203 protein-coding genes, 1 tRNA gene, 3 pseudogenes and 5 CRISPR repeat arrays (2 of these 212 only partly in view) are annotated in these 228,021 nt (G+C 70.7%); of the genes and pseudogenes, 115 read left to right on the forward strand and 92 right to left on the reverse strand.

All coding sequences use genetic code 11. The features are described 5' to 3' along the window. The 4 genes from ACL03H_RS01135 to ACL03H_RS01150 all read left to right on the forward strand — a co-directional run. Positions 1-723, forward strand: partial view of an MFS transporter gene (locus tag ACL03H_RS01135; RefSeq protein ID WP_412809121.1) — the 3' portion only. It extends 663 nt beyond the left edge of the window; 723 of the gene's 1,386 nt are visible here — the last part of the coding sequence; its start codon lies off the left edge, out of view; it ends in the stop codon at positions 721-723. 56 nt (positions 724-779) lie between these two features. Next, positions 780-1,109 (forward strand): hypothetical protein, encoded by a 330-nt coding sequence (locus tag ACL03H_RS01140; RefSeq protein ID WP_412809122.1) that lies wholly within the window; start codon positions 780-782, stop codon positions 1,107-1,109. 377 nt (positions 1,110-1,486) lie between these two features. Beyond that, positions 1,487-1,870 carry a hypothetical protein gene (locus tag ACL03H_RS01145; RefSeq protein WP_412809123.1) on the forward strand — a complete coding sequence of 128 codons (384 nt, stop codon included), beginning with the start codon at positions 1,487-1,489 and terminating at the stop codon, positions 1,868-1,870. A gap of 42 nt (positions 1,871-1,912) precedes the next feature. Then, on the forward strand, positions 1,913-3,238 hold the full coding sequence (locus ACL03H_RS01150; RefSeq protein WP_412809124.1) for an APC family permease: 1,326 nt from the start codon (positions 1,913-1,915) through the stop codon (positions 3,236-3,238). 351 nt (positions 3,239-3,589) lie between these two features. On the opposite strand, the gene ACL03H_RS01155 is transcribed toward ACL03H_RS01150, so the two are convergent. Both ACL03H_RS01155 and ACL03H_RS01160 read right to left on the reverse strand, forming a co-directional pair. Then, complete coding sequence (locus ACL03H_RS01155; protein WP_412809125.1) at positions 3,590-4,357, reverse strand: SpoIIAA family protein; 768 nt, start codon at positions 4,355-4,357, stop codon at positions 3,590-3,592. A 776-nt stretch (positions 4,358-5,133) separates the two neighbouring features. Continuing rightward, positions 5,134-6,066 (reverse strand): LysR family transcriptional regulator, encoded by a 933-nt coding sequence (locus ACL03H_RS01160; RefSeq protein ID WP_412809126.1) that lies wholly within the window; start codon positions 6,064-6,066, stop codon positions 5,134-5,136. 124 nt (positions 6,067-6,190) lie between these two features. Between ACL03H_RS01160 and ACL03H_RS01165 the strand changes: the two genes are divergently transcribed. Beyond that, entirely contained in the window at positions 6,191-6,940 is a 750-nt protein-coding gene (locus tag ACL03H_RS01165) for an SDR family NAD(P)-dependent oxidoreductase (RefSeq protein ID WP_412809127.1), read from the forward strand. 541 nt (positions 6,941-7,481) lie between these two features. Here ACL03H_RS01165 and ACL03H_RS01170 read toward each other — a convergent pair. The 4 genes from ACL03H_RS01170 to ACL03H_RS01185 form a co-directional block, all read right to left on the reverse strand. Further along, entirely contained in the window at positions 7,482-8,249 is a 768-nt protein-coding gene (locus ACL03H_RS01170) for an SDR family NAD(P)-dependent oxidoreductase (protein ID WP_412809128.1), read from the reverse strand. Between the two features lie 287 nt (positions 8,250-8,536). After that, positions 8,537-8,998: a nuclear transport factor 2 family protein gene (locus ACL03H_RS01175; RefSeq protein WP_412809129.1), complete on the reverse strand. Its 462-nt coding sequence runs from the start codon at positions 8,996-8,998 to the stop codon at positions 8,537-8,539. Next, on the reverse strand, positions 8,995-9,879 hold the full coding sequence (locus ACL03H_RS01180; RefSeq protein ID WP_412809130.1) for an SDR family NAD(P)-dependent oxidoreductase: 885 nt from the start codon (positions 9,877-9,879) through the stop codon (positions 8,995-8,997). Before ACL03H_RS01180 ends, ACL03H_RS01175 begins: the two co-directional genes overlap by 4 nt. A 56-nt stretch (positions 9,880-9,935) precedes the next feature. Continuing rightward, positions 9,936-10,841, reverse strand: coding sequence for an oxidoreductase (locus ACL03H_RS01185; RefSeq protein WP_412809131.1), 906 nt, complete (start codon positions 10,839-10,841; stop codon positions 9,936-9,938). A gap of 65 nt (positions 10,842-10,906) precedes the next feature. Here ACL03H_RS01185 and ACL03H_RS01190 point away from each other — a divergent pair, with 65 nt between their 5' ends. Next, on the forward strand, positions 10,907-11,524 hold the full coding sequence (locus ACL03H_RS01190) for a TetR/AcrR family transcriptional regulator (RefSeq protein ID WP_412809132.1): 618 nt from the start codon (positions 10,907-10,909) through the stop codon (positions 11,522-11,524). A 313-nt stretch (positions 11,525-11,837) separates the two neighbouring features. Then, positions 11,838-12,128, forward strand: coding sequence for a hypothetical protein (locus tag ACL03H_RS01195; RefSeq protein WP_412809133.1), 291 nt, complete (start codon positions 11,838-11,840; stop codon positions 12,126-12,128). A 165-nt stretch (positions 12,129-12,293) separates the two neighbouring features. Here ACL03H_RS01195 and ACL03H_RS01200 read toward each other — a convergent pair whose 3' ends face one another. The 3 genes from ACL03H_RS01200 to ACL03H_RS01210 form a co-directional block, all read right to left on the reverse strand. Then, complete coding sequence (locus ACL03H_RS01200) at positions 12,294-13,580, reverse strand: DUF4380 domain-containing protein (RefSeq protein ID WP_412809134.1); 1,287 nt, start codon at positions 13,578-13,580, stop codon at positions 12,294-12,296. Positions 13,581-13,618: 38 nt separating this feature from the next. After that, positions 13,619-14,719 (reverse strand): zinc-dependent alcohol dehydrogenase family protein, encoded by a 1,101-nt coding sequence (locus ACL03H_RS01205; protein WP_412809135.1) that lies wholly within the window; start codon positions 14,717-14,719, stop codon positions 13,619-13,621. 164 nt (positions 14,720-14,883) lie between these two features. Further along, complete coding sequence (locus tag ACL03H_RS01210; RefSeq protein WP_412809136.1) at positions 14,884-16,215, reverse strand: MFS transporter; 1,332 nt, start codon at positions 16,213-16,215, stop codon at positions 14,884-14,886. 104 nt (positions 16,216-16,319) lie between these two features. Here ACL03H_RS01210 and ACL03H_RS01215 point away from each other — a divergent pair, with 104 nt between their 5' ends. Together ACL03H_RS01215 and ACL03H_RS01220 are read left to right on the forward strand one after the other, a co-directional pair. Continuing rightward, the gene (locus ACL03H_RS01215; RefSeq protein WP_412809137.1) at positions 16,320-16,586 is read left to right on the forward strand and encodes a hypothetical protein; all 267 of its coding nucleotides are present in this window, start codon (positions 16,320-16,322) and stop codon (positions 16,584-16,586) included. A 28-nt stretch (positions 16,587-16,614) separates the two neighbouring features. Next, positions 16,615-17,364, forward strand: a complete 750-nt coding sequence (locus ACL03H_RS01220) for a FadR/GntR family transcriptional regulator (protein ID WP_412809138.1) — start codon at positions 16,615-16,617, stop codon at positions 17,362-17,364. Positions 17,365-17,491: 127 nt separating this feature from the next. Here ACL03H_RS01220 and ACL03H_RS01225 read toward each other — a convergent pair whose 3' ends face one another. The 12 genes from ACL03H_RS01225 to ACL03H_RS01280 form a co-directional block, all read right to left on the reverse strand. Continuing rightward, the gene (locus ACL03H_RS01225) at positions 17,492-18,364 is read right to left on the reverse strand and encodes an SMP-30/gluconolactonase/LRE family protein (protein WP_412809139.1); all 873 of its coding nucleotides are present in this window, start codon (positions 18,362-18,364) and stop codon (positions 17,492-17,494) included. Next, positions 18,361-19,278, reverse strand: coding sequence for a sugar kinase (locus ACL03H_RS01230; protein ID WP_412809140.1), 918 nt, complete (start codon positions 19,276-19,278; stop codon positions 18,361-18,363). The genes ACL03H_RS01225 and ACL03H_RS01230 overlap by 4 nt, the downstream gene beginning before the upstream one ends. Next, complete coding sequence (locus ACL03H_RS01235) at positions 19,275-19,916, reverse strand: bifunctional 4-hydroxy-2-oxoglutarate aldolase/2-dehydro-3-deoxy-phosphogluconate aldolase (RefSeq protein WP_412809141.1); 642 nt, start codon at positions 19,914-19,916, stop codon at positions 19,275-19,277. The genes ACL03H_RS01230 and ACL03H_RS01235 overlap by 4 nt, the downstream gene beginning before the upstream one ends. Before the next feature lie 14 nt (positions 19,917-19,930). Beyond that, a complete protein-coding gene (gene dgoD / locus ACL03H_RS01240) occupies positions 19,931-21,076 on the reverse strand; it encodes a galactonate dehydratase (protein ID WP_412809142.1) in 1,146 nt (381 codons plus the stop codon). Between the two features lie 163 nt (positions 21,077-21,239). Next, the gene (locus ACL03H_RS01245; RefSeq protein WP_412809143.1) at positions 21,240-21,995 is read right to left on the reverse strand and encodes an SDR family NAD(P)-dependent oxidoreductase; all 756 of its coding nucleotides are present in this window, start codon (positions 21,993-21,995) and stop codon (positions 21,240-21,242) included. A gap of 217 nt (positions 21,996-22,212) precedes the next feature. Beyond that, positions 22,213-22,569: a hypothetical protein gene (locus ACL03H_RS01250; protein ID WP_412809144.1), complete on the reverse strand. Its 357-nt coding sequence runs from the start codon at positions 22,567-22,569 to the stop codon at positions 22,213-22,215. A gap of 533 nt (positions 22,570-23,102) precedes the next feature. Continuing rightward, positions 23,103-23,714: a hypothetical protein gene (locus tag ACL03H_RS01255; RefSeq protein ID WP_412809145.1), complete on the reverse strand. Its 612-nt coding sequence runs from the start codon at positions 23,712-23,714 to the stop codon at positions 23,103-23,105. Positions 23,715-24,367: 653 nt separating this feature from the next. Next, on the reverse strand, positions 24,368-24,979 hold the full coding sequence (locus ACL03H_RS01260; protein WP_412809146.1) for a hypothetical protein: 612 nt from the start codon (positions 24,977-24,979) through the stop codon (positions 24,368-24,370). A 2-nt stretch (positions 24,980-24,981) separates the two neighbouring features. Beyond that, the gene (locus tag ACL03H_RS01265; protein WP_412809147.1) at positions 24,982-27,015 is read right to left on the reverse strand and encodes a putative T7SS-secreted protein; all 2,034 of its coding nucleotides are present in this window, start codon (positions 27,013-27,015) and stop codon (positions 24,982-24,984) included. After that, positions 27,015-27,470 carry a hypothetical protein gene (locus ACL03H_RS01270; RefSeq protein ID WP_412809148.1) on the reverse strand — a complete coding sequence of 152 codons (456 nt, stop codon included), beginning with the start codon at positions 27,468-27,470 and terminating at the stop codon, positions 27,015-27,017. The genes ACL03H_RS01265 and ACL03H_RS01270 overlap by 1 nt, the downstream gene beginning before the upstream one ends. Next, positions 27,460-27,909 (reverse strand): SseB family protein, encoded by a 450-nt coding sequence (locus ACL03H_RS01275; RefSeq protein WP_412809149.1) that lies wholly within the window; start codon positions 27,907-27,909, stop codon positions 27,460-27,462. The genes ACL03H_RS01270 and ACL03H_RS01275 overlap by 11 nt, the downstream gene beginning before the upstream one ends. Continuing rightward, positions 27,906-28,409, reverse strand: a complete 504-nt coding sequence (locus ACL03H_RS01280; RefSeq protein ID WP_412809150.1) for a hypothetical protein — start codon at positions 28,407-28,409, stop codon at positions 27,906-27,908. Before ACL03H_RS01280 ends, ACL03H_RS01275 begins: the two co-directional genes overlap by 4 nt. 259 nt (positions 28,410-28,668) lie before the next feature. Between ACL03H_RS01280 and ACL03H_RS01285 the strand changes: the two genes are divergently transcribed. The 12 genes from ACL03H_RS01285 (at position 28,669) to ACL03H_RS01340 (ending at position 45,389) form a co-directional block, all read left to right on the forward strand. Beyond that, entirely contained in the window at positions 28,669-29,385 is a 717-nt protein-coding gene (locus tag ACL03H_RS01285; protein WP_412809151.1) for an NUDIX hydrolase, read from the forward strand. A gap of 10 nt (positions 29,386-29,395) precedes the next feature. Beyond that, entirely contained in the window at positions 29,396-30,547 is a 1,152-nt protein-coding gene (locus ACL03H_RS01290) for a 5'-methylthioadenosine/S-adenosylhomocysteine nucleosidase family protein (protein ID WP_412809152.1), read from the forward strand. After that, on the forward strand, positions 30,544-32,532 hold the full coding sequence (locus tag ACL03H_RS01295) for a hypothetical protein (protein WP_412809153.1): 1,989 nt from the start codon (positions 30,544-30,546) through the stop codon (positions 32,530-32,532). The genes ACL03H_RS01290 and ACL03H_RS01295 overlap by 4 nt, the downstream gene beginning before the upstream one ends. A 515-nt stretch (positions 32,533-33,047) precedes the next feature. After that, positions 33,048-34,411: direct repeats of the CRISPR family, unit length 37 nt; unit sequence GTGGCGCCAGCCCCTCGGGGCTGGCGAGGATCGCAAC. 629 nt (positions 34,412-35,040) lie between these two features. Further along, a complete protein-coding gene (cas3, locus tag ACL03H_RS01300; RefSeq protein ID WP_412809154.1) occupies positions 35,041-37,224 on the forward strand; it encodes a CRISPR-associated helicase Cas3' in 2,184 nt (727 codons plus the stop codon). 137 nt (positions 37,225-37,361) lie between these two features. Beyond that, complete coding sequence (cas5c, locus tag ACL03H_RS01305; protein WP_412809155.1) at positions 37,362-38,057, forward strand: type I-C CRISPR-associated protein Cas5c; 696 nt, start codon at positions 37,362-37,364, stop codon at positions 38,055-38,057. Further along, entirely contained in the window at positions 38,058-39,839 is a 1,782-nt protein-coding gene (gene cas8c / locus ACL03H_RS01310; protein ID WP_412809156.1) for a type I-C CRISPR-associated protein Cas8c/Csd1, read from the forward strand. A 40-nt stretch (positions 39,840-39,879) separates the two neighbouring features. Then, positions 39,880-40,773, forward strand: coding sequence for a type I-C CRISPR-associated protein Cas7/Csd2 (cas7c, locus tag ACL03H_RS01315; RefSeq protein ID WP_412809157.1), 894 nt, complete (start codon positions 39,880-39,882; stop codon positions 40,771-40,773). A gap of 5 nt (positions 40,774-40,778) precedes the next feature. Next, positions 40,779-41,417, forward strand: coding sequence for a CRISPR-associated protein Cas4 (gene cas4 / locus ACL03H_RS01320; RefSeq protein ID WP_412809158.1), 639 nt, complete (start codon positions 40,779-40,781; stop codon positions 41,415-41,417). Further along, positions 41,410-42,426, forward strand: coding sequence for a CRISPR-associated endonuclease Cas1 (gene cas1 / locus ACL03H_RS01325; protein WP_412809159.1), 1,017 nt, complete (start codon positions 41,410-41,412; stop codon positions 42,424-42,426). The genes cas4 and cas1 overlap by 8 nt, the downstream gene beginning before the upstream one ends. 1 nt (position 42,427) lies before the next feature. Then, complete coding sequence (gene cas2 / locus ACL03H_RS01330; RefSeq protein ID WP_412809160.1) at positions 42,428-42,718, forward strand: CRISPR-associated endonuclease Cas2; 291 nt, start codon at positions 42,428-42,430, stop codon at positions 42,716-42,718. 124 nt (positions 42,719-42,842) lie between these two features. Continuing rightward, positions 42,843-43,460: direct repeats of the CRISPR family, unit length 37 nt; unit sequence GTGGCATCGGCCCTCCGGGGCCGATGAGGATCGCAAC. 21 nt (positions 43,461-43,481) lie between these two features. Continuing rightward, positions 43,482-43,916 (forward strand): hypothetical protein, encoded by a 435-nt coding sequence (locus ACL03H_RS01335; protein WP_412809161.1) that lies wholly within the window; start codon positions 43,482-43,484, stop codon positions 43,914-43,916. A 1,026-nt stretch (positions 43,917-44,942) separates the two neighbouring features. Beyond that, positions 44,943-45,389, forward strand: a complete 447-nt coding sequence (locus ACL03H_RS01340; protein WP_412809162.1) for a hypothetical protein — start codon at positions 44,943-44,945, stop codon at positions 45,387-45,389. Between the two features lie 40 nt (positions 45,390-45,429). Here ACL03H_RS01340 and ACL03H_RS01345 read toward each other — a convergent pair whose 3' ends face one another. Further along, positions 45,430-46,266, reverse strand: a complete 837-nt coding sequence (locus ACL03H_RS01345; protein WP_412809342.1) for an amidohydrolase family protein — start codon at positions 46,264-46,266, stop codon at positions 45,430-45,432. A gap of 210 nt (positions 46,267-46,476) precedes the next feature. Here ACL03H_RS01345 and ACL03H_RS01350 point away from each other — a divergent pair, with 210 nt between their 5' ends. Genes ACL03H_RS01350 through ACL03H_RS01360 form a run of 3 tightly spaced genes read left to right on the forward strand, consistent with a single transcriptional unit; the run spans position 46,477 to position 47,858 of the window. Beyond that, entirely contained in the window at positions 46,477-47,364 is an 888-nt protein-coding gene (locus ACL03H_RS01350; RefSeq protein WP_412809163.1) for a helix-turn-helix domain-containing protein, read from the forward strand. A gap of 47 nt (positions 47,365-47,411) precedes the next feature. Further along, entirely contained in the window at positions 47,412-47,630 is a 219-nt protein-coding gene (locus tag ACL03H_RS01355; RefSeq protein WP_412809164.1) for a DUF397 domain-containing protein, read from the forward strand. A gap of 27 nt (positions 47,631-47,657) precedes the next feature. Further along, positions 47,658-47,858 (forward strand): hypothetical protein, encoded by a 201-nt coding sequence (locus ACL03H_RS01360; RefSeq protein WP_412809165.1) that lies wholly within the window; start codon positions 47,658-47,660, stop codon positions 47,856-47,858. On the opposite strand, the pseudogene ACL03H_RS01365 reads toward ACL03H_RS01360, so the two are convergent. Together ACL03H_RS01365 and ACL03H_RS01370 are read right to left on the reverse strand one after the other, a co-directional pair. Continuing rightward, positions 47,760-47,960 (reverse strand): annotated as a pseudogene (locus ACL03H_RS01365) (IS5/IS1182 family transposase); the annotation flags it as partial. The gene ACL03H_RS01360 and the pseudogene ACL03H_RS01365 sit on opposite strands and share 99 nt — an antisense overlap. After that, positions 47,867-48,364, reverse strand: a complete 498-nt coding sequence (locus ACL03H_RS01370) for a helix-turn-helix domain-containing protein (RefSeq protein ID WP_412809166.1) — start codon at positions 48,362-48,364, stop codon at positions 47,867-47,869. The gene ACL03H_RS01370 and the pseudogene ACL03H_RS01365, both read right to left, overlap by 94 nt. Positions 48,365-48,623: 259 nt before the next feature. On the opposite strand from ACL03H_RS01370, the gene ACL03H_RS01375 reads away from it, so the two are divergent. Together ACL03H_RS01375 and ACL03H_RS01380 are read left to right on the forward strand one after the other, a co-directional pair. Continuing rightward, on the forward strand, positions 48,624-48,812 hold the full coding sequence (locus ACL03H_RS01375) for a hypothetical protein (RefSeq protein ID WP_412809167.1): 189 nt from the start codon (positions 48,624-48,626) through the stop codon (positions 48,810-48,812). Positions 48,813-49,124: 312 nt separating this feature from the next. Then, positions 49,125-49,958 carry an IclR family transcriptional regulator gene (locus tag ACL03H_RS01380; RefSeq protein ID WP_412809168.1) on the forward strand — a complete coding sequence of 278 codons (834 nt, stop codon included), beginning with the start codon at positions 49,125-49,127 and terminating at the stop codon, positions 49,956-49,958. A gap of 15 nt (positions 49,959-49,973) precedes the next feature. On the opposite strand, the pseudogene ACL03H_RS01385 reads toward ACL03H_RS01380, so the two are convergent. From ACL03H_RS01385 to ACL03H_RS01440, 12 genes and pseudogenes are all read right to left on the reverse strand, one after another. Continuing rightward, positions 49,974-50,177 (reverse strand): annotated as a pseudogene (locus ACL03H_RS01385) (IS701 family transposase); the annotation flags it as partial. Positions 50,178-50,507: 330 nt separating this feature from the next. After that, a complete protein-coding gene (locus ACL03H_RS01390) occupies positions 50,508-52,187 on the reverse strand; it encodes an acyl-CoA dehydrogenase family protein (RefSeq protein WP_412809169.1) in 1,680 nt (559 codons plus the stop codon). Beyond that, a complete protein-coding gene (locus ACL03H_RS01395) occupies positions 52,187-54,229 on the reverse strand; it encodes a beta-ketoacyl synthase N-terminal-like domain-containing protein (protein ID WP_412809170.1) in 2,043 nt (680 codons plus the stop codon). Before ACL03H_RS01395 ends, ACL03H_RS01390 begins: the two co-directional genes overlap by 1 nt. 10 nt (positions 54,230-54,239) lie before the next feature. Then, entirely contained in the window at positions 54,240-55,004 is a 765-nt protein-coding gene (locus ACL03H_RS01400) for an SDR family NAD(P)-dependent oxidoreductase (protein ID WP_412809171.1), read from the reverse strand. A 27-nt stretch (positions 55,005-55,031) separates the two neighbouring features. After that, positions 55,032-56,249: a beta-ketoacyl-[acyl-carrier-protein] synthase family protein gene (locus ACL03H_RS01405; protein ID WP_412809172.1), complete on the reverse strand. Its 1,218-nt coding sequence runs from the start codon at positions 56,247-56,249 to the stop codon at positions 55,032-55,034. A 2-nt stretch (positions 56,250-56,251) separates the two neighbouring features. After that, on the reverse strand, positions 56,252-56,503 hold the full coding sequence (locus tag ACL03H_RS01410) for an acyl carrier protein (protein WP_412809173.1): 252 nt from the start codon (positions 56,501-56,503) through the stop codon (positions 56,252-56,254). A 286-nt stretch (positions 56,504-56,789) separates the two neighbouring features. Next, positions 56,790-58,295 (reverse strand): HAL/PAL/TAL family ammonia-lyase, encoded by a 1,506-nt coding sequence (locus ACL03H_RS01415; RefSeq protein ID WP_412809174.1) that lies wholly within the window; start codon positions 58,293-58,295, stop codon positions 56,790-56,792. Positions 58,296-58,308: 13 nt separating this feature from the next. Further along, positions 58,309-58,962: an O-methyltransferase gene (locus tag ACL03H_RS01420; RefSeq protein ID WP_412809175.1), complete on the reverse strand. Its 654-nt coding sequence runs from the start codon at positions 58,960-58,962 to the stop codon at positions 58,309-58,311. Beyond that, positions 58,955-59,851, reverse strand: coding sequence for a hypothetical protein (locus ACL03H_RS01425; protein ID WP_412809176.1), 897 nt, complete (start codon positions 59,849-59,851; stop codon positions 58,955-58,957). The genes ACL03H_RS01420 and ACL03H_RS01425 overlap by 8 nt, the downstream gene beginning before the upstream one ends. Further along, positions 59,848-60,369: a phenolic acid decarboxylase gene (locus tag ACL03H_RS01430; protein WP_412809177.1), complete on the reverse strand. Its 522-nt coding sequence runs from the start codon at positions 60,367-60,369 to the stop codon at positions 59,848-59,850. The genes ACL03H_RS01425 and ACL03H_RS01430 overlap by 4 nt, the downstream gene beginning before the upstream one ends. Continuing rightward, on the reverse strand, positions 60,366-61,370 hold the full coding sequence (locus tag ACL03H_RS01435; protein WP_412809178.1) for a methyltransferase: 1,005 nt from the start codon (positions 61,368-61,370) through the stop codon (positions 60,366-60,368). Before ACL03H_RS01435 ends, ACL03H_RS01430 begins: the two co-directional genes overlap by 4 nt. Before the next feature lie 364 nt (positions 61,371-61,734). Beyond that, complete coding sequence (locus ACL03H_RS01440) at positions 61,735-62,010, reverse strand: MerR family transcriptional regulator (RefSeq protein WP_412809179.1); 276 nt, start codon at positions 62,008-62,010, stop codon at positions 61,735-61,737. Between the two features lie 85 nt (positions 62,011-62,095). Here ACL03H_RS01440 and ACL03H_RS01445 point away from each other — a divergent pair, with 85 nt between their 5' ends. Beyond that, positions 62,096-62,611 carry a hypothetical protein gene (locus ACL03H_RS01445; protein WP_412809180.1) on the forward strand — a complete coding sequence of 172 codons (516 nt, stop codon included), beginning with the start codon at positions 62,096-62,098 and terminating at the stop codon, positions 62,609-62,611. A gap of 503 nt (positions 62,612-63,114) precedes the next feature. Beyond that, on the forward strand, positions 63,115-63,327 hold the full coding sequence (locus tag ACL03H_RS01450; RefSeq protein ID WP_412809181.1) for a hypothetical protein: 213 nt from the start codon (positions 63,115-63,117) through the stop codon (positions 63,325-63,327). A 623-nt stretch (positions 63,328-63,950) separates the two neighbouring features. Here the strand turns inward: ACL03H_RS01450 and ACL03H_RS01455 are convergent. Beyond that, positions 63,951-64,301: a MerR family transcriptional regulator gene (locus ACL03H_RS01455; protein WP_412809182.1), complete on the reverse strand. Its 351-nt coding sequence runs from the start codon at positions 64,299-64,301 to the stop codon at positions 63,951-63,953. Between the two features lie 211 nt (positions 64,302-64,512). On the opposite strand from ACL03H_RS01455, the gene ACL03H_RS01460 reads away from it, so the two are divergent. Continuing rightward, positions 64,513-65,028, forward strand: a complete 516-nt coding sequence (locus ACL03H_RS01460) for an amidohydrolase family protein (RefSeq protein ID WP_412809343.1) — start codon at positions 64,513-64,515, stop codon at positions 65,026-65,028. Here the strand turns inward: ACL03H_RS01460 and ACL03H_RS01465 are convergent. Genes ACL03H_RS01465 through ACL03H_RS01480 form a run of 4 tightly spaced genes read right to left on the reverse strand, consistent with a single transcriptional unit; the run spans position 64,982 to position 67,211 of the window. Next, complete coding sequence (locus tag ACL03H_RS01465) at positions 64,982-65,338, reverse strand: hypothetical protein (protein ID WP_412809183.1); 357 nt, start codon at positions 65,336-65,338, stop codon at positions 64,982-64,984. The genes ACL03H_RS01460 and ACL03H_RS01465 overlap by 47 nt on opposite strands. A 5-nt stretch (positions 65,339-65,343) precedes the next feature. After that, positions 65,344-66,537 carry a putative T7SS-secreted protein gene (locus ACL03H_RS01470; protein WP_412809184.1) on the reverse strand — a complete coding sequence of 398 codons (1,194 nt, stop codon included), beginning with the start codon at positions 66,535-66,537 and terminating at the stop codon, positions 65,344-65,346. Between the two features lie 3 nt (positions 66,538-66,540). Further along, complete coding sequence (locus ACL03H_RS01475; protein ID WP_412809185.1) at positions 66,541-66,846, reverse strand: type VII secretion target; 306 nt, start codon at positions 66,844-66,846, stop codon at positions 66,541-66,543. Beyond that, positions 66,843-67,211, reverse strand: a complete 369-nt coding sequence (locus ACL03H_RS01480; RefSeq protein ID WP_412809186.1) for an SseB family protein — start codon at positions 67,209-67,211, stop codon at positions 66,843-66,845. The genes ACL03H_RS01475 and ACL03H_RS01480 overlap by 4 nt, the downstream gene beginning before the upstream one ends. Before the next feature lie 336 nt (positions 67,212-67,547). Between ACL03H_RS01480 and ACL03H_RS01485 the strand changes: the two genes are divergently transcribed. The 3 genes from ACL03H_RS01485 (at position 67,548) to ACL03H_RS01495 (ending at position 72,363) form a co-directional block, all read left to right on the forward strand. Then, positions 67,548-68,612, forward strand: coding sequence for a type I restriction enzyme subunit R domain-containing protein (locus ACL03H_RS01485; RefSeq protein WP_412809344.1), 1,065 nt, complete (start codon positions 67,548-67,550; stop codon positions 68,610-68,612). Between the two features lie 368 nt (positions 68,613-68,980). Further along, the gene (locus ACL03H_RS01490; RefSeq protein WP_412809187.1) at positions 68,981-70,474 is read left to right on the forward strand and encodes a serine/threonine protein kinase; all 1,494 of its coding nucleotides are present in this window, start codon (positions 68,981-68,983) and stop codon (positions 70,472-70,474) included. 38 nt (positions 70,475-70,512) lie between these two features. Further along, positions 70,513-72,363 (forward strand): GmrSD restriction endonuclease domain-containing protein, encoded by a 1,851-nt coding sequence (locus ACL03H_RS01495; protein WP_412809188.1) that lies wholly within the window; start codon positions 70,513-70,515, stop codon positions 72,361-72,363. A 2,605-nt stretch (positions 72,364-74,968) separates the two neighbouring features. On the opposite strand, the gene ACL03H_RS01500 is transcribed toward ACL03H_RS01495, so the two are convergent. From ACL03H_RS01500 to ACL03H_RS01515, 4 genes are all read right to left on the reverse strand, one after another. Beyond that, positions 74,969-76,099 carry an MAB_1171c family putative transporter gene (locus ACL03H_RS01500; protein ID WP_412809189.1) on the reverse strand — a complete coding sequence of 377 codons (1,131 nt, stop codon included), beginning with the start codon at positions 76,097-76,099 and terminating at the stop codon, positions 74,969-74,971. After that, positions 76,099-76,647, reverse strand: coding sequence for a hypothetical protein (locus tag ACL03H_RS01505; RefSeq protein WP_412809190.1), 549 nt, complete (start codon positions 76,645-76,647; stop codon positions 76,099-76,101). The genes ACL03H_RS01500 and ACL03H_RS01505 overlap by 1 nt, the downstream gene beginning before the upstream one ends. Continuing rightward, on the reverse strand, positions 76,644-77,465 hold the full coding sequence (locus ACL03H_RS01510; protein WP_412809191.1) for an alpha/beta fold hydrolase: 822 nt from the start codon (positions 77,463-77,465) through the stop codon (positions 76,644-76,646). The genes ACL03H_RS01505 and ACL03H_RS01510 overlap by 4 nt, the downstream gene beginning before the upstream one ends. 79 nt (positions 77,466-77,544) lie before the next feature. Continuing rightward, positions 77,545-77,976 carry a helix-turn-helix domain-containing protein gene (locus ACL03H_RS01515; protein ID WP_412809192.1) on the reverse strand — a complete coding sequence of 144 codons (432 nt, stop codon included), beginning with the start codon at positions 77,974-77,976 and terminating at the stop codon, positions 77,545-77,547. A 678-nt stretch (positions 77,977-78,654) separates the two neighbouring features. On the opposite strand from ACL03H_RS01515, the gene ACL03H_RS01520 reads away from it, so the two are divergent. From ACL03H_RS01520 to cas2e, 19 genes are all read left to right on the forward strand, one after another. Further along, positions 78,655-79,629 (forward strand): P-loop NTPase family protein, encoded by a 975-nt coding sequence (locus tag ACL03H_RS01520; RefSeq protein ID WP_412809193.1) that lies wholly within the window; start codon positions 78,655-78,657, stop codon positions 79,627-79,629. Then, positions 79,629-79,931: a hypothetical protein gene (locus tag ACL03H_RS01525; protein ID WP_412809194.1), complete on the forward strand. Its 303-nt coding sequence runs from the start codon at positions 79,629-79,631 to the stop codon at positions 79,929-79,931. Before ACL03H_RS01520 ends, ACL03H_RS01525 begins: the two co-directional genes overlap by 1 nt. Beyond that, positions 79,928-80,743: a hypothetical protein gene (locus ACL03H_RS01530; protein WP_412809195.1), complete on the forward strand. Its 816-nt coding sequence runs from the start codon at positions 79,928-79,930 to the stop codon at positions 80,741-80,743. Before ACL03H_RS01525 ends, ACL03H_RS01530 begins: the two co-directional genes overlap by 4 nt. Beyond that, positions 80,743-82,095, forward strand: coding sequence for a TrbL/VirB6 family protein (locus ACL03H_RS01535; RefSeq protein WP_412809196.1), 1,353 nt, complete (start codon positions 80,743-80,745; stop codon positions 82,093-82,095). Before ACL03H_RS01530 ends, ACL03H_RS01535 begins: the two co-directional genes overlap by 1 nt. After that, positions 82,095-83,603 carry an SCO6880 family protein gene (locus tag ACL03H_RS01540; RefSeq protein WP_412809197.1) on the forward strand — a complete coding sequence of 503 codons (1,509 nt, stop codon included), beginning with the start codon at positions 82,095-82,097 and terminating at the stop codon, positions 83,601-83,603. Before ACL03H_RS01535 ends, ACL03H_RS01540 begins: the two co-directional genes overlap by 1 nt. After that, positions 83,603-85,111 carry an ATP-binding protein gene (locus tag ACL03H_RS01545; RefSeq protein WP_412809198.1) on the forward strand — a complete coding sequence of 503 codons (1,509 nt, stop codon included), beginning with the start codon at positions 83,603-83,605 and terminating at the stop codon, positions 85,109-85,111. The genes ACL03H_RS01540 and ACL03H_RS01545 overlap by 1 nt, the downstream gene beginning before the upstream one ends. Continuing rightward, complete coding sequence (locus tag ACL03H_RS01550) at positions 85,111-86,178, forward strand: C40 family peptidase (RefSeq protein WP_412809199.1); 1,068 nt, start codon at positions 85,111-85,113, stop codon at positions 86,176-86,178. Before ACL03H_RS01545 ends, ACL03H_RS01550 begins: the two co-directional genes overlap by 1 nt. Further along, positions 86,175-88,028 carry a type IV secretory system conjugative DNA transfer family protein gene (locus ACL03H_RS01555; RefSeq protein ID WP_412809200.1) on the forward strand — a complete coding sequence of 618 codons (1,854 nt, stop codon included), beginning with the start codon at positions 86,175-86,177 and terminating at the stop codon, positions 88,026-88,028. The genes ACL03H_RS01550 and ACL03H_RS01555 overlap by 4 nt, the downstream gene beginning before the upstream one ends. Then, positions 88,025-88,642: a hypothetical protein gene (locus tag ACL03H_RS01560; protein ID WP_412809201.1), complete on the forward strand. Its 618-nt coding sequence runs from the start codon at positions 88,025-88,027 to the stop codon at positions 88,640-88,642. Before ACL03H_RS01555 ends, ACL03H_RS01560 begins: the two co-directional genes overlap by 4 nt. 90 nt (positions 88,643-88,732) lie before the next feature. Beyond that, positions 88,733-89,329 carry a GGDEF domain-containing protein gene (locus tag ACL03H_RS01565; protein WP_412809345.1) on the forward strand — a complete coding sequence of 199 codons (597 nt, stop codon included), beginning with the start codon at positions 88,733-88,735 and terminating at the stop codon, positions 89,327-89,329. Further along, entirely contained in the window at positions 89,326-89,682 is a 357-nt protein-coding gene (locus ACL03H_RS01570) for a WhiB family transcriptional regulator (protein ID WP_412809202.1), read from the forward strand. The genes ACL03H_RS01565 and ACL03H_RS01570 overlap by 4 nt, the downstream gene beginning before the upstream one ends. Before the next feature lie 79 nt (positions 89,683-89,761). Next, a CRISPR array of direct repeats spans positions 89,762-91,438; the repeat unit is 29 nt; unit sequence CGGACCACCTCCACGTGCGTGGAGAGCAC. 211 nt (positions 91,439-91,649) lie between these two features. After that, positions 91,650-94,457 (forward strand): CRISPR-associated helicase Cas3', encoded by a 2,808-nt coding sequence (gene cas3 / locus ACL03H_RS01575; RefSeq protein ID WP_412809203.1) that lies wholly within the window; start codon positions 91,650-91,652, stop codon positions 94,455-94,457. Between the two features lie 243 nt (positions 94,458-94,700). Continuing rightward, positions 94,701-96,278, forward strand: coding sequence for a type I-E CRISPR-associated protein Cse1/CasA (gene casA, locus ACL03H_RS01580; RefSeq protein ID WP_412809204.1), 1,578 nt, complete (start codon positions 94,701-94,703; stop codon positions 96,276-96,278). Then, a complete protein-coding gene (casB, locus tag ACL03H_RS01585) occupies positions 96,271-96,921 on the forward strand; it encodes a type I-E CRISPR-associated protein Cse2/CasB (protein ID WP_412809205.1) in 651 nt (216 codons plus the stop codon). Before casA ends, casB begins: the two co-directional genes overlap by 8 nt. Beyond that, positions 96,918-98,096 carry a type I-E CRISPR-associated protein Cas7/Cse4/CasC gene (gene cas7e, locus ACL03H_RS01590; RefSeq protein WP_412809206.1) on the forward strand — a complete coding sequence of 393 codons (1,179 nt, stop codon included), beginning with the start codon at positions 96,918-96,920 and terminating at the stop codon, positions 98,094-98,096. The genes casB and cas7e overlap by 4 nt, the downstream gene beginning before the upstream one ends. Then, entirely contained in the window at positions 98,093-98,845 is a 753-nt protein-coding gene (gene cas5e, locus ACL03H_RS01595; RefSeq protein ID WP_412809207.1) for a type I-E CRISPR-associated protein Cas5/CasD, read from the forward strand. Before cas7e ends, cas5e begins: the two co-directional genes overlap by 4 nt. Next, complete coding sequence (locus tag ACL03H_RS01600) at positions 98,842-99,540, forward strand: type I-E CRISPR-associated protein Cas6/Cse3/CasE (protein WP_412809208.1); 699 nt, start codon at positions 98,842-98,844, stop codon at positions 99,538-99,540. Before cas5e ends, ACL03H_RS01600 begins: the two co-directional genes overlap by 4 nt. Beyond that, the gene (cas1e, locus tag ACL03H_RS01605; protein WP_412809209.1) at positions 99,537-100,520 is read left to right on the forward strand and encodes a type I-E CRISPR-associated endonuclease Cas1e; all 984 of its coding nucleotides are present in this window, start codon (positions 99,537-99,539) and stop codon (positions 100,518-100,520) included. Before ACL03H_RS01600 ends, cas1e begins: the two co-directional genes overlap by 4 nt. A gap of 4 nt (positions 100,521-100,524) precedes the next feature. Continuing rightward, entirely contained in the window at positions 100,525-100,851 is a 327-nt protein-coding gene (cas2e, locus tag ACL03H_RS01610) for a type I-E CRISPR-associated endoribonuclease Cas2e (protein WP_412809210.1), read from the forward strand. A gap of 381 nt (positions 100,852-101,232) precedes the next feature. Further along, positions 101,233-103,761: a CRISPR direct-repeat array (repeat unit 29 nt; unit sequence CGGACCACCTCCACGTGCGTGGAGAGCAC). A 202-nt stretch (positions 103,762-103,963) separates the two neighbouring features. On the opposite strand, the gene ACL03H_RS01615 is transcribed toward cas2e, so the two are convergent. From ACL03H_RS01615 to ACL03H_RS01625, 3 genes are all read right to left on the reverse strand, one after another. Then, on the reverse strand, positions 103,964-105,400 hold the full coding sequence (locus tag ACL03H_RS01615) for a hypothetical protein (RefSeq protein ID WP_412809211.1): 1,437 nt from the start codon (positions 105,398-105,400) through the stop codon (positions 103,964-103,966). Between the two features lie 81 nt (positions 105,401-105,481). Beyond that, complete coding sequence (locus ACL03H_RS01620) at positions 105,482-106,690, reverse strand: hypothetical protein (RefSeq protein WP_412809212.1); 1,209 nt, start codon at positions 106,688-106,690, stop codon at positions 105,482-105,484. Between the two features lie 9 nt (positions 106,691-106,699). Then, positions 106,700-107,611 (reverse strand): AAA family ATPase, encoded by a 912-nt coding sequence (locus ACL03H_RS01625; protein ID WP_412809213.1) that lies wholly within the window; start codon positions 107,609-107,611, stop codon positions 106,700-106,702. Between the two features lie 152 nt (positions 107,612-107,763). Between ACL03H_RS01625 and ACL03H_RS01630 the strand changes: the two genes are divergently transcribed. Next, entirely contained in the window at positions 107,764-108,201 is a 438-nt protein-coding gene (locus ACL03H_RS01630) for a hypothetical protein (RefSeq protein WP_412809214.1), read from the forward strand. Here ACL03H_RS01630 and ACL03H_RS01635 read toward each other — a convergent pair. Next, positions 108,198-108,614, reverse strand: a complete 417-nt coding sequence (locus ACL03H_RS01635) for a hypothetical protein (protein WP_412809215.1) — start codon at positions 108,612-108,614, stop codon at positions 108,198-108,200. The two genes, ACL03H_RS01630 and ACL03H_RS01635, sit on opposite strands and share 4 nt — an antisense overlap. 420 nt (positions 108,615-109,034) lie before the next feature. Further along, a CRISPR array of direct repeats spans positions 109,035-109,553; the repeat unit is 30 nt; unit sequence GGTGCTCTCCACGCACGTGGAGGTGGTCCG. A gap of 258 nt (positions 109,554-109,811) precedes the next feature. On the opposite strand from ACL03H_RS01635, the gene ACL03H_RS01640 reads away from it, so the two are divergent. From ACL03H_RS01640 to ACL03H_RS01660, 5 genes are all read left to right on the forward strand, one after another. Next, positions 109,812-110,117 carry a hypothetical protein gene (locus ACL03H_RS01640; RefSeq protein WP_412809216.1) on the forward strand — a complete coding sequence of 102 codons (306 nt, stop codon included), beginning with the start codon at positions 109,812-109,814 and terminating at the stop codon, positions 110,115-110,117. Positions 110,118-111,182: 1,065 nt separating this feature from the next. Further along, positions 111,183-111,479 (forward strand): tyrosine-type recombinase/integrase, encoded by a 297-nt coding sequence (locus tag ACL03H_RS01645; protein ID WP_412809217.1) that lies wholly within the window; start codon positions 111,183-111,185, stop codon positions 111,477-111,479. Then, positions 111,449-111,871: a phage integrase central domain-containing protein gene (locus tag ACL03H_RS01650; protein ID WP_412809218.1), complete on the forward strand. Its 423-nt coding sequence runs from the start codon at positions 111,449-111,451 to the stop codon at positions 111,869-111,871. Before ACL03H_RS01645 ends, ACL03H_RS01650 begins: the two co-directional genes overlap by 31 nt. 24 nt (positions 111,872-111,895) lie before the next feature. Next, on the forward strand, positions 111,896-112,069 hold the full coding sequence (locus ACL03H_RS01655; RefSeq protein WP_412809219.1) for a site-specific integrase: 174 nt from the start codon (positions 111,896-111,898) through the stop codon (positions 112,067-112,069). A 69-nt stretch (positions 112,070-112,138) separates the two neighbouring features. Next, positions 112,139-112,531: a tyrosine-type recombinase/integrase gene (locus ACL03H_RS01660; RefSeq protein ID WP_412809220.1), complete on the forward strand. Its 393-nt coding sequence runs from the start codon at positions 112,139-112,141 to the stop codon at positions 112,529-112,531. 79 nt (positions 112,532-112,610) lie between these two features. On the opposite strand, the gene ACL03H_RS01665 is transcribed toward ACL03H_RS01660, so the two are convergent. Both ACL03H_RS01665 and ACL03H_RS01670 read right to left on the reverse strand, forming a co-directional pair. Next, positions 112,611-112,684 (reverse strand) — tRNA-Pro (locus ACL03H_RS01665). Between the two features lie 57 nt (positions 112,685-112,741). Then, positions 112,742-113,803 carry a DNA polymerase IV gene (locus ACL03H_RS01670; protein ID WP_412809221.1) on the reverse strand — a complete coding sequence of 354 codons (1,062 nt, stop codon included), beginning with the start codon at positions 113,801-113,803 and terminating at the stop codon, positions 112,742-112,744. A 50-nt stretch (positions 113,804-113,853) separates the two neighbouring features. On the opposite strand from ACL03H_RS01670, the gene ACL03H_RS01675 reads away from it, so the two are divergent. Next, positions 113,854-114,312 carry an NUDIX domain-containing protein gene (locus ACL03H_RS01675; protein ID WP_412809222.1) on the forward strand — a complete coding sequence of 153 codons (459 nt, stop codon included), beginning with the start codon at positions 113,854-113,856 and terminating at the stop codon, positions 114,310-114,312. Between the two features lies 1 nt (position 114,313). Here ACL03H_RS01675 and ACL03H_RS01680 read toward each other — a convergent pair whose 3' ends face one another. Further along, on the reverse strand, positions 114,314-114,748 hold the full coding sequence (locus ACL03H_RS01680; protein ID WP_412809223.1) for a DUF1707 SHOCT-like domain-containing protein: 435 nt from the start codon (positions 114,746-114,748) through the stop codon (positions 114,314-114,316). 166 nt (positions 114,749-114,914) lie between these two features. Beyond that, positions 114,915-116,231, reverse strand: a complete 1,317-nt coding sequence (locus ACL03H_RS01685) for an MFS transporter (protein WP_412809224.1) — start codon at positions 116,229-116,231, stop codon at positions 114,915-114,917. Positions 116,232-116,720: 489 nt separating this feature from the next. Between ACL03H_RS01685 and ACL03H_RS01690 the strand changes: the two genes are divergently transcribed. The 4 genes from ACL03H_RS01690 (at position 116,721) to ACL03H_RS01705 (ending at position 122,538) form a co-directional block, all read left to right on the forward strand. Further along, on the forward strand, positions 116,721-118,547 hold the full coding sequence (locus ACL03H_RS01690) for a multicopper oxidase domain-containing protein (protein ID WP_412809225.1): 1,827 nt from the start codon (positions 116,721-116,723) through the stop codon (positions 118,545-118,547). A gap of 75 nt (positions 118,548-118,622) precedes the next feature. Next, a complete protein-coding gene (locus ACL03H_RS01695; protein WP_412809226.1) occupies positions 118,623-119,456 on the forward strand; it encodes an ABC transporter ATP-binding protein in 834 nt (277 codons plus the stop codon). A gap of 32 nt (positions 119,457-119,488) precedes the next feature. Continuing rightward, on the forward strand, positions 119,489-120,466 hold the full coding sequence (locus ACL03H_RS01700; RefSeq protein WP_412809227.1) for an ABC transporter substrate-binding protein: 978 nt from the start codon (positions 119,489-119,491) through the stop codon (positions 120,464-120,466). Continuing rightward, positions 120,463-122,538: an iron ABC transporter permease gene (locus ACL03H_RS01705; RefSeq protein WP_412809228.1), complete on the forward strand. Its 2,076-nt coding sequence runs from the start codon at positions 120,463-120,465 to the stop codon at positions 122,536-122,538. The genes ACL03H_RS01700 and ACL03H_RS01705 overlap by 4 nt, the downstream gene beginning before the upstream one ends. A 97-nt stretch (positions 122,539-122,635) precedes the next feature. Here the strand turns inward: ACL03H_RS01705 and lexA are convergent, their stop codons facing one another. The 3 genes from lexA to xylA all read right to left on the reverse strand — a co-directional run bounded on the left by lexA (position 122,636) and on the right by xylA (position 125,971). Further along, the gene (lexA, locus tag ACL03H_RS01710) at positions 122,636-123,295 is read right to left on the reverse strand and encodes a transcriptional repressor LexA (RefSeq protein WP_412809229.1); all 660 of its coding nucleotides are present in this window, start codon (positions 123,293-123,295) and stop codon (positions 122,636-122,638) included. Positions 123,296-123,536: 241 nt separating this feature from the next. Further along, a complete protein-coding gene (locus ACL03H_RS01715) occupies positions 123,537-124,781 on the reverse strand; it encodes an FAD-binding protein (protein ID WP_412809230.1) in 1,245 nt (414 codons plus the stop codon). Further along, on the reverse strand, positions 124,778-125,971 hold the full coding sequence (gene xylA / locus ACL03H_RS01720; RefSeq protein WP_412809231.1) for a xylose isomerase: 1,194 nt from the start codon (positions 125,969-125,971) through the stop codon (positions 124,778-124,780). The genes ACL03H_RS01715 and xylA overlap by 4 nt, the downstream gene beginning before the upstream one ends. A 61-nt stretch (positions 125,972-126,032) precedes the next feature. On the opposite strand from xylA, the gene ACL03H_RS01725 reads away from it, so the two are divergent. From ACL03H_RS01725 to ACL03H_RS01735, 3 genes are all read left to right on the forward strand, one after another. Further along, positions 126,033-127,208 (forward strand): ROK family transcriptional regulator, encoded by a 1,176-nt coding sequence (locus tag ACL03H_RS01725; RefSeq protein ID WP_412809232.1) that lies wholly within the window; start codon positions 126,033-126,035, stop codon positions 127,206-127,208. A 309-nt stretch (positions 127,209-127,517) separates the two neighbouring features. Then, positions 127,518-127,715 carry a ferredoxin gene (locus tag ACL03H_RS01730; RefSeq protein WP_412809233.1) on the forward strand — a complete coding sequence of 66 codons (198 nt, stop codon included), beginning with the start codon at positions 127,518-127,520 and terminating at the stop codon, positions 127,713-127,715. A 352-nt stretch (positions 127,716-128,067) separates the two neighbouring features. Then, positions 128,068-129,549: an MDR family MFS transporter gene (locus ACL03H_RS01735; RefSeq protein WP_412809234.1), complete on the forward strand. Its 1,482-nt coding sequence runs from the start codon at positions 128,068-128,070 to the stop codon at positions 129,547-129,549. A 253-nt stretch (positions 129,550-129,802) separates the two neighbouring features. Here the strand turns inward: ACL03H_RS01735 and ACL03H_RS01740 are convergent, their stop codons facing one another. Together ACL03H_RS01740 and ACL03H_RS01745 are read right to left on the reverse strand one after the other, a co-directional pair. Continuing rightward, on the reverse strand, positions 129,803-130,024 hold the full coding sequence (locus ACL03H_RS01740; protein WP_412809235.1) for a hypothetical protein: 222 nt from the start codon (positions 130,022-130,024) through the stop codon (positions 129,803-129,805). Then, the gene (locus tag ACL03H_RS01745; protein WP_412809236.1) at positions 130,021-130,206 is read right to left on the reverse strand and encodes a hypothetical protein; all 186 of its coding nucleotides are present in this window, start codon (positions 130,204-130,206) and stop codon (positions 130,021-130,023) included. The genes ACL03H_RS01740 and ACL03H_RS01745 overlap by 4 nt, the downstream gene beginning before the upstream one ends. A 167-nt stretch (positions 130,207-130,373) precedes the next feature. Between ACL03H_RS01745 and ACL03H_RS01750 the strand changes: the two genes are divergently transcribed. Both ACL03H_RS01750 and ACL03H_RS01755 read left to right on the forward strand, forming a co-directional pair. Next, positions 130,374-131,225: a helix-turn-helix domain-containing protein gene (locus tag ACL03H_RS01750; RefSeq protein ID WP_412809237.1), complete on the forward strand. Its 852-nt coding sequence runs from the start codon at positions 130,374-130,376 to the stop codon at positions 131,223-131,225. Then, positions 131,222-131,404, forward strand: coding sequence for a DUF397 domain-containing protein (locus ACL03H_RS01755; RefSeq protein ID WP_412809238.1), 183 nt, complete (start codon positions 131,222-131,224; stop codon positions 131,402-131,404). The genes ACL03H_RS01750 and ACL03H_RS01755 overlap by 4 nt, the downstream gene beginning before the upstream one ends. An 87-nt stretch (positions 131,405-131,491) precedes the next feature. Here ACL03H_RS01755 and ACL03H_RS01760 read toward each other — a convergent pair whose 3' ends face one another. The 4 genes from ACL03H_RS01760 to ACL03H_RS01775 all read right to left on the reverse strand — a co-directional run bounded on the left by ACL03H_RS01760 (position 131,492) and on the right by ACL03H_RS01775 (position 135,453). Continuing rightward, the gene (locus ACL03H_RS01760; protein ID WP_412809239.1) at positions 131,492-132,073 is read right to left on the reverse strand and encodes a GNAT family N-acetyltransferase; all 582 of its coding nucleotides are present in this window, start codon (positions 132,071-132,073) and stop codon (positions 131,492-131,494) included. Positions 132,074-132,271: 198 nt separating this feature from the next. Continuing rightward, positions 132,272-133,474 (reverse strand): cytochrome P450, encoded by a 1,203-nt coding sequence (locus tag ACL03H_RS01765; RefSeq protein ID WP_412809240.1) that lies wholly within the window; start codon positions 133,472-133,474, stop codon positions 132,272-132,274. Between the two features lie 43 nt (positions 133,475-133,517). Continuing rightward, positions 133,518-134,525 (reverse strand): SDR family NAD(P)-dependent oxidoreductase, encoded by a 1,008-nt coding sequence (locus tag ACL03H_RS01770; protein ID WP_412809241.1) that lies wholly within the window; start codon positions 134,523-134,525, stop codon positions 133,518-133,520. Positions 134,526-134,544: 19 nt separating this feature from the next. Continuing rightward, positions 134,545-135,453 carry an alpha/beta hydrolase fold domain-containing protein gene (locus ACL03H_RS01775; RefSeq protein WP_412809242.1) on the reverse strand — a complete coding sequence of 303 codons (909 nt, stop codon included), beginning with the start codon at positions 135,451-135,453 and terminating at the stop codon, positions 134,545-134,547. A 172-nt stretch (positions 135,454-135,625) separates the two neighbouring features. Between ACL03H_RS01775 and ACL03H_RS01780 the strand changes: the two genes are divergently transcribed. Then, positions 135,626-136,867 (forward strand): hypothetical protein, encoded by a 1,242-nt coding sequence (locus ACL03H_RS01780; protein ID WP_412809243.1) that lies wholly within the window; start codon positions 135,626-135,628, stop codon positions 136,865-136,867. Positions 136,868-136,946: 79 nt separating this feature from the next. Further along, the gene (locus tag ACL03H_RS01785) at positions 136,947-138,155 is read left to right on the forward strand and encodes a cytochrome P450 (protein ID WP_412809244.1); all 1,209 of its coding nucleotides are present in this window, start codon (positions 136,947-136,949) and stop codon (positions 138,153-138,155) included. 167 nt (positions 138,156-138,322) lie between these two features. Here ACL03H_RS01785 and ACL03H_RS01790 read toward each other — a convergent pair whose 3' ends face one another. Further along, positions 138,323-138,505 carry a hypothetical protein gene (locus ACL03H_RS01790; protein ID WP_412809245.1) on the reverse strand — a complete coding sequence of 61 codons (183 nt, stop codon included), beginning with the start codon at positions 138,503-138,505 and terminating at the stop codon, positions 138,323-138,325. 258 nt (positions 138,506-138,763) lie between these two features. Then, complete coding sequence (locus ACL03H_RS01795) at positions 138,764-139,456, reverse strand: type 1 glutamine amidotransferase domain-containing protein (RefSeq protein ID WP_412809246.1); 693 nt, start codon at positions 139,454-139,456, stop codon at positions 138,764-138,766. 168 nt (positions 139,457-139,624) lie between these two features. Here ACL03H_RS01795 and ACL03H_RS01800 point away from each other — a divergent pair, with 168 nt between their 5' ends. Then, entirely contained in the window at positions 139,625-140,479 is an 855-nt protein-coding gene (locus ACL03H_RS01800) for a helix-turn-helix transcriptional regulator (RefSeq protein ID WP_412809247.1), read from the forward strand. 357 nt (positions 140,480-140,836) lie between these two features. Here ACL03H_RS01800 and ACL03H_RS01805 read toward each other — a convergent pair whose 3' ends face one another. After that, positions 140,837-141,994 carry a glycosyltransferase gene (locus tag ACL03H_RS01805; RefSeq protein WP_412809248.1) on the reverse strand — a complete coding sequence of 386 codons (1,158 nt, stop codon included), beginning with the start codon at positions 141,992-141,994 and terminating at the stop codon, positions 140,837-140,839. Positions 141,995-142,198: 204 nt separating this feature from the next. Next, positions 142,199-142,750, reverse strand: a complete 552-nt coding sequence (locus ACL03H_RS01810) for a TetR/AcrR family transcriptional regulator C-terminal domain-containing protein (RefSeq protein WP_412809249.1) — start codon at positions 142,748-142,750, stop codon at positions 142,199-142,201. A gap of 95 nt (positions 142,751-142,845) precedes the next feature. Here ACL03H_RS01810 and bioB point away from each other — a divergent pair, with 95 nt between their 5' ends. The 13 genes from bioB (at position 142,846) to ACL03H_RS01875 (ending at position 156,915) form a co-directional block, all read left to right on the forward strand. Further along, complete coding sequence (gene bioB / locus ACL03H_RS01815) at positions 142,846-143,937, forward strand: biotin synthase BioB (protein WP_412809250.1); 1,092 nt, start codon at positions 142,846-142,848, stop codon at positions 143,935-143,937. Beyond that, positions 143,937-145,196, forward strand: coding sequence for an adenosylmethionine--8-amino-7-oxononanoate transaminase (locus ACL03H_RS01820; RefSeq protein ID WP_412809251.1), 1,260 nt, complete (start codon positions 143,937-143,939; stop codon positions 145,194-145,196). The genes bioB and ACL03H_RS01820 overlap by 1 nt, the downstream gene beginning before the upstream one ends. After that, positions 145,193-146,320, forward strand: coding sequence for an 8-amino-7-oxononanoate synthase (locus ACL03H_RS01825; protein ID WP_412809252.1), 1,128 nt, complete (start codon positions 145,193-145,195; stop codon positions 146,318-146,320). Before ACL03H_RS01820 ends, ACL03H_RS01825 begins: the two co-directional genes overlap by 4 nt. Before the next feature lie 8 nt (positions 146,321-146,328). After that, on the forward strand, positions 146,329-146,976 hold the full coding sequence (bioD, locus tag ACL03H_RS01830) for a dethiobiotin synthase (RefSeq protein WP_412809253.1): 648 nt from the start codon (positions 146,329-146,331) through the stop codon (positions 146,974-146,976). A gap of 128 nt (positions 146,977-147,104) precedes the next feature. Then, positions 147,105-148,034 (forward strand): alpha/beta hydrolase family protein, encoded by a 930-nt coding sequence (locus tag ACL03H_RS01835; RefSeq protein WP_412809254.1) that lies wholly within the window; start codon positions 147,105-147,107, stop codon positions 148,032-148,034. 97 nt (positions 148,035-148,131) lie between these two features. Then, positions 148,132-149,127: an iron-siderophore ABC transporter substrate-binding protein gene (locus ACL03H_RS01840; RefSeq protein WP_412809255.1), complete on the forward strand. Its 996-nt coding sequence runs from the start codon at positions 148,132-148,134 to the stop codon at positions 149,125-149,127. Positions 149,128-149,311: 184 nt separating this feature from the next. Continuing rightward, positions 149,312-149,998 (forward strand): Crp/Fnr family transcriptional regulator, encoded by a 687-nt coding sequence (locus ACL03H_RS01845; protein WP_412809256.1) that lies wholly within the window; start codon positions 149,312-149,314, stop codon positions 149,996-149,998. Positions 149,999-150,097: 99 nt separating this feature from the next. After that, positions 150,098-151,009 carry a hypothetical protein gene (locus ACL03H_RS01850; protein ID WP_412809257.1) on the forward strand — a complete coding sequence of 304 codons (912 nt, stop codon included), beginning with the start codon at positions 150,098-150,100 and terminating at the stop codon, positions 151,007-151,009. Further along, on the forward strand, positions 151,006-153,159 hold the full coding sequence (locus ACL03H_RS01855) for a hypothetical protein (RefSeq protein WP_412809258.1): 2,154 nt from the start codon (positions 151,006-151,008) through the stop codon (positions 153,157-153,159). Before ACL03H_RS01850 ends, ACL03H_RS01855 begins: the two co-directional genes overlap by 4 nt. Then, entirely contained in the window at positions 153,159-153,929 is a 771-nt protein-coding gene (locus tag ACL03H_RS01860; RefSeq protein WP_412809259.1) for a hypothetical protein, read from the forward strand. Before ACL03H_RS01855 ends, ACL03H_RS01860 begins: the two co-directional genes overlap by 1 nt. Before the next feature lie 35 nt (positions 153,930-153,964). Then, on the forward strand, positions 153,965-154,576 hold the full coding sequence (locus ACL03H_RS01865) for a class I SAM-dependent methyltransferase (protein WP_412809260.1): 612 nt from the start codon (positions 153,965-153,967) through the stop codon (positions 154,574-154,576). A gap of 359 nt (positions 154,577-154,935) precedes the next feature. Beyond that, complete coding sequence (locus ACL03H_RS01870) at positions 154,936-155,931, forward strand: chitinase (RefSeq protein WP_412809261.1); 996 nt, start codon at positions 154,936-154,938, stop codon at positions 155,929-155,931. 18 nt (positions 155,932-155,949) lie between these two features. Continuing rightward, positions 155,950-156,915 carry a chitinase gene (locus ACL03H_RS01875; protein WP_412809262.1) on the forward strand — a complete coding sequence of 322 codons (966 nt, stop codon included), beginning with the start codon at positions 155,950-155,952 and terminating at the stop codon, positions 156,913-156,915. A gap of 77 nt (positions 156,916-156,992) precedes the next feature. On the opposite strand, the gene ACL03H_RS01880 is transcribed toward ACL03H_RS01875, so the two are convergent. From ACL03H_RS01880 to ACL03H_RS01895, 4 genes are all read right to left on the reverse strand, one after another. Next, positions 156,993-158,180 carry an FAD-dependent monooxygenase gene (locus ACL03H_RS01880; protein WP_412809263.1) on the reverse strand — a complete coding sequence of 396 codons (1,188 nt, stop codon included), beginning with the start codon at positions 158,178-158,180 and terminating at the stop codon, positions 156,993-156,995. Continuing rightward, positions 158,177-158,662 carry a hypothetical protein gene (locus tag ACL03H_RS01885; RefSeq protein WP_412809264.1) on the reverse strand — a complete coding sequence of 162 codons (486 nt, stop codon included), beginning with the start codon at positions 158,660-158,662 and terminating at the stop codon, positions 158,177-158,179. The genes ACL03H_RS01880 and ACL03H_RS01885 overlap by 4 nt, the downstream gene beginning before the upstream one ends. A gap of 613 nt (positions 158,663-159,275) precedes the next feature. Further along, positions 159,276-160,211, reverse strand: a complete 936-nt coding sequence (locus ACL03H_RS01890) for a hypothetical protein (protein ID WP_412809265.1) — start codon at positions 160,209-160,211, stop codon at positions 159,276-159,278. 362 nt (positions 160,212-160,573) lie between these two features. Next, positions 160,574-161,479, reverse strand: coding sequence for a LysR family transcriptional regulator (locus tag ACL03H_RS01895; RefSeq protein ID WP_412809266.1), 906 nt, complete (start codon positions 161,477-161,479; stop codon positions 160,574-160,576). 71 nt (positions 161,480-161,550) lie between these two features. Between ACL03H_RS01895 and hisD (ACL03H_RS01900) the strand changes: the two genes are divergently transcribed. From hisD (ACL03H_RS01900) to ACL03H_RS01910, 3 genes are read left to right on the forward strand one after another with little or no spacing between them, the layout of a single operon-like run. Next, a complete protein-coding gene (gene hisD, locus ACL03H_RS01900) occupies positions 161,551-162,879 on the forward strand; it encodes a histidinol dehydrogenase (RefSeq protein ID WP_412809267.1) in 1,329 nt (442 codons plus the stop codon). After that, complete coding sequence (locus ACL03H_RS01905; protein ID WP_412809268.1) at positions 162,880-164,058, forward strand: ester cyclase; 1,179 nt, start codon at positions 162,880-162,882, stop codon at positions 164,056-164,058. A gap of 13 nt (positions 164,059-164,071) precedes the next feature. Further along, complete coding sequence (locus tag ACL03H_RS01910) at positions 164,072-164,866, forward strand: nitrilase-related carbon-nitrogen hydrolase (RefSeq protein WP_412809269.1); 795 nt, start codon at positions 164,072-164,074, stop codon at positions 164,864-164,866. A 345-nt stretch (positions 164,867-165,211) separates the two neighbouring features. Here the strand turns inward: ACL03H_RS01910 and ACL03H_RS01915 are convergent, their stop codons facing one another. Next, positions 165,212-165,409, reverse strand: coding sequence for a hypothetical protein (locus tag ACL03H_RS01915; RefSeq protein ID WP_412809270.1), 198 nt, complete (start codon positions 165,407-165,409; stop codon positions 165,212-165,214). A 634-nt stretch (positions 165,410-166,043) separates the two neighbouring features. Between ACL03H_RS01915 and ACL03H_RS01920 the strand changes: the two genes are divergently transcribed. From ACL03H_RS01920 to ACL03H_RS01930, 3 genes are all read left to right on the forward strand, one after another. Next, complete coding sequence (locus tag ACL03H_RS01920) at positions 166,044-166,895, forward strand: helix-turn-helix domain-containing protein (RefSeq protein WP_412809271.1); 852 nt, start codon at positions 166,044-166,046, stop codon at positions 166,893-166,895. Continuing rightward, on the forward strand, positions 166,892-167,092 hold the full coding sequence (locus ACL03H_RS01925) for a DUF397 domain-containing protein (RefSeq protein ID WP_412809272.1): 201 nt from the start codon (positions 166,892-166,894) through the stop codon (positions 167,090-167,092). The genes ACL03H_RS01920 and ACL03H_RS01925 overlap by 4 nt, the downstream gene beginning before the upstream one ends. Positions 167,093-167,185: 93 nt before the next feature. Beyond that, positions 167,186-167,365, forward strand: coding sequence for a DUF397 domain-containing protein (locus ACL03H_RS01930; RefSeq protein WP_412809273.1), 180 nt, complete (start codon positions 167,186-167,188; stop codon positions 167,363-167,365). Positions 167,366-167,425: 60 nt separating this feature from the next. Here the strand turns inward: ACL03H_RS01930 and ACL03H_RS01935 are convergent, their stop codons facing one another. The 5 genes from ACL03H_RS01935 to ACL03H_RS01955 are packed head-to-tail and all read right to left on the reverse strand — an operon-like array spanning position 167,426 to position 172,038. Beyond that, positions 167,426-168,142, reverse strand: a complete 717-nt coding sequence (locus ACL03H_RS01935; protein WP_412809274.1) for an HpcH/HpaI aldolase family protein — start codon at positions 168,140-168,142, stop codon at positions 167,426-167,428. Next, complete coding sequence (locus ACL03H_RS01940) at positions 168,139-168,906, reverse strand: SDR family NAD(P)-dependent oxidoreductase (protein ID WP_412809275.1); 768 nt, start codon at positions 168,904-168,906, stop codon at positions 168,139-168,141. The genes ACL03H_RS01935 and ACL03H_RS01940 overlap by 4 nt, the downstream gene beginning before the upstream one ends. Beyond that, on the reverse strand, positions 168,893-170,191 hold the full coding sequence (hisD, locus tag ACL03H_RS01945) for a histidinol dehydrogenase (protein WP_412809276.1): 1,299 nt from the start codon (positions 170,189-170,191) through the stop codon (positions 168,893-168,895). Before hisD (ACL03H_RS01945) ends, ACL03H_RS01940 begins: the two co-directional genes overlap by 14 nt. 19 nt (positions 170,192-170,210) lie before the next feature. Continuing rightward, positions 170,211-170,909, reverse strand: a complete 699-nt coding sequence (locus ACL03H_RS01950) for an alpha/beta fold hydrolase (RefSeq protein WP_412809277.1) — start codon at positions 170,907-170,909, stop codon at positions 170,211-170,213. Next, complete coding sequence (locus tag ACL03H_RS01955; protein ID WP_412809278.1) at positions 170,902-172,038, reverse strand: cupin domain-containing protein; 1,137 nt, start codon at positions 172,036-172,038, stop codon at positions 170,902-170,904. The genes ACL03H_RS01950 and ACL03H_RS01955 overlap by 8 nt, the downstream gene beginning before the upstream one ends. A 143-nt stretch (positions 172,039-172,181) precedes the next feature. On the opposite strand from ACL03H_RS01955, the gene ACL03H_RS01960 reads away from it, so the two are divergent. Beyond that, positions 172,182-173,201 (forward strand): LacI family DNA-binding transcriptional regulator, encoded by a 1,020-nt coding sequence (locus tag ACL03H_RS01960; RefSeq protein ID WP_412809279.1) that lies wholly within the window; start codon positions 172,182-172,184, stop codon positions 173,199-173,201. Between the two features lie 34 nt (positions 173,202-173,235). Here the strand turns inward: ACL03H_RS01960 and ACL03H_RS01965 are convergent, their stop codons facing one another. From ACL03H_RS01965 to ACL03H_RS01975, 3 genes are all read right to left on the reverse strand, one after another. Continuing rightward, the gene (locus ACL03H_RS01965) at positions 173,236-174,579 is read right to left on the reverse strand and encodes an MFS transporter (RefSeq protein WP_412809280.1); all 1,344 of its coding nucleotides are present in this window, start codon (positions 174,577-174,579) and stop codon (positions 173,236-173,238) included. Between the two features lie 135 nt (positions 174,580-174,714). Continuing rightward, positions 174,715-176,364 carry an alpha-amylase family glycosyl hydrolase gene (locus ACL03H_RS01970; RefSeq protein WP_412809281.1) on the reverse strand — a complete coding sequence of 550 codons (1,650 nt, stop codon included), beginning with the start codon at positions 176,362-176,364 and terminating at the stop codon, positions 174,715-174,717. Between the two features lie 157 nt (positions 176,365-176,521). Further along, positions 176,522-176,719, reverse strand: a complete 198-nt coding sequence (locus ACL03H_RS01975; protein WP_412809282.1) for a hypothetical protein — start codon at positions 176,717-176,719, stop codon at positions 176,522-176,524. Positions 176,720-177,394: 675 nt separating this feature from the next. On the opposite strand from ACL03H_RS01975, the gene ACL03H_RS01980 reads away from it, so the two are divergent. The 5 genes from ACL03H_RS01980 to ACL03H_RS02000 are packed head-to-tail and all read left to right on the forward strand — an operon-like array spanning position 177,395 to position 192,316. Beyond that, positions 177,395-186,652, forward strand: a complete 9,258-nt coding sequence (locus tag ACL03H_RS01980; protein WP_412809283.1) for a non-ribosomal peptide synthetase/type I polyketide synthase — start codon at positions 177,395-177,397, stop codon at positions 186,650-186,652. Then, entirely contained in the window at positions 186,642-188,318 is a 1,677-nt protein-coding gene (locus tag ACL03H_RS01985) for a phytoene desaturase family protein (protein ID WP_412809284.1), read from the forward strand. Before ACL03H_RS01980 ends, ACL03H_RS01985 begins: the two co-directional genes overlap by 11 nt. Next, on the forward strand, positions 188,315-190,018 hold the full coding sequence (locus tag ACL03H_RS01990) for a phytoene desaturase family protein (protein WP_412809285.1): 1,704 nt from the start codon (positions 188,315-188,317) through the stop codon (positions 190,016-190,018). The genes ACL03H_RS01985 and ACL03H_RS01990 overlap by 4 nt, the downstream gene beginning before the upstream one ends. 1 nt (position 190,019) lies before the next feature. Continuing rightward, on the forward strand, positions 190,020-191,075 hold the full coding sequence (locus ACL03H_RS01995; RefSeq protein ID WP_412809286.1) for a zinc-binding dehydrogenase: 1,056 nt from the start codon (positions 190,020-190,022) through the stop codon (positions 191,073-191,075). Continuing rightward, a complete protein-coding gene (locus ACL03H_RS02000; RefSeq protein WP_412809287.1) occupies positions 191,072-192,316 on the forward strand; it encodes a cytochrome P450 in 1,245 nt (414 codons plus the stop codon). Before ACL03H_RS01995 ends, ACL03H_RS02000 begins: the two co-directional genes overlap by 4 nt. Before the next feature lie 15 nt (positions 192,317-192,331). Here ACL03H_RS02000 and ACL03H_RS02005 read toward each other — a convergent pair whose 3' ends face one another. Next, a complete protein-coding gene (locus ACL03H_RS02005) occupies positions 192,332-193,510 on the reverse strand; it encodes a cytochrome P450 (protein ID WP_412809288.1) in 1,179 nt (392 codons plus the stop codon). Positions 193,511-193,773: 263 nt separating this feature from the next. Here ACL03H_RS02005 and ACL03H_RS02010 point away from each other — a divergent pair, with 263 nt between their 5' ends. Both ACL03H_RS02010 and ACL03H_RS02015 read left to right on the forward strand, forming a co-directional pair. After that, positions 193,774-194,922 carry an alpha/beta hydrolase family protein gene (locus tag ACL03H_RS02010; RefSeq protein ID WP_412809289.1) on the forward strand — a complete coding sequence of 383 codons (1,149 nt, stop codon included), beginning with the start codon at positions 193,774-193,776 and terminating at the stop codon, positions 194,920-194,922. A 108-nt stretch (positions 194,923-195,030) separates the two neighbouring features. Continuing rightward, a complete protein-coding gene (locus tag ACL03H_RS02015; protein ID WP_412809290.1) occupies positions 195,031-195,225 on the forward strand; it encodes a hypothetical protein in 195 nt (64 codons plus the stop codon). Positions 195,226-195,296: 71 nt separating this feature from the next. Here the strand turns inward: ACL03H_RS02015 and ACL03H_RS02020 are convergent, their stop codons facing one another. Then, positions 195,297-195,716 carry a PPOX class F420-dependent oxidoreductase gene (locus ACL03H_RS02020; RefSeq protein WP_412809291.1) on the reverse strand — a complete coding sequence of 140 codons (420 nt, stop codon included), beginning with the start codon at positions 195,714-195,716 and terminating at the stop codon, positions 195,297-195,299. Between the two features lie 250 nt (positions 195,717-195,966). Between ACL03H_RS02020 and ACL03H_RS02025 the strand changes: the two genes are divergently transcribed. Beyond that, the gene (locus ACL03H_RS02025; protein ID WP_412809292.1) at positions 195,967-197,100 is read left to right on the forward strand and encodes an epoxide hydrolase family protein; all 1,134 of its coding nucleotides are present in this window, start codon (positions 195,967-195,969) and stop codon (positions 197,098-197,100) included. A 16-nt stretch (positions 197,101-197,116) separates the two neighbouring features. Here ACL03H_RS02025 and ACL03H_RS02030 read toward each other — a convergent pair whose 3' ends face one another. Both ACL03H_RS02030 and ACL03H_RS02035 read right to left on the reverse strand, forming a co-directional pair. Continuing rightward, the gene (locus tag ACL03H_RS02030) at positions 197,117-198,622 is read right to left on the reverse strand and encodes a glycerol-3-phosphate dehydrogenase/oxidase (protein ID WP_412809293.1); all 1,506 of its coding nucleotides are present in this window, start codon (positions 198,620-198,622) and stop codon (positions 197,117-197,119) included. Positions 198,623-198,627: 5 nt separating this feature from the next. After that, positions 198,628-199,194 carry a TetR/AcrR family transcriptional regulator gene (locus ACL03H_RS02035; protein ID WP_412809294.1) on the reverse strand — a complete coding sequence of 189 codons (567 nt, stop codon included), beginning with the start codon at positions 199,192-199,194 and terminating at the stop codon, positions 198,628-198,630. Positions 199,195-199,211: 17 nt separating this feature from the next. On the opposite strand from ACL03H_RS02035, the gene ACL03H_RS02040 reads away from it, so the two are divergent. Both ACL03H_RS02040 and ACL03H_RS02045 read left to right on the forward strand, forming a co-directional pair. Continuing rightward, positions 199,212-200,813: an FAD-binding oxidoreductase gene (locus ACL03H_RS02040; RefSeq protein ID WP_412809295.1), complete on the forward strand. Its 1,602-nt coding sequence runs from the start codon at positions 199,212-199,214 to the stop codon at positions 200,811-200,813. 255 nt (positions 200,814-201,068) lie between these two features. After that, positions 201,069-201,881: an SAM-dependent methyltransferase gene (locus ACL03H_RS02045; protein WP_412809296.1), complete on the forward strand. Its 813-nt coding sequence runs from the start codon at positions 201,069-201,071 to the stop codon at positions 201,879-201,881. Between the two features lie 300 nt (positions 201,882-202,181). On the opposite strand, the gene ACL03H_RS02050 is transcribed toward ACL03H_RS02045, so the two are convergent. Then, positions 202,182-202,340: a hypothetical protein gene (locus ACL03H_RS02050; RefSeq protein ID WP_412809297.1), complete on the reverse strand. Its 159-nt coding sequence runs from the start codon at positions 202,338-202,340 to the stop codon at positions 202,182-202,184. 326 nt (positions 202,341-202,666) lie between these two features. Here ACL03H_RS02050 and ACL03H_RS02055 point away from each other — a divergent pair, with 326 nt between their 5' ends. The 4 genes from ACL03H_RS02055 (at position 202,667) to ACL03H_RS02070 (ending at position 206,663) form a co-directional block, all read left to right on the forward strand. Continuing rightward, the gene (locus tag ACL03H_RS02055) at positions 202,667-203,335 is read left to right on the forward strand and encodes a TetR/AcrR family transcriptional regulator (protein WP_412809298.1); all 669 of its coding nucleotides are present in this window, start codon (positions 202,667-202,669) and stop codon (positions 203,333-203,335) included. Between the two features lie 105 nt (positions 203,336-203,440). Continuing rightward, complete coding sequence (locus tag ACL03H_RS02060; protein WP_412809299.1) at positions 203,441-204,745, forward strand: cytochrome P450; 1,305 nt, start codon at positions 203,441-203,443, stop codon at positions 204,743-204,745. Between the two features lie 161 nt (positions 204,746-204,906). Next, entirely contained in the window at positions 204,907-206,013 is a 1,107-nt protein-coding gene (locus ACL03H_RS02065) for an LLM class flavin-dependent oxidoreductase (RefSeq protein WP_412809300.1), read from the forward strand. A gap of 29 nt (positions 206,014-206,042) precedes the next feature. After that, a complete protein-coding gene (locus ACL03H_RS02070) occupies positions 206,043-206,663 on the forward strand; it encodes an FMN reductase (RefSeq protein WP_412809301.1) in 621 nt (206 codons plus the stop codon). Here the strand turns inward: ACL03H_RS02070 and ACL03H_RS02075 are convergent, their stop codons facing one another. Continuing rightward, complete coding sequence (locus ACL03H_RS02075; RefSeq protein WP_412809302.1) at positions 206,664-206,924, reverse strand: hypothetical protein; 261 nt, start codon at positions 206,922-206,924, stop codon at positions 206,664-206,666. A 118-nt stretch (positions 206,925-207,042) separates the two neighbouring features. Here ACL03H_RS02075 and ACL03H_RS02080 point away from each other — a divergent pair, with 118 nt between their 5' ends. After that, the gene (locus tag ACL03H_RS02080; protein WP_412809303.1) at positions 207,043-207,945 is read left to right on the forward strand and encodes an AurF N-oxygenase family protein; all 903 of its coding nucleotides are present in this window, start codon (positions 207,043-207,045) and stop codon (positions 207,943-207,945) included. Between the two features lie 54 nt (positions 207,946-207,999). Continuing rightward, a complete protein-coding gene (locus ACL03H_RS02085; RefSeq protein ID WP_412809304.1) occupies positions 208,000-209,616 on the forward strand; it encodes an FAD-dependent oxidoreductase in 1,617 nt (538 codons plus the stop codon). Positions 209,617-209,623: 7 nt separating this feature from the next. Here ACL03H_RS02085 and ACL03H_RS02090 read toward each other — a convergent pair whose 3' ends face one another. After that, positions 209,624-210,307 (reverse strand): TetR/AcrR family transcriptional regulator, encoded by a 684-nt coding sequence (locus ACL03H_RS02090; protein ID WP_412809305.1) that lies wholly within the window; start codon positions 210,305-210,307, stop codon positions 209,624-209,626. 62 nt (positions 210,308-210,369) lie between these two features. Next, entirely contained in the window at positions 210,370-210,999 is a 630-nt protein-coding gene (locus tag ACL03H_RS02095; protein WP_412809306.1) for an LURP-one-related/scramblase family protein, read from the reverse strand. Positions 211,000-211,449: 450 nt separating this feature from the next. Between ACL03H_RS02095 and ACL03H_RS02100 the strand changes: the two genes are divergently transcribed. Then, a complete protein-coding gene (locus ACL03H_RS02100) occupies positions 211,450-212,445 on the forward strand; it encodes an MsnO8 family LLM class oxidoreductase (RefSeq protein ID WP_412809307.1) in 996 nt (331 codons plus the stop codon). Positions 212,446-212,456: 11 nt separating this feature from the next. Continuing rightward, a pseudogene (locus ACL03H_RS02105) lies at positions 212,457-213,527 on the forward strand (aminotransferase class V-fold PLP-dependent enzyme); the annotation flags it as partial. Between the two features lie 24 nt (positions 213,528-213,551). Here the strand turns inward: ACL03H_RS02105 and ACL03H_RS02110 are convergent. After that, positions 213,552-214,643, reverse strand: coding sequence for a winged helix DNA-binding domain-containing protein (locus ACL03H_RS02110; RefSeq protein ID WP_412809308.1), 1,092 nt, complete (start codon positions 214,641-214,643; stop codon positions 213,552-213,554). 108 nt (positions 214,644-214,751) lie between these two features. Then, positions 214,752-215,321: a DinB family protein gene (locus ACL03H_RS02115; RefSeq protein WP_412809309.1), complete on the reverse strand. Its 570-nt coding sequence runs from the start codon at positions 215,319-215,321 to the stop codon at positions 214,752-214,754. Between the two features lie 94 nt (positions 215,322-215,415). Here ACL03H_RS02115 and ACL03H_RS02120 point away from each other — a divergent pair, with 94 nt between their 5' ends. The 6 genes from ACL03H_RS02120 to ACL03H_RS02145 all read left to right on the forward strand — a co-directional run bounded on the left by ACL03H_RS02120 (position 215,416) and on the right by ACL03H_RS02145 (position 223,390). Next, on the forward strand, positions 215,416-216,381 hold the full coding sequence (locus tag ACL03H_RS02120) for a helix-turn-helix transcriptional regulator (protein ID WP_412809310.1): 966 nt from the start codon (positions 215,416-215,418) through the stop codon (positions 216,379-216,381). Between the two features lie 303 nt (positions 216,382-216,684). Beyond that, positions 216,685-218,781: a hydantoinase/oxoprolinase family protein gene (locus tag ACL03H_RS02125; RefSeq protein ID WP_412809311.1), complete on the forward strand. Its 2,097-nt coding sequence runs from the start codon at positions 216,685-216,687 to the stop codon at positions 218,779-218,781. Then, entirely contained in the window at positions 218,778-220,589 is a 1,812-nt protein-coding gene (locus ACL03H_RS02130) for a hydantoinase B/oxoprolinase family protein (protein ID WP_412809312.1), read from the forward strand. Before ACL03H_RS02125 ends, ACL03H_RS02130 begins: the two co-directional genes overlap by 4 nt. Before the next feature lie 65 nt (positions 220,590-220,654). Next, the gene (locus tag ACL03H_RS02135) at positions 220,655-221,959 is read left to right on the forward strand and encodes an amidase (RefSeq protein WP_412809313.1); all 1,305 of its coding nucleotides are present in this window, start codon (positions 220,655-220,657) and stop codon (positions 221,957-221,959) included. Positions 221,960-222,050: 91 nt separating this feature from the next. Then, a complete protein-coding gene (locus tag ACL03H_RS02140; RefSeq protein WP_412809314.1) occupies positions 222,051-222,923 on the forward strand; it encodes an SAM-dependent methyltransferase in 873 nt (290 codons plus the stop codon). Positions 222,924-223,063: 140 nt separating this feature from the next. Continuing rightward, positions 223,064-223,390, forward strand: a complete 327-nt coding sequence (locus ACL03H_RS02145; protein ID WP_412809315.1) for an SCO4225 family membrane protein — start codon at positions 223,064-223,066, stop codon at positions 223,388-223,390. A 223-nt stretch (positions 223,391-223,613) separates the two neighbouring features. Here ACL03H_RS02145 and ACL03H_RS02150 read toward each other — a convergent pair whose 3' ends face one another. The 3 genes from ACL03H_RS02150 to ACL03H_RS02160 all read right to left on the reverse strand — a co-directional run bounded on the left by ACL03H_RS02150 (position 223,614) and on the right by ACL03H_RS02160 (position 225,395). Next, positions 223,614-224,024: a hypothetical protein gene (locus tag ACL03H_RS02150; RefSeq protein WP_412809316.1), complete on the reverse strand. Its 411-nt coding sequence runs from the start codon at positions 224,022-224,024 to the stop codon at positions 223,614-223,616. Between the two features lie 167 nt (positions 224,025-224,191). Next, entirely contained in the window at positions 224,192-225,067 is an 876-nt protein-coding gene (locus tag ACL03H_RS02155) for a universal stress protein (RefSeq protein ID WP_412809317.1), read from the reverse strand. 43 nt (positions 225,068-225,110) lie between these two features. Next, on the reverse strand, positions 225,111-225,395 hold the full coding sequence (locus ACL03H_RS02160) for a DUF1540 domain-containing protein (RefSeq protein WP_412809318.1): 285 nt from the start codon (positions 225,393-225,395) through the stop codon (positions 225,111-225,113). 305 nt (positions 225,396-225,700) lie between these two features. On the opposite strand from ACL03H_RS02160, the gene ACL03H_RS02165 reads away from it, so the two are divergent. Further along, positions 225,701-228,021, forward strand: the 5' portion of a protein-coding gene (locus ACL03H_RS02165; protein WP_412809319.1) for an ATP-binding cassette domain-containing protein. It continues 67 nt past the right edge of the window; 2,321 of the gene's 2,388 nt are visible here — the first part of the coding sequence; its start codon is at positions 225,701-225,703; the stop codon falls past the right edge of the window.

Raw genomic sequence — 228,021 nt, forward strand, 5'->3', positions numbered from 1 at the left:
CTGTTGCTGGCGCTGTCGGGCATCTCCGGGCTGCCCCTTCCGCTGTGGGTAGCAGCTGTGCTGTTCGGTGCCTGCGCGGTGTCGGGGCTCGGGTTCGTTCTGCGGGAGGGTCGCGCGACCAGCCCGCTGGTGGATCTTGCGGTGCTGCGCCCGCCTGCGATGTCGATCGGGCTGCTCGGGGCTTTGAGCGCCTACCTGGTCCTGTTCGGGCCGCTCACGCTGTTCCCGCAACTGTTCGGCACGCACAACGCGACTTCGGGGCTGGTTCTCACCGCTCTGCCCGCGGGATTCGCCTTCACCGCGATCACCGCCGAACGACTCCTGCCAAGAGCCTGGACACCTCGTGCGCGCAGCACGCTCGGAGCGGTCACGGCCGTGATCGCACTCGCGGCGCTGGCCGTCGCACCCACGAGCCGACCGTGGGTGGCTGCGTTCCTGCTGGTGCTGGGTCTGGGGCTGGGCGTTTTCATCCCGGCCAACAACACCGCGATCATGGGATCGATTCCGGTGCGCATGTCCGCCACCGGCGGTGGGCTGGTCAACATGAGCCGCGGGCTGGGCACCGCACTCGGTGTCTCAAATGTTACCCTGTGCTTGCACATCAACCACGGAGCGGAGTCGATCAGGGGCGGTCGACTGGCGCTGGCCAGCCTTGGCGCGTTCGGCCTCATCGCCGTCGTCTCCAGCCACTGCGCAACCAGCGGCCGAGACCGGCAAGCGTGATCACTCCCCCCGCTGAATGCATGCGGGAAGAACACGCGGTGGAAGGTCCGCCGACCATGAACACATCACCCGTTGTGCCCCCGGATCCCGTTCGGGCCACTCGCAACGCCTGGGCCTCCACCGCTCTGGTCATGGCCGCGGCAGGCGCGGTCCTGCTCCTGGCCGCGCGGGGCGCGCACGTGGGCCTGCTCGCCATCGCGGGCGCGGTCAGCCTGCTCAACGCGACGTGCATCAGCTGCTACCTGCCGCATCACCTCCACCAGGTCCGCACGGCAGTCCGCACCGGCCACGCCGCCCCACAGGCTCATCGCGCGATCACCGCGATGTTCACCCTGACCGTCCTCACCGCGCTCCTCGCCGCGGTGGCCCTCGCCGCGGAGCGTTAGGTGCGGAGTCGGTCCAGGGGGCTCGGTCTGCCGCGCGCGATCGGAGCCTCGCGATGGCAGATCCGGCGGGTGATTCGCCTGGAATCCGTGGTGACCGCCGGGTACTGGGCGTACGCGGGCCTGGAAGACGGTGCAGCGTCCGCCGACCGACGGACTCAGGGAGAGCGTGGTCGGCGCGGTCGGGTCGGTCCGGTGCGGCGTCCTCGGGGGACGTCGTCCGCGCCGTCACGGGTCATGCCGACGATCTGGTCGTGTCCCCGCAGGGCTTGGACGATGCGGCACCGCACGTTGGTGCCGATGCCGCCGGTCATGCCCCACGTCATGCTCGGAACCGGCGAAGGCGCGAAAGCCAGCATCCCATTCGCTCCGCCGAGGCGTTGGCGGCCGTCCACGAGCTCGACACCGTCGTGCTGGACGAGACCGCCACCCCACCAAGGCACCCCAAGCCCTCGCCGACCTCCACGCCACCGACGGCCGCGACGAGCGGGAACCTGCTCACCCCGGTCGCCGCCGACGTGGCCGACAGCGAAGACCCCTCGGCCGCGGCGATCACGGCCGGAGCACGACAGCGGAACCCGGACGTGCCGCACGCGGCCGACCTCGCCTCCATCACCCGCGAAGGCGCGCGTGCCACCATCGCGGGCCGCACAGCGCGGGCCGGAGCCAGGGCGTTGCCGGCCGACGCGGGCAGCGACACCAGCGAGCTCGATCAGCCCGCTTCGTCGAGAAGGGAAGAGGACGAGAAATCGGCGTGGCGCTAGCCGGACGAAAGATTCGCCCGGATCCGCGAGGACGGGGGGAGCATGAGAAGCGGCCGACAGAACGCATCGGGCGGCATCGGTGTGACCGCGCTGGTCTCGATCGGGATCGGCGGCATGGTCGGCGGCGGTATCTTCTCGGTCCTCGGGCTGACGGTGCAACTGGCCGGGGCGGGAGCGTATCTGTCGTTCGTCGTCGGCGGGGTCGTCGCGGCCCTGACCGGCTGGTCGTACGCGTTGCTGTCGGTGCGGTTCCGGGACCGGGGCGGAACTGCCACCTTCCTCGACCGTGCTTTCGGCACGAAGGTGGCGGGCCCGCTGAACCTGCTGCTGTGGCTGAGCTACTTCGTGATGCTCGGGTTGTACGCGGTCGCGTTCGGCAGCTACTTGGCCGCGCTGCTGGGTTTGCCCGCCAGCGGCGAGTGGCGACGGGTGCTCGGCAGCGCGGTCGTGCTCGTTCTCGCCGCGCTCAACCTCGCCCGAGCCCGCGTTGTCGGCCGCGCCGAGTCGCTGCTCGTCTACTTCAAACTGGCCGTCCTGCTGACCTTCTGCGTCAGCGGACTCGCGTTCATCGACACCGCCCAGGTCGCGCCGTCGGCGTTCCCCTCGCCTGGTGTGATCGTCTACGCCGGATCGCTGATCTTCCTCGGGTACGAGGGGTTCGAGCTGATCGCGAACGCGTCCGAAGACGCCCGCGAGCCGCAGCGGACCCTCCCACGGGCCTACTTGATCTCGATCGGCAGCGTGATCGCCTTGTACGTGCTGGTCGCGTTCGTCGCCGTCGGCAACCTGACCTCACAGCAGATCGCGACCGGACGAGACTACGCACTGGCAGTCGCGGCAGGCCCGCTGCTGGGACACGTCGGCTTCACCCTGATCGCGATCGCTGCGATCGTCTCTACCGCCAGCGCGATCAACGCCACCCTCTACGGCACGGCGAAATTCACCTATCTCATGGCCCGTCACGGCGAACTGCCCGAGCACCTCGGCGACCCGATCTGGAACCGTCCGATCGGTGGGCTGCTCGCCACCACGGTGGGGACCCTGATCATCGTCAACACCGTTGACATCGAGGGCATCAGCCTCATGGGCTCGGCCGGTTTTCTCATCATCTTCGCCGCCGTGAACCTGGCCGCCGCGCGCCTGCCCACCGCCGGCCGTGCCGCCAGGAGCACTGCCCTGGCCGGCGCCGCCGTCTGCGTCGGCTCACTCGCCACGCTCACCGGTTACGCCGCCATTACTGCACCTCGGCAACTCGGCATCCTCGCAGGGATGCTCGCCGCCGCCACCGTCGGCGAACTGCTCATCCGGCTCCGTGGCCGGACGACGATCCACCCACCGACACCGGACCACCGCCAGGCGCCCGAGTAGCGAAAGGCACCCCGGCCGTAGCCCCGATCGTCGCGGTGTGTCACTGACGGTCGCGGCGCCGCACGCGGTGGCGTCACCGAGTGCGACCCAGATCGTCGTGTCCGCGACTGCCTGACCGGCAACGCCACCGGTCACGTTCGCGGATCTTCCTGCGTGGGGCGGTGATAACTCCACGCTGAACACACCAGGAAGCAGCGGTGGCGCGAGCGTCCGACGGTCAGCGGTTTCAGAGTGGAGGAGCGCGGCGCGCGGGCTGTTGAGGAGCTGAACGACAGCGCGGAACTGGCCCTGCCGCCGAGACGACCGGACCTGGACGCACGCGTCTTCGCTGCCGCGGACAGGGCCGCCCCATCAACCCGCGTCCGCCGGGTGACGGTCGGGAGGGACCGAGGCCCAGACGACGGCGTCGTCGAGTTCGTCATATCCGAACCGCCGCACTTCGGCTCGGACGAAGTGGTTCGCGAGCCGAGGCACGAGGCCGGCGAGCTCGCTATCGGCCGCCAGTGCGACCTTCCTGACCTTGCGATGATGGTCCCGGACGAAACGTACGTGCCGGAGCAGGCTTCCGACGTTCTCCCAGCCTGGAAAGTCGCGCGCGTGCACCACAACACCGGCCAGCTCGTCGTGAGTTTCGAGCCAGTGGTCCGCGGACCGCGCCAGCGCGTCGAAGTCCGGTGCCCGCAGAGGCTGCGTGACCTCGACAACCAGAACCTGGGACTCCGGCAGGATGTGGTGGGACACCCCGGGCCCTTCGGGTAGCGAGGCCAACCACCTCAAGGCCTCCTCGCGGTGGTCGCTACCGAAGACGCGCACCGGACAGGGCATCAGAAAACCTATGAGCCGGGTCGACTCGCGGATCCAGCGAATGTCGCTGACGAGCGCGCATCCCTCGAACAGCCGCATGGCGCCGATCCCGACCTCGAAGTCTTCCCAACCCGCTGCCGGGGTGAACGACTGGAATTCCGGGCCGAACTCGTACAGAAATCGGATGCGGCGACCTTCCTTGCGCGCGTCATCGACGAGTGGGCCGATCACCGTTTCGTAGTCTTCTTTCGACACCGTGCCGATCGCCTTCACGGCATCGACGCCGGCAGGCACGTCATGGACCCTTTCCAGCATGCCATTCCCCTCTCGGTGCCCCAATGCGATGCGGAGAGCGCCCTCGGCCGGGGCTGGCGCTCATCTTCGCGTCCGGAATCAATTCATATTGCTACTCATCCTCAGACCGCCTCATCGTGGCAGGAAGTCCAGGACTCCGCGACCGGCACCGTGATCGACGTTTTTCGTCGCGCTGGTTGTTGGAGGATGTTCAATCGGCACCGTTGGCGCTGTGAACAGGTACGTTGTTGACGACCGTGCGCAGCGGTACATCCTCTGCCTCGCAGGAGGTCCTCGGTAGCGGGCTGGCCCCGCCCGGCTTCGCCGAAGGCGGTTCCTTGATCCGGTCGGACTCGTCAGCGGCCGCTCGTGCCGTCTCTGCGCTGCGCCGCTTGAGTGCCGGGTTGAGCAGTTCGACCGAGAGCGGCGGCGCTAGTGGTGGGCAGGCGGCTACGACGACGGAGTAGGTGCTCAGCTCTGGTGCGGAGGCGATGATGGCGCACAGCGACAACCCGATGCTCGGATCCTCCCGCAATCCTCGGGAAAACCAGGTGCGGACGGCTCAGGAATATCCACTGCACGATCGCCATCACGACACCGAGAAGCCCGCTGAACCGCACTGTTGTGCGGAACCAGCGGGATTTCCCGACCGTCGGGGCGGCGGATTCGAATCCTCGGCCCCTTGCCCTTCAGCTGCGCCGGCGGTCAGGGGCACGCTCAGGGGCTGTTCTTCGAGGCCGGATTCCAGTGTCCCCAGTGAACTGCAGGAGTCCGCTTCGCCGACAGCGCTGACGCTTCTATCCGCGCACAGGCTGCTGTGCCGACTCCTGGCGCGTCGACGCGCTGTCGCTGGTGCTTGACCAGTCCTGGCGCTTCAGCTGGTTGAGCAGGGCGATCTCGGCTCGGCCCGGCGCGCGGCGTACGCCCGCGACCACCGTTTCCGAGAGGGCGGGGTGCAGTGGGCGGGTCAGGCGTTCGTAGCCGTCGGGTATCGCGGAGGACGGCGCGACGGTAACGCCGAGACCTTCCGCGGCGAGCCGGACCGCGGTCGAGATCTGGGAGGCCCTGCCAACAGTGCGTGGAGCGAGGCCGCGGTCGGCGAGCAGGCGCGCCAGGTACTCGTCGAGCTTGCTGGTGCGGCGGAAGCGCACCCATCCCTCGTCGGCGAGATCGTCGAGGCTGAGCGGCGCGTCCCTGCGCAGGAACGGGTGGTCCTCCGGGAGTACGGCGACGTAGGACTCCTCGCCCAGTGCGTGGAGGTCGAAGATGCATCCGGGCGGGATCTCGTGCACCAGGATCATGTCGAGCGTGCCCTGGCGGGCGAGCCGTTCCATGTCCGTGGGGTCGGGCTCCTCGTGCAGGGTGACCTGCAGGTGGGGGTGGCGGCGGCGCAGCTCGCCGAGCGCACGCGAGAGTCGGCGGGTCCCGAGTCCCAGGTAGACGGCGACGATCAGTTCGCCTGTCAGGTCGCCGTCCGCGGCGCGAGCCGCGGTGAACGCCCGCCGGGAGGCGGTGGTGGCGACCTCCGCCTCGGCCAGGAAGGCCCGTCCCGCCACAGTGGGCGTCATGCCCTGCGGAGTCCGCGCGAACAGGCGCACGCCGACCTGCTTCTCCAAGGTGCCGATCTGCTGGGACAGCGACGGCTGGGTCACGCCCAGCCGCTCCGCCGCGGCCGTGATGCTGCCCTCCTCGGCCACGGTCAACGCGTACTCGTATTGCCGCAAGTTCATTCTGAGCCGCCTCGTCGCATAGGAAGAGTCTATGCGGTAGATAGTACTACTCTCTTTGCGCCTATGTCTCGGCGTGCGTAGGTTGTGGATCGCAAGCGCCGATTCCGGAAAAAGGGGAGAAAGAATGCGTCTCGCGGACAAGGCCGTTCTGGTCACGGGTGGTGGAGCAGGTCTCGGCTTTGCGATCGCCGAGAGGTTCGCGGCCGAAGGTGCCCACGTCTACATCACAGGCCGTCGGAAGGAAGTTCTCGACGACGCGGCGACCGTTATCGGAGGACGGGTCACGGCGGTCGCCGCGGACTCCACGTCGTCGAGCGATCTCGACGGGCTGATCGAGACGATCCGACGGGAGGAAGGGCGCCTCGACGTGCTCGTCGCCAATGCGGGCATGATCGAGCGGGCGGACTTCGGCGAGGTGACCGAGGACCACTTCGACCGGACGTTCGACACCAACGCTCGCGGCACGATGTTCACCGTTCAGGCGGCGTTGCCGCTCATGCCGACCGGCGGGTCGATCATTCTGATGGGCTCGATCCAGGGGTTCAAGGGACTCGCCGGATCGACCACCTACAGCGCGGCCAAGGCGGCCGTGCGCTCCTACGCGCGCGTGTGGGCCGCCGAGTTCGGCGACCGGGGTCTGCGGGTCAACGTGCTGAGCCCGGGCCCGTTCGACACCCCCATCATCGACGGGCAGGCCGAGTACTTCGGGCAGGATCCGGCGGCGCTCCGCGCCCAGATGGCCACGCACGTCCCCATGGGCCGCCTCGGGCGCCCCGCGGAGATCGCCGCTGCCGCCCTGTTCCTGGCCTCGGAGGACAGCAGCTTCATGACCGGCGCCGAGCTCTGCGTAGATGGTGGTATGGCTCAGGTGTAGCCGCAGCTGGCACCGTCGATCTCGAAGCGAACACGTGCGAGACGTGGTCGACGAGGCACCGAGGGCTGCCCGACCCCGGCCTTCGCGACCACGCGTTGCGTCACGATCGAGCCGAGCACGAACGTCGTCGTCCTCGCACGAGCGGGCGCAGCGGGCGCCCCCCGCGATTCGATGAGGCGTCCAGTCTCGACACATGTGCCGTCACGGTGGTCTCGGTCGAGGACGGGCGTGCCACGGCGAAGAAGGCCGCGGCCCGAAGCGGTATTCGGCTACGACAACCTCGAGTACGACATTCGCGCCACAACCGCGGGGGGCGTGGGTGTGATCATCCGCCCGATCGGCGGGTCCGCGGCGGAATCCGTTTTCCCTGACCTGGTGCTGAGCCAGCGCTTCTGCGTGCCCGAATTCGCGTCTGGGTAATGCCCCGGTTGTCCTCCAGCATTGCCCGCTGAGCAACCGCCGCGCGACGCCCTGGGTTACCGCGGGAATCCGGCGCCGGCCGCGAAGATCGAGGCCGTCCTCGATCTTCGCGGCCGGAAACCTAGCTTCGAAGGCCGCCCGACGCGGTGAGCCGCTCACCGGTGACCCACGCCGCGTCGTCGGAGGCGAAGAACACCGCGACCTTCGCCAGGTCTTGCGGCTGGCCCATGCGCCCCAGTGGCGTGCGCTCGATCATCTCCTTCTCGGCGTCGCTTCCCATGAAGCCCGAGGCGTGGATTCCCTCGGTCTCCACGCCACCTGGGGCAAGGGTGTTGACCCTGATCCCACGAGGGCCCAGTTCGGCCGCCAACACTCGGGTCAGCGCGTCCACGGCGCCTTTGGTGGCAGCGTAGATGGACATTCCGGGGACCGCGCGAGCGCTGTCGAGCGACCCGATGTTGATGATCGAGCCGCCGTCGGGACCGAAATGCTTGAGCGCTTCCTGAATCGTGAGGACGGGCCCGAGCACGTTGACCGACAGCTGGCGGGAGATGTGCTCCCGCGTCGCGGCCTCGACCGGCTCCGCGTGCCACACCCCGGCGTTGTTGACCACGACGTCCAGCCGGCCGTAGGCGCGGACGACCTCGGTGAAGAGGTTTTCGACGTCCCTCGACGCGGAGACGTCACCCCGAGCCGCGACCGCTGTCCCACCGCTGTCGCGGATGTGGCCCACCACCCGCTGCGCCCCTTCGGCATCGGAGGCGTAATTGACCACCACTGAGGCGCCGGCGGCAGCGAACTCCTTCGCGATGCTCGCTCCGATTCCCTTGGCCGCCCCGGTCACGAGCGCGACTTTTCCGTGCAACCTGTTCGAATCGCTACCAGTCATGACTTCCGTTTCTCCCGTTCCCGGCACCGAGCCGTGCTCGGTAACGGGAACGACAGTAGGTCGCCAAATGTATAGGCACAAAGTGAAAAATGGTATGTTCTACATAGGCTCAAGCTATGTGAGGTTCTCTTCGCTCCACGAGCTCGCCACTTCCCCGGAGGGCGTCGGCGGGTCGCCCCCGCCATGGGGCGTGACGGGGTGTCCACGGGGAGAGGAGGTTGTGGTCGTGCTGCTCCAAGTGGTGCCAGGGGAACCTGTGCCGGATCCGTGCTTGGAGCCCGCCGGCGTCATTTGACTGAGGTAGGCCCTGACAGGTGGGCGTTCTCCTGGTGCGTGGCGGTGAGCGTGACGCTGCTGAGGCGCCAGCCGTTCGGCGTCCGGGTGGCCTCGTTGTCGTAGAAGCCGACGACCAGCCATCGGTCCGGCCCGCCGCCCGCCCGTTCCTCCGGCACCCAGTGTTCGGCGCGGACGTGCGCGTGGAGGGTCGCGCGGTCGCCGTCGATCTCGACGACGTGACCGGTGATCGCGTGGTGGGTGGCGGAGAAGGGGGAGAAGGCCTGGCGCAGCACTCGGACGTACTCGTCGAGCGGCACGGTCGTGGGCGGCAGGCCGACGACCGAGGAGAAGTCGAGGGTCACCGAGTCCGTGTGGACGAGGTGGGGGAGGCCGTCGAAGTTCTTGAGATCGGCGATGTCGGCGTAGCGGCCCATCAGCTCGATCAGTTCGATGCGGTCGGCGAGCGCGGTCATGAAGGACTCCCTGCGGGCTCGGGTGCTGGCGCGGGTTTCGGGTTCCGGGACCGGTGGCTCATCGCGAGGATGGCGTCCATCAGCCGGGCCGGCAGGAAGCGGGCGAGGGGGATGATGAGGGCGGCGTCCCTGCCGAGCGCGTACCGGGCGCGCGGGCGGGGCGTGGTCGCCACCCTGGCGATCTTGGCCCCCGCCTTCGCCGCTGGTGCGGCGCGTTCCAGGAAGGCTGCGTTGGACGCCACCGTCGCGTTGATGAGGCCGCTGTAGAGGTGCTGGTGTTCGGAGCTCATCGCGGCGGCGAGACCGAGGGAGATCTCACCGCTGCGGGCGGCCATCTCGGTCCGGACGCCGCCGGGCTGGACGACGACCACCTGCACGCCGTGCGCCGAGACCTCGCGGCGCAGGGAATCGCTGGCCGCTTCGAGGGCGAACTTGGTTCCCGCGTACGCCCCGAAGACGGGCAGCGCGGCTACCCCGCCCACGGAACTGATGTTGACGATCCTGCCGCGGCTCCGCCGCAGCAGTGGCAGGAGTCGCTGGGTGACGGCGATGTGTCCGAAGAGGTTCACCTCGAACTGCTCGCGCCACAAGGCAAGGGGGAGCACCTCGACGGGGGCGTTGATCTCGATCCCCGCGTTGTTCACCAGGACGCGCAGGAAGCGCCGCTCAGGGTCGTCGGCGATCCGCCGGGCGAGGGCCTCGACGTGTTCCGGGACGGTGATGTCCAGGAGGACCGGTTCGATGCCGTCGGCACGGACGGCGTCGGCCTCGCTGTCCGTGCGCACCCCGGCAAGGACGTGGTAGCCCATCGCGGCGAGGGCCTGCGCCGTCGCGGCCCCGATGCCCGACGCGGCACCTGAGACGACGGCGAGTTCGTTCATCTTCCGCGGGTTCTGGGGCGGATCTCTCCGTGGACGGAGCACAGCGGTGGTTCCTTTCACGAGGCAGGGGACGCGAGCGCATCGAGGGGGAAGCGCGTGCCGGTCAGCTCCTCCGACACCTCCCACAGCCGCCGTGCCGCCGAGCCGTCACGTGCTCGGGCGGCCCGGCCGACCAGGGTCGGCGCGCCGCGCATGCCCCACAGCCGGTCGGGGCCGACGTAGCTGTCGCCGGGAATGTCCGCGGTGGCGGCGTGCAGCGTGGGCAGGGCTCCCTCCTCGGCGCTGTGCGCGACGAGCCCCACGAGGAACTTCTCGACGCGGAAACCGAGGGAGGGCCTCGTCTCCGGTCGCATCAGGTTCGTCGAGGAGATGCCGGGATGCGCGGCCGTCGAGATGACGCGGGATCCCGCGCGGGTGAGTCTGCGCTGGAGCTCGCCGGCGAACAGGAGGTTGGCCAGCTTGGACTGCGCGTAGGCGGCGTTGGGCCGGTACGGCCGGCGCTCCCACTGGAGGTCGGAGAAGTCCAGCGAGCCGATCCGGTGCCCGAGCGAAGCGACCGTCACGACCCGCTCCCTGATGCGCGGGAGGAGCAGGTTCGTCAGGGCGAAGTGGCCCAGGTGGTTCGTCCCGAGCTGCCTCTCGAATCCGTCCGCGGTCCGGGAGAGCGGCCCCAGGGAGAGGCCGGCGTTGTTGATCAGCAGATCCAGGGGGCCCGGGAGGTCGTGGGCGAACGCCCGCACGGAGGAGAGGTCGGCGAGGTCGAGGGTGCGGACCCGGCACGGACCTGCCACGGTCGCTGCCGCCGCTTCCCCCTTCTGCGGATCCCGTACGGCGAGGACGACCTGCGCACCGCGCTCGGCGAGAACGCGGGCGGTGACGAGCCCGATGCCGCTGTTGGCGCCGGTGACGACGGCGGTGCGACCGGTCAGGTCGGGAAGGTCGGCGGGGGAGGATCTGGACATGCCACGAGAGTAGGCAGTGGAAACATAGTTGTCAATGTAAACATTGGGCTGAGTAGGCTGCCCCCATGCCTGACACCACACAGCAGCGGCCCTACCACCACGGGAATCTCCGCACGGAGCTGCTCGACGCGGCGGAGCGCAGCCTGCGGGTGCGCGGGGCCGAGCAGCTCTCCCTGCGGGACCTGGCACGGGACATCGGCGTGAGCCACGCTGCGCCCCGCAGGCACTTCGCGGACCGCCGCGCGCTGCTCGACGCGCTCGCCGAGTCGGGATTCCTCCGCTTGGGCGCGAAGCTGCGCGCCGCGGTGGACGAGATCGAGGACGAGGACGACCTGCCCACCCGCCTGCACGCGTTCGCGTCGGCCTACGTCCGGTTCGCGACCGAGAACGCCGCACTGGCCGGGCTCATGAACTCCAGCAAGCACCGCCCGGGGGCGACCGCGGTCGCTGAAGCCGCCACGGCGGCGTTCGGGCAGATCAGCGACCTGATCGAAGAGGGCCAGGCGCGCGGTGAGTTGCAGGGGAGCGACCCGGAGGGCATCGGACTCGTCCTCTACGCCACCGTCCTGGGGATCGCGTCCATGCTCAACAGCGGCATGATCGAACCGGGGCGGCTCGACGAACTCGTGGACACCGCGGTGACGCAGTTCCTGCGCGGGGCCCGCCCACCGGAGCCGCGCTGACCACACCGCAAGGCCGGCTCGACTCCCAGTCGCACTGGCGGTCGGCGGCGTGCCCCGGTCTGTTCTTCGAGGTCGGTTCTCGGTGTGCTCGTTGAAGCAGCGGTGTCCGCGCGGAAGCTGTGCGGAGGGTTGGTGGTGCGCGTGCCCGGTGCACGAGGGGAACTGCTTCCGGAGAGTCTTCCCGTCACTGACGAACGGCGGTCAGGTGCGCGGCCAGGTCGCCGGGGGAGCGGCGTGGCGGTCAGGCCAGCCACGGCGAGCCGGAGGCTGTTCCGCAGCAGTGCTGGGAAGTCCGGGCACCTTCTCGGGGGCGTTGAGCCGGACGAACGAGGTACCGGCGGGCAGCTACCGGTTCACCGCTGAGCCCAGGACGGCAGGCGGAGGTGAGCACGCGCGCATCAGGATCACCGGTGGAGAGCACGACAACCACGTCCTCGACCTCCACCACGCGACCGACGGCTGGGAGGAAGGAACTCCCCGCGAGCTGCTTCTGACCTCCGGAGGCGGGACGATCAGCATCGAGGCGGGCCGCAGCGGAGGCGGGCAGTCGTTCGCGGTCGATTCGCCAGCGCTCGTGCGGCCCGAACCGCATCCCGAATCCTGAGGCGGAATCCCTCGATTCCACGCGGGATCGAGTCCGCATTCGCCGACGTCGCGTGGAGCCGATGCGGCACGTCGCCGACCCGGTCGACGCGGATCGGCGACGTGCCCGCCTCGCGGCCCTCATCACGAGGGGCGTTGTCGCTGCCGAGGCGCGAGCAAGACCGGGTCAGGGAACTTCGACGCGACCCGCGGGTACCTCGGCGAGATCGTCGGACAGCACCTCGATCACCGAACCCGGGGGCACTGCGCGCAGCGGTGCCAGATCGTCGAGTTCCACGGGCTCACCCGCCCGAACCGGGATCTCGGTGCGGTGGGTGGTCAACTCCGTCCCGTCGAGGACCACGCGGATGCCGAGCGGCGTCGCGCTGTCGGCGCACGGGACGAAGCGGCCGGCCAAGCGCGTCCCACCGTCGGCCGAGAGCGCGCGCAACGGTCTGTTCCACCAGCCCGAGGCGCCGACTCCGGTCACCTCACCGCCGTGCGGCCCCAGCATCACCGACGTGCCCAGCTCCGTCGAGGCACCCGGCTCCAGCTCCACGAGAGGTCCGAGGACTTCGCACTCGACGATGCGGTGCTCGGGGCGCAGGCCGCCCAAGTGGGCCAGCGGTTCGGTGAGGGGATGCTCCAGCCAGACCTCGGCTCGGGATCCGCCGTCCGGGTAGGTGGCGTCGCGATCCACCGGGAACCGGTGAACCCAGGTGCCCGCCGGGCCGAGGTGGGCGATCCACCCGGACGCGGCTGGGAATCCGACCTTGCCGACGACGTCTTGGGCCGGGACGTGCGCGAGGCCGGGCCGCGGCTGCTCGACGCGCGGATTCCCGGTACCCGCGACCAGCGGTGTCGAGGTGGAGCCGTCGCCCGGCTCGCCGTCGAGACCGATCCACACCCCGTCGCCCTCGCGCTCGGGCGGATGTCCGGGGAGCTGTGCGACGTTCCAGATCGCCCAGCGCACCGGCCGGTCGGTGGTGTTGGTCGCGGTGAGCCGCAGGCGGTAGTCCGTGCGTCCCGCGCTGAGCGAGATGTCCCGGCGCAGTCGCAGACCGGTGCGCGGGTCAGGTGCGCTGGTCAGCACGACCCGAGCGGACTCGCCGTCCGGGTCGTTCTCGATCAGCGCTTCGTACTCGCCGGAATCGAGCACGGGGTCGGGCGGCCCGGCCCACTCCTGCGGGCCTGACCAACCCTGCGGCGCGGGCCACGTCTTGTCCCCGCCCCAGTTGCGCCAGTCCTGCATTCGCCCACCGTGCGCGGCGACGGTCGCGGGATCGCGTGCGCCGCAGTGGTCGTCCAGCAGCTCCGGTGAGCGGTGCAGGAATTCCCGGCCGTCCAGCCGGAGGGACAGGATGCGGCCACCGAGCTGAGGAGCCAGCACGAGGGCCAGCCGCTCGTTGCCGAGGTCGATCACCGTCTGGCCGCCGACTCGGCGGCGAACCGCCCGTGCGCGGACGCTGCTCATGTCGCGGTTCCTCCCATCTGTGCGCGGAATCGGCCGGTTCAGTCGAAGACCAGGCAGACCTTGCCCGCGGCGCGTCCAGCCGCCGCCTCGTACGCGCGGCCCGCCTGGGACTGCGGAAAGCGTTCGGTGACCAGCCGGTCCGGGTGCAGGTTCTGCCGGGCGAGCAGTTCGGCGAGCTGCGTCATGCCGTGGATGGAGGTGACCCAGGACCCGGAGATCAGCACCTGCTTGTGCAGCACGTCGTCGGAGACGTCGAGGGTCATCTGCCCTCCTTCTCCGACCAGCGCCAATCGGCCGCGCACCCGCAGGGCCTTCAGCGCGGTCGTGCGTGCGGCGGGATGTCCCGAGCAGTCCACGGCGGCTTCCACGCCGGTGCCCCCGGTGAGCCGGTCGATCTCCTCCAGCGGCTGGCCCCGCGAGTCCAGCACCGCGTCGAACAGGTCCAGCCCGCGCGCCCACTCCATCCGCTCGGGGACGACCTCGGCGCCGTACACGGTCCGCACCCCCAGCGCGCGGGCCACCAGCGCCGCGGCCGCGCCGACCGGGCCGAGCCCGGTCACCAGCAGCCGGTCGGCCCCGTTGACGGCGATGCGGGTGAGCGCTTCGTAAACGGTGCCGATGCCGCAGGCGATGAACGCGCCGTCCACGAAGGTCAGCGGTTCCGGCAGCAGCACGCAGGTCCGCTCGTCGGCGATCAGGTAGGGCGCGTGCCCGCCGTCGCGCTGCCAGCCGTAGGCCGCTCGCGACTCGGACGTGCAGCCGATGAAGTAGCCGCGGGAGCACTCGTCGCACTGCCCGCAGCCGGAGATGTGGTAGACGGCGACGTGGTCACCGGCGCTGAGGCGCTCGCAGCCCGGCCCGGTGTGGACGACCTCACCGGCGGGTTCGTGGCCGGCGACCACTCCCCGGTAGGCGGCGCCTCCCTCTCCGACGTGCCCGTTGTAGATGTAGTGGATGTCGCTGCCGCAGATTCCGGAAGCCCGGACGCGCAGCAGCACCTGACCGGGGCCGGGGCGCGGGAGCGGCGTTTCCCGCAGCTCGACGGTGCCGTCGCCGGGCAGGAACGCGCCCGTCATGGTGGTGGGCACGGCCGAGGCGGAGCCCGCGTCGCTGGTGTTGGTGCCGGGTTTCGTGTCCATGCGTGGTTCCTCGATGATGTCGGTGGGCCGAGAGGCCCCGTGGCGGCTGAGGCGCTCGTGCTGACTTCCGGAGGTCGCCGAACTCGCGGCCGAGCACCGCGGAGACCGCTCCGCCCGGCGGTGCGGGCGACGGCTCCGCGGTGGTGAGCCCCCGCTCGTGACGGTTACCCGGTTCGGTGCGCGTTTCCGGCGGACACCGCGGTGTGGCGGCGCTGTTCGCTGGGGTCTTCATCGGTGACCAGGTACTTCCAGGTCAGCACGGCACCGGCGACGTACATGGCGGCGTAGACCAGCACCACGCCGGTGTGCCCCAGGAACGGGTCGAGCAGGACGTAGGTGAGCGGGCCGACGAAGGTGGACAGTCCGGCGGCGAGGCTGTAGATGCCCATCGCGTTCCCCTTGTCCTGCTCCGGAACGAGCGCTGGGAGCAGCGCGGACAACGGGATGTAGCCGGCCAGCATGATGCCGTAGAGCACCGTCGCCGCCAGTGCCACGACGTAGTTCCCCGGCGCGAGTTGTGGGACCCAGTAGAGGACCAGGACGCCGGCGGCGCACCCGATCCCGCCCGCCCACGCGATGGTGTGCCGCCAGCCGAGCCGGTCGCTGAGCTTCCCGAACACGGGGTCGGCGAGGATGCCGATCACGCCCATGAAGGTCACGAGGGCGAGGTACTGGGAGGTGCTGAGGTCGATCCTGTCGCTGAAGAACGACGGGAGGAAGACGAAGAACCCGAAGTACGGCGTCGTGTTGATCATCCGGACCAGCGCCGCGACCCCGGTGCGCGGGTACCGGCGCAGCACGCTGATCCCGCGGAGCAGCTCGGCGCGCGTGCTGTGCCCTGGAGCCGCGGTGTCCACCATCGGCCGGGTGCCTCGCGCTTCGCGGACGGCGAAGGAACCGATCAGCCCACCGATCGCGACCAGCGCGAAGGAGAGCCAGAACGTCGCGTAGGCGCCCATGAGGGGAATGCTGATCGCGGCGACGGCGGAACCGACGGTGGGCAGTCCCGCGCTGTAGGCGAACCAGAACCACCCGGCCGCGGCACCGCGGGTCTCCTGGGAGCTGGTCAGCTGGATCCAGAGCAGGAACGCGTAGGCGAACAGCGGGTATGCCACGCCGCGCAGCCCGTAGCAGACGTACACGAGCAATTCGTTCCCGCTGGGCAGCGCGACCGCGAGGAACAGGACCTCGAACACGAGCCAGAGCGCGGCGCCCAACCGCATCACCCGGCGCGGTCCCCACAGGTTCGACAGCACGCCTGAGAACCAGGAGCCCAACGCCACGAAGGCGCCGTACACGCTGATGACCAGCCCCGCGGACTGGGCGCTGAGGCCCCAGCCGGTCAGGTACGGCTCGAGGTAGTTGGATTCGACCCCGTCACCGATCATGAAGATCAGGACGGCGAGGTATCCCCAGCGCAGTTGCCGCGGGATGCCCATCCGCTCCAACCAGGTGGGGTTGCCGTGCTGACCGGGGCCGTTCGAGGTCATTCCCATGCTGAGATCTCTCTTACCGCTCCGCCCCTCACCCCCGGGTACCGGGGATGCGGGTGCACTCCATCGTGACCAGGTCATTAAATATGAATTAATGACCAGGCTCAATGGTGACGTGGAACACGGTGTCGGTGCTCCGGCGCATCGCCGACCGTCGGCTGCGCGCGCGCATCATCGAGGCGCTCGCCGGGGGAGTCGGCCCCGTCGGCGCTGGAAGGCCGCCGCTCATCGTCGAGGCCCGGCCGGGGCGGCACCTTCCCGGCTCGGGATCCGGGCCGGATGCTCGCGAGGAGATCGGCGGGGGAGCGGCGCCGCGCGATGTCGGCTCGCCCGGGGCCGGTACCGAGCCGCTTGCGGCCGAAGTATTCTTTTAATATTTAAAATCGAGGAGGGGAAGCGCTGATGACGTCGCACGCAGGTCGGGGGGTGCACGGGCAGATCGTGGAGACGCTCGGCTCTCGCATCGCCAGTGGTGAGCTCGCCAGCGGCGGCACGCTCGACCTGAGGTCGCTCTCACAGGAGTTGGACGTCAGTCTCACCGTGATCCGCGAGTCTCTGAAAGTGCTGGCGGGCAAGGGGCTCGTCGCCGCCAGGCAGAAGCGCGGCACGTTCGTGCGCCCACGAGCCGAGTGGAACATGCTCGACGCCGACGTGGTCCGATGGCGAATGGCCGGGGGGCAAGGTGATGCGCTGCTGCGCGACTTCGCGGAGCTGCGCGCGATCGTCGAACCCGCCGCGGTCCGGTGCGCCGCGGAGCGCCGCACGGACGCGGACCTGGCGGCCCTGGAAGAAAGCCTGGCCGTCATGGGCGCTGCCGAAGCCGATGCCGCGGCCGCCGATTCCGCGTTCCACAGCGCGCTGCTGACCGCTTCGGGGAACGAGATGCTCGCGCGTCTGCACCAGCTGATGGAGCCGGCTCTGCGCGCGCGCGACGCCATCGTGCACGCCCCGCACGGTTCGGCCGGTGATCCGGTTCCGAGCCATCGTGCCGTCTTGGACGCCATCCGGGAACGTGACCCGGAGCAGGCGTCGATCGCCATGGCCGACCTGTTGGCCAAGGCGGCTACCGACTTCGACCGCGCGGTTCGGAGTCGTTCGACCAGCGGTGATGCCGAGGGAGCGGCGACTTCCACGGCCTCCGCGGGCACCTGAGCCCGCCCGGGACGCCTGGGCCGTGCTGAGATTCGTCGGTCCGCGGCGAACGTCGGTGCCGTTGCGGCCCTCCCGGCGCCGAGGTGATCAGCGCTTTCGGGGCCGCCTGGCTGTTCGATCGAGGTCTTCAGCGCGGCTGATCCAGGATCTTGGCGACGCAGGTGGGAAGGCCGGCGATCGGCAGCGGTGCCGCGAGCACGGCGCCGTCCGCGTTCGAGGGATCCGCGAGGCCCGTGGACGCCGTCGTGACGACGAGCCGGGTTCCGGTCAAGCACACGCTCGTCGGTTGGACGGCGGGCAACGTGATCTTCCGATCGAGGGTGCCGTCCGGCGCGTACCGGTGCACCTGCCCCGCGCCCCAGATCGCCGACCACAGATGGCCCTCGGCATCGACTGCCATGCCGTCCGGGTTCGCGTCCGGAACCGTGGCGAACTCCGCGACGTCGTCGATCCCGCCGGTCTCCGGGTCGACGGCACAGCGGTGGATGACCCCGTGCGCGCTGTCGGCGAGGTACATCGTGACGCCGTCCGCGTCGAAAGCGGGCCCGTTGGGCACGGTCAGCCCGTCAAGCACCCGGTGCACCGTCCCATCGAGGTCCACGCGGTACAACGACCCGGCGCCCGGCTGGTTGTCGTAGGCCATCGACCCGGCCCAGAACCGGCCGCGCGGGTCCGCTGCCCCGTCGTTCATGCGCATGGGCGTCGTGGCGTCGTCCTCGGGCCGGCCCAGCCAGCGCACGGCACCGTTGCCGAGCACGGCGATACCGGTTCCCGCCGCCGCGATCCAACCGCCACCGGCCAGCGGCGCGACCGCGCCGAGCGGCTCCGCGAGGCGTGCCAGCACGCGAGCCGGAGCGTCCGCGGTCTGCGGCAGGCCGAGCAGCCGCCCGCTGAGGATGTCGACCATGATCAGCCCGCCGTCGCAGTGCCGCAGGCCTTCACCGAGTTCGAATCGCTCGCCGGGCAACGCCGTCCAGGTGAGTTCGCCGATGCCGGTCATCGCAGCACCGTCCCCTCTCCGGCGCCGAGCAGCCCCAGCTCGATGCGCGTCGGGCAGCCCTCCCAGTCGCCGGAGGTCGCAACGGCGAAAGCGCCGCAGGCATTGCCGCGCACGAGGCGGTCCGGCACGCCGAGGCCGTCGAGGAACGCGGAGAGGTAGCCGGCGGTGAACGCGTCGCCCGCACCGACGGAGTCGACGACGGGAACGCGCTGGCCCGGCGCGCTCCATTCCCCGTCCGCGGTGACGGCCGACGCGCCCTGCGCCCCGAGCTTGGTCACCACCTCGCGCACTCCGGTCGAGAGCAGGCTCTCCGGGCCGCCGACGAGGTCCAGCTCCTCTGCTGAGCCGATGACGATGTGCGCCTGCTCCGCGAGCGGGGTGAGCACATCGGCCGCTTCGGCCGCGGACCAGAGTCGCGAGCGGAAGTTGACGTCGAACGACACCTCCGCGCCGACCTCGCGCGCTCGGCGCAACGCCGCGCGCACGGCCGCGCGGGGTCCGTCGCCCAGCGCCGGGGTGATGCCGCTCAGGTGCACCAGTCGCACGCCTTCGCCGAGAGCGCCCACGACGTCGTCTTCGCCGAGCCGGGAACCGGCCGAGCCCGCCCGGTAGTACTGCACCCTCGTGACGTCGGGCAGCCGCTGCTCGAACAGGATCAGCCCGGTCGGCGCGTCATCGTGGTCCACGGTCGATACGTCGACGTTCTCGGCCCGCAACGTGCGCAGCACCAGCTCGCCAGGTTCGTCACGGCCCACGCGTCCCGCCCAGCGGACCCGGCGTCCGAGCCGGGCAAGCCCGATCGCGACGTTGGATTCGGCGCCGGCGATCGACGTGCGCAGCGTGGTGCCGAGCCGCAGCAGCCCTTCCGCGTGCATCGCCACCATCGTCTCCCCGAGGGTCACGACTTCGGTCACGTCCCGCTCCCTTCACCTGCTGCCGCGACGAACTCCTCGGCCCGAGCCCGCAGCGCGCCCAGGTCGCCACCGTGCGGCGCGTCCCCGGACAGCGGGCTGCCGATGCCCACCGCCAGCGCACCCGCTCGGAGGTAGCCGGAAACGTCGGCGAGGCCGATCCCGCCGACCGGCACGAAGTGCAGTCCGGGGAACGGATCCCGCAGCGCCTTGACGTAGCCGGGTCCCAGGCCGCCTGCCGGGAACAGCTTCACCGCGGCGGCACCCGCCCGATCAGCGGTGAGCACCTCGGTCGGGGTCATCGCGCCCGCCAGCACCGGCATTCCCAGCTCGACCGCGGTCGTCGTTCCGTCCGCGAGAGCCGGGGTGACGGCGAAGGTCGCCCCAGCCGCGCGGGCGTTGCGCGCGTCCTCGGCGGTGAGCACGGTGCCCGCGCCGATGTGGGCCTCCGCGCCGAGCGTCGCGCTGATCCCGCTGAGGACACCGAGCGCGTCCGCCGACGTCAACGACACCTCCAGCAGCCGCACCCCGGACTCGACGAGCACCTCCGCGGTGCGTCGGCACGCGGCCGGGTCGCTGCCCCTGATGATCGCCAGCAACCTGTGCTCGGCCAGCAGGCTCGTCAGTTCCCTCGAGTCCATCACCGCTTCTCCTCTCACCATTCGGCGAACGAGCCGTCGCTGTGCCGCCACACCGGCGGTCGCCATCGGTGGCCGCGCTCGTCGGCCTTCCGCACTGCCTCCTCGTCGACTTCCACCCCGAGCCCCGGCGCGTCCCAGCGTTCGATCGCGCCGTGCGGGAACGCGAAGGGGCGGCGGTCGAGGACGTAGTCGAGCAGTTCGGCGCCGGCGTTGTAGTGGATGCCGATGCTCTGCTCCTGGATGAGGAAGTTCGGAGTCGCGAACGCGACCTGCAGGCTCGCCGCGAGCGCGATCGGCCCCAGTGGACAGTGCGGGGCGAGCAGCGCGTCGAACGTCTCGGCCAGCGAAGCGATGCGGCGGACCTCGGAGATGCCGCCCGCGTGCGAGAGGTCCGGCTGCGCGACCGCGATTCCGGCCTGCAGTGCGGGCAGGAAGTCGGTGCGCGAGTAGAGGCGTTCCCCGCACGCGACGGGGACGGAGCTCGCCGACACCACGTCGCCGAGGCGGTGCGCGAACTCGGGCAGCACCGGTTCCTCCGCGAACAGCGGGTGCAGCGGCGCCAGTTCGGGCAGCACTCGCCGCGCCGCGGCCACGCCGAACCGGCCGTGGAAGTCCACCGCCACGTCCCGTTCGTCGCCGATGACCTCGCGCACCGCCGAGAGCCGCGCGAGCACGCCGTCGACCTCGGCGCGGCTGGGCATCCGCCCCATGCGGCCGGAGGCGTTCATCTTGACCGCCGTGAGCCCGGCCTCGACCTGTTCGGACGCGGCCTCGGCGACGGCTGAGGGATCGTCACCGCCGATCCAGGCGTAGACCCGGACCTCGTCGCGCACCGCGCCGCCCAGCAGCTGGTGCACCGGGACACCGAGCGATTTGCCGAGGATGTCCCACAAGGCCTGGTCCAACCCGGCCACAGCGCTCGACAGCACCGGGCCTCCGCGGTAGAAGGCCGCCTTGCTGAGCAGCTGCCAGAGGTCCTCGACGCGCCGCGGATCACGCCCGACGAGCAGGTCGGACAATTCGTTCACCGCCGCGCGGACCGTCTCCGCCCTGCCTTCGACGACGGGCTCGCCCCAGCCGACGATGCCCTCGTCGGTGGCCACCCGGCAGAACAGCCACCTCGGCGGAACCAGGAACGTCTCTACGGAGGTGATCTTCACTGGGAGTGCGTCTCTTTCTCTTCGGTGCCGGCGATGGCGACGTCGTCGACCACCCTCCGACGGCGATCGTGGCCCTGGGACGGCCTCGCCCAGCCGATCTCCCCGGATGCGACGCGCGTCGAGGGCGGCGCCCCGTGCCGCGGTCGCGAGCTCGCCGCGGCGGTCATGACGACTTCTTGTACACGCTCCAACCGCCGTCCACGGTCAGCGCGGCCCCGGTGACGAACGATGCGTCGTCGCTCGCGAGGAACGCGATGGCCGCGGCGACTTCTTCGGGGCGCCCCAGCCTCTGCACCGCGGTCTCCTCGGCGCTCTGACGGCGGTCGGACTCGTCGATGCCGTCCCAGGCCGCGGTGAGCACCGGGCCTGGCAGCACGGAGTTGACGCGCAGCACGGTTCCGTACTCGACCGCGAGCTGGCGGGCCAAACCGGTGATCGCCGCCTTGCTCGCGGCATAAGCGGGTCTTCCCGGCAGCCCGACGAGCGCGTGCACGGACGACGTCAGCACCACCGCTCCCGCGCCGGAGCGTGACAGGTCGGCCAGGCAGGCGCGGAAACCGAGGAAGGTGCCGGTGAGGTTGACCGACAACTGCCGCTCCCACGACGCCAGGCTCGTCTCGTGGGCGGGCGACACGTCGACCGCGACGGCGTTGCTGACGAGCACGTCCACCGGGCCCAGTTCGACCTGGCACCGTCGAACGGCTTCGGACCAGTCGGTCTCGGAACTGACGTCGCAGCGCACCGCGATCGCCCGCCCGCCTTCCTCCCGGATCCGCTCAGCGACGACGTGCGCTCGATCGGAGACGTCGAGCACGGCGACGCCGGCGCCCTCGGCGGCCAGCCTGCGCGCGGTCGCCTCGCCGATTCCCTGCGCCCCACCGGTGACCACCGCGACCCTGCCGTTCAGTCGCCCGCTCATCCCGTGTCTCCTCCTGCTTGCTGGCGAGTGGTGCCTGCCCAGCCCGTTCATCGCTGCCCGTGGTGGAACCGCGAACTCCGTCCAGGCGGCATCGCTCGGCACCCGACGGCCTTGCCCCGGTGCCGCTGGCCGAAGGCGTCCGGCCGTGCTCCACCCGTCGCCTGCCCGGCTGGCCACCACGAAGTCTTGCGCGTAACGATCCCAGTGTCAACATTATTTAGTAATTAATATCTGCGTGGCGGGTCGACCAGTGCTCCGCTGCCGGTGCGGAAGCCTGCCGTTCGGCGAGGTACGAATCCACTTGGTGCGCGTTGAACTCCGCGTGCGTCAGCGCGGGTCGTGTTCCGGCGCGAGTGCCGTCGCGGGTGGTGTCCTGCCAGGCCAGCGAGGCGGCTTCACCGCGGGTGTGCACTTTCGCCCGGCGCAGCAGGGTTTTCGCGAGGTCGGTGAACTGGAACAGCGGGCGCTGGTGGTGGAGGACGACCCCGGCCGACAAGGTGGGCAACCAGTCGGCACCTTCGTTGCCGGTGGCCGTGCCGACGCGCCGGGTGAACTCGTCGAGCAACGTGTCCACGCGCCACGCCCGACCGGATGCTCACCAGCACGTCGCCGCCGCCGATCAGGTGCTGCAGGCCGTCACGAGCCGGGTACCGGACCCGCTACCGCCAAAGGTCTCCCGAGACTGCGTCCACAGGGGACTCGCTGAACCGTCCCGCTTCGCCCCCGCCCGCGCCCCGTTCCCGACCGGAGCTGCCGACCTCGCCCGTCGAGACCTCGCCCGCCGGGAATCCTGGCCGCGCCCCTGCACCCACCCCACGATCGAGTTCCCCACTCCGCTCTCGGCCCCCTGCGCCTCGGCGACCAGCGGTACCTCGGCATGGGCCTCCTCAAGCCCACGAGCGCTTGACAATCCGAAAAAGCCCCTCACGGCGTTGAAAACGTCGACCGGTCGACTGCTCGGCCGTGCCAGCGCTACAGGCCCCAGCTGTCACTGGCTCGAAGAGCTGGGCACAGCTGAGGTGATCCGGGCCGGGTGCCCCTTGATCTCTTAGCTCTCTCGGTGCTTCTCGTGCCGTTTGTGCTGGAGGTGCGTGCTTGCGATTTGTCTCATCCGGCCGCCTTCTTCGCGGCGAGGGCAACGAATTCCGCTCCCGGAAGCCCCAGGGAGAGCTCGGTGCCGGGGTTGAAGTGCACCCTCGCGCCGGGTGTGCCGTTGGCGACGGCCAGTGCTACGTGTCCCGGGATCGGGTGGTGGTGCGGCCAGGTGCAGAACTGCGCTGAAGTGCACAGCGCCAGGATCGAGCCACCGGGACGTTCGCGGTCGCCGAACATCGAGATCGTCGTATCTCCCTCGTACTGGGCGTAGACGAGCACGTTCGGGGCCGCGGCCAGTGCATCGGCAAGGTGGCCGAGCGTGTTGAAGCCGTGCATCACCCGCCACAGGGTCAGTTCCAGCCCATTGGCGAAGTTCCATCCGCCGGTACGGGCAGAGCTGGGCTCGTAATCGGGGTTGATGAGCGTCTGGACGATGGCGCCGGTGTTGTCGGACTTGTATCCGCCCTGGATCGCGAACCGCGGCGGTGACACACCCGGACGGATGGCAGGGTCGGCATAGGTGATCCACTCTCCGGGCTTGGTCGCCGCCTCTGCGCGGAGTGCATCGTCGATCGGCGGAAGTGGCCACAGTCCGACCATCGTGCTCCGCTGCAATTCGGTCATCGTCATGCTCCTGTGTCGCCGAGTTCGGTGTTTCTGTACCAGGGATTGTTGAACCAACGCGGTACGCCGTCGACCTTCGTCCAGCCACCTCGGACGTGTTCACGCGGAACACCGTTGACGTGTCGAGCACGGCGCCATCGCCGATGCCACCATCACGGGCCAGTGCGTGGCCGAGCTCAGTGGTGGTGGAGACGTACGGGCTCGGCATCCCAGCCCCGCCCACGTGCGCCCCAGGGAATGGATGTTCACCGCCGCGTCGGGTTGCCGAGCATGGATGCCGTCACTGAACACCCGTTCCAGGCTTACGCCTTGAATCTTGCGGTAGACCGGCTCGTCACTGGTCCGGTAGATGAACTCTTTCGGCAGCTCCTTGTAGGAGTTGACCGGCTCACCGGTGCTCAGATCGACCGGATCGCGGGTGGGCCCGTCGGGAAGCGGCTTGTCGGGTGAGAGGTCGTGCCAGGGGTTTTCGCCCCAGCGTTGAAGACGTCGACCGGTCGACTGCTCGGCCGTGCCAGCGCTAAGGCCCCAGCTGTCACTGGCTCGAAGAGCTGGGCGCAGCTGGGGGTGATCTGGGTCGCGGTCCTTGATCTCTTAGTCTTCTGGCTGCTTCTCGTGCCGTTTGTGCTGGAGGTGCGTGCTTGCGATCTGTCTCATCCGGCCGCCTTCTTCGCGAGGGCGGCGAATTCCGCTCCCGGCAGCAGCCCCAGTGAGAGCTCGGTGCCGGGGTTGAAGTGCACCCTCGCGCCGGGTGTGCCGTTGGCGACGGACAGCGCCACGTGTCCCGGGATCGGGTGGTGGTGCGGCCAGGTGCAGAACTGCGCTGAAGTGCACAGCGCCAGGATCGAGCCACCGGGACGTTCGCGGTCGCCGAACATCGAGATCGTGGTGTCCCCCTCGTACTGGGCGTAGACGAGCACGTTGGGCTCGGCGGCCAGTGCATCGGCGAGATCGCCGATCGTGTTGAAACCGTTCACCACGCGCCACAGCGCGAGCTCCAGCCCGGTCACGAACTTCCAGCCACCGGTGCGGCCTGGAGAGGGCTGGTAGCCGGGGTTGATGCGGTGGTCGGCGATGACGCCGTGCTCGTTGACCCAATAGCCGCCCTGCACGCTGAACGGCGGCGGCGTCACACCCGGGCGGAGCCAGGGGTCGGCATAGATGATCCACTCTCCCGGCTTGGTCGCGGCTTCTGCGCGGAGCGCGTCGTCGATCGGCGGTAGCGGAGACGGGCCGACCATCGTGTGTCGCTGCAATTCCTTCATCGTCATTCTCCTGCGCCGTTACCTCGGTACCACGGGTTGTTGAACCAGCGTGGCACACCGTCCACTTTCTTCCAGCCACCCAAGATGTCCTCGCGCGGAACACCGTTGATCATGATCTTCTCGCCCTCGCCGTGACTGACGAACCCATCGCCGTCGATCATCTTGAACGTCGCGTCGACATCGACGACCGGCTTCGAGGGGCGGATTTCGAGCACCACGTCGTCGCCGATGCCACCATCACGGGCCAGTGCGTGGCCTAGCTCGCTGGTGGTGGAGACGTACGGGCTCGGCATCCCAGCCCCGCCCACGTGCGCGCCCAAGGAGTGGATGCTCACCTCGGAGTCGGGATGCCGTGCCTCGATGCCCTCTTCGAAGAGGCGATTGAGATCCGATTCCTGAACTTTGCGGTAGAGCGGTTCGTCGCCTGTGCGGTACAGGAACTCCGTCGGCCTCTCCACGTGGTCGACGACCAGATCACCGGTGTTCGGATCGACCGGGTCGCGGGTGAGCCCGTCGGGCAGCGGCTTGTCGGGTGAGAGGTCGTGCCACTCGTGCTGGCCGAACCCGATGGGGTCGTTGGTGATCCCCTCAGGGCCGCTGTGCACGCTCCGGTAGGCCTCGTCGAACTTCTCGCCCGGCTCGAAACCAGGCAGATCCCGGTGGTCCGGCAGCGGCTCCCGCGCGGTGTTCGGGACCGCGTCGGGGCGCGCTCCTGCCGGTGTCGGCGCGTTGTCGGAGGAGGTCATCGCGTGGTCGCGTTCGCCCCGCGCCCAGGGAGCCTCGTCGCTGCTGGGCCGCCGCGGTAGCTCGCCCGCGTGGCCGTGGTGTGGCGCCGTCGGCGGGGCCGGGTTCGGTGCGGCCGGTGGGTGCGGCCCGTTGGAGTGTTCCGTCCATCGCCCCCACTGCGGCACTCCGGTCGGTGGCGACGGCGCCGAGGGCGGTGCGGGGCGTGGCGGGCTGGCGGGGCCCGGTGTCGGCCCGCCGATGTGCGGATGCAGGCCCGTCGGTTTGACGGAGGCTTTGATGCCCTTGGCCAGGCGGGAGGCGATTCCGCCGCCACCGGCGAGGGAGGCCAGGGCGTTGGGGATCGCGGCCCCGAGCGTACGCGCGGGATCGTTGCGCCATCCGTCGATGTCGACGCTGGCCTTGACCGCGGCGTAGGGGTTGGCGACCGCACCGATCACTCCCTCGGCCAGCATCGAGGTGTTCTGCGCGGCCTGACCTGGGTGGGTGAGGTTGTAGGGGTCCATGATCGACATCGAGCGGGCGAACTGCGCCAGTTCGGCGGCACCGTCGAGGGCACCGGCCAGGATCGACCCGGTCGTGCGCACCATGGCCTCGTTCATGTCGCTGGCGGTGCGAGCCAGCTGGGTCAGCAACCCGGGCGAGGCGGGCGCCTGCGAAGCGGCGTGGCGCACCGCGGCCGCGGAGGCCCGCCCGGCCGCGGCGACCTCCTCGCGGGCGTCGTCGAGGGCCTGCTGGGCGGCGGCGCGGTCGGCGGCGGCGGGGTCGCGGAACGCTCCGGGCGGTGCGGGTGGGAAGGGGCCGCCGGCGTTCGCGGCCGCCACGGCGTCGTTGTAGCTGTCGACCTGGGCGTTGTGGGCCTCGGCGGCGGCCTTCGTCGCCTCCCGCGCCCGGTGCAGGTCGTCCCGGGCGCGTTCGGCGGCGGGTTTGCAGCGCGCGAGCACGGCCGCGAACTCCGCGGTCGCCTCCCCGGCTTCGGTGAACGCCTCCGAGGCGTCCTGCCATTGCGGGGGCGCGGTGGTCAGGTGCTCGCGGGCGGCATCAGCGGCACGACCGTGCCAGGTGCCGACGTCGATCCGGCGGAACCCGTCGGCAGCACGGCCGAACGCCTCGCCCAAGCGGATCAGGTGCTCGGCGAGGGCGCGGACTTGCTCAGGATCACCGGGAATGACATCGCCGTCGACCAGGCCGATCGCCTGGCCGATCGCCTTCCCCGCCGAACCGGCGTGCTCGGTGACGGTGTTCCAGATCGAGGAGGCGTCGTCACCGAGAGAGCTGGTGTTGGAGACCATCACCGTCCCTGCCCTTCGGGGCGGACGCCCAGGGTCGGCAGCTCGTCCTGCCAGATGGAGGACCAGGACTGCTCGTCCCAGGCGCCCGAGTCCTGCATCGGGTCGCCGAACGCGGTGTGCAGCGCCCGCTTGATCGCCGTGGTCGCCTCTTCGTCGGCGCGTTCGTAGACGCTGCGGCTGTCGGCGAGGCCGTCGGCGGCGGCTTGGCCGTCGTCGACGAGGATGCGCACTCCCCACTCCCACGCGGTGGCGAACTCGGTGAGTGCGGCGCGCAGCTCGTCGTGGCCGGTGTGGGCGGCGCTGGAGATGACCTCGTCGGCCATGCCGCCGCCCTCGGCGGCCCAGGCGCCGAAACCCCACCCGGCCATCTCGGTGAGCTCGGCGACCGCATCCCGGATACCGCCCTCGGCGGTGTGCAGGGCGTCCAGATCGACGCCGAAGGCCTCATGCCCCATCGTCGGCTCCTTCGCCGTCGGTGACGGTCATGTGCGGGGGCAGCGCCAGCACGTGCTCGGCGCCCGGGTCGAGCACCAGCCCGGTGCCGTGCGGCAACGCGGGCAGCACCGCGTCCAGGACTTCCGCGCCGGAGAGCGTGCCGTAGGTGCAGGGCTGGTTGCCGCGCCCGGAGGCCGCCGCGAACGCCGCCAAGTGATCGAGGGAGGTGAACACCGGCAGCCACGCCAGGTCCTGCTGGTGAACCGCGGTGACTTCGTGCCCGCTGCGGGTGCGGGTGACCTCCACCCACAGCGTCGCCGCGCGGAACCGCGCCGCCAGCTCCGAGCCGACGTCGGCACCGGTCTTGGCCCGGTGGACCACCTCCAGCAGCGGGTCCTCGGCGACCGCGCCGGGCGGGTCGAGGGTGCCGGCCATCCGCAGGACGCGCGGGGTGCTCATGCCTGGGTCTCCTCGCGCCCGGCCGGTATCGGACCGACGGGGGTGTGGCGCGCGAGCTCCTCGTCGAGGTCGCGCGAGCCCGCGGTCAGCCGCGCGGGTTCACGGGGCGCGATCGGTGCAGGACCGGTCAGGGCCGGGGTGATCCACGCCGCGGCGAGCGCGGACTCGGGCGAGAGCTCCAAGTCCAGGCGGGGGTGACGTAACCCGGTGTCGTCGAGGACGGCATCGCGCGACACCAGACCCTCGGCGCGGATCTCCCCTGCGCAGGCGGTGATGTGGGCGGTGTGGTTCACGGCGATTTCTCCCGTCAACGGGTCGGTGCTGCGCGGGCGTCGGGGCGAGCGGGCGTGGCCGGGGCCTCGGCAGGTGCCGGGACGCAGGGGCGCGGCACTCATGGCCCGCAGCTGAGCGACGCTCCCCGAGGCCGGGATCGGCTCCCGGCGGTCCAGCCAGGCTGCAGCCTGCCCGATGGCCACCGCCCGGCGCAGGAGATCGACCACGACGTGATCGTCGGCACGGTCGAGCCGCTCCGCGCTGTCGCGGACGAGTTCCTCGTGGCGGGCTGAGGACCGCACCGACAAGGTGCGCACACTTGCCGTGGCGGTCGAGGTCGGCGAGGGGGGTCCCGAGTCGCGGGCCGGATATCGACGCGGGCGGAAGCCTTGGCTAGAAGGCGGGTCCCTATTGGGGCAGGGCCTCCCCAGTGGTCACCCGAAGAGCGTATTTATGTCTAAGTGACATTAAGTTAGTTTTCACGGCGTGAACGATGAGTCGTGGTCGCCGCCCGAAGTCCTGGTGACGGTCGATCTGGTGATCTTGACCTTGCGCGGGCACGAGCTCCACGTGCTCCTGGTCGAGCGTGGTGTCGAGCCGTATCGAGGTGCCCGAGCGGTGCCCGGTGGGTTCCTGAACCACGCCGGCGAGGACCTCGTGGACGCGGCTGCCCGGGAGTTGCGCGAGGAGGCCGATCTGGACGCGGCGGGCTTGCACCTGGAGCAGCTGGGCACCTACGGGGCGCCTGGTCGTGACCCTCGGGGGCGGGTGATCTCGGTGGCGTACCTGGCCATCGCGCCCGGTCTGCCGGATCCGGTTCCGGGCACGGATGCCGCTGAGGCCGACTGGGTTCCGGCCGCCGGAGTGCTTTCGGGTCAGGTGGAGCTGGCGTTCGACCACCGCAGGATCGTGGTCGACGGCATCGAGCGGGCGCGAAGCAAGTTGGAGCACTCGGCGCTGGCGCACGCGTTCTGCGGCGAGACGTTCACGATCGCGGAATTGCAACAGGTCTACGAAGCGGTCTGGGGTGTGCGCCTGGATCCGCGGAACTTCTACCGGAAGGTGCAGAAGGTTCCCGGGTTCCTCGAGCCGGCCGGACAGGAGCGCAAACCGGCCAAGGGACGTCCCGCGCGGTTGTTCCGGCCGGGGCCGACCAGCGTGCTGCACCCACCGCTGGTGAGACCGGACATCTCTGGAGAATGAAGGTTCGCACATGAGCGAGAAGCTGGTGGTGGTGCTCACCGCCTTGAACCTCGAGTACGCGGCCGTGCGACGCAGACTGGTAGATCCGCAGCCGGTGCGCCATGAGCGAGGCACTCAGTTCGAACTCGGCACCCTTCGCGGAACCGATTGCCAGGTGGCGCTGGCGTTGGTGGGCAAGGGAAATCAGTCCGCGGCGGTGCTGACCGAGCGGGCTCTTCAGGAATTCGATCCGGCGGCGGTGCTGTTCGTCGGCGTTGCCGGGGCCTTGTGGGACAAGACCGCGCTGGGGGATGTCGTGGTGGCCACCCACGTCTACGCCTCCCACGGTGGGACCAGCGAGGACGACGGGTTCAAGGCCCGGCCTCGAGCATGGGAGGCCGAGCACGGACTCAGTCAGACGGCGAATCACGTGGAACGTCTTGACGACTGGGCCGACGACGTCGGATCTGGTGATCGACGGCCGCGCGTCCACTTCGGAGCGATCGCTGCCGGGGAGGTCGTGCACAACTCCCGCACCTCCTACGAGGCGGAGCTGCTGCGGCTGCACTACAACGATGCGCTGGCCATCGAGATGGAGTCCGCCGGGGTGGCCCAGGCCGGGCACCTCAACGGCGCACCGGTCGCGATCGTGCGCGGCATCAGCGACAAGGCCGACGGCACGAAGAACTCCGATGCCGACGGCACGTGGCAGCCCCGAGCCGCCGACAACGCGGCGGCGTTCGCCGCCCGTCTCATCCAGCTGTACCTCGACGGCCAGGAGGACCAGCCCATGCGGCACCGCGGCACGCCCAACACCAGCAACACGACCAACAACGCGCACAACAGCGTCTTCGGCAACCAGGCAGGAGAGGTCCGCGACAGCAACGTCACCATCACCACCGGCCCCACCCCGGTGGACGACTCGCCTGATCTCGCCACCCAGCTGGCAGCGATCCGCGACGAGCTCGCCCGAGCCCGCTCGGCCGGCACGGTGGACTCGGCCACCTACGAGGCAGCGCAGGATGAACTCGACCTCGCCGGCAAGGCGCTGGAGGAGAAGACCACCGAGGGCAGGAGCCGGTCCATGCTCGCGCTCAAGCGCCTGCGCGGGTTGATCGCCGAAGCCGCCGACGTGGCATCCAAGGTCGCTGCCCTGATCACGGCGGTGAACGGTCTGTCATGAGCGACGAGCACACGCACACGACCACCAATTCCGCTGAAGGTTCCACCGTCGGAATTCAAGCCGGACAGGTGCACGACTCGAACGTCTACATCACGTCGCCCGAAGACCCACCGGCACGGAGGTACGAGGTGGGCGTCAACTACCTGAACAACGGTGTGCCGCTCAAGGCCCGCGAGCTGATCAATGAGGCGATCGCTCGCGGCTACGTCAACACCGAGGTCCGAGTCCACTGGGTGCTGGCGATGCTGAGCAAGCGCTCGTACCGGGAACTGAGCAACGACGAGCGGGCGCAGCTCGCTCTGCTGCCCGGGCACCTCGACCGGTCCGCGCGAGGGGAGTGGGCGCCCGCGCTGGAAACGTTGTGCGAGCTGATCAAGGACATCGAAGACCCGGACCGCGACACGACCTCGGCGCGGGCGAAGCTCTGGAGCCTGCCGCCGCGGCAGCGGAAGAAGATCGAACAGCACTGCGACCTGGTCCTGACCGGAGAGTTGAAGGACGCCCTGTGGTCACGCGCTCGCCACGACGCCGAGACGCACCGGCTCGGGGGAGATCGCGCTGACCGCGTCTGGGCCTACTTCAAACCGGATCCGGCCAAAGCACGGGCGCGGCACCCCGTCCCGAACTCGACCACTGCCGCGGACTGCTTCCGCGCGGTGTTCGCGAGCGCGCTGTTCGCCGTGGGACTGGGGAGCCTCGGCTGGCTCGTGCTGCGAGAGCTCCAAGCAGGCCCGGCAATCGCTTACTTCGCGATGCTCGCCAGTGGTGCTGTCGTGGCCAGAACAGGATTCGAGTGGCGATATCGAGCCATGCGGTTACGGACCAAGGAAGACGAGGTCGGCTACTTCGCGCAACGCGACGCTCCGGAAGGTGGGTTCGCCAACAAGGTCGACGGTGCCTTCCGGCACTTCGCCTCCTCTTACGCGCCGAAGGGCGTTGACAGGTCGGCTTGGTTGAACGAAACCCGCGGCATCCGCGCCACGCTGCGCGACGAAGTCGTCGAGCTGTACCGGGAGGAGCGGATCAACTACGAGCAGATCACCTGGCTCATCCGGTACCTGCTGCGGGATATCAGCCGGAAGTGGCGCGAGAACACCCTGTTCGCTCATCGCCGTCAGTACCGGACACCGCCGACGACGAAGGCCGGATGCCTGGCGGGTGCCGCGGTGGGCACGGTTGCGGCCCTCGCCGCGGAACGAGCCGCGCTGTCGTCCGACTTGCTCCCCGCCCTGGGCGCCGCGTTCCTCCTCGCGGTCACCGGCCGAGCCGTGGTCCGCGGCTGGTGGCGCATCGCGTCCGAGCGCCGAAGGCACCGCGAGGAAGTCCGGGACCACGAATCCACAATGGAAGCGCGGAATCTCGCGTACCAGCAGCGGAAGGACAGGCTCGACGCCACGCGCCCCACCGAGGAGGAGATGGAGACCTGGCTGCGCTGCGACCGGGTGCTGCTCACCGACGAAGCCTTGCGCCACTACCGATTGGCCTGGCGGGACATCACCGCGCACACGGTCATGCAGACCCCGGTGAAGAAGGGGGCCAAGCGAGCGCGCGTCGACGGAGGACCGTGGCGCTACTCGAAGTACGAGCTCCGGCTGTTCCTGCTCACCGCGGACGGGGTCCGGGAACTGGCCCGAGAGCTCGACGTCGAGACCGGCGACTTCCGCGGCTGCGAGCGCGGACATTTCCGCTTCGACGCCGTGTCCTCGCTGCGCGTCGTCGAATCGAGCAACTGCGGCTACACCCTGGACCTGACCCTGTCCAACGGGCCCGCCCGGACGATCGAGGTGACCGACCCCGACAGCGACGCGGAGCACCCCGCCCTCGACGAGGATCCGGCGCTGGCGCGAATCAGCCTCGACGCGAGCGGCTTCGCCCACGCCCTGCACGTTCTGGAAGGCATCGCCGCCGAAGGCAAGGCGTGGATCCACGGCACCACCTCAACGCGTCACCGCAAGACCGACCCCGGCGACGAAGCCGCGGCCTAGCTGGCTTCGGCGTCCGCATCCCGATCGGCCTGGCCGCGGTGGCTGACCCGCTGCTGAGCTTGAGCCTGATGTTGGCCGTTCGGGCGGTACCGGCCCCGGTCCGTTGGGCGAGGAGCCGACTGCCCTGCTGGTGGACGCGAGGTTTCGCCAAGTCCAACGACGGCGTTCAGGGCGTTCCTGGCGGCATCGATCCGAGCTTGCTGCGTGGAACCTTCCGCACTCGTGGAAGGATTCGTGCGGTGCGCTCGCCGACGATCTGTTTCTGCTCCGGTCAAGGCTTCTTCGGTGGCAGATGAGCTCGGGCAGGTGTGTCGGCTGGCCCAACCGAACAGGGACTCAGAGCCGTCACTGACGAAAGTAACTGAGGCCAGGCAGGTGGCGAGAACCTGCGAGCGGCTTGGGATGCCGAAGCGTTGCGTGACACGCCGAGGGGCCCCGAAGCAATTCCCGGGCGTGTCGGTAACGCTCGTATAAACACGGGCCCGCGTGTGTTAGGAATGTCCTGATCGCGCAGGGTGGCGCCAGCCCCTCGGGGCTGGCGAGGATCGCAACACTCGGTTCGGGTGGACCTGACGCCGTCGACTGACTCGAGTGGCGCCAGCCCCTCGGGGCTGGCGAGGATCGCAACAAGCTCGGCGATCTCGACGGCGGCGACCTCGTTGTCGTGGCGCCAGCCCCTCGGGGCTGGCGAGGATCGCAACCGGCAGCAGATCACCGGTATGAGCGTCGCCGAGCTGGTGGCGCCAGCCCCTCGGGGCTGGCGAGGATCGCAACGGGTGTGCGGGCGCAGTCGTCGCACTCGCAGTACGGGTGTGGCGCCAGCCCCTCGGGGCTGGCGAGGATCGCAACCCAGCTGCGCGCGGCTTACGACCCGTCCTCTCGCGCGTGGCGCCAGCCCCTCGGGGCTGGCGAGGATCGCAACGGATCAGGTGCTCCAGTCGTCGGTGATCACTGCGGTGGCGCCAGCCCCTCGGGGCTGGCGAGGATCGCAACATGATCAGGATCAGTTGTCGCCAACGTTGGCAACCGAAGTGGCGCCAGCCCCTCGGGGCTGGCGAGGATCGCAACACCGACCGTCGCAAGGATTGGGCAGGCAACAACCCCTGTGGCGCCAGCCCCTCGGGGCTGGCGAGGATCGCAACAGGTCAGTCATTGCTCCTCCAATTCGCCCGGTCCCCGTGGCGCCAGCCCCTCGGGGCTGGCGAGGATCGCAACCCGTGGTGGCACGTCTCGACGTTGAGGAGGGGGGGTGGCGCCAGCTCCTCGGGGCTGGCGAGGATCGCAACGACGCCGAGGGGCCGAGGATGCAGTTCGACGCCTGGTAGTGGCGCCAGCCCCTCGGGGCTGGCGAGGATCGCAACCGGGAACCCGGATGCCCACGAGGTGTACTTCGGGATGGTGGCGCCAGCCCCTCGGGGCTGGCGAGGATCGCAACCGGGAACCCGGATGCCCACGAGGTGTACTTCGGGATGGTGGCGCCAGCCCCTCGGGGCTGGCGAGGATCGCAACGAGGGCGCGAAGGCTGCCCGCGACTCGGCGACCCTCGAGTGGCGCCAGCCCCTCGGGGCTGGCGAGGATCGCAACGCCAACGGGACGACAGGAGAGCAACAGGAGCTAGTCGGTGGCGCCAGCCCCTCGCGGCTGGCGAGGATCGCAACGAGGACGAAACCGCAGTTCAAACCCAAAGAGATCAGAGTGGCGCCAGCCCCTCGGGGCTGGCGAGGATCGCAACAACCACGTCGTCCGGAACCCCAGCGGGGGGCCACGGGGTGGCGCCAGCCCCTCGGGGCTGGCGAGGATCGCAACTTGTACTTGGCGTAGGCGGTCGGGTTCGCGGAGAAGTGGCGTCAGCCCCTCGGGGCTGGCGAGGATCGCAACTCCTGCCTGCGAAAACGGGCCGGCGATCATATCGAGTGGCGCCAGCCCCTCGGGCTGGCGAGGATCGCAACTTCAGTTCGGCGACGACTCGGCCGCCGCGAAGCGCGTGGCGCCAGCCCCTCGGGGCTGGCGAGGATCGAAACGCGTCGTCAGGGATGCCGCGTTTCGCCAGCGCCAAGCGGCGCCAGCCCCACGGGGTTGGCGCAGATCGAAACGGGCATCCGCTTCGGGAAGAACGTCCTCGTCGTAGGCGTGTGCCGGTGTCGCTCGGATGGCGGTGCGTCGCCGGGACGCCGTAGCGGCCCATCAGGCGGTATGCGCTGAACGGGCTGCCGGAGGGGTGATGTAACGAACCGGGAGAGGGGCCGATAGGTAGTTGCATCGACCTGGCTGTTGGACCGGCAGTTTTGCAGGCATGTCGATGCGACCTGAATTCCGCGCAGGCTTGAAAGTGGAATATGACATCTAGCTGCTCGCTGCTTCTTGTCATGCCCATTCTCACTGCGAAATTCGGGTTTCGGTGGGCGGGAACCGGAGCTGTCGGTGGTCCCCGTTAGGGTTCGGCGCATTCTGGGAGTCGGTCTGCGATCTGGGGGATCCATGTGGGCGCACAGCGCGAACGTGCACGGGGTGCGGCACTTGTTGTCGGAGCACGCCCGTTCCACTGCGGCGTTGGCGGGAAGGTTCGCGAGGGAGTTCGGAGCCGAGGATCTCGGATTCGCTCTCGGGTTGTTCCACGACGCGGGCAAGGCGTGTGATCCGTGGCAGCGGGGGCTGCTGCGCGCGGAGCAGCGCGGTGGGCCTGTCGGGATACCGCACAAGGAACTGGGGGCGAATCTTCTGCGCCGAGTGGCGGGGTCGGCCGCAATGGCGATCCAAGGCCATCATGGCGGCCTCACCGAACTGGCCGACCTGCAGTGCTTGATCGCCGCGGACGCGGCGCGCGGGAACGATGAAGTCGAGTCCTTCCTCGGTTTGCTGTCCGAAGCGGAGAAGATCCTTGCCGGAGGGCCGGGTTCTCTGCTGCCGGATGGCTGGAAGCAGGGGAAGACGGTCGCGGAGATGGGGGTGCGTCTGGCGTTCTCCTCGCTGGTCGATGCCGATCACCTGGACACAGCGGCGCACGCGCAGGGCTTAGCGGCTCCCCAGGTGCGGGATGACGAGAACATCGGGGCTTTGCGCGACCGCTTCGAGGCTGCGCGCCAGGAGCGGTTGACAGCTCGAACCGGTTCCCCGGTCGATTCGATCCGTGAGCGGGTGTACCGGCGAGCCGTGGAGGGTGCCGGGGAGGCGCCGGGTGTCTTCCGGATGCCGGCGCCCACCGGAGTGGGGAAGACGTGGGCGTCGGCCGGGTTCGCGTTGGAGCATGCCGCCCGGTACGGGAAGCGGCGGGTGATCGTGGCGGTCCCGTTCATCACCGTCACCGAGCAGAACGCCGCTGAGTACCGGAGCATGCTCGGCGCCGACGCAGTGCTCGAACACCACTCGGCGGTCCGGCCGCCCGAGTCCGGTGCGGGCGAGCGCGCGATGCGAGGGGCTGCGGAGAACTGGGACAGCCCGTTCGTCGTCACCACGACCGTGCAGCTGTTCGATTCGCTGTTCGCGCGCAAGCCGTCCCGGATGCGCAAGTTGCACCGGTTGGCGAACGCGGTCGTCGTGCTCGACGAGGTGCAGGCGCTGCCGCTGCGCGTGCTCACCCCGATCTTGGATGCGCTCCGGACTCTGTCCGAGTACTTCGGTACGACGGTGTTGCTCGCGTCGGCGACCCAGCCGTCGTTCCCGGAGTTCGACGTGTGGCGAGGATTGCGGGTGCGCGACGTCGTCGACGAGCCTCGTGCGTTGTTCAGGGCGATGCGGCGGGTGCGGTATGAGTGGTGGCTCGATCCCAAACCGACGCTGGCCGAAGTCGGTGACCGCGCGGCCTCGCACGAGCAGGTCCTCGTGGTGGTGAACACGACGGCCGACGCTCGTTCGATCTTCCAGCAGTGGGCAGGCTCCGCGGCGACTGGGATTTTCCACCTGTCGACTCGGATGACACCGGCACATCGTCGTGCCGTGCTGCGGGAAGTGCGCGAGCGGTTGACCGGTGGGCGGCAGATCCGGCTGGTTTCCACCCAGCTGGTCGAAGCCGGGGTGGATCTGGACTGCCCGGTGGTGTTGAGGGCTTTCGCTCCGGCCGAAGCGCTGCAGCAGGCCGCGGGACGGGCGAACCGTGAGGGCAGGCTCGGCAAGGACGGTCTGGTGGTCATCTTCGACGCGGAGGACATGTCCAGCCCCGCTGGTTACAAGATCGGATCGCAAGTGACCGCCGAGATCTTCGGTCCGCACGGAGACGTCGAAGTGCGGCCGGACGACATCGACGCCCTGGATCGCTACTACCGAACGGTCTACCTGCGATCGAACGCCGAGTACGGCACCCGGGCGGCGGAGATCCAGCGCAACCGGAAGCGGCTCGATTTCCAGTCGGTCGCTGAGGGGCCGCCATTGCCGGCGGGCGCGAGTCAAGGGCGTGATTCCACGTTGGCCTTCCGGATGCTCGACGACGACACCGTGCCGGTCGCCGTCACCGATCACGGCGGCCCGACACCGGCAGCGGATCTCGTCGCCGGGCTGCGCGCCGAACCTGAAGCCGCGGGGCCAGTGCTCCGCCAGCTGCAGCCCTACCTCGTGGCGCTGCCGAAGCGGCTGCTGCACGACCCGGCGATCGGAGCGTTGTGCAAGCCGGTGTTCGGCGACCTCTACGAATGGACCGGGCCCTACGACGAGCACTACGGCATCGACACCACCAGCGCTTCCGAACAAGAGGTGTGGTGACCGCGCGGTAGCTAGCGACGATTCGCCCTAGAAAGTTTTCGGCGTCAATGAGTCTCGAATTGCGTGTCGAGGTGACGTCCGGTGGTGCGCGCCGATGACTGATCCGCATTGTCGGTGGTATCCGGTACCTATTCCTGGTGAAGCCAGGGCAACAGGAAGGGATCGTGGTGAGCGAAGATTTGCCGCGTTCGTCGGAGGGGGCTCCTCCGGTGAGCGTGCAGGTGTGGGGGCCGGGGGCGCTGTTCACGCGGCCGGAGTTGAAGGTGGAGCGGGTCTCGTACCCGGTCATCACTCCGACAGCGGCCATCGGAGTTCTGGAGTCGATTTTCTGGAAGCCGGAGTTCCGCTTCATTCCCGTCGCGATCGACGTGCTCGCGCCGATCAAGCAGTTCACCCAGCGTCGGAACGAGACCACTGACATCGCCCCGTTGAGAGCGGCGCTGGCGGGCCGCACGGTGGATGCGGCCGAGCACCGGACGCAGCGGCATTCGGTGTGCTTGCGGGACGTGTGCTACCGCATTCACGCACATGTCGAGCTGCGGGCGCACGCGACGAAGCCGGTCGCCGCCTACCGGGACCAGTTCCGCCGACGGGTGGACCGGGGGCAGTGCTTCCACCAGCCGTACCTGGGGACGCGGGAGTTCAGCGCCTACTTCGGCCCGGTCGACGAGCAGGAGCGGATCTCCACGAGCGCCGATCTCGGGGTCATGCTGCACAGCGTTCACCATGACGATGCGGGAGTGCGTTTCTCCTGGTTCGACGCGGAGTTGCGAGGTGGCCGGATGCTGGTTCCGCCCGTCGGCAGGGGCCTCGTCGAGCCGGTGGGGGCGTGAATGCTGCTGCAACGCTTGGTCGGCTACGCGGAGGAGAACGTCACGACGCCGCCGTTCCACCGGGAGCGGGAGTTCCTGTGGCGGCTCGACCTGTTCACCGACGGTCGTGAGACCCGGCTGACCGACCTTCGAGAGCCGGACGGCAAGCGCCGCGGCCAGCGCAGGGTCGTCCCAGCGGTGACGCGGACGGTCGGTGTGGCGCCGCAGCCCGGTGCGGACGACATCCAATACGTCTTCGGGTGGGGTGACGACACCACCAAGCCGAAGCGCGTCGCCGAGTGCCACGAGCGGTTCGTGGCGTTGGTCCAGGATTGGTCGAGCAGCGATCCGGGTGACGCGGCCGCGCTGCGTCTCCTTCGCTTCTACGGGGAAGAGCCTCGTCCTTCGCGGCCCGAGGGAACGACCGCGAAGGAAGGTGTCCTGATCGCCGTGGATGACGAGCTGATCATCCACCGGCCCTCGTTGCTTCGGTTCTGGACTGCAGAAGTGGCCCGCCGCAAAGGTGGGAAGGCGCCGCGTGCCGGGTTGTGCCTGGTGTGCGGGGAGACGCGTCCGTTGGTGGACTCGATGCCGAGCGCCGTCCCGAAGCGCCTGGTACCCGGGGCGGGCAACGATGCCGCGCTGGTGAGCGTCAACGCATCCGTTTTCGGTTACGGCCTGACTGTCGGACTCGAACACACTCCGATCTGCTTCGACTGCGGCAACGCGGTGGGCAGCGGCCTGACGCATCTGCTCGGAGGACGCCATGCGCTGAACCTGTCCGGACAGGACAGTCGGCTTGCCTGGTGGGTCATGGGCGCTGAAGAACCGGACGTGCTCAGCGGATTCTCCACCGGGCCGGATCCGGACCAGGTCAACGCACTCCTCAAGCGCCTGCACTCCGGAGAGCTCGCGCGAGCTGAGGAACTGGCGCAGACCGTGGCCGGTGAGGAACGGTTCTGCTCGCTGACCGTGGGGGGTAACGCCTCGCGGATCATGGTTCGGGACTGGGTCGACATGCCGTTGGCGACCGCGATGCTGCACTTGGCGCGTTGGTACCGCGACCTGCTCATGGTCACCCCGTTCGATGACGCGCCGGTCCCGTTCGGGCTGTGGCAGCTCGTCCTCGCCACCGGCCGGTGGGAGGAGCAGGCGGAGAGCAAGGGGCGCTACGTCGAGATCGGTAAGAAGAACGGTCGGCGCCGCGAACACGTGCAGCGCGATCTGCTCGCTCGCGCGTTGCGCGGACGCCCCCTCCCGCCATCGGTACTGCATCACGTCCTGCACCGCATCGCCTCCGACGGCCGCATCGACGCGCCCCGCGCCGCGCTCGTGCGGCTGGCGTTGTGCGATCCCAAGAAGAAGGAGTCTCGAGTGACTGCCGGCCTCGATGAGAACAACACGGACGCCGCATACCTCTACGGCCGGATCTTCGCGCACCTGGAGAAGATCCAGTACAAGGCGCACAGCAGGGAAGTCAACACGACGTTCGCCGACCGGTTCATGGCCTCGGCGATGGGCAATCCCACCTCCGCGGTGATGGCCGGACGGAAGATGGCCACGGCGTGGCTGAGCAAGATCCGCCGGAACCCGAAGACGCGGGCGTCCGAACCGGCCCTGCGCAGGGCGCTCGACGAGCTCGTGTACAAGCTCGACTCGGCCGAGTCGATCGCGGGATTCTTCCCGGTCCAGCGCCAGGCTCAGTTCGTCCTCGGCTACCACCAGCAACGGGCGGAGGACGCGCGCCAGGTCCGCGCCTACCAGGACAAGAAGGACGCCGAGGCCGACGGCGCCGAGGACTGAGCCTTCCCCTCCGCACCTCCACTGCAACGAAAGGTTTTCCATGAGCATCGACTCGCACCTCGACCCGGCCGTCCGCCACGACATGGTCTTCCTCTTCGAGGTCACCGACGGCAACCCGAACGGCGACCCCGACTTCAGCAACCGTCCCCGCATGGACGAGGAGACCGGGCACGGTCTGGTCACCGATGTGGCGATCAAGCGCAAGATCCGCAACACGTTGCCGCTGGCGGCCGACGGCGACTCGAGGTACGGGATCTTCGTGGAAGCCGGTCACGCGCTGAACACGCGACTCCGCGAGTCGTTGACCGCCAACGACATTCCCGTCTCCGACAAGAAGAAGCCCACTGCGGAGCAGAAGCAGGCTGCCCGAGACTGGCTGACCGAGAAGTACGCCGACATCCGCCTGTTCGGCGCGGTCCTCTCGACCGGGGATACCAAATCGTTGGGGCAGATCTACGGCCCGCTCCAGGTCACCAACGCCCGCAGCTACCACCCGATCATGCCTCAGCAGCACTCGATCACTCGAGTCACCCAGACCAAGCAGGAGGACATCGACGACGGCGAGAGCACCGAGATGGGCGGGAAGTGGACGGTTCCCTACGGCCTCTACAAGGCCGAGCTCTACTACTCCGCCGCACGCGGACAGCAGACCGGAGTCGACGGCCGGGACCTGGAGCTGGTCTACCGGACGCTGGAGATGATGTTCGACCACGACCGCTCGGCCGCGCGGGGCACGATGACGGCCCGCGGGCTGTACGTGTTCAGCCACGACAACGCCTTCGGGAGCGCCCCGGCGCACAAGCTCACCGAACGGGTCTCGGTGGGCCTCGCCGAGCACGTCAGCGGACCGCCGCGGTCCTTCGGCGACTACGTCGTCAACGTGGCCGATGACGATCTTCCCCGGGGCGTGACGCTGTCCAAGCTGCTGGCCTGATCGTCGTGGACGAGACGCGCGCTGCCGGGGAGGAATGGGCGAGCATCCCGATCTCGGCGATCGAGCACTACGCCTACTGCCCCCGACAGGCCGCGCTGATCCACTTGGATCGCCACTTCACCGACAACGTCGACACCCAGCGCGGGCATCTGGCCCACGAAGTCGTCGACGCGGGCGGCCCCGGTGTGTCGCGCACCGGGGTTCGCACCTGGACCGCGCTGGCCGTGGTGCACGAAGAACTCGGGGTGCACGGCATCTGCGACGTCGTGGAGTTTCCCGATGGCGAACCGTTGCCGGTCGAGCACAAGTCCGGTTCGTACCGGCCGGGCGGCGCTGCTGATCTCCAGGTAGCGGCTCAAGTGCTGTGCCTGCGCCGCATGTTCCACGCTGCGGTCCCCAGCGGGGTGATCTTCGCAGGACGTCGTCGGCGCCGTTACGAGGTCGTCGTCGACGAAGCGCTGGAAGTCCGGTTGCGATGCGTGCTCGATGCGGTGCGCCGCACCTTCCGGACGGACGCCTTGCCCGCGCCGGTCAACGACACGCGGTGCGATCGCTGCTCACTGAAGGAGAACTGCATGCCGGCCGTGCGGGTCGACACCGCATCACTGTTCACACCTCGTGCGCTGGGGGAGTGGGATGACTGAACTCCTTCGCACGTTGTTCGTCACCACCCCGGGCACGAGCCTGCACCTCGAAGGCGACACGGTGCGCATCTACCATCCCGAACGGGCTGGCCGAAACGTGCTGCCCCTCGTCCGGATCGAGCAGCTCGTGGTGTGGAAGGGCGTCGAAGTCACCAACGACCTGCTGCTGCGATGCGCCGCGGACAACCGGGGGGTGACGTGGCTGTCTCGCAACGGGCGCTTCCTGGGGAGGGTCGGTGGGAACCAGATCGGAAATCCGGTTCTCCGGCTTGCACAGGTTCGCGCCTACGACGACCCCGAACGACGCCTGGAGATCGCGAAGTCCTTCGTCGCGGGAAAGCTGCAGAATTACCGACAGCTGTTGCTGCGCATCGCCCGCGATGCGGAACCCGCCCGGCAAGGCCAGATCCGGGAGCTGGCAGCCGCGCACGCAGACTCGTTGACCGCGGCGGCGAGCGCCAGCTCGCTGACCGACCTGCTCGGTGTCGAGGGAGCGGCCGCCCGGTTGTACTTCCAGAACATGCCCCTGCTGGCGAAGGCGGTTCCGCCGGGACGAACCCGCCGCCCGCCTGAAGACCAGTTCAACTGCCTGCTGTCCTTCGGGTACGGGATGCTCCGCGTGGCGATCACCGGAGCGCTCGAACAGGTCGGGCTCGATCCGTACGTCGGTTACCTGCACGGAGTTCGCTCCGGAAAACCTTCGCTGGCGCTCGACCTGATGGAGGAGTTCCGGCCACTGCTCGTCGACCGATTCGTCCTGTCGCTGTTCAACAGGAAGGAGATCAACGCCAAGCACACGATCAACGACCCTGCTGGTGGTGTGGCACTCACCGACGACGGCAGGGCATTCGTCCTCGATCGCTGGTCCAAGGCGCGCGAACGAACCTGGCGGCACTCGGCTCTCAAACGCGATGTGCCGGCGGGTCTGCTCCCCAACGTGCAGGCCCGGTTGCTGGCCCGGCACCTCAGGGGAGATCAGCCCGCCTACCAGCCGTGGATCGGGAGTTGATGTGGAACTCCTGCTCACCTACGACGTCGACACCACCACCCCCGCCGGGCGACGACGACTCCGGCGAGTCGCGCAGGCCTGCGAAGCGTACGGAGTCAGGGTGCAGAAGTCCGTGTTCGAGATCGTCATGAGCGAGGTGCAACTGCTGCTCCTGCGCCGACGCCTGCTCGACATCATCGACCCGGGCCTGGACAGCATCCGCGTCTACCGATTGCCGGCCAAGTCCTTCGCCGAAGCCCAGCACCTCGGGCACTCGCCACCAGCCGGTCACGACACCCCGCTGATCTTCTGAGCGAGGCTTGGGAGCGGGAAGCGCCGTGCGACACGCCGGGGGTGTCCGAAGTGATTCTCGGGCGTGTTGGTAACTTTTAGTTGGGTCTCTTGCTGAGCCAGGCTGTTTTCCCTGTTTGATCAGGGTGGCATCGGCCCTCCGGGGCCGATGAGGATCGCAACGCCAGCGGAGTTAGGATCGGTACAAGGGCCTGAATGTGGCATCGGCCCTCCGGGGCCGATGAGGATCGCAACACGACGCGACCCGCGTCGACAACGGCGGCACCAGCGTGGCATCGGCCCTCCGGGGCCGATGAGGATCGCAACCGCGCTTCTGCGCGATGCTGCCGACGATCTCCGCGCTGTGGCATCGGCCCTCCGGGGCCGATGAGGATCGCAACTCTCGCACGAGTTCGTCGATCGCTCCGCGCACCGTGTGGCATCGGCCCTCCGGGGCCGATGAGGATCGCAACTCTCGCACGAGTTCGTCGATCGCTCCGCGCACCGTGTGGCATCGGCCCTCCGGGGCCGATGAGGATCGCAACAACCCTGAGGAGACCCGCCGCGTCCGTGACGCGCTCAGTGGCATCGGCCCTCCGGGGCCGATGAGGATCGCAACCTCCATCGCCCGGGCCAGCACGGCGCGGATCTCCTCGTGGCATCGGCCCTCCGGGGCCGATGAGGATCGCAACGTCGGCGGATCATCGGCCATGCGCGCCATCTACCTGTGGCATCGGCCCTCCGGGGCCGATGAGGATCGCGCCAATACCCGCCGATGAGGTGACATGGCATTCCATCTGATCCGAGGTGACGCCGCAGGGGACCTCGGGGACAACACCGACCTGGACACCTCGGTCCATCCGCCGCAGGCGCGGCACCTGCACTTCGCCGTGGACGCCTGGGCCGGCGATGACCTCATCGAACGGTTCCCCGTCCTGTTGGTCACCGACCGCCTCGCTGCCGCCCTGGACGCATCCGAACTGGGCTCATTCCAACTTCGCGACGTGGAGATCACCGTGGAGCCCGAAGGCAGCGAGCTGATCGAGGAGCTCGGCCTCGGCGCCTTGCCCGCGTTCCGATGGCTGCATGTCACCGGTGCCGCAGGTCGTGACGATATCGGCACCGATGCCCAAGCTTCCCTCGTGGTGTCCGATACCGCGCTCGCGGTCCTGCGCGAGTTCAACCTCGACGGATCCGACATCGACAACTACGAAGGCTAAAACGCGTGCCCCGGGGATACCCGGTCCCCTTCAGCGATGTCACTAGGCAGAGGCGCGTTATCGGAACAGGCTCGATCTTTCCGGCGAGTTGTCCGCCCACGACACGTTTTCCCCGCGTCGAGAATGCGTGGCCCCGGGCGGGCACCTGAGTAAAGATCACCCGTAAGTGGTGCTCCGGTTCAGGTTGGCAAGGTTCGAGCCGATGAATTTCCCCGATGGGCATGGAGCGCGACGCAAGGGCGTAGTGCGTCAGCTCGCAGCACAGGTGGCATCGGTGCAGTGCTGGAAGCGGCCACGTCTGTGCACGGCGGGTACCGGGATGAGCGCGCCCCACGGTGAACCGTCCCCGTGAGCGAGAGGGGGCGACGGGCCTCGCCGGCGGCACGGAAGAAGGCGTTGGTGCTCGTCGATGTCGAGAACGTGATCGGCGGCAAGGCTCCGCGGACGATGTCATCCGCGACCGGGTGAGTGCGTTGCTCGCGGCGGTGCCGAGTGCTTCGGCGGTGGCGCTCTCGCGCCCGGCGTCGGAGAGCGAACGCGTTGCTGCCGCCGGGAACGCCGAATCCACGCCTAGCAGCGTTCTGCGAGACCGTCGCGAACTTGCGGTGCGGCGTTGAAGTCGGTTCGGTCTACGGTCTCTATTCGACGGCAGCCCAGCTGCTCCCCGCGACCGTTCCTCCGCTCACCATGGTGCTGCACACCAGCATGGGTGGTGTGGGTGTCCTGATCTTCGCGATCGGGCGTTGGCGACAACTCTGCGCGCGTGCGGAACGCACCGTCGCGGTCTTGCTGTGGAAGAGCCTGCTGGACCGGTGCCTTGCTGCACGCGAACCATCAGAACCTTGCGCCGAATGCGCTGTGCACTGCGGTTTTGCCCTAGAGGAAAGAAAAATTAGGGTGCTTATAGCAGTTTAAGCAGATCTTAATTTGATCGGAATATTCCTGAGCTGGAGATGCACTTGAGGTGGATATCGAATCTAGCTTCTGGTCATTGCTAAATGCGTTGTGGTCGCGTATACATGCTCCATGTCCTCTTCTCTGCTCGTCGAGTATGAGCGCCTTGTTTCGGTTGAGTTTGGCGCGGTCTATTTCGGGAATTGGCCGCTGGATGCTCGCCATGATGCCCCCCATATGTTTCCGGGCCACGAGCCGCCCGGCGTCGCGTTTACGGGAACCGGCGTTGGGGTCTATTCGGATTGCTACGATGATGAGCTGATGCAGTTGGATATCAGGTTCTACGAATCTGATCCTCACTGCGAAGGCGTCAAAATTGGAAGCGTTGGAGGTGAGTTCTTCGTATCCTCTGATCGGTTGGCGCCTGCGACAGTGAATTTGGCCCCAGTGGACCCGCTTGATCCGCCGTTTCGGGGAAATGTCGGCGTTCGTGTTACTCATGTCGATTTGGGCAAAAACGACGACCCGGCCGTCAGGGACAAATGGAACATTGACATCTGGCCCATTTTGCTTAAGTAGTCGTATTTGCGAAGCCCGTATTATTGACTGTTAAATACTGTCAGCGCTGGATAGATCGGGAACTACGGTCGAATGCCGTCAACGGCTGATGTTCAGAAACGAGGCGACCTGCCTTTGCGCGGTAAAAGGTCAATTGTCGGTCAGCGCCATGTGGCCGACCGGGGGTGCGGCTTGTGGTCGTCCTGCCGCGAGGACGAGGCGCCGGTGCCTGAGGTGCCGAGGCTGTGGGTGGGGCGACTTCGACGATGAGCAGATCGGCGGCGACCCCGGGGGACAACGCGCCGGTGCGGTGGGTGATGCCGAGCAGGTTTGCGGTTCGCGTGGTGGCCAGGTCGAGTGCTCGTTCCGCGGTGTATCCCAACTGGGTGGTGCAGAGCTCCCGAGCGTCGGCGGGTTCGGCTCCTGCTGGGGTGGGGTGGGCGCGTAGGCGGCGTGCGAAGGCTGCGGCTGGGGTGGAGTGGTTGCGGATGAAGTCGTGGTCGTTGTCGAGTAGGGCGTCGGCGACCTCGGAATCGATCGTGGTGCGCAGGGGGTGAGTGTGCTCGCGTCCAGGGTGCGGGTGGGGGAGTGGTGCGGGAAGTTGCCGCGTCCCGCGTCTCTTCACCGGCTCAGTTTCCGGTTCGTGCGGCCGAGAGACGATGCTCGTGGAGCCCCGTCTGCCGCGCTCGAACCCCGCATTCGGGCCGGCCCCCTCTCGTGCGAGTCCAGGATCGGCATCGGCGGAACACTCCCCGCATGCGTGGCCGTGGCTCGGCGGGCGGCGGACTTGGGCGTATTCATCCTGTCGTCGAAGGACCAGCCCCTCGGCCAGGCCCCATCCACCGTCAACAGCCGATTCGCAAGTTTCAAATTTGTTCGTGCCGTCGTGATTGCAGATGTGGGCAAGAAGTCGGTATCTTGAATCTTCGCCGCGTTATCTTAATCGGGACGTTGGCCTGTCCGGGTCACGGTGAGGACGTTCGGTGGGCCGGCAGAGACCGCTGCTGTCGCTGACTCGCGTCCGAAGTGTTCGAAGCACTCCCGTTTCGCAGCGTGGCGGAATATTGTCGACGGGCGTAGTGGACTCGAGGCGCGAGAGGTTGTCGAAGTGAACTCAGGAAGTGATTCCGGTGGAAGGCGGGCTCGGCCCCAGGTTGCGAGCGGGCGGAGCCGCTTAGGTCGGGAACTTCGGCGCCTGCGCCGGAACAACGGGTTGTCGGGGCCACGGCTGGCGGAGTTGCTCGGATGGTCCCAGTCGAAGGTGTCGAGACTGGAAAACGGAGAGCGATCGGCAGCGGTGGCGGACGTGGCCGCTTGGTCCGAGGTCGCCGGAGCCGATGAACGCACCCGCGCGCGGCTGATGGAGTTAGCCGCAAGTCTGCTTTCCGAGGTGACGGGCTTGCGAGCCCTGCATCGAGGCGCACTGGAACGCAGGCAGTCCGAGCTGCAGGGCATGGACGCCCAGGCCAAGCTCGTTCGCCAGTACCAGCCTCTCGTCGTGCCGGGCGTCTTCCATACCGAGCCGTACGCGCGTGGGTGCATCGCTGCGGCGAATCTGACAGCCGAGAAGGATGTTGACGCCGCGGTGGCCAAGCGTCTGGAGCGAGGGCGGAGGGTGATCGCCAGTGGAGGGCAGCGCTACCACACGATCGTGTGCGAGTCGGCATTTCGGTGGCGACCGGTGGGGGTCCCGTCGGAGGTGCTTCCGCAGCTGTTGCGGCATCTCGCCTGGGCGGTCGATCAGCGCGGCATTACGATGCAAATCGTTCCGGATGGTGCACCGACTGCTGCACTTCCGCAATGCGGGTTCACGATCTGGGAGTGGGAGGACGCCGACGAACCGGACCTGGTCCTCGTGGAGACCCCTCCCGCGGAGGTCACTTTCACCGGAAAGGACGACGTCGGGATGTTCGAACTCGTGTGGCAGGGCATGGTCGAGTCAGCCCTGTCCCCGAGCGACTCCCGAGAATTGATCAGACAACTCGCCGAAGCCTGACTTGGCCGTGCTAGCAGTCGTCGGCGGGAATGGCCCCAGGAGGCAGCATGTCGCTGGCGCAATATCCCTGGCCGACCAGCTTTTCCGAGGCCGAGTGGCGCAGGAAGAGCACCGAGGGCTCTTGCGTAGAGGTCAACTACGGCACCTGCGAGCGAGTGGCTGTGCGCGACTCCAAGGACCCTGGCGGAGCGGTGCTGGTGTTTGAACGGAGTGCGTGGCGGGATTTCCTGGCCGCTGTGCGAGGAGATTTCCCCAGCGTCCGCTGAACGCTGAGGCGCGGCGCGGTCGGACAGGTGGCTGGCTCCGCAGGACTGCCGCGGGCGCTGGTCGCCGTCGTCGTGTGCTCGGCGGCGTTGCGGGACTTCCACATTTCGTCCGGCACCGCGGTAGGCGGTGTCGATGATCACGCGGATCTCGGCGGCCGCGAGAGCATCGGCGAGGCAGTGTTCGCGGGCCGCGCCCATGCCGTGCCGTGCTCCGGGCAACGCGGGTGAAGCCCAGATCAGCCGCCCGGCTGGATCCGCGTCAACCTGCACGCTGACCTCGCGTTGTTTGTGTTTACCGGAGCAATACGGGCGATCCCGCCCCGAAGCCATGCCGGCCCGGTCGATGCGCAACAGCGTTCCGTCGATGATGACGAATGCCTTCTTGGCCGCGTTGATGATCGCCTCGTCGAGTCCGGGAGCCAGGGCCGCCCGGACCTGGGGGCTTCGTGGACGTAGCGGAACACCGTCGTCGTGCCGATGCCGAAACCGGTCGCCAGGTCGGCGTAGGTCACGCCTATGCGCAGCTGGGCCAGCACGAGCAGTGCTTGTCGGCCTGCTTTCCGCCGCCGCCACCGGTTCGGCGTAGCCGGCGCTGGTGCCGTGAAGACCCGGCCAGCATGTTCAGCGCGCGACTGGACACCGAGATCTCTGACGGGCAGGAGAGCACCTCGAACCTCCTGGTGCGGACACAGTTGATCTAGTCGGTCCACTCGTCTAACAGCGGATTCACTCATCTCCGCACCCGTCCTCACCCGCACCGGGGCCGAACGGAGCCAAGTGGAAAAGGTTCAGTGCCAATCAGGGGCAGCAACGTGCCGATAACCAGTAAGAATCAAGATCTGGGGGTCGGATCGTCCGAAACCAAGAGCCACCAGGCGGGCGTGCTGTGGCTGGTCCACCTGGGTGTTCTCCGTTGAGAGCTGGCATATATTGGCATAATGTCGGATGCATGATGCTGACGTATGTCGCACGCCCCGCCTCTCTCCTTCGCTGGTGGCTTCGTCCGCACCAGAGCTGGTCGGAACGGCGTTTCCCCTGATCGGCGCACGCTACGATCTCATGTTCGCTGGTCAAGCAGGATCGCGGCTGAAAGACGGTGCGGCTGGCGTCGCCACGCTGGTCGGCGCTGTTCAGCGGACGGCGCTGCGCGGATGTGCGGACGACAGCACGCGAAGATCCTGAATAGAACCCGTCTTCGTCGGGAACTGCTCTGCTGTTGGTCCCATCGTCGGTGTGGTTCCACCGGCCTCGTGCGAGGGAGCCGAAGAAGTGTGCGCGCCGAGCGCAACATGGCAGCGCGCCACTGACACGCTTTTCCGTGAACGGGGACCCTGCCTTCGGCAAGGTAAGTGGTGACGCACTCAGCTCCGGGTCCTGTGTGTCGCCTGGGAGGTCGGAAGCTTGGTTAATCCGCGGCACTTCCGCGGTGCGGTGCCAGCGCCTTGGCTCCGGACAGGGGTGTGCTTTGGAGTGCTCCAGCGCCAGGAGGCGAGGATGGCCACGGACAGCCAGCGAACAGGAAGAACGCTGCAGCCTAAGGTGGTGAAAAAGGCGATCGCCATACTCGAGTTCGTTTGTGATTCACCGACACCAGTGGATCTCGGAATGGTGATGCGCTCCTCCGGTGTGCCGAGGTCGACGGCGCACAGAATCCTCAAAACGTTCATCGAACATGGTTTAGTCGAGCGCCTCAAGCACGGTTACGTCATGGGCGGAAAATGGATTTCGCTGCACCGTCGATCATCGCTGATTGGCATGGTGGACCACGCGAAACTTGTGCTGACGCCGCATTTGATCGAACTGCACGGTCGAACAGGCGGGGCCGCGGTCGCTATTAGCATCCTTAGGGGCGCCAAGGTTTCCTATCTGGATACGGTGCACCTCCACCGACACCTGCACATCGTCAAGGGGATCGTTAGAAATGAGGTGCCCCCGCACTGCACGGCGGCTGGAAAAGCTCTGCTCGCGCACCACCTGGACGACGCGGACGATGTCTTCGAATGCCTTGAATCGTTCACCGACGCAACCGTCACCGACCCGTTGAAGCTGCGTTCTGAACTGGAGGTGGTACTTAGAAAGAGCGTAGCGTACTCCCGTGAGGAGTACATGGTGGGCGTATCGAGCGTGGCAGCGCCGATCATCTTTCCGGGGCAGACAAGGCCATCTGCGGCGATTAGCGTCATCGATTCAACCGAGCGGATCGACCTGTTCGTCTGCGCACTGCTCGTGCGTCAAGCATCGAAGAAGATTTGCGCAGAACTTGCGGCGGCCAGCTCGCCGCCCCGGAGCGTACGTCGGCCTTGGGGCGACTCTGATAAGAGGTCCTAGTCTCCTGGTGGCGGCGTTGAGCAGGCGTTGCATCCCATCCGGTGTCACATCACCGGAAGCGTCGGCCAGCGTCCAGCCGTTCTGATCGGCCAACGGTGCCAGCAACCCCCGCACACGAGCACCCGCCCGACGCCGCGGTTCTACCCGTGAGAACCGGTCGGCCACTCGCCCCAGCAGGTCCTCCAGACCCGCCCGCCATGCAGCAAGATCCTGATCCATGTCCAGAAGATCGCCAAACTACCGGACTCAGATCACGAACTGCTGCTGGACGACGACCACGATGCCGCCACCGCCATGACGCAACTGTGGTGCTGGGCAGGGTGATGTCGGCGGTGCTGGCTCCGGTCCGGTCGGTGGCGTTGGTGACCGTGAACCGAACGTGGTTGTCCGGGCGTAGTGCGTTGAGGTGAAAACGCGTCGCCGTGCCGCCGCGCTCGGTGGCTCCGCAGCGTCCCGCGCGGGCGGGCACGGCGTGGCACCTCCTTTCGTGGGGAACCGGGCAGGTAGTGGGGTTTGCCGGTGTTCAGATCCGGCCGTGATGGTTCGGGTTCAGGCGTGGGCGGCTGCGTGCCGGATGTAGTTACGACGTCCGATGGCCCCGCCTGCGCGACCTGGAGGGACCGCGAGTGCGTCGACAAGAGCGGTGAGATTGGAGGTGACGTGGTCGCGGGCCGCGGCGCGGGAGCACTGGAGGCGGTCGAGGTCGCCGGGGCGGAGTGATCCGTAGTTGAGGTGCCATGCGGCTGTGTCGACCGCCAGGTCCAATCCGTAGAGGCGGCGCACCGGGTCGAGGAGCGCGAAGTGGCCGGGGTGGGCGGCCACGAGGTCGTCGAGCGTTTCGAGGGCGCGGCGTGCGAGGTGGACGCCGGCCAGGTACTCCACGTCCGCGAGTGCCGGATCTGGTCCGAGGGAGCTGACCAGGACGCGTTCCTGGAATGCGAGGAGTTGGCGTGGCGAGTGACCTTGGCCGTTTCCGGTGGCGTCGGTGCCGTGGGCGGCGAGCTGCTTCCCGGCTTCGAGCAGGAGCAGGCGGGTGTCGCCTCCGGCGGCGTGGAAGCTGCGGGCCATGCCCTCGTAGGTGGTGAGGCGGTTGGTGCTGAGCGTGCCGTGCGCGCCGCAGAGGCGTCGGCAGGTGCCGGCGACCTGTTCGAGTGTGGTGGCGGCGTGGACTTTCGCGAGGGTGCGGTCACGGTTGGCGGCCAGCCACGGCGCGTACGAGGCGTCGTCGTCGGGATCGGCGATGATGGATTCGGCGATGTAGTGGTCCCGGACGGTGTCGGAGTAGGCGGTCGCGGCGAATACTCGCGCCACAGCGGAGGCGAGTTCGCCGCTGTGGGCGGGCAGGTTGATCGCGGGGGCTTCGGTGGGGCCGGTGAGGCGCTGTACCTGGAACCGGTAGGTGATGGCGATGCAGGCGCGGGCGGCGGCGGTCATGGCCACGGTCGCGGAGGTCACGGCGGCGTTGACGCCTCCGAGGCTGCGCGCAAGGCGCTGGTGCGGGGTGCAGGGGTCGGTGAGTTCCCCGTCGGTCATGGTGGCGGTGTCGGCCAGCCACCATCCGGCGGGGATCTCGGCCTGGTCGAAGCGCAGCAGTGAGAAGTCCAAGTTCACCTGCCCACCACCGGGAATTGAGGTGACGCGCACCTGGGGGTGTGGTAGCCGGCAGGCGAAGGCGTGTACCCCGTGGTCGGTGCCGTTGTGGATCAGGCGGGCGTTGACGACGGCGGCGCGGTCCAGGCCGGTCCAGGACACGTTGGGCATGAACTTCAGCGCCGCGTCGTCGGGGGTGGTGAGGGTGAAGTTGTCGCGGTCGGGGTTGTAGCGCGCTTCGGTGCGCATCCGCATCTGCGATCCGCCGCGTCCGAGTTCGGTTGCGACGATGACCCCCGGTGCCCGCAACGCGTCGAGGTCATCCAGAAGGGGCGCGAGGTCGGGATTGGGGTGGCCGCAGTCCATGAATGCGGTGGTGGCCACGCCGAAGTGCACCATCGCGGCGTGCATCATCGCTGGGTCGACGATCCCGGCCCATTCCATCCCGGCGAGCATCCGTCCGGGCTGGTGGTGCAGGGCGCGCGCGGGCCCGAGGGTACGGCCGAGGGCCTGGAGCCGATGATAGGTGGCCGCTACCCCGTCGGTGTCGGTGGCGAACTCCGGGGCGGAGAGAAGTTCGTCGAGCTCGCGCCACACGGGCTGTCGGTCGGGGAACAGGGCGGGCGGGTTCGCGGGCATCAGGCAACCTCGGTGTACCAGTAGCGGCGCAGATTCCACGAGCGCCTGGGTAGGCGGGGGCGGTGGTGGTGCTGGCGAGGTGCCTCGGACAGCAGGGCGTGCGCGTTCGACCCGGACAACCCGAAGCTGGACACGGCTGCGGCTCGTGTTCCCCTGCGTGGCCAGTGGACGAGAGAGGTGGGCACCTTCAGGGCGCTGGTGTCCCAGTCCAGGACCGGGCTCGGGCTGGTGTGATGCAGGGATTCCGGGATACGTCCGTGTTGGAGCGCGAGGACGGTTTTGATGAGCCCGGCGATCCCGGCGCAGGGCTCCAGGTGCCCGATGTTGGTTTTCACGCTGCCGACGTAGCAGGTGTTGGGGTTGCTGCCGTACACCTCGTGGAGGGCTTCGAGTTCGATTGCGTCGCCGACTTGGGTTCCGGGGCCGTGGGCTTCGACGTAGCCGACCGCTTCGGGGCGGAGTCCGGATTCGGTGAGGGCCTGCCGCATCATGCGTATCTGTCCGGGTGCGGAGGTGGCGACGATGTTGCGTCCGGATTGCCCGTTGGCGTTGAGCGCCGATCCGTCGATGACTGCGTGGATGGGGTCTCCGGCATCGATGGCGTCGGGAAGGCGTTTGAGCACCAGGCAGGCGATTCCTTCAGCGCGGGCGTAGCCGTCGGCGTCGGTGGAGGCGAACGCGGAGCGGCCTCGGGGTGAGATCGCTTTCGACAGGCCGAGGGACGGTCCGGCGTCGGGGTTGAGGATCAGGTGCGCACCGCCCGCAAGGGCGGTGTCCACTTCGCCGGTGCGCAGGGATTGGGCGGCGGTGTGGATCGCGGTCAGCGACGCCGAGCAGGAGGTGTCCAGCGTCAGGCTGGGGCCTTGGAAGTCGAAGGTGTGCGACAACCGGCCCGACAGGAACGCTTTCAACCCGCCGCCGGAGAGGGTGTACATGTTCGGTGGAACCGTGGTGGTTGAGAGGTCCCAGTAGTCCGAGTGGGACTCCCCGATCCACACTCCGGTGCGGGGACCGGCGATGTCTTGGGGTGTGAGTGCGGCGTCGTCGAGGGCTTCTTGGGCGGTCATGAGGAGCAGCCGCAACCGGGGGTCGGAACGGTGCGCCTCGCGTGGGCTGAAGCCGAAGTGGGCGGCGTCGAACTTGTCCACGTCATCGATGAAGCCGCCGACGCGCATCACCGGCGAGAACGGATCATTCGGCCGGTCGGGTGGGATTGGGCGGATGGCGTCGCGCCCGTTGGCGAGTAGTTCCCAGAACTCAGTGTAGTTGGGCGCTCCGGGGAATCGGCAAGCCATGCCGGTGATGGCGATGGGTTCTGGGTGCAGGGTGGTTGCGCCGGCGTCGGCGGCGACGTGGCCGATGATCTCGTCGCGGGCGTCGGTCACCGTGAAGTGGCCGCCTGCGGTGAATCGCATGGTCACCGGCTCGTGGGTGAGCTCTCGCCATGACATGAGGTCACCGGGCCCGAAGAGGGGCTCTTGTTCCCCGGAGATGACGGTGATCGGGCACGGCAGGAGGCGTTCGTCGGGCCGGTATCCGGCGACGGCGGTGGCGTCGGTGCGGATCACGTTGATGTTGTTGGCCACCGCGTCGCGGGCGTGCTCGGGTGCCCCTCCGAGCCGGATCACCTCGTCGGCCATGTCGGTGTCGGAGAGGGTGTGCAGCGACGAGAACCTGCGGTGCCGTAGATGCGGTGGGGGCGCGGAGATCACGATCAACCGTGCGAGTCCGCTGTCGCGTGGTAGCCGGGTGACCACGGCGTGCGCGAGCCACGCGCCCATCGAGTGCCCGAGTAGCACGAATGGCGCTGTCAGGTGCGGGATGGCGTGGTGAGCGATGTCGTCGGCCAGTTCCCCGAGCGTGGTTGCCAGGGGCTCCTCGGCGCGGGGTCCGCGTCCGGGGAGCTGGATGGGCAGGACGTCAACTCCGGGTATGCGCCAGTCTTTGAACACGCCGGGTCCGGCGCCGGAGTAGCCGAAGCACAGCAGGTGAAGCGACGCGTGGGGCTGGGGTGCATGGGCCAGCCAAGGACTGATCGACACGTGGGTCTCCTTAGAACTGGCTGAATCCGCCGTCGATGGACAGGGCTGTTCCGGAGATCGCGGCGCCTTGCGGGGAGATGAGCATGGCGACTGCACCGGCGACTTCGTCGGGGGTGACCATGCGGCCGAGGTCGCCGGTGTAGTGCGCGGCGGCGGCGCTGAAGTCGGCACCGGAGTTGGTGATGGCACCGGCGAGCTGATCCGGGATCATCGCGGTATCGGTGATGCCGGGGCACAGGGCGTTGACCGTAATCCCTCGGGTGGTGACTTCCTTGGCCAGTGTTTTGGTGAGGCCGATGATGGCGTGCTTGGTGGTGGTGTAGCCGGACAGCCCGGCCGCTCCGGTCTTGCCCGCTAGCGAGCTCATGTTGATGATGCGCCCGTACCCTCGGGGCAGCATGTGCGCGAGGGCGGCTTGGCACGCCCAGTAGGTGGACTCCACGTTGAGCCGGAACGCGTTGCGCAGGGCGTCGGGGTCGGCATCGGCGACGTGCGCGCCGGTGTCGGTCACGCCCCCGGCGTTGTTGATGAGTACGTCGATGCGCCGGTGATCGGTGATGGTCTCTTCGATCAGTCCAGTGACGTCGTTGCGCTTGGTGGCGTCGGCGGGGATGTAGCGTGCGCGGTCCCCGGCGTCCAGCGCGGCGAGGGCGCTGCGTCCGCGTTCTGCGCCGCGCCCGGAGACGATGACCGTCCCCCCGTCGTCAGCGATCCTCTTTGCGCAGGCCAGTCCGATGCCTGCGGTTCCACCGGTGATGACAGCAACAGGTGCCACGACACACTCCAAGCAGGACGCGGGAGGTTACTGGGTGAAGACGAGGGCAGCGTTGTGCCCGCCAAACCCGAACGAGTTGGACAGCGCGGCGGGGATCGGCATCGATCGCGCACCGCCGGTGATGAGGTTGAGTTCCTTGGCTTCCGGGATGGGGTTTTCGAGGTTGGCGTTAGGGGGTGCGGCCTGGTCGCGCACGGCGAGCGCGGCGAACGCGGCTTCGATCGCGCCGGCTGCTCCCAGTGCGTGCCCGGTGACGCCTTTGGTGCTCGACACCGCCGCGTCCGGTGCGAGCGCGCCGATCACGGTGGCTTCTACGGCGTCACCGGTGGGTGTGCTGGTGGCGTGCGCGTTGATGTAGGACAGGTCGCCCGGCGTGAGTCCTGCGTCGTCGCACGCAGCCCGAATGGCTTCTTTCGCCCCGGCACCGTCGGGGTGTGGCGCGGTGGGATGGTGCGCGTCCGCGGTGGCGCCGTACCCGGCCAGCTGTGCGTACGGGCGGGCGCGGCGGGCGGCGGCGTCTTCGGGGCGTTCGAGAACGAGGATTCCGGCTCCTTCGGCCATGACGAACCCGTCGTGGTCGACGTCGAACGGGCGGGACGCGGCCTTCGGGTCGTCACCACGGGTCGACAGGGCGCGGAGCTTGTGGAATCCGCCCACGTTGAGCGGGGTGACGGCGGCGTCGGTGCCGCCGGTGATGACGATGTCGACCTGGTTGGCGCGCAGCAGCGTCATACCCAGTCCGATGGCGGTAGCGCCGGAGGCGCATGCGGTGCTGGTGACGAAGTTGGGGCCGGTGACCCCGAGTTCGATGCTCAGGTGCCCGGAGACCATGTTGACCAGGCCCTTGGGCAGGAACCGCGCGTTGATCGCGCCGGCGCCCTTGTCCAGCAGGCGGGCGTGGTTGTGTTCGATCGTGGCGGTTCCGCCGTGGGCGGTTCCGATGATGACGGCGACACGGGCGTCTTGCCGTAGTGCTGGGGTGAGTCCGGCATCGTTGAGCGCGGATTCAGCGGCCACCAGCGCGAGTTGCGTGGAGCGGTCCATCGTGCGGTCCGCTCTACGACCGAGGAGACGGTTGGTGTCGTAGGTGTCCGGGAGGGTGCATGCGAACCCCACGGGGGCCTCGTCCAGCGCGGCTGTCCGGGCGGCGGTAGGGCGCCCGGCGCAGGTGGTGGCCCAGGTGGAGGAGCGTCCGATTCCGGCTGGGGTGATCAGTCCTATTCCGGTGATCGCTGCGGTGGTCATGGTCAGGCCCCGGCCTCCAGCTTCGCGGCTACCAGCTGCTGGAGCTGCTCCAGGGTGGTTTCCTCGACCAGGAGTTCGTCTTCGCCGAGGGTGACGCCCAGTTCTTCGCGGATGATGTCGGCGAGTTCGACGGCGGCGACGGAGTCCAGCCCGGCGTCATCGAGGTTCTGGGTAGCGTCGATCTCCCCGGCTGGGATGTCGAAGTGGTTGTTCAGGATGGCTTTGAGCTTTTCGGTGATATCGGCGTTGGACACGCTTCGTCCCTTCGTCGTTGGCGAGGTTCGGGTGTGGCGGGCGGAGGCCCCTTCCGGGCGCAGGCTCTCCCCGCCGTGGCGGTGGGGAGGGGAAGATTCGGCGGCGCGGGGGCACCGCCCGCAGGTCACCGCCGACACGGGGCCGGTTCGGTGCAGGGCACCAGGTCATCCTCCGAGAGCCCGTCCCCGGTATCCCGATATGAATGATCTAGACGTTTTCCATCGAGGCACTTGCCGTCACGCTCAGCACGACGACGCGCTGCGGGGTCGGGCGGGAGCCCTCGGATCAGGGGGCGACCCGTGCCGGAATCCTGTCGATGGTCTCGTCGAGCGTGTCAGCGGCGCGGCGAACGTCGTTGCTCAACGGTCGGTCGGGGTCGATCGGGGCGATGGCCTTCGTGAGTTCGGCGAGCACCGCAGCACATACCGGGGCGGTCGGCTCGCGCCCACCGACGTGCACTGCTTGCCTCAAGGCCACCCCTAGCGACCCGTGCAGAAGACGCAGTGATTCGGCGTGTTCCAACGAGTTCAACGCCGCTTGCGTCCCGAACGGGATCACGTCCTGGTTGTGCCAGTTCGTCGGGAGCGACTGCATCGAAGCGGGGGTGGAGGTGCGCCGCATGTCCGCCGTGATGCTCGTCGCGGCAAGCTGAACACCTTGAATCCCGTGCTGTCGCCCTGGTTTAGACGCCAGCATCGGGTTCAACCCGGTGTTGCGGTTCGGGTCCATCAGGAGGTCGAGTTGGCGCTCCGCGAGGTTGGCGAGCTGCGTGGCGGCGATCGTGCACAGGTCGGATGCGAATGCGACGGGCTGCCCGAAGAAGTTTCCGCCGTGTGCGACGTGGTCGTCTTCGTCGAAGAACAGCGGGTTGTCCGACACCGACTGGAGGTCGGTGTCGATGATCTGCTGAGCGTGGGCAAGGGAATCCTCGCACGCGCCGACCAGGTGCGGTACGCAGCGCACGCTGTAGGGCTCTTGCAAGTTCCGCTTCCCGGATGGTTCGAGCGCGGCCAGCAGTGCGCGCATTTCACGCCCCACGATCTGCGGTCCCGCGTGGCCGTAGGCCTCCAGCAGGCGTGCATCAGTGAACGTGTCCGCCGCTCCGAGGATGTCGGCCAGCAGCCCGGACAGCATGACTGCGACCTTTCGGGACCTGCGCAGCGACGCCAACGCCAACCCCGCTGCCGCGACGGTCACTGACGTGCCGTTGACCATCCCCAGCCCGTCGCGTCCGTCGATGAGCTGCATGGGCTCCAGGCCCGCGCGCTGCAACGCCTCGTCGGCGGGCATTCGGTGACCGTCCACGTACGCTGCCGCGTGCGATCTGCCCTGCAACGCTGACGCGACCGCCGCCAACGGGATGAGATCCCCACTCGCCCCGAGCGAGCCGAACCGGGGAACCGCGGGGGTGAACGAGGTCCCCAACGCCCCGACGAGTGCGTCTACGCCCTGTGGGGATACGCCTGATCGGCCCTGACACAGCGAGTGGGCGCGCACGAGCATCGCCGCGCGCACGACTTCCAGCGGCAAGTCTGGTCCTTGACCGGCCGAGAGATGTGCTAGGCAGTTGTCCAACTGCTCCTCTGGGGCTTCCCGTCCGGAGAAGACGACCATCGGCCCGAACCCGGTTGTCGACCCGTAGACCGGTCGGTCGGTGTTGGCGAGAGCGGTGACGTAGTCCCGGCAGTTCTGCAACCGCGTCCGCGTCGGACCCGGCACCACGACCTTGACCGGCTCGGATGCGGCTTCCAGGTCGGCGAGGGTCAAAGACTGGGCACCCAGCGTCAGCACAACAACACTCCTGTCATTTCTTGAGGGCGATCGTGAGCCCGTAGGCGATGGGCAGCAGGACCGACGTCACCCGGTCGTCGGCCAGGACGTGGGCGTTGAACGCACGGATGGCAGCGCCGTTGCCGGTGGCGTTGGGGTCGGCCGCCTCGCCGTAGTAGAGGACGTTGTCGGAGAGGATGAGTCCGCCGGGCCGCACGCGGGGCACCACCAGTTCCCAGTAGTCCACGTACGACGGTTTGTCGGCGTCGAGGAACGCTATGTCGAACGTGTCGTCCAAGTCGCCCAGGGTGTCGACGGCGGGGCCGTGACGGAACTCGATTCGGTCAGCCACGTCGGCTTCGGTCCACGCGCGCTGCGCGATCGGAAGCCATTCGTCGGTGATGTCGCAGGTGACGACTTTCCCGCCGGAAGGGAGCCCGAGGGCGAATGCCAGGGCCGAGTAGCCGGTGAAGGTGCCGACCTCCACGACGTGCTTGGCTCCGGTGATCCGCGTGATCAGCGTGAACAACGCGCCCTGTTCACGTGGGATCTGCATCTCGGCGAGGTCGCCGAGTTCCGTGGTGCGGTTGATCAGCCATTGCTGCGCGTCCGACAGGGGCGGGGACTGTTCAGCCATGTAGGCGTTGACCTGCGGTGTGATCTCGGTCGTCTTGATGAGCTCATGCATGGGCACTCGTCCGTTCTGATTGTCTGGCTACCCACGCGCCGAACCCGGCCACTGTCGCCGCGCAGGACTGCTCCACTCTCATCACCGTGTCTTCTTGCTCGCGGGTGAATCCGATCCCGCGATACGTTTCCGAATCCAACCCGTGGGTGGCCAGGTCACGACCGATTCGCGTGACTCGGCGTACCGTTTGTGCCGCGAACGCGGCGGGACATGACGGTCCTCGTACGGTGAGGAACAGTTCGTCCAGCAAGTCCCGTTCGGTGTCGGTGGGTTCGGCTGCTTTTCCTGCGTCTTGCAGCAGGGACCCGCCTTGCGGAACCAGCCTCATGGCGAGGGCGCGGTGCACGAGGTGGTTGTCCCGCGCGGCTTTGCGCAGCGGCGCGACGGTGTGCGGCGCGTAGGTTTCGTTCACCTGGCGGGTCAGGGCCGGGATGCGTTCGTAGTCGCGCGCCCACGTTCCTGAGAACGCTGGGTGCTTGGCCTTCATGCGTGCTCTGGCGACCTCGGCGTACTGGGTCGGGGTGCACGACCCGGCGTAGGTGAACAGCGCCGAGTACACGTCGTAGAGCATCGACGCCTGCGCGATCGACCCTTCACCTTCGGTGAGCCGTTCCAACTCGTGGTCCAGGAGACGCCAGACGCAGAAGGCCGCGTGGTGTCCCACCACCCACCGGTACCAGCAGAGTTGCGCTGGGTCTTCGGGCGGTGGGAGTTCGACGGGGTCGCTGCACATCAGGGCTTCGCCGAGCACCGCGAGGTCGGGCCACGAGTCCTGGCCGCACAGGTCGGCTCCGAGACAGTCGGTGAACGGCTCGGCCGGGTACGGAAGGGTCAGCACCTCGATGCCGAGCTCGCCGGTCGACCCGGTTCGGACGCAGGTGCGGGTCATCGGTTCGTTCGCTCGGCGTAGCCCTCGGGCAGTTCACCGGGGGCGCAGTTGATGACGGTCTCGTCGTCGAGGCCGACGTCCTTCAGGAAAGTGATCTTGGCGAACTCGTCGACCACGTAGATCGGGTAGGTCGGCCCCCAGTCCCGGTAGCGTTGCATCGATTCCAGGTAGTTGTTCTGAAAGCACACCGTCTTTTCGGGGTAGGACATGACCCAGCGAGGGAAGAAGATCACTCCGTGGAGTACGTCGTCGGCGAGGTTGATGGCCTGGGACACGCTGGTACCGGTCGGTTCGGTCCACGAGCACTTGAACGTGTCGTCACCGACGCGCACGAGCTTGACCTCTTGGTCCTTGACCCACCGGCCACCGACCAGGCCGGAGTGGATGCGGTAGTCGATGGTGGTGTCGTTCTTGACATACATCTCGTATTGCCAGCCGTTGGCGTAGGTGTAGATCAGGTGCTTCCCAACGATCTGGTCCAGGTGCTGGGCGGGGGCGGGGTTCTCCACGGTCGTCACAGCTTCTTCTCTCCCTCGATCGAGGCTTCGACGATGGACACGGCTCCGGGGACGGGGATGACGTGTTTCATCCGGAGACCGGAGGACCGGAACAGGTCGTCGAACTCAGCGGCTTTGCGTTCACGGCCGGCCAGCAGGGTCTGCATGAACAGGTCCAGCGTTTTGCTGAGGTGGGGTTCGTTGCCCTCCGGGACGACGGCGTCGATCACGAACACGCGGGCACCAGGGTTGGCCGAAGCGACGCAGTTGCGCAGGATGCCCACGCACTCGTCGTCCTTCCAGTCATGCAGGACGTTTTTGAGGAGGTAGGCATCGGCCGCCGGAACTTCTTTGAAGAAGTCGCCGACGCAGGTGTTCCAACGCCCGGCAATGTCGGGGTGGTCCAGGACGTGCCCGGCCAGCACGTGTTCGCGGTCGAACAGCACGCCGTGCAGGTCGGGGTGCTTGCGCAGCGCAGCCAGCAGCAGCCCGCCGCGCCCTCCGGCTACATCGACCACAGTTCCGCCGCGCGGCAGTGGGCAGGAGGCGGCGATCGAATTGATGTCGAGTTCGGTGTAGGCGGACATGTTCCGGTCGAACTCGGCGCCGTAGCGGGGGTCGGTGACGGCGTGGTCGAAGAACGGTTCGCCGTAGACGCGCTCGAAGCTGGGGGTTCCGGAGGTGACCGCGTGGTGCAGTTCCCCCACCGCGCGCCAGTGCGGAGTTTGGGTGAACAGCAGAACCGCGTTCGCCAACGGGTGCGATTTCCGGAGTGGTTCGGCGCGGTGGGTCATGGCGAACACGCCCGGCCGGGTCTCGGTGAACACATCGCGGGTGGCCAGCAACCGGAGGACGCGGTAAAGGCCGTCGGGTTGAGCGCTTGTTCTCTGGGCCAGGTCGCGCACGGACATGGGGCCGTTCTCGAGCTGGTCGGCGATCTCCAGGAGAACCGCGGTACGCAACGCGGCCGGGTACACGCTGCTCATAGCATCTTCAAGCAGGGTTGCGACGGGGTCTGTCACGGACTGGTCCTCTCGCCAAGGGGGATCCACGCCGTCAGTCAGTGGGCGGTGCCATTAGTCCTCAAGATCACGAGTAGCCCTCATGTCGTCCCCTCCCGCTCGGTAACCAGGACTGTGTACGTGATGGCGGGTGGTCGGCGGCAGGGACGCTCCCACGATGTGGGTGCGTCCCTGCCGGGTTCGGGATCTTCGCCCATGCGGTCTTTCGTGACCTCGACCGGAGAAGGGGTTTCGATGACATCAACCGTAGGAACGGTCCGCGTCAGGGTGAGCGAGGCGTTCGCCGGCTTCATGGCGGAGCGAATCGAGCAGGACCGTTCGCTTTGAAATGGCCGGATTTCTGGTCTGATCAGCGAGTACGTGCTCAACCGCGGCAACCGTCTCCGGTCCGAGTTGTGCTGCTGGGGCGGCGCAGCGCAGGCGGGGAAGATACCGGCAAGATCGTCAAGGCGGCTGGGGCCGTGGAGTGGCATTGATACGCAGCACGCGCCCGGACGTGACGTGCGTGCTCGACCTGCTCCTCGGAGTAGTCGCGATAAGCGTTGGTCGACCGCGACGACTCGATGAGCCCGTGCTGCTCGTAGTAGCGGAGCATCCGAGCCGGGGCTCCTGCCTTCTGGGCGGCCTCGCCGATCTTCATCCCTCGCTCCTCCTCGTCGGCCGACGACTTGACCTTTCACGCTGATGTCAAGAAATGCCGTGGATGTTGATGTGATTCTGAGCTGTTGATCGCGCGGACTGCTCGACGGTTGAGCTGCCGTGCTGACGAAGATCTGGCCGGCCGCGTGGCGGGCGAAGGCATCGCCGCTTCACGTATCGCCGACCGGGTGGCGGCATGTGGGATGTGCCCGGCTCAGAGCGTGTTGAGGCGATCGTCCGCCGGCCTGCGGGGGCTTCGGCGCCACGAGGTGCCGCTGCTCTTCGGGCTCGATGCGCGGATTCCGATTGCGCGACACGGCGACCCTGTCAGCACGCTTGAGCTTTCCGGGCACATCGGAACCCACGCCGACATCATCCAGCTCGCCACCACCAGCGCCTGTTTCCTCGGGCTCGGTGAGACCACCGGTGAACTTCGGCTCGGGCTCGAGGCAGACGGCGTGGTGGACGGTGACCCGCTTCGCGACGTGCGGTCCTCGCGCCACCCGCGCCGTGTCCTGCGCGCAGGGCGCGAGCCCGATGAGGAACGGCTGGTGGTCAGTCGGTGTCGGTGGGCGGGTATTCGCGGAGGGCTTCTTCGGTGATGCCGAAGAAGCAGATCTGGCCGGGACCCAGCAACGTCGAGCGCTGAAGCTCAGCGGCGGCTTCGGCGTGGAGGCGGGCGGCCGCTGCTTCGGCGGAGAGGTTCCACGGGCGGAATTCCGGATCCACGGTGCCGGGGACGAGGAGTCCCCGGCGGACCAGGTCGACGGCGATCTCGAGGATGCGGTCGGCACGGCCGGTGGCGGTGAGGGGCCGACTCCGCGCCCGCCGGTGATCCGCTGGCGTAGGAGGGAACATTCCCGCGTGCGCGAGGAGCGAGTCGAGATCGACCGCGAACGCGTCTGCTGCGCCCCTGCGATGGCGGCACGAGATGCAGTGCGATGACTGGTGACAGTGCCGACCGCGGCCGAGGTGGACGCCTTCACGAACCCCGGACGCTGGGAGGCCAACGCTGATCTGTGTAGCTGCGGGATGCACGTGGGCTGGGCAGCACCCATGCTGGTGAAGCCACCGCATCACACCGAGCAGACCTAAGGGGGCGGCGATGTTGACGACGTTGCGGAACTACGGAGTGCGCTCAGACCACCTGTTCATCGCAGGCATGGTCTCGATCGGCCTGAGCGTGGCGAGCTGGGCATCGTCCCGGAAAGCCGAAGACGTCGCCCGTGCCGATCGATGGGGAATCTTCGTCGGCGAGTGGGCTCCGACGTTCTTCGCGCTCGGCGCAGCGCTCCGCATCGACGAAACCCACCGCTAGTCTGCGAACAGTGAACGGACCCGGCGCCCGCGCCTTGACGTCATGAGAATCATCAATCATGTCGGCTAGTGCATGGACAAGATCATCGATCGGGAATCCGTTTCCTGTGCTTGATCGGCCCATTGAGCAGGCCCCTTTCGTGGCGCCGCCTCAATGGCTGGTTCTCGGATTAAACCGCACGATGGCGTTTCGGGAACCTGGCCTGAGGGGTTTCCGTTGGCCTCCATGAAGGGTGGTTCCCGAATAGGGGTCCGCAAGAGGGTTGTTTCTGTGTGGGTGTTGCGCTGGGGTATTGATCCCGTTGCGAAGGGTCGGCTCCGGTACTCTTGCGGGATTTTCTCTTCTCTTGTTCGACTTGGAATTCTGGATTGGAGTATTCTAGTCCGTGTTGTCGGTGGAGTCTTGCGGTCGCTCCACAGAACCATTCCCGAGTGCGGGGCCGACGCCTCGATGGGCCCGGACCTGCTCATGGGCGGGGATGCTTCGGTGGGTAGCCAGGGCGGTCAGTCCTGGTCAGCGTCGGGCCTGCGTACGCGGGGATCGCCCATGCTGACGGCCGGACGGTGCTGATGTTGCGGGAAAGGAGGTTGATGATGCGGAGAAGCGCACACAGGAACCTCTGGTCAGGATGCTGGCGATGACTCGATGATCTCTGCGAGCAGCGGGCCGGTGCGCAGCAAAGCCAGCGTGCGTTCGGCAATGCTGCGTAGTCGCGCGTCGAGCGCGGTGAGTGAGTCGCTCACGTCGTCGAGGTCGCGGATTGCCGTAATCGCTTTGTGCACATCGGGGATGCGGTAGCCGCCGGCGCGCAAGGCTGCGGTGATGCGTGCTTCTCGGATCGCGGTGACGGAGTAGCGTCGCGATGTGCCTGATGGCGTGGCGACGCGGTCGGGTGCCACCAGGCCGACCTTCTCCCAGAAGCGGAGCGTCGACGCCCTGACTCCGATGGCTTGCGAGAGTTCGGTGATGCTCATCGAGTCGTCCTCGACGGGCACGGCGTCGGTGGCTGCCTCCTCGCTGATGGACTCCAGCGCATCCCGTGCTGAGAGAGCCTGCTCTCGCTCAGCGTGGAGCCGAGCATGAAACCCCAAGTTGCATCGGGGGTCAGCGGCGTGCTCAGGTCTGTTCTTCGAGGTCGCCTTCCAGTGTACCCAGCGAAGTAAAGGAGTCCGGGAGCTGTTGGTCGTGTGGGCTGATCGACGGTTGAGCTGCCGTGCCTGCGAGGACCTGGCCGACCGAATGGCGGCCGAAGGTGTCGCCGCTTCAGCGGCATTGCTGAGCGGGTGGCGGCACGTGTTGGGCATGCTCGGCCCGGTGCGCGCCGAGGCCATCGCCGACCGCCTGCGATGGCTTCGGCATCACGAGGTGTCACTGCCCTTCGGAAGCGACGCGAGGTTTCCGATTTCGCAACGCGGCAATGCCGTCAGCACGCGTGAGATCTACGAGCACATCGGGGTGTCCCACGCCGACATCTTCGAGCTCGCCACCACCAGCGCCCGTTTCCTCGGGTTCGGTGAGATCACCGGTGAACTTCGGCCCGGGCTCGATGCCGACGTCGTCGTGGTGGACGGTGACCCGATCCGCGACGTGCGGTCCTGTCCGCCCGCGGCGTGTCCTGGGAGCAGGGCCCACGCCCGAGGGGAACGGTTGATGGTCAGTCGGCGTCGGTGGGCGGGTATTCGCGGCGGGCCTTTTCGGTGATGTCGAACCAGCACACTTGGCCGGGACTGAGCATCGGGGATTCGCGCAAGGCCAGCTGCACATCCCGGCTGAGCGTCGCGACGGACTCCTCGGTAGTCAGGTTCCACGGGTGGAATCCGTTGTCCAGGGTTCCCGGAATGATCAGGCCGCGTCGGATGAGCTCTGCGGCGATCTCCGTCGCGAGCGGGTCGAGTTGTTCGCGGCTGATGTCGTGTTCGAGCTTGTACAGGTATGCGATCGTTGAGATGTCGAGGTAGTCCTCTTCACCTTCCTCAACGATGTCCCTGACTAGCGCGTCATCGAGTTCCATGATGGCTACTTCCAGGTTTCAGTGTGCAGCTTCAGCTTGTTTCCATCGGGATCACGGAGGTCGATGGTCATGTCGGGTGATGTCTTGGATTCTCCTCGTAATCCGATGCGGCTTCCATCGGGCATCTCGACCATGGTTCCTTTTCCCCCACCGTAACCGGGGTTCTCGATCACCCGACCGCCGCGTGAGAGCTCGTCGAAGATCTTTTGTATCGCTGCGTTGTCCGCCACCGCGACGGTCGGGATCTTCCTGCCCTTGCCCGGCGGCCCGATGTCGGCGCCTTTGTTGGCGACGTGGTCGGTGATGCCTTTGCCGTTGTGGGTGGCTTTGGCGAGGATGCGGTCGGCGCGGCCGGTGGCGGTGACGCCTTTGAGGAGGGTGCCGCCTTTTTTGATGGCGCCTGCTCCGCCGGCGAGGGTGAGGGCGGCGTCTGGCAGGACGTGTCCGGCCCAGCGGGCGGGGTTGGTGTGGAACTGGTCCCAGCTGACGAGTTGTTTCGCGAAGGCGGTGGGGTTCGTGGCCGCTGCGGCGAGGGTGGCGGGGATCTGGTCGAGGTTGCCGAGGATGTCACCTATGTCGGTGAACCAGTCGCCGATGCCGGAGCCGACGTCGCTGAGCAGTTCGCCTGCTTGTCCCCAGGCTCCGGGCTTCTGGGGTGCGCCGGCGGCGAGGTCGAGGACGGTGGTGCGGGTGCGGTCACCGGTGGCGGCGAGTTGTTCGCGGGCCCGGTCGAGGAGATCTTGTGCGGCGGCACGCTTCTCGGCACCGGGGTCGGTGAACGGGATGGGTGCGGCGGGTGTGCCGGTGGTGGCGGCGCGGTGTTGTTCGCGGCCGACGGCGTTGTCGTGATCGATGCGGGCCTGAGTGGTGGCGGCGTCGGCTTCGCCCCAGAGGGCGATGGCTTCGGCGGCTTGGCCTTGGGCCCATTCGAGGATTTCGACGTAGCCGGTGAGTGCGTCGGCGTGGTCGCGGAAGGCGTCGGCGGCGTTGAGCCAGTCGATGGGATGGCCGTCGAAGGCGTCGCGGAACGCTTCGGCGGCTTGGCCTTTCCAGTCGGTGGTGTCGAGGAGTTTCAGCGCGTCTCCGGCGCGGCCGAGTCCGGCCGCGTAGCGGTTGCACAACGCGATTTCGCCGCGCACGGTCTCCGGGTTGCCGGGGACGAGCGCGCGGGGATCGGTGGTGTCGCCGAGTTCGGGCACGGATCAGCGTCCTTGCTGGAACAGGTCGATGTTGATGTTCTCGGTTTCGGCGTAGGTCTGAGCGGAGTCGTGCAGGGATTCGCTCAGGCCGGTGGCGTCGCGCATGAGCTGGTGCAGGCCGTGGCTCCAGGCGTCGGCGAATTCGCGGACGGCGAGGGCGAGGGGGTCGTGGCCGTAGTCGCGGCCGCTTTCGGCGGCGAGGTCGGTGACCTCGGCGGCGCCGAGGGTGCTCATGTCGTCGATGACCTGGTCGATGCCGATGGAGGCGTCGATCAGCGCGGACAGGACGACTTCCACGTGCTCGCTCATGCTCTGCTCATTCCGAGTGCCGCGGCGGCCTGGTCGAGGAGGTGCGCCGGGAGGGGGAGGGCGTGCGGGGTGCCGGGGTCGAGCAGGAGCCCGACTCCGGCGGGGGCGTGTTCGAGGTAGTCCGCCCCGGGCATCCCGATCGCATCGCAGGCGCCGTGGGTTCCGGCCAGCCGTTCTCGGGTGCTGAACACCGACGCCCACCTGCCCCGGTCGCCGAGCTCGGCCACGTGCAGGGTCGGTGCTTCGGCGCTGGTGCGGGTGTAAAGGTAGGCGCGTCCCCACGCCTCGAACACCGCTCGTGCGCCTACCTCGCCACGACGCGCCAGCGCGGCGACCAGCACCAGTTCCGGCTCAGCCGACATCATGATCCTTTCCACTGCCGCCGGCCAGGCTACCGAGGCCGAGGGTTCCTCGGGCCGGTTCGTGGAAGAAATCCGGGAAGCGGGTGTGCCCCGCGCCGGTGACACGGCGGCGCGGGGCACATCAGCGATTGAGAAGCAGCGGGCCAACGGAAAGCTCACCGACGACATCGGCGTACTCGTCGCGTTCTCCGGCACGCTGACGTACGAGAGCGAGGAGATCCCGAGTCCAAGGAGAGCGGCGGACTTCCGGAAGGCGCGCTGCCAAAAGCATTCGCCTACACCCGCGCCGACGACCTCACGACCAAGACCGGCGGCGCGGATAAACCCGAGTACCGCATCCTGGTCGTCGCCGAGAAGTACCAGACCGGGTTCGACCAGCCACTGCTGACGACGATGTACGTCAACAAGAAGCTTGGCGGGATCTCGGCCGTGCAAACGTTGTCGCGGCTCAACCGGACCGCGGACCGCAAGACCCAGGCCGACCTGGCGGTGCTGGACTTCGTCAACGAGGCCGAGGAGATCCAGGAGTCGTTCCGACCCTACTTCGAGGACGCCACGACACTGCCGTCCGATCCGAACCTGCTCTACAACGCGCAGAGCAGGGTGATGTCCGCGCAGATCCTCGTTGACGCCGAGATGATCGCGTTCGCCGAGGCGTTCCTGGCGGCCGAACGGATCGCAGGTGGCAGCGAGGCGAAGTGGGCCACACTGCACGCCGAGCTGTATCGGCACATCGAGCCCGCGGTTCGCCGCTACGAGGACCTGCTCGCGGACGAGAACCTGGCCGAGCTCGCGGAACAGTTCCGCACCGGCCTTGGCGACTTCATCCGCAAGTACGGGTTCTTGTCGCAGATCGTGCCCTATCAGGACGCCGAGTTGGAGCGGCTGTATCTGTTCGGGCGGCATCTGCTCAACCGGTTGCCGCGCGGCAAGGACGGCGGAGTCGACATCGGCGAGGTCGATCTCAGCCACCTGCGTGTTGAGAAGACCGGGGAGCACGACCTCGGCCTCACGCCCGAGGGCACGGCCGAGCTCCCGGGTTTCGGTGACGGAACCGGCACGGGCAAGGATCAGGACAAGTCGCTGCTATCGGAGCTGATCGAGCGGTTCAACGACCGGCACGGCACCACGTTCACCGAGGAGGACGTGGCCCGGCCGTTCCAAGAGACCGTCGACGACGAGAAGGTGCGACTGGCGGCCGTCGCCAACGACGAGAAGAACTTCGGCGCAGTCTTCGACGACGTGTTCGAGGACAAGATGGCCGATCACATCGACACGATCGTCGGCCTCGGCGACCAGTACTTCGCCCCGGACAAGACGTTCAAGGAGTCCCTCAACCGCAGCGCCCGCTCGGCGGCGTGGCGACTGATCCGTAAACAGGAAGGCATCGACGACGTGGCGTGAGGCAGCCTCGGTCGTCTCGTCGAGTGCGGATTCAGGGGCGGACGTCGGGGGACGCAGCCTGCTCATTGCGCCGTGCAAGCGTCAGAGTGTAGGGCGGGTTGGGGCTACTTTCTTGGCCGTCGTTGAGTGGATAGCCGCACTCGGAGCCGTTGCGTCCGTGCCTGGGCGTGATCCGAGCGTGCTCGATGAATCACGTATCGTCACTCGTTGGAGCGGGACGTGATCTCTTGGGCTTCATGCAGGTCTGACGGGCCGGTGATGCATCGGTGCAGGAACACGACGTCCGTTCTTGCGTGAATCGGTGGACCGTTGGTCATCTGCGCAGGATCATGGATTGCCGAACGTGACTGTCGAGAACGGGAGGGCACGTGGCGGACACGGTCGGCGACCGCTACGAACTTCGGGTCAGCACCGAAGCGATCGGCGCGGGTGGCGCCGTCGAGGAACTCGCCAAGCGATTCCAGCGGGAAGCCCGCGTGACCGCACGGATCCGGCACCACGGCGTGCCGCAGGTCTACGACGCGGGCCTGGACAGCGGGGCGGCCGAGCTCTACCTGGTGATGGAGCTCGTGCCGGGGGTATCGCTGCGCACGTTCGTAGATCCGCACGAGCCACTGCCGGCGAGCTGGGCGGCGGCGTTCGGCGCGCAGCTCGCGACTGTGCTCTCACACGCGCACGCCGTGCCGGTCGTGCATCGCGATCTGAAGCCAACGAATGTGCTGGTCACCGCCGAGGGTGCTGTGAAGGTCCTCGACTTCGGTATTGCAGCCGTCCTCCGCCCCGACGTCACACGGTTCACCGCGACCGGGACACCCATGGGCACGAGCCTGTACATGTCGCCGGAACAGGTGAAGGGCGGCACAGTCAGCCCACGCAGCGACCTCTACACGCTCGGGTGCGTGCTCTACGAGCTGCTCTCGGGCTATCCAGTGTTCGGCGGCGACACCGACATCGACCGGTGGAACCGCCATCTCCACGCCGAGCCGGTTCCGCTGCGGGAACTGAGAACCGACGTCCCCGCTGATCTGGATCGGCTGGTGTTGGACCTGCTGGCGAAGGTTCCGGAGCGACGTCCTGGCGACGCCTACGAGGTCTACGAGCGGCTGTTGCCGTTCCTTCCCGCATTGGGCTCGACACCCAAGTCGACGGAGGAATCGCAGCGCGAGCTACCGGACCCGACGAGGTTATTCCGCCGGCCCAACGCGCCGCGCAGCCCATCGGACTCGGGCCCGGCCTTGGAACCGTCCTCTGTCGAGGAGTCGGCCGCGGCGGCGTCGCGTCTGCCGCATACCGCTCTGCGGGAGTCCATGGCGGACGCCGTGTCCCGAGCGGACGGGTTGTTGTATGAGGAACGCTACCTCCAGTCTGCCGATGTTCTCGATGCGGTGATCCGGCCGGCAGGCAATGAGCTCGGTGCGGAGAACCCGCAAGTGCTACAGCTTCGGCTGCGTCGGGCAGCGATCCTCGTGGTCGCAGGGGAATACCGCCGTGCCCAACCAGAGTTCGACGCGCTGGCCGACGCGTTCTCGCGGACCAAGGGGCCGCGGAGCGACGACGCGGTGGAGTGCCTGCGCCAATCGGCGTATTGCCGCGCCGAGCTGGGGCAGGTCGAGGAAGCAATTCACCGGTTCCGGGACGTCTTGGACCGAATCAGTGGTGAACACGGCGACGGAACCGACACCGCACTTGAGGTACGCCGCAACATCGGCGAGCTCCAGGCTGCGCGCAACGACTTGTCGGAGGCCGAGAGCACCCTCGCGCCGCTTCTCGACGACCTGGTAGTCCTGCGCGGCAAGGACGACGAGGGCATGCGCTACGTGGCAGCGCTGCTGAAACGGATCCGATCGGCTCGATCCCGATAGGACATTGGGCGCTCTGTTCCGCTCGAGCACAGAGCAGGATGAATGACGAGGAGGTACGCTTTATGGGGTTTCAGACCCCGCAGCACAGTCTCAGCAAGTACGTCGAGTGGAGTCGAACCGGGAAGATCCAGCTGCCCGACTTTCAGCGCGGCTACAAGTGGGACGACGAGCGGATCCGGCAGTTGCTGGTGACGATCCTGCGTGGACATCCGATGGGCGTCGTGATGCTGCTGGACACTGACAACGATCAGGTCCGGTTCAAACCGAGGCCTGTCGACGGCGCGGAAGCGGAGCCGGGGGAGCCCGACTACTTGCTGCTCGACGGGCAGCAGCGGTTGACTTCGCTGACGCAGGCTCTGGGCGGATCCGGCGTGGCGCAGACGAAGGACAGCCGAGGAAAGCGTCTTGACCGGCGTTACTTCGTCCATATGGAGACAGCGTTGTGCGGCGACGACTGGATCGACGAGGCGGTGATCTCTGTTCCGGCCGACGGAATGATCAAGACGAACTTCGACCGGGACGTCGAACTTGATTTGTCCACCGAAGAGAAGCAACGACAAGCGGGTTATTTTCCGTTGTCACTGCTGTTGGATGGATCGCAGTGGTTGTTTCAGGTTCCGGACCACGGTCTGGCAGCGAAGTTCAACCAGCAGGTCGTCGGCGAGGTCGGCAAGTACTCGATCCCTGCGATCCAGCTGGACCGAGACACCAGCAAGGCCGCGGTTGCGACGGTTTTCGAGAAAGTCAACATCGGGGGATTGCCGCTTAACGTCTTCGAGCTGCTGACGGCCACCTTCGCCGGAGACAAGGATTACTACGCCGAGCACGGCACGGATTTCCGCCTCAACGACGACTGGTGGGACACGCAGACGAAGTTCGAGCAGTATCCGGCGCTCAAAGGGCTGGAGAACACGGATTTCCTGCAGGCAGTGACGCTGCTGGCAACCCGCAAACGCAACCTTGAGCATGACGGGCCGCGGCCATCGGCGATGTCAGCGAAGCGTGAGGACGTGCTCAAGCTGACGCTGGCGGACTACCTGGAGTGGGTCGGCCCACTGCGGGAGGCATTCGTGTGGGCGGCGGGTTTCCTGGCTGACCGCTACATCTTCGACCAGAAGTTCGTGCCGTATCCCAAGCAACTCGTGCCCCTGGCCGCGATCAAGGTCGTCATGGGACATGACGCCGATCTGTACGCGCCGAAGGAGCGACTGGTGCAGTGGTTCTGGTGCGGAATCCTCGGCGAGCTTTACGGCGGAACGATCGAGACGCGGTTCGTGCGCGACGTCGAGCAGGTGCCAAACTGGGCTTTGGGAACGATCGAGGACGTGCCACGCACGATCGCGGACGCGACGTTCGTCGAGTCCCGACTGCACTCGCTACGTACACGAAACGCTGCAGCGTACAAGGGAATCTACGCGTTGTTGCTCGCCGAGGGCGCGCGGGACTGGATGGAGGATAAGGAGTTCGGGAAGGTCCAGTACATGGATCTGGACGTGGACATCCACCACATCTTCCCCCAGAAGTGGTGCAATGAGCGTGGTATCGACGACGAGCACCGGGAGTCGATCATCAACAAGACCGCGTTGAGCGCGCGGACCAACCGGATGATCGGTGGCAAGGCGCCCTCGAAATACCTCGCGCAGATCGAGACGAAAGCGCAGATCGACCCGTCTCGACTGGACGGGATCCTCGACGGCCACCTGGTCCCGGCCGATGCGCTGCGTTCCGACGACCACGAAGCGTTCTTCGCGCAGCGACGTGAGGCACTGTGCGTGCTGGTGGAGAAAGCGATGGGCAAGGTCGTGCCACGCGACCTGAAGAGCGGGCAGGCGGACGAAGTGTCGGATCGCTTCGAGCTCGACGAGATGGAGACGACCGAAGAGGCATGAGGATCGCCCGCCGCAGGCGATACGGGTGGTGGAGCCACTCGCCTCATGCATGGACCGCTTTCGCTCGGCCAAATGAGTGGCTACGCGAGGGATGACGTCACAGTTTCCTGCTCGCCTTATCTCGTCCCGCATGGTCGGTTTGGAAGTTGTGCATCATGGCGGCGACGGGGGATGGGGAACGACGAGACCTACTCGGAGGCCGGGCCGTGCACGTCCGCCAGCGGATAGCACGGCCCACTCCAGACCGTGATCTCGGTGTGCTGCGGTTCGCGTTCTATGGTCGAAATTCAACGCGTCGTCATCGGCATGGTGCGACTTCTTCTGCCTGGCAATGTGATGCCGCCGAGCGCATCATCGCCGGCCAAGGCAGCGATGTGGCGTAGTACTTCGATGCCGGATGCTCCCGGCGACTTGCGTAGCGGCTGCGTCCGAGGGCGGCTGCGCTGTTGGACGCTGTGGATGGAGTCGATCAAAGTTTTGAGGCGGTCGTGATCGGTGAGTATGCGCGGGCGTTCGCTGATGACCAGCTCGCTTGGTTGTTTCCGCTGTGCCGGCTGGACTCTTGCTGTAGGGCCGGTCAAGGTGGCTAAACGTCGTTTCGACGCAGCCTTCGGCGAGTCACTGCGAAAAGAGTGCCTGGTCAGAGTCAGGGCGGGGTTCTTGAGTCGCAGCGCATGGTGGCTGCTTTACCTGAGGTAAAGGGGTCGGCGAGCGGCGTGCGCGGCTTCGGGGTACTCAGCAAGATCAAAAAAAGAGGGCCTCCGCAGTGTCTGACCTGCGAAGACCCTCTAGACCGTCGGGACGGCGGGATTCGAACCCACGACCCCTTGACCCCCAGTTGCATCGGGGGTCAGCGGCGTGCTCAGGTCTGTTCTTCGAGGTCGCCTTCCAGTGTACCCAGCGAAGTAAAGGAGTCCGCTTCGCTGCGAGTGCTCGTCGCGTGTCGGTCCAGAATAGTCGGTCGTCGACCGTCTACATGTTCGCTTGCGTGGAGGGGGTTGTGTCACTGGCGAAAGTCGGTTGAGCGCCTGCTTTAGGTGTTGACGTGATTCTGCAGGTGCCGTTCGGGGGCAGGGCTACAGAGGGATGGTCAGCTCGAGGGAAGCGGGGGTGATCACGTGGCTGATGGTCCGATGGGTTGCAATGGTTGGACGAGAGTCACCGGAGCGAGGGACAACTGCAGGGCCACGGTGCCGAGGGCGGCGGCGAAGCCAGTGGCGAGAACAAGAGCAGTGCGGTCGAGGGGATCGCGCGCGGGCACCAGCGAACCATAACGCGTAGGCGGCGAGGCCGTTGATCAGCGCCAGCCAGGTGAACCCGGCGGCTGAGGGCTGCCCATGTGCTCCGAGACGCCATCGATCGCCCACGTCGGGATCGCGAGGACGAGCCCGCCGGCGCTGAGCTGCCAACCGGCGAACGCGGCGGTCCGACGCCGTCCGGTCGCGCCCGGAGCTTGGTCAGGGCGGTTCCGAATACCCACCATTGCGGCCGCGCCGGCGTGGCCTACGCCGATCCTGGTGGCGTCGACGCGGCCGCGGGCGCCAGCGCGAAGCGGACGACGCCGAGCACTCCGACGAGGCCCCAGCCGATCCGCCACCCGGACAGCCGTTCGTCGAGCAAAGCCGACGACGGCGCGGCGACGAGCAGCGGCTGCGTTGCGGTGAGGGCCGCTGCGATGCCCCGGGAAGGCGCTCGGCCGCGCTGAACAGGAGCGGGAAGTACACGCCGATGTTCGGCGTGCCGACGACGAACGTCTTCCATCGCCAGGAAGAGCGCGGCAGCCAGCGGGTCAGCGCCACCGCGAGCAGGGCGGCGGAAGTACTCGGGCGAGCGCGGCGAGGAACGAGTGGTCGGGTGGCGGCAGTTCCGTGGTCGCGAGGTGCGTCGTTCCCCGCGCCGCCGACACGGCGCCCGACCTGGTCGTCGCTCTGGCACGAGCCTCGGTGGGGGTGTAACGGAAGTGATGTCGACCCCGAGTGAGCCATCAGATACTCAGGGTTTACGATCACTAGGAGTGAAGTTAGCTGATTTGGTACCCAGCAGCCTTATAAGGAGCAGTCTTGACCATTTCGCCTGAGTTCGCCGTTCATGTCCTGTGTGCGGCGCTTCTCGTAATCCTTGGCTACTGGTTGCGTTGGTGGCGCTACCGCTGAACCGCCGCGTTGGCGGTACAGGCAGGAAGGGCGCAGCCGCGTCCTTCCTGCGTTCCTCCACGTGCGTGGAGAGCAAAATTCCAAAGAGTGCCCTTCCGGGTCCCTGCAGCCGGGCCACTCCCACATCGGTGAGACCTCATGAGCCTATCCGAGGTCGAGTCAAGCCTCGGTCGTACCCACCGGACGGTGAACCCGAAGGTCACGAAACGGCGGGTGTAGGCGTGCCCGGGGGTATCCATGTCCGCCATCGTGCGCAGCGAGGTCTCCTTGGCTGGCGAGGGGATCGGCGCCGGATAACTCGGTCTGGTCTGGTCAGGTTCGAGGGGATCCGCGGGGCCGAGAGCAGGGCGCGGGTCTTGGCGAAGTCGATGACCTGCCAAGGGTGACAGTACTGGTTGGGTGGCCTGGGGGAGCGGGCGCTGGTCTGGCCGTTGGTGGGGACGGCGTGCCGGCTAAGGGTGTGGGGCGGTTTTTGATCTCAGCTCGACGAGTGCGTCGGCGACGGCGATGAGTTGCTGGGTGTCGGCGCTGGTTGAGGTAGAGGTGGGCGGAGCGATGATGCTGGGTGTGCGGAGTGGTGTTCCGGGGTCGGTGCTGCGGTGGAGTGCGGCGTCGATGAGCCGCGCGTGTTCCGTGGGGGTGTGTGCGGTGTCTGCGGGTTCGGGGAGGTAGGGGCTGAGGCAGACGAGGCCGTCGCGGATTTCGATGATTCGGCGGTAGGTGCGTAGGCGCATGGCGCGGAGGTGGAGGCGTTCGCGCTGGGGTGTGGTCGTGGGGAACAGGGCGATGGTGGGGAAGCGGTCGACGAGGGATTCCCAGGGGGGGCGGAGTCGGCGGTAGGTTCGGCGGGCTTCGAACCAGAGGTGGATCTTGATCAGGGCGGTGCGTGCGCCGGGGTAGCCGATGCCGAGGAAGAACGTGGTGATGCCGACGGCGAGGACCGGCGTGGTCCAGGTGGCGGTGCCGGGGATGGGGTCGACGCCGAGGAAGAGTCGGCTGCTGGTGGAGATCGCGCGGGGCAGGTGGACTCCGGCGAGGTTGATGAGCAGGCCGGTGGCGGCGATGTGCAGGCTCAGCCGGGCGCGGGACCGGGTGTGGTCGGCGGTGGCGCGGGCGAGTTGGGCGCCGCGGGCGCAGGCGTAGGCGAGGTAGAGGTTCCCGGCTAGGTAGAAGGTGAGCATGTCGGGTGCGGTGGCGTGCTCGTAGCTGGTGCGGGCGGCGGGCTCGGCAGCGGCGAAGGTGGCGATCAGCACCGCGGAGGTGAGCAGTGCGAGGCAGATTTCCTGGTAGCCGCGGCGTGCTGCTCGGTGCGGTGCGACGCTGCCGTGCAGGACGACGATCAGCAGTGCGAAGAACACGGTGAGCAGCGTGTTCTGCGCCAGCTTCGGGAATCCGACGGGGAGCGCGCCGGCGAAGGCGGGTAGCGCCGCCGCGAGTTGCGCGGACAGGGCGGTGGCGACGAGCAGGGTGCAGATGGTGACTGCTCGCAGGCCGGTGTCGCGGGGTGCTCGGGCGAGTTGGGAGAGTTTCCAGAGCGCGGCGAGCATCGCGGCGGCCCACATGAGCAGGTTGGGTAGCAGCATCACAGCCAGCCCTGGTGGTCGTCGAAGGCGCTGCCGATCCGGGTGGAAGCGGGGCTGGTGCGGTCGGGCGCGGCTTCGAGTCGATGCAGCAGCTCGGCCCACTCCTTGACGACGGTGGCGACCATTTCGGCTTCGTATTCGGCGGCTGGGGCGTAGCCGTCGCGGCGAAGAGCACGTCGCACGACGTCGGGCGGGATGTCCGGGAACAACTGGGTCCAGACGTCGTCATCGTCTTCGTTGGAGGCGTGGCCGCTGATGAGGTGGCCAATTTCGTGCAGGATGATGTGCTCTTGGTGGGCCGGGGTGGTGTCGCGCTGGTAGAGGATCCAGTCGGTTTCCGCGGTGGCGATCCACAACCCGAACGCACCGGGCGCGGGAAGCGGCCAGGGCACCAGCCGGATCGGCCGCCTGCGGCGGTCTCCGAGCGCGTTGCAGAGCTGCGCGATGTCCAAGGGCGGGTGCAGATCGAGTTCGCGGAGCAGGCGGCGGACGGTGCGGCGGAGTTCGAGCTCGCTGCGCCAAGCCCGTAGGCCGCGCTCGCGGTTCATGGCCTGGCCTCGGTGAACAGTTCCAGCAGTGCCGTGGCGATGCCTGCGGGGTGACTGATGAGTCCATTGTGGCCACCCGGTAGGGAGGCCAGCGGGCGGTCCAGCAGCTCGGCGAGGCGTTCGGCGCAGCGGTGTTCCCACTTGCCCTGCGATCGCGCACCACCGGTGGCGACGATGCGCGTCCGGACGGCGGAGATCTCGTCGGGCGACAGTTGTACGGTGCGTACGGCGGGGAAGTCGTGGTCGAAGAAGCGCCGCAGGTTGGCCTGGACGTCGCCGACGGGTTTCGGTGACCGAGCGCCGGTTTCGGTTTCGTCGTCCCGTTCTCCGCCGAGTGCGGCGAAGCGGCGGATCGCCGTGATGACATCACCGGTGGCTGCGATCTCGGCGACGGCATCGAGACCGGCCTCCTGCTCGGGGTCATGAACGAGGGAGGGCATCGGGGGTTCGTGGGCGACCAGCAGCTCGACGAGATCGGGTCGGGCGGTGGTGAGGTGGAGGCCGATTACCGCCCCGATGCTCGGGCCGACGACGAGCGCGGGCTCAGTGGCCACCGCGTCGAGCAGTGCGGCGGCGTCGGCGGCGTGCAGGCCCACCGTGACGGGTGGCTCGGGGCTCGTGGTCTCGCTGCGGGACAGACCGCGGCGGTCGTAGGTGATCACCCGGTGCCCGGCGGCGCTCAGGTGCTCGGCGAGCTGGGTGGCGGCGCCGGCTTCGCTGAGGCCGCCCTGGATCAGCAGCAGCGGAGGCCCGTCACCGCGGGCCTCGTAGTACAGCTTCCCGCCGTCGACTTCGACGAACCCGTCTTCCTGCGACACCGGTGCCCCGCTTTCCGGTCGGATCCCGTTTCGCTGCTTACCGTCTCCTGCTCGTTCCGGTGATGCCAGTGACCTGTGCTCACCCTTCCGGGTGTTGTTTCTTGCTCTGGTCGGCTTGGAACTCGATGAAGCGCATGACGCTTTCCAGGGCTTCGGGGGAGAGCTCGCTGGCGCGGGCGGCGATGCGTTGGGCGCCGGCTTCACCGAGTACAGCGAGGGCTTCGTACTGGCGGTTGAGGTCGCGGGCGCGCTCGTCATCGGAGAAGTAGTCGAGCTGGACGTCGAAGAAGTCGGCCAGGGCCTGCACCAGTTGCCAGCTCGGTGAGGTCTTCTGCCCGTTGAGCAGGTCGTAGAGGTAGGTCTTGGACACCTTGACCTTGCCGCGTGCGGTGATCTCGGCGGCGACTTCGGTCGCGGTGAACTTCTCGCCGCCGTCCTTCGTGACGCTGTCGAACAGCCTCCGCAGACGCGCGGCGAAGCTCATGTCGGTCTTGTCGACCACGTCGACCACCTGCTTCCTGGGGCCACTATAGCGGAATAGCAACATCAAGAAACCACTACAGTTGACGCTCCCGGTCAGTCGGGTTACGTTGGCATCGTCCGTTCCACTATAGCGGAAATCAGTGGAGAAGATCCACCGGTTCGCGCGATGCTCACCGATCGGTCACCGCATCGGGCATAGCGAGGTCCGGCTGTTCACCACTGGCTTCGTGGGATGTGACCCCCGCGGAGCGCAGTGATCCACGAACGCCTCCGCCAGTGCAGGAGTCGGTGGGACTGCCGAGTCCCTGGCCCGGAACGGGCAGCACCGTCTCGGTCACCGAGTCCGACTAGCTCGGTGGCGATTTCGAACTTCATCGACCCGCCGCGCCTCTCGGCGCAGCGCGATACCGCACGCCTCGAACAACGGCCGAATGCGACGACCCGATCCGCACGATCTTCGGGCGCCGGAACCGCGCGTCCTGATCCGTCCTGGTTTTCGCAGTTCACACGCCAATCGAACCTCGGAGAAATCGTGATGTCCTCATTTCAGCAGCAGCCGGACGCGCCGCCCGCTTCCGCAGCGCCACCAGCCGACCGGGCCTCGTCGGCCAGGCGGCAGCCGTGTACCGCAGCGCTCCGGCAGGCGGCCGGTGCGGAAGAGGGGCTGATCGCCCGCGACCGCCGATTGGCCGGTGCAGCACACGTGATGCGTCGTGACCTGCCGACGCCGGACGTGGTCGGTGCTGTCGAAGCAGGTCGGCTCGCAGCGGCAGCCGAGTCGGGGACGGCCGAGCCGGAGGGCGACGATGTCGCGTTCCGCACGGCTGCCGCGACCGGTCAGGCGGCTGCGGTGGTGCAGGGGCAGGGTGTACCGCCGGGTGCTCCCGGTGGCGCGGACTGGTCCGGTTTCGGTTCGGTGGTTCCGGTGCTGGCGGCCTCGCCGGGTGCTGGTGCCTCGGTGGTGGCGGCCGTGCTCGCGGATGCGTTGCAGCTGGCGGATCGGCGCGTTCTGTTGGTGGACACCGCGGATCCGGTGCGGTCGGGGTTGGCCGCGGTGGCCCGTTCGGACGGGCCGGTGTTCGACGGCCCGCATCCCGCCGTGCGGATCCGCGCTTCGTGGCGGGCGCACGCGGTGCTGGCCCGGGTCGAGACGTCGTTGCCGATCGTGACGCCGGGGATGGTGCCGCCGCCGCGGTTCTTCGCTGCGGCGGCCCGGTCGGTGCAGGCGACGATCGTCGACATCGGGCACGACCCGTGGCGGGTGGCAGCGCATCCGCTGGCCGGTGCTGGGGCGTGGTTGCGGGTCGGGGAGCCGGTGCCGCGGCCTGTGCTGGTGTGCCGGGCGAGCAGGCCGTCGTTGCTGCACGCCGAGCAGGTGCTGGCTCGGCTGGAGGCCTGGAACCGGACCGGGACGATCGTGGCTCCGGCCCAGCTGGTGGTGCTGGGGGCGCGGAAGTGGCCGGCCGGAGTCGCGGGTGCGGCAGGGCGGCGCACCTCGGCGTTGCTGGAGAACGCCGTGTTCCTGCCGCACGACTCGTCCGTGGCGCTCGGCGGGATCACCGCCGAAGTCACTCCTGCTCGATTGCGCGATGCGGCGACTCCGCTGCTGCAGCACCTGCGCCTGCTGCCTGGTCCCGCCCACTCGGCCGGGAATTCCGTCCCCCGAAGGGTGATCCGCTGATGCTCCACACCGGATTCGAGGTCGTGGTCCCCGTCCTGTCGCAGCTTCCGAACCCGGCGCCCGCGCCGCCACCGGGTGCGGACAAGATCACGGAGGTCGCGGGGGTGTTCAAATGGGGCGCGCAGATCGCCCTGCTCATCGGGTTCTTCGCGGGCCTGGCGGTGTGGGCCGGTGGCCGGTGGGTCGATCACCACCGCGCGGGCAAGGTCGGCGTGGTCATGATGCTCTGCGGGGTCGCAGGCGGCCTGCTCTACGCCGTTGGGTATCCGCTGATCAACCACTTCGCCGGGGGTGGGGCATGAGCGCCCCGCGCGACGAAGCGCGCGAACGGCGCACAGCAGGGATCGGGCTCGCCGCCGTGGTGCTCGGGACGCTGGCCCTGGTGGCCGTGCTCCTGGCGTTGATCGTAGCCCGCGCGACCACCTCCGACCCGAAGCAGGCCGAACTCCGTGAGCCGGCCGCTGCGCCACCGGCCGCTCCTGGTGGCGTCGAACCCGCCGTCCTGGAGCTGGTGACCCGGCCGATGCCGGTGCTGCCGCCGCAGGCGGTGCGACCGCAGCCGTTGAGCACCGCTTCGGCCGGACCTCCCATCACGGTCGCGCCGACCCATCCGATTGGGGGCAGCTGGATTCCCGGTGGTGTTCCGGGCACCACGCGCGGCGCGCTCGCGCAGCTCGCCGCGTTGGACGAGGCCGCCCTGCGCGGTGCCGACCCGGACCTCTACGCCCGCGGATTCACCGAGCTCTCCGAACCGGGAGCACCGGGCGCTACCGAGACCGGTCTGCACTCGCTGCTGCGCTCGCTGCGGATGTCGGCCGGACTGCGACCGGCCGGCCCGGTTCCCGGGATGCTCGCCGACTTCCAGCCCACGCACGGGCAGATCAAGGGCACCGCCGAAGGCGGTCGGCTCGTGGTGGCCTGCGTGCTCGGCCAGTTCTCCGTGGACCAACGCGGCCAGACCGTGACCGCCGGGATCGGGGACTGCCAGGCGATGCGCTGGAACGGGCACCGCTGGCGGATCGCCGCCACGCCCGTGGCAGCCCCGGCGCCGAGCGCGTGGCCGGGCAGCGCGGACTCGGTGTCGGTCGGCTACCGAGAACTGCGGGAGGGCTGATGTGGCCGTTCGACGACATCGGTGACTCCCTCGGCTCCGAGATCGCCGAGTTCGCGGCGTCCGCGTTCGAGTCCGCGATGCGGGCGTTGTGGGACGGCAGCCTCGACCTGCTGCGGGAAGCCGTCGCGCTGGCCGACCGGTTCTCCGTGTTCGAGGTGAACCCGCAGGACGGTCCGGTCGGGGTGCTGTGGCCGATGATGCTGTGGATCTCCGGGGTGCTCGCGATGGGGTTGTTCTTCTGGCAGCTCAGCATGACGTCGCTGCGCGGCGGACGCGGGATCGTGCGGTTGGCGACTGGCCCGCTGCAGTACGGCGTCGCGCTGGCGGTCACCGTCGGCATGGTCGGCACGTTCCTCGCCGCCTCCGATGGGCTCACCCGCGGCATCCTGCAAGCGGGTTTGCAGGCGGCGAACTTCCAAGAAGCGCTGGAGAGCACCCAGTTCGCCGGTGGCACGGTCCAAGGCATCAAGGCCGTCGTGCTCGGGCTGTGCGCGTTGATCGGGGTGCTTCCCGCGGCGGTCGGCTATCTGCTGGAGATGTTGTTCCGCGAAGCGGCGATCTACCTGCTGGTCGCCACGGTCCCGATCACGGCCGCCGGGCTGCTGGCCAACGTCACCAAGCGGTGGTTCTGGACGACGGTGCGGTGGTTGCTGTCGTGCATCGCGATGAAACCGGTGCTGGCGCTGGCGTTGGTGCTGGGCATCGGCCTGGTGGCGGGCGCGGACGGCCTGTCGGGTCTTCTCGCGGGCATCGGCGTGCTGGTGCTGAGCGTGTTCAGCCCGCTGGTGCTGTTCCGGTTGTTCGCCTTCGTCGACCCGAACACCGATGCCGGAGGTGTGTTCCGGGACGCGCTCTCGTCGTCGACGGGCATCGACTCCTACGGCATGAACAACCCGGTCGGGAAAGCCGCCACCGCCCTGGCCGGGTTCGGTGCGGGCGGCTCGGGCAGCTCGGCGCAGGAGGACGCCTCCGCTGGGCGGTTCGACGCGGCGTTGGCCGGTTTCGGCGAACGCGAGATGGACGCCCACGGCATCGGCAGCACCGGGGGAGCAGGCGCCTCGGCGGATGAGCCGCTCGATCCGGACGCGGAGCAGCCGCATGCGCAGGAAGAACCCGATGCCGATTCGGCTCGGCCTCCTGCTGCCAACCACGGGGCGATCACGAGCGAGGACGGGATCGGCCCCCAGCTCGCCGGAGCCGGACACGAGCAGGACCCGCCGCCACCGGAACCTCCCGCCACCGGAGCCGACCGGGAACCGCCCGATGACGACGCTCCCCGAGGCGGCGGTCCGAACAGCAACGGCGGTGGCAGCACCGCGGGTGGAGACGTGGAACCAGGGGTGATCGACTGATGAGCGGCAACGCGCGGATCTACCGAGGACTGGCGCGGCGCGAGCGCGCCGGCTGGATCATGGGCCTCACGCCGGTGCAGGCGGTGACCTGCTTGGTCCTGGCCGTGCCCGTGCTGTGGGCGGTCTCGGCGGGCCGCTTCCTGGACGCGGTGCTGCTGTTCGCCGGGTGCGGGGGTGTGGCGGTCCTGGTGGTGGTGCCGGTTCGGGGACGTCCGGCGCTGCGCTGGCTGGGGCATCTGCTGCTGCACCAGCTCGGCGTGGCCACCGGCTGGTCGCGGTGGCAGTCCGCGGCGGGGGCGGGGCACCCGGTCGACCCGGAGGAACCCGATCTGCCCGGCGTGCTGCAGCGGGTCAAGCTGCCGGACGGGCCGCCGCTGCGCGACCAGGGCCGGGTGTGCCTCATCCATGACACCGGCGATGGCCGGTGGGGTGCGTCGGCGCGGTTGACGCACTCCGGTGTCGGGTTGCTCTCAGCGGAGCAGTGCGAGCGGCTCGCCTCCCGGCTGGGCAACCTGCTGCTGTCGATCGGGCACCGCGATGTCGTCGACCGGTTGTCCCTGCTGGTGCGCACGGTGCCCGATGACGGGACCGAGCACGAGGTGTGGCGCCGCGAGCACGAGGTCGCCGACGCCCCGGAGCTCGCTCGGCGGGTAGCCGACGAGCTGGATCGCACGATCGGCAACGCCGGGGTCCGGCACGAAGTGTTCGTCACGGTTTCCGGCACCGAGGACGCGCTGCGCAAGCCCGCCGCGGCCGCGGGCGGCGGGGTGCACGGCCGTGCCCGGGTGCTCTACCGGGTCCTCGACGGCTTGGAGGATCCGCTCAAGGCGATGGGTGCGACCTCGGTGACCTGGCTCTCGGGCGCGGGCTTGGCGGAGGCGGTGCGCACCTCGTTCAACCCGGCTTCCAGCGCGGTGCTGCGGGCCGCGCACCTCACCGGCGCAGCGGAGGACGGACTGCCCAAAGCCGCCGCCGGTCCGGTCGCGGCACCGTCGCCGTCGATGCGCCGCTACGACCACGACGCCTACTCCACGGTGTCCTACTCGGTGCTGATGCCCGAAGCGGGCACGGTCTTCGGCAGCCTGTCGCCGCTGCTGGCCGTGCGCACCGCGGGGGAGCGGCGCTGCGTGGCGATCCACTACGAGGTGCTGGACTCGCGGCGAGCGGGCCGCGAAGTGCAGAGCATCCGGTTCCGCACCGGCGTCCTGCGCGACTTCAAGGCCAACAAGGGGTTCTCGGCCTCCGCAGTGGAGGAGCGCGCGGCAGGCGGCGCCCAGGCGCAGGAACGGGCCGTGGCCGCCGGGCACAGCTTGGTGCGCTACTCGGTGGCCGCCGCGGTGACCGTGCCCGCGACGTGGCAGGTCGACGATCACGCCGCACGGCTGGAGAACGACTCGGCCGGCCGGTTCCGGCTGCTGCGGCTGGATCTGGCTCAGGACTCCGGTTTCGTCGCCGCCTGCGTGCCGCTGGGCATTGGGCTGCCCCGCTCCCGAGGAGGTCTGCTCTGATGCGCGAATCCGACCGCAGCGCCGCCCAGCTGCTCGCTCAGTTCTGCGCCGCCCCCGCCGCGCCCCGGTGCTCCGGCATGACTTCGGCCAAGGAGCGTTCGCGGGGGCCACGGCTCAACCGCGCCCGCGCCCCGCGCCGGGGTCGGGCACTGCCGGGCCGGGGATGGTCGGCGGCCGAGGCTCCGTTGGCGACCTACTTGGCCGCGACCCACGAGATCGGCGGGTTGTTCCCGCTGCTGGCGGCGAACCAGAACCCGGCGATGGGAGCCCGCATCGGCTACGACACCCTCAGCGGCGGCGCGTTCCACTGCAGCCCGATCGACTGGGTGCTCGCCGGTCTGGTCACCAACCCGAACCTGGTGGTCTTCGGCGAACCCGGACGCGGTAAATCGTCCACAGTGGTCGCCCTGCTGCTGCGGATGATGCTGTTCGGCACCCGCACCCTGATCTCCGGTGATGTGAAGGGCGAGTACAGCCCCCTGGTCCGCGCACTGGGCATCGAACCGATCGCCCTGGGACGTGGTTCGACGGCGCGGCTCAACGCCCTGGACCTCGGCCCGATCACCACCAGGTGGGACTCCTGGCCGGTGGCTCGCCAGCGCGACGAGCTCGACGGAGTCCTCGGACGGTGGACGAAGCTGCTCGTGGCGCTGGCCGAAGCCCAGGGCTATACCGCCACGGTCAGCGATGAGGCCGTGCTCTCCCACGTGCTCCGACGCCTGGTCGGCGCCGAAGACGGCTGCACGCGGCTGCGGGAGGTCACCGTGCCCGCGGTTCACCGCGCCCTGGCACATCCCGATCGGCTGCTGATCGAGCGGGCGCGCTTCGCCGACGAGCGCCAGTTCCTCGACACGTTGCGGCCGATCACCGACGCGCTCGGCAACCTGATCTCCGGGCCGTTGGCGGGATTGTTCGACGAGCCCACCAACTTCGCGCTCGACTGGGCCGCGTCGATCCAGTCTATGGACCTCTCGCGGCTGCGCTCGCGGGGCGACCAGGCCGTGGCGGTGGCGCTGACCGTGCTCGGCTCGTGGTCCTCCTTGATCACCGACCTGCAGGAGGACGGCGAGATCCGCATCGTCGTGCGCGACGAGGTGTGGCGGCAGATGCGGCTCGGGGTGAAGGCGGTGCAGGCCGTCGACTCGGACCTGCGGCTCTCGCGCACCGAACGCAAGATCCAGATTCTGGTGGGGCACAAGCCCTCGGACTTCCTCTCGGTCGGGCACACCGGATCGCAGGAAGTCGCCATCGCCCAGGACCTCCTCGCGTTGTGCAGCACGAGAATCCTGTTCGGACAGTCCACGCGGGTCGCCGACGACCTGGCCGAGGACCTCGGGCTCGGCGAGCCCGAGCAGGACGTCACCACCGGCTGGTGCATGGAACGCCAAGGCCGCGCGCTGTGGAAGCTGGAGAACCAACCCGGCTTCAAGATCCAGACGGTGCTCAGCAGCGCCGAGAAGGCCGTGTTCGACACCAACGCCCAGCTCCGTGCGAACGGGGGCCGCTGATGCCGGGGGCGCGCGCGACCTGGGCGCTCGCCGCCGCGCTGGTCTACCTCGTCGGCACACCCGGGCTGATCATCGGCGTCGCGCTGCTCGCCGTCGTCGGTGCCGCCACCGCCGGGTGCGGAACCGGAGTCGGCCCGGTCGGTGGTGGGCAGGTCGGCGACCACCACTGGTCCGGGGAACAACTCACCCACGCCCAGACCATCACCGGCATCGCCGAGCAACGCCGCCTCCCGCAACGAGCAGCGGTCCTCGCGCTCTCGACCGCGATCGTCGAATCGAACCTGATCAACGTGCCCTACGGCGACCGCGACTCACTCGGGCTGTTCCAGCAGCGCCCCAGCCAAGGCTGGGGCAGCGCCGAGCAGGTCAGCGATCCGATCTACGCCACCAACGCCTTCCTGGATCGGCTCATCGCGCTGGAGGACTGGTGGCGGCTTCCACCCGGGGTGGCGCAGCAGACCGTGCAGGCCTCGGCCTACCCGGAGCGCTATGCCCCGCAAGAAGGCCCGGCGACCGACTTGATGAGCCGCTTCTGGCGCGGCCCGGACAACCCGCTTCCCCCGACGGGTGCGACGCCCGTCGCGCAGGCCGCGCTCTGCGGCGACGAAGGTGGCGCGAGCACTCCGCTCGATCCGCAGCAGCTCCCGCCGGGATACCGGCTTCCGGCGGAGCCGACCCAGCGCGCGGCGGTGCGGTACGCCCTCGCCCAGCTCGGAAAGCCCTACGTCTTCGGCGCGAAAGGGCCGGATGCCTTCGACTGCTCCGGCCTGATGCGGGCCGCGTGGGCGCACGCCGGCGTCCCGATCTCGGCTGGCACCACCAGCCAGGTCCACGACGGCCGCGCGGTAGCCGCGCTGCGACAGCTCGCACCGGGAGATCTCGTGTTCATCCCGGGCTCGCTGGGATCACCGGCCAACCCGCGCCACGTCGGCATGTACGCCGGACACGGCTTGATCGTCAACGCCTACGACGAGAGCACCGGAGTCGTGCTCGAACAGCTCGACGCCTGGAAACCGCAGGTCGTGGCAATCCGGCGCGTCGCGGAACCGAGGGGAGCGAACGCATGAACCGCAGCGGTTTCTCCTTCTCCCCGGCGATCGACCGCGACTTGGCCGTGGTTGGGCTATTGGTGATCGCAGGTGGCGGCGTGCTCGCGCTGGCGGGGGTGCTCGTGCTCTCCGCTGTCGCGGCCACCGCTTGCGCGGGCGGTCCTTGGCTGCTGCCCGAGTTCACCGACTGGCTTCCCGCCGCCACGTCCGTGCTCGGGGACCCTTCGCATCCAGGCTCGGCCTTGGGCGAGCCGTGGGCGAGTGCGCTGCAGGGCCGGACCCGGCTGTACTGGACGTTCGCAGGCGGCGTCCTGGTGACCTGCGCGGCGGTGAGCGTACCGATGGGAATGGCGGCGTGGTCCCGGCTCGGTCCCACCGAGCTCGGTCACGCCAGCCGGATGGAGGTCCGCCGCGAGCTGTCCCTGCACGCCGTGCGCCGCACCGCCGAGTGGACCCGCCCCGGACTCAGCGCCGAGCAGCGGCGGTCAGCACCGCTCGAGCAGGTCGCCGCACCGCTGCACCGCGGACCGCACGGGCAGGTGCTGGGCACGCCCCTGGAGAACCCGACCGGAGCGTTCGCCCCGACCCAGAGCGGCAAGAGCCGAACCGACGTCGTGCACAAGGCGCTCGCCGCGCCCGGGGCGCTGGTGTGCTCCTCGACGAAACCGGACCTCGTGGAGTTCGCCGCGCTGGCCCGCTCGCGCCGACCCGGTGCCGGCCCGGTGTACGTCTTCGACACCACGGGCAAGGTCCGCTGGCCCGCGCGGATCCAACCGTCTCCGATCCCCGGCTGCGAGGATTTCGGCGTCGCCCGCCGCCGCGCGGAAACGCTCGTCGACGCCTCGGCCGTGGGACTCACCGAGGTCGGTGGCAACGACAAGGTGTTCCGGGAACGCGCGAAGACCGTGGTGCAGGCCTACCTGATCGCCGCCGCCCACGAACGGCGCGGAGTCGCGGACCTGGTCGCCTGGTCGATCACGAAACCACCCGACCAGGAACCGGTCGAGCTGCTGCGCCGGTACGGCTTCCCCGAGCTGGCCGACAACCTGCAGGCCGAGATCGGCATGGTTGCCGAAACCTCCGACGCGGTGTGGTTGTCGGTGCGCCGGGTGATCGAACCCTGGCTGGACCCGCAGCTGCGTGAGCTGTGCTCCCCGGCAGCGGGGGAGGAGTTCGACGCCGCGTCGTTCGTGGCCAACCAGGGCTCGCTGTTCCTGGTCGCCGACAAGCACCAGGCCGCGCAAGTCCGGCCCGTGCTGACCGCGCTCGTCGAGGACATCCTCACCACCGAGCAGGAGATGGCGCTGAGCTACCCCCACCGACGCTTGGACCCGCCCGCGACCAACGACCTCGACGAGCTCTACGACGCCACCCCGATCCCGAAGCTCCCGGAGATCCTCGCCGACTCCGCAGGCCGCGGCGTGCTCATCCACTGGGCCGCGCAGTCGATGGCGCACCTCGAAGACCTCTACGGCGAGTCCGGCCGACGCCAGCTGCTGGACAACACCACCACGTTGACGTTCTGGGGCGGCATCAAGGACGCCAAGACCCTCGAGCTGGTCTCGACCTTGGCCGCCCACCACGAGCGCAAGCGCTACCAGCAGCAGTCCGACGGGCTGCTCGGCTTCGGCCGCACCTCCGTGGGCACCGAGGACGTGCCCACCTACCGGCCCGGCGCCGTCCGGACCCTGCCGCGCGGGCGGGTGCTCATCTTCCACCGTCACCTGCGCCCGATCCTCGCCCGCACCGTCGACGTGCGGAAACGCCCCGACTGGCCGCAGCTGCGCGCCGACCAGCACGCCGTCCGAGCAGGCACCGCCCCGATCGACGCCGACGGCTACGCCACGAAGGCGGTGGGCACCCCGTGAACGACGACGAGCTCGTACCCCACCACCGGCAGCGACACGCCGACGGAACCGAAGCCGCGATCGAGGCGCTGACCGAGATCGTCGGCGCCCTGACAGCGAAGCTCACCGCGCTGCGCGGGCGCATCGAAACGCTGGAGAACGGCGCACCGCAGGAACCGGAACAGGACGACGCGGCCGACCAACCGGGCCCGTGGGTCGTGCACATGCCGCCCGCAGCCGCCGAAGACCGGCGGCACCGGGGCGATCAGCACACTCCGCTGTGGACGGTCCGCAACTTCGTAGGCTGGTACAACGCTACCTTCCTCGGAAACCCCGGTTCCCAGGCCAGAGCGATCCCGCCATGCTGGGCCGAACATCCGGGCCTGGCCCAGGAAGTCGCCGTCCTCGCCTACTCGTGGCGCCGAGCCAACGTCGGCGCGACTGCCAACATCCGCGACGCCCAGCTCTGGCTGCAGCAGACCCGCCCCGGCTTCGCCGCCCGGCTGACCGACTGGGTCCACGCCCACTGCCTCGACGGCCGCCACCGCCCGGTCGGCGCCCGCTGCAGACCGACTCGATTCGCCGCCGAGGCGGCAGAACAGGACGCCATCTCAACGGGGGAGGACGCGGAATGAAACCCTGGATGCACCAAACCTGCACCGCAGCTGCCGGCGCAGGAGCCGTGGCCGCCGGAGTCGGCTGGGCCCACGCCGCCCACCTCCTGCATTCGTCGCACCCGCCAGCTTCGCTGCGCCCACCGCGATCCCGTCACCGGGCTGCTCACCAGGTCCGGCTGGGAGAGCACCGCCCCCGGAGCCCTGGACCGCAGCACCGTGTGCGGGCTGCTCGACCTCGATGGTTTCAAGCGGATCAACGACACCTTCGGGCACCCAACCGGCGACCACGCGCTGCGCGCCGTGGCGCGACGAGTTCACGGTGTGCTGCCAGCGGACTCCGTGTTCGCCCGACTCGGCGGTGACGAGTTCGTCTTCCTCGCCCACTCGAACCCAGCGGAGATCGGGGCCCTGTCCGACGAGCTCCTCGACGTCATCACCGCGCCCCTGCCGGTCGGTGAGCACGCGGTGCACCTCGGCTGTTCGGCGGGCCTGGTGCTGTTGCGCGACCTGCCGAGCCAGCCGGTGCTACTGCGTGAGGCGGTCACCGCGGCCGATCGCGCCATGTACGAGGCGAAGCTCTTCCGCTCCGGCTGGCGCCGCCACGATCCGTCGCGGCACGCCGACCCACCAGTCGATCGCAGCTCCGCGCCGCTCGTCCGCGTCCGCGAACACGGCCCGCAACCACACCTCGGGAGGACTCCGTGAAGATCCACGACACTCGGTCCTGGGAACGTGAAGCGGCCTGCGCTGGAACCGAACCCAGCCTGTGGTTCGGCGAGGACGACGTCCGAGAGTCCGGCAGCGATGCGCATCGCCGCCGCGAAAACGCAAAAGCGATCTGCCGAACCTGCCCCGTACGCACCGACTGCCTCATCGACGAACTCCTCCGCCCCCACACCGAACAACACGGCATCCGCGGCGCCACGACCCCGGGAGAACGAGCCCGCATCCTCGCCCGCTGGAGAGCCGCCGGACTCGTCCCCCAACACGCCCCGCCGACCAACACCGATGCCCTACGCACACTCCTCGGGGCCGAACCACGCCAGCGGACGGCGTAAACCCGGCCCGGACGACCGGTGCAGGCCCGTGGCGTGCGTGGAGAGCACATCCGTTCGCCCTTCGCGACGACCAAACGGGCGGACCACCTCCACGTGCGTGGAGAGCACGAGCTTGCCGGACACGTCGACTCCTACGTCCGCGGACCACCTCCACGTGCGTGGAGAGCACCGATACCCCGCGACCGCCTCGCGCAGCGGTGCCGGACCACCTCCACGTGCGTGGAGAGCACTGAGCCCCCAGGAGCCCACCTTCGGCTACCTCCGGACCACCTCCACGTGCGTGGAGAGCACAACAGCGTGCCGAACTCCGCGTGCACCAACTGCGGACCACCTCCACGTGCGTGGAGAGCACGACACCCCACGTCTCGATGTCCAGGAAGACGACGGACCACCTCCACGTGCGTGGAGAGCACGTTCCCGGACGGCACCGATTCCTACGAGGTGGAGGACCACCTCCACGTGCGTGGAGAGCACCAGTGGGCGCTGGAGCTGGTGGCCTCCCTGGACGGGCCACCTCCACGTGCGTGGAGAGCACCGAAGGACGCTCCCTCACCCGCGTCGCCACCCACGGACCACCTCCACGTGCGTGGAGAGCACTCGCATCCAGGATGCGGCGGGCCCGCGCCGCGCGGACCACCTCCACGTGCGTGGAGAGCACTGCCGCGCGAAAACCCAGTGGTTTTCGCTTATCGGACCACCTCCACGTGCGTGGGGAGCACGCCCTTCTGGTTACAGGCGGCGACAACCAGGGCGGACCACCTCCACGTGCGTGGAGAGCACCGCCCGGTGGCGAGCCGGGCGGCGACCGCCGACGGACCACCTCCACGTGCGTGGAGAGCACAGCAGCGAGGTCGCGACGTTGACGTCACTTCCCGGACCACCTCCACGTGCGTGGAGAGCACGGCACACCTCAAGGCAATGCGAAAGCGCTGGTCGGACCACCTCCACGTGCGTGGAGAGCACTGCCCGTGGCGTTGCCGAGCGGGAGTGGGATGCGGACCACCTCCACGTGCGTGGAGAGCACATGCCGCAGAAGCGCCACGAAGCGGGATACGCCGGACCACCTCCACGTGCGTGGAGAGCACAGGAGGTGAGCATCCACCCCGGGCTCAAAGCGCGGACCACCTCCACGTGCGTGGAGAGCACCGATGCGCAATCCAGTCGGTCCACTCCTTCGTCGGACCACCTCCACGTGCGTGGAGAGCACCGACTTCCTGCCCTACGTCGACGGCATCAACGCGGACCACCTCCACGTGCGTGGAGAGCACTGCCCGCAGACCGCCACGCCGACCAACAGGGCCGGACCACCTCCACGTGCGTGGAGAGCACATCCTTAACTCCATCCCGAAGCCGTACCTGACCGGACCACCTCCACGTGCGTGGAGAGCACTGGGCGATGGACGGCGGGAACCTCCAGGAGGTCGGACCACCTCCACGTGCGTGGAGAGCACCCGCCTCTGCGGCCACTGATCCGACGTTTCCCCGGACCACCTCCACGTGCGTGGAGAGCACCGCCGCCAGGGGTACTCGACCGTCCCGGCGTCCGGACCACCTCCACGTGCGTGGAGAGCACATCACCTTGCGGACGCCCTGGTCCTGGAGCTGCGGACCACCTCCACGTGCGTGGAGAGCACCCCATCCCCATCCCCAGGGGGTTCGCCAATGCCGGACCACCTCCACGTGCGTGGAGAGCACTAGCGGTGCAGCGAGCCAACCGGGATGCCGGTCGGACCACCTCCACGTGCGTGGAGAGCACCCTTCGCGAACTGGGGTTTTAGGAACGCCGTTGCACGTTTTCGAACGGAACCATGCCTCGACGGTAACGCATGGGCGCGGTGGATGGCTTTGACCATCCGAACCGGCAGTTCACCCGTTGGCACCAGCTCTGGCGTAAGACGGCTCGGCTTGTCGGGGGTAACCGTTAACGTGCCGCTCGGTGATCGGGTTCTCTGGTTTTGGGAGGTTCAGTGGCCGACCCCGTGGTTGATCTGCGGCTGTGGGGCAAGGAACGCGGGCTTGGGGGAGCTCGGTATCCCGTTGTTTGCCATGGTCTGGACGCCGCAGCGGCGGTGCGCGCGTTGTGGCGCGACTTCATCTCGGCAGGTCTTCGACGACGGTTGGCTGCGGAGCTCGGCTTGAGCGAGTCGGAGACGTGCTCCGTGCTGGAGTTCTGGGCGGCGCTCCACGACATCGGGAAGATCGTCCCCTCGTTCGCTTTGCAGCTGCCGATGCCGCCGGAATTTCCGGCGGATGCGGCGGAGGTTCGGATACGGCATGACCGGGCGACGAACTTGTGGCTGCCTACAGGACTAGGCGTTCTGGGATATCCGTCGCGGTCCGCTCGGTCGGTGGGGCGGCTGGTCGCACAGCTGTTGGGAGGCCATCACGGGCGGTTCCACAGCGTCGAGGGCGCGCGGTTGATGCCTGAGCACTTGCCGTCACAGGGGCTTGGCTCCGCACCGGTGTGGGACGCTGAGCGGGCCGCGATGCTCGACGTGCTCGCTGCAATCCTGCAACCACCTGTACCTCCTCGGCTTGCTGTGGAAGACGCGGTGCTGATCACAGGCCTCGTGGTGGTAGCCGACTGGTTGGTCAGCCAGGTCGACTTCGTACGTGAGCAGGTCCGGAAGGTTCCCACCGTCGGTGATGTCCCTTCGTTGCGTTGGTTCTTCGAGGCTGCGGTGAGTCCTGCTCGACAGCTGGTGCGCAGCGCGGGTCTGTTCAGGCTGAAGCTGGAGGACGGCGACTTCGGCGAGGAGTTCCCGGGGTTTTCGCCCAACGCACTCCAAGCCGGCATCGCGGCAGAACTGCGGCGTCTGGTGACCGGCCCGGGGCTCTTGATGGTTGCGGCGCCGATGGGCTTCGGGAAGACCGAAACCGCGTTGCACGCTGCGCGGATCATGGGGGCGGCTGCCGGGACGTCAGGAATCTTCGTCGCCTTGCCGACGATGGCCACGGCGGACCAGATGTTCAGCAGGGTCGGACAGTACGTGCAGCGCCGGAGTGAAGCAACGGCCAGCCAAGCACTGCTGCACGGAATGGCTTGGCTGAGCCCGGTGGAGGAGATCCTGGCGAATGCGCGTGCTGCGGAGGGGATCGTCAGCGACGCGGAAGCTCGGGTGCACTCCTCGGAATGGCTTCGAGGCGCGAAGCGGGGCTTGCTGGCCGGGGTGGGGGTGGGCACGATCGACCAAGCGTTGTTGGCCGTGCTCCCGGTGCGGCACAACGCGCTCCGAATGTTCTCGCTGGCCGGAAAGACCGTGATCATCGATGAGGTGCACGCGTTCGACAGCTACATGCGGGAGTTGCTGCGGGAACTGCTCGGCTGGCTGGGCGAGCTCGGCGTCCCCGTGGTGCTGCTGTCCGCAACGTTGCCGAAGGCGATCGCGAGGGAGCTCTCGGCCGCCTATACCGGTGCGGCAACCGAAGCGGACTTCGAGATTCCTTATCCGGGCTGGAGGTACGTTGAGCGTGTTCACAAGTCGGAACCGCGGGCGGTGGCCTTCCCAGCTGACCGCAGGCGGCCGGTAGAGGTCTCGTTGCGAGGCGTTGGTCGGGGAGAGGGCAAGCGGCCAGATCGGGTTCCGGTGCTGCAGGAGGTCTTGGCCCATGTGATCGATGGTGGCTGTGCCGTGGTGATCTGCACGACCGTCGCGCAAGCGCAGCAGACCTTCTCCGATCTGGGTGAGTGGGCTGCGAGGAATGGGGTCACTCGCAAGCTGCTGCACGCCAGGTTTCCGTCGCACCAGCGGACAAGCATCACCGAGGATGTGCTGGAAGCCTTCGGGAAGCCCGACGGGTCACGAGGACGTCCACAACGGACGATTCTGGTGGCGACACAGGTCGTGGAGCAAAGCCTCGATGTCGACTTCGACCTCGTCGTCACCGATCTCGCGCCGATCGAGCTGTTGCTGCAACGATCAGGCCGACTGCAACGTCATCCGGGGTGGGATGACCAGCGGCCCGCCTGGGCTGATCCTGCCCGGGGTGGTCATCGGCAGATGGTCGTCCTCACCGCGCCGGACCTTGACCCCGGCGAGTTGCCTTCTAGCTGGAGCTACATCTACCCGCAGGCCAGCCTGATCCGGGCCCATGAACTGATCCGCCGCAGAGATCAGCAGTCGATCAACATTCCCGACGATGTCCAAGATCTGGTTGATCGTGGCAATCCTGGCGACTTCCCGGTCCTCGACGATGACTTGCTGACGGGCTTCGCCGATGTCGAGCTGGAGCGCAGCGCCCGGTGCATGATCGAGTCGCAGACTGCGCGGCGGGTGACCATACGTCCGATTCGCGAGTTGGCCAGCCTTGCTGGCCTGTCCGAGGAGCTCGTTGACGAAGAGCGAGCCACGACGCGCTTCAACGCTGACTCCGTTCGCGTGCTGCCGGTCTTCATCGACGACTCCGGAGAGCTCCGGCTTGGGCATCCGGCGGGAGAGAGGTTGCCCGTTCCGGAGCTGGGTCGGCTTTCCCGGGAGGAGACGATCGCCGTCATGAAGCACACCATCCCCGCGCCGGGTTCGCTCGTGCGTGACCGCGATGAGAGCAACACCTTGCCCGAGCCGTGGCATGCCCTCTGGCCCCTGAGCGATCTTGTCGCGCTACCGCACCGAGTCGACGATGAGGGGAACGTTCGACCGGCCCGCGTAGGCCGGAAGTTCCTGCTCCTCGATCCCGAGCTCGGGCTGTGCGATGTGGCTGAGACGACGCGGCTGAGCAGCGAGTCGTACCGAAAGGCAGACCCCGGCGATTTGCTTCGCACGACCCTTGTATAGTCACTCTCAGTGCTCGGCCGTATCCTTCGGGTGATGATCATGGTAAGGGTGAAGTCCGGCTGTGGCCGAAGCGGCCGCGCCGCAGGTTCGCGGTACGAAGCCCAAGTGCTCCATCGCCTTCACCGCTGTGAAGAGCACCGAATGTCGAAAAATCGATCGTCTCGCCCGACCCGGGCCACTTCCACGTCCGTGGAGAGGCACGCAGCTTAACCGTCCTGTATGTCCTGGCTGATAGGAGGCACGATGCCACCGAGCTTTGACCTGGCAGAGCGCGGGTTCTGCCGGGTGCGCTGGCGCCCGGGGCGATCTCCCGGGAACCCGGACGCTCCGGTTGGCTTTCGCGATCTGCTGGTGCGCGCGGCGGACATCGCCGATGTGGAGGTGCCGCACCCCCCGGCACTGGCGGGCCTCCTTCGGGTGTTGACGGTGATGGCAGCCCGAATCGGCGGACTGGACGCACTGGATCGCCGTACCGATTGGGAGGACGCGCGCTTAGCCGTACTGGACAAGGGGAAATTCGACCCGGGCGCGGTACAGCAGTACTTCGCTCAACACGAGGGCCGGTTCGAACTGTTCCACACGGCCAGCAGTACGCCGTTCCTCCAAGACCCACGGCTGCTGGACGAGTGCCGCACGGTTAAGGGGGAAGCGACAAGCTCCGGTGTGAACAAGCTCGGGCTGGGCAGAGCGGCAGGCCAGAGCTTCGTATGGCTCGCGCACACAGTGGACGAACAGCCGCCACCACTCGCCGCGGCCGACGCCGTGTTCGCGCTACTGGCTTGGCTGTACTTCGGCGTACCAGGGCGCTGCACTCCTCGGCGAGTCGGAGAAACCGCTGCTGCTGACACCAAAGCCGGGCCGTTACGGGGAACGGTCTCTTACCACCCGGTGGGGGAGAGCCTGTTCGAAACCTTGGTCCTCGGCGTTCCGTTCGTGCCTTCTTCGGAGCCCGACCCAGCTTTGTGGGAAGACGAACCACGGGATCCGTGCGCCCTGCCCCCACCAGGTACCGGTGTCGGCGGGCTGCTGGCGAATCGTTTCCAGCACGCCGTCCTCCTGGAGCCGGACGAGGCCGGTGGGTCGGTTGTCGATGCACGGATCACCTGGGCCTGGCGCCTTCCCCGCGGTCCAGCGCAAGATCCGTACCTGATCTACCGCACGAGCAAGGACGGTCTGCCCTATCCGCAGCCGGCGGAAGCTTCTCGCGCGGCGTGGCGCGATCTCGATTGCTTGATCGGAAAACACGAGGACCACCAACGGCCGGTTGTCTTCGAAGGCCTCGACGATCTGATGTCGGGGCAAGGGCGAGCTGTGCGGATCAAGGCGTTGGGCTTCGAGCAAGATCGCAGCCAGGCGAAGGACAAGCAGTTCTACTCCGGGACGACCCCCGCCAAGCAGGAGTTGTGGCAGCAGGTCGATCCGGATCGGTTCGGGCGCCTCCGGTCCGCGCGAATGGCCGCCGAAGTACGCGGCTGGCATCTCCGCGGTGCGTTGACCGAGGCGTGGTGGGAGCTCGTCCGTGTGCGACCGTCGCGCGCTGGCAAGTCCAGGGATGGTGGTGTGCCGTGGCTGCACTCCAGCATGAGCGACTACTGGGAACGGGCCGAACACCACTTCTGGCAGGCGATCAGCACTGAGCAACCCCCTAATTTCAACATCGTCAACCGATTCATCCACCTAGCGCTGAAGTCCTACGACACGGCCACTGGAATGGTTCGGCGAACGCCTGAGGAAATCAAGATCATCGAGCGTAACCGGCGCAGGTTGTGGACCGGCTACCAGTCCGGCTCGGAGACCCAGAACGGAGCAGAGAATGACTGAACTCTCCGGATCCGGTTCCGCTCAGCGGCGCCGCGAAGAACGTCGCAAGAGAGCTGCTGACATGGTCATGCACCTGCGGCGGGAAGTGCTACTGGCGCCGGGCCGCCGCGCCGCAGTCCGGGCCGCTCTCGGGCATGAACCGGGCTCGCCGCGGACATTCCGCGCGTACCGGGAGATCAGTGCCTTTTTGGCGCCAGGGCTGCCCAAGCGGGAGGAAGAGGCATTCCTCGCGGTAGCGGCGATGTTGTGCGCACAGCCGGCGGGCAACCGCAAGCAGGACGTCACCGCCGCCGACGCGGAGGAGAAGGGGCCTCAGCGGACGAGGACGCTGGGCGGGAGCTGCGCGTTAGCGGTGAATCGGAGCGAGATCACCGAAAAGTCGGTGGAAGCACGTCTTCATCAGCTGTGCCGGGGTGACTCCCGCAGCCTTCATCGTCAGCTGCCCCGGCTCGTGCACCACCTGCGCGGAGTCGGAGTGGAAGTCGAGTGGACCCACCTGGTCGACGACATGACTCGATGGGACATCGACCGTGAACGCATCGCTGCCGGCTGGTTGCGCGAGTTCTACCAGGGTTTGACCGCCCGCTCCGCAACTCAGAAGACGACCCCAGAAGACGACGCATCCCAGGAGGACCAGGCATGACCACTCCCGCGTATCTTGACATCCACGTACTGCAAGCACTTCCGTTCTCGAACGTCAATCGCGATGACCTCGGTGCCCCGAAGACCGTGGTCTTCGGTGGAGCCGAGCGCACCAGGATCTCCAGCCAGAGCTGGAAGCGCGTCATCCGGAAGCACGTCGAGGAGCAGCTCGGTGAGCGGACCGTGCGTACTCGTCGTGTCGTGCGCGGAGTTTCGGAACGGCTCCAAGCCCAGGGATGGGCTGAGGAAGAGGCCGACGCTGCTGGAATTCAGGTGGCGGTCTCGGCGGGCAAGGGCATCAGCCTCCAGCCGGACAAGGACGACAACGATTCGCTCGTGCTGACCACGAACGTGTTGCTGCTGTTGCCCGAATCCGGGATTGACGAGCTCGCGGCGCTGGCAGCAGGGCATCGTGACGCGATCTTGGCCGAGTCAAAGCGAGCGAAGAAGGCTACCGAAGTCAAAGCGAAGCTTCCCAGCGACGAAGTCGCCGCGATTCTCAGTCGCCGCAGCGGAACGATCAATCTGTTCGGCCGGATGCTGGCGGAGCTGCCCGGGGCCAACGTTGACGGTGCAGTTCAAGTCGCTCATGCGTTCACCACGCACGGGACGCAGGTCGAGTACGACTTCTTCACCGCTGTCGATGATGTCGAAGAACAGCTGAACCTCACAGGCAGCGGGCACCTGAACACGGCCATGTTCAGCGCAGGAACCTTCTACCGCTACGCCAACATCAACCTCACCGAGCTGCTCGGGGAGAACAACCTGGCTGGTGACACCAGCGCCGCAGCCGCGTTGGTGTCGGCGTTCCTGGATGGATTCCTCAACAAGCTCCCGACCGGCAAGCAGAACTCGACGGCGCCGATGACCCCGGCCGACTTGGTGCACATCGCGGTGCGCGACGACCGCCCGGTCTCACTTGCCAGCGCGTTCGAAGCACCGGTGTGGGGCCGACGCGGACATCTCGTCGAATCGGTGAATCGGCTGATTGACCAATCCCGGACCGTGACGCGGTTGTTGGGCGAGGACCACGTGCTCCACGCCGGTTATACCGCCACCGCTGCCGCGCTGGCAGAGGGGCAAGCGACCGAGATCCAGCTCGGAACGCAGCACGAGTCCTTCGACGAGCTGATCCGCGTGGCCGTCACGAACGCCTACCCCGGAGCCCGGCCGTGAGCGGGTTCTTGTTGCGCTTGGCCGGGCCTATGCAGAGCTGGGGAGAACGCAGCGCCTTCGACATGCGTGACACCGCCGCGTTCCCGACTCGTTCCGGACTCCTCGGCCTGCTGGCGTGCGTGCTCGGACGGTCACGAGGCGAATCTCTCGACGACCTGGCCCAGCTGTCGTTCACCATCCGAATCGACCGTCCAGGTGTCCGCATGGTCGACTACCAAACGACCGGCGGAGCGTTGCCCGTTCGCGGGCCGAAGGTGCCCACCGCCGACGGCAAGGGGCGACCGAACTCGAAAGGAACCCTGCAGACCTGGCGCGAGTACCTGGCCGACGCGGTGTTCATCGTGGCCGTGACCGGGCCGGACGAAGTCCTCGATCGAGCACGTGCGGGGTTGCGCAGACCTCGGTGGCAGCCGTTCCTGGGACGGAGATCTTGCCCGCCGGACGCGCCGCTGCTGCTGGACCGCCTTGTTTCGGACCCGATTGCCGAACTTCGGGCCGGTGTCCCCCTCGCGCGGCGAGTGAGAGAGGGGGCCGACGTCGAAGTCGACTTCCTGACGCCGACGGGCAGGGTGGACGAAGTCCACAGCGAGATCCACGACGTGCCCATCACCTTCGCCACCGTCGATCGTGCCTATCGCCCGCGCCCGGTGTGGCGCCACACCGAATCCCTGGACCCCGCGCTCGGCGTCCGCGACCTGCGCGACTACCCGGCACGGCTGGCTGATTACGTCCGTGGAGAGACCGCATGAACGACACCTGGCTCGTAGCGATCGCAGTCAACTCAGGGTGCCGCCGCCTGTTCAGCGGAGGCAAGATCAACGGGCACGCCCTCCATCGCGAGCTGATGCGTTTGGCACCGGCCGGACTCGGCGACGAGGCCAGACGAGAGGCCGGACTTCTCTACCGAGTCGAGCAGGTGGTCGCCCCTCGGCAGGGACTGCGGATCCTCGCCCAGCTCACCTTGGAACCCGACGTTCGCGCGCTGGCGTCGGAATTCGCGGCGCAAGTGCAGCAACGACGGTTGAACCCCCTGCTGAGCCGGCTCACCACCGGTGCAAGAGTGCGCTACCGGATTGACGCCAACGCCACCAAACGACACGGGAACGCGGCGGAGCCGCACAAGCGGGGAAAGTTGGCCAACCTCCACGGCACCGAAGCCGAGCTGTGGTGGCTGCGCAAATCCACCGAAGTCGGGCTGCACCCGCTGCAACTGACCTCGACACCACAGCCCGACGTTCTCGGCCGCGCCAGCAAACGCAACAAGGACAAGAATCCTGGTGACGAGGAGAGTTACACGGCTGTCCACGGTGTCACCCGTTTCGATGGCATCGGGGTGGTGACCGATCCCGATCGGCTGCGTGCAGCGGTGAACGTGGGAATCGGCCGCGCACGCAACTACGGATGCGGGTTGCTCAGCCTCGCTCTGACCGAAGAGGCGCCGTGATCAACAACCCGAGACGGCTTCTCACCGCCCCCACCGTCGCAATGCTGCCTCGCGTCGCCGACTCGTTGTCCTTCCTCTACCTCGAACACGTGAGGGTCAGCCAAGACGACACCGGGGTTTGCGCCTCAGTGCAGCAGGCGGACGGCACGACGAGCCGTGTTTACCTCCCGGTGGCTTCGCTGTCCTGCCTGTTGCTGGGGCCTGGGACCTCGGCCACCCAACCCGCCATGGCCACCTGCGCTCGGCACAACACCACCGTGCTGTGGACAGGATCCGGAAGCGTCCGGCTCTACTCCGGCGCTCAACCCGGCGACCTGACGACGACCTGGGTCGAACGCCAGGCGCGCGCCTGGGCCGATGACGAAGCGAGACTCGCGGTCGCTGCCCGGATGTACGAGATGCGCTTCAAGATGCCGGTGCCCGAGGGAACCAACCTCAACACGTTGCGCGGCCTAGAGGGCCAACGCATGAAAATCCTCTACCGCTCACTCGCAGACCGGCACAAGCTACGAGGCTTCCGGCGCAACTACGACCCCGCGAACTGGGATCAGCAAAACCCGATCAACCAGGCCTTGTCCGCGGCGAACACAGCCCTGTACGGCGCGGTGCACAGCGCACTCTTGGCGCTGGGGTGCTCGCCCGCGCTCGGATTCATCCACAGCGGGAAGCAGCACTCCTTCGTCTACGACATCGCGGACCTGTACAAGGCCGACCACACGATCCCGCTTGCATTCTCCCTGCACAACAGCGACCAGCCGGACCGCGACGCACGCATCCGGCTCCGCAAGGACTTCCACCTCTTCCGGTTGCTGCCGCGGATCGTCACCGACGTGCAGAACCTGCTCGACCCAGCTCGGCGTGCGACGTCGTCCGAAGACGTCGACGGTCCCACCGAGATCGAACTCGTCCACCTGTGGGACCCTGATCTCGGTCCGATCGATGCAGGTGTCAACCACGCCCGGGAACTCGACAAGGACTGAGCGGATGCCCAACCTCGTGGTCATCTCCACGACCGCCGTACCGGACTACGTGCGCGGTTCGTTGTCGCGCTGGCTTACCGAGCCGGCGCCAGGCCTCTACGTCGGCTCCATCTCAGCTCGGGTACGCGATGAGCTGTGGAACCAGGTAGCCGACGCCATCGGTGATGGAGCGGCGGTGTGCGTACACCCGTCGGACAACGAGCAGCGGTACACCATCACCACTGCAGGGCAGCGGCGCCGGAGCGTGCTTGACTTCGAAGGGCTCCAGCTCATCGGCTTCCACGCACCTGCTGGCTACGAAGATGGCAAAAACGAACAATTGCCCTTCTAAAATCCCTGTTCGCGAAGGGTGCTCTCCACGTGCGTGGAGGTGAGTCGGCTGGCGGCCTCGGGCAGATGGATCCCGGCGAGTGCTCTCCACGTGCGTGGAGGTGAGTCGTAGTCGGACACGGCGGTGTCGAGCGTGGCCGGGTGCTCTCCACGTGCGTGGAGGTGAGTCGCCAATCCGGACGGAGTGGAGCTGCCCGGATTCGTGCTCTCCACGTGCGTGGAGGTGAGTCGGGAGCACGACGTGACTAACCACGACGACCAGGGTGCTCTCCACGTGAGTGGAGGTGAGTCGGCTGACCTGACCGGTGCAGAGGTCAAGACCACGTGCTCTCCACGTGCGTGGAGAGCACGACAACATCCCCGCGCATCCGGACAGGATCGTCGGACCACCTCCACGTGCGTGGAGAGCACCGCAGCTCGGTGGCGCGGATGCCGGCCTTGTACGGACCACCTCCACGTGCGTGGAGAGCACCGGAAGTGGGCGCTGAACGTGTCGCCGGACGACGGGCCACCTCCACGTGCGTGGAGAGCACCGCAGCTCGGTGGCGCGGATGCCGGCCTTGTACGGACCACCTCCACGTGCGTGGAGAGCACCGTCGTGCGCAGCAGGCCGCGTGGAACCGGCGCGGACCACCTCCACGTGCGTTGAGAGCACGTTGACCGGCGTGACCGGGGTGTCGTCGCCCTCGGACCACCTCCACGTGCATGGAGAGCACCGGCTACTCGTACGCACTGGTGCTGCCCGGGGAGGACCACCTCCACGTGCGTGGAGAGCACGCGGCGCTCCGCTCTACGGGGTCCCGGACTCCCGGACCACCTCCACGTGCGTGGAGAGCACCGGCGCTGTAGCGGCGGGGCATGGGCTGCATCCGGACCACCTCCATGTGCGTGGAGAGCACAGCACGCCCGAACCGTTCGCCGCCTACCTGATCGGACCACCTCCACGTGCGTGGAGAGCACGCGAATGCGGTGCGGTGGCACCAGTTGTCCGGCGGACCACCTCCACGTGCGTGGAGAGCACACCGCGGCCCAGCAGCACTACGACGACCCCACCGGACCACCTCCACGTGCGTGGAGAGCACCAGCGGGTCTGCGCGTGCAGCGCGGGGTTGCGCGGACCACCTCCACGTGCGTGGAGAGCACCTCCCGTTCACGTTCGAACGCGTCCCGCACAGCGGACCACCTCCACGTGCGTGGAGAGCACCTCCCGTTCACGTTCGAACGCGTCCCGCACAGCGGACCACCTCCACGTGCGTGGAGAGCACGCCGAGTTCGTCGGCGTGCCAGAGGAAACTGCCGGACCACCTCCACGTGCGTGGAGAGCACCTGGTTCGGGTGATGTGACCGGTGCAGAGCGCCGGACCACCTCCACGTGCGTGGAGAGCACAGGTTCAACCCGTCGCGGCCGCGGCGCGGACACGGACCACCTCCACGTGCGTGGAGAGCACGGGCCTGAAGGAGGCCGCCTGATGCCAGACAGCGGACCACCTCCACGTGCGTGGAGAGCACGCTACGTGGCCAGTATGTTCGTGCAGTGCAGCCGGACCACCTCCACGTGCGTGGAGAGCACCGCGGCTGCCCGTCGACTCGCTGTTCCCCTACCGGACCACCTCCACGTGCGTGGAGAGCACGCCCGGACGAACGCCGCAGCATCGTTGGGGAACGGACCACCTCCACGTGCGTGGAGAGCACCGCGATCACGTGCTCGACCGGGTGGTCCAGGCCGGACCACCTCCACGTGCGTGGAGAGCACTGAGCATGGTTCCCGGCTACGTTCCGGACTGGCGGACCACCTCCACGTGCGTGGAGAGCACGGTTCCCGGGTGGCCTGTTCCCGCCGCAAGAGCGGACCACCTCCACGTGCGTGGAGAGCACTACCGAGCAGCCGGAGGAGACCCCCGAGGCTCCGGACCACCTCCACGTGCGTGGAGAGCACGCGAACGAGCTGCTCGTCATCAACTGCGACACCGGACCACCTCCACGTGCGTGGAGAGCACCAAGCCGGAATCCTCCCCGCCCAGTCACTCGGCGGACCACCTCCACGTGCGTGGAGAGCACTGCACCGTTGCAAGCCGCGGCTTCGTGCGGCCGGACCACCTCCACGTGCGTGGAGAGCACGAGCCCCTCGCCGAGGACGCCGTCTCGCAGGACGGACCACCTCCACGTGCGTGGAGAGCACACCGTCACCGGGTGATCGCAGGGCGGGTTGCCCGGACCACCTCCACGTGCGTGGAGAGCACGCCCTCACCTGCGGGTGGGGGCCGGTCTGCATCGGACCACCTCCACGTGCGTGGAGAGCACAACGTTGCGGAGCAGGGTTTGACGTCGGTGTTCGGACCACCTCCACGTGCGTGGAGAGCACGTCTCCGCGGCCGTGGGTGATCTTCCAGGCCGCGGACCACCTCCACGTGCGTGGAGAGCACGAGCCCCTCGCCGAGGACGCCGTCTCGCAGGACGGACCACCTCCACGTGCGTGGAGAGCACGCGACCAAGCCGGTGAACTGCACCGGGCGGAACGGACCACCTCCACGTGCGTGGAGAGCACCTGGCGCGGACCCCGTTGCCGGTGCGGGAACCCGGACCACCTCCACGTGCGTGGAGAGCACCACGTCCGTGCGGTTCTCGTTCATTTCGACTCCGGACCACCTCCACGTGCGTGGAGAGCACGCAGTGAACGCCAAGGAGCTCGACGAGGACACCGGACCACCTCCACGTGCGTGGAGAGCACCCGAGCGGGCGCGCGTCGCCGACCTGGTTCTGCGGACCACCTCCACGTGCGTGGAGAGCACCCGTTCGTCGCGGTGGCCGTCAGGATGCACGCCGGACCACCTCCACGTGCGTGGAGAGCACCTGGAAGCGGAGAACTCGGCGGCGGCCCAGGACGGACCACCTCCACGTGCGTGGAGAGCACCCTTCGCGAACTGGGGTTTTAGGCGAGCGGTTGTTCGTTTTCGAGGTGCTTCATGGCGCGACCGTAGCGCATGGGGCGGGCCGGTCCTGTGGGAGTGGGAGACCGAGAGGACGCGGTCTCGACGGAGGCTGGGCTGCATTCGGACCGGGGCGCCAAGGTACGTGGCCGGTGAAGTCCTCACGACGTTCACCAGCCTGGAGATCTAGCTTCCGTAGCCCAAGCCGCCGGTGCGGGAGCTGTGTGCGTCGTGGTGTTCTTCTTCGGCTTGGCGGCGGGTGTGTTCGTCGTCGGTGAGGTGTTCGCGGTGGTCGATCCGGTCGTCGCGGTGGTGGTCGCGGGTGTCGGTGACGTTGTCGCGGAGGGTGTTGAGGCGTTGTTGGTGGGTGCGGTGGTGGTCTTCGGTGTTCATGGCGGTTCTCCATTCGCGGTTGAGGGTGTGCCAGCTCTGGGCGCGGGCGGTGTCGCCGTGGGGTTGGGGGCCGAGTGGTAGGTCGGGGTGGTTGGTGCGGACGTCGTAGGTTTCGCGGTAGGCGGCGGTGCGGGTGAGGAGGTCGTCCCACTGGTGGGCGGTGCGGGGGTCGTCGGGGCGTGTCCCGAGTTTCGTTGCCCAGTGGGGTGGGTCGGCGGTGGTGGCTTCGCGGAGTTCGGTGAGGCGCCCGCGGATCGCGTGGTCGAGTTCGTCGAGATTCGCGGTGTCGATGGCGGGTGGGGGCGTGCTCATCCAGGACAGCGCGGGGTGGTGTCCGATTCCTGCGGAGCGTTGTTCGGCGAGGTGGTCGACGAGGTGTTGAGCGACTTCGCGCGGGTTGAGTTCGGTCCGCGTGTGGAGGGCGCGGGTCGTGCCGCTGAGGGCGCGGTCGGTGTCGAGCCCGGCTGAGGTGGCGGCTGCGGCGTGGCGCCAGACGATGTCCCATTCGGCCCCGCCGACGTCTTCGGTGGGGCGCTGGGCGTGGATGAGGTCCTTCCAGCGCTCGACCTGGCCAGCGGTCGGCTCGGCGGTCGGTGCTGGTGGTTCGCGGCCGTCGAGGTGGCGATGCAGGCGCCAGGCGAGGAGGGCTGCTGGGTCGTGGGCCCCGTCGAGGTCGTTGAGCTGGGGGAGAAGCCGGTGTGGTTGCCAGCCTTCGCGAACGGCGGCGCGGAGGGTGAGAAGCAGCGATTCCTCGGCGGGTGCGCCTAGCGCATCTGGAGCGTGGGCCGCCAGTGCTTCACGTGCTGCCTGATCGATCAGGGTGCGCACGAGTTGCTCGCGGCGGTGCACGGTGCGGGACAGGGATTCTTCGGTGCGGAGGTCGGCGAGGTGGTCGGGCTCGGAGAGCGAGGCCATCAGCGGTTCGCCGAACTCCCTCCGCAGCGGGTCGTTCGCGTCGATGCTGCCGGGTTCACGGCTCGCTTCGACCTCGGGGCCCCAGCGGTCGAGGATGCGGTGCCAGGCGTGGGCGCGAAGGTTGTGGCCTTCGGGTGGTTCGCCGAGCGGGTGTGCCGGGTCGGTGGAGGTGACACCGTAGGTCTCGCGGTAGGCGGCGGCGTAGCCGAGCAGTTCCTCCCACCGGAGCGCGGCTCGCTGACCGTCCGGTCGAGGGCCGAGTCCCGCCGCCCAGCGGGGCGGATCGGCGACGGTGGCCTGGCAAAGTTCGGTCACGCGGTCGGTGATGGCCAGCTCGAGCCGGTGCAGGTAGTCGGCCTCGTCGGCGGAGAGGTTGCGGAAGTCAGCTTGCGCGAGCTAGGGAACCGGCCGGTGCCCGCGCTGTTCCGCGCAGGTGGCCGTGACGATGTCGTCGGCCGCGGTGGAAGCCGGTGCCGGGTCGGTAGGTGGGCGCCTGCTGAGGGCGTGGGCGGCGCGTCGGATCGCGGCGTCGGCGTCGAGTCCTTCGGCGGCCGCTGCGGCGGCGCGTTCCCACAACCGGTTCCACTCGGGATCTTCCGGCGCGGCGGTGTGGTCGTGGCGTTCGATGGTGCTGCGCCACCGGGTGAGCTGCTCGGATGTGGGTGCAGCCGTGCGCGCGGGCGGCTGCTGGTGGGCGACCACGTCGGCGATGCGCCAGGTCAGCAGTGCGGCCGGGTTGTCGGCCTCCTCGAGCCCGGTGGCGAGGCCGGGCACCAGGCGGTCGGCTTGCCAGCCGAGGTGTTCGGCGCTGCGCAGCTGTTGACGCAGCGCTCCGGCTCCGTCGAGGTCAAGCAGCTCGGGGACGTGCTCGGTGAGCACGGCGTCGATGCGTTCGGTGCGGCCGAGGTCGGCGACGTGGGTGTGGCGGGCGACGAGGGTGCGCAGCGACTCCTCGCTGCCGAGGGAGTCGCGAAGTTCTTCGGACGCGGAGTTCTCGGCGGAGGAGCGTTGCAGTGCGTTCTCGAGGACTCCGCGTGCGGTGCGCTCCAGCGGGGTTTCGTGGTGGGAGTCGAGGGTGTGCTCGTGGGTTTCGACCCACAGCCGGTTCTGCCCTCGGGCGCGGGTGAGCATCGTGTAGAGCTGTTCGCGGGAGATCCCACGGGTGATGACGCCATGGGCGGTGTGTTCGGAGGTCATGCCCTGCACGCGGTTGACGGTGGCGGCGTAGGCGAGTTCGACGTGCTCGCGCACGTACTCGGCGGGTAGCCGCACCGAGCCGCCGGTGGCCTGGTGCCGGAGCACCAGCGACCCGTTGTCGAGCACGCGCCGCACGCACCAGGTGTCGCCGTTCTTGACGAAGTCGGCGCCGCGGAACAGGGTCTTCAACCGGTCGTTGTGCCGGGTGACGACCCAGTCCCCGGTGCCGGCGGTGGTGCCGTCGTGCAACCGCACCGAGCGCTCGTCGTCCACGTGGCCTCGGGCGAGGCGCAGTTCGCGGGCTTGCAGGTTGAGGTCGACGACGTCGTTGTTGCTCGGCACGATCAGCAGCGACTGGAGCCCGGCGTCGAGGTCGACGCGCCACGCCCGGTGCGCGGCCTCGCGCATCGTCTCCAGCTAGCCGTCCCGCACCCGGTCGCGGTCGAAGTAGTAGTCGAGCCCGCCCGGGTCGGCGGCGTGCAGCAGCAGCGATGCCTTGGCCTGCTCGTGGTCGTGAAAGCGCACGACCTCGTGGAGCTTGAGCACGGACTCGGCGTTGTGCTGGGAGAACCACCGCACCGCGCCACCGGCCTCGACGGCGGTCAGCTGGCGGTGGTCGCCGACCATGCGCACGTCCGCGCTCCGCTCCAGCGCGTAGCGGACCACGGCGTGCAGGGTGTGGGTGCCGGCCATCGCGGCCTCGTCGATGATGAGCACGTCGCCGCGGGTGAACGGGAAGTGGCGGTGCGCGTTGCCCCGGTCCAACGCGGTGGTGACCTGGTGCAGGGTGTGCGGGCGGGCTCCGATGGCGTGGCCGAGTTCTTGGGCCGCGCGTGCGGACGGCCCGAAGGCGTGCACCTGGCCACCGGCGGAGCGCCACGCTTCGGCGAACACCTTCATGGTGGTCGTCTTCCCGGTTCCCGCGGGCGCGACGAGCAACTGGACCCGCTTGCCGGAGGTGGCGAATCCGCGCACCGCGGCCTGCTGGCCGCTGTTGAGCTCCGCGCCCGCCAGAGCAGCTTCGACGGTGTTCGCGGTGAGCCGATGGCCGTCCCGACGCCCTCCCCACGCGGCCAGCGACGCTTCCTCGCGCAGGGTCTGGTGGGTGGTGAAGCGCTCGGCGCCGTGCTCGGTGAACACGCTCTCCCCGCTAGCGCGCCGCAACGAATCCGGCTCCTCCAGCAGCGACGGCGCCTGCAGCGCGATGGTGTCCGGCGCGGCGAGGACGGCCTCCACGATCCGATCGACGAGGTCTTCGCGCTCCTCCGCGCGCACCAGCACCCCGGCGGACTGGCGGTGGGCCTCGGCGAGCAGGTTCCACCGGCCCACCTGGACCAGTCCCGGCGTCGCTGATCCCGCCGTCTCGACGCGCTCTCCGGGTCGGCGTGCCCGCTCCGTCAGAAGCCGGAGACCTTGCTCGACACCGTTCCTGGCCTGGCAAGACCAGTGCATCGGAACACCGTCGAGAGGGGAAGGCCGCGATGACCGAAGACGCCCGAGGTGTCGGCAGGCGCCGCCGCCGGTCCACGAAGATCAGCGAACGGCTGGAGGCGGCCCGGCGCCGCAACCTCGACCAGCTCGCCGAGCAACGCCGTCGCGAGCAGGAAGTCGAAGGTGCCCTGGCCGAGTTCGTGGAAGCCGGCGAGGACATCGCCGCCGCGGAGCGCACCGCCGAGGAGAAGATCACCGCGTTGCAGCGCAAGATCGAGAGTGTCCGCGTGGACCTAGGGATGGTCACCGCGACCTCGCATGATCGACAAGCCCAGGCGGCTCTGCGGATCCACGAAATCGGTGGCCGGACCGTCGAGCAGGTGTCCGACCTGCTGGAGATCGGCTCGGTGAAGGAGACCCGCCGGATTCTCGCCGCGGCGCGAGCCGGGCACGACCCCGCGGACGAAGCGCGGTTCGTGCAGTTCTAGCGGCCCCACCGGTACTGGCGCACGAGCGCGAGCTCGCGCTGGAAGCCGCGGAACCACAACCACACGAGGACCGCAGCGCTGAACAGGACCACGCTCACGCCCGGCGGAGCCGCATGCGCGGTCTGGTTGATACCGCCGATCCCGAGCGGAAGCGCTGCGGCGCCGGTGAGCGTGAACAGCAGCCGGCGGCGGGCGATGCAGGGAACCAGCCAAAGTCGGGTGAGCCTCGCGGTGACCAGCCCGGCCGCTGCACCGAGCAATGCCAGGACCGGTGCACCCAGCAGCCATTCGGGAGTCAGCGAGATCCGTCCGAGCAGGAGCCCGAACAGGCTCGCGATCGCACACCCCAGCAGCACGCCGATCCCGGACGCGCCGCTGCACCGCAGGAGCACGACGTAGAACTGGAACCGCATGGCGGGAGGGTAACGCGCCCCTCCAGCGCGAAAAGGGACGCAGCACTGCGCGTCGGAACGCGGGAATCGAGTGGCCCGCGGCGCTTGGCGAAGGGCGGTCCTGCTGCTGCGCATGGCCCTCCTGGGCAGCGGCTTGTCGGGTCGGGCACCCTGCGGGACGCGGGGACGGCTGTTGGCCCGAGGCGAGTGGCGGCTACGCCGCCAGCGACGACGTCAACGGAGCCTTGGCGTGCAACGCTGCGGCACGCCAGGTCGTTGGTCGACGACTTGGTGAACGTCTCGGCTGAGATCGCGGGTGAAGTCGGTGCGTTAGCCGGAGCAGGTCGCGAGGGGAAGGGTGACGGTGCAGTGCGTTACCGTCGCGGGATGCGTCCCTTCGAAAACGTGCAACGACGTTCCTAAAACCCCAGTTCGCGAAGGGGTGCTCTCCACGCACGTGGAGGTGGTCCGCTGATGGAGCTCGTGCGCACCGGCCGACTGCGGTGCTCTCCACGCACGTGGAGGTGGTCCGGATTTGGGTGACTATGAGACACCCCTCTCCTGGTGCTCTCCACGCACGTGGAGGTGGTCCGAACCCGTAGTCACACCGGCCGAGATTTACGAGGTGCTCTCCACGCACGTGGAGGTGGTCCGGAACACCGTTCGACATGTCGCACTACTCCGTCGTGCTCTCCACGCACGTGGAGGTGGTCCGGCGCACGCGCGGACGCCGGCGCCCGGAGGTGCGTGCTCTCCACGCACGTGGAGGTGGTCCGCAGCTTGCGGTTCTGACCGAATACGAGCGCACGTGCTCTCCACGCACGTGGAGGTGGTCCGGTCTACCGGGATCAGAACGTCCTGGACGCCGCGTGTTCTCCACGCACGTGGAGGTGGTCCGACGGCGACGGGCAGGCCGCCGTAGCCGGTCCAGTGTTCTCCACGCACGTGGAGGTGGTCCGGGCGCGGACCAGTTCGTGCAGGCCATCCGCTAGTGCTCTCCACGCACGTGGAGGACCGTTTCGTAGGGGGCGGCGATGTCGGGCGACGGGGTGTGAACGTGTTCTCGTCCGCCGTGGGTATGGACTTGGTCTACTTTGTGGGCAGAGGTCAGGCGGCAGCGGTCGTGGAGGACGGCATTGCGGTGCAATTGCTTCGTGGCTCGCAGCGCCCGGACGTTGCTGTCGGGGCTTGGGGAGAGCGGTTTCAAGGGGATGAGCTGTGCGCGACGATGACTGCTCGGTCTCGCTGGAGACGTTGCGCCAGGTGTTCAACGAAGCCTTGGACAACCTGGGGGAGCGCGTCGGAGACGTCGTCGAACTCGACGATGACTTCTTCTGGTCCATTGCCCGTGAAGCCCGCTACGCCCCCTACAGCGTCCCCGCCCCTGAACAGCTCACCCTCGGTCAGCTGACGTCGTCGTGGAACACGCTCAAGCGGATGCACGCCACCGGCGAGCACATGAACGAGCACACCCTCGTGTGGGTTGCCGAGATCATCCAAGCCCTCGGCCAACGACCACGGTGAGCGGGTGGCCGAGCAGCTCGACGAACTCGGTGGCACCGGTCACCGGAGCTATCGACAAGTCACGGGCTGACCTGCCGGTGCGCTACCGTCGCGGGATGCGTCCCTTCGAAAACGTGCAACGACGTTCCTAAAACCCCAGTTCGCGAAGGGTGCTCTCCACGCACGTGGAGGTGTTCCGCTGCAGGACCAGTTCGAGGACGCGCTCGGTCTGTGCTCTCCACGCACGTGGAGGTGTTCCGTGGGGTCACGACGCCGCCGAGACCTTGTCAACGTGCTCTCCACGCACGTGGAGGTGTTCCGTGTCCATCGGTGTTCACACGGAACTCGCCGTTGTGCTCTCCACACACGTGGAGGTGTTCCGAGGTCGGCGCAGATCCAGGTCGCCTCGGGCAGGTGCTCTCCACACACGTGGAGGTGTTCCGATCGCCGGATCGTCCTCGAACTGCTGTCGGTCGTGCTCTCCACGCACGTGGAGGTGTTCCGCACGCCCGACCCCCGCCTGATCAGTGGAACTCGTGCTCTCCACGCACGTGGAGGTGTTCCGCCGACCCGGACGGGCCGACGCTGCCGGACGCGGTGCTTTCCACGCACGTGGAGATGTTCCGCCGGCGGGCGACGGCGAGGCGTTCGCTCCACGGTGCTCTCCACGCACGTGGAGATGTTCCGCCGGCGGGCGACGGCGAGGCGTTCGCTCCACGGTGCTCTCCACGCACGTGGAGGTGTTCCGGAGTGGTTCGCCCGGCTGAACGATCAGCGGCTGTGCTCTCCACGCACGTGGAGGTGTTCCGCCACTCCTCAACTGTCGGTGCACGACCGGGCTGTGCTCTCCACACACGTGGAGGTGTTCCGAGGTGGCGGTGGAGATCGACCCACGGACCCGGGTGCTCTCCACGCACGTGGAGGTGGGCCAGGGAACCGAGCCCCGGATGTGGCACCCCGCCCGTGCTCTCCATGCACCTGGAGGTGGACTGACGGGCCGTTTCGCTGTGTGCGGGTGCTGGTGGTTGGTCGACCTCGATTGACGCGAGGGCTTCGCCGACCTAGGTTTCCGCTATAGAGGAAGCTGTGTCTCCAGTTCCGCTGGATACCGCCCGTGCCCTGAGTCGTTACCTGCGGGCTCGTGCGAAGCATCCGGGGGCCGGGCTGCCGAACGTGTGGCTGGCGGCGCGGGACGGGCGGCCGCTGGGTGCCAATGGCATCAAGATCAGGCTTAAGAGGCTGGGTGAGCTCGCCGGGGTCACCGACGTGCACGCCCACCGGTGGCGGCACACCTTCGCGCACGAGTGGAAGTGTGTCGGTGGGGACACCGGGAACCTGATGTTGTTGCTGGGTTGGACTTCGGATGCGATGCCGCGGCTCTGACGGCGAGTTCACCGCTTCCCAGTGGCGGCGTCGGGCGAGGCGGGCCGCGCACATCTCGTGGGCCAACACTTCCGACCGCGCAGCGCGAACGCAACCGGGATGCCGCAAGGAGCTGGCTGGCGTACGGCCTGAGCGGACGGGCCCAGGTCACGATCGAGAACTACCGGCACCACGTCGACGGGCACATCGTTCCCTTCCTGGGCAAGAAGAAGCTGCGTGAGCTGTCGGTGGAAGACGTGGACAAGTGGCTCGCGAAGCGGGCCACGGTGCTCAGCACTCGTACCGTGCGGCTCCTGCATTCGTTGCTAAGCCGGATCGTGAAGCACGCTCAGGCGCGGGACAAGATCCGCCGCAATGTCGTGGCCCTCAGCGAGATCCCGAGCGGGCAGTAAGGCCGCCCGTCGAAATCGCTGAACTTGGAGCAGGCGAAGGCGGTGCTGTCCGCCTCGGAGCAATCGCCGTTGCACGCCTACATCGTGCTGTCGATGCTGATCGGCGCGCGGACCGAGGAGCTGCGGGCGCTGACGTGGGACCACGTCGACCTCGACGGGGCCCGGAAGGGGAACCCTCCGCCGCCGAGGTCCATCTAAGTATGGCGATCCGTTCGGGAGGGTGGCGACACGAAGTCCTGCCTGTCTCGTCGGACGCTTGCGCTCCCGATGCGGTGTGTGGTCGCTCTGCGGCTGCATCGCCTTCGGCAGCGGCAGGCTAAGCGCGACGCGGCAGGGGCTTGGAGGGAGCACAACCTGGTGTTCGCGTCGGCGGTGGGCACTCCGCTGGATTCCCACAACGTTCGCAGGGCGTTTCGCCGGGTGGTCTTGGATGCGGGGCAGGGGCTGGTACCTGCCGAGTGGACTCCTCTTGAGCTGCGGCACAGCTTCGTGTCGCTGATGTCGGACTCCGGTGTGCCGCTGGAGGACATCGCGCGGCTGGTGGGTCACAGCGGCACCGCGGTGACCGAGAGCGTGTACCGGAAGCAGATCAGGCCGGTCATCATCGAGGGCGCGAGCACGATGGATCGCCTCTTCGGGGACCTGAACCGGAAGCGGTAGTCACTCAGTTAGTCACCCAATGCAGAAGGCGCCTGTCGTGCTGACTGCACGACAGGCGCCTGACCTGCTAATTAGACCGTCGGGACGGCGGGATTCGAACCCACGACCCCTTGACCCCCAGTCAAGTGCGCTACCAAGCTGCGCCACGTCCCGGCCACACCCGTTGTTTGCGGTGTGCGGATAGCTTAGCGCACCGTCCGGAGAGGATCTTCATCCCCCCTCGATTTCCGGTTCTGCGCTGGTCAGGAGCTCGGCGCGGGTTCCGATGAGGCGGGTCGGATGCGTGAGGTCGAAGGCCGCCAGGGCCTCGCCGGAGGCGGTGGTGAGGGCGTCCGGGGAGCGGGTGGGGGCGGAGAGGCGGACTCCGTGGGAGCGGGTGCGGAAGCGGGTGTCGCGGATCTTGACCACGACCCGGCCGGCGAGCAGGTCGTGGGCCGTGAGGTCGGCGGCGACGCGGTGCGACAGGCGGGTGAGCTCCGCGGTGAGTTCGGCGGGATCGGTGACGTCCTGCTGGAAGGTGTGCTCGCGGCCGTAGGAGCGCGGCTCGTACGGCTCGGCGCGCACGGGGGTGGGGTCGTAGCCGCGAGCGAGCGCGACGAGCCACGGGCCGGTGCGGGGGCCGAAGTCCTCGGCCAGCGCGAAGCGGTCCGCGGCGGCGAGCTCGCCGATCGTGCGGAGGCCGTGGCGGGCGAGCCGGTCCGCGGTCTTGGCGCCGATGCCCTGCAGCGCGTCGGTGGGGAGCCCGTGCATCACCTCGGGCCAGTTGCGCGCGTCCAGGCGGAAGACGCCGCCGGCGCCGAACGCGGGTTTGGCGAAGCCGGAGGCGGTCTTGGCGCGCAGCTTGTTGTCGCCGATGCCGATCGAGCAGTCGAGGCCGGTCCGGGCGCGGACGTGATCGCGGAGCTCGGTGGCGAAGGCGTGCGCGTCCTCGGTGTCGGTCTGGAGGTAGGCCTCGTCCCAGCCCGCTTCCTCCACCGGAGCGGCCCGCTCCCGCAGGGCCGCGGCGAAGGTCGTCGACGCTGCCAGGTAGGCCTCGTGGTCCAGCGGGAGGAACACCGCCTCGGGGCAGCGCTTCGCGGCGGTGCGCAGCGGGGTGCCGGAGCGGACGCCGCGTTCGCGGGCCTCGTAGGACGCCCCGGCGACCACGCCGCGCCTCGTGGGATCGCCGGTCCCGCCGACCAGGACCGGGCGGCCGCGCAGTTCGGGTCGCCGCAGCAGCTCCACGGCGACGATGAACTGGTCGAGGTCCACGTGCAGCACCACCCGCTCCACCCGTTCAGCGTGCCCGCCCGGGCGCGCACGCGCAGCGGTACGGTCGGCGGATGGCGAAGCGCAGCGCGGGAATCCTGCTGTACCGGATGCGGTCCTGGGCTCCCGAGGTGCTGCTGGTGCACCCGGGCGGACCGTTCTGGAAGAACAAGGACGCCGGCGCGTGGTCGTTGCCCAAGGGCGAGTTCGGCGCGGACGAGGAGCCGGTGGCCGCCGCGCTGCGGGAGTTCGAGGAGGAGACCGGGTTCCGCCCCGGTTCGGAGGCGCTGATCGAGCTCGGGGAGGTCCGGCAGCGCGGCGGGAAGGTCGTGGCGGCGTGGGCGGCCGAGGGCGAGTTCGAGGTCGGTTCGCTGCGCAGCAACCTGGTCGAGATCGCCTGGCCGCCCCGGTCGGGCCGCACCTTGCGGGTGCCGGAGGTCGACCGGGCCGAGTGGTTCGTTCCGGACGCCGCGCGGGAGAAGCTCGTCCCGGCGCAGGCCGAGTTCGTGACCAGGTTGCTGGACGCGCTGTGAGTCAGCGCCGCGGCCTGCCCCCGCTGACGAGCAGCACCAGGTAGACCGCGAGCATCACGCAGACCCCGAGGAACAGCACCTTCGGTTCCTGCGCCAGCAGTGCCACGCCGCCCAGCACGCCTCCGGCGGCGCAGGTGCCGAGCACCGCGGTCGCGGCGTAGCGCAGGTGCGGGACCTCCTCCCGGCGCGGCACCGGTTCGGCGGGCCGGGCCGGTTGCGGGGCCTCGTCGAAGCGGGGGTGCGGCTGCGGCAGGTCGGCGAACAGCGACTGGAGCTCGGCTCGGGTGCGGGTCTGCTCGACCTGCACGGCGCGATCGCCGAACTCCTCCGAGCTCAGGCATCCGGCGGCCACGTGCTCGTTGAGCAACCGCTGCCCCTGCGCCCGGTCCGAGTCGGACAGGCGGATGCCGCTGGCCACAACGTCTGGGGAAGTCAACCCGCTCACCTCGGATCCTTCGTGCCGCCGACCGTCGGCGGGTCACACGGGAACGGTAGGGCGGTGGGCGGCTCGGGCGGATCGGTCGTCCGGATGGATCCCCCGGCCTGAAGTACTAGGGGGCGCGGGCGGCCGTCTCGGGGTCGCGGCGGCCCGCGCCCAGGGGTCAGTCGAGCGTGGTGTCCTTGGTCTCGCGGCTGATCAGCAGCGCGATCAGCGTGAGCACCCCCATCGCCGCGAGGTAGACCCCGACCCAGCCGATCCCGTAGGAGCTGGCCAGCCAGGTCGCCGCGTAGGGCGCGACGGAGGCGCCGAGCAGGCTCGCCAGGTTGTAGGACACCGACGCGCCGGTGTAGCGCACGGCGGTCGGGAACAGCTCCGGCAGCACCGCGCCCATCGGACCGAAGGTCAGGCCCATCAAACCCAGTCCGACGACGAGGAAACTGAGCACCGCGGGCAGCGAGCCGCTGCCGAACCACGGGCCCATCAGCAGCCCGAACACGATGATCGCCGAGGTGACCACCAGCAGCGTGGGTCGCCTGCCGAAGCGGTCGGCCAGCAGCCCGGCCAGCGGGGTGGTCAGCCCGAAGAACACCACGCCGACGAGCAGGAACACCAGGAACTCCGAGCGGGTGAAGCCGAGTCCGGACTCCGCGGTGCCGTAGGACAGGGTGAACACGGTCATCAGGTAGAACAGCACGTAGGTGGCCAGCATGATGAACGTCCCGAGCACCAGGCCGGTGCGGCCGGTGCGGAACACCTCGGCGAACGGGACCTTCGCGCGGGCACCGGCTTCGACCACCTTCGCGAACGCCGGGGTCTCGTGCAGGCTCAGCCGCACCCACAGGCCGACCGCGACCAGCACGGCGGAGACCAGGAACGGCACCCGCCAGCCCCAGGCGAGGAACGTGGCGTCGTCCATCGTCTCGGACAGCACCAGGAACAGGCCGTTCGAGACGAAGAACCCGATCGGCGCGCCGAGCTGCGGGAACGTTCCCCAGATCGCCCGCTTGCCGGGCGGCGCGTTCTCGGTGGCCAGCAGCGCGGCCCCGCCCCACTCGCCGCCGAGCCCGAGTCCCTGCCCGAACCGGCACAGCGCCAGCAGCAGCGGGGCCGCGACGCCGATCGAGGCGTAGCCGGGCAGCAAGCCGATGAGGACGGTCGAGATGCCCATCGTCAGCAGCGAGGCCACCAGGGTGGACTTGCGGCCGATGCGATCGCCGAAGTGCCCGAACACCGCGGAGCCGACCGGGCGGGCGATGAAGGCGATGGCGAAGGTCGCCAGCGATTGCAGGGTGGCGGCGGTGGGATCGCCGGCGGGGAAGAACAGCTTGGGGAACACCAGCACCGCGGCGGTGGCGTAGGCGTAGAAGTCGTAGAACTCGATGGACGTTCCGACGAGGCTGGCCACCACGACCTGACGAGTGGAGTTGCGGGGCGCGGGGTTCTCCGCGCCGACCTCGGAAACGTGGCCGACCGCCATGGTCCGGAACCTCCCTGTTCACATGTTCAGACCAGAAGTAAGCACGGGAAGCGTAGTCCTCTCCGCCCAGTGAGCGGGACTCGGCTCTCACCCAGTGGACGTGGGATCGGCCACGCCGAGATGGTGAAACCGATTCCGGCGGGCCGCGCGGGTCGCGGGAGGCCCTGCCGAGGGCCGTCGCCCGTGACGCTGCTTCCCTTGCCGCGCAACGAAACATCGTTCAGGTGATCTCGATTCACCGCCGGGTGATCTGCTCGGGAGTTCCTTGCGCGGTGCCGGATCTCCTCCGTATTTCTGGAGTTCGGCGCGGGTCCGATCGCGCGGCGGAGGCCGCGGCGGTCCTGCCCGGCGCCGCCGGGAAGGAAGGGGCCGCTGGAAAGGGCCCGCCGGGAAAGGGCGCCGCTGAAGAAGTGCGTCATCGGGAAAGCGCGCCGCCGGGGAGCTGGGGAATCTGAGGTTCCGGGCGCCGGAGGAATCAGGGGAGCGGACATGGGGGAGATCTCGACTCGCACCGCCGCCGAGGACGTGGGCGGGCCCACCTTCGGGCTGGAGAAGTTCCTGGATCCGCTGCCCCTGCCCCCGGTGCTCCGGCCGCGCGGCGGCTTCCCGGTGCTGGAGGTGCGGGCGACGACGATCCGGGAGCGCCTGCACGGCCGCCTGCCCAAGACGGTGCTGTGGGCCTACGACGGGTACTTCCCGGGGCCGACGATCGAGGTTGGGCGCGGCCGCCGGTTGCGGGTCGCCTGGACCAATGACCTCGTCGGCACGATGCCGCTGGTCGCGGTCCGCGTGCCGCAACCAGCGCCGGGCACGCCTCCGGCGGACTCGCCGTTGAACCGCCCCGGCTACCCGCGCCACCCCGACGGCAGCCCGGCCGAGGGCGCGGCCCTCATCGAGGGCGTCGCGGAGATCCCGCCCTGGTTGGTCACCCACCTGCACGGTGCGGACGCCAACGCGGGCAGCGACGGGTGGGCGCACAACGCGGTGCTGCCCGGGCACTCCCAGCTCGCCGAGTACCCGAACCGCCAACCGGCCGCCGGGCTCTGGTACCACGATCACGCGATGGCGGTCACCCGCTGGAACGTCCACGCCGGGCTGTTCGGCTCGTACTGGATCCGGGAGGAGGCCGAGCGCGCGCTGGGCCTGCCGGGCGGGGAGCGGGAGATCCCGCTGGTGATCTGCGACCGCAACCTCGACACCGACCTGGACGGCAACCTCACCGGGCGGTTGCTGTTCAAGGTGGGTGCCGTCGGCGACGCGCTCGTCCCGTTCAGCGGACCGCTGACCCTGGTGAACGGCCGGATCTGGCCGCACCTGGAGGTGGAACCGGAGGCGTACCGGTTCCGGGTGGTCAACACCTCCAACTCGCGCTTCTACCGGCTGGCCCTGGTCGACGCGGACGGCGATTCCGAGAACGCGCTCGTCCACCAGATCGGAACCGACGCGGGCCTGCTGCCCCGTCCCGCACCGCTGCCCGCGGACGGGTTGGTGCTCGCTCCGGCCGAGCGGGCCGATCTCGTGGTCGACTTCGGCGCGCACCGGGTGCGCGGGCGCTCGCTGCGCCTGACCAACACCGCCGCCGATGCCCCGCCCGAGCCCGACGTGCTGGAGTTCCGGGTCCAGGACCGCGCGGGGTCCGGCGGTTTCCGGTTGCCGCGGGCGCTGCCGTCGGAACCGGTGCGGTTCGCGCACCTGCCCGGCGAGCACGATCAGGTCTGGGTCGCCCTGGTGCCCCCGGGCACGGCGGGCATGGCGCACCCGCGGTTGTGGGAGCTGCGCGAGCTCGACCCCGGCGAGGTACCGCCGCTGCCGGAGGAGGGGGTCGTGCAGGTCACCGATCCCCGGACGGCGCGGACGCGAACCTTCCACCGGGTCGCGGAGCTCTTCGACGACACGGTGAGCGTGTTCATCGAGCACGGTGGGCTCGTGGAGTGGAACTTCATCAGCTTCGGGGGGCCGGCCCACCCGATGCACATCCACCTGGTGCGGTTCCAGGTGCTCGCGCGCCGCGCCTTCGCCCCGGACTTCGACCTGGGCACCGGTGGTACCCGGAGTCCGGCGGCCGGGTTCACCGAGGTCCCGCTGGAGCCCTTCGAGCTCGGGCCCAAGGACACCGCGGTCGTCCACGGCGGTGAGTGGGTGAGCGTGCTGGGCCGCTTCGGGGAGTCCACGGGCCAGTTCATGTACCACTGCCACATCCTCGACCACGAGGACGAGGGCATGATGCGCCCGTTCGTCGTGCACCCCGAGGAGGTCGCGCGGTTCCACCCGCACCGGGGCGGCCACGGGCCGGGTTCGTACCGGGGCGCTCCGTGACGTGGGGTGATCCCGCGGTGTGCCGGTGACCACGGGGCCTTGTGGGTTAGGCAAGCCTGTCTTTAGTGTTCTGGCGTGTCCCCGAACCCGTCGCGGCCTCCGGCCGGAGTGCGCGCGAGAGAGATCGACGTCGCCTACGGGCGCGACGTCGTCGTGCGCGCCGCCTCGATCTCGCTCGAAGCGGGCGCGGTCACCGCGCTGATCGGCCCGAACGGCAGCGGGAAGTCGACGCTGCTGCGCGCCCTCGCCCGGCTGCACCCGCCGGCCAGCGGCGAGGTGTCCTTCGCCGACGGCGCGGATCTCCGGGCGCTGTCCGGCCGCGACCTGGCCCGCAGGATCACGCTGCTGTCCCAGCAGCGCACCGCGCCGGGCGGGCTGAGCGTCCGGGAGCTCGTCGAGTTCGGCCGCCACCCGCACCGGTCCCGCTGGGGCGCCCGCGATCCCGGAGGTCCGGCGGCGGTCCTGCGCGCGATGGAGCTGACCGGCCTCACCCCCATCGCCGACCGCCCGGTGCGGTCGCTCTCCGGCGGGCAGGCGCAGCGGGTGTGGCTCGCGAGCTGCCTGGCCCAGGACACCGAGCTGCTGCTGCTCGACGAGCCGACGACCTTCCTCGACCTGCGCTACCAGGTGGAGATCCTCGACGTGATCCGCGACCTCGCCGACCGGCACGGCGTGGGCGTCGGCGTGGTGCTGCACGACCTCGACCAGGCCGCCGCCGTCGCGGACCGGGTGCTGCTGCTGGAATCCGGCCGGATCACCGCGGCCGGAGTCCCGGGGGACGTGCTCACCGCCGAGAATCTCACCAGCGCCTACGGCATCCGGGTGGAGGTCGGCACCGAGCCCGGTGACGGGCGCATCCGCACCCGCGCGGTAGGCCGGTTCAACACCGCCCGCACCGCCTCGGCCTGACCGGCGCGGCCGGTCCCAACAGTAGGAGAATCATGCGCAGCACCCGTGTGCTCATCGGGCTGTCCGCCGTCGTGGCGTTGTTCGCGGCGGGCTGCGGCACCACGGAACCCGCCGGTGGCGCCGAGCGGCGGGCGGGCGGTGGCGAACCGGTGACGGTCGTCGACGCGCGCGGCCAGGAGATCCGGCTCGACGGCCCCGCGAAGCGGGTGGCGGCGACCGAGTGGAACGGCATCGAGAACCTGGTGTCCCTCGGCGTGATGCCGGTCGGCGCCTCCGACGTCGAGGGCTACGGCCAGTGGGTCAGCGCGGCGCCGCTGGACGGCAGCACCACCGACATCGGCACCCGGGGCGAGCCGAGCCTCGACACCCTCGGCTCGCTGGACCTGGACCTGGTGGTCGTCACCGACAGCCTCAGCGAGGGCGCCCTCGCCCAGGTCGAATCGATCGCCCCGGTGCTGGTCATCGACGGCGGTGGTGGGGACGACGCGATCGGGGCGATGTTCCGGAACGTGGACGTGATCGCGAAGGCGACCGGGACCGAGGACCGCGCGGCCGAGCTGCGCTCGGAGTTCGACGCGAAGATCGCTGAGGGCCGGGCCGCGGTGGAGCGCGCGGGTGCGGCGGGGGAGCAGGTCGCGTTCTCCGACGCCTACGTCGCCTCCGGCACCGTGAGCATTCGTCCCTTCGCGCGGGGCTCGCTGGTCTCGGACGTGTTCGAGCGGATCGGCCTGAGCAACCCCTGGCCGATGGCGGGGGATCCGGAGTACGGCCTCGCGCAGGCGGACGTGGAGGGGCTGACCCAGCTGCCGAACGTGCGGTTCTGGTACTCGGCGAACGACTCCGGCGGCGACGCCTACGCCGAGGAGCTCGCGGACAACGCGATCTGGACGAACCTGCCGTTCGTGCGCGACGGCAAGGTGCGCCGCCTGCCCGACGCGATGTGGATGTTCGGCGGTCCCCGGTCCATGGCGCAGTACGTGGACGCCGCCGTCGCCGCGCTGCGGACGTGAGCGCTGCCCCGACCCGCCCGGCCGTCGTCGCGGCCCGTCGCGGCGGACCGCTCGTCCTGCTGGCCCTGGTGCTGGGCGCGCTCGTCGTCGTCGGCTCGGCGGTGCACCTGGCGCAGGGCACGTCCGCGGTGGACCTCCTCGACGTGCTGCGGTGGGCCGTCGGCGGCGGCGCGGAGCGGTCCGCCGCGGTCGTCGTCGAGTCCCGGCTGCCCCGGCTGCTGACCGGACTGCTGGTCGGCGTGTCGCTCGGGGTCGCCGGGGCGGCGCTGCAATCGGTGGCGCGCAACGCGCTGGCGTCGCCGGACACCCTCGCCGTGGACGCGGGGGCGCACCTGGCGATCGTGGCGGTCGCCGCGTTCGGCGCCTCGCTGCCCGTGCTGGGCACCACCGGCGTGGCCTTCGCGGGCGGGCTCGGCGCGGCGCTGCTGGTGATCTCGCTGTCCGGGCTCGGCGGCACCGGGATCGTGCGGCTGGTGCTGGCCGGGACGGCCACGGCGTACGCGATGATGTCGCTGACCCGGATCCTGCTGCTGCTGTTCGATCAGGAGACGCGGGGTCTGTTCGCCTGGGGCGCCGGTTCGCTGGGACAGGTGGGATTGGACGGGGTGCGCGCGCTGGCGCCGGTGGTGGCCGCCGCCGTGCTGGCGCTGCTCGCGCTGTCCCGGCGGCTGGACCTGGTCCACCTCGGCGACGACCACGCGCGGACCCTCGGAGTCCACGTAGGACTGATCAGGTTCGGTGCGATCGCGCTGGCGGTGCTGCTGGCGTCGGCGGCGGTGACGCTGGCGGGGCCGATCGGCTTCGTCGGCTTGGCCGCGCCCGCGCTGGTGCGCCTGCTCTCGCACCAGGTTCCCGGCCTGCACCGGCACGCCGCGCTGGTGCCGCTCTCCGGGGCGGCGGGGGCGGTGCTGCTGCTGGGCGCCGACGTGCTGCTGCGCGCGCTGATCGGGGCGCAGGGGGCGTTGGAGATCCCGACCGGTGTCGCCACGACGCTGATCGGCTCGGTGTTCCTGGTGGTGCTGTGCCGCAACGTCCGCGTCACCGCGTCCTCGACCGAAGCGCCCGCACCGGGCGCGCGGGCCGGGGTGACCGGGTCGCGCTTCCGGTTGCTGCTCGGAGTGCTGGCGTTGGTGGCGCTCGGGGTGGCGCTCGGTTCGGTGCTGCTCGGCGACAGCATCCTGCTGCTGGGGGACGTGGCGAACTGGGCGAGCGGGCAGGCCGGGCCGATCGTCACGAACGTGATGGGAAACCGGGTTCCGCGCGTGGTCGCCGCGTTGCTGGCCGGTGCCGCGCTGGCGCTGGCCGGTGCGTCGATTCAGGCCGTGGCGCGGAATCCGCTGGCGGACCCGGGCATCATCGGGGTGGCGGGCGGCGCGGGACTCGGCGCGGTCACGGTGATCACGCTGTTCGCCGGCGCCGGTTTCTGGGTGCAGGCGGCGGGCGCGGGGGTCGGTGCCGCGGTGGCCGCGGCGGCGGTGTTCGCGCTGGCGGCGAAGGGCGGGTTCGCGAGCGAGCGGCTGGTGCTGATCGGTTTCGGCGCGCAGGCGGGAACTCAGTCGCTGGTGACCCTGCTCATCGCGCTGTCCGATCCGTGGAACGAGACGAAGGCGCTGACCTGGCTGGGCGGCTCGACCTACGGCCGGTCCTTCGAACACCTGGTGCCGATGGCCCTGGCCCTGGCCGTGCTGGTCCCGGTGCTGATGCGGGCCCGGGGCGAGCTGGACCTGCTGTCGGTGGACGAGGAGACGCCTCGGGTGCTCGGAGTTCCCGTGCCGGGGACGCGGCTGCTCCTGCTGGCCTGCGCGGTGCTGCTCACCGGCACGGCGGTGGCCGGGGTGGGCGTGATCGCGTTCGTCGGGCTGGTCGCACCGCACGCGGCTCGCGCGCTCGTGGGTGGTCGGCACACCCGCGTGTTGCCGGTGGCGGCGCTGCTGGGCGGAGTGCTGGTGTGCGCGGCCGACACGCTCGGACGCACGGCGATCGCCCCGGCGCAGCTCCCGGCGGGGTTGATGACGGCGCTCATCGGAGCCCCGTACTTCGTCTGGCTGCTCTCCCGCACCCGGGCGCGCTGACCGCCCGCCCGCGAACCGGGGTGGCTGAGCGGCGGAACCTCAGCGGCTTCCTCCCGGCGACGTCGCCGCTCGCGCGGGGAAGCCGCGGTGCGCGGCGTCACACGCTGCGCAGCACCGAGACGACGACGCCGAGGACGACCGCGCGGTCGCCGTCGAGGACCTCGTAGGCGGGGTTGCGGGGTTCGAGGAGCACGTGCCCGCCCCGGCGGCGGTACACCTTCACCGTCGCCTCGTCGTCGAGCAGGGCGGCCACGATCTGCCCGGAGTGCGCCTCCGGCTGCTGGCGCACGATCACGGTGTCGCCGTCGCAGATCGCCGCGTCGATCATGGAGTCCCCGCGCACCCGCAGCGCGAAGACGGTGCCGCGCCCGGCGAACTCGCGGGGCAGCGTCAGGGTGTCGTCGAGGTGCTCGTCCGCCGCGATCGGCGTCCCGGCCGCGATGTCGCCGACGACCGGCACGGTCACCGAGTCCGCATCGGACCGCCCGGAGCCGGGACCGGTGAGGAAGGCGCGGACGTCCATCGGACGCGAGACCGCCTCGCCGCGCCGCAGGAAACCCTTCTCCTCCAGGCTCGCCAGGTGCTTCGACACCGAGGAGGAGGACCGCAGGCCGACGGCCTCGCCGATCTGCCGGGTGCTCGGCGAGTACCCGTGGGCGACCACCCAGTCCCGGATGGTCGCCAGGATCCGTTGCTGGCGCGGCGGCAGCGAGGAGGCGTCCAGGTGCTCGAACGGATCAACGTCGTAGGCGGTCACCCGCCGAATGGTAAAGGCCCGCGACCCGATTCCGATCACCGGCACGCCCGGGCGGTGGCGCGTTCGCCGCACCAGGTGCGGTCGGGTGGGAGTTCGCGGGCCGCGCGGTGATCGCGCCCGACCGGGCGGCCTGGTGCGCTCCGCGCGCGGGACCCGCGCCGCGCCGACGGCGCGCCCGAACCGGTCTCCGTTCGGTGGGCGGCACGTTGAGGGCGCGGGCGCGGGTCTCCCGGACGAGCGCTCAGGCGCCGAACACGTGCTCGTCGAGGAAGTCGTTGCGGAAGCGACCGCGAGGATCCCAGCGGCGGGCCAGGTCGCGGAAGTCCGGCAGCTTCGGATAGCGCTCGGCCAGCACGTCCGGGGGCATGGCCCACACCTTGCCCCAGTGCGGGCGAGGATCCGGCAACGCCGCCTCCACGGCGGGCAGCGCGGCCTCCACACCCGCCTGGTCGCGGTGCCAGGTGAAGTGGATCGCCAGCGCGTCCCGCCGCCACGCCCCGCTCAACCACAACTCGTCGGCCGCCACCGAGCGCAGCTCGGCGACCAGCAGCAGGTGCGCGAACGCGGGGGCGGCGGCCCGCAGGCCCTCGATCGCCTCCCCGGCTCGATCGAGCGGGACGAGGTACTCGCTCTGGATCTCCGCGCCGGTGCTGGGAATCCGCCCGCCGCGGAAGTGCGGCAGCCGCTCGTGCCACGGTCCGGGCGATCCCTGCTCGGTGACGTTCTCGGCCGGGCCGCCGGCGACCGGATGCCGTTGCCCCGCGACGGGTCGCGCGCCGAGCCGGGCGAGCAGGTCCGCGTCGTGCGGCCGGTCCGGGCGCTCCTTGACCAGGCACTGCCGCAGCACGTCCTCGTTGAACCCGGTGAACAGGCTGACGCTGTAGGCGGTGGCCAGCAGCTCGGCCGCGTGCTCGACGACCCCGGGCCACGGCAGCGACTCGTAGAGGTGCTGGGTGATCTCGAACGCGGGCTCGACCGCCAGCTCCACCCGGGTCACCACGCCCAGCGCCCCGAGCCCGATCACCGCCCCGGCGAACTCCGCGTCGCCCTCCCGCAGCACCCGCACCTCCCCGCTCGCGGTCAGGATCTCCAGCTCCCGCACCGCCGAGGCGAGTCCGCGCAGCCGCGAACCGGAGCCGTGGGTTCCGGTGCACAGCGCGCCGACGACCGACAGGTCCAGCAGCGAGGCCAGGTTCGCCAGCGCCCAGCCGCGCGCGTGCAGGTGCTCGGTCAGCTCGCGGAAGCGCACCGGCCCCGCGACCGACACCACCCGGCGCTCGGGATCGACCTCGATGCGCGTCGGCATCGCCTCGGTGGACAGCCGCAGGTCCGGGCTGTCGGCGATGCCGTTGAAGCTGTGCCCGGTGCCCGCGATTCGCACCCGTTCGGCGGTGCCGACGAGCTCGGCGAGCTCCTCGGCCGAGCGGGGAGCGGCGGATCGCGGGGCCAGGTAGGTGTAGTTGCCCGACCAGTTGGTGCTGTTCATCCGCGCGCGCCCATCAGGTGTTCGGTCGCGAGCTGCTGCAGGCGCACGAAGCCGGATCCCCGGCCGTCGAAGTAGCTCGCGGCGTCGAACTCCTCGTAGGCGGAGCGGTCGGCGAGCAGGTCGGCGCAGCCCTCGCCCTCGGCCAGCGTCGGCCGGGCCAGCTCCGGCACTCGCGCCTCGGCCAGCGCCTCCCGCACCTCAGGATCGGCGCGGAACGCCTCCGCGCGTTCCTTGAGCAGCAGGTAGTTGGCCATGTTGGCGCGCACCGCGTCCCACACCCCGGCCTCGTCCTCGGTGCGGCTCGGCTTGAAGTCGAAGTGCCGGGGGCCGTCGTAGGCCGGCCCGCCGCCTGGGCCGCCGTGTTCGAGCAGGTCCACCAGCGCGAAGGCGTTGTGCAGGTCTCCGTGGCCGAAGGCGAGGTCTTGGTCGTACTTGATGCCGCGCTGGCCGTTGAGGTCCAGGTGGAACAGCTTGCCGTGGTAGAGCGCCTGCGCGATCCCGGCGGCGTAGTTGAGCCCGGCCATCTGCTCGTGCCCGACCTCCGGGTTGATCCCGACCAGCTCGGGCCGGTCCAGGGTGTCGATGAAGGCGAGCGCGTGACCGAGGGTGGGCAGCAGCAGGTCGCCGCGCGGTTCGTTCGGCTTCGGTTCGAGCGCGAAGCGCAGCTCGTAGCCCTGGTCGACGACGTACCCGGTGAGCAGGTCCACGGCCTCACGGTAGCGCTCCAGCGCCTGCCGCACGTCCTTGGCCGAGTCGTACTCGGCGCCCTCCCGGCCGCCCCACATCACGAAGGTGCGGGCGCCGAGCTCGGCGGCCAGGTCCAGGTTGCGCAGCACCTTGCGCAGCGCGAAGCGGCGCACCGCGCGGTCGTTCGAGGTGAACCCGCCGTCCTTGAACACCGGGGCGGAGAACAGGTTCGTCGTGATCATCGGGACGGCGATGCCGGTGTCGGACAGCGCCTGCTTCAACCGGTCGATCGCGCCGCGCCGCTCGGCGTCGGTGGCGTCGAAGGGGAACAGGTCGTCGTCGTGGAAGGTGAGCCCGTGGGCGCCGAGTTCGGCCAGCTTCTCCACGGCGTGCCGGGGATCCAGCGGCGAGCGGGTGGGCCCGCCGAAGGGATCGGCGCCCGGGTAGCCGATCGTCCAGAGGCCGAAGGAGAACCGGTCCGCGGCGGTGGGGGTGCGGCTCATGATCACTCCTCTTATTTGTTCTTTTGGAGAACATACTAGGCTTCCCGGCGATCGAGGGGCAATGATCGGCGCGGAGGAGGAGCGGGTGCGCGGTGGCGATCTGGACCGGGTGCGGCGCGGGAACCTCGCGGAGGTGCTCGGGCTGGTGCACCGCGCCGGTGCGCTCTCGCGGGCGGAGATCACCAGGGCCACCGGGCTCAGCCGCTCCACGGTCGGCGGCCTCATCGCCCAGCTCGCCGGGCTGGGCCTGGTGACCGAGTCCGAGCCGGGACCCGGTCCCCGGGTCGGCAGGCCCTCGCCGGTGGTGCGCCCGGACCCGGGCTGCGCGGCGCTCGCGGTGAACCCGGAGCTGGACGCGGTCACCGTCGGGCTCGTGCACCTCGGCGGCGAGATCGGCCCCCGGGTGCGCCACGAGGTCGGGCACCCGGTCACCGCCGCGGAAGCCGTCGAGATCGTGGTGGGCGCGCTGGAACCGCTCGCGGGGGATCGCCGGGTGCTGGGCGTCGGCATCGCGGTGCCGGGCCTGGTCCGGGAGGCCGACGGCGTGGTCCGGTGGGCGCCGCACCTGGGCTGGCGGGAGGAGCCGATCGCCGCCGAGGTCCGGCGCGCCACCGGCGTCCCCGCGTCCGCCGCGAACGACGCGAGCCTGGGCGCGCTGGCCGAGCACCTGTTCGGCGCCGGGGCGGGCCTGCGCGACCTCGTCTACCTCAACGGCGGGGCGAGCGGGATCGGCGGAGGGATCATCGCGAACGGCGCTCCGCTCGGCGGCATCGGCGGCTACGCGGGGGAGTTCGGGCGCAACCGGGCTGCCGTCGCGGACCCGGACGACCGGGCGGTGCCCGGGGGCGCGTTGGAGGACGAGGTGAGCCGGGCCCGGCTGCTGGCTCTGCTCGGGGCGGAGTCGGCCGATCCGGGAGAGCTCACCGCGCTGCTGGAGCGGTCGGCGGATCCGGCGGTGCGCGCGGAGCTGGCGCGGCAGGCGCGGGTGCTCGCGGTGGCGGTGGCGGGTGTGATCAACGTGCTGGACCCGGAGGCGGTGGTGCTCGGCGGTTTCCTCGCCGACGTGCTGCGCGCCGATCCGGCGGGCTTCCGCGATCGGGTGCGGGCGGAGGCGGTGGCCGCCTCCGCCGAGGGGGTCCGCATCGTCCCGGCGGCCCTGGGCCCGGACCTCCTCCTGGCCGGCGCGGGCCAGCTGGCTCTGCGCCACGTCCTCACCGACCCCACCGCCGCGGCGTAGCGCGATTTCCTGAGAAATCGCGCCCCCGCCCCGCGGACGGACGCGATTTCTCGCGAAATCGCGGTGCCCGCCGCACGTGGGGGCGCGATTTCTCGCGAAATCGCGGGGGGTCTCGGGTGCGGGGCGCGATTTCTCGCGAAATTGCGGGGAGGGGTTCACGGGAGGGTGGGGATTGGGGTGGGGAAATCACGGGATCATTAAGTAAGTTGTCTGACTTAAATGGTACGGTGGGGCGGGTGAACCGTCCGCCGGGAGCGGGGCCGTTCGGGGTGCCGGACTCGCGGCGGGCGAGGTCGACAGGAGGCGGAAGTGAAGCTGGAGATCCACGAGGACAAGTGCATCGGAGCCGGTCAGTGCGTGCTGACCGCGCCCGATGTGTTCGACCAGCGCGACGAGGACGGCGTCGCGGTGCTCCTGCAGGACTCGCCCGGCGAGTCCGACGAGGCACCGGCCCGCGAGGCGGCGCTGCTGTGCCCGGCGGCGGCGATCGCCGTCCAAGAGGGCTGAAGCGCGGCGGACGTGCCGGGACCGGCTCTCGATCCCGGCTGTCCGCTCTCGGCGGCTCCGGAAAACCAGGTCTCGGACCACCCGATCGGGCGGCTAGACTGATGCGAGCCGACCGCGCGCAGCAGGTCGGCCGTGCATCGGGGGACGCACGTGCTGGGGGAATCGCAGTGCGGTCCCGGTTCGCCGCCTTCGCAGGTCGTGGCGAGTCGGGCCGTGCCGGGTGGCCAAGAGCCACCCGGCTCGTCCGGACCGGCCCGCAGAGCGGGGCCGTCCGTCCCGGAGCGCGGACGCGCGGCGCCGATGCCGCGTCGACGACCGTGCCCGGCCTAGTTCTGTGAGGGGTAACCGAACCATGACCGAATCCACGAGAGCCGTGGACGCGGAATCCGCACGCGGCGCCGCTCCGCCGCGCGCGGCCGGACTGCTGGCCGTGCTGGTGGGCTCGGCCTTCGTCATGATCCTCAACGAGACGATCCTGAGCGTCGCCCTGCGCGACCTCACCGCCGACCTCGGCGTCTCGACCACCACCGTGCAATGGTTGACCAGCGGATTCCTGCTGACGATGGCCGTGGTCATCCCGACCACGGGCTTCCTGCTGGAGCGCTTCACGCCGCGCCAGATCTTCCTGGCCTCGTTGACGCTGTTCAGCGTCGGCACCCTGCTCAGCGCGCTCGCCCCCGGTTTCGGCGTGCTGCTGGTCGGCCGGGTCGTGCAGGCCTGCGGCACGGCGGTGATGATGCCGCTGCTGATGACCTCGGTGATGCGCCTGGTGCCCGCCTCCCGGCGCGGCGCGACGATGGGCACGATCACGATCGTCATCGCCGTCGCGCCCGCGGTCGGGCCGACGATCGGCGGCGCGGTGCTCGCCTCGCTGGGTTGGCGCTGGATGTTCTGGCTGGTGCTGCCGCTGGCGGTCGGCGCCCTGGCGGTCGGCGCGCTGTGGATGCGGCTGGAGAGCGAGACGCGACGGGTACCGCTCGACGTGTTCTCGGTGCTGCTGTCGGCGGCCGGGTTCGGCGGCCTGCTCTACGGGCTGTCCTCCATCGGCGAGTCCGGCGGCGGCAACCCGGTGCCGCCGTGGGCGGTGCTCGCGGTGGGCGCGGTGGCGCTGACCGGGTTCGTGGTGCGCCAGCTGCTCCTGCAGCGCGAGGACCGCGCGCTGCTGAACCTGCGGCCGTTCTCGCAGCGGTCGTTCGTGGTGGCCCTGGTGCTGACCGCGCTGCTGTTCATGTGCCTGCTGGGCGCCGGTGCGATCATGCTGCCGCTGTACCTGCAGACCGTGCTGCACGCCGACACCTTCGTCAGCGGTCTCGCGGTGCTGCCCGGCGGCCTGGTGCTGGGCCTGCTGGGGCGGCCGGTGGGGCGGCTGTTCGACCGCTACGGCGCGCGCCGCCTGGTGATCCCGGGTGCCGGGGCCACGGCGCTGTCGCTGTGGCTGTTCGCGACGCTGGACGCGGAGTCCTCGATCGGTTCCGTGATCGCCATCCACGTGCTGCTCATGGCCGGGCTCGGGATGATGATGACCCCGCTCATGACGGAGGCGCTGAGCTCGCTGCCGGACCACCTGCACTCGCACGGCAGCGCGATCATGGCCACGTTGCAGCAGGTGGCGGGCGCGTTCGGCACGGCCGTGTTCGTCACGGTCGCCTCGGTGGGCAGCAGCGCGCCCGGCGGCGCTCCCGACGCGGGCGGCCTGCGCACCGCGTTCGTGGTGGCCGGGGTGATCGGCCTGCTCGCGTTCGCGACCTCGCTGTTCGTCCGCTCCACGGCGAAGCCGGACGAGCCGGTGGCCACCGCGGAGCGACCGGCGACGGAACCCTCCTCGGCCCGGTAACCGGGCCCGCGCACCGGACTCGGCGCGACCGATCGTCGGTCGCGCCGAGTTCTGCTTCCGGGGCGCGCGTCGGTGACGTGGCCCGCCGATACGCCCGGCGTGCTGCCCCCGGTGGCGAGGCGAGCCGCGGCAGGACGCGCCGGTGGTCCGGGGCTCGGCGCGTCCTGCCCGCCTCCTCCGCGCGGTCACCGCTGCGAGCTGGAGGCGTCCCGGCCCCGCGCGGTGGGGGAGGAGGCCGCGCGGGCCGGGAGGTTCAGGTGCGCAGCGATCCGGACCACCGGTGCGGGCGCGCGCACCGCGCGCAGCGGGCCCGCGCGGGCGGGGGGCTGTGGGCGAGCCGCCGGTGGACCGGGCCGCCGAAGCGGACGCCGCAGTCCGCCGGCTGGCGGAAGAAGCCGTGCTCCAGCGGGACCAGGTGCCACCGGTCGATCAGCACCGAGGTCATCCAGCAGCGCGCCGCTCGCCGCGCGGTCACCGCTGGTGCCGCCAGCGGCCCGGGCAGCGCCGCGGCGCGGACCTCGCGAGCCTCGTCCAGATCTCGTCGCCCCCCGCGACGACGACGTCCCGCACGCTCGGTTCCGGCCGCTCCCCGCGCTCTCCGGACAGCGCGTCCGCCTTCCCGCTGAACAATCCGTCGCGCGTTTCCCCGTGCACCATCGCTGATCCCCTGATCGAGTCGGACTGCGGATGCGCCAGAATCGAAGGCGTTCCGCACCTTCGCTGCCGCACTTCCTGTCGACGATCACGTTGGCTGGTTGCGGATCGGGACCACCAGAGCGCCGATCGTGTGATCAGGAGCGTCAGCGATGACAGGAAGGTGTTGCATGGTCACCACCGCGGGTACTCCCCGGGCCAGGGCGTTGTCGGCCGCCTTGCGCGAAGCGCGGGAATCGAGCGGGATCGGATTGCGCGTGCTGGCGCGCCGGCTCGAAATCTCGCACACCCAGATCTCGCACTGGGAGAACGGGCACCGGGTGCCCGGTGTCGAATCGGTGGCGATGATCCTCGCCGCGCTGCGGGTCTCGCCGGGGGAGCGGGAGCGGATCCTCGACCTGGCGCGCAACACCGGCGAGCCGAGCTGGCTCACCGTGGGACTGGCCGGGATTCCGCAGCAGCTCGCGGGCGCCATCGAATGCGAACGAGCCGCGACCTCCATCACGGAGTGGTCGCCGATGGGGGTGCCGGGCTTGTTGCAAACACCGGACTACAGCGGATCCCTGCTTGAGAAGGTCGACCTGCCGGAAGAGGATCGTGATCTGCGCTTGGTGGTGCGGGCTGGCCGAAGTGAGGTCCTAGCCAGGCGGAACCCGGTTTCGTTCGAAGCATTGATCAGCGAAGCGGTTCTCCGCGAACCGATCGGTTCAGCCCGGATCATGAGCGAGCAGATCGCTCATCTTCTCGCCATGAGCAGCAGGCCCAACATCACCATTCGAGTGATTCCGCTGCGAGTGGGGTGGCACCCAGGTTGGTCAGGTCCGTTCGTGGTCTACGAGTTCGACGGAGCTCCTGCTGTGGTCCATTTCGAGCACTACAGCTCCGGTGCGTTCGTGCCGGTCGAGCACGACGTCGCGGAGTACCGGAAGGCACTGGTGCGGCTTCGTGGCGTAGCTCTGAGCGCGGAGCGGTCGATAGGCTGCTTCGTGCAGGCTCGCGAAGAGTGGGAGGTCGCCCGATGACGGCTGTGCGGTGGCAGAAGTCCAGCTATACCAACCCGAACGGGAACTGCGTTGAGCTGTCGGTGCCTCGCGGGGCGGTGCGGGATTCGAAGGATCCCGACGGGCCCGTGCTGCTCGTGGACGTGGCCGGGTTCCTCGGCGCGGTGCGGCGGGGGCGGTTCGACGGCCCCCGGGCGTGAGGTGCCCGGCAGCGGTGCCCCGGATGCCGGTTCGGGGCACCGCTGCCGGTTTCCCGTTGCGGTGCAACGAGAGTCTCGGTTCGGGCGTCAGCCCGCCGCGCGCAGGCCGGGCGCCGCGAGCTCGTCCGAGCGGGCGCGGGTGCTGAGGTGGATCTCCTCGCCGCGCGCGGTGACGAGCCGCTCGTCGTGGAAACCGGCCGCGACGCGGACGTCGCGGTCCTGCGCGGGCTCCGCTTCGAGGACCACTCGGTCCGCGTCCGGAGCGGCGAACACCATCCGCGCGATGGTGCGCAGGACCGCCGCCGCCAGGCCCGGGTCCTCCCCGGCGGCGGGGCAGGCAAGCACCCGCACGCCGACCGCGCCGCGCCGGGCGCCCAGCGAGTCGTGCGCCGCCTCGTGCTCCGAGGGGAAGGTCTCGAACAGGAAGGCGGGGACGTCGTCGCGGAAGCCGAGGAAGACCTGGCGCTCCGGTTCCCGCAACATCGCCTCCAGGAGCCCGCGGACCCGGGTGTTCCGGTTCGACGGGAGCGAACCCGTGCCCGGATCGAGCAGCCACCGGCGCAGCAGCGTCACGTCGGTGCGGACGTCGACGGGGCGCAGCGCGAGGAATCCCCAGTCCAGGTCGAAGGTCGTGAAGGCGATGTCCTGCGGGGTCCTGCTCCAGGCCACGGGTGTCTCCGTCGAGGTCGCGCGTCGTGCTTTGTTAGGCAAGCCTAACCATATCTCCGGTCTCGGTGCAACGGCTCGCCAGGCCGAGCGGTCGAGGAAGCGGACGGCGTCCGGCAGCGCGTCCCGGCTCGCCCCGGGAGCGGAGCAGCGCGCAGGTGCGCGCTCGCAACGCGCCGCCCCGGCCCGCCCGCGCCGCCCTCACCAGGCGACGGGGAGCTCCTTGACGCCGTAGATCGCGTGGTCGGTGGCGTAGGCGACCTGCTCCTCCGGCACCGCCAGCCGCAAACCGGGGAAGCGGCGCAGCAGCGCGGGGAACGCGATGCGCATCTCCATCCGGGCCAGCGGCGCGCCGATGCAGTGGTGGAGGCCGTGGCCGAAGCCGACGTGCGGGCTCGCCGCCCGCGAGACGTCGAGCCGGTCCGCGTCGGCCAGCAGTTCCGGATCCCGGTTCGCCGCGGGCAGGTTGAACGTCACCAGGTCGCCGCGGCGGATGGTGCTGCCCGCCAGCTCCACGTCCCGGGTGGCCATCCGGGGCGAACCGCTGTTGACCACGCTGAGCCAGCGCAGCAGCTCCTCGACCGCGCCCGGCACCCGCTCGGGATCGTCGCGCACCCGCGCCAGCTGCTCGGGGTGGCGCAGCAGCGCCAGGGTGCCGAGGCCGAGCATGTTGGAGGTCGTCTCGTGCCCGGCGACCAGCAGCAGGTTGCCGATGCCGATGAGCTCGGCGTTGCTCAGCTCCTCGTCGTGGTCGCGGATGAGCATCCCGAGCAGGTCCTGGCCGGGGTCCTGCCGCGCCCGGTCCACCAGGCCGCTCATGTAGGCGAGGGACTGCCGGGCGAGCTCGACCTTCTCCTCCTCCGGCACCGTGCTGTCCAGCTGCCGGCTGGTGCGGGCCTGGAACTCGGGCCGGTCCTCCGGGGGGACCCCGAGCAGTTCGCAGATCACAAGCGAGGGGATCGGCAGCGCGTAGTGCGCGACGAGGTCCGCCGGCGGGCCGTGCCGCTCCAGCGCGTCCAGGTGCTCGTCGACGATGTCGACGATGCGGGGTTCGAGACGGCGCATCCGTCGCACCGTGAACTCGGGGGTGAGCATCCGCCGCAGCCGGGTGTGGTCGGGCGGGTCCAGCGCGAGCAGGTTGCCGCTGCGCTCGCCGGAGAGCTGGCGCGGGTCGCGCGGCGTCCCGTCCAGGTCCTCCGGCCCCCAGCCGTTGCGGAACGCCTCGGCGTCACCGAGCATCCGCCGGACGTCGGCGTGCCGGGTCAGCATCCACGCCGAGGGTCCGAACGGGGTGGGGACGCGGGTGACCCCGGGCCGGGCGCGCAGCGCCTCGACGTCCGGGGCGGGGCCGAACCCGGTGCGGCGGCGCGAGATCGGGGCGGGGTCGGTGTCGGGTCGGGTCATGCGCGCTCCTGTGCGGGTCGGTGGGCCGGGCGGTGTCAAGTCCTCAGTGGACGGACCAGCCGCCGTCGGAGGGCAGCACGACGCCGTTGATGTTCACGGCGTCGTCGCTGAGCAGGAAGGAGATCGAGGCCGCCAGGTGCTCGGGCTCGGCGACCTCCGGCAGCGCGGCCAGCGTCGGACGGATCCGCTCCCGGCCGAACTCGGACGTCATCGCACCCTCGATCCCGGTGGCGACGCCGCCGGGAGCGACCGCGTTCACCCGGATCCCGCTGGTGGCGTACATGAACGCCGCACTGCGGGTGATCCCGACGACCGCGTGCTTCGAGGCGGTGTAGGCGGTCCCGGAGGTGGAGCCGCGCAGCGCGGCCTCGGAGGCGACGTTGACGATGCTGCCGCGCCGCGCGTCCAGCATCAGCGGCAGCACGGCCCGGCTCAGCCGGAACATGCCGTGCACGTTGACGTCGAAGATCCGCTGCCAGGTCGCGTCGTCGACCTCGTGCAGCGGCGCCGCGGAGTCGGTGATCCCGGCGACGTTGGCCAGCGCGTCCACCCGCCCGTCGGCGGCGCGCACCAGGGCGGCCACGTCCCGCTCGCTGGTGATGTCCGCGCGCACCGGCACCACCTCGTGCCCGGCGAGCGCGGTGACCAGCTCGTCCAAGCGCTGCTCGACCACGTCGGCGGCGATGACCCGGCCGCCCTCCCGCGCGACCCGGGACGCGGTCGCCCGGCCGATCCCGGAGCCCGCGCCCGTGACGACGGCGGTCCTGCCGGTGAAGCGGCCCGGGGTGATCCGCTCCTGCCACTCCGGCAGCGGCGGCGCGGGTTCCGGTGCCTCGACCCCGGCGGCGTTGGCCTCGGCCGCGAGCCGTTCGAGCTCCGCGAGGCTCAGCCGCCCGTCGCTCAGCTCCACCAGCCTGGTCATCGGGAACCGCCGGACCGGGTTCAGCGCGGCGGCGTCCTGGTCGTGCTCCGCGAGCATTCCGCGCAGCAGCGGGCCGCCCGCGGGGTGGTCGAGCCAGTCGGCGACCATGGATTCCGGGGTGAGGGGCATGGAGCCTCCGATCGGGGGATCAGCCCTGCGGGTGCAGGGCGCGGCGGACGTGCCGGGCGATGAGCTCGTAGGTCTCCCGCGCCAGCACCGGATCGCGCACGTCGAAGCCGTGACCCGCGTCGGCGACGTCGTGGTGCTCGGCGAGCGCGCCGACCTCCCGCAGCGCTCCGGCGTAGCGCTCGCCCTCGTCGTGCAGCACGTCCGCCCCGGCGGTGATCAGCAGCGCGGGTGCGATGCCGGTGAGGTCGGCGGTGGCGCCCGGCGCGGCGGGCGAGATCAGGCGGTCGGTGCGCTGCCGGGGATCCGGGACGTAGGAGTCGCTGAGCAGCTCGCCCAGCCTCGGCCACGACATCGGACGCCCCTGCGGGGAGCGCTTGGCGCGCAGCGGGGTGCTCAGGTCCAGCACCGGGTAGAGCAGCGCCTGCAGCGCGAGCGCGGGTCCACCCCGTTCGAGCACCTGCCGGGCCGCCGCGGCGGCCAGCGAACCTCCCGCGCTCTGCCCACCGACCGAGAGCCGGGTGCCGTCCCAGCCGTGGCGTTCGCCGTGGGACGCGGCCCAGCGCAGCACCTCGTGGGCCTGCCGGGCCGGCCCGGGGAACGGGTGCCGGGGCGCGAGCGCGTAGTCGACGTTGAGCACCGCGACGTCGGCGAGCTCCGCGACCGCGCGGCACAGCGGGTCGTCGAGTTCGGTCAGCCCGAGCACGAAACCGCCGCCGTGCAGGTTCACGTGCAGCGGGGGCGAGCTCGTCCCGGCCGGGCGGTAGAGCACCGCGCGGGCCGGTCCGAGCGAGGTGGGAACGCTGATCTCGTCGGTGCGGCGGGGGAACTCCGGGAAGCGGTCCAGCGGCGGGCGCATCCCCGCGCGCGCTCCGAGCCGCGCGACCCGGGCCGCCAGCGCGGTCGCGACGGGGTGGGACAGGACGGACATCGTCGTTCCTCTCACGCGGCCGAGCGTTCGCCCCCAACTGTAAGGCAGCCGACTGACTTAGTGGGTTGAGCGTCCGATGCGGGGGAATTCCCTCCGCTCGGCTCCGGCCGCTCCGGTGGCCCGCGCGCACCGGGACGATCGGGGGAGCGGACCCGGACGGGACAGGAGAGTCATGCGACAGATGCGCCGGACGTGGTCCCGCCGGGACCTGGGAGGAGCGCTGCTCGCCGCCGGAGCCGGGCTCGTCGCGTGCTCCGGTGAGCCGGGGCGACCGCGGCCGGCCCCGCCCGAGCCGACTCCGCCGACCGGGGGAGCGCCGGTCGAGCAGGACGCGGTCGCGCTGCCCACCGGGGCCCTCGGCGCGAACTTCAACGGTGCGCCCGAGATCGCGACCTTCGCCGAGCTGGAGGCCGTGGAGGCGAGCTGGTTGCGCGGCTTCTGCGCGATGGGCGATCGGCGGAACGGCGATCTCGCGGTCGACCGGGTCCTGGAGGCCGCGGCCCGCGGTTACGGGACCGCGCTGTCGCTGAAGTTCCAGCACGGCGACGGCCCGTTGCCGCGCCCGGGCACGCCGGAGATGGCCGCCGACGTGAACCGGCTCGACGAGGTGCTGGACCGCGTGCTGGGGCGGGTGGACGTGCTCTGCATCGGCAACGAGCCGTTCCTGGAGACCCGCGAGGCCGATCGCGGCCGACGGCTCAACGAGTACTACGAGGCCCTCACCCGGCACGCCGTCGATCGCAGGCGGCAGCGGCCCGGTGGTGCGCGGACGGCCCTGTTCCTCGGCGCGCTGAACCACCTGGACCGGCCCGGTGGGCGGACTCCGGCCACCGCGCGGTGGCTCGACTTCGCCCGGCGGACCCCGGAGATCGCCGGGGTCGACATCCACCCCCACGTCGGCGCCCCGGACGGTTCCCGCGCCTACCTCGACTACGTGCTGCCGAGGTTGCGCCCGGACCAGAAGATCCTGGTCACCGAGTTCTCGCTGGTGCTGTTCTGGAAGGAGCAGCTGGCCCGCCCGGTCGCGCCCGAGTACGGGCGCCGCTACGGGTTCCCGGTGGGGACCCCGGTGTGGAAGGCGGTGCGCGCGGCGATCGAGGAACCGGTGCCGCAGGAGCAGTGGAACGACCTGTGCTCGCTGAGCCCCTGGTACGAGCAGCACCGGACCTTCCTCCACGACGAGGTGGAGCGGTACCGCGCCACCGGGCGGCTCGCGCTGGCCACCTACGGCATCGCGCAGGACGACCCGATGGTGCGGGACTTCGGCCCGGACAAGATGCCGTGGCTGTTCAACAGCTTGTTCGCCTCGAAGGTGGTCCAGCCCGGGCCGGACGGGCTGCCCGGGCGCGGCTACGCCTGGATCGAGCAGTTCCGCGCGTCGCAGCGACCGGAGGACCGGCGGCCGACGCGGTGAGATTAAATCAGATGATTGACTTACTTCGGTCCGCTGTTCTAGCTTCGGGGGAGGATCCCGAGCACGCAGGAGGCGGCGCATGACCGGATCGGCCGGAGTGTCCGAGTACCCGATGACCCGGGCGGCCGGCTGCCCGTTCGACCCGCCGCCGGAGCTCCGCGACCGAGGCGGGCAGGGCCCGATGAGCCGCGTCCGGTTGTGGAACGGCAGCGAGCCCTGGCTCGTCACCGGCTACGCCGAGCAGCGCGCGCTGCTCGCCGACCCGCGCGTCAGCTCCGAACCGCACCGGCCCGGCTACCCGTTGCCCGCGCCGCTGTCGCCCGGCCGCCGGGCCGGAGTCGGATTCATCAGCATGGACAACCCCGAGCACGCCCGGCTGCGCCGGATGGTCACCGCCCCGTTCACGATCAAGCGGATCGAGGCGCTGCGCCCGGCCGTGCAGCGGATCGTCGACGACCGGATCGACGAGATGCTGGCCGGGCCGAAGCCCGCCGACCTCGTCGAGGCCGTCGCGCTGCCGGTGCCGTCGCTGGTGATCTGCGAGTTGCTCGGGGTGCCCTACGCCGACCACGACTTCTTCCAGGCCAGCAGCCGCGTTCTCATCAACCGCGCCTCCGCGCCCGAGCAGCGGGCGGAGGCGCAGGACGCGCTGCTGGGCTACCTCGACGAGCTGGTCGGGGCGAAGATCGGCTCGCCCGGGGAGGACCTGCTGTCCGGTCTCGGCGAGCGGGTCCGGGCGGGGGAGCTGACCCGCGCCGACGCCGCCCAGATCGGCGTGCTGCTGCTCGTCGCCGGGCACGAGACCACCGCGAACATGATCGCGCTGGGAACCCTCGCGCTGTTCGAGCACCCGGAGCAGCTCGCGCTGCTGCGCGATGCCGAAGATCCGAAGGTCGTGGCGGGCGCCGTCGAGGAGTTGCTGCGCTACCTGAGCATCGTCCACAACGGACGGCGCCGGGTGGCGCTGGAGGACATCGAGATCGCCGGGCGGACCGTGCGCGCGGGCGAGGGCCTGATCATGGCCAACGACATCGGCAACCGCGATCCGGAGGTCTTCGCCGACCCGGACCGGCTGGACCTCACCCGCGACGCGCGCCACCACGTCGCCTTCGGTTTCGGCGTGCACCAGTGCCTCGGGCAGCCGCTGGCGCGGATGGAGCTCCAGGTCGCCTACCGCGCGCTCCTGCGCCGCATCCCCACCCTCGCCCCGGCCGTCGAGCTCGACCAGGTGCCGTTCAAGCACGACGGCTTCGTCTACGGCGTCTACGAGCTGCCCGTCACCTGGTGACGGGCCGGGGTCCGCGCGATGGCGCGCCCGCTCCGGGGCGAACCCGGCCGCAGGGAGATCGCCACCACCTCCGGGCGCCCGCGAACGCGGTGCGGTCGGGCGGGCCCCCGCACGGCGCGACCGCGCCACGGACGGTGGCGCGGTCGGAGTCGCTCAGCGGCGGCCGGTCAGAGCCGCTTGCCGAGGCGCCCGGCGTGCTTGCAGTCGGGGCAGGTCACGCCGCCGTAGAACACCTTCTCCCGGTAGGTGTGCTCCGGGAACGCCCTGCCGCACAACGAGATCGCCTGGCTGTTCCACAGCGAGACGTTCGCGCGGTGGGTGATGCCGTCGTGGATGACCTCCGCGTGCATGTTCTACCTCCACTGCCGTCCTTCGGATGAATCCCTTCCCCGACCGGACGCTCATGTAATCACTCACAGTGGTTACCGTCCCGCTGAACAGGTGATGCCTTGCGGCATGCGGTCAGTTGGAGACGGCGAGCGGTAGATCGTTTTGTGCCACGGCGAACAGCGGTTCCGCCGAACGGGATCGGCGCTGCTCCGCCCGGGCGATCCCCGCGCCGTCGCGGGCGCGCGGATCCCCCGGGGGGTCGAGCCGGCCGCCGCCGGTCAGCTCAGCGCGGCGAGCATCGCCTCGGCCAGCGGAGCGCTGGAGGCCGGGTTCTGGCCGGTGACCAGGTTGCCGTCCCGGACCACGTGCGCCTCGTAGGGCGCCCCGCCCACGTGCCGCCCGCCCCGCTCCCGGAGCCTGCTCGCCAGCAGCCACGGCGCGCCCTCGGCCGTGCCGAACAACCGCTCCTCCTCATCGGTGAACGCGGTCATCCGCCGCCCGGCGAACCGCCAGCTCCCGTCGGTGCCGGTGGCGCTGAGCAGGCCCGCAGGGCCGTGGCAGACCGCGCCGATCACCGCGCCCGCCGCATCGGCCGCGTGCAGCAGCCGACCCAGCTCCGGGTCCTGGTGCAGATCGACCACGGGGCCGTGCCCGCCCGGAATCATGATCGCGGAGTGGTCGGCCGCGTCGATCTCGGCCAGCGGCCGGGGCGGTCCGGCGGCGCGCAGCGCGGCAGCGGCGTGCTCGACGTGCCGCGCGCAGTCCGGGCCGGCGATCTCCGGGTCGGCGCTGTGCCGGTCGAGCGGTTGCAGGACGCCGCCCGGCGAGGCGAAGCGGACCTCGTGCCCCGCCGCGACGAACGCCGCGTGCGGGGCGGCGAGCTCCTCCGCCCAGTAGCCGGTGGGGTAGCGCGAACCGTCGGTGCGCTCCCAGGTGTCGGCGCCGGACATGACGATCAGGATCGTGCTCACTGCTGGTCCTCTCGGAGGGAGTGGCCGTCGCGCGGCCTGGACGACACCGATCGTGTCGGCCGGAGCCCCTTCGCGGGGGCGCACGGCGAGCCCCGCGCGACCTCGGTCGGCGAAACCCAGGACTCGGCGTCCCTGCCAGACGGCGGCGTTGGCGGCGATGATGGGCTGATGGCCCAGCACAACGGTGAACTCGCGGACTTCCTGCGCCGCGCCCGCGCCCTCGGCGACCCGGGACGAGCGGGCCTGCCCGCCGACGGCCGGGTCCGGCGGGTTCCCGGCCTGCGGCGCGAGGAGGTCGCGATGCTGGCGGGCGTCTCGGCCGACTACTACGCGCGGCTGGAGCAGGGGCGACGCATCGTGCCCTCGCCAGCGGTGGTGGAGGCGCTGGGCCGGGCCCTCGACCTGGACGAGGCCGGGCGCGCGCACCTGCGGGCGCTGATCGGCCGCTCCGCCGGTCCGGTGCGGCGGAGGGCGAGCGCGGTCCAGCGGGTGCGCCCCGGACTGCACCAGCTGCTCGACTCCCTCGACGGCACGGCCGCGCTCGTGCTCGGCCGTCGCGCCGACGTGCTCGCGAGCAACCGGCTGGCCCGCGCGCTGTTCGCCGACTTCGACCGGTTGCCCGCGGTGGAGCGCAACTACGCGCGCTGGATCTTCCTGGACCCGGCGGCGCGGGCGCTGTTCGCGGACTGGGAGCCGCACGCGCGGGAGGCGGTCGAGAGCCTGCGGCTGGACGCGGGCGAAGGCCCGGACCGGGGGACGACCGAGCTGGTCGCCGAGCTCCGCGACCGCAGCGCCGAGTTCGCCCGCTGGTGGGACGAGCACCGGGTGCACCAGCGAACCCACGGGTCGAAGCGGTTGCGCCACCCGGTCGTCGGTGAGCTGACGGTCGAGTTCGAGACCCTCACTCCGCCCGGCGACCCGGACACCGCGCTCTACGTCTACAGCGCGCGGCCCGGATCTCCGTCGAGGGAAGCGCTCGACCTGCTGGCCAGCTGGTCGCTGACCCCGGCCCGCGAGCGCTGACCGGCGCGGACCACGCAGCCTGGCGCCACGACCGCGGTGATTCCGGCCGCGCCCGCGCCGAGCCGCGGCAGCACCCGCAGCGCTTCGGCGAACACCGGTTCGGGCGGCGAGATCCGGCTCGCCGCGCGCGGGCGGGCTCGTCGGCAGCCCCGCCCAGGCCGTTGCGGCGGTGCCGCAGCCGATGGGGCGCGAAACCGACCGGGTTCGACGAACCCGGTGAGCTGCTCGGCTCCGCCCCGGGGCCGGGCAGCGGCGCGGCGGCGATGAGGGCGGTCGGACACCGGCGCGCGGGCGCTCCCGTCGCAGGGGTGGCCCGCCGCGCCGCCGGATTCGGGGCAGCGCGGCGGGCCGGTCGGGTCAGGCCACCGGCTCGCGCTCGCCGAGCAGCGCGCGCAGCACCTCGCCCGGCGCGGGTCGGGAGGCGATCTCCGCCGCGACGGCCTGGGCCCGCTGCGCGTAGGACGGGTCCGACAGCACCTTCTCGATCGCGCCGGTGATCTCGGCCGGGGACTCGACGACCACCGCGACCCCGGCGGCCTCGGCGCGGATCGCGTTGATCGGCTGGTCAGCGCCCTGCGGGCACAGCACCAGCGGAATTCCCCGGCACAGCGCGCCGAGCACGGTGCCCGAGCCCCCGGCGCCCACCACGAGGTTCGTCCCGGTGAGCAGGTCCTCGAGCGGGGCGAACGGCACGTAGTGGATCTCGGCTCCGGAGTCGCTCACCTCGTCCGCGCGCTCGGCGTTCGCGCCCGATTCCAGCGCCATGCCGAGCGTCACCCGCAGGTTCAGCGGGTGGTGGGAGACGGCGGTGACGAACTCGGTCAGCACCTCGGGGTCGGAGAAGATGGTGCCGAGCGTGACCAGGACCCCGGTGCGGTCGGGGTGGGTGAACCCGCGCTGCGGGGCGGACGCGCCCTCCGGGCGGCGGTGCGCCCGGCCGCGCATCGGCAGCACCGGCACCTCGCTGGACCAGTCCGGGTCCTGGAGCGCGGCCGGCCACGGGTCCAGGTAGCTCGTCGCGGCCACCGGGCTCAGCCCCGCCTCGCGGTAGTAGCGGGCGGCGGTGCCCTCGATCATCTCGACGGTCTCGGCCGGGCGGCCCGGCCCGATTCCCGCCTCGTGCCAGGGGATCCCCAGGGTCGCCGCGATGAGCGGGCCGATCGTGTCGTAGGACTCCGCGACCACCGCGTCCGGCTCCCAGTCGCGGGCGCGGTCGAGGGATTCGGCAGCGCCGAGGTCCAGTCGGGTCGCGCCGAAGAGCTCCCCGACCGCGACCGGAGTGGGTCGGAGCGGGTCGGTGCCGGTGCGTCGCGCGGCTTCGCCCACGAACTCCATCGGCGAGGGACCGGCGGGCAGCATCCGGACCCCGGGCGCCAGCTCGCCGGTGACGGCTGGCCGGAGCTCCTCGTGCGTCATCACCGCGACCTCGTGGCCGTCGGCCAGCGCGGCTTCGATCAGCGGGGCGAGGGGAAGCAGGTGGCCGTAGGCGGGGACGGCGCTGAACAGCACGCGCACGGGGCGACTCCTGGATCTCGACGGGAGTGCGCGCGGGTCGCGCACTCGACCGGGGCGGGACCGCCCGCGTCGGGAAGGGGCGATCACCGGAACCCAGGTTAGGCCCGGCGGAGAGCGGGAACCGTCCGCCGAGGCGGGAAACCCGTCGCCGCGGGGAATTCCCGCGCTCGTGCCACAGTGGACCCCGCTCGGGCGCCCCGGTGCTCAGCGCACCCGCGCCCGCAGGCCGTCCAGCACCAGCTCCAGGCCGCGCTCGAAATCCGCCGGACCGCCGGGTTCCCGGTCGATCGCCCCGGCGCTGGCGGCCTGCAGGGCGGTCTGCTCCTCGGTGGTGTGCCCGAAGACCAGGTGCAGGAAGGTGCGGGTGGCGACCTCGACGAGATCCTCCGGCAGGCCGCCGTCGCGCAGCGCCGCCCGCAGCAGGCCCGCCGGCTCGTCCGCGCCGAGGCCGAAGGTGTGCGCGGTGGCGACCACCTCGGCCCCGTCCCGGTAGGCGAGCATGGCGTCGCGCAGCTCCGCGCAGAGCTCGACGACCCGGCCGTCCCAGGTCGTCGCGTGCCGCGGGCGCCTGCCGCGGCGCACGATCTCGTCGGCCACCGCGGTCAGCAGCGTCTGCTTGTTCGGCACGTGGTGGTACAGCGCGCTCGGCTGCACTCCCAGCTCGGAGGCCAGGCGACGCATCGTGAGCGATTCGAGCCCGTACTCGTCGAGCACTCCCAGCGCCCTCTCGACCACGTCCTCGCGGTGGTAGCGCACGCGATCCCCTCCTGTTGACCGGTGTCCCCTCCCAGTCTAACCTGAACACCGTTCACCTGAACGGTGTTCAGGTGCGGTCGATCTCTGGAGGAGCGATGACCACCACCTTCGCCCGGCTCGCCGACGCGGTCCTCGGCGGGGCCCCTGCCACGCCCGGGGACGCCCTCGCCGTGCTGCGTTCCGGCGACACCGAGCTGCTGGAGGTGGTGGCCGCCGCCGGTCGGCTGCGCCGCGCGCACTTCGGCACCTCGGTCAAGGTGAACTACCTGGTGAACCTGAAATCGGGGCTGTGCCCGGAGAACTGCCGCTACTGCTCGCAGGCCGCCGGCTCGTCGGCGCCGATCCTCAAGTACTCCTGGCTCGCCGAGGACGAGGCGCTCGCGCAGGCCGGGGCCGGACTGGCGGGCGGGGCCTGCCGGATCTGCCTGGTCGCCTCCGGTCGCGGCCCGTCCGACCGGGACGTCACCAAGGTCGCCGAGCTGGCCGGGGCGATCAAGCGGCGGCATCCGGACGTCGAGCTCTGCGCCTGCCTCGGCCTGCTGCGCGAGGGCCAGGCGGAACGGCTCCGGTCGGCGGGGGTGGACGCCTACAACCACAACATCAACACGGCCGAGAGCCACCACGACTCCATCGTGCAGACCCACACCTACGCCGACCGGGTCGAGACCGTGCGGCGAGCCGCGAACGCCGGGCTCTCGCCCTGCTCGGGCCTCATCGCCGGGCTGGGGGAGTCCGACGAGCAACTGGTCGAGGCGTTGTTCGCGTTGCGGGAGCTGGGATCGGACTCGATCCCGGTGAACTTCCTGATGCCCTTCGACGGCACGCCGTGCGAGGACACCTGGGAGCTCACGCCCGCGCACTGCGTGCGGATCCTCGCGATGGCCCGGTTCGTCTGCCCCGACCGCGAGATCCGGATCGCCGGGGGGCGCGAGCTGCACCTGCGCTCGTTGCAGCCGCTCGCGCTGCACGCGGCGAACTCGCTGTTCCTGGGCGACTACCTCACCTCGGAGGGGCAGGCGGCCGAAGCGGACCTCGCGATGATCCGCGACTCCGGCTTCACCGTCCTCGGCGCCGCTCGGGACGGCGCCGCGTCGGGCGGCGGCGAGCCGGACGGCTCGGCCGGAGCCGGGCGGGAACCGGTGATCCGCCGCCGGGGCGCGGGGACCGACGTCTCGCCGAACGCCTGATGCGCCCCGGCGACCTGCTCGCCTTCGACCGCGAGCACCTGTGGCACCCCTACTCGTCGATGACCGACCCGGCACCCGCTCGCCTGGTCACCGGTGCGGCGGGCGCCCGGATCCACCTCGACGGCCGCGGCGAGGTGGTCGACGGGATGGCCTCGTGGTGGTCGGCGATCCACGGCTACCGGCACCCGGTGCTCGACGAGGCGGTCCGCCGCCAGCTCGACCGGTTCGCGCACGTGATGTTCGGCGGACTCACCCACGAACCCGCGGTGGAGCTGGGGAACCGCCTCGTCGAGCTGACCCCGGAGGGGCTCGACCGGGTGTTCCTCGCCGACTCCGGATCGGTCGCGGTGGAGGTGGCGATGAAGATGGCGGTGCAGCACCAGCGCGGCGCGGGACGTCCGGGACGCACCCGGTTCCTCACCGTCCGGGGCGGTTACCACGGCGACACCGTCGAGTGCATGAGCGTGTGCGACCCCGACGGTGGGATGCACGCGATGTGGCCGGGGGTGCTGGGGCAGCAGATCTTCGGCGAGCGCCCGCCCCGCCGGGAGGAGGACGTGCCGGCCTGGGCCGAGGAGTTCCGGGCGCTGGCCGCCGAGCACGCCGACCGGATCGCGGGGCTCGTCGTCGAACCGCTGCTGCAGGGCGCGGGCGGGATGCGCCCGTACGCCGCCGGGTGCCTGCGGGTGTTCCGCGAGGTCGCCGACGAGCACGGCCTGGTGCTGATCTTCGACGAGATCGCCACCGGTTTCGGGCGCACCGGCCACCTGTTCGCGGCCGACGCGGCGGGGGTGAGCCCGGACGTCCTCTGCGTCGGCAAGGCGCTCACCGGCGGCTACCTGACGCTGGCGGCGACCCTGTGCACGGCGGAGATCGCGCGCGGGGTGGCGGCCTCGGACTCCGGGGTGCTCATGCACGGGCCGACGTTCATGGGCAATCCGCTGGCCTGCGCGGTCGCCGCGGCGAGCCTGGACCTGCTGATCAGCGACGACTGGGCGGCCCAGGTGCGCCGGATCGGGGCGGGATTGCGGTCCCTGCACCGGATTCCGGACGTCGAGGTGCGCGTCCTCGGCGCGGTCGGCGTCGTGCGGCTGGACCACCAGGTCGACGTGGGGAAGGCGACCGAGGCCGCCCTGGAGCGAGGGGTGTGGCTGCGCCCGTTCCGCGACCTGATCTACGCGATGCCCCCGTACGTGTGCTCCGACGAGGAGATCGCCGCCGTCTGCGCGGGGATCGCGGCGGCGGCGGAGGTGGGATGACCGGCTGGGAAGCGTGGTTCGCCGAGCAGCGCGCGGCGCGCGAGGCCGCCGGGCTCCAGCGGGTGCTGCGGCCGCGCCCGGCGGCGGAGGACGTGCTGGACCTCGCCGGGAACGACTACCTGGGCCTGGGCGGTAGTCCGGAGGTCCGGCGGGCGGCGGTGGAGGCGGTGCGCGAGTGGGGAGCCGGGGCCGGAGCCTCCCGCCTGGTCACCGGGTCCACCGAGCTGCACGCCGAGCTGGAGCGGGAGCTCGCCGGGTTCACCGGCCGCGAGGCTGCGCTGGTGTGCTCGACCGGCTATCACGCGAACCTCTCCGCCGTCACCGCGCTGGCGGACAAGGACGCGCTGATCGTCTCCGACGCGCACGCGCACGCCTCGCTGATCGACGCCGCCCGGCTGTCCCGCGCCGCGATCGAGGTCGTCCCGCACAACGACGTGGCCGCGGTCCGCGCCGCGCTCGCCGGGGCGGGCGGGCGGCGGGCGCTCGTGCTCACCGAGTCGATCTTCTCCGTGCTCGGCGATGCCGCCCCGCTGGCCGGGCTGTTCGCGGCCTGCGCGGAGCGCGACGCGCTGCTCCTGGTCGACGAGGCGCACGGGCTCGGCGTGGTCGGCGCGGGCGGCCGCGGCCTGGTGCGCGCGGGCGGGTGGGCGCGGCATCCGAACGTGGTGGTCACCGCGACGCTGTCGAAGTCGCTCGGCGCGATGGGCGGGGTGGTGCTGGGCTCGGCGGCCCTGATCGACCACCTGGTCAACCGCGCCCGCCCGTTCATCTTCGACACCGGGCTGGCCCCGGCTCCGGCGGCCGGGGCGCTCGCCGCGCTGCGGCTGCTGCGGGCCCAGCCCGAGCTGCCCGCGCGGATCCACCGGCGCGGTGCCGCCCTCGCCGACCGGCTCGGGGTGCCGCGTTCGGCGGGCGCGGTGCTGTCGGTGCCGATGGTCTCCCCGCGCGCCGCCCTCGCCGCCCAGGGGGAGCTGGCCGCCGCCGGGGTGCGGGTGGGGTGCTTCCGCCCGCCCTCGGTGCCGGACCGGATCTCCCGGCTGCGCATCACCGTCCGGGCCGGGCTGGACGAGCGGCGCTGGTCGGTGGCGGCCGAGGTGCTGGCCGGGATCGCGGGCGCCTCGTGATCACCGTCGTGACGGGCACCGGAACCGGGATCGGCAAGACGGTGGCGACGGCCGCGCTCGCGGTGCGCGCCGGTCCGGGGGTGCTGGCGGTGAAGCCGGTGCAGACGGGCGCGGCCACCGATCGGCCGGACGGCGCGGTGGTGCGGGATCTGGCCGGGTGCGAGGTCGCCGAGTTCGCTCGGCTCGACGACCCGCTGGCCCCCGACGCGGCCGCGCGGTTGCGCGGGGTTGCGCTGCCGCCGGTCCGGGAGCACGCCGACCGGATCCGGGACCTGGCCCGGACCCGGGCCGAGGTGCTCGTGGAGGGCGCGGGCGGGGTGCTGGTCCGCCTCGACACCGCTGGCGGGACGGTGCTGGACCTCGCCGCCGACCTGGCGCGCGACCACGAGCTGCGGGTGGTGGTCGTGACCGCTCTCGGGTTGGGCACCCTCAACCACACCGAGCTCACCGCCGCCGCGCTGCGCGCCCGCGGCCTGGAGCCCGCGGGGCTCGTCCTCGGCTCGGTGCCGGGGGAGCTGGACCTCGCGTCGCGCTGCAACCTCGACGACCTGCCCCGCGCCACCGGCGTGCCGATCGCGGGCGCGATCCCGGCGGGGGCGGGGGCCCTGGAACCGGAGGTGTTCCGGACGCGCGCTCCGTCCTGGCTGGCGCTTTGACAAAGCGGAACACTGCTCCGTATATTAAGTGGAACAGCGATCCGGTTGGTCCGGCGATCGGGCGCTGCTCCGACTCCCCGCCCGCCGAACCGGACCGGCGGGCGGCACCTCCGAAGGGAATCAACCCCATGAGCGCATCCGCGCCCGTCCTCTCGGTCGGCCCGGTGGTGCTGGCCGCGCCCGATCGCGCCGTCGACCTCGAAATCCGCGTCTCGGCGCCCGTGGCCGGCGACTCGCTCCCGATCCTGCTGCTCTCGCACGGTCAGGGGCCCTCGAACCACCTGTCCTCGATGCACGGCTACGCGCCGCTGGTGCAGCGGTGGGCGGCGCACGGCTTCGTCGTGATCCAGCCGACCCACCTGAGCTCGCGAACGCTGGACGTGCCGGAGCCCCCGGGTGAGGCGCTGCACTGGCGCTCCCGGGTCCGGGACATGAGCCGGATCCTCGACCGGCTCGACGAGGTCGAGGCCGCCGTGCCGCAGCTGGCCGGACGACTCGACCGCGCGAAGGTCGCCGTGGCCGGGCACTCGATGGGCGGGCACACCGCGAGCATGTTGCTCGGTGCCCGCATCGCGCACCCCGGAGACGGCGCGGTGGTCCGGATGGCCGACTCCCGGATCAAGGCCGGGGTGCTGCTGGCCGCGCCGGGCGCGGGGGGCCGGGACGCCCTCACGGACTTCGTCGCCGAGCACTACCCGTTCTTCCTCGGCGCGGACTTCACCGAGATGCGCACGCCCGCGCTGGTCGTCGCCGGGGACGCCGACTCCTCGGCCCACCTGACGGTCCGGGGCCCGAGCTGGCACGCCGAGCCGCACGTCCTGTCCCCGGCCCGCACCTCGCTGCTCACCCTGTTCGGCGCGGAGCACGGACTCGGCGGGATCTCCGGCTACGACGTCGCCGAGACCACCGACGAGAACCCGCGGCGGGTGGCAGCGGTGGCCGACCTCACCGCTTCCTACCTGCGCAGCGAGCTGATCCCCGGCGATCAGTCCTGGACGCGGGCCCGTGCGCGGCTCGCCGCCGACCCCGAACCGCTGGGACAGATCGACTCCGACTGATCCACCCGCGCCCCGGGGTCGTGCGACCCCGGGGCGGCAGCGGGCCTTGACTTCACCTGAAAGATAGGTAAGCCTCACCTTCGTGCGATCTTTCCTGGTGGGTGGGCGGAGCGGACTGCTGCTGCTCGCGTCCGCCGCATTGCTGCTCTGCGCTTCCTGCGCCGCCGCGCCCCCGCCGGAGGTGCCCGCCGCGTCCTCCGGGACGGGAGCTTTCCCCGTCACCATCCCGCACGAGTACGGCAGCACCACCCTCACCGAACGGCCGAAGCGGATCGTGACGGTGGGGCTCACCGATCAGGACGCGGTGCTCGCGCTCGGCGTGGTGCCGGTGGCGACCCGGGAGTGGCTGACCCCGGGCTACCCGGGCGGCATCGGCCCGTGGGCCGCCGACCGCCTGGGCGGAGCGCCCCCGCCGGTGGTGCTGGAAGGCGGGGAGGACATCCCGTTCGAGCGCATCGCGGCGCAGCAGCCGGACCTGATCCTCGCGCTGTACTCCGGTCTGAGCGAGGGGGAGTACCGGTTGCTGTCGGGCCTGGCACCGACCATCGCCCAACCCGCGCGGCATCCCGACCACGGCATCCCCTGGCAGGAGCTGACCCGCACCACCGGCGCCGCGCTCGGCGAACCGGCCGAGGCGGACCGCCTGGTGGCCGAGGTGGAGAACCGCATCGCGGAGGTCCGCCGCGACCATCCCGAGTTCACCCGGGCCACCGGTGTCCTCGCCACCACCTACGACGGTTACTTCGTCTACGGCAGGCAGGATCCGCGCTCCCGCGTGCTGGCCGAGCTGGGCTTCACCCTCCCCGCCGAGCTGGACGGCGTGGTCGGCGACCAGTTCGGCGCGAACCTGAGCCGGGAGCGCGCGGACCTGCTCAACACCGACGCCCTGGTCTGGTTCGTCCCCGACGGCGGAGCCGCCCTGCGCGCCGACCCGGTCTACACCCGGCTGCCGGTCTCCCGCGAGGGCCGCGCCCTGGTGATCGACGAGTCCGGGGACTACGGCAACGCCTTCTCCTTCGTCTCGGTGCTGAGCATCCCGTACCTCCTCGACCGCCTAGTCCCCGACCTGGCTCGAGCCCTCGACGCCCGCTGAACCCCGGACCGGTGGCAGCCGCGCTCTGCCGTTGCGGAGCGCGTTCGTCTCCTCCTGCCCGCTCACGACTTCGGAGCAGCGCACTCGTGCCGAACGGCACCGGCGGTGATCGCTGTAAGGCCCCATCGAGTGATCTCTGCTGGAGATCTCCCGGTCGGGCCGAGCGGACGCTAGACACGAGACCGTGGGCGACGGATTTCCGCGCGGTTTCCGCGCTCTGCTGACCGAGCCGTGCTGGGCGGCGCTCGTGCAGGACGGCCATCGCAGGCACCACGGGGCCGGTGACGTCCTCCTGCGGCAGGGAGAGGCCGGTGGCCGGGTGCTGCTGTGCCTGTCGGGCCGGGTGAAGGTCGTCTACGCCGAACCGGACGGACGTGAGGTCGTGGTGGCGGTACGCGGCCCGGGGCACTTGCTTGGCGAGTTCTCCGTCCGCGACGGCCATCCGCGTTCCGCTACGGTGCGAACGATCGAACCCGGGCTCACCTCGACGCTCTCCGACCAGCGCTTCAACGAGCTGGTGGGACGCCTCGGCATCACCGAACAGCTGCACTCTTACATCCTCGGCAAAGTGCGGGAGAGTGCCTCGCACCTGTGGCAGCACGCGCACCGCACGACGGGGAGCCGATTGGCCGGATTCCTGGAAGCTCTGGTGGACGTGGCTGGTCCCGATCATCCGCAGCCGACCACCATCGCCATGTCCCAGGACGAGCTCGCCTCCGCGCTTGGCGCGGCCCGCTCGTCAGTCACGCAGGTGGTGCGCGAGTGGAGGGAGGCAGGCCTGATCCGCACCGCTCGCGGCAGGGTGTTGATCCTCGATCGCGCTGCGATCCGGGCTATCGCTGTGTCCGATACCGGACAGTCCGAGTGGTGAACACCGTGCACGCTCGCGTCGATCACGATCACGAGAGCGGAGGTACCGGTGGATCGAGCGGACTCAGGTGGTTTGGGCGCGTACACGGGAATCCTGTGCGTGGACGCGCGCGGCTACAGCGACCACGACACCGCGGGGCAGGAGCTGATCGCCCGCACGCTGTTGCCCGTGCTGCAGCGTGGAGCAGAACGCGCCCGGCTGTCGAAGTTGTTCGAGGACAACGGCTTCCAGGCCTTTCGAGGTGATGGATACTTGGTGGGGTTTCACCCGGACCTGGTTCCGGCGGTGGTGGACCGGTACTTCGACGCCTTGCAGGCGGTGCTCCGCCGGGAGGCAGCGCAGCGGCGAGCGGATGACGTGGAGCTTCGGGTACGTGCCGCCCTGCACCTCGCTCCGCTGCGGGAGTTCGATGAGCGGAGCACGGACTCGCCTGCGGGAGAGGAGGTGGTGCGGGCCGCGCGGATGGTGAACTCGACTCCGGCCCGAGCATTGTTGGAGCACTCCGATCCGGCGGTCACTTCGGTGGCTGTCGTCCTCTCGCCCGAGGTCATGCGACATGTCGTCGAAGCGGGTAGGACGTCGAGGCGTTCGAGCGAGTTCGTGCGGGTCGAGTTGGCGGTGCCGGAGAAGGGGTACGAGGACACCGGATACCTGCGGGTTCCAGCGCCCTCGGGCGAGCTCCTGCGCAGCGGATTGCTGGCGCTGCACGACGAAGCGGAGGAGCAGGAGCGGCAGGTGGCGGAACCGACTTCGGAAGCGGTGACCGGGAACGCCGTTACTCAGAGTGCGGCGGACAACATCGTGCAGACGGGCAGCATGCGCGACTTCCACGACCGCTCGGCACGAGCGGAGGGCGGAACCGCCGTGAGCGGGGATGTGACGGCAGCTCGCGATGTCGACCTCTCCACCGGCAAGAACGACATGTCCGGGCGGTTCCACATCGGTCGAGATGCTCATTTCGGTTCGGCGCGCGGCCGCACCGCCCAGGGTGACCAGGAGGCGGGTCGATGAGCAGTGATGTCCTGGTCGAGGTAGACGACTTCGGCATCCTCGAGCCGCCGCCACTCGCCGTCGATCCGGAGGTTGAACCGCGCGATCCCGGCATCCAACCGCGTTACCCCGGTGGGCCGACGGTGGGTGGGAATATCACCGCGGGGGCTGGCGTGGATCAGTCGCGGGGCAAGATCATGTTCACGAATTCGATCGTCGCTACCGGTGAGGAGCTCGCGGAGAACCTAGCGCGAGCGTTCCGCGAGAACCGAGGCGTTCGCGGGGTGCAGGATCCCGAGGCGCTCGCCGTTCTTGCCAGCAGGTACGTCGCCCCGGCCGGCCTGCTCGAAGCGGACGGCAGCGGGGACCCGAGCGCGTTCGACGTCCTCTCCGAACGCCGCCTGCTGGTGCTGAGCGCACCTGGCCACGATTGCGGGCAGCTCTCCGCAGCGCTGCGCCTCGGACACCGGCTGCGCGACGACGAACCCGAGCTGGTGGTCCGCGAGGAGCTGTGGGAGGACCCGGCGAGCTTGCAGGCCGATCGCCTGCTGGACGAGCACGAACCGGCGGTGGTCGTACTCGATCTGCGTGGGGTCGCAGCTGACGACCTGCGCTCTGTCGCACGGGAACTGGCCGGATTGAACGCGCGTCTGGATGATTATGAGAGCTATCTGGTCGTGATCGTTCCGTCGATGTGGTGCCGTGAGTTCGAGGCACGGGTGCCAGGACGCACCCGTGTGCTGCGCCAACCCCCCGTGGATGAGGTCTTTCAGCGGTACTTTCGGCGAGAAGAGGCGATTAACCGGGAGTTCCTGTCGAGGCTGGAGGCGATGTGGCCGCCGCAGATCGCAGCGATCGCCACTGCGGCCCGGGAGGCTCTGGAACGGGGTGAGGAGCTGCCCGCCGCGCTCGACCTGGCGTTGCAGCAGGAACCGGAGGAGCGGCTCGACAGGCTGCGGGCGGCGGTGCGAACCAAGCAGGACGAGCGGGATGCCGAGTGGGTCGCCATGCTGCTCGCCGTCGCGGCCTTGGAAGGAGCTCCGGCCCGCCACATCGTGCGCGCTGCCGACGAGCTGTCGAAGGCGAGCGGCGGAAGCGTTGCTCCGCAGGAGGAATCGGCGTTGCTTCGTCCGAGTCCGTTGTCGCGACTGCGGATTCTCGCACCCGAGCGCGACGATCCCTGGATCGACCTCACGACCGGGCTGTTCGCGCACCGGGGCTACGGATCGATGGTGTTGCAGTACTTCGTCCGCGAGCACGACGACCTGCGCGACGCTTTGAAGGCATGGCTCGGGCGTCTGCCGAACGAGCTGAAAGACCTGGAGCGGGAGGAACTGGAGCGGCTCGCCGATCGCACGGCGGACCTGGCGGTCAGCGGAGATCTGCAACTCGCGCTCCAGGTAGCTCGGAAGTGGGCTCAGACCGGCACGGGGACGGCATCTGGCGGTCATCGGACTTCGATGGCTCGGGAGGACCAGTACCGGAGGTCCGTGGCAGTGCGGCTGTTGACCACCATCGCCACGAATCCCTCGGGCGGCAGCGAGATCCGGAAGCGCCTCTGGGAGTGGTCGCGCGGCAACGACGCCGATCTGCTCCTGCTCACCGCGGAGGTGTGCGCGGGATTGGGGCTCCTGTTCCCCCGCAACGCGCTCACCCGCTTGAAGCACCTGGCGAACTCGGCGGAGCCGAGCGTGCGGGCGGCGGTCATCCGGGGGTTGCGGCAGATCGGCCAGGCGCACGGACTTCCACATCTGCTGCGGGCGCTGGAGGGCTGGTTCGACGAGGCAGGTCCACAGCGGATCGGGGTGATCGTCGAAGCTGTCTCGGTCGTGATCGAGGATCCGCGCCAGGGATCCGACACCGACGAGGCGATCGCATCCTTCTGGCGCCGCGCCTTGGCCGTCGTAGGCCCGAACGAGCTGCGCCCGCTCGTAGAGCAGTGGTTGCGCACGGCGTCCCTGCAGGAGTCGGACGAGCGTGACGCCAAGGTGGAATCGCTCGTGGAGGCCGCAAAGCACGACGCGCGGCTGATCGCCAGCCTCGAATGGGCCAGCAGGTTCGGTCCGCTGCAGCCGGATCTGAGTCAGTTCGGGAGTGACCCGGTGGCTTCTGTGATCGCACAGCTCTGGACGAGGTTGGACGAGGTTAACCCGATCGCGGTGGAGGAGTGATGGCCTTGCGCGAGAGCGGTTGGCCCTCGCTGCGATCCCGCCGCATCGCTGAGACCCAACGCACTCGGCTGGTCCGCGAGACTTCGCCAGAGGTGGAGGGCGCGGTGCCCCGCCGCGAGAGCTTCTCCCTGCCCAGCGCGGACGGTTCCTTCCGCTTCGCGGCCGTGATCGCGTTCACGGTCCGGTCCGGTGAGGCGGAGCCTGACGATCCGGCCGTGCTGGACCTCGCCCGCACCGGTATCGCTCGGCGAGCCGAGGCGGTCTCCACGCGATTCCGGCTGACCGAGGAGAACCGGGTGAAAGGTGAGCTGACGACGGCCCTGTGGTCGTGGGAGGCGTTGGCGGGGTGCAGCGTGCGCGGACGGTGCGTCTCGATCGACACCGATGTCGAGCTCGTCGAACAGATCGCCGAGTTCGAGAAGTGGGAGCGCCGCCGCTCCGTGCTCGCCTGGCAGGCCCGCCAGAGAAAGGAGCAGGAGGAGCGGATGAGGTCCCTGGTCGTTGACCCAATCGGCGCGACGGCCCGGTGGTTCCTGGACAACCAGGACAAACCGCGCGATGTGGTCGCGGTGGCAGGCGAGTTTCAGAAGCTGCGGTCGCTGCTCCTGCCGGAGGAGCAGGCGGACTCGCCCGGAGCTCTGGTGGACGACTTGCTCGACAACCTGAGTGAGGAGGCCCATCGTGACCACCTCATCAGGACGCTGCGGAAGTGGTTCACCCACTTCGGCCGGGACGACTTGGGTGCTCGGTTGCCTGGATCGGGAGGCTGAGGACTGGGCCATCGGCCGTGGGGGAGAATCGGGGCATGGTCGAGCCGAGCATCTGGATGCGGAAGGTCAGCGCCGATCCGGCGCACTCCTCCTGGTACGTCGAGCGGTTCCGGACGATGGCGCGGGAGGGCGCGGATCTGGCCGGGGAGGCGCGGCTGGTGGACGCCCTGGTGCCGCGCGGGGCGCGGATCCTGGACGCGGGCTGCGGGCCGGGCCGGGTCGGCGGGGCGCTGGCGGAGTCGGGGCACGAGGTGGTCGGCGTGGACGTCGATCCGGAGCTGATCGAGGCCGCCGAGCAGGACCACCCGGGGCCGACCTGGCTGGTCGGGGACCTGGCGGAGCTGGACCTGCCCGCGCGCGGGGTCGAGGCGGGTTTCGACGCGATCGTGTGCGCCGGGAACGTGATGACCTTCCTCGCGCCGAGCACTCGCGGGGAGGTGCTGCGGCGGTTGCGCGCGCACCTCGGTGACGGGGGACGGGCCGTGATCGGGTTCGGCGCGGGGCGGGACTACGACTTCACCGCGTTCCTGGCGGACGCCGCGGCGGCCGGGTTCGAGCCCGATCTGCTGCTGTCCACCTGGGACCTGCGGCCCTTCACCGAGGAATCCGGGTTCCTCGTCGCGCTGCTGCGCCCGCGCCTGGGCTGAAGCCCGCCGCCGGGCCGCCCGGCGCCCCGTCGCGTCCGCTGCGGACGATCCGCTCGCGCTCGCCTCGCGATCCAGGCGCCCGCCGGGGCGTGGCGTGTTTTCGCCTCCGGGGCTCCGGCGCGGGGTCGAACACGGCGCTGACCAGTCGCGATTCGCTCCCGAGTCGATCACCGAGATCGTCCGCGAGAGGTCTAGACCCATTGACGGTCTGGACCGGTCCACCTAGGTTCACCACCCGTCGGTAGCGGACCGGGCACGGTGTGCTGCTCCGTCCGCGTCGCGGGCCCGAGCGAGTCGCGCTCCGGACCGCCCGACGGAACCACCCGGCAACGAGGCCGGCTGGAAGAGGGGAGAACCCTGTGGCTTCTAGATCGATCAAATGGGCCGCGCTGGCGGCGGGCCTGCTCGTCCTGCCGTTCACCGGGAGCCCCGCCGCGCAGGCCGCGCCGGGCGAACTCCGCTCCGCGCCGTACTACATGCCGCTGGACAACGATCCGCAGGACATCGCCGAGGCGATCGAGGCCAGCGGGCAGAAGGACTTCGTGTTCGCCTTCGTGCTCGCGCCCGCCGAGGGCGACTGCACCCCGACCTGGGACGGCAAGGCGGACCAGGAGGTCGCGAACGACACCGCCGTGCGGGCCAAGGCCGACGCGGTGCGTGCCGCGGGCGGCGACATCTCCGTGTCCTTCGGCGGTTACAACGGCATCGACCTCGGTGCCGCCTGCGCGGACGCCGGTGCGCTGACCGAGGCCTACCAGCAGGTCATCGACGAGTACGGCCTCACCCACATCGACCTGGACGTCGAAGGCGACGACCTCGGCGACGTGGCGGGCGAGACCAAGCGCTTCGAGGCGATCAAGGCCCTGAAGGAGGCCAATCCCGACCTGCACGTGACGTTGACGCTGCCGGTGACCACCGTGGGGCTCAACGACGCAGGCAAGGCGGAGATCCAGCGCGCCAAGGACATCGGCGCCGAGATCGACCTGTTCAAGATCATGGACTTCGACTACGGCGGCCCGGGTCAGGACATGGCCAACAGCGCCATCTCGGTCGCCGAAGCCGCGCACGACCAGCTCCGCGAGCTGCACCCCGAGCTCGACGACGCGGCCGTCTACGCCCGCACCGGCGTGATCCTGATGAACGGGCACACCGATCAGCCCAGCGAACTGTTCACCCAGGACACCTTCCGCGCCCTGCTCGACTACGCGAAGCAGCACGAGATCGGCCGCTTCTCGTACTGGTCGCTGAACCGCGACCGGGTCTGCACCGAGGAGGGCGGCTGGGCCGACGGCAAGTGCAGCAGCGTCGAGCAGGAGCCGTACGAGTTCACCAAGATCGTCGCCGAGTACCAGTGACATCCCGGAGAGGCTGAGATGACTTCGCTGCCCAAGCTGTTCTCGGCGATCGCCGCCGCCGCACTGCTCCCGCTCTCCGCGACCGGCGCGAGCGCCGCTCCCGCCGCGGAGCCCGCGGAGATCAAGACTGCTCCCTACATCGACGTGATGCAGGAGGAGCCGACGCTGGCCGAGGTCGCGGAGGCGACCGGTCAGCAGACCTTCACCCTCGCCTTCGTCCTCGGCAGCGCCGCGGGCTGCACCCCGATGTGGGGTGGGGAGGCGGCGCTGGACGACGAGCGCATCATCGGCCAGATCGACGAGCTCCGCACGCAGGGCGGGGACGTCGTCGTCGCCACCGGCGGGGCGATGGGGCCGTACCTGGAGAGCGTCTGCGGCACGGCCGACGAGCTCTTCGACGCCTACGCGAAGATCCTCGACGCCACCGGGGCCAACCACCTCGACGTCGACGTCGAGGCCACCATCCCGGAGGACGTCGTCAACGAGGCCCTGGCCAAGCTGCAGGCCGAGCGCGGCACCCAGATCAGCTACACGCTGCGGGTGCAGGGCGACGACGCCGGCCTGGACCCGTACTCGTTGCAGGTCCTGGAGAGCGCGGCCGAGCACGGCGTCGACGTGCTGGTGAACCCGATGACGATGGAGTTCGGCTCCAGCAAGCCCTGGGGTGACGCGGTGATCTCCGCGGCCGAGGCCACCCTCGGCCAGATGAAGACGGTCTGGCCGGACCTCAGCGAGGCCGAGCTCAAGGCGCGGCTGGGCGTGACCCCGATGCTCGGCCGCAACTTCAACGGCAACGTGTTCACCCAGGACCACGCGCGTCAGCTCGTGGAGTGGGCCGGTGCCAACGAGATCGGCCTGCTCGGCTTCTGGTCGATCGGGCGCGACAACGGCGGGTGCCCCGGCGGCGCGGTGTCGCCCACCTGCAGCAGCATCGAGCAGGAGCCCTACGAGTTCACCAGCATCTTCCAGGAGTTCGGCGCCTGATCCGACCAAAGTCCGCTCGGAGCCCGGGGTTCCGAGAGCGACGGCCCCGCCCGCACCGGGCGGGGCCGTCCACGTACTCAGCCGACCGCGTGCCCGGCGGGCAGGCCCACGAGCCGACCGGCGCCGACGTAGGCCCGCGCGAAGCGCTCCGCCGCCGGGCCGTTCGCGGCGATCTCCCGGATCCGACGCCGGCGGTAGCGCAGCGCCGAATCCCCTCCTCCCGGCGGGATGTGCAGCAGGTGCAGGAGGTTCTCGGAGAACGCCAGCGCCCGCGCCGCTTCAGCGCGGCGCCGGTCCGCGTACCCGTCCAACGCGGCCCCGTCCCCGTCGACGTGCAGCTGGGCCAGCGCGTCCGCCAGGTCGGCGGCGTCCCCGATCGCCAGGTTCATCCCCTTCGCGCCGGAAGGGGTCAGCAAGTGCGCGGCGTCCCCGGCCAGGAAAGCCCGGCCGCAGCGGAAGTCCGCCGCGATCCCGCTGCGCATCCGGAGCACGTCGATCTCCTCGATCCGGACCACGTCCGGTCTGTCGGTGCCCAACCGCAGGTCCAGCTGCTCGCGGATCCGGGACTCCGGCCAGCGCGCGAGATCCTCGTCCGCGGGCACCTGGAGGTAGAGCCGCGCCGTGCTGCCGGCGCGCGGCATCAGTCCCGCGAAGCCCTGCTCGTGGACCGCGTAGCGGATGGCCTCGACCGGGCCGGTGAGCTCGGCGCGCACGGTGAGCCAGTCGTAGGGGTACCGGCGCCGCACGCCGTGGCGCTCGGGGAAGGCCCGCGCGACCGCGCCGCGCGTGCCGTCGCAGCCGATCACGTGCTCGCACTCGACCTCGATCCCGTCGGCGCGCACCAGGGGGCGGGGCCCGGTGAGGTCCACCTCCCGCACCGCCTGCTCGAACAGCGGGGTGCGGTCGACGGCGTCCAGGGAGCCCAGCAGGTCGCGGAGCAGGAACTGCTGCGGGTAGATCCAGTGCTGGAGACCGCCGGAACCGGCCTCGTAGTCCACCCGGAACTGCTCCCCGTCGACCACCACCTCGCACCAGCCGTGCCGGGTCGCCTCGGCGCTCATCCGGTCGGCGAGTCCCCAGCGCCGCAGGTGCTCGGCGACCCGGTGCTCCACGAGCCCCGCGCGGGCGTGGTTCTCGACGTGCCACCGGGATCGGCGTTCCAGCACGAGCGCGTCGACGCCGCGCCGGTGCAGGACGTTCGCGAGCACCAGCCCCGCCGGTCCCGCGCCGACCACGGCCACCTGGGTCCGTCGCACGCCGCTCATCGGGCACCTGCCGGGGCGACGCCGAGCTCCGCCGAGATGACGTCCGGGTGGAACAGCTCCCCGATGGCCACCGCGGGGACGTCCTCGTGCCACAGCAGGTAGGTCTTGAACGCGGCGGGCCGCCCCGGATCCTCCGGCCACGGGCGGAGCCCGACGTCGAGCACGGTGCGCCGGAAGCCGGTTCCCGCCGCGTGCAGGGCGAATCCGAGCGGCGTGCGGTCGTCGGTGAGGCACCGGTCGGCGCCGGGGACGTCGGTGCGCGCGACGACGTGGTTGACCGACAGCGCGCGCCCGTCGTCGGTGGCCAGGACGGAGCCGCGGACCAGCAGCTCGTCCCGCGCCGTCATCCGCAGCAGCGCGGCGGCTCCCGGCGGGCCCGCGGCGGCGGTCGTGCGGGAGTGCTCGGCGCGGTGCACGTGAGCGCGGCGGCCGATGCGGGATTCCAGCAGCGTGGTCGTGAGCCCGTCGCTGCTCAACAGCATTCGCGTGATCGGTGACGCGAACAGCGCCACGTCGTGCGAGACCGGTTCGTCCCGGTCGATTTCGAAGATTCTCCCGGGCGTGAGGAGAACTTTTTCGGGGCGAGATGTCCGATCCGCGGTAGCGGTGCTCGCGGTGGGGCCGGAGTTGGTTCCCGGCTGGAATCGTGACGCGCCATCAAGCGTGTATGCGCAGTTCACGGGGTTGTGCTCAGTCATTTTCCTCGTCTTCGCCGATGCGAGTCGGTGCAACCCCCCTGGAATTCGATTGAGGATGTTAGTGCAGGTTCGTCGATCTGTGATCAGGGGTATCGGCAATGTCCGTTGTGGACTTGATAATTCGTTCAAATGGGCGCCGCCGGGTGCTCCCTTCGCGTCTCGCCGTGCGCTGTTCGGATTCTTCGGCGGCGGGCGAGGAATTCGCGTGGAATTGATCTGACCTCCGTTGTCTTTCCGTGCGGGGAAGATTCTTCCGGTGCTCGCGGTGCGCACGTCGGCACCGGGCGACCGCCCCAGGAGCCGGAACCCGAACGCGCGCCGGAGCGGCACGACAAGCGGCCCCCCGTCCGGGAGAACGGGGGGCCGGGTGCGCATCGGGGCGTGATCCGCCCAGGGGTCACCGGTACCGCACGTCGGGGAACTCCGCGCGGGCGGCGGTGAACTGCCGCTGCCAGTCGTCCGGCCAGCCGAAGGCCGCCGTCGCCAGCTCCTTCAGGTCCTCCCCGGCGGCGCCGCTCGTGAAGTGGACGAACTCGCCCCAGTTCAGGTCGCGCGCGAAGTCGTCACCGCTGGTGGGGAAGTGTTCGCCCAGCAAGCCGAAGTAGCGCACCATCACCTCCGCGCCGCCGTGATCGCGCCACAGCGGGTGGAACCAGTCGCGGTACCAGTGGGTGCCGGCGCGCGGGAAGTCGTCGACGTGGTCCTCGGCCATCATCCGGTCGTGGAACTCCTGGGCCTCCGCGTCCATGCCGAGTCCGATGTAGACGTCGTGGATGTAGAACTCCATCCACTTGCTGTCGCCCCAGAGCCCGAAGGCCGGGGAGCCGTGCTTCCCGGTGGCGATGCTCTCGACGATGTGGCCCGTCTCGTGCGTGACGATCTCGTACTGCGGCGTCGTCCAGTCGTTCCCGCCGACGTCGCTGACGTTGCGGAAGTCGTGCGACTCGTCGTAGACGGTCGAGGGGTGGCCGCCGGAGTGCTTGCCCTCGTGGTGGATGGAGTACAGGCGGTCGGCGTTCATCTTGTTGCCGTCGTTGCCGTAGGTCCGCTGCGCGTACTGCCACATCGAGGTGAGGTAGGGCAGCAGCCACTCCGCGGCCGCCGGGTCGACGTCGGAGTCGAAGTAGAGCGCCACCGCGTCGTTGTGGTCGACGAGCCGCAGCTCCTCGGAGTGCTCGAACCAGTGCTCCTTCCACGTCTCGGGCGGGGGTTCCGCCGCGCGCGGCGCCGCGAGCGGAGCCGGCCGGGGAGTGCCGGAGGCGGTGGCCGACAAGACGGCCGGAACGGCCAGCGCGGAACCTGCCGCGGTCGCCAGGAATGTCCTTCGTCGCACAGCTGCACCTCGGGGAGTCGGGGGGATGCGTGCTTCCCGGCCGGATCGGGGTGCCCGGGCGGGGCCGACATCCTCCACCCGCTCGCGCGTCATCAGTTCGCCGTTGGCGACAAGTGACCACGCCCGGCGCCGCGGACGGCGCGAACGCGGCACCGAGCCCGCACCCGGATCCGGGGGCGCGGCCGGCCCGCTCGGGTTCGTCCGGGGAACGGCCGTCACGGACCCGGGAGGTGGGCGCGGCGGTTCAGGCGTTCCCGTCCGGGGTGGACGCGGTCGGCTCCTCGCCACGGGCGGGAGCCCCGACGCGGCGCGGGTCCCGACCTCCCGGGGCGGTCCGGTGCCGTTCGGCCCGGATAGCGCGCTCACCGCCGGGCCGGGCGTTGCAGCAGCATGTGCTGGGCGAGCCGGGCGAGTTCGCGGGTAGCGGGGGACAGCGTGGTGCCCTGCCTGCGCACGAGGGCCACCGTGTCGTGCAGCGGCTCCCGGAAGCCGACCGCGTGCAGGTCGGCGGGGAAGGCGGGGCTGTCGGCGACCGCCCCGGCGACGATGGTGTCGCCGACGCCCCGCTGCACCAGCGACAGGGCGGACTCCACGTGCTCGACCTCGATCAGCGGTTCCAGCTTGACCCCGGCGAGCTGGGCGCGGTCGGCGAGCTGGCGGCGAGTCGGGTCCGACCAGCCGTAGTGCGCGTCGTAGAGGATCAGCCGGGAGCGCGCGAGGTCCTCGACGCGCACCGGCTCCGCCGCGCGGTCCGGATCCGAGGTCGCGAAGCGGACCTCGTCCCGCAGCAGCGGGGTCACCTCCAGGCCCTCGTCGTCGATGGGCAGCACCACCAGCCCGGCCTCCACGGTCCCGGCCGCGACCGCGGCGGCCACCTCCACCGAGTTCAGCCCGATCAACCGGATCCGCACGTCCGGGTAATCGTCGTGGAAGCGCTGCGCCAGGTCGGACAGCAGGTAGTAGCCGGCGTTGCGCAGCAGCCCGAAGGTCGCGACGCCGCCGCTCAGCGAGCGCACCGAGCGCAGCGCCTGCGCGCCCTCGTCGGCGGCGACGACGGCCCGTTCGGCGTGCGGCAGCAGCGCCTCCCCGGCCGCCGTGAGCACCAGCCGCCGCGCGCCCCGGGTGAACAGCCGGGCGGCGTGCTCGTCCTCCAGCTTGCGGATCAGCTCGGACACCGAGGCCTGGGCGATCCCCATCTCCGCGGCGGCCGTGGTGAACGACCCGGTCCGGGCGGCGAGGAGGAAGGCCCGCAACTGCTTCAAAGTCACAGGGAAACCCTATGCCACGTGCAGGTTTCTCTCACCTTGTCCTGTGGTTCGGTGGTTCGTAGGGTCGCGCCATGCGCTTCGCACCGTCCCTGCTCGGGACCCTCGGCGGCTCGTACCGCATCTTGAAAGAACCCGACCACGACGGTCCGGCGGCCCAGCGCGACCCGGCGGTGGTGCAGCGGGTGTCGGACATGCTCGCGACGATCGAACGCGACGGCCTCGACGCCGTGCTGCGCTACGCCCGCGAGCTCGACGGCTGGAGCGGCGGATCCGTCCAGCTCGACGCGGCGGCCCTCGCGCGCAGCGGTGACCAGCTCACCCCCGCGCACCGGGAGGCGCTGGAGCTCGGCGCCGAGCGGACCGCCGCCTTCGCCCGCGCCCAGCGGGAACGCCTGACCGACTTCGAGGTCGAACTCGCCCCCGGCCTGATCACCGGGCACCGCTACGTGCCGGTGCGCCGGGTCGGCGCCTACCTGCCCGCCGGGCGCTTCCCGCTCACCGCCGGCGCGTTCATGACCGTCGGCGTGCCGAAGGTCGCGGGTGTGGACACCGTGCTGGCCTGCCTGCCCCCGCGTCCCGACGGCACCGCCGACCCGGCCGTGCTCTACGCCGCGCACGTGTCCGGGGCCGACCGGGTCCACGTGCTCGGGGGAGTGCAGGCGCTGGCCGCGATGGCGTTCGGGCTGCTGGACGAGCCGCCGGTGGACGTGCTCGTCGGCGCGGGCAACGCCTACGTCGCCGAGGCGAAGCGGCAGCTGTTCGGCACCGTCGGCATCGACCTGCTCGCCGGACCCTCCGAGGTCGCCGTGCTCGCCGACGAGACGGCCGATCCGGAGCTCGTCGCCGCCGACCTGCTGGGCCAGGCCGAGCACGGGGTGAACTCCCCGGCCGCGCTGGTCACCACCTCGGAACAGCTCGGGCTCGCCGTGATCGCCGAGGTCGAGCGGCAGCTGGAGACGTTGGAGACCCGGGAGATCGCCGGTCCCGCCTGGCGCGACCACGGCTCGGTGACCTGGGCCGCCGACGCGGCGACCGCCGTCGCGCTGGTCGACGACCTCGCCCCCGAACACCTCGAAGTGATCACCGCCGACGACGACCACTACCACCGCGAGCTGCGGAACTACGGGTCGATCTTCCTCGGCCCGTGGAGCACCGTCGCCTACTCGGACAAGGGGATGGCCGGCACCAACCACGTGCTGCCCACGGCGGGCGGCGCCAAGCACAGCGCGGGACTCTCCGTGTCGCGGTTCCTGAAGCCGCTGACCTACCAGCGGGTCGCCGAGGCCGCCACGCCGTTGCTGGCCGACGCGGTCGACGTGATCTCCGACTACGAGCGGATGGCCGCGCACCGGGCCACCGCCACCCTCCGCACCGAGCGCCACCAGAAGGGAGCCCGCTAGATGAGCGGCAAGGCCGACGAGAAGGAGCAGCAGGCGGCAGCACCGCGGCGGGGAGGTTCCCCGGAGGGCACGATGCACCCGCCCGCGCGCCGGATGCCCGCCGACCACTCCATCCGCGTCGACTCCGGGCACGGGGCCGACGAACCGCAGCGGGTGCCGGGGGAGCGCAGGCAGCCGATGCGCGGCTTCGAGGACACCTACACCGACATCGTCGACTACATCGTGCGGATCACCCACCGCATCTGGGAGGACCAGGACGTCGGTTACATCTACGACACCTACAGCCCCGGGTGCCGGCTGCACGGCGACAGCGGTTACACCTACGGCGTGGAGCAGCTCGTCGACGGCACCATGCAGTCCATCAACGCCTTCCCGGACTGCCGCCACTACGCCGACGACGTGATCTGGGCGGGCGACGAGGACCAGGGCTTCGTCACCTCGCACCGGGCGATCAACGTCGGCCACCACACCGGGCCGTGGCGCTGGGGCCCGCCCACCGGGCGCAAGCTCGACACCTGGGTGATGGCGAACTGCGTGGTGCGGGACAACGAGATCTACGAGGAGTGGGTCCTCTACAACACCGCGGCCAAGCTCCAGCAGCTCGGCGTCGACGTCATCGAGGCGGCCCGCACCTTCGGCAACGAGGGCGGCATCGCACCGCTGACCGCCCGGCAGTTCAGCGAGCCGCAGCGCCTCGTCGGCGGCCGCAAGCCCGAGGCGATGGAGCTGCCCACCGGGGAGTTCGACGTGGAGCGGACCGTGCGGGCGCTGTTCCACAACGTCTACAACCGCCGCGACCTGAGCATGTTCGACCGGGTCTACGCGGAGGCGGTGCGCTGGCACGGCACCACGAACCGCTCCGGCAGCAACCGCTCCGACGTCCGGGGCATGGCCCGCGCCCTGCTGGCCACCTTCCCCGACCTCGGCGTCGCCGTGGACGAGGTGTACTGGATGGGCAACGAGGCCGACGGCTTCAGCGTCTCGGTCCGCTGGTCCGGCGTCGGCACCCACCGCGGGTACGGCCTCTACGGGTCCCCGACGGGGCGGCGCGCGCAGCTGTGGGGGATGTCCCAGCTGTACTTCTCGGGCGGGCGCATCGTCGAGGAGTGGTCCCTGTTCAACGAGTTCGACGTCCTCGCCCAGCTGTTCGCCGACGAACCCCCGGCGCAGCTCGGATGAGCCGGGAGCGATCGTGACGGGTGTGCTCTGCGCCCAGCTGGCCCCGCGCGTGGCCGACCTGCCGCACAACCGCGAGTTGTCGGTGTCGGCCGTGCGCGGGGCCGCCGCGCGCGGGGCCGGGGTCGTGGTGCTGCCGGAGCTCGTGACCTCCGGGTACCGGCTGGCGTCCGCGGCGGAGGCCGCGTCGGTGGCGATCGGCCGGGACGATCCGCTGTTCGCCGAGTGGGGGCGCGCGGCGCCGGAGTCCGTGGTGGTGGGCGGGTTCTGCGAACGGGGCGCGGACGGGCTGCTGCACAACAGCGCGGCGGTCGTGGATCGCGGCGAGCTCGTCGCGGTCTACCGCAAGACCCACCTGTGGGACGAGGAGAAATCGCTGTTCACCCCCGGCTCGGCGCCGCCGCCGGTGCTGGACACCAGCCGGGGCCGGATCGGCGTGCTGATCTGCTACGACCTGGAGTTCCCCGAGCTGACGCGGAAGCTGGCGCTGGAGGGCGCGGAGCTGCTGGCGGTGCCGACGAACTGGCCGCTGGTCCCGCGACCCGAGGGAGAGCGGCCGCCCGAGGTGGTCATCGCGATGGCCGCTGCCCGGGTGAACCGCGTCGCCATCGCCTGCTGCGACCGGAGCGGGGAGGAGCGCGGCACCCGTTGGACCGAGGGCTCCGCCATCATCGACCGGGAGGGCTGGGTGCGGGCCGTGGCGGACGGGTCGGGCACCGCCACCGCCGAGCTGGACCTCGCCGCCTCCCGCGACAAGCGGCTCACCGACCGCGCCGACGTCTTCACCGACCGCCGCCCCGACCTCTACTGATCCGCCGGAGGCGGGCGATCGGAGTGACCCGGTCGCGCGGCGTTCCGGCCCACGCCGGCTGACGCGCCCGAAACCTCTCGTCACTGCGAACGCGATCGTGCACCGCGCGCTGATGAGGCCGACGCCGGCCGGGACGGAGCGCGGTCCGTCCCGGCCGGGTCTCACCCCGGCACCTCTCCGGGGACGGTGGGGAGGGCCGTCCGCGCAGGAGGTGCCAGGCCCGGCCGGGTCCCGCGCACTGGGGGCGCACGGGAGGTGCGCGGGAGCCCGGCCGAGCTCCCAGCCCGCGCCTGGTCGGGGACCGGCGTCGCGGGCGGGGTCTGGGAAGTCGTGGTCAGCCGCTCGTCACGGACCGGTGCTCGCGTCGCGCGCGGCCGTCCGGGAGTCCTGCTCCGCGCGGAGAATTCCGTTGCAGGCGGCGCAGGTCGGGGCCGTGCACCAGTCCGTTTCGGACAGTTCCCGGACCAGCGCGCAGGTCGCTCCGCACACCGAGACGTCCTCGGCCTGGCCGTCGTAGCGCCTGCTCCGGAACGCGTGGCGCACGCCATCACCAGCCGGGCGCCAGAAGCGCCACCCCGAAGAACCCGCCGACGTGCTCATGCGGCGACCGGCCCGACGCCCAGGCACGCCAAACCCGGTCGCGCCCGGTGCCGACCCCGTCGCGGCGCCGGGGAGTCGGGGTCCGCCGTCGGCCACGCGACCGGTTCCGGAAGCACCCCCGCCGCCACGATCCCGTCCGCGGGCCCGACCGGTCCGGGTGGGCGGGCGAACAGCCCCGCCGCGCGCGGCACCGCCACCTGCGCCCGCCGGACGCACACCGGACACACCTCCCGGTCCGCGACCCCCTGCGGGCACACCATCCGCCGGAGGAACACCGGCCCGTACACCCAGGCCCCGCACAGCGAGGGCAACGCGCCACCACCGGCTCGGCGCACCGCGTGCCATCGCGTGTCCACCGGACCCCACGAAGCGGCCCACACCCGCACCACCATCACCGATCACCTCCCGACGACGTAGCAGGACCCCACGCCGACGTCGGCCGGTAGACATCTTTTCGAGCTGCCATGAACCCTCCTCTGGTGCCAGGTGACGGAATGTTGGCACCATTGGCACCAAGGCTGCAATGCCCGGGATGGGGGACGCTTGAGCCTGGCCGCGCCTCTTCTATGCTTGGTGCATGGCTGGCACCAGCGGCACGCCGAAGGCGAAGGCTCTCGGCTCACGACTACGTGACGCGCGCAAAGCTTCGGGCTTCACCGTTCGCGGCCTCGCTGATCGCCTCGGGTTGTCGCACAGCGCGATATCGCGATGGGAAACAGGTGCGCGTTCACCGCAGCCGGAGGACGTGGCGTCGATTCTTGCCGCTACCGGCGTAAGCGGTGCGGAACGTTCCGAGTTGCTGGAGATGGCGCGTGGTACGGATGCCCCTCAGTGGTTGTCCGTCCACAGTGGTGATAGAGAACGGCAACTGGCGGCCTTGCTGGATTTCGAGCGCACGGCGACTCGCATCACGGACGTGGCTCCGTTGTTGATTCCCGGTCTGCTTCAGACGTCGGACTACGCGCGCGCAATCATGGTTGCTGCCAGCGTGCCACCTGCCGAGATCGAGACTCGCGTTCTGGTGCGAGTCGGCCGCCGCGAAGCGTTGACGCGCCGAAACCCTGCTAGCCTGCTCGCCCTGATCGGCGAAGCTGCGATCCGCCAGCGGATCGGTGGTGAACAAGTTGTTGCCGACCAGCTTCGCCATCTCCTGGAGTTCGGTGCCAAGTCGAACGTAACCATCCAGGTGATCCCCGCGTCGTCCGGGTGGTCCCCAGCGCTGGAGGGGCCGTTCCTCTTGATCGACCTGCCGAACGAGCGGCCCATCGTTCACTTGGAGAATCGCAGGTCGGCCCTGTTCTTTCACGAAGTCGAAGACGTAGACGCCTATGTCAGCGCTGTGGAAACAGTGCGGCGAGCGGCGATGAGCCCGAAGCAGTCGATGCGCCTCATTCAGGATGTAATCGGGGAGATGGAGAAGGCTACATGAGCAGCATTTCTGGCCCTTGCGGGTGGCGCACATCGAGCTACAGCAGTGCCCAGACGAACTGCGTCGAAGTGGGTCGAGCCGCTGGCCGCGCCGCTGTCCGGGACAGCAAGGATCGGGCCGCCGGTTACTTCGTCGCGGACGTCGCTCGATGGTCCGCGTTCGTCGATGCGCTGAAGGCGGGGCGCTTCGACCGTTGACGGCGAGCATCGGTGGTCTCCGCTCCCGGCGAGCGGTCTCCTAGCATCGCGGGCGCGTACTGCTAAGGAGCGGCACATGAGCACACCACCAGAGTGGCGGAAGCCGAGCCGCAGCGGTCAGGCGAACAACTGGTGGAGGTGGCTACCAACGTGCCTGGTAGCGCCTTGGTGCGGGACAGCAAGCTCGGCGATGCCTCGCCGGTGCTGGAGACGACTCCCACGGCGATGGTCGCTTTCCTGTCGGCGATCCGGTCGGGTCGCTTCGACGGCTAGCAGGACGACGCGAAACCCCGGAAAGCTCATTGCTCTCCGGGGTTTCGCGCGTTCGCGACCTCACAGTTCGCGGAAGGTGTTCAGGAGGATGTGGGCGAGGTTGTAGACGACGAAGTCGGCGTCCTCGGCCGCGCCCGCCTCGGCGCTGGAGACGATGCTCATCACCGCCGTCCCCGCCTCCCGGGCCTGCCGGTGCACCTCGGCCTTCGCCCGGTGCACGGCCTCGTCCCCGGGCGGCACGCCGAGCGAGACCGCGAGATCGGCCGGGCCGACCCACACCCCGTCGATCCCGTCCACCGCCGCGATCGCGGCCGCGTTCGCCACGCCCTCGGCGGTCTCCACCATCGCGAACACCAGCACGTCCTCGGCCGCGCGCAGGTGCTCGGACGCCGAGACCGCGCCGTAGCGCCCGGCGCGGCTGTAGGTGGCGAACCCGCGCTCCCCGCGCGGCGGGTAGTGCGCCGAGCGCACCACCTCCGCGGCCTCCCGCGCCGACTCCACGTGCGGCACGACGACTCCCTCTGCGCCCAGGTCCAGGACCCGCAGCACCTGGTTCGGGTCCGCGCGCCCGACGCGCACCAGCACCGGCACGTCGTGCGCCCGCGCGAGCGCGAGGTGCTGCTGGAGCGGGACCAGGTCGTCGGGCCCGTGCTCGCAGTCGACGAGCACGTAGTCCAGCCCGGCGATCCCGGACAGCTCCACCAGCATCTCGGCGGGCAACCGCAGGATGCCGCCGCGCAGCCGGGCCCCCGAACGCAGCTTCTCCTTCAGCTTCACCGGCCCACCATCCCCGCCGACAGGTCCACGTCGGCGGCGCACAGACCCGGCATCCGCAGCATCGCCACCAGCGCCGCGCCCACCTCCTCCTCGGTGACCATGCGGCCCAGCGCCGCGCGCGAGACGAACTCCGCCTCGGCCCGCTCGACGGTGCTCCCGGTGCGCTCGGCCTCCAGCCGGAAGTTCCGCGCCATCCGGGGCCCCTCGACCGGGCCCGGCGACAACGAGTTCACCGCGACGCCGAGCGGACCGACCTCGGCCGCCAAGGTGGTGGTCAGCCCCAGGACCGCCATCTTCGACGCGCAGTACGGCGTGCGGCGGGCCAGCGGCCGCTTTCCCGAGACCGAGGCGATGTTGACCACGTCCCCGGTGCCGCGCTCGGTCATGCCGGGCAGGAACGCGCGGCACACCAGGTAGGTGCCGCGCACGTTGGCGGCGAAGACCTCGTCCCACTCGTCCGGCTCGATCTTGGTCAGCGGGGCCACCGGACCGGCGATCCCGGCGTTGTTCACCAGGATCGAGACCTCCTCGTCGGCGAGTTCCCCCGCCAGCGCCGCCACCGACGCCGGGTCGGCGACGTCGCAGGTCGCCACCCGGCCCTCGACGTCCAGCCCCGCCACCGTCTCCTCCAGCGAGGCCCGGGTGCGGCCCACCGCGATCACGCGGGCGCCCTCGGCGGACAGCGCGCGGCACATCGCCCGGCCGAGCCCGTTGCCGCCGCCCGTGACCAGCGCGGTGCGGCCCGCGAGCTCAGGCGCGGGCATGGTCGGTCCACTCCAGGTTGGCGTCGCCGAACTTCGCGGCGCGCACGTCGCCGGAGCGCGCGTGGCCCTCGAACAGCTCGACCCGGGCCGCCCGCCCGCACACCTCGCCGAGCGCCGCGCTCGACGCCGGATCGGTCACCTCCTGGTAGGTCACCGTCTTCAGGTACTTCCCGACCCAGAGCCCGCCGGTGTAGCGCGCGGCGCCCTTGGTGGGCAGCACGTGGTTGGTGCCGATGACCTTGTCCCCGTAGGACACGCAGGTGCCCTCGCCGAGGAACAGCGCGCCGTAGTTGCGCATCCGCTCCAGCGCGCGCCTCGGCTCCTCGGTCAGCACCTCGACGTGCTCGCTGGCGTAGGTGTCGGCCAGCGCGAAGGCCTCGTCCACCGAGTCGACCACGACCACCTCGCCGTGATCGCGCCAGGCGGGGCCGGCGAAGTCCGCCGTGGGCATCCCCGGCAGCAGCTCCTCGACGTGGCGGATCACCTCGTCCGCCAGCTCCCGGGAGGTCGTGATCAGCACGGCAGGGGAGTCGGGGCCGTGCTCGGCCTGCGAGAGCAGGTCCACGGCCACCACGAACGGATCGGCGTGCTCGTCGGCGATGACCAGGATCTCGGTCGGCCCGGCGAACAGGTCGATGCCCACCTCGCCGAACAGCTGCCGCTTCGCCTCGGCGACGTAGGCGTTGCCCGGCCCCGCCAGCAGGTTCACCGGGCTCACCGACTCGGTCCCGGCGGCCATCGCGGCGACCGCCTGCACGCCGCCGAGCAGGTGGATCTCGTCGGCACCCGCCAGGTGCATCGCGGCGACCGTCGCTGCCGGGACCTCGCCCCGGATGGGCGGGGTGGCCGCGACGACGCGCGGCACCCCGGCGACCTTCGCGGTCACGATCGTCATGTGCGCGGAGGCGGTGAGCGGGTAGCGCCCGCCCGGCACGTACGCGCCGACCGCGTCGATCGGCACGTGCCGGTGGCCGAGGCGCACCCCCGGCAGCGTCTCCACCTCGACGTCGTGCAGCGAGTCGCGCTGGTGCTGGGCGAAGGTCCGCACCTGCTCCTGCACGAAGCGGATGTCCTCGATCACCTGCTCGGGCACGCTCGCGACGATCCGCTCGACCTCCTCCGGGGCGAGCCGGAACGACTCCGGGCTCCAGCCGTCGAAGCGCTCCGAGCACTCCCGCACGGCCGCGTCCCCACGGGTGCGCACGTCCTCGATGATCGAGCGGACCCGCTCGCGCAGCTCGGAGTCGTCGGTGGCGGTCGGCTTCGGCACGGGTTGCTTCACCACGTCGGGCAAGGTCGGTCTCCTAGGTAGCAGGGGGGCACCGGCGGAACAGCCGGTTCAGCAGTTCGGCGGTGGCGACGGGCGATTCCAGCGGCAGCAGGTGCCCCGCGCCCGGAACCACGTGCAGTTCTGAGCCGGGCAGCAGCCCGGCGATCTCGCGGTGGAACTCCGGCGGGCACAGCGCGTCCTCGGCGCCGGAGGCCACCAGCGCCGGGGCGGTGATCCCGCGCAGGGACTCGCGGGCGTCGATCCGGGTGTGCTGCGCGGCGAGCTGGGCGAGGAACCGGCGCGACCCGATCCGCTCGGCCATTCCCCGGAACTCCCCGGCCAGCTCGGCCGGGGGATCGGCGCGGGCGTACATCGTGGGCAGGACGTCGTCGACGACCGCCGCGAAGTCGCCCGCCCTGGTGCGGCGGGCCATCCGCCGCCAGCTCTCGTGCTGCTCGGCGCGCGGCGCGGCGACGTTCGTGTCCAGCGCGGCGAACCCGGCGATCCGCTCCGGAGCCAGCCGGGCCACCTCGAACCCCACGATCGCGCCCAGGCTCAGGCCGACCAGCACGAACGGACCGTCCGCGGCGGCCAGCACCTGCTCGGCCATGCCGGTGATGCTCGGTGCGCTGAGCTCCGGGTGCACCGCCGGCAGCGCCAGCTCGGGCTCGACGTGCGCCCACAACCCGGAATCGCAGAGCATCCCGGGCAGCAGCACCGCCCGCTCAGCCACGGGAGCGCGGCACGAGCGCGTACGGCGCCACGTAGCCGTTGTGGTCGATCGAGTACCCGGCGTCGGCGGCGGCCTTGACGACCTCCTCGTCCCAGTCCAGCCGAACCCGGCCGTCCCCGGAACCGATCACCACGAGCTTGCCGGTGTCCTCGCCGACGTTGCGGATGCTGCGCCAGGCGCCGGGCGGCACCGACAGCAGGTCCCACTCGCCGAGCTCCACGGTCACCGGGTCGTGGTCGTTGAGCACGACCTCCCACCGGCCCTCCTTGACCATCAGCGTCTGGGTGCCCTCGACGCGGTGGCCGAGCATCCCGGCGCCCGGCTCCGCCCGCAGCCAGGCGATGTTGTGCCCGTGCGGGTTGAAGATCCGCGGTTCCTGCTCCAGGTCCTCCGTCATGCCGAACCCGACGACGAGGGCGAGTTCGGCGCCGCCGCCGCTGACGGCCGAGTCCAGGAACGGTGCCGCGGACCACTCCAGGTCGTCCTGGGTCACCACGCGCCGCCGCATCTTCTCGGCGGAGAACGAGCGCAACCGCGCGAGGTCCGCCTCGCCCATCGGGCGCACCAGCTCGACGTCCTCCGGCGGCTGCTCCCCGGCCTCGGTGTCGACGAGCCTGCCGTCCTCGGTCAGGTGCAACCCGTAGCGCGCCGCGTCCCGCAGCACCGTGGGGCCCCAGATGATGCCGCCGGTGTCGTCGTGGCCGAGGGCGGTGAACAACCACCCGTCGTCCGGTCCGATGTTGGTGAAGCCGCGGAAGATCCAGGTGGGGATCGAGGCGATGTCGCCCTCCCGAAGCACGAGCTCGCCTTCCTCGCCCTCGGCTCCCCAGCGCAGCAGGTACTCCCCGCGGAAGCAGAGGAAGACCTCGGCGGTGAAGTGCAGGTGCAGGTTGTTGGTGATGCCGTGCGGCATCGCGGCCGCGCCGATGTTGTACCCGTGCGGCTCGCGGAGGTTGACGACCTGCTGGGAGTTCTGCGACACCCCCGGCCCGATCATCGCGTAGTTCTCCTTGCCCTCCGACCCGGGCGTGCGGCAGTCGATGAACGCCTGATCGCACGACACGAAGTCGCTCCGACGCACGGTCCTGCGCGCGAGTTCCGCCTCGTCCACCCGTACCGGTTGCTGCATCCCTGCACCTCACAATCGATGACTACGTATGCATTACAGCACCGGGAACGGGGGTGGTCAATGGCGGCGGAGCTCCCGTTTCGCCGGAACCGCCCTGATGCCCGGGTGCGAGTCCGATTAGAATCCGTATTCAGGGAGGATGGATGTCGATCACGAGTCATGACGTCGCCAGGTTCGCGGGGGTGTCCCAGGCGACGGTCTCGCGCGCCCTGCGCGGTGACCCGCGCGTCTCGGCGGCGACGCAGGACCGCGTCCGCCGGGCGGCCGATGCGCTCAACTACGTGCCGAGCGAGGCCGGGCGGAGCCTGTCCACGCACACCACGCGGCGGGTCGGCGTGCTGGTCAGCGACCTGGCCAACCCGTTCTACCCCTACCTGATCGGGCCGCTGCACGACGAGCTGGAGCAGCACGGTTACCGGATGATGCTGCTGACCGAGCGCTCCGACACCGCCCTGGCCACCGAGGGTCTGCTCGACCACTCCATCGACGGTGCCGTGCTCACCACCGCCACCAGCGGCTCCGCCCTGCCCGAGGCGCTGCGGCGCAAGCAGGTCCCGTTCGTCTTCCTCAACCGCGTGGACGGTCGGGACGGTGCTGACGCGGCCGTGGTGGACAACCAGCTCGGCGGCCGGATCGCCGCCACCGAGCTCGTGGAGCTCGGCCACCGCAAGATCGCCCTGCTGGGCGGTTCGCCCGACACCAGCTCCGGGCGCGACCGCGAGCAGGGCTTCGTCGCCGGGCTCGCCGACGCCGGCGTCGCGCTGCCCGCGAGCCGGATCCGCCGCGGGCCCTACGACTTCGACACCGGCTACCGGGGGCTCGCGGAACTGCTGGACGCCGACGCCGACGTGACCGCGGTGTTCTGCGGCAACGACGTGGTGGCGATCGGCGCCTACAACGCGGCGCTGCGCGAGGGCCTGCGGGTGCCCGACGACCTGACGCTGGTCGGCTTCGACGACCTGCCGATGGCCTCCTGGGAGGCGTTCTCGCTGACCACCCTGCGGTACGACCTGCCGGAGATGGCTCGCGCCGCGGCCCGCCTGCTCGTCGAGCGGCTCACCGGGAAGGCCACCGGGCCCGCTCGCCAGGTGGCCTTCGAGCCGGAGCTGGTGCGCCGGGGCACCCACGCGCCGCCCGCGCTGCGCCGCGCGTGGCGGATGTGATCGCGCCGGAGCGCGACCACATCCGCGCGGTCGGTCAGGCGAACTTGTTCGCCCCGAGTTCGCTGCGGTAGGTCTCCTTCATGAAGACCGTGATCACGATCAGCGCCAGCACCGCCGCGGCGGCCAGGTAGGCCCACACCGCGTAGATCGAACCGAACTGGCTCACCAGCAGCGCCGCGACGAACGGCGTGATGCCCATGAACACCGAGAACGAGCTGTTGTAGGCGATCGCGCTGGCGCTGAACCGGGTGCGCGTCGCGAACAGCTCCGCCGAGCAGGTCGTCACGATCCCGGTCAGGAAGAACTCCGGGATGATGTAGACGAGCTGGCTGCCCACCGCCGCGGCGAAGGTCCCCTGGTTGCCGATCGCGAACGCCAGCGGGACCAGCACGATGCAGGCCACCGCGCCGGTGATGAGCATCGGCTTGCGGCCGATCCGGTCCGAGAGCTTCCCGGCCAGCGGCAGCAGCGGCATCAGCACCGCGACCGAGATCAGGTTGGACAGCAGCGCCTGCGAACGGCTCAGCCCGAGCTCGCTGGTGAGGTACTCGGGGTAGTAGGTCACCCAGGTGTAGGACAGGATCGCCAGCATGATCGAGGCGCCGCAGAACACCAGGATCGGGCGCCACTGCTCGCGCAGCGCCTCGCGGACCGGCGCCTTGACGACCTTGGTCCCGCCCTCGGTCTCGCGCATGAACTCCGGGGTCTCCTCGATGCGGCTGCGCAGCCACAGGCCCACCAGCGACAGCGGCAGCACCGCGAGGAACGGGATCCGCCAGCCCCAGGACTCCAGGGTCGGCTGCTCGAACACGCTGCTGACCAGCGCCGCGACCCCCGCGCCGCCGAGGATGCCGAGGAAGCAGCTGTTCGAGGCGTAGGAGGTGTAGTAGGCCCGCTGGTGCGGCTTCGCCCACTCCACGATGAACGCCACCGCGCCCACGTACTCGCCGCCGGAGATCATCCCCTGGAAGGTGCGGATCACGACCAGCAGGAGCGGGGCAAGGAAGCCGACCTGCTGGTAGGTGGGCAGCGCGCCGATCAGCGCGGTGGACACCCCCATCAGGATGATCGTCCACAGCAGGGCCTTCTTCCGCCCGACGCGGTCGCCCCAGCGGCCGACGAGCGTGCCGCCGAGCGGGCGGAACACGCAGGCGACCGCGAGGACCGCGTAGGTGCTCATCACCGCCGCGGCGCTGTTGCCACCGGGGAAGAAGGACGAGGCCAGCATCGGGGCCATGTAGCCGTAGAGCCCGTAGTCGAACTGCTCGACGAAGTTCCCGACGCCGCCGGCGTAGACCGCGCGGCGGATCTTCTTCTTCGTCTGGTCCGGTGCCGCCGCGGTGGTGGGAGCGGGTGCTCCGGGCGTTCCGATGGCCATGGGCATCTCCAGTGGTCGCGACCCGCGTCGCATTGTGCATACGTATGAAGGTCGTCGGAGGCTAAGCGCTCGTGCCGAGGGGAGTCAAGGATCGCCGGGCGCGGGCGGCCCCGGCGGCCACCCGCGCCCCGGCGGTCATCCGCGCAGGTCGAGGACGGCGTAGCCGAACCCGGGCACCGTGAGGGAATCGCCCTCCACGCGCACCCCGCTGTCCTCGACGGGCTTGGCGCCCGCCAGCCGGTCATCGTCCACCGCGGTGGTGGCGGGATCGCGGCGGGGGTTGACGGTGACCAGGAAGCGGTCCCCGCGCAGGTAGGTCAGCGGGTACCCGTCGCTGAACACCCGGACCTCGGCATCCGTGCCCAGCTCGGGGTGCTGGCGGCGCAGCGCCAGCAGCCTGCGCACCAGGTGCAGCAGCGAACCGGGGTCCTGCCGCTGCCGTTCGACCGTCGGCCGGCCGGGGTCCGGGTCGATCGGGATGTAGAGCTGGTCGGAGGGGGCCGAGGAGAACCCGGCGTTCGGGCCGTCGTCCCACTGCATCGGCGTGCGGTTGCGCTGGCGCCCCGCGCTGCCCTCCACGTCGGGCAGCCCTTCGAGCATCCGCATCCCGATCTCCTCGCCGTAGTACAGCGCGGGCACGATCGGCCAGGTCAGCAGGAACGCGAACGCCGCCGGGATCTCCTCCGGCGTGCGCACCCCGTCGTTGAGCCTGTTCGCGCTGTCGTGATTGGCGGTCGGCAGCATGATCCGGCCGGTGCCGATCCGCTCGGTGGCCAGGGTCCAAGCGTCGACGAAGATCTTCGCGGTGCCGGTGCCCTCGGCGCCGAAGAACGGGTTCTCGTGCCACAGCGACTTCCAGGGCGCGCCGTCGCCGGGGCCGTTGACGGGCAGGTAGAAGTCGGCGTCGAACCCGGCGGGCACGGAGACCTCCGGGTCGCCCCACTCGGAGATGAGCACCGCGTCGGGGTGCGCGCGGGCCACCCGCTCGCGGAGCTCGCCCCACAGCCGTCCGGTCTCGACCCAGCCCGGGTCGTCCTTGACGAGCGTGGCCGCCAGGTCGCAGCGGAACCCGGCGATCCCCAGGCGCAGCCAGTGGTCCAGGATCTCGAAGATCGCGTCCCGGTTCCGGCGCGGCCCCTCGGCGTCGACGGGCTGGCGCCACGGCTCGGCCGGGTCCATCCGCGCGTAGCCGTAGTTGATCGCGGGCTGGGTGTCGTAGTAGTTCTTCAGGAACGCCCCGGGCCGGGGGCCGGGTGAGGCGACGAAGTCCTCCGGCAGCGAGCCGTCCTCCGGCAGCTGATCGGGCGTCGCCCAGACGTAGCGATGATCGCCGTCGTCCCGCAGCGAGCCGAGGAACCAGGGGTGCTGGTCGGAGGTGTGCCCGGCGACGAGGTCGAACAGCACCCGGATGCCCCGGCGGCGCGCTTCGTCGACCAGCCGCACCACGTCGTCCTCGGTGCCGTGGCGCGGGTGCACGCCGGTGTGGTCGGTGATGTCGTACCCGGCGTCGGTGAGCGGCGACGGGAAGACGGGGTTCACCCAGATCGCGCCGACGCCCAGCCACTGCAGGTGGTCGAGGCGGTCCACGATGCCGCGCAGGTCGCCGACGCCGCTCCCGTCGGAGTCGGCGAAGCTCTGCGGGTAGAGCTGGTAGAGCACGGTGTCGGCCAGCCACGAGGGCCTTCCGGGCCGGGGCGCCGCGGCCCCCGCTGCCGAGGGGGCGAGCGCTGCTCCCGCCAGCGCCGCACCGGTGCCCAGCACGAAGGATCGCCTGGTGATCGCCATTGTCCCGCCTTTGCGGTTGACTACGTATGCAAGCGGTCAACCTACGCCCGGGCGGGGTTCGCGGGGAACGCCTGCGGCGCATTTCCGCCTGCCCCGGCGGGGCGAACGGCCCGGTCCTCGGTCTCGTCGGTCGGGTCGTTCGCCCCGGGGCGGGCGGTCAGGCGGGGATGGTGCAGCGGAGCATGCCGTCGTCATCGACGCGGGCGTCCGGGCTCGCCCGGAGCGTGCGCAGCGTTTCCGCGTCGACCTGGTGGAACCCGAGGAATTCCAGCCGGGCGCCGGCGGCCCGGTAGGCGGCCGCCCAGCCGTGCTGCTCATCGCAGGTCACGTGGTAGGTGATTGCGGGTGCTGCCACTGCGGTCACGAGGTGGACTCCAGTTCCTGTTCGGGGAGTAGCGGACGATCACCGATGGTATTCGGAGCAATGTCAATGCTCCATTCGGGGTAAGAGTGACTGCTGGGGTCGCTGGCCAACCGGGTTCGCCGCCCGGTCGGGGTCCGAGAGGTGCCCGTGCGGGGCCCCGTCGGAGGGCTCGGCCGCGCGGGAGCGCCGCTCGCGGCGACGCCGGAGACCGCTCCGGAGGTCGCGGCCTCGGTTCGCGGTCGCGCCGTCCGAGACCCGGGTGCCCCAGGACGTGCGCGTCGAGCGCTCCCCGGGGTTCCGCCCGCTGCTCGTCCCGGTACCGGCCCCTCCGAGGCCCGTCGCGTCGCCGGTCGCCGAGCGCGCCGCGTGGAGGTGGACCGCCGCGGATCTGGTGCCACCGCAACGGAATCGGTGTCGACGCCCGATGCGGACGGCGGTTCGGCGGATCCCGGATGGGCTCGATTTCGCCCGGTTGCCGAAGAAGATCATTCGAACGGGAACCCCCATCAGAGCGAAACGCTTACCCGGTCGGGTAAGGGCGAGGGCGACGGGTAGATCGCGGTTTTTCCGCTTCCTAACCTCGATTCGGCAACGCCGGTGCGGATCTCCGCGACGGACGCCACTTTTCCGCACTGACGTCGATGGTCGCGAGGACACGAGGATCCGATGGTCACCGAATCCAGCACTTCGCCGCACGAGGACAAGATCGCGATCATCGGGATCGGGTGCCGCTTACCCGGCGGGGCCACGACCCCCGGGAGCTTCTGGCAGAACCTGGTCGATGGCAGGGACTGCCTCGTGCCGACGCCGCCCGACCGCTACGACATCGGCACGCTGCGCAGCGCCGACCCCGCCAAGGCAGGCCGCCTCGTCGGCGGGCGCGGCGGTTACGTCGACGGCTTCGACGAGTTCGACCCCGCCTTCTTCGGCATCAGCCCGCGCGAGGCCGCGCACATGGACCCGCAGCAGCGCAAGCTGCTGGAGGTCACCTGGGAGGCGCTGGAGGACGGCGGCCAGCGGCCCGCGGATCTCGCGGGCACCGACGTCGGCGTCTTCGTCGGCGCCTTCACCCTCGATTACAAGATCCTCCAGTTCGGCGACCTGGACTTCACCACCCTCGCCGCGCACACCGCGACCGGCACGATGATGACGATGGTGTCGAACCGGATCTCGCACTGCTTCGACTTCCGCGGTCCCAGCGTCTCGATCGACACCGCCTGCAGCTCCTCGCTGGTGGCCGTGCACCTCGCCTGCCGGAGCCTGCGCACCGGGGAGAGCGGTCTCGCGGTGGTCGGCGGGACCTCGCTGCAACTGGCCCCGCAGTACACGATCAGCGAGACCCGAGGCGGATTCCTGTCCCCCGAGGGGCGCTCCCGCACCTTCGACGCCGCCGCCGACGGGTACGTGCGCTCCGAGGGCGTGGCGGCCGTGGTGCTCAAGCGGTTCGCCGACGCCCGGCGGGACGGCGACCCGGTCTACGCGCTCATCACCGGGTCCGGGGTGAACCAGGACGGCCGCACCAGCGGCATCACCGTGCCCGACGGGAACCGGCAGGCGGAGCTCGTCGAGCGGGTCTGCGCCGAGGCGGGCCTGCTGCCGGGCGACCTGCACTACGTGGAGGCGCACGGCACCTCCACCGCCGTCGGCGACCCGATCGAGGCGAACGCGCTCGGGCGCGCCCTCGCGCACGGGCACCGGGACGGCGACGAGCGCTACGTGGGCTCGGTGAAGACGAACATCGGGCACACCGAGGCCGCCGCCGGGGTGGCGAGCCTGATCAAGGTGGCGCTGGCGGTGCGCGCGGGCCGGATTCCGCCGCACATCAACCTGGACGTGCTCAACCCGGCCATCGACCTGGCGGCCCTGCCGTACCGCATCCCGCTGGAGCTGACCGAGTGGCCCGCGCACGAGGGACCCGCCCGCGCCGGGGTGAACTCCTTCGGCTTCGGCGGGACCAACGCGCACGTCCTGGTCGAGGAGGCTCCGGCCGCACCGCCGGTGGAGGACGCTCCCAGCGCCCCGAGCGTGCTGCCGATCAGCGCCCGCGACGAGGACTCGCTGCGGCGCAGGGTCGAGTCGATCCGCGCCGAGCTGGACCGCGTGGGCGAGGCCGGGCTGCGCGACCTCGGCTACACCCTGGCCCGCCGCCGCCAGCACCACCCGACCCGGCTGTGCGTCGTGCACTCCGGCGCCGCCTCGCTGCGCGAGCGGCTGGACGCGCACCTGCGCGGTGCGGCTGATCCCCGCGTGGTCGCCGACCGCTGCCGGGACACCGGCGGGCTGGTGTGGGCGTTCAGCGGCATGGGCCCGCAGTGGTGGGCGATGGGGCGCCAGCTGTTCGAGGCCGAGCCGGTGTACCGGGAGGCCGTGGAGCGCTGCGACGCCGAGATCCGGGACCTCGCCGGGTGGTCGCTCGTCGACGAACTCCTCGCGGAGGAGTCGGAATCGCGGATGGGGGAGACCTGGCTGGCGCAGCCCGCGAACTTCGCCGTGCAGGTCGGGCTGGCCGCGCTGTGGCGGCATCGCGGGGTGCGCCCGGACGCGATCGTCGGGCACAGCACCGGCGAGATCGCGGCCTTCCACGAGGCCGGGGTGTACTCGCTGCGGGACGCCGTCACCATCGCGCTCCACCGCAGCCGCCTGCAGCAGCGGCTCACCGGCACCGGGACGATGCTCGCGGTCGCGCTGGACGAGGCCGAGGCGCTGGAGCGGATCAGGGGCCGAGGCGACCGGGTCTCGGTGGCGGCCGTGAACGGTCCGGCCGCGATCACGTTGGCGGGCGATGAGGACGAACTGCGCGCGCTCGCCGCCGAGCTGGAGGCCGAGCGGGTCTTCACCCGGCCGCTGGACGTCCGGGTGCCCTACCACAGCGCCCGGATGGAACCGATCAAGGGCGAGCTGCTGGAGGCCCTCTCGGAGATCCGCCCGGGGCGGGCGCGGATCCCGCTGCACCTGACCGGGACCGAGGAGTGGGCGCGCGGGCCCGAGCTGGACGCCGGCTACTGGTGGCGCAACGTCCGGGAGCCGGTCCGCTTCCGCGCCGCCGTCGACCGGCTCGTGGCCGCGGGCCACCGGACCTTCCTGGAGATCGGTCCGCACCCGGTGCTGGCCCACCCGATCCGGGAATGCCTGGCGCACGCCGAGGTCGAGGGCGTCGCCCTGCCGTCGCTCCGGCGCCGGGAGGACGAGGTCGAGTGCCTGCTGACCTCGCTGGCCGCGCTGCACGCCAGGGGCGCGGAGGTGGACTGGTCCCGGCTGCACCCGGCAGGGCAAGTGGTGGCGCTGCCGCCGTACCCCTGGGCCCGGGACCGCTACTGGACCGAGCCCGACCCGGTCGCCCAGATCCGCCTGGGGCGGCTCGACCACCCGCTGCTCGGCCGCCGCCTGGCCACCGCCGAGCCCGGCTGGGAGCTCGGCCTCGACCTCGAACGCCTGCCGTACCTGGACGACCACCGCATCCAGGGGACGGTGGTGTTCCCCGCCGCCGGGTACGTCGAGATGGCCGCGCAGGCGGTCCGCGCCCTCACCGGGGACGACCGAGTCCTGCTGCGCGATCTGGAGTTCCGCCGGGCCCTGTTCCTCGCCGACGGCGAGGTGGGCAAGGTCCAGCTCGCGCTGGCCGGGGAGAGCGCCCGGTTCACCGTCGCCACCCCGGGGGGAGACGAGGGGAGCACCGTGCACGCGAGCGGCACCGCCGGGACGGGAGGCGGGCTCGCAGCCGCGCACGACCGGGACGTGCCGGACTGGACCGCGCTGCGCGGGCCCGACCGGCGCCACCTGAACCAGGACTCCTGCTACGCGGCGCTGAACGCGGCGGGCTACCAGTACGGCCCCGCGTTCCGCGCGATCGAGCAGGTGTGGCTCGGCGAGGACGAGGCGCTGGCCCGGCTGGTGCTGCCCGAACAGGTCCACGACGCCGCCGCGCACCACGCGCACCCCGTGCTGCTGGACGCCTGCTTCCAGACCCTCCTGGTGCCGGAAGTGCTGCGCGACGAGCCGGACGGCGCCGGGTTCCGGTTGCCGCTGTCGCTGGCGGAGCTGCGGCTCGATCCGATCGGGGACCGGCCGGTCTGGGCGCACGCGCGCATCACCGCTCGCGAGGACGGTGATCTCGTCGGCCGGCTCGCGCTGTTCGCCGAGGACGGCACCCCGCTGGGCCGCATCGACGGATTCCGGGCGGGCGAGGTGGAGCGGGCGGGTTCGCTGGCTCGCCGGACCATCGACAACTGGCTGGTCGAGCCGGTGTGGCACCCGCTGCCCGTGGACGGGCCGGGCACCGCTGCCGGGCGCTGGCTGGTGCTCGCCGACCGTCGGGGGGTGGGCGCGGCGCTCCGCGCCCGCATCGCCGCCGCGGGCGGCAGCTGCCACCTGGTCCGCCCCGGAGCTCGGTACCGGCGCGGCTGGGCGGAGTCCGAGGTGCGGCCCGGGGAGCGCGACGATCTGCGGCGGCTGCTCGACGAGCTCGACGCGGAACCCCTCGACCACGTGCTGCACCTGTGGAACCTGGACCTGCCGCCGGTCGAACTCCTGGGCCGCTCGGAGATCGACGCGCAGGCCGAGCACGGTGGCTACTCGCTCATCGCGCTCGCCGACGTGCTGCGGCAGCGGCGCTGCGAGGCGGAGCTGCACGTGGTGACCCGGGGCGCGCAGCCGGCCGCGCCCGGGGACGTCCCGGCGCCGCTGGGCGCCCCGGCGTGGGGGATCGGCCGCGTGCTGCGCCAGCAGGAGGCGGTGCGCAACCGGGGCAAGCTGCTCGACCTCGACCCGGCCAGCACCGACGTCGATGCCGACGCCGCCGACGTGCTGCGCGCCCTCGCCGCGCCCGCGGAGGACGAGATCGCGGTGCGCGGCACCGAGTTCCGCACCGTCCGGCTGCGCCCCGCGCGGGACCTGTCGACTCCGCTGCCGACGACGCTGCGGGCTGATGGCACCTACCTGGTCACCGGGGCGTTCGGCGCGCTCGGCCGGCTGCTGTGCCGCACCCTGGTCAAGCGCGGTGCGCGGCGGCTGGTCCTGATCAGCCGCTCCGGGGTGCCGGAGCGCGCGGAGTGGCGTTCGGTCGACCCGGACTCCCCGGCGGGCGACCGCGTCCGCTTCGTCCGCGAGCTGGAAGCGCTCGGGGCGCAGCCCGAGCTCGTCCGCCTCGACATCACCGACGAGGCGGCGCTGATCGCCTGGCTCGCCGAGCACCGGCGCGGCGAGCCGCAGCCGATCCGCGGCGTCTTCCACCTCGCCGGGAACCTGCGCGACGCGCTGGTGCCCGACCTGGACCGCGAGTCCTACCACGCGGTGCACGCCCCGAAGGTGGTCGGAGCCCAGCTGCTGCACCGGCACCTGCGCGACGAACCGCTGGACCACTTCGTGCTGTTCGCCTCGATCGCCTCGCTGCTGACGACCGCGGGCCAGACCAACTACGCGGCGGGCAACGCCTTCCTCGACGCGCTGGCGCACCACCGGCGCTCCCTCGGGCTGCCCGCGCTCAGCATCGACTGGGGGCCCTGGGCCACCGGCATGATCGAGGAGCACGGGCTCGTCGAGCACTACCGGACCGCGCGCGGCATGAGCTCGCTGACCCCCGAGGGCGGCATGGCGGTGCTGGAGCGGATCCTCGGCCAGCGGCAGGCGCAGCTCGTCGTCGCCACCGTCGTCGACTGGCCGACCTTCCTCGCCTGGTACCCCGTCGTCCCGCCACTGGTCGCCGAGCTCGCGGCCGCCGCCGAATCCGGGAACCCGGGCGAGACCGCGGGATTCCTCGACGTCTTCCGCACCGCGGGGCCCGAACACCGCCGCGCCCTGCTGACCGAGCGCTTCACCGAGCTGGTGGCGGGCGTGCTGCGGGTGCCGCCGGAGTCGGTGGACGGGGAGACCGGGCTCAACGCCCTGGGCCTGGACTCGATGCTCGCGATGGAGCTGCGCGCGCAGATCCAGGCGGAGCTCGGCGTCGCGCTGCCGGTGGTCGCGCTGCTCGGCAACACTCCGGTGCACGAGCTGGTCGAGCAGGTGCACGACGAGCTCGCGGGGGCCACGGGCGAGGGCGAGGGCGCGGGGGCGGCCGTGGAGGTGTTCCGCGACGAGCACCGCTATCCGCTCACCCAGAACCAGAAGGCGCTGTGGTTCCTCAAGCAGCTGCACCCCGACGGCTTCGCCTACAACATCGGCGGGGCCGTCGAGATCCGCGCCGAACTCGACCCTCGGTCGCTGGAGCAGGCGTTCGGCGAGCTGGTGGCCCGGCATCCGAGCTTGCGGGCGAACTTCCTGCTGCACCGGGGAGAACCGGTTCAGGTGATCTCGCCGGAAGCGGTACCGGACTTCGCGGTCCTCGACGTCCGGGGCCTGGACTGGGACGAGGTGCACCGCAGGATCGTCGAGGAGTACCGCGAGCCCTACGACCTCGAACGCGATCCGCTGATCCGGCTCAGGCTGTTCCAGCGCGCCCCCGACCGCTGGGTGCTCGTGAAGGCCGTGCACCACATCATCTCGGACGCGATCTCCACGTTCACCTTCATCGAGGAACTGCTCGCCTGCTACGAGGGCCTGCGACGGGGCGAGCCGGCCCGGCTTCCCCCGCTCGCCGCGACCTACCTGGACTTCCTGAACCGGCAGAACGCCTTCCTGGCGGGGCCGGACGCGCGGCGGATGCTCGACTACTGGCGCTCCCACCTGCCGGAGCGGGTCGAGGTGCTGAACCTGCCGACCGACAAACCGCGCCCGCTGGTGCAGACGCACAACGGGGCGTCGGAGTTCTTCGCGCTGGACACCGGGCTCAGCGCCCGGGTGCACGAGCTGGCGCGCGAGCACAACGTCACCCCGTTCGTGGTGCTGCTCAGCGCGTACTACCTGCTGCTGCACCGCTACTCGGGGCAGGACGACCTCGTCGTCGGCAGCCCCGTCACCGGCCGCACCGCTCCCGAGTTCGGCTCGGTCTACGGCTACTTCGTCAACCCGCTGCCGCTGCACGCGCACCTCGGCGGCGACCCGACGGTGGCCGAGCTGCTGGACCAGGTCCGCACCGCGGTCCTCGGCGGGCTGGACAACCAGGAGTACCCCTTCGTCCTGCTGGTCGAGCAGCTCGGGTTGCAGCACGACCCGAGCCGGTCGGCGGTGTTCCAGGTGATGTTCATCCTGCTGCACCACAAGGTCTCGGCCGAGCGGTACGGCTACCGGCTCGACTACGTGGAGCTGCCCGAGGAGGAGGGGCAGTTCGACATCACGCTGTCGGTCTACGAGGACGAGGCCGACCAGCGCTTCCACTGCGTGTTCAAGTACAACACCGACCTGTTCCTGCCCGCGACGATGCGGCGGCTGGCCGAGCACTACACCGCGTTGCTCGACGCGCTCACCGACGCGCCACCCGCGCGGCGGATCGGGGAGCTGCCGATGCTCGGCGAGGCGGAGACGACGCGCATCCTCGGGGAGTGGAGCGGCGCCGGCCGCGAACCGCGCCCGGACGCCCCGGTGCACGAGCTGATCGTCTCGGCGGCCCGCGAACATCCCGAGGCGATCGCGGTCTCGGATCCCGGGACCGGCCGGCGGATGAGCTACGCCGAGCTGGACGAGCTGTCCGGGCGGCTGGCCCGCGCCCTGCGGGCCCGCGGCATCGGCGAGGGTTCGATCGTGGCGCTGTGCCAGGCCAAGAGTCCCGAGCTGATCGCCTCGGTGCTCGCGGTGCTGCGCGCGGGCGCGGCCTACCTGCCGCTGGACCCGGGGCACCCGCCGGACCGGCTCGCGCTCGCGGTGCGCCACGCGGCGGCGGTGCTGGTGCTCGCCGACGAACCGGCGCGGGCGCTGCCCGGGACGACGGCGGAGGTGCGCACCCCGGCGGAGCTCGCCGCGGAGGCCGCCACCGCACCCGACGACGCGGAGGTGCGCGTCGGGTTGGAGGCGCCCGCCTACGTCTGCTGCACCTCCGGCTCCACCGGGCTGCCGAAGGCCGTCCAGGTCAGCCACCGCAACCTCGCTTCCGCCCAGGCGTCCTGGCAGCGGGAGTACGGGCTCGGCGGCGACGCCCGGGTGCACCTGCAACTGGCCAGCACCGCCTTCGACGTGTTCACCGGGGACCTGGTGCGGGCGCTGTGCTCCGGCGGAACCCTGGTGCTCGTCGACCGGGAGCTGCTGTTCAACACCGCGCTGCTGCACCGGACGATGGTGCGGGAGCGGGTCGACTGCGCCGAGTTCGTGCCCGCCGTGGTGCGCGGGTTGGTGGAGCACTGCGAATCCCGGGGCGCGCGACTGGACTTCATGCGGGTGCTGGTCGTCGGTTCCGACGTGTGGAAGGTCGAGGAGTACCGGCGCCTGCGCGAGCTGTGCGGGGCGGACACCCGCCTGATCAGCTCGTACGGGGTCACCGAGGCCACGGTGGACAGCACCTGCTTCGAGGGCTCCACCGAGGGCTTGGAACCCGGGCAGCCGGTCCCGATCGGCACCCCGCTGCCGAACACCACCTGCTACGTGCTCGACGCCCGGGAGCGCCCGGTCCCGGCGGGCGTGACCGGGGAGCTGTGGATCGGCGGGAGCGCGGTCGCCACCGGCTACCGGGGCGCTCCGGAGCAGACCGCCGAGCGGTTCCGCACGATCTCCCCGGGTGGGGAGCCGGTGCGCTGCTACCGCACGGGCGACCTGGCGCGCTGGGACGCGCGGGGCGTGCTGCACCTGCTCGGGCGGGCCGATTCGCAGATCAAGGTGCGCGGGCACCGGATCGAACTCGGCGAGGTCGAATCGCACCTGGCCGCCTGGCCGCAGCTCAAGCGGGCGGTGGTGGTGGCGCGCCCGGACTCCGGCGGGGAGACCGCGCTGTGCGCCTACTGCGTACCGGTGGACGGCGCGGAGCTGGACCGGCGCGGTCTGCGCCGCCACCTGGCCGAGCACCTGCCGACCTTCATGATCCCGGCGCACCTGGTCGAGCTGCCCGAACTGCCGCTGACGGTGAGCGGCAAGGTCGACCTCGACGAGCTGCCCGCCCCCGTGGCCGCGCGGAGCCGCGACCACGAGCCGATCACGACGCTGTTCGAGGAGCGGATGGCCGCGCACTGGCAGACCTTGCTCGGCGTCGGGGAGATCGGCCTGCAGGACGACTTCTTCGAGCTGGGCGGCAGTTCGATCAAGCTGATCGAGCTGATCCACCACGTGCAGGCGGAGTTCGACATCACCGTGGCGGTCGGCGAGCTGTTCAAGACCACGACCCTGCACGGCATGGCCAAGACGGTCGAGCACGTGATCACCGGGCGGCTGCCGGGCTCCCAGCCCTACGTGCGGTTCAACGAGGGCCGCGGCGGCCCGCTCTGCTGCTTCCCGCCGGTCGGCGGACACGGGTTGGTGTACCGCCAGTTCGCCGGGCAGCTCACCGAGCACGAGCTGATCGGGTTCAACTACCTCGCCGGCCAGGACAAGATCGCCCGCTACGCGGATCTGGTCGAGGCCTTCCAGCCGGAGGGGGCCTGTCGGCTGCTGGGCTACTCGCTGGGCGGGAACCTGGCCTTCGAGGTCGCCGCCGAACTGGAGCGGCGGGGTCGGCTGGTCGCCAGGGTGGTCATCGTCGACTCCTACCGGATCTCGACGCCGTTCGAGGTGGGGGACGAGCAGCTCGCGGAGTTCGAGCGGGAGCTGGCCGAGCACCTGCGCAGGCACACCGGCACCGACGTGGTGGCCGAGGAGACGCGGGACCAGGCCCGGGACTACCTGGAGTTCTGCGGCCGCACCCCGAACACCGCGGTGCTGGACGCGCCGATCACGGTGCTCAGCGATCCGCACAACCTCCCCGTCCACCTCACCGGCGAGGAGGGCGGCTGGCAGGACCGCTCGCGGTGCGGAGCCGAGGTGCTGCGCGGGTCCGGGACGCACGCCGACATGCTCGACCGCGAGCACGTCGGGGCGAACGCGGACCTGGTGCGCGAGGTCCTGGCCGGAGGTGCGGCCGATGTCGCCTGAGGCCCGGACCGAGACCTCCACCGGGCGGGAACCCAGCGTCATCGTGGTCGGAGGTGGCATCGCCGGGTTGGCGACCGCCTGCTACGCGCGGATGAGCGGGCTGCGGACCCGGGTGTTCGAGAAGCACGTGCTGCCCGGCGGCTGCTGCACCGCCTGGGGCCGCGACGGCTACGTCTTCGACTACTGCATCGAGTGGCTGACCGGCACGGCGGCGGGCAACGACGCCAACCGCGTCTGGCGGGAGCTCGGCGCGCTGGACGGCAAGAGCATCACCAACTTCGAGATGTTCAACCGGGTCGTCGGCGCTGACGGTAGGGAGGTGACCTTCTACCACGACCCGGACCGGTTGCAGCGGCACCTGCTGGAGGTCTCCCCGGCCGACGCCCGCCAGATCCGCGCGTTCTGCCGTGACCTGCGGCGGTTCCTGGCGGTGGACGTCTTCCCGTTCCTGGTTCCCCGCCCGCTTCAGACGACGCGGCAGGCGCTGGCGGCCTGGGCGAAGATCCTGCCCGCCTTCGCCCTGTTCTGGCGCACCGCGGCCACCAGGATGGAGAGCTTCACCGGGAGGCTGCGGGATCCGCTGCTGCGGCAGGCGTTCCCGAACATCTTCTTCCAGGACCACGAGACCTTCCCGCTGCTGCCGTACCTGTTCAACATGGCCTCGGCCCATCACGGCAACGCGGGCTTCCCGCAGGGGGGTTCGCTGGGGCTGGCCCGCTCGATCGAGCGACGCTACCTGGATCTCGGCGGGGAGATCCGCTACCGCACCCGCGTGGAGCGAATCCTCGTCGAGGACGGCCGTGCCGTCGGGGTGCAGCTGCGCGACGGCACCCGGCACCACGCCGATCACGTCGTGTCGGCCTGCGACGGGACCACCACGATCTACGGGATGCTGGAGGGGCGCTACACCAGCCCGGTGGTGGACCGCCTCTACGGCGAGATGCTGCGCAAGCCCGGCGAGGTGTACCCGGGTGTGGTCTCGGTGTTCGTGGGAGTGGACGGCGAGTTCCCGGCCGAGACCCCGCACAGCACCACCTACCTGCTGTCCGAGGAGGACGGCGCCGCGCTGCCGGGTTCGGCGCAGTGCAGCCTGGTCGTCCAGCTGCGGTCGCGGTACTGGCCGGGCTGCGCCCCGCCGGGCAAGTCGCTGCTGCACTGCACCTACTTCACCGACTTCGCGTCGTGGAAGGAGCTGCGCCGCACGAACCGCCGGGAGTACCGGGCGCGCAAGCAGCGCGCCGCCGACTTCGTCCGCTCCTTCCTGGAGCGCCACCACCCGGGCGTCGGCGAGCGCGTCGAAGTGGTCGACGTGGCCACGCCGGTCACCCAGCACCGCTACACCGGCAACTTCGAGGGCAGCATCCTCGCCTGGAAGTCGTTCGGGGAGGCCGACGACCTGGTGGCGAAGCTGGTGGACCGAGAACGGATGCGGCTGCCCGGGCTCCGCGGGTTCTCGATGGCGGGTCAGTGGGTCGCCGGTGGCGGCCTGATCCGCGCGGCGTCCTCCGGCCGGTTCGCCGCGCAGTTCCTCTGCGCGGAGCTCGGGGTGCCGTTCCGAGCGTGGGAGAGCGAACAGCAGCAGCGGCCCTGGTCGCCCGAGATGCTCGGCGAACTGCCGCTGCTGGACCGGAAACCGGCTCGGCACGACAGGAGGAACGAGCGGTGACTCGCGAGACGATGATCATCATCGGTGGGGGTCTTGGCGGGCTCTCCACCGGTTGCTACGCGCAGATGAACGGATACCGCTCCCGGATCTTCGAGATGCACGAGATCCCCGGCGGTTGCTGCACCGCGTGGGACAAGGGCGATTTCACCTTCGACATCTGCGTGAGCTGGCTGCTCGGGAACGGCCCCGGCAACGAGATGCACCAGATCTGGTTGGAGCTCGGCGCCTTGCAGGGCAAGCAGATGCGCCACTTCGACGTGTTCAACGTGGTGCGCGGACGGGACGGGCGGGCGGTCTACTTCTACTCCGATCCCGACCGGTTGCAGGCGCACCTGACGGAGCTCTCCCCGGCCGACGCCCGGCTGATCCGGCACTTCTGCGACGGCCTGCGCAAGTTCCGGAAGGCGATCACGGTCTACCCGTTCCTCAAGCCGGTCGGCCTGATGGGCCGGCTCGAACGCTGGCGGATGCTGGCCTCCTTCCTGCCGTACGCGAACGTCATCCGCACCTCGATCACCACCCTGATGTCGGACTACTCGGCGAAGTTCCGCGATCCGCTGCTGCGGGAGGCGTTCAACTTCATCCTCTACGAGAAGCACCCGGCGTTCCCGGTGCTGCCGTTCTACTTCCAGCTCGCCTCGCACGCGAACCGCTCGGCCGGGGTCCCGGAGGGCGGCTCGCAGGGCCTGTCGGACTCGATCGAGCAGCGCTACCGCCGCCTCGGCGGGGAGATCACCTACAACGCGAAGGTGATCGAGGTCCTGGTGGAGCACGACCGCGCGGTCGGGGTGCGGCTCAGCGACGGCAGCGAGCACCGGGCCGACATCGTCGTGTCCGCCTGCGACGGGCACACCACCACGATGAAGCTGCTCGGCGGCCGCTACCTCACCGACACCTGCCGGCGGCTCTACGGCGAGACCATCGACGAACCCGGCATGATCTTCCCCGGCTACTTCGCGCTGTTCCTCGGTCTGAACCGCCCGTTCCCGGACGGCGAGCCCTGCACCACGCACCTGCTCGACGAGGAGGTGGCGTCGCAGCTGATCGGGCTGCGGCACCCGAGCATCAACGTGCAGTTCCGCAGCGAGCACTACCCGGACCTCGCCCCGCCGGGCGGGACGGTCGTGTACGCGACCTACTTCTGCGACATCGAGCCCTGGCGCGAGCTCAGCACCGGCCCCGAGCAGCGCAGCCGGATCCGGAGGGGGGCGGAGGTGCACACCCTGCCGGTGCGCCGGGGCACCGCCTACTACGCGGCCAAGCGGCAGGTGAAGGACGCGCTGGTCGACTTCCTCGACGCGCGCTACCCCGGGTTGCGGGACTCCGTGGTCACCCGGGACATCTCCACCCCGCTCACCCAGGTCCGCTACACCGGCAACTACGACGGCACCGTCCTCGGCTGGCAGCCGTTCGTGGAGGGCGGCGAGGCGATGGAGGAGGAGATCAAGAAGAACGGTCCGCGCTTGCCCGGGCTGGAGAACTTCTACCTCTCCGGGGTGTGGGCCACCACCGGCGGCCTGATCCGGGCGGTCGGCGCGGGCCGGCAGGTCATGCAGTTCGTCTGCCGCGACGACGCGAAGGAGTTCACCGCGCACATCGACGAATCCGCACCACCGCCCACCCACCTGATCATCCCGGTGGGCCCGGACGCACCCCGGTCACCCGCCGAAGCGGAGCCGGTCTCGCAGCGAGGAGCCTGAAGTGAAGATCGAGAAGTGGGTCATCCGGGAGCACGCGGAGGGCGTGCCCGCGGTGGAACGGATGTACGAGAAGGTGGTCGAGGACGTCGAGGTCCGGCTCGGGCCCGAGGAGATGCTGCTGCGGACCCGCTACGTCTCCCTCGATCCCTACCTGCACGGCATCACGCTGAACCTGCCGATCGGCGAGGCGGCGGGCGGCGATTCGATCATGGAGGTGCTGGAGGCCGGGCCGGAAGCCCGGTTCCGGCCGGGCGACCTGGTGCAGGGCTGGGGCGGCTGGCGCAGCCACGTGATCAGCACCGGGGTCGGCGGCGTGGTGTTCAGCAGCCAGTTCTCCCTGGAGGTGCCCGCCTACCGCAGGCTCGATCCGGCGCACTACGACGAGGTGCTGCCGTTGTCCAGCGCGCTGGGCGTCCTCGGCGGCCCCGGCATGGCCGCCTGGGGGACCGTGACGAAGTTCCTCGACGTGCGTCCCGGCGACACGGTGCTCATCAGCGGCGCCTCGGGCAGCGTCGGCGCGCTGGTCGGTCAGCTCGCCCGGCGCGCCGGGGCCCGGGTGGTGGGCACGACGGCCTCGCCGGAGAAGGTGCCCCACCTGCGCGAGCTCGGTTTCGACGAGGTCGTGGTCTACCGGCACGGGACGCCCGTCGAGCAGATCCGGGCGGAGCTGGCGGCAGCGGCGCCGGACGGCGTCGACCGGTACTTCGACAACCTCGGCGGTGCGATCACCGACGCCGCGTTCACCCTGCTCGCGGTCGGCAGCCGGGTCGCGGTCTGCTGGCAGTGGTCGTACCAGGTCGGTGGCGAGGAGCACGGGCCGCGGCTGCTGCCGTTCCTGATGTACCCGCGCGCCACCGTCCGGGGGATCTACTCGCTGGAGTGGTACACCGAGGAGAACTGGGACGCGCTGCGCGCGGAGCTGGCGCCGCTGGTGCGCTCCGGGGAGCTCCGCCACGACGAGACGGTCTACCGCGGGATCGACGCGATCCCGGACGCCTACCGGAGTCTCTACCACCGCAGCGCGGACAATCGGGGAAAGGTGCTGGTGGAACTGTGAGCAGCGTGGACGAGACCGCGCGGCCCGGCTCGGCCGAGGATCCGCTGAGCTACCCGTTCGGGCGGCCGGACCAGCTGGACGTGCACGCGAGCTACCGGGAGCTGCGGCGCCGCGATCCGGTGTGCCGGGTGCAGCTGCCCTACGGCGAACCGGCCTGGCTGGTCACCCGCTACGCGGACGTGAAGTTCGTGCTCGGCGACGCGCGGTTCAGCCGCGCCGCCGCGTTCGAGCGGGACGAGCCCAGCGCCCGCCCGATGGGCGCCATCGGGCGCAACATCCGGAGCCTGCAGTACCTGGATCCGCCCGAGCACACCGTCCTGCGCAAGATCCTCGGCCAGGCGTTCACCGTGCGGCGCATCGAGAAGCTGCGCCCGAGCGTGGAGCGCCTCGCGCACGAGCTCGTCGACGGGATGCTGGAGCGCGGGTCCCCCGCGGAGCTGGTGCGGGACTTCGCGCTGCCCTTCCCGGCGGCGGTGATCTGCGAGCTGCTCGGCGTGCCCTACAGCGACCGGCACGACTTCCAGACGTGGTCGGACGCCTTCGTGTCCACCACGAGCCTCGCCCCGGAGCTGGTCCGCTCCTACGCCGTGCGGTTGCGGGAGTACATGACGGCGCTCGTCGCGGAGCGGCGCAAGGCGCCGCGGGAGGACCTGATGAGCACCCTCATCGCCGCGCGCGACGTCGATCAGCGGATCAACGACGACGAGCTGGTGGCGCTGGCGGTGGCGATCCTCGTCGGCGGGCACGAGACGACGTCCTCGCAGATCCCGAGCTTCGTGTTCGCGCTGCTCACGCATCCGGACCTGATGGACCGGGTGCGGGCGGACCCGGGGTTGCTCCCGGCGACCGTGGAGGAGCTGCTGCGCTACGTACCGCTGTTCGCCACGGCGGCGTTCCCGCGCTACGCGCTGGAGGACGTGGAGGTGGGCGGGGTGCTGGTGCGCGCGGGCGAGCCGCTGCTGGTGAGCCTGCCCTCGGCGAACCGGGACGAGTCGGTCTACCACGACCCCGACGTGCTGGACGTGACGCGGCAGGAGGCCTCGCACGTCGGGTTCGCGCACGGGGCGCACTTCTGCCCCGGAGCGCAGCTGGCCCGGGTGGAGTTGCAGATCGCGCTGCGCACCCTGCTCCAGCGGTTGCCGGGGTTGCGCTTCGCCACCTCCGAGCGGGACGTGGAGTGGAAGACGGGACTGCTCACGCGGGGCCCGCTGCGGATGCGAATCGCCTGGGACGAGGCCTGACCACCCCGCCGCCGATCACCAGGTCACCGGGAGGCGGTGCACGCCGTAGTTGACCGATGCCGCGCGCAGCGGCACCTGCTCGGCGGGCACCGCCAACCGGAGTCCGGGAAACCGCCGCAGCAGCCCGGTGAACCCGATCCGCAGCTCCGCCCGGGCCAGTTGCGCACCCAGGCAGTGATGGATGCCGTGCCCGAACGCGAGGTGCCCGGAGGCCGACCGGCCGAGGTCCAGCCGGTCGGGCTCCGGGAACCGCTCCGGGTCCCGGTTGGCCGCCGACAGCGACACCGTGATCGGCTCGCCCTCCCGGATGGTCCGGCCGCGCAGCTCGACGTCCTCCAGCGCGGCGCGCGTGGTGCCGAACTGGTTGATCGTCAGGTACCGCAGCAGCTCCTCCACGGCGGTATCGATCATCGTCGGGTCCGCCCGCAGCGCCGCGAGCTGGCCGGGATGCGCCAGCAGGGCGAAGGTGCCGAGGGCGAGCACGTTCGCCGTGGTGTCGTCGCCACCGGTGATGAGCATCGAGCTCATCGTCGCGATCTCCTCGTCGGACAGCGCCTCGTCCTCCAGCAGCGCGCTGACCAGGTCGTCACCCGGGTCGGTGCGCTTGGCGCGCACCTGCTCGTGCAGCTCCGCCCACAGCTGCCCCCAGGCGCGTCCGGCGCTCTCGGCGTCGTTCTCCAGCGCGAGCATCGATTCGGTGGCCGCGCGCACCGAGGCCCGGTCCAGCCGCACCCCGAGCAGCGTGCCGATCACGCGGAAGGCGATCGGACTCGCGAAGGACTCGACCAGGTCGACCGGGGGGCCGCCGTGCCGCATCGCGTCGAGCTGGCGTTCGACGACGTCCGCGACCAGCGGTTCCAGCCGTCGCACCCGACGCGGGGCGAACGCCGCCGCGAGCTTGCGCCGGTACCAGGCGTGCTCGGCGGCGGGCAGCACGCTGAACAACCCGGGCGGCACCTCGGCGAGGGCGTCCTCCGCGTCCGCCGGACCGCGCACCACGTCGAGGCGGGCGCTGAAGCGGTGGTCGACGAGCACCTCGCGTGCGAGGTCGTAGCTGGTCACCAGCCAGCCCAGCCTGCCGTCGGAGTGGTGCAGCCGGACCAGCGGTTGCGCGGCGCGCAGCTCCCGCAACCCGTCGTGCGGGTCGAAGGGGTGGCTGCGAGTGGTGGGGTGGCGCACCGGCGAGCTGGTCATGGCGGACTCCTCGTCGCGAAGGGGTGGGGGAGACGTCGTCCATGCTTCCGGTGCGGCGGGGACAGGTCAGGGAAATCCACCCGTCCGTGCGGCGGTGCACTCGATGGTGCGGGGCGGAAAGCCGTTCAGCCCAACGGTTTCCGCTCTTCGGGTCCGCTCTCCGGGAAATCCCCGCGCTGTTCCGGGGACATCCCGGACGTGATCGCGATCGGGACCCAGCATCGTGGTGCTCACTTGATCGACGATCCAGGGGAGAAACCGACATGGGCAGAACCGCCCGCCTCGCCGGAGCGCTCGCGGCCACCGCCGCGCTGTGCCTCACCGCCCCGCTCCTGCCGGCCACCGCCGCACCGCCCGCACCGGAGCTCGCGCTGCTCGAACCGAGCGGTCCGCACCCGGTCGGCGCGGACACCCTGCACCTGCGCGACGAGTCCCGCGCCGACCCGTGGGTGCCGACCGAGCGGCGCGAGCTGATGCTCACCGTCTGGTACCCGGCGAGTCGGCCGGGCAGCGCGCCGACCCGCTACGTGACCCCGGCGGAATCCCGGATGTTCCTGGAGATGCAGCCCGGTGCGCCGGTCGAGCCGCCGGAGGTGCTGAGCACCGTGCGCACGCACGCCACCACCGGTGCGCCGCCGCGGCCCGCGGGCGGCGGCCGGCCGCTTGTGGTGCTCTCGCCGGGCTTCTCCTGGCCCCGTGCCACGTTGAGCGGCCTGGCCGAGGAGCTGGCTTCCCGCGGCTACGTGGTGGCCGCGATCGGGCACAACTACGAGTCAGCGGGAACCGAGTTCCCCGACGGTCGCGTCACCCCCTGCGCGGCCTGCGAGAACCCGGAACTGGGCGCGGTGGCGCGCAACCGCGCCGCCGACGTCGGCTTCGCGCTCGACGAAGTCCTCGGCGATCCCCGCTTCGGTGGGCTCGTGGACCCGGAGCGGATCGGGGTGGTCGGCCACTCCATCGGCGGAGCCGGGGCGATCGAGGCGATGCGCGCCGACGAGCGGATCGACGCCGGGGTGAACCTGGACGGGACCTTCTTCGCGGAGTCCCAGCAGCCGCTGGACCGCCCGTTCCTCATGGTCGGTGCCGGGGCGCACGCGCCGGGCGGCGGGGACGACTCCTGGGACCGCACCTGGGACCTGCTGCGCGGCTGGAAGCGCTGGATCACCTTCAACGGCGCCGGGCACGGTTCGGCGACCGACGTGAGCATGTTGTCCGACCAGCTCGGGATCAGCAATCCCGGGGCGCCGCTGCCGGGCGCGCGCGGAGCCGAGCTCGGCAACCGCTACGTCGCGGCGTTCCTGGACCAGCACCTGCGGGGCGTGCCGCGGCCGATCCTCGACGGGCCGACCGAGCAGCACCCCGAGGTCCTGTTCTGGCACCACGACGTTGCCGAGGAATCTCACCACCCCTGACCGGCCGCTGCCGCGCCGAGCACCGCGCCGCCCGGCGGAACCCCGGTAGAACACGACGGCGCGGCCCGCCGGGTAGCGGCAGGAGATCGGAGAAGCAGGATTCGCGAGGTGCTGGCCGGTGGCGCGCTGGCCGTCTGCCCGATGTCCGTCGGCAGCCCCGCCCTCGCGGCGGACTGGCGCTACGTCATGTCCTCCGGAGACCGCGCGGTCGTCGAGGCCGAGTGCGACAACGGCCTCAACTTCGGCGCCTGGAGCGAGTGCGACATCCGCGAGGACGACGGGTTCCACCTCTTCGTGCGCTGATGCTCCGCCGGTGCTGAGATCACCGGTCCGCCCGCCTCCCTCGGGCGGGCGGACCCGTCCCGCCCGGGGCGTCAACTCGCCTGGTTGCTGTCCTTCTGGGCTCCCCAGCCGTGCCAGCGCTCGATCTCGATGAACGCGCTGTACCGGGCCCGGTCCCGGACGTGGTACGGCGCGTCGAGGTAGTGCTGGGAGAGCCGGTCGATGTCGGCGAGGTCGGTGTCCTCGCGCAGCTCGGCCACCCGGCCGATCAGGGTGACGTGGGTGTACCAATCCGCGGCGTCCAGCACCGTGAGCGTGACCCGCGGGTCCCGGCGCAGGTGTCCGAGCCGCGTGCGGCCCTCGTCCATGTTGACCAGCACCCGGCCGTCGTCCCACAGGTACCAGGTGGCCGCCGAGACCGGATGGCCGTCGGAGCGCAGCGTGGCGATGGTCGCCGGGTTCGCCTTGCGCAGCAGGGCGATCGTGGACTCCGGCAGCGGTGGTGCGGACATGCGGTCCTCCTCGTCGGTGCGTGCGTGCGGTGTCGGCCAACCTACCGGTGCTCCGGCGGACCCGCGGCCCGCGTGAGCACCGGGTCCTCGACGCCGACCTCCCGGCCACGCCCGAGCGCGCGGGGCACCGGTCGCCGGCTCATCGCGGTCGGCCGAGGTCGCGGGCCCGGGGAAATCCGAGATGATCTCTCGGTGCGGCGCGCCGGTGATCTTCGCGGTGGGGCGTCCTGGCCTGCGTAGGGTCGCCGCCATGCCTGAGCCCTTCGCGCGCCGCGCCGACCCGGTCGAGCTCGCTGACCTGCGGTCCCGGCTGCGCGCGACCCGCTGGCCGGACGCTCCCGAGGACGCGGGTTGGTCGCTGGGAACCGACGTCGGGTACCTGCGGGAGCTCGTGGGGTACTGGGCGGACGGCTTCGACTGGCAGGAGCAGGAGGAGTCGCTGTTCCGGTATCCGCGGTTCCGCGCCCGGATCGGCGGCTCGGACGTCCACTTCGCGCACGTGCGGGCCGCGACCGCGCGGCCCGCGCTGCCGCTGGTGCTCTGCCACGGCTGGCCGGACTCGTTCTGGCGCTACACCAAGGTGATCCCGCTGCTCACCGACCCCGGTGCGCACGGCGCCGATCCCGCGGACGCCTTCGACGTGGTCGTGCCGGACATGCCCGGGTTCGGTCACTCCGCTTGGCCGGCCGGGGCCGCGCCGGACTCCGTCGCGGTCGCCGGGGCGTGGGCGGAGCTGATGGGCGCGCTCGGCTACGAGCGGTTCGGGGCCGCGGGCGGTGACATCGGCAGTGCCGTCTGCCGCTACCTCGCCCTGGACCACCCGGACCGGGTGGTGGCGGTGCACCGGATGGACGCGGGCCTGCCGCCGTTCCTGCCCGCCGACCCCGCGCCCGAGGAGCGCGCCTGGGTGCGGGAGGGCGCGGACTGGGCCCGGGCCGAGGGTGCCTACGCGGAGATGCACCGCACGAAGCCGCAGACGGCGGCCGTGGGGCTCACCGACTCGCCCGCCGGGCTGGCCGCGTGGATCGTGGAGAAGCTCCGCGCGTGGAGCGACTGCGGCGGGGACGTGGAGCGCAGCTTCACCCGCGACGAGATCCTCACCAACGTCACGCTGCACTGGCTGACCGGCACGATCGGCTCCGCGATGCGGATGTACCGCGCGAACGCGGCGATCCCCGCCGCGCGGCACGCCCGCCGGGTCGAGGTGCCCTCGGGTTTCTCCCGGTTCCCCGCCGACATCGTCCGGCCGCCGAGGGCGTGGCTGGAGCGGACCGCGAACGTGGTGCGGGTGACCGACCACGAACGCGGCGGGCACTTCGCCCCGTTCGAGGAACCCGAGCTGTACGCGGGGGAGTTGCGCGAGTTCTTCCGCCCGTACCGGTGATCCGCGATTCCCCGCGTCATCCCGCGCGCAGCGCCTCCTCGGCGGCGGGCAGCGCCCGGGCCCGGTCGGACTCGACCAGGCCGAGGCGGGTGCGGCGGTCGAGGAGGTCGGCCGCGTCCAGCGCACCCTCGTGCCGGACGGCGAAGCGCAGTTCGGCCGGGGTGACGTCGAGTCCGTCGATCGGTGCGAGCAACCGCTCGTCCCCGTTCGCCTCGGCGAGCACGGCGGGCGCTTCCGCGCCGTAGCGGTGGGCCAGCCGCGGCGGAGCGTCCACAGCGGACAGTCGAGCGGGAGGTGCCGCGCCGAGCAGCGGGAGCGATCGGGTGCGGCACGGGCGGTCGGTGAGCCCGGTGGTGTCCACCGCGTCCTGCGCCATCCGGCGGTAGGTCGTCAGCTTTCCGCCCACGACGCTGATCACCCCGTCCTCCCCGGTGAGCACCGCGTGCGCCCGGGAGAGGTCGGAGCTGCTCCCCGGCCCGCCGTCCAGCAGGGGGCGCAGCCCGGAGTAGGTGCCCAGCACGTCCCGCTCCCGGATCGGCCGCCCCAACGCGGAGTTCACCGTGTCCAGCAGGAACGCGACCTCCTCGGCCGAGCAGGTCGGGACGTCCGGGATCGGGCCCTCCTGCTCCTCGTCGGTGAGTCCGATGTGGACCCTGCCGTGCCCGGCGGGCAGCGCGAAGACGAACCGGTTCGCCGTTCCCGGGACCGGCACCGTCAGCCCGGCTCCCAGTCCGCCGAAGGCCTCGTCGGACACGACCAGGTGGGTTCCCCGGCTGGGGCGCAGCCGCAGGCCGGGCGAGACCTCGCCCGCCCACACCCCGGCGGCGTTGATCACGGCCCGGGCGCGGACCTCGACGGATTCCCCGGTCAGCCCGTCGCGCAGCAGGGCGCCTTCCCCGGTGACCCGCTCGGCGGCGCAGCGGGTGAGGATCCGAGCGCCGTGCCCGGCCGCGGTGCGCGCGATCCCGACGACCAGCCGGGCGTCGTCCACCAGCTGCCCGTCCCAGGACAGCAGTCCGCCGCGCAACCGGTCCCGCCGGACCGTGGGAGCCAGCCGCCTCGTCTCCACCGGGCCCACCCGGCGCGGCATCGGAAGCACCGAACCCGGGGTGCCGGCCGCGCGGCGCAGCAGGTCCCCCGCCGCGAACCCGGCCAGCACCAGCGCGGCCCGCCCGGCCCCGACCTCGGGCACCAGCGGCACCAGCTGCGGCAGGGGGCGCACCAGGTGCGGCGCCGTGCGCTGCATGAGGATCCGGCGCTCGACGGCGCTCTCGTAGGCGATGCCGACGTCGCCGGAGGCGAGGTAGCGCAGGCCGCCGTGCACCAGCTTGGAGCTCCAGCGGCTCGTGCCGAACGCCAGGTCGTGCTTCTCCGCGAGCACGACGCGCAGGCCGCGCGAGGCGGCGTCGAGCGCGGTCCCCGCCCCGGTGACGCCCCCGCCGACCACGAGCAGGTCGACCGGTGCGCCGTCGGCGAGCTCGGCCAGCTCGCGGGTGCGGCGGGCCGCGTTCAGCGAGGTCATCGGGATCACTCCTCGGGTCGCAGGTAGGCGTCGAGCACGTTGCGCAGCTGCTCGTCCAGCCGTTCCGGGGGCAGCACCTCGGCGAGGGGCCGGGCGGAGAGCACCGCGGACTGCACGAGCAGCAGGAGCGTGGCGGCGATCTCCGCGGGATCCCCCGAGCGGATCTCGCCGGTGGCCTGCCCGGCGCGCACGGCGGTGTCGAGCAGGTCGAGGATCCGGTGCTGGCTGGCGCCGAGGCGGTCGAAGACGTAGGTGATCAGCAGCTCGGGGTCGGTCTCCAGGATCTTCACGAACAGCGGGTGGGTCCGCGCCGCCGAGACCGTGCGCACGATCCGGTCCACCCCCTGTGCGCGGGAGGCCCCGTCCACGTGCGCGGGCAGCAGCGCGACGAGCTCGCGGGTGAGCAGGTCGGCGGACAGCGTCCGCACGTCCGGCCAGCGCCGGTACACCGTCGGCCTGCTCACCCCGGCCCGCCGGGCGATCTCGGCGAGGGTGGTGCGGCGCATTCCGACGGCGAGCACGCACCGCTCGGCGGCGTCCAGGATCGCATCGTCGTTACGACTTGACGTCATCTGTAAAACTGTAACGCATGACGGAGCTTGAGCACCGCACCCCGGACCCGGTCTGGAACGCCTGGGGGACCGCCGAAGCCGCGTCCCCGGTGTCCGGGCAGGTGCGCGACCTGCTCGAACAGGGACTCGGCGTGCCCCGCCGGGACACGCCTTCGGTGCCGCGTTCCGCGGTGCGCCTCGGCGAATCGCGGTTGTCCGAGCCGGTCCGCGCCGAGCTGAACCGCATCGTGGGCGCCGAGCACGTGCGCACCGACGCGGAGTCCCGGTTGCTGCACGCGGGCGGCAAGAGCACCCCCGACCTGCTGCGCCGCCGCGCGGGCGACGCGCGGGCCGCGCCCGACGCCGTCGTGCTCCCCGGCAGCCCGGAGCAGGTGAGCGCGGTGCTGGCCCGCTGCGCGGAACTCCGCGTCGCGGTGGTGCCCTTCGGCGGTGGGACGAGCGTCGTCGGCGGGGTGGAACCGGAGCGCGGCGGCTTCGACGCGGTGCTGGCGGTGGACCTCCGGCGGCTCGCCGCGCTCGTCGAGCTCGACGCCGAGTCGGGGACCGCGACCCTGCAGGCGGGGTTGCGGGCGCCGGAGGCCGAGGAGCTCCTGGCCGCGCACGGGTGCACCCTCGGGCACTTCCCGCAGAGCTTCGAGCACGCCAGCATCGGTGGCTTCGCCGCGACCCGTTCCTCCGGGCAGGCCTCGGCCGGGTACGGCCGGTTCGACGCGATGGTGGTCCGGGTTCGGGTGGCGACCCCGCGCGGGGAACTGGACCTGGGCCGGGCCCCGGCCTCGGCGGCGGGACCGGACCTGCGGCAGCTGTTCCTCGGCTCGGAGGGCGCGCTCGGGATCATCACCGAGGTGACCCTCCGGGTGCGCCCGGTGCCCGAGGAGGTCGTGCCGGAGGCGTGGGCGTTCCCGGACTTCGCCGGCGGCTCGGCGGCGCTGCGGGAGCTGGCGCAGGCGGAGGCGCTGCCCACCGTCGCCCGGCTCTCCGACGAGGCGGAGACCGCGGTGAACCTGGCCGCCGCGCACGACGTGGGCGGTGGCCAGGTGGCGGGAGGTTGCCTGCTGATCACCCGATGCGAGGGGCCCCGGATCGCGGTGCGGGAGCGGATGCGCGCGCTGCTGGAGGAGGCGGGCGGTTCGTCGCTGGGCGCCGGACCCGCCCAGGACTGGGAACGCGGGCGCTACCGCGGCCCGCACCTGCGGGACGCCCTGCTGGACGTCAACGCGCTGGTCGAGACCCTGGAGACCGCGACGAGCTGGTCCCGGCTGCAGGAGACCCGCGACGCGGTGACCGCGGCGCTGACCGAGGCCTTGCGGGAACAGGGCACCCCGCCGCTGGTGCTCTGCCACCTCTCGCACGCGTACCCGACGGGTGCCTCGCTCTACTTCACCGTCGTCTGCGGGCGCGGGGAGGAACCCGTCGAGCAGTGGTGGCGGGCCAAGCGCGCCGCCGGTGCGGCGATCACCCGCTGCGGCGCCACGATCAGCCACCACCACGCGGTCGGGCTGGACCACCGGGAGTGGCTGACCGAGGAGATCGGCGAGCTCGGCGTCGAGGTGCTGCGCGCCGTCAAGTCCGCGGTGGATCCGGTGGGAATCCTCAACCCGGGCAAGCTGATCCCGTGAGCACCTGAGCCGCGCTGCTGGTGAACCCGCGCGCCCGGCGGGTCGCGGCGGCCTCGGCGGGGGGGTGCTCGCCACGCGGTTCCTGCGGGGCTCCGGGACGTCGGTGTGCGCGCCGCTCGCGCGGGGGCTCTGGTGCCCGCGCGTCCCTCGGGCGGCCCCTCGATTCCACCGGACGGGGGTGGCGTGATGAGATCGTTCATGCGTGCGGCCTGTCGGGGGTGACGCGCGATCGAGCCGTACGGAGGTGGCAGCACGATGGCGAACGAGCGGCCGAAGGTCGACCTGCGCACCGATCGCGCCCACGGGGCGCGGATCTACGACTACATCCTGGGCGGCAAGGACAACTACGCCGTGGACCGCGCCGCCGCCGAGGAGACGCTGAAGATCTGGCCCGCCCTGGGCGTGCACATGCGGGCCAACCGGGCGTTCATGCACCGCGCGAGCCGCTACCTGGCCACCGAGTGCGGCATCGACCAGTTCCTCGACATCGGCACCGGCATCCCCACTCCGCCGAACCTGCACGAGATCGTGCAGGAGACCAACCCCGGTGCCCGCGTCGTCTACACCGACAACGACCCGATCGTGCTCGCGCACGCCCGCGCGCTCATGAACAGCGCCGACACCGGGCGGACGGCCTACGTCGAGTCCGACATGCGCGAGCCCGAGGCGCTGCTGGCCGCGCCGGAGCTGATCGAGACGCTGGACCTGGACCGCCCGATCGGGCTCATGCTCATCGCCATCGTGCACTTCATCGAGGACGACGCGGAGGCGCTCTCGGTGGTGCGTCGCATCGTCGACGCCCTGCCCGCCGGCAGCTACGTGGCCGCCACCGTGGCCACCGACGACTTCGCGCCCGAGATGCTGCGCCGCGTCACCGACGTCTACCACGCGCACGGTGAGTTCATGCGCTTCCGCGGCCGGGAGCAGGCCGAGCGGTTCTTCGACGGCCTGGAGCTGGTGGACCCGGGCCTGGTGCAGATGCACAAGTGGCGGCCCGAGGGCGACGGCTACCGCTCGGTGCCGGAGGCGGACATCGCGATGTACGGCGGGATCGCCCGCAAGCCCTGAGCGGTCCGTCCGACGCGCCGCGCGACCAGCCGCGGGGACCGGGCCGACCGCCCCCGATGATCAGCACCGCCGCGGCCGACGACGAACTCGCCACCCGCGAGGTCCCGGAGCGCGCCGCGCCCGACCCGGTGCGCCCGCGCATCGAGCGCGAGGGGCCCGGAACCGCCGGAGGTGCGCACCGGCGCCCGCTCGGAGCTCGGCGGGGGCGAGTTCCACGACGCGCTGGAGGAACTCCCGCCGGGTGGAGCGACGAAGAGGCCGCCGCCGCGCCGGAGCGCGACGACGGCCGGAACGCGCGGGTCAGTCCTCGTCCTGGAACAGGTGCAGCTGGGAGCCCAGGCCCTGCTCCCCGAAGGGCGGTTCGATGAGTCCCGAGGCGTTGCCGATGCCCGCGGTGGCCAGCAGCAGGGCGGCGGCGGCCGTTCCGACCGCGAACGCGCCGGTCCAGGTCCGAGTCATGTCGCTCTCCTTCGTCGGTGTTCGTTGCGCGGCAGAACCTGCCACGCCACCCCCTTTCCGGCCCCGGCAATCACACTCCCGTGCGACCGCCGGTCGGGAGAGAAGGCCCCGGGCGGGGGTTTCGGGAAGTGCCGGGCACGACCTCGCGCGGAGAGCCTGGCGCGGTCGCGCCCGCGCCAGCGCCCCGGATCGCCGGGGCGGGCCCTAAGATCGGTGCTCTGTCCGGATCGTGCCGTTGCCCAGGCGCGTCGACCAGGAGTTCCGGGAGCGCTCGCGCGGTGCGGTTCGGCGGGGCGGCCCGGACCGGCCGAACGAGGATCACCAGCATGAGCACCGACGACATGCCGCAGAGCGAGCGCACCCGGGCCGGGTCCCGCCGCGAGCAGGCGGAGGCCACCCGGGAGCTGTTGCTGCGCACCGCCGAGCGGCTCATCGCCGAGCGCGGGCTGGCGCAGGTCTCCAGCCGCCAGATCGTCGAGGCGGCCGGGCAGGCGAACAACTCCGCGCTGGCCTACCACGTCGGCAGCCGCACGGACCTGATCCACGCGATCTCGCTGAGCCACGCCGAACCGATCGCGCGGCGCACCTGGGAGCGGGTCGAACGGGCGCGCGGATCCACCGATCCGCGCGATCACGTCGCGAGCCTCGTGCTGCCCTACATCGAGCACGTCGCCGAGCTCGGCAACCCCAGCTGGTGCGCGCGGTTCACCGCGCAGATCGCGGCCGATCCGGCGTTCGCGGGCGACGCGCGCTCGGACCCGAGACTGGCCTCCTACTTCGATGAGGGCCTGGAGGCCTTGGCCGCGCACCTGCCGGAGCTGCCGGAGGCGGAGGCGGAGGTGCGCAGGCAGGCCACCCGGATGGCGATCATCCACACCTGCGCCGACGAGGAGCGCGCGGCCGCCGAGAGCGGCACGCCCGCGGACTGGGAGCTGATCGGTGCGGCGCTCACCGACGCGGTCGCGGGGCTGCTGCTGGCGCCGAGGCGCGGGTGAGCCCGTTCCGAAGCCCGGGCTCGGACGGCACCGGCTGCTAGCCTCGAAACTAAGACGTTCTTCTGCTCACACCGCGTCAGCCGGCTCGCCGACGAGAGGACCCGCATGAGCACCACCAGTGACCAGTCCGCCCCCGGATCGCCCTCGGACGTGCTGATCCAGCGCCCGCTGCCGGTGGAGCTGCTGCTCCGGGAGGGGAGCCCGTTCGACCCGCCGACCGCGCTGCGGGAGTTGGGCGAACAGGCCCCGGTGTCCCGGGTGGAGCTGCGCAATGGTGCCCCGCTGTGGATGGTGACCGGGTACGCCGAGTCCCGGTCGGTGCTCACCGACTCCCGGTTCAGCGCCGACACCCAGCGGCACCCGAACGCCATGCAGCTGACCCCCGCGCAGGTGCCCGGGCACCGGAGCGCCGTCGAGGACGGCACCGGCGGTTGCCCGGTCGACGACCGCCCGCACACCGACGGGCTGTTCATCTTCATGGACCCGCCGGAGCAGACCAGGCTGCGCAGGCTGCTGGTGGGCCAGTTCACCGTGCGCCGGATGCGCGCCCTGGAGTCCCGGGTGCGCGAGATCGCGGTCGAGCACGTCGAGGCGATGCGCGCCGCCGGGGCGCCCGCCGATCTGATGGCCGGGTTCGCGCTGCCGCTGCCATCCCTGGTGATCTGCGAACTGCTGGGCGTCGCCTGGGAGGACCGCGCCGAGTTCCAGGAGCGCTCCGCCGTGCAGACCAACCTCGCGCTCAGCGACGAGGTGCGGATGCGGGCGCGGCTCGAGATGCGCGAGTTCATGGCGCGGTTGGTCGCGGACAAGCGCGCGCACCCCGCCGACGACATCATCTCCGGGCTGATCCACGGCGGTGCCGACCCGGCGCTGACCGACGAGGAGCTGGTGGACCTGTCCTCGATGCTGCTCGGAGCGGGCCACGAGACCACCGCGAACATGCTCGCCCTCGGCACCTTCGCGCTGCTGGAGCACCCCGAGCAGCTGGCCGCGCTGCGCGCCGACCCCGGGATGATCGACGGCGCGGTGGAGGAGCTGCTGCGCTACCTGTCGGTGATCCACACCGGGCCGGTGCGGGTCGCGGTGGAGGACGTCGAGCTCGGCGGCGTCACCATTCGCGCCGGTGAGACCGCGATGATCGCGCTGCCGGAGGTCAACCGGGACCCGTCGCAGTGGTCGGAGCCCGCTGAGCTGGACCTCACCCGCGAGCGCAACCACCACCTCGCGTTCGGTCACGGCGTGCACCAGTGCCTCGGTCAGCAGCTGGCGCGGGTGGAGATGCGCATCGGCCTGGTGGAGCTGCTGCAACGGCTGCCCGGCCTGCGCCTGGCGGCTCCGGTGGCGGACGTCCCGCTGCGCACGGACATGATCGTGTTCGGGGTGCACTCGCTCCCGGTCGCCTGGGACTGACCGGTTCCGGGCGGCCGGAGCCGGTCCGGTCGCCCGGAAGCACCCGTCCGCGACCCGGGCCGAGGGGGAGCGGACGGGCTGGGGAATAATCTCGCGCGAAAGACTCTTCTGGGGGAGAGGAAATCGGTGGGCGATCCGCCCCGAGCCGCGGGAGGCGCGCGATGCAGTTCGGAATCTTCACGGTCAGCGATGTCACGACGGACCCGACCAACGGCACCACGCCCGACGACACCGAGCGCGTCCGGTCGATGCTGACCATCGCCAAGCACGCCGACCAGGCGGGGCTGGACGTGTTCGCGACGGGGGAGCACCACAACCCGCCCTTCGTCGCCTCCTCGCCGACGACGCTGCTCGGCTACCTCGCCGCCGCGACCGAGAATCTCGTGCTCTCCACCTCGACGACGCTGATCACCACCAACGACCCGGTGAAGATCGCCGAGGACTACGCGATGCTGCAGGTGATCTCGGACGGGCGGATGGACCTGATGCTCGGCCGGGGCAACACCGGTCCGGTGTACCCGTGGTTCGGCCAGGACATCCGGCAGGGCATCCCGCTCGCGGTGGAGAACTACGCGCTGCTGCGGCGCCTCTGGGACGAGGAGGTCGTGGACTGGCAGGGCCGGTTCCGCACCCCGCTGCAGGGCTTCACCGCCACGCCGCGGCCGCTCGACGGGGTGCCGCCGTTCGTGTGGCACGGCTCGATCCGCAGCCCGGAGATCGCCGAGCAGGCCGCTTACTACGGCGACGGGTTCTTCCACAACAACATCTTCTGGCCCGCCGAGCACACCCGGAAGATGGTCGAGTACTACCGCAGGCGCTACGAGCACCACGGCCACGGCCGGGCGGACCAGGCCGTCGTGGGGCTGGGCGGTCAGGTCTTCATGCGGAAGAACTCCCAGCAGGCCTGGGACGAGTTCCGCCCCTACTTCGACAACGCCCCGGTCTACGGGCACGGCCCGTCGATGGAGGAGTTCACCACGAGCACGCCGCTGACCGTCGGGAGCCCGCAGCAGGTCATCGACCGGTACGCGGGGATGCGCGAGGTGGTGGGCGACTACCAGCGGCAGCTCTTCCTCGTCGACCACGCGGGACTCCCGCTGAAGACGGTGCTGGAGCAGATCGACCTGCTCGCCGAGGAGGTCGTCCCGGTGCTGCGCGCCGAGATGGAGTCCAAGCGGCCCGCGCACGTCCCCGCCGACCCGCCGAGCCACGCCGACCGGGTCGCCGCCCGCGCCACCCAGCCCGTCGCGCACGGCGCGGACAGCTGACCACCACGACCGGGAACGGAGTTCTGATCATGAGCGAACGCACCCTCGTCGTCCTCTCCGGCGGTCTAGGCCAGCCCTCGTCGACCCGGATGCTGGCCGACCGCCTCGCGCGGGCCACCACCGACGGCCTCGGCGCGCACGGCATCACCGCCTCGGTGCGGGTGGTGGAGCTGCGCGAGATCGCCCACGAGGTCCTCGACGCGCTGCTGGCCGGCTTCCCGAGCGGGAAGGCGCGCGAGGCGCTGGACGCCGTCGCCGGTGCCGACGGGCTGATCGCGGTCACCCCGCTGTTCAACACGACCTTCGCGGGCCTGTTCAAGACCTTCGTGGACGTGCTGGACCGGGAGGCGATGGCCGGCAAGCCGGTGCTGCTCGGTGCCACCGGCGGTACCCCGCGGCACTCGCTGGCGCTGGACTACGCGCTGCGCCCGGTGTTCGCCCACCTGCACGCCGACGTGGCCGCCACCTCGGTGTTCGCGGCCACCGACGACTGGTCCGGGGACGGGGACCGGGTGGCGCCGCTGCCGGAGCGGATCCGGCGGGCGGGTGCGGAGCTGGCCGGGATGCTGGCCGCGCGGGAGCCGGTGACCGGTCCGCCCGATCCGTTCGCGGACGCGCCGAGCTTCGAGGACCTGCTCTCGGCCGGGTGATCAGCCCTCGGGCCGGTGCAGCACTCCGGCCAGCGCCCGGTGCACGGCCTCGTGATCGGCGGGGTCGTGCACCCGGACCTCGGCGGCGGCGATCCGGTACCAGTCCCGCGCCCCCGCGTACCGGACGTGCACCGCGATCTCGCCCGCGGGCGCGCGGGTGGTGCGCAGCTCCAGGTCGCCGGTGATGGTGCCGACCTCGTCGGTCATCACCCCCTCCGGCGGCGCGGTGATCGTCGTTGACAGCACGTCCTCGTCAGGCATGGCCGCCAGTGTCCCCGAGGAACCTGACGCGCGCCTCTTGTTGACAGACTGTCTAAGATGACACTGAGTCTAACAAGGGGCCGGTGCTGCCGGCTCCCGCGGCGCGGAGGTGGTGCAGGTGACCCGTACACCGGCGGAGACGACGGCCCCCGAACAGGACGTGTCCCGGCGACTGCTGGAGTCGGCCGCGCAGCTGTCCTACGACCCGGCGACCGAGGTCGACTGGGACTCCCCGCTCCCGCCCGAGGGCTACGGCCTCAACCCGGAGTGGAGCACGCTCTACGGCACACCCCTGTGGGACGAGCTCAGCCCGGAGCAGCGGATCACCCTGACCAGGCACGAGGTCTGCTCGGTGATGAGCATCGGCATCTGGTTCGAGATGATCCTGCAGCAGATGATCCTGCGCGATCAGTACGTCCGGGACCCCGCCCGGCCCGACTTCCGGTTCGCCCTCACCGAGATCGCCGACGAGTGCCGGCACTCGATCATGTTCGCGCGCGCCTGCGAGAAGATGGGCGTGCCCGCCTACCTGCCGCCGCCGTTCGTGGCGCAGCTCGGCCGCTCGTTCAAGACGCTCGCCGGATCGGAGGCGGCCTACGGCGGCATCCTCGTCGCCGAGGAGATCCTCGACGTGATGCAGCGGGACTGGATGCGCGGGGAGGACGTGCTGCCGATCGTGCGCACCACCAGCAAGATCCACGTGGTCGAGGAGTCGCGGCACATGAAGTTCGCCCGCCACGAGATCCGGGAGAGCATGCGCGGCGCGAGCACCGCCCGCCGCCAGGCCAGCGCGCTGCTGATCTCGCTGGTGGCCCACGTCGTCGTGACGAACATGGTGCAGAAGGACGTCTACCGCTCGGTCGGTCTCGATCCGGACCGCGCCGCCGCGGCGGTGCGCCGCAGCGAGCACCGCAAGGCGATGCTGCGCACCAGTTGCAGGCACCTGATGGACTTCCTCGCCGACGCCGGGCTGCTCACCCGCGCGGCGATGGCCGTCTACCGGCGCACCCACATGCTCTGATCCCGCACCGGCCCGCGACCGGTCGCGCCGGTACGACACCCCGAGGACCCCCGCATGGCGTACGCGATCACCCGGGCCTGCTGCAACGACGCCTCGTGCGTGTCGGTGTGCCCGGTCAACTGCATCCACCCGACGCCGGACGAGCCGGACTTCGGCCGCACCGACATGCTCTACGTCGACCCGAGGACCTGCATCGACTGCGGCGCGTGCGCCGACGCCTGCCCGGTGGACGCGATCTTCCCGGTGGACCGCTTGTTCGGCGCGGACGCCGAGTACGCCCGGATCAACGCCGAGCACTTCGGCGCGGAGCCCGGGCGGAACGAGTGGGCGGCGCCGCGCTTCCCCCGCTCGCTGCCGGAGGCGGCGCCGCTGCGCATCGCGATCGTCGGCACCGGACCCGCCGCCTGCTACACGGCGCAGGAACTGCTGCGCAGCACCAGCGCCGAGATCACCCTGCTGGACCGGCTGCCGCTGCCCGGCGGGCTGGTTCGCTCCGGAGTGGCGCCGGACCACCAGTCCACCAAGCGGATCGGCGAGGGCTTCTCCTGGCTGCTGCGGCATCCGAGGGTCCGGCTGCACCTCAACGTCGAGGTCGGCCGCGATCTCACCCACGAGAAGCTGGCCGCGCACCACCACGCGGTGATCTACGCGGTGGGGGCCGCCGCCGACCGCAGGCTGGGCGTCGAGGGCGAGGACCTGCCGGGCAGCACCTCGGCCAGCTCCGTCGTGTCCTGGTACAACGCCCACCCGGACGCCGCCGGGTTCGGGCTGGACCTCTCCGCTCAGCGGGCGGTCGTCATCGGCAACGGCAACGTCGCGCTGGACGTGGCGCGGATCCTGCTCAGCGACCCGGACCGGCTCGCGAGCACCGACATCGCCGATCGGGCGCTCGACGAGCTGCGGGACAGCGCGGTGCGCGAGGTGGTGCTGCTCGGTCGCCGCGGCCCGGAGCACGCGGCGTGCACCGCCCCGGAGCTGCGGGCGCTGCGGGACCTGCCCGGCGTGGAGGTCGCCGTCGAGGACGACCCCCGGGTCCGCGCGGCGCTGTCGGCGGCCGCACCCGGTGGGACGGCCGCGCTGCTGGCCGAGCTGCCCGCCGCGCGGATCGACTGGCGCGCGGAACCCGCCCCCGGCAGGCGGGTCGTCTTCCGCTTCGGGGCCGAGCCCGCCGCGCTGCGCGGGACCGATCGGGTGGACTCCGTCGAGGTGCGCGACCCGGAGGGCCGGACCGGGACCATCGCCGCGGGTCTGGTGGTGCGCGCGATCGGCTACCGCTCCACCCCGATCCCCGGACTCCCGTTCGACGCGGCGAGTGCGACGGTGCCGAACGAGTCCGGGCGGGTGCTCACCGAGCCCGGGGGGCCGCCGCTGCCCGGGACCTACGTCGTCGGCTGGGCCAAGCGCGGCCCGAGCGGCGGCATCGGCACGAACCGGGGCTGCGCGGCGGAGACGGCCGGCGTGCTGCTGGACGACGCCCCCTCGCTCGCCCCGCCGCCGGCGGCGGGCTTCGACCGCTGGCTGCGCAGGCGCGTCCCGGCGGCGATCGGACGTCGCGCGGTGCTCGCCATCGATGCGGCCGAGCGGCGACGGGGTGATCGGCAGGGCCGACCACGGGTCAAGTTCCCCAGCACGCCCGAACTCCTCGCCGCCGCGAAGCGCTTCCGCCGCTGAGCGCGGCTCAGCCGAGTTCGCGGAGCAGGGGGGCGAGCTGTTCGGCGGACTCCTGGTCGTGGCCCGCCGTGGTGCTCACCATGGCCACCAGCTGATCGGTGAGCCACACCTCGAAGACCTCGCGCGGCGGTTCGCGGGTGGCCAGCCAGGTCACGCAGGTCGTCTCCACCAGCGCGACCCAGCCGCGCAGCGTCAGCTCCAGCAGCGGGGTCGGCGCGGCGATGCCGACGCGGTCCCGGATGAGGGTGACGACGTGGTTGCGCACCTGGTCCACCAGCGTCTCCGTCTCGCTGCTGGCGACGGTGGAACCGCTGCGCAGCAGCGCGGTGTAGCTGCTGGCGAAGGTCTCCACGAAGGACACGAACTCGGCCAGCGCCCCGCGCAGCTGCGCGAGCAGGTCCCCCTCGGAGGGCAGCGTGATCCGCTCGATGAGCTCGTCGACCACCGTGGTCAGCGCCGCCACGTGCACGTCCCGCAGGTTCGCGAAGTAGCGGTAGAACAGGGCCCGGGACACCTCGGCCTCGGCGACGATGTCGTCGACCGAGACGTCGTCCATCGCGCGCTCGCTGTAGAGCCGCAGCGCGGTGCCGAGCAGGTGCTCGCGGCGTTCCTCCGGGCTCATCCGGCGGCGCGGCCGGTCGCCGCGCGCGGTCCGGCCGGGGCTGGTCGGGTGCTCACTGGTTCGCTGCATCGTCGGGACATCATCCCACTTCCGCCGGGCCGGGCCGGGACCGTCCCGGGCGAGCGCGCCGGTCAGCGGCTCTGCAGGGCGTCCAGCGCGACGGCCTGGGCGATCACCAGCCTGCGGTCCAGGTCCGGGGAGGTCACGTCGATGACGTAGCGGTCCCGCAGCGCGAACTTCTTGCGCACCGAGAGCACCGTTCGCCCGCCCGCGGTGAAGTCGAAGTGGTAGGGCACCGGGAACGGCAGCCCGTCGATGAACGGCAGGAACTCCCACGCCCTGCGCAGCACCGCCACGGCCAGGCTGCGCTCGGCACCGCGCGCGGCCGGGGAACCCGGCTGCTCCACGTCCCAGGTGGAGCGGGTCAGCGAGCGGCGGAAGTCCTTGCGGAAGAAGCCGATCGCATTGCCCTCCCCGTCGCGGACGTCGTAGCCGGAGGCGAGGTCGAGCACCTTGCGAGCCTGGAAGGAGGCGAGCACCTCCTCCTTGCGCTCGTCGGTGAACAGCGTGACCTGCTCCTTGAGCCGGGCCCGCTTCTGCTCGGCGAACGCGACGAGCTCGCCCTCGCCACCGGAACCGTCGTCGAGCCGGATCTCGTAGCGGTTGACCAGGAACGTGATCCGCTGCCGCATGTGCAGCCTTTCGAGGAAACCACCGGTCGTCATGATCGATCCCACTTCGTCGTCGTGCTGGTGCGTCACCGGATCGCCCGGTGCGCCGGAAGTTACCGAGGCCGCGGGCGCCCGACATCGGGCTGGAGGGCGAGGTCCGATGGCCGGAAGTACTAGGCGCCACGGGCCGGGCCGGGCGTCGTTCTCTCCCCGGTGCCGCGCCGCGGCGGCGACGACCCGCGGAGAACGCTCCCGGCGACGCGGGGCCGATGTCGCCCGGGCGTCCGCACCGGCCTCGGGTGGCAACGATTTCCCGCGAAATCGCGCCCCGGCGCGCTCGGATCGCGCGGGACACCGCCCCGGTGGGTGCGATGTCGCGTCCCAGCGGGGCGCCCGTGCCGGGGCCGCGGCGCTGTCGCGACGCCGCCCCGCCAACTCGTGCGGGAGCGGGGGCTCCGCGACGGGTGGGTGCGCGGGAACGCGGCCTCTGCCGGGCGCCGGGTGGGAATCGAGGTGGGCGAGGCCGCGTTGGGGGGTGGTGTGACCACGCCGCTGCGCTTCTCGGTTCTCGACCGCTCGCTGGTCCGGCGCGGGCGGCCCGCCTCGGAGGCGTTGCGCCGGACGGTGCGGTTCGCCGTCGAGGCCGAAGCGCTCGGGTACCACCGGTTCTGGGTGGCCGAGCACCACGGCGTCCCGGGCGTCGCCGGGGCCGCCCCGGCCGTGCTCGCCGCGTCGGTGGCGGCGGCGACCTCGACGATCCGCGTCGGCACCGGCGGCGTGATGCTGCCGAACCACGCGCCGCTGGTGGTGGCCGAGCAGTTCGGCGTGCTGGCCGCGCTGCACCCGGGCCGCATCGACCTGGGGCTCGGGCGCTCCCTCGGCTTCACCGCGCCGGTGCGCCGGGCGCTGGGCCACGGGAGGGAGTCGGCGGAGCGCTTCGGCGAGCAGCTGGCCGAACTGCTCGGCTACTTCGCCGCCGGCCCGGACGACCCGGTGCGCGCCACGCCGTCGGCGGGGCTGCGGTTGCCGGTCTTCGTGCTGGCCACCGGCGCCGGGGCGGGTTTCGCGGCGGAGGCGGGCCTCCCGCTGGTCATCGCGGCCGTGCGCGGGCACGAGGCGCTGCGCGAGGCGGTGCGGCGCTACCGCGCGGAGTTCCGCCCGTCCGCGTGGTCGCCGAACCCCTACCTGGTGCTGTCCCGCTCCGTCGCGGTCGGCCCGACCACCGAGGCCGCCCGCAGGCTGCTCGTCCCGGAGGCCTGGTCGAGCGCGCACTCCCGGGTGCACGGCGTCTTCCCACCGCTGGAAGCGCCGGACGAGGTCCTGTCGCGCGGTTTCGACGAACGCGAGCGGGAGCAGTTCGAGCGCGCGATGCGCGGCCACGTGTACGGCACCGAGGACGAGGTCGCCGACCAGTTGCAGTCCCTCGTGGACGACCTGGGCGTGGACGAGCTGCTCGTCACCACCAGCGGCCCGGACGAGGAAGCGCTGGTGGACTCCTACCGCCGCCTGGCCAGGCTGATCCCAGGGGCGCGGTAGATTGCGCGGCCATGCTGCCGCGGGACTACCTGGACCAGTTCACCGAGAGCGCCGGATACCTGGACTTCGCCCGGTTCGGGCCGCCCTCGCGCGCGGTGCGGGAGGCGGCGGCGCGGCTGCTGGAGCGCTCGGCCACCGCCGATCACTCCACTGTGGATGACCTGATGCGCGAGGACGCCGCCGCCCGCTCCCGCATCGCGCGGTTGTGCGGTGCTCCCGCCGAGCAGGTGGTGCTGCAGCCGAACACGAGCACCGCGCTGTTCCAGGCCGCCTTCGCCCTCGGCGGGACCGTGCTGGTGTCCGCCGGTGAGTTCCCGGCCAACGCCTACCCGTGGGCCCGGGCGGCCGAGGCCGGGTGGGGCGAGGTCCGCTGGTTGCGCCCGCCCGGCGGCGCTGTCACCCCGGAGGCGGTGCGCGCCGCGCTCGACGCGGAGGTGGCGGTGGTCGCGGTGAGCGCGGTGGACTTCCGCACCGGGCACCGCGCCGATCTCGCCGGGATCCGCGAGGTGATCGGCGACCGGTTGCTGGTGGTCGACGCGATCCAGGCGTTCGGCGCGGTCGTGGCGGACTGGGCGGCGGCCGACGTGCTCGTCGCGGGCGGGCAGAAGTGGCTGCGGGCGGGGTGGGGGACCGGGTTCGCCGCGCTCTCGCAGCGCGCGCTGGACCGGCACCGGCCGCTGCTGTCCGGGTGGACCGGCGCGCGGGACCCGGCCCGGTTCGACGGGGAGGTCCGCGAGCCGGTGCCGGGCGCGGAGTCCTGGTCGATCACGAACCTGAGCCCGGTGTCGGCCGGATCCCTCGCGGCGGCCCTCGACCTGGTGGAGCGGGCCGGCCCGGCCGCGATCGAGGCCCGGATCGCCGAGCGCGTCGGGGAGCTCGCCGACGCGCTCCGCTCCGCGGGCGCGCGGATCACCTCGGCCCCACCGCCGCGCGGCGGGATCCTCACCTTCGAGGTGCCCGGCCGGCCGGCCCGCGAGATCGCCGCCGAGCTGGCCGCCGCGGGCATCGCCGTGACCGGCCGCGACGAGCACGTCCGGCTCTCCCCGCACGCCTCGACCACCACGGGCGTGGTGGACGAGGTCGCGGCGATCGTCCGGCGGCGCTGACTAGGGCACCCGGACCCGTTCGCTGCCGCCACCGGAGAGGAACAGCGCGAGTTCCCGGCCCTCCTCGGCGATCTCCGCGCGCTCGGCGGGGGAGAGGCGGCGCAGCGCGGAGACGGTGACGGTGCCGTCCTCAGCGGTCCAGGTGCCCGCGACGCGCCCGTCGACGAGCAGCGCGCGCTGCCCGGCCACCGACAGCCCCCGGTGCTCGTCGTCGACGATCCGGCTCCGGTCCGCGTAGCCGAGCAGCGCGTTGTCGAAGGCGGGCAGGAAGCGCACCGGCGCGGGCACGTCCGGATCCGGCCGGGGCGCGTCGGGCAGGTCGAGCAGTTCGCGGCCGCGCCCGTCCCGGAAGCTCACCAGCCGGTCCCGCACCGCGGCCACCGCCGCGGGAAGTCCGGCCAGCCCGCACCAGGCGCGCAGGTCGGCGGAGGCCGCCGGACCGAACGCCGCGAGGTAGCGCAGCACCAGCTGCTCACCCGCCGGATCGGCCCCGTCCGGCGGGACCGCCGCCGGACGCCCCAGCCAGTCGGAGAGCAGGACGTTCGACGCGCCCGCGCGCTCACCCCAGAGCCCGCGCGGCGGCAGCTGCACCACCGGCACCAGCACGATCACCGCCTCGCCGAGCACCCGGGCGGGTGCGTTCCAGCGCCGCGCCAGCGCCCGGCCGATCTCGCCCAGCGCGCGCGGCCGCGAGTCGGCGAGCAGCGCCCGGCCCGCCGTCGCCAGCTCGTCGAGATCGACGCCGGCGAGCTCCGCGCGGTAGACCCCGAGCAGTCGCTGCCGCAGCATCGCCTGGTGCCGGTTCCGCCAGGCCAGCGCGTCCTCGGCGGTGACCAGGTGCACGGTGCGGCGCATGAGGTGGGTGCGCACCAGCTCCCGCCCGGTCAGCAGGCCGTCGAGCTCGCCGGGGTCGAAACCGCGCAACCGGGACCAGAGCCCGAGGAACGGCTCCTGCGGCTCCTGCGCCTGCATCCCGCCGAGGTGCGCGACCGCCTCCCGGACGTCGGTGGCAGTCCGCCCCAGCAGGAGCTGCCGGGCCAGCGCCGCCCGGTTCAGCGCCCGGTCGCCGAGCAGCGGTCGGGATTTCCGCATGGTGATCTCCGTTCGTCCGCGAACCGGCCGTCGCGGGGTTCGTGCGGGGGAACTCGACATGCCCCCGGCGCGGAGCCGAGCGGCGACTCGGCCCCGGCCGCGGTGCGGTCACATCGCGGTGGTGCCGTCGAGGGATTCGCGGATGATGTCGGCGTGCCCCGCGTGCTGGGCGGTCTCGGCGATGACGTGGATCAGCACGCGACGGGCGCTGTGCACCGCGCCCGGCTCGTTCCACGGTGCCTCCGGCAGCGGGTGCCCGGCCGAGAGGTCGGGCAGCGCGGTGACGACCTCCTCGGTGCGCGCCGCGACCCGCTCGTAGCGCTCGACGATCCCGGCCAGCGTCTCGCCGGGCAGCACCTGGAACTCCCGCTGCCGGTCGATCGCCCACTGCGGGTACTCGCGGGCGGTGCCAGCGGTGAAGTCCGCCCAGGTGACGCCCTCGGGAAGCGCGAAGCTCATCGCGGACGGCCCCTCCCGCACGAAGCGCAGCCAGCTCTCCTCGGTGTTCGCGACGTGCTTGAGCAGCCCGCCCAGGCACAGCGCGCTCGCGGTGGGCCGCGCGGCGAGCTGCTCGTCGCTGAGCCCGCGCACCGCGGTGAGCAGCGCGGTGCGGGCGGCGGCCAGCTCCGCGAGCAGGTCCGTCCGCTCGTCGGAGCGGTCCGGGGACGTGGTCGTCATGGTGATCCTTCTGGTCGTTGCGTGCGGTACGCCGACCAGCGTGGCAGGGGTAGCGGTCAATTCCCGTCCTCTTCCGCGCGGCATCATCGGAGCCATGAGCGGAACCTCGGGGCGGATGCTGTCGCTGCTGTCGTTGCTCCAGGTGCGCCGGGACTGGCCGGGTCGGTTGCTGTCGGAACGGCTGGAGGTCAGCGAGCGGACGGTGCGCCGCGACGTGCAGCGGCTGCGCGAGCTCGGCTACCCGATCCGGGCCGCCAAGGGGCCGGAGGGCGGGTACCGGCTCGCGGCGGGCGCGGAGCTGCCGCCGCTGCTGTTCGACGACGAGCAGGCCATCGCCCTCGCGGTCGCGCTGCAGCTGGCCACCGCGGCGGGCGCGGGCATCGGGGAGGCCGCCGAGCGCGCGCTGAGCACGGTTCGCCAGGTGATGCCCGCACGGCTGCGCCACCGCATCGACGCCCTCCGGATCACCGCCGTCGAGCGGACCGGCCCCCGGGTGAATCCCGAGGTGAGCACCGACGTCCTGGTGGCGGTCGGGGCCGCCGTGCGGGCCAACGAGGTGCTGCGGTTCGACTACGCTCCCGGGCACGCCGCCGCCGCCCCGCGCCGCGTGCAGCCGCACCACCTGGTCACCTGGAGCGGCCGCTGGTACCTGGTGGCGTGGGACCTGGACCGGGACGACTGGCGGATCTTCCGCGCCGACCGGATGACCCCGCGCGCCCCGACCGGCCCGCGCTTCGCGCCGCGCGAGGTGCCAGGTGGGGACGTGGCGGACTTCGTCTCGGGCCGGTTTAGCGGGGCCGGCGGACCTGGCGGCTGGCCGTGCCGGGGCGAGGTGGTGCTGCACCTGCCCGCGGCCGCGGCCTCCCGCTACGCCCCCGACGGTCTCGTGGAGGCGCTGGGGGAGGACCGCTGCCGGTTGTCGCTGGGCTCCTGGTCCTGGCGCGGTCTGGCCGCCTCCCTCGGCCGGTTCGACGCCGACATGGAGGTGCTCGGGCCGCCGGAGCTGGTGCGCGCCTTCGCGGACCTCGCCGCGCGCTACGCGGCCGCCGCCGGACGTTAAAAGTCAGACTTTTTCCGGCGCGGGACGGGGCTTCGAGCCGCGAGGGATCCGCGGTTGATCTGTTGTGCCCGTGTTGCGGTGGTTGCGCGTTTCGAATCGGCGGATGGCTCAGCGGAGTGCTCCGGAAGCAGGGATCCAAAAATGTCCGATGTATTGCCTCCGGGGCCGTTCGACCCGCATACTTCGGCCCGGTCGGAGGGTGATTCAGGTCGCACTCCGGCGCCGCGGGAACCGCCCGGCCGCACAGCCCGGAGCCCTCCCGCGCGGGACAGCGCCGTCCGACGACGAGGAGAAGACCAGGCGATGAAACGCATCGGAGTGGACGTCGGTGGCACCTTCACCGACCTCATGTACTGGGACGAGGACGGCTCGGTCGCCGTGCACAAGGTCCCGTCCACGCCCCAGGACCCCTCCCTGGCCACCGTGGACGGCGTCCGGCAGCTAGCCGAGCGGATCGGCATCTCCGTGCGCGACCTCGACCAGTTCCTGCACGGGACCACGGTCGCCACCAACATCGTGCTGGAGCACAACGGGGCCGACGTCGGGCTCATCACCACCGAGGGCTTCCGCGACGTCCTGCACATCGCCCGCAAGAAGCGGCCGCTGAACTACTCCTCCTACCAGGACCTGCCGTGGCAGAAGTGGCAGCTGGTGCGCCGCCGCAACCGGCGGGTCGTGCCGGAGCGGATCGATTCCGCCGGTGAGGTGCTGGTGCCGCTGGACCTCGACGCGGCCCGGGAGCAGGTGCGCGCGCTGCGGGACAGCGGGGTGCGGGCCATCGCCGTGTGCTTCCTGCACGCCTACCGCAACCCCGCCCACGAGCAGGCGGTGAAGGAGATCGTCGAGCAGGAGTGCCCGGGGATGTTCGTCTCGCTCTCCAGCGAGGTCGCCCCGCAGTACCGGGAGTACGAGCGGTTCTCCACCACCGCGCTCAACGCGTTCGTCGGCCCCAAGGTGTCCGGCTACATCGACAACCTCGCCGAGACCACGCGCGAGGCCGGGGTGCGCGGTGACATCCGGCTGATGACCTCCGCGGGCGGGCTGATCTCCTCGCGCCGCGCGGCGGACAACCCGGTGCTGCTGCTGACCAGCGGCGTGGTCGCGGGCCTGCTCGGCGGGTGCGCGATCGGCGCGGCCTCCGGCTTCCCGAGCGTGATCACCCTCGACGTGGGCGGGACCTCGGCCGACATCGGCGTGGCGCCGGACGGCAAGCTGCGGATGAAGCACCTGCTGGACACCCGCATCGGCGACTACCACGCGATGGTGCCGATGGCCGAGGTCGACACGATCGGCGCCGGTGGCGGGTCGATCGCCTTCGTCGACGCGGGCGGGATGTTCCGCGTCGGCCCGCGCAGCGCCGGGGCCACCCCCGGCCCGGCCTGCTACGCGCGCGGCGGCACCGAGCCGACCAGCACCGACGCGATGGTGGCGATGGGCTGGCTGCGCGCGGACAGCTTCCTGTCCGGCTCGATGCACGTCGAACCGGCGCTGGCGACCAAGGCGATCGACGAGCACATCGCCGGTCGCCTGGACACCTCGGTGGAGCAGGCCGCGATCGGGATCTTCCAGATCCTGGCGCACGCCATGACCGAGGCGATCAGCCTGCACTCGGTGCGCAAGGGCTACGACCCGCGCGACTTCTCCCTCGTCGCCGAGGGCGGAGCCGGGCCGCTGTACGCCTGGCACATCGCCGAGCAGTTGCGGGTGCCGCGCGTGATCGTGCCGCACCACCCCGGCATCGCCTCGGCGATGGGCCTGCTCAGCACCGACATCCGGGTGGAGACGCCCGCGACGGTGTGGACCTCCTCGGACGACCCCGACCTGGAGCGGATCTCCGCCGAGTTCGACCGCCTCGGCGCGCAGGCGGTCGAGCAGCTCGCCGGGGACGGCCTGGACCCCGAGGAGATCGTCCTGGAGCGCAGCCTCGACTGCCGCTACCTCGGCCAGGGCTACGAGCTGCGGGTGCCGGCTCCGCCCGGCCGGATCGACGAGGCCTGGATGGCCGCGGCCGCCGACGCCTTCCACCAGGTGCACGAGCGGACCTACTCGCAGCGCTTCGACGACAAGCCGGTGCACGTGGTCAACGTGCGGGTCGCCGCGATCGGCCGCGTCGGGCACGTCCCGCTGGCCGAGGTCGAGACCGGCGGCCCGGACGCCTCGGCGGCGATCAAGACGACGACCGAGGCGCTGTTCTGGACCCCGGACAACCAGCCGAAGACCTTCGCCACCCCCGTCTACGACCGGTCGGCGCTGCGGGCGGGCAACACCCTGACCGGCCCCGCGATCATCGAGCAGTTCGACTCCACCACCGTCGTGGGCCCGCAGCAGACCGCCACCATCGACCGCGTCGGCCACATCATCATCGACACCGCCGCGGGCAGCGAAGGAGACCAGCGATGACCGCGCTCGACCCCGCAGGCGTCTCCCTGGCCGGGACCGCGCCCCGCAACTTCACCACCGTCGAAGTCGATCCGATCACGCTGCGGGTGATCGGCGGCGCGCTCAACAGCATCGCCAAGGAGATGGCCCAGATCCTCTACCGGATGGCCTACTCCAGCCTGATCCGGGAATCGGAGGACCTCGGCGCCGGGATCTTCGACGCGCACGGCCGGGAGCTGTGCGAATCGGACTCCACCCCGATGCACTGCGGTTCGATCCCCGCCTACATCCGCGGCATCGACCGCAAGCTGGCCGGGACCTACCGGCCGGGGGACGTGGTGCTGCACAACCACCCCTACCACGGGGCGGCGCACTCGCCGGACTACGGGATCATGATCCCGATCTTCTTCGGCGGCGAGCACATCGGCTTCGCGGGCTGCACCGGGCACGTGTCCGACATCGGCGGGAACTTCCCGGGGCTGTGCATGGACGTCGTGGACGTCTGGGCCGAGGGCAAGCTGATGGACGCGGCGAAGATCTACGACGCCGGGGTGCGCAACGAGGCGCTGATCCAGCACATCCTGGACAACGTCCGCACCCCGGAGCAGAACGCGGGCGACCTCGAAGCCCTCATCGCCTGCGCGCGGCTCGGCGAGCGGCGGTTCCTGGAGCTGCTGGAGCGCTACGGGCTGGACGTGGTGATGTCGGCGTCCGAGAAGTGGATGGACTACTCGGAGGACATGCTGCGCCGCCGGATCCGGGAGATCCCGGACGGGGAGTACGAGGCCCCGGCCTCCTACCTGGACGACGACGGCAAGAACCGGGACGTCCCGCTCAAGGTGGCCGTGACGGTGAAGATCGAGGACGACGACGTGATCGTCGACCTCACCGGCTCGAACGACCAGGTGCCGACGGCGTTCAACGTCCCGTTCGAGGGTTCGGTGCTGCCGACCGTCGCCTCCGCGGTGCGCACGCTGCTGCTGGACGAGGCGCTGACCGAGGAGTTCGTGCCGCAGAACGACGGCTGCTTCCGCCCGGCGAAGGCCTACGCGCCGGAGGGGACGCTGTTCAACCCGAACTTCCCGGCGTCCTGCTTCGCGCGGTTCTCGCAGATCAACCGGATCTTCGATTCGATCAACCTGGCGCTGGCCGACGTGCTCCCGGACCGGGCGGTGGCGGGGTCCTCGGCGGCGCTGTGCGCGATCGCCTACTCCGGTCTCGCCGCCGACGGGAAGTCGTACTGGGTCTACATCGAGATCAACGAGGGTTCCTACGGCGGGCGCAACGGCAAGGACGGGCTGGACTGCGTCGACTCGCTCATGGCCAACACCCGCAACAACCCCATCGAGGAGCTGGAGCTCAACCACGCGATGATCGCCGAGCGCTACGAGCTGCGCGACGAGCCCCCCGCGCCCGGCCGGTACCGGGGCGGCCTGGGCAGCGTGCGGAAGTGGCGGATGCTCACCGACACCTTCATCGGCTCCGAGGCGGACAACCGCACGGACCCGCCGAAGGGCCTGGAGGGCGGGCACGACGGTCGCGCCGGATCGTTCACCCGCAACGCCGGAACCCCGGCGGAGGAGGCGATGCACTCCAAGGTGACGCAGGAGAAGTGCGCGGCGGGCGACACCCTGGAGATCAAGCTGCCCTCCGGCGGCGGTTACGGCGACCCGTTCCTGCGGGACCCGGCGGCGGTGCTCGACGACGTGCTGGACGACTTCGTCTCCGCCGAGGACGCTCGCGAGCACTACGGCGTCGTCGTCGACGTCGCGGCGGGCGCGGTCGACCAGCGGGGAACCGAACGTCTGCGCGCCGCGCACGCGGGCTGAACGCGGATCGAGACCGGGCCGGTGGGCGGGAAGCGCCCACCGGCCCCCGGACGAGGAGAGACGCCGTGGGAGCGGTTCGAGATCGGGTGCGGGCGGGACTGGACCGGGCGGCGGCGGAGAACCCGCGGCTGCACGCGCTGATCAGCACCAGGGACGCCGAGGCGTTGCGCGAGGCCGACCTGCTGGACGCGGCGACCGGACCGCCCGGCCCGCTGCACGGGCTCACCGCGACGATCAAGGACAACATCGACGTCGCGGGCGTGCCCACCACGGCGGGCACCCGCCACCACGCCACCGGGCCGGCCCCGGCCGACGCGGCGGTGACCCGGCTGCTGCGCGAGGCGGGCGCGGTGGTGCTGGGCAAGGCCAACCTGGCCGAGTTCGCGATGGGCGTCGTGGGCCGCAACGCGACCTTCGGCGACTGCCGCAACGCGGTGGACGAGACGCGGATCTCCGGCGGGTCCAGCAGCGGTTCGGCGGTCTCGGTGGCGGCCGGGATCAGCGCGGTCTCGCTGGGCACCGACACCGGCGGCTCGGGCCGGGTTCCGGCCGCCGTCAACGGGATCGTCGGCGTCCGCCCGACCCTCGGGCGGGTGTCGAACGCGGGCGTGTTCCCCGTCAGCACCTCCTTCGACACCGTGACCCCCCTCGCCCGCGACGTGCGCACGGCGGCGGCGGTGCTCGCGGTGCTCGATCGCTGGGACCCCGCGGACCCGGCCTCGGTGCGCGCCGAGCGGATCCCGGTGGAGTCCGCGCTCGCGGACGGTCCGGCCGGGCTGCGCGTCGGCGTGCCGGTGAACTTCTTCTTCGACGACGTCGATCCCGGGGTCGCCGAGGTGGTCCGGGCCGCGGTGGACGCGCTGGGCCGCGCCTGCGGAGCCGTGCGCGAGCTGCGGGTGCCGGGCGTCGAGCTCGCCCAGGCGCGGATGCTCGACGTGATGTACCCGGAGGCCGCCGCCGTGCACGCCGACCGGGTGCGGGACCGGCCCGGGACGATCGATCCGGACGTGCTGCGCCGGATCCGGCTCGGGCACGAGGTCCCGCCGGAGCGCGGGGAGCGCGGCCGGCGGTGGCGCCGCGAGTTCCAGCGGGACGTGCACGGGTTGTTCGACGAGGTGGACGTCCTGGTGACCCCGACGATCCCGGTGGACGTCCCGCGCCGGGACGCGGTCGACCTCGCGGACTCCACGCGGTCCATCGCCCGCTTCACCTACGCCTGGTCGATGTACGGCGGGCCCTCGGTCAGCGTCCCCTGCGGGCTCCACCCGGGCTCCGGGATGCCGGTGGGCCTGCAGCTGACCGCCGCGCCCTGGCGGGACCACCTCGCGCTGCGGGGCGCGCTGGTCGCGCAGGAACTGCTGGCGGGATGATCTCGGTACCGCAACCTCTGGTCACGTTCAGCTCATGGAGTACTACGATGCGCTGAGTACGATCACGTCGCCGCGACAGGAAGACATCCCGATGAGCAACTCGGACCGGGACCCGTTCCCGTACCAGGTAGCGGACCTGACCCGGCCGAGCGTGGCGCGCGTGTACGACTGGTACCTCGGTGGCAAGGCGAACTGGGCGATCGACCGCGCCTTCGGGCAGAGCGTCATCGACAAGTACCCGCTGCTGCGCCCGATCGCCATCAGCAACCGGCTGTTCCTGCACCGGGCGGTGCGCCGCCTGGTGGCGCACGGGGTGCACCAGTTCGTCGACATCGGCTCCGGCGTGCCCACGATGGGCAACACGCACTCGGTCGCCGAGGAGGTCGAGCCCGACTCCCGGGTGGTCTACATCGACCACGAACCGGTCGCCGTGGCGCACTCCAAGGTCCTGCTGGACGAGCACGGCGACTCGCGGCGGCACGCCGCCGTGAACGCCGACCTGCGCAACCCGGACAAGCTCTGGCAGCGGTCGTTGGAGACCGGGGTGCTCGACCTGGACAAGCCCATCGCGGTGCTGCTGGTGGCGGTGCTGCACGTCGAGCAGCCCGACAAGAGGGGCCGGGACATCTCCGAGCAGGTGGTGGCGCGCTACCGCGAGCTGCTGCCCGCCGGCTCCTACCTGGTCATCTCGCACATCACCGACGACGGCGTGCTGCCGGAGATGAAGGGCAAGCTGGCGGGGATCAAGGAGATGTACGACCGCTCCTCCAGCCCGGTGATCTGGCGGCGCCGCGAGGAGATCCGCCAGTTGTTCGGCGACTTCGAGCTGATGGAACCGGGGATGGCCTGGACCTCGGAGTGGCATCCGGAGGACCGCAGCCCGAACCACTCCGTGGACCTGGGCTTCGCGGCGCCGGAGGAGTCGGGCATCTGGGCGGGCGTCGGTCGCAAGCCCCTCGGCTGATCCCGCCCGACGCCGAACCGGCGCGCTCGTCGACCGGGGAGCAGCATCCGCCCCCGGATCCGAGTACGACTACTCAGGCGCGGCGGACTCCACGCGACGATCATGGAACTTGCAAGACGTTGCGTTCCAGGAGGTTCGACGTGTCCGCTTCTTCGCCGCTCCAGGCGCCCGCCTTCCGCCGCTACCTGCTCAACCCGGTGTCGCTGGGCTACCTCGCGCTGGTGGCCGCGGTGTGGATCTGGGTCGCGCTGGACGTGACCCTGGTCGAACACGCGGACGCCACCCTCTCCGGGGTGTGGGGTCTGCTGGTGACCGCACCGACCTCGCTGCTGTTCCTGGGCCTGCCCGGCCCGCTGCCCTGGATCGGGGTCGTGGTCGCGGCGCTGGTGCAGGCGACGGCGCTCGGCCTGGCCTACCAGGGCACCGCGGGGATCTTTCGCCGCCGCGTCGGCACGACCGGCGCGTGACGAGCACCTGATGCCCGCGCGGCGCCCCCGGGCGGCGCCGCGCGCGGTGCGGCGGCCGGCCCGGCCGCTCGCGCACCCCCGCTCCGCTCCCCGGTCGTCCCGGGGCCGCGCCCGGAGCACCTCGCGAACGGGGCCGCGCCGCCTGCCGTCGCGGCGCGCGCACGTCGGCCTCCGCTGAGGTGACCGGCTCGCGTCCCCGGAGGATCGCTCGGCCGCGCGCGGCTCAGGCGATCGTCGCGCCCTCCGGGTGCGGGAACCAGCGCCGGATGTCCTCCGGGGTGGCCTTCGCGGTGCGGCTGAAGATGAACCGGGCGTGCGGGAGCTCGACGTGGACCAGGTTCACCAGGGCCTCGAACAGGTCGGTGTTGCTGGCCGCGAGCCGCACCCCCGCTCCGATGAGGACCGCGTCGAAGTGGGACGCGGCGAGCCGCTGGCGGACCACGTCGAGCGCGGTGTCCCCGAGGTCGATCTGGCAGCCCTCCACCTCGTATCCCCACTCGCGCAGCTGCGCGATGTTGCGCTCGTGGGCGGCTCGCAGCGTCTCCCCGGAGAGCCCGGGGAACCGGGCGAACTCGGGGGAGTCGTAGTCGACGACGTCGGGGTGCAGACCGATCTGGATGGCGCGCACGGTCATGGGAGGGGTCCTTCCTCGTGGCGCCCCCGGGCTCTCGCATCGCGGTCCCGGCCGCGGGGCGTAGCGACGGCGCCATTAAGTCAACACATGGTGACTTGGAAGCTATCCTCGGCTCCGATGTAGGTCAACCACCGTTGACTCGGCCGGGCGGTGACTCCGCCCCCAGCTCATCCCTTCGGCGTGCGCGCCACCAGCACCGGGCAGGGCGCGTGGTGGATCAGCGCCTGGCTGGTCGACCCGAGCAGCAACCCGGTGAAGCCACCGCGTCCGCGCGCCCCGGTCACCACCAGCCGGGCGCCCGCCGCCCGCCGGAGCAGTTCCGCCGCGGGCGAGGCCCGCTCCACGAAGCGGTGCACCTCCACGTCGGGATGCCGCTCGCTCCAGCCGCTCAGCAGCTCGGCCATCAGCCGGTCCTCCCCGGCCCGGATCTGCTCCGCGTCCAGCCCGGCGCGCAGCCACCCGGCGTGGACGCCGACCAGGTGCCAGGTGTGCACCACGTGCAGCGGCACCTCGTGCGCGGCCGCCTGCTCGAACCCGTGCGCGAGCAGCGCGTCCGACTGCGGTGAGCCGTCCACCCCCACGATCACCGGCCCCGTCGGGTTCCCGGCTCCGCTGCCGCGCACCACGACCGTGGTGGTGTGCGCGTGCGCGGCGACGGCGGTCGCCACGGAACCTGCCAGCAACCCGGTGAACCCGCCGAGGCCGCGGTCACCCACGACCACCACCGCGGCCGCGCGCGACTCAGCCATGAGCACCGAGGCCGGGGAGCCCGGTACGGCGGCGGTCCGCACGGCCGCCGCCGGGCGCTCCAGCGCCGCTGCCTCCGCCGCCTCGGTGAGCAGCCGCCTGACCTCGGTCCGGAAGGTCCCGCTGTACTCCGGCTGGTGCGCGTCCGTGCGGGCGGCGGCGGAGGCGAACACGTCGGCGTAGACGATCCGCAGCGGGACGCCCCGGCGCACGGCTTCCCGGACGGCCCACTTCACCGCTTCCCGCGCCGTGCCGGAGCCGTCGATGCCGACCACGACGCCGCCGGTCTCGCTCATCGCGGCCTCCTCGGGTCGCCGGGCCCGCGGGCCCGGGCCGCGCTCACGAGGGCTGGTAGGTCAGGCAGTCCACGCCGTCGCGCTGCGCGCCGAGCGCGATCGCCGAGGCCTGGCACTCCAGGTCCACGTTGTGCCGGCAGTCCGACATGGTGCACGCGCCGACGTGACCGGTGGCGGTGGGATCGCCGCCGTGCGAACCGGCGGTGGTGAAGGTGTCGCACTCGGCGTGGGAGCGCTGCCCCACCGTGATCGCCAGTGCGTGACAGGTGTGGTGGTCGTTGTAGGCACAGCTCTCGGCCGTGCACTCGGTGACAGCGGGCATCCGCATGGCGGCCTCCTCGTGGTGGGTGCTCCCCAACGCTTCGTTCTCGGCGCCACCTCCCACGATAGTGGCGTGCGCGCGCACGGCATTCCGGCGCGATGATCGACAACCGCGGGCGCGTCGCGCTGCTGCCGGCATCGGTCGATGGCGCCCGCGCCCACCGCGTTCCGGGCGCGGGTACCGGGAGCCTGTTCGAATCCGTCCGGGCCGTCGTGGGGCGCGGCTAAGCTCGAACGCCGTGGGGTCCGGCCGCGTGCGCGCGGGTCCGGAGAAATCGCGGCGTTCGGGCCGCGCGGCACAGGGAGACAACCATGAGCGCCACCTCGAACGCGGAGGCACGCCAGCCCGCGCGCCACGCCGCCGACGGCCACGACGCGCTGCGCGTGCGGGGCGCGCGGGAGAACAACCTGCGCGACATCAGCCTGGAGATCCCGAAGCGCAGGCTCACCGTGTTCACCGGGGTCTCCGGTTCGGGCAAGAGCTCGCTGGTGTTCGGCACCATCGCCGCCGAGTCCCAGCGCATGATCAACGAGACCTACAGCGCGTTCCTGCAGGGATTCATGCCCACGCTCGCCCGGCCCGACGTCGACGTCCTCGGCGGTCTCACCACCGCGATCGTCGTCGACCAGGAGCGGATGGGCGCCGACACCCGCTCGACGGTCGGTACCGCCACCGACACCGGTGCGCTGCTGCGCATCCTGTTCAGCAGGCTCGGCGAACCGCACATCGGCTCCCCGCAGGCGTTCTCGTTCAACGTCGCCTCGATCAGCGGGGCCGGGGCGGTCTCCTTCGAGCGCGGCGGCAAGACCGTCAAGGAGCGGCGCAGCTTCAGCGTCACGGGCGGCATGTGCCCGCACTGCGAGGGACGCGGCGCGGTCACGGACTTCGACCGGACGGCGCTCTACGACGACAGCAAGTCGCTGGCGCAGGGCGCGCTGACCGTGCCCGGGTTCAGCATGGACGGCTGGTACGGCCGGATCTACATGGGCTCGGGATTCGTGGACCCGGACAAGCCGATCCGGGACTACACCGGCACCGAGCTCGACGCCCTGCTGCACAAGGAAGCGACCAAGATCAAGGTCGATGACGTCAACGTCACCTACGAGGGCCTGATCCCGCGGATCCGGAAGTCGTTCCTGAGCAAGGACCGCGAGGCGATGCAGCCGCACATCCGGGCGTTCGTCGATCGCGCGGTCACGTTCACCGGCTGCCCGGAGTGCGCGGGCACCCGGCTCAGCGCGGCGGCGCGCTCCTCGAAGATCGCCGGGATCAGCATCGCCGACGCCTGCGCGATGCAGATCAGCGATCTCGCGGAGTGGGTCCGGGCGCTGGAGGAGCCCTCGGTGGCGCCGCTGCTGGCCTCGCTGCGCGACACCCTCGACTCCTTCGTGGAGATCGGGCTCGGGTACCTGAGCCTGGATCGCCCCTCCGGCACGCTCTCCGGCGGCGAGGCGCAGCGAACCAAGATGATCCGGCATCTCGGGTCCTCGCTCACCGATGTCACCTACGTCTTCGACGAGCCGACGATCGGGCTGCACCCGCACGACGTCCAGCGGATGAACGAGCTGCTGCTGCGGCTGCGGGACAAGGGCAACACGGTGCTCGTGGTCGAGCACGAGCCGGAGACCATCGCGATCGCCGACCACGTCGTCGAGCTCGGCCCCGGAGCCGGCTCGGAGGGCGGCGCCCTCTGCTACGAGGGCCCGGTGGCGGGCCTGCGCGACAGCGGCACCCGCACCGGCCGCCACCTCGACGACCGGGTGGGGCTCAAGGACGAGGTGCGCTCCCGCACCGGGGTGCTGGAGATCCGCGGGGCCGACGCGCACAACCTGCGGGACGTCGACGTGGACGTGCCGCTCGGCGTGCTCTGCGCGGTCACCGGGGTCGCGGGCTCGGGCAAGAGCTCGTTGCTGGGCGGCTCGTTGACCGGCGAGGACGTGGTCACCATCGACCAGACCCCGATCCGCGGCTCGCGGCGCAGCAACCCGGCGACCTGCACCGGGCTGCTGGACCCGATCCGCAAGGCCTTCGCCAAGGCCAACGGCGTGAAGCCCGCCCTGTTCAGCGCGAACTCCGAGGGCGCGTGCCCGAACTGCAAGGGTGCCGGGGTCGTCTACGCGGACCTGGGGATGATGGCCGGGGTCGCCACCACCTGCGAGGAGTGCGCGGGGCGGCGGTTCGCGGACTCCGTGCTGGACCACCACTTCGGCGGTCGGGACATCAGCGAGGTGCTGGGCATGTCGGTCGTCGAGGCGGAGGAGTTCTTCGCGGCGGGGGAGTCCCGGATCCCCGCCGCGCACGCGATCCTGCGGCGGCTCGTGGACGTGGGGCTGGGGTACCTGCGGCTCGGCCAGCCGCTGACGACCCTCTCCGGCGGGGAGCGGCAGCGGCTCAAGCTGGCCGCGCGGATGGGCGAGCGGGGCGGCGTCTACGTCCTCGACGAGCCGACCACCGGGCTGCACCTCGCCGACGTCGAGCAGCTGCTCGGGCTGCTGGACCGCTTGGTGGACGGGGGCAAGTCGGTGATCGTCATCGAGCACGACCTCGCCGTCGTGGCGCACGCCGACTGGATCATCGACCTCGGCCCCGGTGCCGGGCACGACGGCGGGCGGATCGTCTTCGAGGGCACGCC

It is taken from the genome of Saccharopolyspora antibiotica (genome assembly GCF_047200635.1).
Taxonomy (GTDB): Bacteria; Actinomycetota; Actinomycetes; order Mycobacteriales; family Pseudonocardiaceae; genus Saccharopolyspora_C.

Excerpts from the sequence above, each read along its gene's own strand:
- ACL03H_RS01140 (WP_412809122.1), top strand. The coding sequence starts at position 780 with ATGAACACATCACCCGTTGTGCCCCCGGATCCCGTTCGGGCCACTCGC.
- ACL03H_RS01150 (WP_412809124.1), top strand. The coding sequence starts at position 1,913 with ATGAGAAGCGGCCGACAGAACGCATCGGGCGGCATCGGTGTGACCGCG.
- ACL03H_RS01155 (WP_412809125.1), bottom strand. The coding sequence starts at position 4,357 with ATGCTGGAAAGGGTCCATGACGTGCCTGCCGGCGTCGATGCCGTGAAG.
- ACL03H_RS01160 (WP_412809126.1), bottom strand. The coding sequence starts at position 6,066 with ATGAACTTGCGGCAATACGAGTACGCGTTGACCGTGGCCGAGGAGGGC.
- ACL03H_RS01165 (WP_412809127.1), top strand. The coding sequence starts at position 6,191 with ATGCGTCTCGCGGACAAGGCCGTTCTGGTCACGGGTGGTGGAGCAGGT.
- ACL03H_RS01170 (WP_412809128.1), bottom strand. The coding sequence starts at position 8,249 with ATGACTGGTAGCGATTCGAACAGGTTGCACGGAAAAGTCGCGCTCGTG.
- ACL03H_RS01175 (WP_412809129.1), bottom strand. The coding sequence starts at position 8,998 with ATGACCGCGCTCGCCGACCGCATCGAACTGATCGAGCTGATGGGCCGC.
- ACL03H_RS01180 (WP_412809130.1), bottom strand. The coding sequence starts at position 9,879 with ATGAACGAACTCGCCGTCGTCTCAGGTGCCGCGTCGGGCATCGGGGCC.
- ACL03H_RS01185 (WP_412809131.1), bottom strand. The coding sequence starts at position 10,841 with ATGTCCAGATCCTCCCCCGCCGACCTTCCCGACCTGACCGGTCGCACC.
- ACL03H_RS01190 (WP_412809132.1), top strand. The coding sequence starts at position 10,907 with ATGCCTGACACCACACAGCAGCGGCCCTACCACCACGGGAATCTCCGC.
- ACL03H_RS01200 (WP_412809134.1), bottom strand. The coding sequence starts at position 13,580 with ATGAGCAGCGTCCGCGCACGGGCGGTTCGCCGCCGAGTCGGCGGCCAG.
- ACL03H_RS01205 (WP_412809135.1), bottom strand. The coding sequence starts at position 14,719 with ATGGACACGAAACCCGGCACCAACACCAGCGACGCGGGCTCCGCCTCG.
- ACL03H_RS01210 (WP_412809136.1), bottom strand. The coding sequence starts at position 16,215 with ATGGGAATGACCTCGAACGGCCCCGGTCAGCACGGCAACCCCACCTGG.
- ACL03H_RS01215 (WP_412809137.1), top strand. The coding sequence starts at position 16,320 with ATGGTGACGTGGAACACGGTGTCGGTGCTCCGGCGCATCGCCGACCGT.
- ACL03H_RS01220 (WP_412809138.1), top strand. The coding sequence starts at position 16,615 with ATGACGTCGCACGCAGGTCGGGGGGTGCACGGGCAGATCGTGGAGACG.
- ACL03H_RS01225 (WP_412809139.1), bottom strand. The coding sequence starts at position 18,364 with ATGACCGGCATCGGCGAACTCACCTGGACGGCGTTGCCCGGCGAGCGA.
- ACL03H_RS01235 (WP_412809141.1), bottom strand. The coding sequence starts at position 19,916 with ATGGACTCGAGGGAACTGACGAGCCTGCTGGCCGAGCACAGGTTGCTG.
- ACL03H_RS01245 (WP_412809143.1), bottom strand. The coding sequence starts at position 21,995 with ATGAGCGGGCGACTGAACGGCAGGGTCGCGGTGGTCACCGGTGGGGCG.
- ACL03H_RS01255 (WP_412809145.1), bottom strand. The coding sequence starts at position 23,714 with ATGACCGAATTGCAGCGGAGCACGATGGTCGGACTGTGGCCACTTCCG.
- ACL03H_RS01260 (WP_412809146.1), bottom strand. The coding sequence starts at position 24,979 with ATGAAGGAATTGCAGCGACACACGATGGTCGGCCCGTCTCCGCTACCG.
- ACL03H_RS01265 (WP_412809147.1), bottom strand. The coding sequence starts at position 27,015 with ATGGTCTCCAACACCAGCTCTCTCGGTGACGACGCCTCCTCGATCTGG.
- ACL03H_RS01270 (WP_412809148.1), bottom strand. The coding sequence starts at position 27,470 with ATGGGGCATGAGGCCTTCGGCGTCGATCTGGACGCCCTGCACACCGCC.
- ACL03H_RS01275 (WP_412809149.1), bottom strand. The coding sequence starts at position 27,909 with ATGAGCACCCCGCGCGTCCTGCGGATGGCCGGCACCCTCGACCCGCCC.
- ACL03H_RS01290 (WP_412809152.1), top strand. The coding sequence starts at position 29,396 with ATGAGCGAGAAGCTGGTGGTGGTGCTCACCGCCTTGAACCTCGAGTAC.
- ACL03H_RS01295 (WP_412809153.1), top strand. The coding sequence starts at position 30,544 with ATGAGCGACGAGCACACGCACACGACCACCAATTCCGCTGAAGGTTCC.
- cas8c (WP_412809156.1), top strand. The coding sequence starts at position 38,058 with ATGCTGCTGCAACGCTTGGTCGGCTACGCGGAGGAGAACGTCACGACG.
- cas7c (WP_412809157.1), top strand. The coding sequence starts at position 39,880 with ATGAGCATCGACTCGCACCTCGACCCGGCCGTCCGCCACGACATGGTC.
- cas1 (WP_412809159.1), top strand. The coding sequence starts at position 41,410 with ATGACTGAACTCCTTCGCACGTTGTTCGTCACCACCCCGGGCACGAGC.
- ACL03H_RS01335 (WP_412809161.1), top strand. The coding sequence starts at position 43,482 with ATGGCATTCCATCTGATCCGAGGTGACGCCGCAGGGGACCTCGGGGAC.
- ACL03H_RS01340 (WP_412809162.1), top strand. The coding sequence starts at position 44,943 with ATGTCCTCTTCTCTGCTCGTCGAGTATGAGCGCCTTGTTTCGGTTGAG.
- ACL03H_RS01355 (WP_412809164.1), top strand. The coding sequence starts at position 47,412 with ATGTCGCTGGCGCAATATCCCTGGCCGACCAGCTTTTCCGAGGCCGAG.
- ACL03H_RS01370 (WP_412809166.1), bottom strand. The coding sequence starts at position 48,364 with ATGAGTGAATCCGCTGTTAGACGAGTGGACCGACTAGATCAACTGTGT.
- ACL03H_RS01380 (WP_412809168.1), top strand. The coding sequence starts at position 49,125 with ATGGCCACGGACAGCCAGCGAACAGGAAGAACGCTGCAGCCTAAGGTG.
- ACL03H_RS01390 (WP_412809169.1), bottom strand. The coding sequence starts at position 52,187 with ATGCCCGCGAACCCGCCCGCCCTGTTCCCCGACCGACAGCCCGTGTGG.
- ACL03H_RS01405 (WP_412809172.1), bottom strand. The coding sequence starts at position 56,249 with ATGACCACCGCAGCGATCACCGGAATAGGACTGATCACCCCAGCCGGA.
- ACL03H_RS01420 (WP_412809175.1), bottom strand. The coding sequence starts at position 58,962 with ATGCATGAGCTCATCAAGACGACCGAGATCACACCGCAGGTCAACGCC.
- ACL03H_RS01425 (WP_412809176.1), bottom strand. The coding sequence starts at position 59,851 with ATGACCCGCACCTGCGTCCGAACCGGGTCGACCGGCGAGCTCGGCATC.
- ACL03H_RS01440 (WP_412809179.1), bottom strand. The coding sequence starts at position 62,010 with ATGAAGATCGGCGAGGCCGCCCAGAAGGCAGGAGCCCCGGCTCGGATG.
- ACL03H_RS01450 (WP_412809181.1), top strand. The coding sequence starts at position 63,115 with ATGTTGACGACGTTGCGGAACTACGGAGTGCGCTCAGACCACCTGTTC.
- ACL03H_RS01455 (WP_412809182.1), bottom strand. The coding sequence starts at position 64,301 with ATGAGCATCACCGAACTCTCGCAAGCCATCGGAGTCAGGGCGTCGACG.
- ACL03H_RS01465 (WP_412809183.1), bottom strand. The coding sequence starts at position 65,338 with ATGGAACTCGATGACGCGCTAGTCAGGGACATCGTTGAGGAAGGTGAA.
- ACL03H_RS01475 (WP_412809185.1), bottom strand. The coding sequence starts at position 66,846 with ATGAGCGAGCACGTGGAAGTCGTCCTGTCCGCGCTGATCGACGCCTCC.
- ACL03H_RS01480 (WP_412809186.1), bottom strand. The coding sequence starts at position 67,211 with ATGATGTCGGCTGAGCCGGAACTGGTGCTGGTCGCCGCGCTGGCGCGT.
- ACL03H_RS01495 (WP_412809188.1), top strand. The coding sequence starts at position 70,513 with ATGAATGACGAGGAGGTACGCTTTATGGGGTTTCAGACCCCGCAGCAC.
- ACL03H_RS01500 (WP_412809189.1), bottom strand. The coding sequence starts at position 76,099 with ATGCTGCTACCCAACCTGCTCATGTGGGCCGCCGCGATGCTCGCCGCG.
- ACL03H_RS01505 (WP_412809190.1), bottom strand. The coding sequence starts at position 76,647 with ATGAACCGCGAGCGCGGCCTACGGGCTTGGCGCAGCGAGCTCGAACTC.
- ACL03H_RS01520 (WP_412809193.1), top strand. The coding sequence starts at position 78,655 with ATGCGTCGTGACCTGCCGACGCCGGACGTGGTCGGTGCTGTCGAAGCA.
- ACL03H_RS01525 (WP_412809194.1), top strand. The coding sequence starts at position 79,629 with ATGCTCCACACCGGATTCGAGGTCGTGGTCCCCGTCCTGTCGCAGCTT.
- ACL03H_RS01530 (WP_412809195.1), top strand. The coding sequence starts at position 79,928 with ATGAGCGCCCCGCGCGACGAAGCGCGCGAACGGCGCACAGCAGGGATC.
- ACL03H_RS01535 (WP_412809196.1), top strand. The coding sequence starts at position 80,743 with ATGTGGCCGTTCGACGACATCGGTGACTCCCTCGGCTCCGAGATCGCC.
- ACL03H_RS01540 (WP_412809197.1), top strand. The coding sequence starts at position 82,095 with ATGAGCGGCAACGCGCGGATCTACCGAGGACTGGCGCGGCGCGAGCGC.
- ACL03H_RS01545 (WP_412809198.1), top strand. The coding sequence starts at position 83,603 with ATGCGCGAATCCGACCGCAGCGCCGCCCAGCTGCTCGCTCAGTTCTGC.
- ACL03H_RS01550 (WP_412809199.1), top strand. The coding sequence starts at position 85,111 with ATGCCGGGGGCGCGCGCGACCTGGGCGCTCGCCGCCGCGCTGGTCTAC.
- ACL03H_RS01555 (WP_412809200.1), top strand. The coding sequence starts at position 86,175 with ATGAACCGCAGCGGTTTCTCCTTCTCCCCGGCGATCGACCGCGACTTG.
- casA (WP_412809204.1), top strand. The coding sequence starts at position 94,701 with ATGCCACCGAGCTTTGACCTGGCAGAGCGCGGGTTCTGCCGGGTGCGC.
- casB (WP_412809205.1), top strand. The coding sequence starts at position 96,271 with ATGACTGAACTCTCCGGATCCGGTTCCGCTCAGCGGCGCCGCGAAGAA.
- cas7e (WP_412809206.1), top strand. The coding sequence starts at position 96,918 with ATGACCACTCCCGCGTATCTTGACATCCACGTACTGCAAGCACTTCCG.
- ACL03H_RS01600 (WP_412809208.1), top strand. The coding sequence starts at position 98,842 with ATGAACGACACCTGGCTCGTAGCGATCGCAGTCAACTCAGGGTGCCGC.
- cas2e (WP_412809210.1), top strand. The coding sequence starts at position 100,525 with ATGCCCAACCTCGTGGTCATCTCCACGACCGCCGTACCGGACTACGTG.
- ACL03H_RS01620 (WP_412809212.1), bottom strand. The coding sequence starts at position 106,690 with ATGCGCGAGGCCGCGCACCGGGCGTGGCGCGTCGACCTCGACGCCGGG.
- ACL03H_RS01630 (WP_412809214.1), top strand. The coding sequence starts at position 107,764 with ATGACCGAAGACGCCCGAGGTGTCGGCAGGCGCCGCCGCCGGTCCACG.
- ACL03H_RS01635 (WP_412809215.1), bottom strand. The coding sequence starts at position 108,614 with ATGCGGTTCCAGTTCTACGTCGTGCTCCTGCGGTGCAGCGGCGCGTCC.
- ACL03H_RS01660 (WP_412809220.1), top strand. The coding sequence starts at position 112,139 with ATGCGGTGTGTGGTCGCTCTGCGGCTGCATCGCCTTCGGCAGCGGCAG.
- ACL03H_RS01675 (WP_412809222.1), top strand. The coding sequence starts at position 113,854 with ATGGCGAAGCGCAGCGCGGGAATCCTGCTGTACCGGATGCGGTCCTGG.
- ACL03H_RS01685 (WP_412809224.1), bottom strand. The coding sequence starts at position 116,231 with ATGGCGGTCGGCCACGTTTCCGAGGTCGGCGCGGAGAACCCCGCGCCC.
- ACL03H_RS01690 (WP_412809225.1), top strand. The coding sequence starts at position 116,721 with ATGGGGGAGATCTCGACTCGCACCGCCGCCGAGGACGTGGGCGGGCCC.
- ACL03H_RS01700 (WP_412809227.1), top strand. The coding sequence starts at position 119,489 with ATGCGCAGCACCCGTGTGCTCATCGGGCTGTCCGCCGTCGTGGCGTTG.
- ACL03H_RS01715 (WP_412809230.1), bottom strand. The coding sequence starts at position 124,781 with ATGAACAGCACCAACTGGTCGGGCAACTACACCTACCTGGCCCCGCGA.
- xylA (WP_412809231.1), bottom strand. The coding sequence starts at position 125,971 with ATGAGCCGCACCCCCACCGCCGCGGACCGGTTCTCCTTCGGCCTCTGG.
- ACL03H_RS01725 (WP_412809232.1), top strand. The coding sequence starts at position 126,033 with ATGATCGGCGCGGAGGAGGAGCGGGTGCGCGGTGGCGATCTGGACCGG.
- ACL03H_RS01735 (WP_412809234.1), top strand. The coding sequence starts at position 128,068 with ATGACCGAATCCACGAGAGCCGTGGACGCGGAATCCGCACGCGGCGCC.
- ACL03H_RS01745 (WP_412809236.1), bottom strand. The coding sequence starts at position 130,206 with ATGGTGCACGGGGAAACGCGCGACGGATTGTTCAGCGGGAAGGCGGAC.
- ACL03H_RS01750 (WP_412809237.1), top strand. The coding sequence starts at position 130,374 with ATGGTCACCACCGCGGGTACTCCCCGGGCCAGGGCGTTGTCGGCCGCC.
- ACL03H_RS01755 (WP_412809238.1), top strand. The coding sequence starts at position 131,222 with ATGACGGCTGTGCGGTGGCAGAAGTCCAGCTATACCAACCCGAACGGG.
- ACL03H_RS01765 (WP_412809240.1), bottom strand. The coding sequence starts at position 133,474 with ATGACCCGACCCGACACCGACCCCGCCCCGATCTCGCGCCGCCGCACC.
- ACL03H_RS01770 (WP_412809241.1), bottom strand. The coding sequence starts at position 134,525 with ATGCCCCTCACCCCGGAATCCATGGTCGCCGACTGGCTCGACCACCCC.
- ACL03H_RS01775 (WP_412809242.1), bottom strand. The coding sequence starts at position 135,453 with ATGTCCGTCCTGTCCCACCCCGTCGCGACCGCGCTGGCGGCCCGGGTC.
- ACL03H_RS01780 (WP_412809243.1), top strand. The coding sequence starts at position 135,626 with ATGCGACAGATGCGCCGGACGTGGTCCCGCCGGGACCTGGGAGGAGCG.
- ACL03H_RS01785 (WP_412809244.1), top strand. The coding sequence starts at position 136,947 with ATGACCGGATCGGCCGGAGTGTCCGAGTACCCGATGACCCGGGCGGCC.
- ACL03H_RS01790 (WP_412809245.1), bottom strand. The coding sequence starts at position 138,505 with ATGCACGCGGAGGTCATCCACGACGGCATCACCCACCGCGCGAACGTC.
- ACL03H_RS01800 (WP_412809247.1), top strand. The coding sequence starts at position 139,625 with ATGGCCCAGCACAACGGTGAACTCGCGGACTTCCTGCGCCGCGCCCGC.
- bioB (WP_412809250.1), top strand. The coding sequence starts at position 142,846 with ATGACCACCACCTTCGCCCGGCTCGCCGACGCGGTCCTCGGCGGGGCC.
- ACL03H_RS01820 (WP_412809251.1), top strand. The coding sequence starts at position 143,937 with ATGCGCCCCGGCGACCTGCTCGCCTTCGACCGCGAGCACCTGTGGCAC.
- ACL03H_RS01825 (WP_412809252.1), top strand. The coding sequence starts at position 145,193 with ATGACCGGCTGGGAAGCGTGGTTCGCCGAGCAGCGCGCGGCGCGCGAG.
- ACL03H_RS01835 (WP_412809254.1), top strand. The coding sequence starts at position 147,105 with ATGAGCGCATCCGCGCCCGTCCTCTCGGTCGGCCCGGTGGTGCTGGCC.
- ACL03H_RS01855 (WP_412809258.1), top strand. The coding sequence starts at position 151,006 with ATGAGCAGTGATGTCCTGGTCGAGGTAGACGACTTCGGCATCCTCGAG.
- ACL03H_RS01860 (WP_412809259.1), top strand. The coding sequence starts at position 153,159 with ATGGCCTTGCGCGAGAGCGGTTGGCCCTCGCTGCGATCCCGCCGCATC.
- ACL03H_RS01865 (WP_412809260.1), top strand. The coding sequence starts at position 153,965 with ATGGTCGAGCCGAGCATCTGGATGCGGAAGGTCAGCGCCGATCCGGCG.
- ACL03H_RS01875 (WP_412809262.1), top strand. The coding sequence starts at position 155,950 with ATGACTTCGCTGCCCAAGCTGTTCTCGGCGATCGCCGCCGCCGCACTG.
- ACL03H_RS01880 (WP_412809263.1), bottom strand. The coding sequence starts at position 158,180 with ATGAGCGGCGTGCGACGGACCCAGGTGGCCGTGGTCGGCGCGGGACCG.
- ACL03H_RS01885 (WP_412809264.1), bottom strand. The coding sequence starts at position 158,662 with ATGCTGTTGAGCAGCGACGGGCTCACGACCACGCTGCTGGAATCCCGC.
- hisD (WP_412809267.1), top strand. The coding sequence starts at position 161,551 with ATGCGCTTCGCACCGTCCCTGCTCGGGACCCTCGGCGGCTCGTACCGC.
- ACL03H_RS01905 (WP_412809268.1), top strand. The coding sequence starts at position 162,880 with ATGAGCGGCAAGGCCGACGAGAAGGAGCAGCAGGCGGCAGCACCGCGG.
- ACL03H_RS01920 (WP_412809271.1), top strand. The coding sequence starts at position 166,044 with ATGGCTGGCACCAGCGGCACGCCGAAGGCGAAGGCTCTCGGCTCACGA.
- ACL03H_RS01925 (WP_412809272.1), top strand. The coding sequence starts at position 166,892 with ATGAGCAGCATTTCTGGCCCTTGCGGGTGGCGCACATCGAGCTACAGC.
- ACL03H_RS01940 (WP_412809275.1), bottom strand. The coding sequence starts at position 168,906 with ATGCCCGCGCCTGAGCTCGCGGGCCGCACCGCGCTGGTCACGGGCGGC.
- ACL03H_RS01955 (WP_412809278.1), bottom strand. The coding sequence starts at position 172,038 with ATGCAGCAACCGGTACGGGTGGACGAGGCGGAACTCGCGCGCAGGACC.
- ACL03H_RS01960 (WP_412809279.1), top strand. The coding sequence starts at position 172,182 with ATGTCGATCACGAGTCATGACGTCGCCAGGTTCGCGGGGGTGTCCCAG.
- ACL03H_RS01965 (WP_412809280.1), bottom strand. The coding sequence starts at position 174,579 with ATGGCCATCGGAACGCCCGGAGCACCCGCTCCCACCACCGCGGCGGCA.
- ACL03H_RS01970 (WP_412809281.1), bottom strand. The coding sequence starts at position 176,364 with ATGGCGATCACCAGGCGATCCTTCGTGCTGGGCACCGGTGCGGCGCTG.
- ACL03H_RS01980 (WP_412809283.1), top strand. The coding sequence starts at position 177,395 with ATGGTCACCGAATCCAGCACTTCGCCGCACGAGGACAAGATCGCGATC.
- ACL03H_RS01985 (WP_412809284.1), top strand. The coding sequence starts at position 186,642 with ATGTCGCCTGAGGCCCGGACCGAGACCTCCACCGGGCGGGAACCCAGC.
- ACL03H_RS02005 (WP_412809288.1), bottom strand. The coding sequence starts at position 193,510 with ATGACCAGCTCGCCGGTGCGCCACCCCACCACTCGCAGCCACCCCTTC.
- ACL03H_RS02010 (WP_412809289.1), top strand. The coding sequence starts at position 193,774 with ATGGGCAGAACCGCCCGCCTCGCCGGAGCGCTCGCGGCCACCGCCGCG.
- ACL03H_RS02020 (WP_412809291.1), bottom strand. The coding sequence starts at position 195,716 with ATGTCCGCACCACCGCTGCCGGAGTCCACGATCGCCCTGCTGCGCAAG.
- ACL03H_RS02025 (WP_412809292.1), top strand. The coding sequence starts at position 195,967 with ATGCCTGAGCCCTTCGCGCGCCGCGCCGACCCGGTCGAGCTCGCTGAC.
- ACL03H_RS02030 (WP_412809293.1), bottom strand. The coding sequence starts at position 198,622 with ATGACCTCGCTGAACGCGGCCCGCCGCACCCGCGAGCTGGCCGAGCTC.
- ACL03H_RS02035 (WP_412809294.1), bottom strand. The coding sequence starts at position 199,194 with ATGACGTCAAGTCGTAACGACGATGCGATCCTGGACGCCGCCGAGCGG.
- ACL03H_RS02040 (WP_412809295.1), top strand. The coding sequence starts at position 199,212 with ATGACGGAGCTTGAGCACCGCACCCCGGACCCGGTCTGGAACGCCTGG.
- ACL03H_RS02045 (WP_412809296.1), top strand. The coding sequence starts at position 201,069 with ATGGCGAACGAGCGGCCGAAGGTCGACCTGCGCACCGATCGCGCCCAC.
- ACL03H_RS02050 (WP_412809297.1), bottom strand. The coding sequence starts at position 202,340 with ATGACTCGGACCTGGACCGGCGCGTTCGCGGTCGGAACGGCCGCCGCC.
- ACL03H_RS02055 (WP_412809298.1), top strand. The coding sequence starts at position 202,667 with ATGAGCACCGACGACATGCCGCAGAGCGAGCGCACCCGGGCCGGGTCC.
- ACL03H_RS02060 (WP_412809299.1), top strand. The coding sequence starts at position 203,441 with ATGAGCACCACCAGTGACCAGTCCGCCCCCGGATCGCCCTCGGACGTG.
- ACL03H_RS02065 (WP_412809300.1), top strand. The coding sequence starts at position 204,907 with ATGCAGTTCGGAATCTTCACGGTCAGCGATGTCACGACGGACCCGACC.
- ACL03H_RS02070 (WP_412809301.1), top strand. The coding sequence starts at position 206,043 with ATGAGCGAACGCACCCTCGTCGTCCTCTCCGGCGGTCTAGGCCAGCCC.
- ACL03H_RS02075 (WP_412809302.1), bottom strand. The coding sequence starts at position 206,924 with ATGCCTGACGAGGACGTGCTGTCAACGACGATCACCGCGCCGCCGGAG.
- ACL03H_RS02085 (WP_412809304.1), top strand. The coding sequence starts at position 208,000 with ATGGCGTACGCGATCACCCGGGCCTGCTGCAACGACGCCTCGTGCGTG.
- ACL03H_RS02090 (WP_412809305.1), bottom strand. The coding sequence starts at position 210,307 with ATGCAGCGAACCAGTGAGCACCCGACCAGCCCCGGCCGGACCGCGCGC.
- ACL03H_RS02110 (WP_412809308.1), bottom strand. The coding sequence starts at position 214,643 with ATGCGGAAATCCCGACCGCTGCTCGGCGACCGGGCGCTGAACCGGGCG.
- ACL03H_RS02115 (WP_412809309.1), bottom strand. The coding sequence starts at position 215,321 with ATGACGACCACGTCCCCGGACCGCTCCGACGAGCGGACGGACCTGCTC.
- ACL03H_RS02120 (WP_412809310.1), top strand. The coding sequence starts at position 215,416 with ATGAGCGGAACCTCGGGGCGGATGCTGTCGCTGCTGTCGTTGCTCCAG.
- ACL03H_RS02125 (WP_412809311.1), top strand. The coding sequence starts at position 216,685 with ATGAAACGCATCGGAGTGGACGTCGGTGGCACCTTCACCGACCTCATG.
- ACL03H_RS02130 (WP_412809312.1), top strand. The coding sequence starts at position 218,778 with ATGACCGCGCTCGACCCCGCAGGCGTCTCCCTGGCCGGGACCGCGCCC.
- ACL03H_RS02140 (WP_412809314.1), top strand. The coding sequence starts at position 222,051 with ATGAGCAACTCGGACCGGGACCCGTTCCCGTACCAGGTAGCGGACCTG.
- ACL03H_RS02150 (WP_412809316.1), bottom strand. The coding sequence starts at position 224,024 with ATGACCGTGCGCGCCATCCAGATCGGTCTGCACCCCGACGTCGTCGAC.
- ACL03H_RS02155 (WP_412809317.1), bottom strand. The coding sequence starts at position 225,067 with ATGAGCGAGACCGGCGGCGTCGTGGTCGGCATCGACGGCTCCGGCACG.
- ACL03H_RS02160 (WP_412809318.1), bottom strand. The coding sequence starts at position 225,395 with ATGCGGATGCCCGCTGTCACCGAGTGCACGGCCGAGAGCTGTGCCTAC.